The 178,348-nt window shown below is 31.4% G+C and carries 158 protein-coding genes and 1 rRNA gene (1 of these 159 only partly in view); 71 read left to right on the forward strand and 88 right to left on the reverse strand.

Features of this window, described 5'->3' with window-relative positions; translation table 11 throughout:
- A protein-coding gene (gene rpsA, locus BUC03_RS10170; RefSeq protein WP_073151314.1) for a 30S ribosomal protein S1 crosses the window boundary here: on the forward strand, window positions 1-301 show its end. The gene continues 1,511 nt to the left of window position 1, outside the view; the window shows 301 of its 1,812 coding nt (coding positions 1,512-1,812); its start codon lies beyond the left edge, outside the window; its stop codon occupies window positions 299-301.
- Window positions 302-491: 190 nt separating this feature from the next.
- Window positions 492-665 (forward strand): hypothetical protein, encoded by a 174-nt coding sequence (locus BUC03_RS15190; protein WP_159432710.1) that lies wholly within the window; start codon window positions 492-494, stop codon window positions 663-665.
- A 313-nt stretch (window positions 666-978) separates the two neighbouring features.
- On the opposite strand, the gene BUC03_RS10175 is transcribed toward BUC03_RS15190, so the two are convergent.
- The 14 genes from BUC03_RS10175 to BUC03_RS10240 all read right to left on the reverse strand — a co-directional run bounded on the left by BUC03_RS10175 (window position 979) and on the right by BUC03_RS10240 (window position 18,041).
- Entirely contained in the window at window positions 979-1,515 is a 537-nt protein-coding gene (locus tag BUC03_RS10175) for a hypothetical protein (RefSeq protein WP_073151317.1), read from the reverse strand.
- A 109-nt stretch (window positions 1,516-1,624) separates the two neighbouring features.
- The gene (locus tag BUC03_RS10180; protein WP_073151319.1) at window positions 1,625-2,491 is read right to left on the reverse strand and encodes a DUF808 domain-containing protein; all 867 of its coding nucleotides are present in this window, start codon (window positions 2,489-2,491) and stop codon (window positions 1,625-1,627) included.
- A gap of 33 nt (window positions 2,492-2,524) precedes the next feature.
- Window positions 2,525-4,552, reverse strand: a complete 2,028-nt coding sequence (locus BUC03_RS10185; protein ID WP_073151322.1) for a DUF349 domain-containing protein — start codon at window positions 4,550-4,552, stop codon at window positions 2,525-2,527.
- A gap of 98 nt (window positions 4,553-4,650) precedes the next feature.
- Window positions 4,651-5,382, reverse strand: coding sequence for a shikimate dehydrogenase family protein (locus tag BUC03_RS10190; RefSeq protein WP_073151325.1), 732 nt, complete (start codon window positions 5,380-5,382; stop codon window positions 4,651-4,653).
- A complete protein-coding gene (locus tag BUC03_RS10195) occupies window positions 5,375-6,397 on the reverse strand; it encodes a DUF368 domain-containing protein (protein WP_073151328.1) in 1,023 nt (340 codons plus the stop codon). Before BUC03_RS10195 ends, BUC03_RS10190 begins: the two co-directional genes overlap by 8 nt.
- Window positions 6,375-7,319, reverse strand: coding sequence for a DUF368 domain-containing protein (locus tag BUC03_RS10200; protein WP_073151331.1), 945 nt, complete (start codon window positions 7,317-7,319; stop codon window positions 6,375-6,377). The genes BUC03_RS10195 and BUC03_RS10200 overlap by 23 nt, the downstream gene beginning before the upstream one ends.
- Before the next feature lie 69 nt (window positions 7,320-7,388).
- On the reverse strand, window positions 7,389-8,780 hold the full coding sequence (locus tag BUC03_RS10205) for a tetratricopeptide repeat protein (protein WP_073151334.1): 1,392 nt from the start codon (window positions 8,778-8,780) through the stop codon (window positions 7,389-7,391).
- 98 nt (window positions 8,781-8,878) lie between these two features.
- Entirely contained in the window at window positions 8,879-10,063 is a 1,185-nt protein-coding gene (locus BUC03_RS10210) for an aspartate aminotransferase family protein (protein ID WP_073151337.1), read from the reverse strand.
- Between the two features lie 3 nt (window positions 10,064-10,066).
- Window positions 10,067-11,791, reverse strand: coding sequence for an OstA-like protein (locus BUC03_RS10215; protein ID WP_073151340.1), 1,725 nt, complete (start codon window positions 11,789-11,791; stop codon window positions 10,067-10,069).
- A gap of 113 nt (window positions 11,792-11,904) precedes the next feature.
- On the reverse strand, window positions 11,905-13,176 hold the full coding sequence (locus BUC03_RS10220; RefSeq protein ID WP_073151343.1) for an adenylosuccinate synthase: 1,272 nt from the start codon (window positions 13,174-13,176) through the stop codon (window positions 11,905-11,907).
- Window positions 13,177-13,185: 9 nt separating this feature from the next.
- On the reverse strand, window positions 13,186-13,641 hold the full coding sequence (locus BUC03_RS10225; protein ID WP_073151346.1) for a Fur family transcriptional regulator: 456 nt from the start codon (window positions 13,639-13,641) through the stop codon (window positions 13,186-13,188).
- Between the two features lie 23 nt (window positions 13,642-13,664).
- Window positions 13,665-15,872, reverse strand: coding sequence for a RelA/SpoT family protein (locus tag BUC03_RS10230; protein ID WP_073151780.1), 2,208 nt, complete (start codon window positions 15,870-15,872; stop codon window positions 13,665-13,667).
- Between the two features lie 31 nt (window positions 15,873-15,903).
- Window positions 15,904-17,139 carry a M48 family metallopeptidase gene (locus BUC03_RS10235; protein ID WP_073151348.1) on the reverse strand — a complete coding sequence of 412 codons (1,236 nt, stop codon included), beginning with the start codon at window positions 17,137-17,139 and terminating at the stop codon, window positions 15,904-15,906.
- Between the two features lie 104 nt (window positions 17,140-17,243).
- On the reverse strand, window positions 17,244-18,041 hold the full coding sequence (locus tag BUC03_RS10240; protein ID WP_073151351.1) for a TrmH family RNA methyltransferase: 798 nt from the start codon (window positions 18,039-18,041) through the stop codon (window positions 17,244-17,246).
- Window positions 18,042-18,357: 316 nt separating this feature from the next.
- Here BUC03_RS10240 and BUC03_RS10245 point away from each other — a divergent pair, with 316 nt between their 5' ends.
- The 3 genes from BUC03_RS10245 to BUC03_RS10255 all read left to right on the forward strand — a co-directional run bounded on the left by BUC03_RS10245 (window position 18,358) and on the right by BUC03_RS10255 (window position 22,535).
- Window positions 18,358-19,059, forward strand: coding sequence for a GLPGLI family protein (locus tag BUC03_RS10245; protein WP_073151354.1), 702 nt, complete (start codon window positions 18,358-18,360; stop codon window positions 19,057-19,059).
- Window positions 19,060-19,088: 29 nt separating this feature from the next.
- On the forward strand, window positions 19,089-19,805 hold the full coding sequence (locus tag BUC03_RS10250; protein WP_073151367.1) for a GLPGLI family protein: 717 nt from the start codon (window positions 19,089-19,091) through the stop codon (window positions 19,803-19,805).
- Window positions 19,806-19,898: 93 nt separating this feature from the next.
- Entirely contained in the window at window positions 19,899-22,535 is a 2,637-nt protein-coding gene (locus BUC03_RS10255; RefSeq protein ID WP_159432713.1) for a carboxypeptidase-like regulatory domain-containing protein, read from the forward strand.
- Between the two features lie 19 nt (window positions 22,536-22,554).
- Here the strand turns inward: BUC03_RS10255 and BUC03_RS10260 are convergent, their stop codons facing one another.
- A complete protein-coding gene (locus BUC03_RS10260; RefSeq protein WP_073151370.1) occupies window positions 22,555-23,625 on the reverse strand; it encodes a DUF3810 domain-containing protein in 1,071 nt (356 codons plus the stop codon).
- Between the two features lie 169 nt (window positions 23,626-23,794).
- Here BUC03_RS10260 and BUC03_RS10265 point away from each other — a divergent pair, with 169 nt between their 5' ends.
- Entirely contained in the window at window positions 23,795-25,255 is a 1,461-nt protein-coding gene (locus BUC03_RS10265; protein WP_073151784.1) for an aminoacyl-histidine dipeptidase, read from the forward strand.
- 134 nt (window positions 25,256-25,389) lie between these two features.
- On the opposite strand, the gene BUC03_RS10270 is transcribed toward BUC03_RS10265, so the two are convergent.
- Window positions 25,390-26,340: an aldo/keto reductase gene (locus BUC03_RS10270; RefSeq protein ID WP_073151373.1), complete on the reverse strand. Its 951-nt coding sequence runs from the start codon at window positions 26,338-26,340 to the stop codon at window positions 25,390-25,392.
- 179 nt (window positions 26,341-26,519) lie between these two features.
- A complete protein-coding gene (gene xerD / locus BUC03_RS10275; protein ID WP_073151376.1) occupies window positions 26,520-27,416 on the reverse strand; it encodes a site-specific tyrosine recombinase XerD in 897 nt (298 codons plus the stop codon).
- A gap of 110 nt (window positions 27,417-27,526) precedes the next feature.
- Between xerD and BUC03_RS10280 the strand changes: the two genes are divergently transcribed.
- The 5 genes from BUC03_RS10280 (at window position 27,527) to BUC03_RS10300 (ending at window position 30,760) form a co-directional block, all read left to right on the forward strand.
- Window positions 27,527-28,144, forward strand: a complete 618-nt coding sequence (locus BUC03_RS10280; RefSeq protein WP_073151379.1) for a porin family protein — start codon at window positions 27,527-27,529, stop codon at window positions 28,142-28,144.
- A gap of 203 nt (window positions 28,145-28,347) precedes the next feature.
- Entirely contained in the window at window positions 28,348-28,980 is a 633-nt protein-coding gene (locus BUC03_RS10285; RefSeq protein WP_073151382.1) for a porin family protein, read from the forward strand.
- A 135-nt stretch (window positions 28,981-29,115) separates the two neighbouring features.
- Window positions 29,116-29,613 carry an outer membrane beta-barrel protein gene (locus tag BUC03_RS10290; RefSeq protein WP_073151385.1) on the forward strand — a complete coding sequence of 166 codons (498 nt, stop codon included), beginning with the start codon at window positions 29,116-29,118 and terminating at the stop codon, window positions 29,611-29,613.
- Window positions 29,614-29,622: 9 nt separating this feature from the next.
- On the forward strand, window positions 29,623-30,051 hold the full coding sequence (gene aroQ / locus BUC03_RS10295) for a type II 3-dehydroquinate dehydratase (protein ID WP_073151388.1): 429 nt from the start codon (window positions 29,623-29,625) through the stop codon (window positions 30,049-30,051).
- Window positions 30,044-30,760 (forward strand): Dph6-related ATP pyrophosphatase, encoded by a 717-nt coding sequence (locus tag BUC03_RS10300; protein WP_073151391.1) that lies wholly within the window; start codon window positions 30,044-30,046, stop codon window positions 30,758-30,760. The genes aroQ and BUC03_RS10300 overlap by 8 nt, the downstream gene beginning before the upstream one ends.
- 263 nt (window positions 30,761-31,023) lie before the next feature.
- Here the strand turns inward: BUC03_RS10300 and lpdA are convergent, their stop codons facing one another.
- From lpdA to msrB (BUC03_RS10320), 4 genes are all read right to left on the reverse strand, one after another.
- Complete coding sequence (gene lpdA, locus BUC03_RS10305; protein WP_073151393.1) at window positions 31,024-32,415, reverse strand: dihydrolipoyl dehydrogenase; 1,392 nt, start codon at window positions 32,413-32,415, stop codon at window positions 31,024-31,026.
- 133 nt (window positions 32,416-32,548) lie between these two features.
- Window positions 32,549-33,064 (reverse strand): hypothetical protein, encoded by a 516-nt coding sequence (locus BUC03_RS10310; protein ID WP_073151396.1) that lies wholly within the window; start codon window positions 33,062-33,064, stop codon window positions 32,549-32,551.
- A gap of 9 nt (window positions 33,065-33,073) precedes the next feature.
- Window positions 33,074-33,466, reverse strand: a complete 393-nt coding sequence (gene msrB / locus BUC03_RS10315) for a peptide-methionine (R)-S-oxide reductase MsrB (RefSeq protein WP_073151399.1) — start codon at window positions 33,464-33,466, stop codon at window positions 33,074-33,076.
- Window positions 33,467-33,470: 4 nt separating this feature from the next.
- A complete protein-coding gene (gene msrB, locus BUC03_RS10320) occupies window positions 33,471-33,953 on the reverse strand; it encodes a peptide-methionine (R)-S-oxide reductase MsrB (protein ID WP_073151402.1) in 483 nt (160 codons plus the stop codon).
- Window positions 33,954-34,079: 126 nt separating this feature from the next.
- On the opposite strand from msrB (BUC03_RS10320), the gene BUC03_RS10325 reads away from it, so the two are divergent.
- Window positions 34,080-34,910 (forward strand): M48 family metallopeptidase, encoded by an 831-nt coding sequence (locus BUC03_RS10325; RefSeq protein WP_084112903.1) that lies wholly within the window; start codon window positions 34,080-34,082, stop codon window positions 34,908-34,910.
- A 55-nt stretch (window positions 34,911-34,965) separates the two neighbouring features.
- Here BUC03_RS10325 and BUC03_RS10330 read toward each other — a convergent pair whose 3' ends face one another.
- Together BUC03_RS10330 and murQ are read right to left on the reverse strand one after the other, a co-directional pair.
- Window positions 34,966-35,193, reverse strand: a complete 228-nt coding sequence (locus tag BUC03_RS10330; protein ID WP_317041165.1) for a DUF6095 family protein — start codon at window positions 35,191-35,193, stop codon at window positions 34,966-34,968.
- Window positions 35,174-36,010 carry an N-acetylmuramic acid 6-phosphate etherase gene (gene murQ, locus BUC03_RS10335; protein WP_073151407.1) on the reverse strand — a complete coding sequence of 279 codons (837 nt, stop codon included), beginning with the start codon at window positions 36,008-36,010 and terminating at the stop codon, window positions 35,174-35,176. Before murQ ends, BUC03_RS10330 begins: the two co-directional genes overlap by 20 nt.
- 415 nt (window positions 36,011-36,425) lie before the next feature.
- Here murQ and BUC03_RS10340 point away from each other — a divergent pair, with 415 nt between their 5' ends.
- On the forward strand, window positions 36,426-37,103 hold the full coding sequence (locus tag BUC03_RS10340) for a peptidoglycan-binding protein LysM (protein ID WP_084112919.1): 678 nt from the start codon (window positions 36,426-36,428) through the stop codon (window positions 37,101-37,103).
- Here BUC03_RS10340 and BUC03_RS10345 read toward each other — a convergent pair.
- From BUC03_RS10345 to dnaA, 3 genes are read right to left on the reverse strand one after another with little or no spacing between them, the layout of a single operon-like run.
- Window positions 37,081-37,818 carry an SAM-dependent methyltransferase gene (locus BUC03_RS10345; protein ID WP_394333510.1) on the reverse strand — a complete coding sequence of 246 codons (738 nt, stop codon included), beginning with the start codon at window positions 37,816-37,818 and terminating at the stop codon, window positions 37,081-37,083. The genes BUC03_RS10340 and BUC03_RS10345 overlap by 23 nt on opposite strands.
- A 50-nt stretch (window positions 37,819-37,868) precedes the next feature.
- The gene (locus BUC03_RS10350) at window positions 37,869-38,333 is read right to left on the reverse strand and encodes a low molecular weight protein-tyrosine-phosphatase (RefSeq protein ID WP_073151412.1); all 465 of its coding nucleotides are present in this window, start codon (window positions 38,331-38,333) and stop codon (window positions 37,869-37,871) included.
- A 2-nt stretch (window positions 38,334-38,335) separates the two neighbouring features.
- On the reverse strand, window positions 38,336-39,763 hold the full coding sequence (gene dnaA / locus BUC03_RS10355) for a chromosomal replication initiator protein DnaA (protein WP_073151413.1): 1,428 nt from the start codon (window positions 39,761-39,763) through the stop codon (window positions 38,336-38,338).
- Between the two features lie 211 nt (window positions 39,764-39,974).
- Between dnaA and BUC03_RS10360 the strand changes: the two genes are divergently transcribed.
- Window positions 39,975-40,370, forward strand: coding sequence for an acyl-CoA thioesterase (locus BUC03_RS10360; RefSeq protein ID WP_073151415.1), 396 nt, complete (start codon window positions 39,975-39,977; stop codon window positions 40,368-40,370).
- A 146-nt stretch (window positions 40,371-40,516) separates the two neighbouring features.
- Here the strand turns inward: BUC03_RS10360 and BUC03_RS10365 are convergent, their stop codons facing one another.
- From BUC03_RS10365 to ribD, 4 genes are read right to left on the reverse strand one after another with little or no spacing between them, the layout of a single operon-like run.
- Window positions 40,517-41,128, reverse strand: coding sequence for an IMPACT family protein (locus BUC03_RS10365; protein WP_073151417.1), 612 nt, complete (start codon window positions 41,126-41,128; stop codon window positions 40,517-40,519).
- A gap of 2 nt (window positions 41,129-41,130) precedes the next feature.
- Complete coding sequence (locus tag BUC03_RS10370) at window positions 41,131-42,000, reverse strand: GRP family sugar transporter (RefSeq protein WP_073151419.1); 870 nt, start codon at window positions 41,998-42,000, stop codon at window positions 41,131-41,133.
- Entirely contained in the window at window positions 41,997-42,605 is a 609-nt protein-coding gene (locus BUC03_RS10375; protein WP_073151422.1) for an HAD family hydrolase, read from the reverse strand. Before BUC03_RS10375 ends, BUC03_RS10370 begins: the two co-directional genes overlap by 4 nt.
- Window positions 42,602-43,657 (reverse strand): bifunctional diaminohydroxyphosphoribosylaminopyrimidine deaminase/5-amino-6-(5-phosphoribosylamino)uracil reductase RibD, encoded by a 1,056-nt coding sequence (gene ribD / locus BUC03_RS10380; RefSeq protein WP_073151425.1) that lies wholly within the window; start codon window positions 43,655-43,657, stop codon window positions 42,602-42,604. Before ribD ends, BUC03_RS10375 begins: the two co-directional genes overlap by 4 nt.
- Window positions 43,658-43,732: 75 nt before the next feature.
- Between ribD and BUC03_RS10385 the strand changes: the two genes are divergently transcribed.
- The 6 genes from BUC03_RS10385 to BUC03_RS10410 all read left to right on the forward strand — a co-directional run bounded on the left by BUC03_RS10385 (window position 43,733) and on the right by BUC03_RS10410 (window position 49,833).
- Window positions 43,733-44,221 (forward strand): GNAT family N-acetyltransferase, encoded by a 489-nt coding sequence (locus BUC03_RS10385; protein WP_073151428.1) that lies wholly within the window; start codon window positions 43,733-43,735, stop codon window positions 44,219-44,221.
- 56 nt (window positions 44,222-44,277) lie between these two features.
- Window positions 44,278-45,141, forward strand: coding sequence for a peptide chain release factor N(5)-glutamine methyltransferase (gene prmC / locus BUC03_RS10390; RefSeq protein WP_073151431.1), 864 nt, complete (start codon window positions 44,278-44,280; stop codon window positions 45,139-45,141).
- A gap of 180 nt (window positions 45,142-45,321) precedes the next feature.
- A complete protein-coding gene (locus BUC03_RS10395; RefSeq protein ID WP_073151433.1) occupies window positions 45,322-45,939 on the forward strand; it encodes an LOG family protein in 618 nt (205 codons plus the stop codon).
- 37 nt (window positions 45,940-45,976) lie between these two features.
- Window positions 45,977-46,342 carry a DUF1304 domain-containing protein gene (locus tag BUC03_RS10400; protein WP_073151436.1) on the forward strand — a complete coding sequence of 122 codons (366 nt, stop codon included), beginning with the start codon at window positions 45,977-45,979 and terminating at the stop codon, window positions 46,340-46,342.
- Between the two features lie 22 nt (window positions 46,343-46,364).
- Window positions 46,365-48,359: an NAD-dependent DNA ligase LigA gene (gene ligA, locus BUC03_RS10405; protein WP_073151439.1), complete on the forward strand. Its 1,995-nt coding sequence runs from the start codon at window positions 46,365-46,367 to the stop codon at window positions 48,357-48,359.
- A 43-nt stretch (window positions 48,360-48,402) separates the two neighbouring features.
- On the forward strand, window positions 48,403-49,833 hold the full coding sequence (locus BUC03_RS10410; RefSeq protein ID WP_073151442.1) for a cysteate racemase: 1,431 nt from the start codon (window positions 48,403-48,405) through the stop codon (window positions 49,831-49,833).
- 17 nt (window positions 49,834-49,850) lie between these two features.
- Here the strand turns inward: BUC03_RS10410 and BUC03_RS10415 are convergent, their stop codons facing one another.
- Window positions 49,851-50,762 carry a bifunctional metallophosphatase/5'-nucleotidase gene (locus BUC03_RS10415; RefSeq protein WP_073151445.1) on the reverse strand — a complete coding sequence of 304 codons (912 nt, stop codon included), beginning with the start codon at window positions 50,760-50,762 and terminating at the stop codon, window positions 49,851-49,853.
- A 1-nt stretch (window position 50,763) separates the two neighbouring features.
- Window positions 50,764-51,528 (reverse strand): 5'-nucleotidase C-terminal domain-containing protein, encoded by a 765-nt coding sequence (locus BUC03_RS10420; protein ID WP_073151448.1) that lies wholly within the window; start codon window positions 51,526-51,528, stop codon window positions 50,764-50,766.
- A gap of 152 nt (window positions 51,529-51,680) precedes the next feature.
- Here BUC03_RS10420 and BUC03_RS10425 point away from each other — a divergent pair, with 152 nt between their 5' ends.
- The 18 genes from BUC03_RS10425 to BUC03_RS10510 all read left to right on the forward strand — a co-directional run bounded on the left by BUC03_RS10425 (window position 51,681) and on the right by BUC03_RS10510 (window position 77,982).
- Window positions 51,681-53,549, forward strand: coding sequence for a M61 family metallopeptidase (locus BUC03_RS10425; RefSeq protein ID WP_073151451.1), 1,869 nt, complete (start codon window positions 51,681-51,683; stop codon window positions 53,547-53,549).
- A gap of 146 nt (window positions 53,550-53,695) precedes the next feature.
- Window positions 53,696-54,199 (forward strand): DUF6913 domain-containing protein, encoded by a 504-nt coding sequence (locus BUC03_RS10430; protein ID WP_073151453.1) that lies wholly within the window; start codon window positions 53,696-53,698, stop codon window positions 54,197-54,199.
- Between the two features lie 19 nt (window positions 54,200-54,218).
- Window positions 54,219-55,097, forward strand: a complete 879-nt coding sequence (gene dapA / locus BUC03_RS10435) for a 4-hydroxy-tetrahydrodipicolinate synthase (RefSeq protein WP_073151457.1) — start codon at window positions 54,219-54,221, stop codon at window positions 55,095-55,097.
- Between the two features lie 90 nt (window positions 55,098-55,187).
- Complete coding sequence (locus BUC03_RS10440; protein ID WP_073151789.1) at window positions 55,188-56,009, forward strand: outer membrane protein assembly factor BamD; 822 nt, start codon at window positions 55,188-55,190, stop codon at window positions 56,007-56,009.
- Window positions 56,010-56,012: 3 nt separating this feature from the next.
- Window positions 56,013-56,339, forward strand: coding sequence for a DNA-directed RNA polymerase subunit omega (locus tag BUC03_RS10445; RefSeq protein WP_073151460.1), 327 nt, complete (start codon window positions 56,013-56,015; stop codon window positions 56,337-56,339).
- Window positions 56,340-56,345: 6 nt separating this feature from the next.
- Entirely contained in the window at window positions 56,346-57,548 is a 1,203-nt protein-coding gene (coaBC, locus tag BUC03_RS10450) for a bifunctional phosphopantothenoylcysteine decarboxylase/phosphopantothenate--cysteine ligase CoaBC (RefSeq protein WP_073151463.1), read from the forward strand.
- Window positions 57,535-58,425, forward strand: coding sequence for a type IX secretion system protein PorD (gene porD / locus BUC03_RS10455; RefSeq protein WP_073151466.1), 891 nt, complete (start codon window positions 57,535-57,537; stop codon window positions 58,423-58,425). The genes coaBC and porD overlap by 14 nt, the downstream gene beginning before the upstream one ends.
- Window positions 58,426-58,489: 64 nt before the next feature.
- Window positions 58,490-60,142 (forward strand): DNA repair protein RecN, encoded by a 1,653-nt coding sequence (gene recN / locus BUC03_RS10460; protein ID WP_073151469.1) that lies wholly within the window; start codon window positions 58,490-58,492, stop codon window positions 60,140-60,142.
- A gap of 50 nt (window positions 60,143-60,192) precedes the next feature.
- Window positions 60,193-61,008 carry an enoyl-ACP reductase FabI gene (locus BUC03_RS10465; protein WP_073151472.1) on the forward strand — a complete coding sequence of 272 codons (816 nt, stop codon included), beginning with the start codon at window positions 60,193-60,195 and terminating at the stop codon, window positions 61,006-61,008.
- 186 nt (window positions 61,009-61,194) lie between these two features.
- Entirely contained in the window at window positions 61,195-63,372 is a 2,178-nt protein-coding gene (locus BUC03_RS10470; protein ID WP_143159180.1) for a fibronectin type III domain-containing protein, read from the forward strand.
- A 393-nt stretch (window positions 63,373-63,765) separates the two neighbouring features.
- Window positions 63,766-68,589: a fibronectin type III domain-containing protein gene (locus BUC03_RS10475; RefSeq protein WP_073151477.1), complete on the forward strand. Its 4,824-nt coding sequence runs from the start codon at window positions 63,766-63,768 to the stop codon at window positions 68,587-68,589.
- Window positions 68,590-68,916: 327 nt separating this feature from the next.
- The gene (locus tag BUC03_RS10480) at window positions 68,917-70,824 is read left to right on the forward strand and encodes a T9SS type A sorting domain-containing protein (protein ID WP_159432714.1); all 1,908 of its coding nucleotides are present in this window, start codon (window positions 68,917-68,919) and stop codon (window positions 70,822-70,824) included.
- Between the two features lie 122 nt (window positions 70,825-70,946).
- The gene (locus tag BUC03_RS10485; RefSeq protein ID WP_084112905.1) at window positions 70,947-73,016 is read left to right on the forward strand and encodes a fibronectin type III domain-containing protein; all 2,070 of its coding nucleotides are present in this window, start codon (window positions 70,947-70,949) and stop codon (window positions 73,014-73,016) included.
- A gap of 70 nt (window positions 73,017-73,086) precedes the next feature.
- Window positions 73,087-74,088: a glycosyltransferase family 2 protein gene (locus BUC03_RS10490; protein ID WP_073151485.1), complete on the forward strand. Its 1,002-nt coding sequence runs from the start codon at window positions 73,087-73,089 to the stop codon at window positions 74,086-74,088.
- Entirely contained in the window at window positions 74,088-75,044 is a 957-nt protein-coding gene (locus BUC03_RS10495; RefSeq protein ID WP_073151488.1) for a YbbR-like domain-containing protein, read from the forward strand. Before BUC03_RS10490 ends, BUC03_RS10495 begins: the two co-directional genes overlap by 1 nt.
- Window positions 75,041-75,634 carry a dephospho-CoA kinase gene (coaE, locus tag BUC03_RS10500; protein ID WP_073151491.1) on the forward strand — a complete coding sequence of 198 codons (594 nt, stop codon included), beginning with the start codon at window positions 75,041-75,043 and terminating at the stop codon, window positions 75,632-75,634. Before BUC03_RS10495 ends, coaE begins: the two co-directional genes overlap by 4 nt.
- A gap of 58 nt (window positions 75,635-75,692) precedes the next feature.
- Entirely contained in the window at window positions 75,693-77,252 is a 1,560-nt protein-coding gene (locus BUC03_RS10505; RefSeq protein ID WP_073151494.1) for a sensor histidine kinase, read from the forward strand.
- Between the two features lie 4 nt (window positions 77,253-77,256).
- Window positions 77,257-77,982, forward strand: a complete 726-nt coding sequence (locus tag BUC03_RS10510) for a response regulator transcription factor (protein WP_073151498.1) — start codon at window positions 77,257-77,259, stop codon at window positions 77,980-77,982.
- Window positions 77,983-78,030: 48 nt separating this feature from the next.
- Here the strand turns inward: BUC03_RS10510 and miaA are convergent, their stop codons facing one another.
- Together miaA and BUC03_RS10520 are read right to left on the reverse strand one after the other, a co-directional pair.
- Complete coding sequence (gene miaA, locus BUC03_RS10515) at window positions 78,031-78,951, reverse strand: tRNA (adenosine(37)-N6)-dimethylallyltransferase MiaA (protein WP_073151505.1); 921 nt, start codon at window positions 78,949-78,951, stop codon at window positions 78,031-78,033.
- 29 nt (window positions 78,952-78,980) lie between these two features.
- Window positions 78,981-80,003: a LacI family DNA-binding transcriptional regulator gene (locus BUC03_RS10520; protein ID WP_073151545.1), complete on the reverse strand. Its 1,023-nt coding sequence runs from the start codon at window positions 80,001-80,003 to the stop codon at window positions 78,981-78,983.
- Window positions 80,004-80,150: 147 nt separating this feature from the next.
- Between BUC03_RS10520 and BUC03_RS10525 the strand changes: the two genes are divergently transcribed.
- The 4 genes from BUC03_RS10525 (at window position 80,151) to BUC03_RS10540 (ending at window position 86,871) form a co-directional block, all read left to right on the forward strand.
- Window positions 80,151-82,745, forward strand: coding sequence for a TonB-dependent receptor (locus BUC03_RS10525; RefSeq protein ID WP_073151547.1), 2,595 nt, complete (start codon window positions 80,151-80,153; stop codon window positions 82,743-82,745).
- A gap of 69 nt (window positions 82,746-82,814) precedes the next feature.
- Complete coding sequence (locus BUC03_RS10530; protein WP_073151549.1) at window positions 82,815-84,125, forward strand: amylo-alpha-1,6-glucosidase; 1,311 nt, start codon at window positions 82,815-82,817, stop codon at window positions 84,123-84,125.
- A 4-nt stretch (window positions 84,126-84,129) separates the two neighbouring features.
- Window positions 84,130-85,737, forward strand: coding sequence for a sodium:solute symporter family protein (locus tag BUC03_RS10535; protein ID WP_073151553.1), 1,608 nt, complete (start codon window positions 84,130-84,132; stop codon window positions 85,735-85,737).
- Window positions 85,738-86,871 (forward strand): glycerate kinase, encoded by a 1,134-nt coding sequence (locus BUC03_RS10540; RefSeq protein WP_073151555.1) that lies wholly within the window; start codon window positions 85,738-85,740, stop codon window positions 86,869-86,871.
- A gap of 128 nt (window positions 86,872-86,999) precedes the next feature.
- Here BUC03_RS10540 and BUC03_RS10545 read toward each other — a convergent pair whose 3' ends face one another.
- The 6 genes from BUC03_RS10545 to BUC03_RS10570 all read right to left on the reverse strand — a co-directional run bounded on the left by BUC03_RS10545 (window position 87,000) and on the right by BUC03_RS10570 (window position 93,317).
- Window positions 87,000-87,848: an ion transporter gene (locus tag BUC03_RS10545; protein WP_073151557.1), complete on the reverse strand. Its 849-nt coding sequence runs from the start codon at window positions 87,846-87,848 to the stop codon at window positions 87,000-87,002.
- Window positions 87,849-88,001: 153 nt separating this feature from the next.
- Window positions 88,002-89,363 (reverse strand): exonuclease domain-containing protein, encoded by a 1,362-nt coding sequence (locus BUC03_RS10550; RefSeq protein WP_073151558.1) that lies wholly within the window; start codon window positions 89,361-89,363, stop codon window positions 88,002-88,004.
- A gap of 6 nt (window positions 89,364-89,369) precedes the next feature.
- Window positions 89,370-90,032 carry a YggS family pyridoxal phosphate-dependent enzyme gene (locus tag BUC03_RS10555; RefSeq protein WP_073151560.1) on the reverse strand — a complete coding sequence of 221 codons (663 nt, stop codon included), beginning with the start codon at window positions 90,030-90,032 and terminating at the stop codon, window positions 89,370-89,372.
- Between the two features lie 90 nt (window positions 90,033-90,122).
- Window positions 90,123-91,364, reverse strand: coding sequence for a DUF1015 domain-containing protein (locus BUC03_RS10560; protein WP_073151563.1), 1,242 nt, complete (start codon window positions 91,362-91,364; stop codon window positions 90,123-90,125).
- 8 nt (window positions 91,365-91,372) lie between these two features.
- Window positions 91,373-92,263: a 3-hydroxyacyl-CoA dehydrogenase family protein gene (locus tag BUC03_RS10565; protein WP_073151566.1), complete on the reverse strand. Its 891-nt coding sequence runs from the start codon at window positions 92,261-92,263 to the stop codon at window positions 91,373-91,375.
- An 88-nt stretch (window positions 92,264-92,351) separates the two neighbouring features.
- Window positions 92,352-93,317, reverse strand: a complete 966-nt coding sequence (locus BUC03_RS10570) for a Gfo/Idh/MocA family protein (RefSeq protein WP_073151575.1) — start codon at window positions 93,315-93,317, stop codon at window positions 92,352-92,354.
- 156 nt (window positions 93,318-93,473) lie between these two features.
- On the opposite strand from BUC03_RS10570, the gene BUC03_RS10575 reads away from it, so the two are divergent.
- Both BUC03_RS10575 and BUC03_RS10580 read left to right on the forward strand, forming a co-directional pair.
- A complete protein-coding gene (locus BUC03_RS10575; RefSeq protein WP_073151578.1) occupies window positions 93,474-94,115 on the forward strand; it encodes a protein-L-isoaspartate(D-aspartate) O-methyltransferase in 642 nt (213 codons plus the stop codon).
- Between the two features lie 79 nt (window positions 94,116-94,194).
- Complete coding sequence (locus BUC03_RS10580) at window positions 94,195-94,743, forward strand: porin family protein (RefSeq protein WP_084112907.1); 549 nt, start codon at window positions 94,195-94,197, stop codon at window positions 94,741-94,743.
- 73 nt (window positions 94,744-94,816) lie between these two features.
- On the opposite strand, the gene BUC03_RS10585 is transcribed toward BUC03_RS10580, so the two are convergent.
- The 3 genes from BUC03_RS10585 to smpB are packed head-to-tail and all read right to left on the reverse strand — an operon-like array spanning window position 94,817 to window position 98,714.
- On the reverse strand, window positions 94,817-95,767 hold the full coding sequence (locus BUC03_RS10585; RefSeq protein WP_073151583.1) for an endonuclease/exonuclease/phosphatase family protein: 951 nt from the start codon (window positions 95,765-95,767) through the stop codon (window positions 94,817-94,819).
- Between the two features lie 18 nt (window positions 95,768-95,785).
- Window positions 95,786-98,242: a DUF5686 and carboxypeptidase regulatory-like domain-containing protein gene (locus BUC03_RS10590; RefSeq protein WP_317041167.1), complete on the reverse strand. Its 2,457-nt coding sequence runs from the start codon at window positions 98,240-98,242 to the stop codon at window positions 95,786-95,788.
- Window positions 98,243-98,255: 13 nt separating this feature from the next.
- Window positions 98,256-98,714 (reverse strand): SsrA-binding protein SmpB, encoded by a 459-nt coding sequence (gene smpB, locus BUC03_RS10595; RefSeq protein ID WP_073151588.1) that lies wholly within the window; start codon window positions 98,712-98,714, stop codon window positions 98,256-98,258.
- A 186-nt stretch (window positions 98,715-98,900) separates the two neighbouring features.
- Between smpB and BUC03_RS10600 the strand changes: the two genes are divergently transcribed.
- On the forward strand, window positions 98,901-99,722 hold the full coding sequence (locus BUC03_RS10600; RefSeq protein WP_073151591.1) for a DUF6503 family protein: 822 nt from the start codon (window positions 98,901-98,903) through the stop codon (window positions 99,720-99,722).
- On the opposite strand, the gene BUC03_RS10605 is transcribed toward BUC03_RS10600, so the two are convergent.
- Complete coding sequence (locus tag BUC03_RS10605; protein WP_073151594.1) at window positions 99,723-100,304, reverse strand: histidine phosphatase family protein; 582 nt, start codon at window positions 100,302-100,304, stop codon at window positions 99,723-99,725.
- A 154-nt stretch (window positions 100,305-100,458) separates the two neighbouring features.
- Window positions 100,459-101,652: an esterase-like activity of phytase family protein gene (locus BUC03_RS10610; protein ID WP_084112909.1), complete on the reverse strand. Its 1,194-nt coding sequence runs from the start codon at window positions 101,650-101,652 to the stop codon at window positions 100,459-100,461.
- 25 nt (window positions 101,653-101,677) lie between these two features.
- On the opposite strand from BUC03_RS10610, the gene BUC03_RS10615 reads away from it, so the two are divergent.
- A complete protein-coding gene (locus BUC03_RS10615; RefSeq protein WP_073151604.1) occupies window positions 101,678-101,863 on the forward strand; it encodes a CsbD family protein in 186 nt (61 codons plus the stop codon).
- A 79-nt stretch (window positions 101,864-101,942) separates the two neighbouring features.
- Here the strand turns inward: BUC03_RS10615 and BUC03_RS10620 are convergent, their stop codons facing one another.
- Genes BUC03_RS10620 through BUC03_RS10630 form a run of 3 tightly spaced genes read right to left on the reverse strand, consistent with a single transcriptional unit; the run spans window position 101,943 to window position 104,582 of the window.
- Window positions 101,943-102,992: a peptidylprolyl isomerase gene (locus tag BUC03_RS10620; RefSeq protein WP_073151606.1), complete on the reverse strand. Its 1,050-nt coding sequence runs from the start codon at window positions 102,990-102,992 to the stop codon at window positions 101,943-101,945.
- Window positions 102,993-103,012: 20 nt separating this feature from the next.
- Window positions 103,013-103,567: a gliding motility-associated peptidyl-prolyl isomerase GldI gene (gene gldI, locus BUC03_RS10625; protein WP_200799135.1), complete on the reverse strand. Its 555-nt coding sequence runs from the start codon at window positions 103,565-103,567 to the stop codon at window positions 103,013-103,015.
- Window positions 103,557-104,582 carry a DHH family phosphoesterase gene (locus tag BUC03_RS10630; RefSeq protein WP_073151609.1) on the reverse strand — a complete coding sequence of 342 codons (1,026 nt, stop codon included), beginning with the start codon at window positions 104,580-104,582 and terminating at the stop codon, window positions 103,557-103,559. Before BUC03_RS10630 ends, gldI begins: the two co-directional genes overlap by 11 nt.
- A gap of 125 nt (window positions 104,583-104,707) precedes the next feature.
- Between BUC03_RS10630 and BUC03_RS10635 the strand changes: the two genes are divergently transcribed.
- Entirely contained in the window at window positions 104,708-105,127 is a 420-nt protein-coding gene (locus BUC03_RS10635; protein WP_073151795.1) for a nucleoside-diphosphate kinase, read from the forward strand.
- A 72-nt stretch (window positions 105,128-105,199) separates the two neighbouring features.
- On the opposite strand, the gene BUC03_RS10640 is transcribed toward BUC03_RS10635, so the two are convergent.
- The 3 genes from BUC03_RS10640 to recF are packed head-to-tail and all read right to left on the reverse strand — an operon-like array spanning window position 105,200 to window position 106,992.
- Window positions 105,200-105,493, reverse strand: coding sequence for a DciA family protein (locus BUC03_RS10640; RefSeq protein WP_073151612.1), 294 nt, complete (start codon window positions 105,491-105,493; stop codon window positions 105,200-105,202).
- The gene (locus BUC03_RS10645) at window positions 105,480-105,908 is read right to left on the reverse strand and encodes a hypothetical protein (RefSeq protein WP_073151615.1); all 429 of its coding nucleotides are present in this window, start codon (window positions 105,906-105,908) and stop codon (window positions 105,480-105,482) included. Before BUC03_RS10645 ends, BUC03_RS10640 begins: the two co-directional genes overlap by 14 nt.
- A gap of 4 nt (window positions 105,909-105,912) precedes the next feature.
- Entirely contained in the window at window positions 105,913-106,992 is a 1,080-nt protein-coding gene (gene recF / locus BUC03_RS10650; RefSeq protein ID WP_073151797.1) for a DNA replication/repair protein RecF, read from the reverse strand.
- Between the two features lie 148 nt (window positions 106,993-107,140).
- On the opposite strand from recF, the gene BUC03_RS10655 reads away from it, so the two are divergent.
- The 7 genes from BUC03_RS10655 (at window position 107,141) to BUC03_RS10685 (ending at window position 113,371) form a co-directional block, all read left to right on the forward strand.
- Entirely contained in the window at window positions 107,141-107,932 is a 792-nt protein-coding gene (locus BUC03_RS10655; RefSeq protein WP_073151618.1) for a tetratricopeptide repeat protein, read from the forward strand.
- Window positions 107,932-108,438 carry a 6,7-dimethyl-8-ribityllumazine synthase gene (gene ribH, locus BUC03_RS10660; RefSeq protein ID WP_073151621.1) on the forward strand — a complete coding sequence of 169 codons (507 nt, stop codon included), beginning with the start codon at window positions 107,932-107,934 and terminating at the stop codon, window positions 108,436-108,438. The genes BUC03_RS10655 and ribH overlap by 1 nt, the downstream gene beginning before the upstream one ends.
- 88 nt (window positions 108,439-108,526) lie before the next feature.
- Window positions 108,527-108,814, forward strand: coding sequence for a riboflavin synthase subunit beta (locus BUC03_RS10665; protein WP_073151624.1), 288 nt, complete (start codon window positions 108,527-108,529; stop codon window positions 108,812-108,814).
- The gene (mutL, locus tag BUC03_RS10670) at window positions 108,814-110,691 is read left to right on the forward strand and encodes a DNA mismatch repair endonuclease MutL (protein WP_073151626.1); all 1,878 of its coding nucleotides are present in this window, start codon (window positions 108,814-108,816) and stop codon (window positions 110,689-110,691) included. The genes BUC03_RS10665 and mutL overlap by 1 nt, the downstream gene beginning before the upstream one ends.
- Window positions 110,692-111,444 (forward strand): rhomboid family intramembrane serine protease, encoded by a 753-nt coding sequence (locus BUC03_RS10675; protein WP_073151629.1) that lies wholly within the window; start codon window positions 110,692-110,694, stop codon window positions 111,442-111,444.
- A gap of 1 nt (window position 111,445) precedes the next feature.
- The gene (locus BUC03_RS10680; protein WP_073151631.1) at window positions 111,446-112,336 is read left to right on the forward strand and encodes a rhomboid family intramembrane serine protease; all 891 of its coding nucleotides are present in this window, start codon (window positions 111,446-111,448) and stop codon (window positions 112,334-112,336) included.
- A gap of 12 nt (window positions 112,337-112,348) precedes the next feature.
- A complete protein-coding gene (locus BUC03_RS10685) occupies window positions 112,349-113,371 on the forward strand; it encodes an endonuclease/exonuclease/phosphatase family protein (protein WP_073151634.1) in 1,023 nt (340 codons plus the stop codon).
- Window positions 113,372-113,382: 11 nt separating this feature from the next.
- On the opposite strand, the gene BUC03_RS10690 is transcribed toward BUC03_RS10685, so the two are convergent.
- The 7 genes from BUC03_RS10690 to BUC03_RS10720 form a co-directional block, all read right to left on the reverse strand.
- A complete protein-coding gene (locus tag BUC03_RS10690; protein ID WP_073151637.1) occupies window positions 113,383-114,015 on the reverse strand; it encodes a WbqC family protein in 633 nt (210 codons plus the stop codon).
- 3 nt (window positions 114,016-114,018) lie between these two features.
- Window positions 114,019-115,590 carry a signal peptidase I gene (gene lepB / locus BUC03_RS10695; protein WP_073151640.1) on the reverse strand — a complete coding sequence of 524 codons (1,572 nt, stop codon included), beginning with the start codon at window positions 115,588-115,590 and terminating at the stop codon, window positions 114,019-114,021.
- Window positions 115,591-115,641: 51 nt separating this feature from the next.
- Window positions 115,642-116,352 (reverse strand): 4-hydroxy-tetrahydrodipicolinate reductase, encoded by a 711-nt coding sequence (gene dapB, locus BUC03_RS10700; protein WP_073151642.1) that lies wholly within the window; start codon window positions 116,350-116,352, stop codon window positions 115,642-115,644.
- A gap of 2 nt (window positions 116,353-116,354) precedes the next feature.
- Window positions 116,355-116,936 carry a DUF5683 domain-containing protein gene (locus BUC03_RS10705; RefSeq protein WP_073151645.1) on the reverse strand — a complete coding sequence of 194 codons (582 nt, stop codon included), beginning with the start codon at window positions 116,934-116,936 and terminating at the stop codon, window positions 116,355-116,357.
- Window positions 116,926-117,834, reverse strand: coding sequence for a ParB/RepB/Spo0J family partition protein (locus BUC03_RS10710; RefSeq protein ID WP_073151648.1), 909 nt, complete (start codon window positions 117,832-117,834; stop codon window positions 116,926-116,928). The genes BUC03_RS10705 and BUC03_RS10710 overlap by 11 nt, the downstream gene beginning before the upstream one ends.
- Window positions 117,835-117,840: 6 nt before the next feature.
- The gene (locus tag BUC03_RS10715; protein WP_073151651.1) at window positions 117,841-118,605 is read right to left on the reverse strand and encodes a ParA family protein; all 765 of its coding nucleotides are present in this window, start codon (window positions 118,603-118,605) and stop codon (window positions 117,841-117,843) included.
- Between the two features lie 100 nt (window positions 118,606-118,705).
- Window positions 118,706-119,587 (reverse strand): SDR family oxidoreductase, encoded by an 882-nt coding sequence (locus BUC03_RS10720; protein WP_073151654.1) that lies wholly within the window; start codon window positions 119,585-119,587, stop codon window positions 118,706-118,708.
- 144 nt (window positions 119,588-119,731) lie between these two features.
- On the opposite strand from BUC03_RS10720, the gene BUC03_RS10725 reads away from it, so the two are divergent.
- Entirely contained in the window at window positions 119,732-120,604 is an 873-nt protein-coding gene (locus tag BUC03_RS10725) for a retropepsin-like aspartic protease (protein ID WP_073151657.1), read from the forward strand.
- Window positions 120,605-120,651: 47 nt separating this feature from the next.
- On the opposite strand, the gene scpA is transcribed toward BUC03_RS10725, so the two are convergent.
- The 14 genes from scpA to BUC03_RS10795 form a co-directional block, all read right to left on the reverse strand.
- Window positions 120,652-122,787 (reverse strand): methylmalonyl-CoA mutase, encoded by a 2,136-nt coding sequence (gene scpA, locus BUC03_RS10730; protein WP_262493975.1) that lies wholly within the window; start codon window positions 122,785-122,787, stop codon window positions 120,652-120,654.
- Between the two features lie 53 nt (window positions 122,788-122,840).
- Complete coding sequence (locus tag BUC03_RS10735; protein WP_317041168.1) at window positions 122,841-124,217, reverse strand: methylmalonyl-CoA mutase subunit beta; 1,377 nt, start codon at window positions 124,215-124,217, stop codon at window positions 122,841-122,843.
- Window positions 124,218-124,541: an FtsB family cell division protein gene (locus BUC03_RS10740; RefSeq protein WP_073151663.1), complete on the reverse strand. Its 324-nt coding sequence runs from the start codon at window positions 124,539-124,541 to the stop codon at window positions 124,218-124,220. It abuts the gene before it with no gap.
- Between the two features lie 18 nt (window positions 124,542-124,559).
- Window positions 124,560-125,168 carry a uridine kinase gene (gene udk / locus BUC03_RS10745; RefSeq protein WP_073151666.1) on the reverse strand — a complete coding sequence of 203 codons (609 nt, stop codon included), beginning with the start codon at window positions 125,166-125,168 and terminating at the stop codon, window positions 124,560-124,562.
- Between the two features lie 188 nt (window positions 125,169-125,356).
- Complete coding sequence (locus BUC03_RS10750) at window positions 125,357-125,977, reverse strand: hypothetical protein (protein WP_073151669.1); 621 nt, start codon at window positions 125,975-125,977, stop codon at window positions 125,357-125,359.
- Window positions 125,978-126,133: 156 nt separating this feature from the next.
- Window positions 126,134-126,730 carry an HD domain-containing protein gene (locus BUC03_RS10755; RefSeq protein ID WP_073151671.1) on the reverse strand — a complete coding sequence of 199 codons (597 nt, stop codon included), beginning with the start codon at window positions 126,728-126,730 and terminating at the stop codon, window positions 126,134-126,136.
- A gap of 104 nt (window positions 126,731-126,834) precedes the next feature.
- Window positions 126,835-128,502 carry an efflux RND transporter periplasmic adaptor subunit gene (locus tag BUC03_RS10760; protein ID WP_073151674.1) on the reverse strand — a complete coding sequence of 556 codons (1,668 nt, stop codon included), beginning with the start codon at window positions 128,500-128,502 and terminating at the stop codon, window positions 126,835-126,837.
- Window positions 128,503-128,508: 6 nt separating this feature from the next.
- Window positions 128,509-131,004 carry a heavy metal translocating P-type ATPase gene (locus BUC03_RS10765; protein WP_073151677.1) on the reverse strand — a complete coding sequence of 832 codons (2,496 nt, stop codon included), beginning with the start codon at window positions 131,002-131,004 and terminating at the stop codon, window positions 128,509-128,511.
- Window positions 131,005-131,072: 68 nt separating this feature from the next.
- The gene (locus BUC03_RS10770; RefSeq protein WP_073151680.1) at window positions 131,073-131,633 is read right to left on the reverse strand and encodes a helix-turn-helix domain-containing protein; all 561 of its coding nucleotides are present in this window, start codon (window positions 131,631-131,633) and stop codon (window positions 131,073-131,075) included.
- A 3-nt stretch (window positions 131,634-131,636) separates the two neighbouring features.
- Window positions 131,637-132,860, reverse strand: a complete 1,224-nt coding sequence (locus BUC03_RS10775; RefSeq protein ID WP_073151683.1) for a permease — start codon at window positions 132,858-132,860, stop codon at window positions 131,637-131,639.
- 11 nt (window positions 132,861-132,871) lie between these two features.
- Window positions 132,872-133,408 carry a DUF3347 domain-containing protein gene (locus BUC03_RS10780; protein WP_073151686.1) on the reverse strand — a complete coding sequence of 179 codons (537 nt, stop codon included), beginning with the start codon at window positions 133,406-133,408 and terminating at the stop codon, window positions 132,872-132,874.
- Between the two features lie 3 nt (window positions 133,409-133,411).
- Window positions 133,412-134,671 (reverse strand): TolC family protein, encoded by a 1,260-nt coding sequence (locus tag BUC03_RS10785; protein WP_084112911.1) that lies wholly within the window; start codon window positions 134,669-134,671, stop codon window positions 133,412-133,414.
- A complete protein-coding gene (locus tag BUC03_RS10790; RefSeq protein ID WP_073151689.1) occupies window positions 134,671-138,399 on the reverse strand; it encodes an efflux RND transporter permease subunit in 3,729 nt (1,242 codons plus the stop codon). The genes BUC03_RS10785 and BUC03_RS10790 overlap by 1 nt, the downstream gene beginning before the upstream one ends.
- Before the next feature lie 226 nt (window positions 138,400-138,625).
- On the reverse strand, window positions 138,626-139,042 hold the full coding sequence (locus tag BUC03_RS10795; RefSeq protein WP_084112913.1) for an HYC_CC_PP family protein: 417 nt from the start codon (window positions 139,040-139,042) through the stop codon (window positions 138,626-138,628).
- 82 nt (window positions 139,043-139,124) lie between these two features.
- Here BUC03_RS10795 and BUC03_RS10800 point away from each other — a divergent pair, with 82 nt between their 5' ends.
- The 8 genes from BUC03_RS10800 (at window position 139,125) to BUC03_RS10835 (ending at window position 152,315) form a co-directional block, all read left to right on the forward strand.
- Complete coding sequence (locus BUC03_RS10800) at window positions 139,125-139,505, forward strand: S24 family peptidase (RefSeq protein WP_073151692.1); 381 nt, start codon at window positions 139,125-139,127, stop codon at window positions 139,503-139,505.
- Entirely contained in the window at window positions 139,502-140,764 is a 1,263-nt protein-coding gene (locus tag BUC03_RS10805; protein WP_073151695.1) for a Y-family DNA polymerase, read from the forward strand. Before BUC03_RS10800 ends, BUC03_RS10805 begins: the two co-directional genes overlap by 4 nt.
- Window positions 140,765-140,844: 80 nt before the next feature.
- The gene (locus tag BUC03_RS10810; protein ID WP_143159181.1) at window positions 140,845-142,731 is read left to right on the forward strand and encodes a cytochrome-c peroxidase; all 1,887 of its coding nucleotides are present in this window, start codon (window positions 140,845-140,847) and stop codon (window positions 142,729-142,731) included.
- Between the two features lies 1 nt (window position 142,732).
- Window positions 142,733-144,688, forward strand: a complete 1,956-nt coding sequence (locus BUC03_RS10815; RefSeq protein WP_073151698.1) for a cytochrome-c peroxidase — start codon at window positions 142,733-142,735, stop codon at window positions 144,686-144,688.
- A gap of 288 nt (window positions 144,689-144,976) precedes the next feature.
- Window positions 144,977-148,300: a LamG-like jellyroll fold domain-containing protein gene (locus tag BUC03_RS10820; protein ID WP_073151701.1), complete on the forward strand. Its 3,324-nt coding sequence runs from the start codon at window positions 144,977-144,979 to the stop codon at window positions 148,298-148,300.
- 130 nt (window positions 148,301-148,430) lie between these two features.
- On the forward strand, window positions 148,431-148,613 hold the full coding sequence (locus BUC03_RS10825) for a hypothetical protein (protein WP_073151703.1): 183 nt from the start codon (window positions 148,431-148,433) through the stop codon (window positions 148,611-148,613).
- A 296-nt stretch (window positions 148,614-148,909) separates the two neighbouring features.
- Window positions 148,910-151,327 (forward strand): alkaline phosphatase PhoX, encoded by a 2,418-nt coding sequence (locus BUC03_RS15195; protein WP_073151706.1) that lies wholly within the window; start codon window positions 148,910-148,912, stop codon window positions 151,325-151,327.
- A 67-nt stretch (window positions 151,328-151,394) separates the two neighbouring features.
- On the forward strand, window positions 151,395-152,315 hold the full coding sequence (locus tag BUC03_RS10835) for a leucine-rich repeat domain-containing protein (protein WP_073151709.1): 921 nt from the start codon (window positions 151,395-151,397) through the stop codon (window positions 152,313-152,315).
- Window positions 152,316-152,379: 64 nt separating this feature from the next.
- Here BUC03_RS10835 and BUC03_RS10840 read toward each other — a convergent pair whose 3' ends face one another.
- A complete protein-coding gene (locus BUC03_RS10840; protein ID WP_073151712.1) occupies window positions 152,380-154,023 on the reverse strand; it encodes an acyl-CoA carboxylase subunit beta in 1,644 nt (547 codons plus the stop codon).
- 307 nt (window positions 154,024-154,330) lie between these two features.
- Between BUC03_RS10840 and BUC03_RS15305 the strand changes: the two genes are divergently transcribed.
- The 3 genes from BUC03_RS15305 to ettA all read left to right on the forward strand — a co-directional run bounded on the left by BUC03_RS15305 (window position 154,331) and on the right by ettA (window position 156,822).
- Window positions 154,331-154,507 (forward strand): CAL67264 family membrane protein, encoded by a 177-nt coding sequence (locus BUC03_RS15305; protein ID WP_200799136.1) that lies wholly within the window; start codon window positions 154,331-154,333, stop codon window positions 154,505-154,507.
- A gap of 3 nt (window positions 154,508-154,510) precedes the next feature.
- The gene (locus tag BUC03_RS10850) at window positions 154,511-154,972 is read left to right on the forward strand and encodes a DinB family protein (RefSeq protein WP_073151718.1); all 462 of its coding nucleotides are present in this window, start codon (window positions 154,511-154,513) and stop codon (window positions 154,970-154,972) included.
- A 155-nt stretch (window positions 154,973-155,127) separates the two neighbouring features.
- Window positions 155,128-156,822 carry an energy-dependent translational throttle protein EttA gene (gene ettA / locus BUC03_RS10855; RefSeq protein WP_073151721.1) on the forward strand — a complete coding sequence of 565 codons (1,695 nt, stop codon included), beginning with the start codon at window positions 155,128-155,130 and terminating at the stop codon, window positions 156,820-156,822.
- Between the two features lie 72 nt (window positions 156,823-156,894).
- Here the strand turns inward: ettA and BUC03_RS10860 are convergent, their stop codons facing one another.
- The 4 genes from BUC03_RS10860 to BUC03_RS10875 form a co-directional block, all read right to left on the reverse strand.
- Window positions 156,895-157,803: a mechanosensitive ion channel family protein gene (locus BUC03_RS10860; protein ID WP_073151724.1), complete on the reverse strand. Its 909-nt coding sequence runs from the start codon at window positions 157,801-157,803 to the stop codon at window positions 156,895-156,897.
- Between the two features lie 7 nt (window positions 157,804-157,810).
- Window positions 157,811-158,305 (reverse strand): Dps family protein, encoded by a 495-nt coding sequence (locus BUC03_RS10865; protein WP_073151727.1) that lies wholly within the window; start codon window positions 158,303-158,305, stop codon window positions 157,811-157,813.
- 65 nt (window positions 158,306-158,370) lie between these two features.
- On the reverse strand, window positions 158,371-158,682 hold the full coding sequence (locus BUC03_RS10870) for a phosphoribosylpyrophosphate synthetase (protein ID WP_073151730.1): 312 nt from the start codon (window positions 158,680-158,682) through the stop codon (window positions 158,371-158,373).
- A 100-nt stretch (window positions 158,683-158,782) separates the two neighbouring features.
- Window positions 158,783-159,262, reverse strand: coding sequence for a thiol-disulfide oxidoreductase DCC family protein (locus BUC03_RS10875; protein ID WP_073151733.1), 480 nt, complete (start codon window positions 159,260-159,262; stop codon window positions 158,783-158,785).
- A gap of 66 nt (window positions 159,263-159,328) precedes the next feature.
- Between BUC03_RS10875 and BUC03_RS10880 the strand changes: the two genes are divergently transcribed.
- Window positions 159,329-161,266, forward strand: a complete 1,938-nt coding sequence (locus BUC03_RS10880; protein WP_234971618.1) for a M1 family metallopeptidase — start codon at window positions 159,329-159,331, stop codon at window positions 161,264-161,266.
- A 69-nt stretch (window positions 161,267-161,335) separates the two neighbouring features.
- Here BUC03_RS10880 and dnaN read toward each other — a convergent pair whose 3' ends face one another.
- The 5 genes from dnaN to BUC03_RS10905 form a co-directional block, all read right to left on the reverse strand.
- Window positions 161,336-162,454, reverse strand: a complete 1,119-nt coding sequence (gene dnaN / locus BUC03_RS10885) for a DNA polymerase III subunit beta (RefSeq protein ID WP_073151739.1) — start codon at window positions 162,452-162,454, stop codon at window positions 161,336-161,338.
- A gap of 182 nt (window positions 162,455-162,636) precedes the next feature.
- Entirely contained in the window at window positions 162,637-164,316 is a 1,680-nt protein-coding gene (gene gldG, locus BUC03_RS10890) for a gliding motility-associated ABC transporter substrate-binding protein GldG (RefSeq protein WP_073151742.1), read from the reverse strand.
- The gene (gene gldF / locus BUC03_RS10895) at window positions 164,313-165,044 is read right to left on the reverse strand and encodes a gliding motility-associated ABC transporter permease subunit GldF (RefSeq protein ID WP_073151745.1); all 732 of its coding nucleotides are present in this window, start codon (window positions 165,042-165,044) and stop codon (window positions 164,313-164,315) included. The genes gldG and gldF overlap by 4 nt, the downstream gene beginning before the upstream one ends.
- A gap of 9 nt (window positions 165,045-165,053) precedes the next feature.
- Window positions 165,054-165,350 (reverse strand): putative quinol monooxygenase, encoded by a 297-nt coding sequence (locus BUC03_RS10900; protein ID WP_073151748.1) that lies wholly within the window; start codon window positions 165,348-165,350, stop codon window positions 165,054-165,056.
- Window positions 165,351-166,184 (reverse strand): SAM hydrolase/SAM-dependent halogenase family protein, encoded by an 834-nt coding sequence (locus BUC03_RS10905; protein WP_073151751.1) that lies wholly within the window; start codon window positions 166,182-166,184, stop codon window positions 165,351-165,353.
- 97 nt (window positions 166,185-166,281) lie between these two features.
- Here BUC03_RS10905 and BUC03_RS10910 point away from each other — a divergent pair, with 97 nt between their 5' ends.
- Both BUC03_RS10910 and BUC03_RS10915 read left to right on the forward strand, forming a co-directional pair.
- Window positions 166,282-167,235, forward strand: a complete 954-nt coding sequence (locus BUC03_RS10910) for a PhoH family protein (protein ID WP_073151754.1) — start codon at window positions 166,282-166,284, stop codon at window positions 167,233-167,235.
- A 20-nt stretch (window positions 167,236-167,255) separates the two neighbouring features.
- On the forward strand, window positions 167,256-168,203 hold the full coding sequence (locus BUC03_RS10915) for a phosphoribosylaminoimidazolesuccinocarboxamide synthase (protein WP_073151756.1): 948 nt from the start codon (window positions 167,256-167,258) through the stop codon (window positions 168,201-168,203).
- 25 nt (window positions 168,204-168,228) lie between these two features.
- Here the strand turns inward: BUC03_RS10915 and BUC03_RS10920 are convergent, their stop codons facing one another.
- The 3 genes from BUC03_RS10920 to BUC03_RS10930 all read right to left on the reverse strand — a co-directional run bounded on the left by BUC03_RS10920 (window position 168,229) and on the right by BUC03_RS10930 (window position 171,013).
- Window positions 168,229-168,630, reverse strand: a complete 402-nt coding sequence (locus BUC03_RS10920) for a hypothetical protein (protein ID WP_073151759.1) — start codon at window positions 168,628-168,630, stop codon at window positions 168,229-168,231.
- Between the two features lie 5 nt (window positions 168,631-168,635).
- Complete coding sequence (locus BUC03_RS10925; RefSeq protein WP_073151762.1) at window positions 168,636-169,724, reverse strand: DNA topoisomerase IB; 1,089 nt, start codon at window positions 169,722-169,724, stop codon at window positions 168,636-168,638.
- Between the two features lie 200 nt (window positions 169,725-169,924).
- Window positions 169,925-171,013: a M42 family metallopeptidase gene (locus BUC03_RS10930; protein WP_073151765.1), complete on the reverse strand. Its 1,089-nt coding sequence runs from the start codon at window positions 171,011-171,013 to the stop codon at window positions 169,925-169,927.
- Window positions 171,014-171,130: 117 nt separating this feature from the next.
- Here BUC03_RS10930 and BUC03_RS10935 point away from each other — a divergent pair, with 117 nt between their 5' ends.
- Window positions 171,131-171,844 (forward strand): DUF4294 domain-containing protein, encoded by a 714-nt coding sequence (locus BUC03_RS10935; protein ID WP_394333512.1) that lies wholly within the window; start codon window positions 171,131-171,133, stop codon window positions 171,842-171,844.
- Window positions 171,845-171,847: 3 nt separating this feature from the next.
- Here BUC03_RS10935 and BUC03_RS10940 read toward each other — a convergent pair whose 3' ends face one another.
- From BUC03_RS10940 to BUC03_RS10950, 3 genes are read right to left on the reverse strand one after another with little or no spacing between them, the layout of a single operon-like run.
- Window positions 171,848-173,893 carry an OmpA family protein gene (locus tag BUC03_RS10940; protein ID WP_084112915.1) on the reverse strand — a complete coding sequence of 682 codons (2,046 nt, stop codon included), beginning with the start codon at window positions 173,891-173,893 and terminating at the stop codon, window positions 171,848-171,850.
- 6 nt (window positions 173,894-173,899) lie between these two features.
- On the reverse strand, window positions 173,900-174,832 hold the full coding sequence (locus BUC03_RS10945; protein WP_073151770.1) for a PorP/SprF family type IX secretion system membrane protein: 933 nt from the start codon (window positions 174,830-174,832) through the stop codon (window positions 173,900-173,902).
- Window positions 174,833-174,846: 14 nt separating this feature from the next.
- The gene (locus BUC03_RS10950; RefSeq protein WP_073151773.1) at window positions 174,847-177,456 is read right to left on the reverse strand and encodes a gliding motility-associated C-terminal domain-containing protein; all 2,610 of its coding nucleotides are present in this window, start codon (window positions 177,454-177,456) and stop codon (window positions 174,847-174,849) included.
- Window positions 177,457-178,166: 710 nt separating this feature from the next.
- On the opposite strand from BUC03_RS10950, the gene BUC03_RS10955 reads away from it, so the two are divergent.
- Window positions 178,167-178,348, forward strand: a 16S ribosomal RNA gene (locus BUC03_RS10955); the annotation flags it as partial.

Genomic DNA, 178,348 nt, shown 5'->3' on the forward strand with positions numbered 1-178,348 from the left:
AATGGTAGACAAAGGAGCAACTATCGAGTTTAACGAAGATATTACTGCTTTTGTACCAACACGTCACTTAGAGAAAGAAGATGGTTCTAAACTTGGTAAAGGTGATGAAGCAGAATTCTTAATCATTGAATTCAATAAAGAATTTAAAAGAGTGGTAGCATCTCATATGTCTATTCATAAAGAAGAAGAGGCTAAGATTGTTAAGCAAGCAGCTAAAAAAGCACAAGAAGATAGCAAGCCAACATTAGGTGATGCTAACGCAGATCTTCAAGCTTTAAAAGATAAAATGGAAGGGAAATAATTTTCTCAACATTTAATCCTCAAAAATCCCTTTCGTTTACTCGGAAGGGATTTTTTTTATTCAAGCTATTTTAAAACTCTATTAGCTCATTCAAAATGCAAAAAAGAATAATTTGTTTTTATATTATTCTTTTTTGTATTTTTATACTTCTCTTAAATAAATTAGATATAATTAATATAAGAATTTTAAAATGATAAAAAAAGATGTTTTTGTAATTGTAACCACTGTCATTATTTTTTCACTTATGGCTTTTATTTTAGGTGAAATATACAATTCTGAGCCTTTTTGGGGTGCAGGAATAGGCGGTGCTTTAGGTTGGTTAGGTTTCTATTATTATAGAAGAAAAAAAGTAATCAATAATTAATTTTTAGACATTTAATCCTCAGTATTACTTTCGTTCATTTTTATGAGTTTTTTATCTCATATATTTTGAGCTTTTAATGCTCTTTAGATGTCGTGAAGTATGAAGTTATCTGCCATCATAAATAGATTACCTTCAGCTAAAAATTAATGCTGCTAACTATTTTTCTGTTCGAGCCGGGCTTTCCGTTACAAGTACGCAGCAAAAGCATTAAAAAAATAAAGCCCTTTAAAAAGCTTCTATTGTCGCTTTCTAAAAGGCAAATTTTTTAAGATATTTTGCTTTGCGGGCTTTTCACTACAATCCCTAACAGTTTTTAAATTTGCTGAGAAGAAGTAGTAAATTTTGTTTTTTCAGTTTCAACCTCGTCTTCAGCAGGTGTTTCGGTAGAAGGCTGGTCTTCGTAAAACTCTAACTCATCTGATAAGTTTTGATCACCAAAAAACTGAGCTTGCATTTTCTGCATACGCTCCATCATTTTCTTTCTCATTTCAGCAGGATTCATACTCATCATCGATTCTCCAAAAAAATCATTTTCAAAAGAACTGTCAAAGCCAAAATTGCTAAAACTTTGCATATGCGCTTGCATCATTTTTCTGGCATTTACCATTAAGCTATCCATTTCTTGCGGATTTACTTGTTTGCCATTTACAGATGACCAAGAATAAGAATAAGTAGAGTCTTTTCTAACAAGATTTCCGTGTTCGTCAAACTCTTTGTGTACTTCCCAATTACCGTTAGGGCTTGTACCTTTTACGTCTTCATAATTGTTAAGAGTATTAGCTTTATCTGTCTGTGAATTACAAGAAGAGAAAAAGCCTAAACTCAATAAGATTACTGCTAACTTTTTCATGATAATAACTGTTTTTAAAAATTAAGTATCAAAAAAAATACCATTTTTAAAAATGTCAGTTATTAAAATTTAAGAAGTAGTAGTTTATAGGTGTTTAGAAATAAAAGGGTTATTTTTTTAATTTCATAACAAGTTTAATTACCAATAAGCAAAGAAAACCAACAATTAAACCTACCACAAATTCTGCAACTATAGAAGGTACAGCGTGTGGTATTAAATGGTGTATAAAATCTAAATTATGAACAAATATGCCTCCAGATACAAGTACAAGAGCAATGGTACCAACAATGGTTAAGCCTTTTATTACTTTAGGTAGTGCTGCAACTAAAAGCTTACCTAATTTAGCTTTAAAGCTAGTTTTTGTATCACTATTTTCTATTAAATAATACCCTGCTTCATCCATTCTAACAATAAGAGCAACAATACCATAAACGCCGACAGTAGCTACAAGAGCAATAATACTTACAACAATACTTTGTTCTAAAATAGGCTCTCCAACCACAGTACCCAATGCTATAATTATAATTTCTACAGATAGTATAAAATCTGTTAAAATTGCAGATTTTACTCTCTCTTTCTCAATAGCAAGAATTTCTTTTTTTGTTTTAGCTTCTTGTATTTCTTCTTTTTTAGAATTGTGATGTGGGACAAAAAAATGATAAATTTTTTCTGCTCCCTCATAACCTAAATACAAACCACCTAATAGTAAAATTATGGTTATTGCTATGGGTAAAAATGCGCTTAATAAAAACGCAATAGGCAAAATAATAAGTTTATTAAGTAATGAGCCTTTGGTAATTTGCCAAAGTACCGGTATTTCTCTAGAAGAGGCAAAACCAGATGCTTTTTCAGCATTTACGGCTAAATCGTCTCCTAGAATACCGGCAGTTTTTTTAGCTGCTACTTTACTCATTACAGCTACATCGTCCATCAATGCGGCAATATCATCTAATATTGCAAAAATTCCTGAGGCCATTTAAAAAGAATAAAAGTTATTTAAATTTTAAAATTAAAGAGATTTTATTTTTTTCAATTTAGCTTTCCAAGTATCTAATTGATCTTTGTGCTTTTGTATGTTTTTTAATACATCTCTTACTAACGGGTTAGTTTCGTCTACATTAGAGAAAAATTGCAAGTTATTTTCTAGTTGCGTGATTTCTGCTTTTGTTTCTCCTATTTTTTTGCGTAAGAAATATTCTTCTTTTTCAATTTGTCTGCTATCATCAGCTTCATCTAAGGCTTGCACACGATTTTCGTATTTCATCATTTCTGCCTCTTTTCTGCCAATATCAAGCTTATTAAATAATTGATCTAAAACTTTATTAAACTTACCTTCAATATAACGCTTGTTAAAAGATACTCTCCCTAACTCTTTCCATTCAGAAATTTTAGATTTAATTAGTTTTAAATCTTCATTAGGTTCTCCTTTTAATTCAATAGCTTTTACCTCTTCTAAAAGAGCTTTCTTTTTATCAAAAGCTTCATTTTCTTCTTTATTTTCTTCGTTTTTAACAGCGTGTACTCTATCAAAATAGTGGTTACAAGCATCTTTAAAACGTTTCCAGATTTTATCACTGTCTTTTCTAGGTACATGGCCAATCTGTTTCCAATTAGACTGGATTTTTTTCATGATTGGAGTAGTAGCTTTAAAATCTTCATTATTCTTGTTGTCTTCTGCAATTTCAACAAGTTCTAGTTTCATTTCTAGATTTTTGTACTGTTCTTTTTTCAGATTTTTGTAGTAAGCATTTTTCTTGCGGTTAAAGCTTCTTACATTTTCTTTAAAAGCTTTCCAGGTATCTTCATTAACTTTTAATGGTACTTTACCTGCTTTAAAAAATTGATCTCTTAAAGATTCAATTTTCTTAATTTGTTGTTGTGCTTGGTTGTGAGAGGTAATCTCTTTATCTGCAATTGCTTTTAAAGACTCAATTATTTGAAGTTTTACTTCTAGATTTTTTTCTTTTTCTTTATCTAACTCACTAAAATGAGCTTGACGGTTTTCGTGAATTTTTTTAGTGGCAGCACTAAATTTTTCCCAAATATCTTCTCTATACTCTTTAGCTACAGGGCCAACATCTTCTTTCCACATTTTATGAAGCATTTGCAGCTCTCTAAATGCACGGTTAATGTTAGTTTCTTCTGCAAGTTCTTCTGCACGAGCAATCATTTTTAATTTTTGCTCTAGGTTATGTTTAAAATCCATGTCCCTAAACTCACGATCTAAGTGTAAAAAATCATAAAAATTTTCTACGTGATGGTGGTAGGTGTTCCAAACAGTTTTGTATTCTTCTCTTGGTACTGGACCTGCTTTTTTCCAACGTTCTTGCAGCTCTTTAAATTGGTTAAAATTGGCTCCCATATCTGCGCCAGAACCAATCATACCTTTTAACTCTTCAATAATAGCTAAACGCTCTTCTAGGTTTTTGTTAAGATTTTGCTTTAGTTGTTGGTAGTAGTTGTTTCGTTTTTCACGATAATCAAAATAAACAGAATTAAACTCTTTTTTTACAGGGCTAGAGTAGTGAAAGTCTATAATATTGCCACCTTCTTCTAAGAAATCTTCTTTTTTCTGCTCCATTTCTTCTTCAAATTTCGCATCAAATTCTATTTTAATTTCTTGTACGTGGTCTTTTATATGTTGTACTTTTTCATTTTTAACTAAAGAGGAAAGCTCATCGATTAATTCTTGCATAGTCATGGCGTGGTAATCTTTCATTTCTATACCGTGACGCTCATGAGAATCTTCATCTTCACTATCTTCTGCAATTGCGCTTTCTAGCTCATCATGATGAGAAGCATCTTCTTTTTCTTCTGAAGTACTTTCTGTTTCGGCGTTTTCTTCTTCTAAAGAGCCTTGAGTTGTAAGTTCTTCATTATTATTATCTACTGGTTTTTTCTGAGATTCATCAATCATAGATTGTTCTATTTCAGAATTATCTGCTGTAGTGTTTTGCTGATTTTCAGTAGATTCTGTAGAAGTTTGTTCTTTTTTATTCTCGATTTCTTGTTCTTGAGACTTTTCCTTTTCAGACATATCTTTCAATGTTTAAGTTCATTATTGTTTAGTCTTGAAAGATAGTAACTCCGTAGCTACTCTGCAAAAAAAAGTAAGATTCTTACCGAATTTAATAATTAGGCTTCTTTCCAAATTTGCCAAGAACGTTCTGCTTGGTATTCTAGCATTTTTTGTCCGTTGCATAATTTGCTTCCTCTTGCTTTACCATTTGCAAGAAAAGTACTTAGTGGTGGGTTGTAAACCAAATCAAAAAGAAGGTGACGGTGATCTAAAAATTGATATGGTATTGCAGGGGCTTCATTTAAATTTGGATAGGTGCCTAGTGGTGTGCAGTTAATAATTAAGAATTTTTTATTTAAAATTTCTTCTGTTATTTCTGCATAACTCAAATTGCCTTTTGAAGGGTTTCTAGATACAAATGTGTATTCTATCTCTAAAGATTTTAATGCATAACAAATTGCTTTAGAGGCTCCGCCAGTGCCTAAAATTAAAGCATCTGTATGTTGTTTTTCTAGTAAAGGGAATAGAGATTTCATAAAACCAAAACAATCTGTATTGTAGCCAACTAACCTTCTGTTTTTTATTTGAATAGTATTTACTGCGCCTATATTTGCAGCTTGTTCATCTATTTGGTCTAAAAATGGAAGAATGGCTTCTTTATAGGGAATAGTGACATTTAACCCTTTTAGATTAGCTTCTTTAGAAATAATATCTCTAAAGTTGTTTAAGCTTGGTAAATCAAAATTTTGATAGCTTGCGGTTATTTGTTCTTTTTCAAATTTATTTTTGAAATAATCTCTTGAAAAAGAATATGAAATATCTTTACCAACTAATCCGTATTTATCCATTTACTTTAACGTTTTTATTACCGTAGCGTTCTAAACCAACTACAATTAATATTCCTAAAATTATAAAAACTATAGCAACCCACGTAGAGATTTCATTTAAATGTGGTAAATATCTGTCATAATTATCAAGAATTAAATTACCGTTGGCATCTTTTAAAAAATTACCGTTACTTTCGGTTTTAAATACTTTTTCTTTCCAAGGCCAAACTACCCCAAGAGAACCTGTAATAAAACCAATAATAATGGCATTTGTAGTATTTTTAAAATGTTTTAATACATAACCCAATACGTGAGAAAGAGTAACAAGGCCAACCACAGAACCAGTTGTAAAAGAGGTTAATACTTTTAGTAAGTTTATTCTTTCTGTATTTTGCGTGAAAGAAAAATCTAGTTTTGCGATGTCTGTTAAAGTGTCAAATAGAGCATTTACAGAGTCTACTAAAAGTAAAACATAATTACCAATAAGAATAAGGATAAAAGATCCTGATAGTCCAGGAAGTGTCATTCCAGATACACCTATAACTCCACATAGAAAAACAAACCAAAGATTGTCATTTTCTGTAGCAGGCTCCATTAAACTTATAGCAACACCAGCAATAATACCAAATAGTATAAATAATAAATTACTAAGAGATTTTAATTTAAATGATTTGGAGATAAAGTAGATAGAGCCTATAATCATCCCAAAGAAAGCTGACCAGACATAAAGTTCAAAACGATCAATAAGATAATCTAGAATTTTAGAAACACTAAAATAACTAATAAGCATTCCTAGAATTAGTAGGCTTAAAAATTTACCATTAATATAATGATAAAAACTTTTAAACTTCCCATTTAATAGTAAAAGAAAAGCTTTGTAATTTACTTTTTGTAGAGAATAAATAAACTCTTCATAAAAACCTGCTACATAGGCAACTACACCGCCAGATACTCCAGGCACTTTATTGGCCGCTCCCATAGCTAAACCTTTAAGTACTAAGAAGAATTTATCTTTAAATGTTCGGGTTTGCTGCATTTTCTTCAGGCTTCTGTTCTGCTAATTTCTCTAAAATAAGAATTAATAAGAAACCAGCAATCATTAAAAGTACCGCAAATAAAAGTTGTTGCTCTCCTTCAAAATTCCAAGGTAAAACAGATTTTTCTTCCAGCACAATTACTTTCTCTTCTAGCGTAATGCTGTCTAATACTTTTTTCCAAGGCCAAATTTTGTTTAAAGATCCAGCTATAAAACCTGTTAGAACAGCTAATGTTGTATTTCTATAATTACCAAATAACCATTTTAATATTTTAGAGAAAGCTAATAAACCTATTATGGCTCCCAAAGCAACTACAGCTACTTTTTTTAAATCAAAATCGTGAACTGCTTGTGTAATATTTCTATAAGCTCCCATTAGTACTAAAATAAAGGCACCAGAAATTCCTGGTAATATCATTGCACAAACGGCTACAGCACCACAAAGCAATAGGTAGAAATAACTATCTGAAGATGTTGTAGGAGGTAGGGAAGTAATTAAATAAGCTATTACTGCACCTAAAGTGGTAAAAATAATTGTAGAAATTTTCCATTTTTCAATTTGTTTGGCTACAAACCAAATACTTGCTAAAACTAGTCCAAAAAAGAAAGACCAAATTAATATAGGGTATTCTTTTAATAGGTAGTTAGCTAAACGCATAAATGTAAAAACGCTAAATAAAATACCAAGAAGAAGGGAGAGAATAAACCCCCCATTAAGTTGTTGCCAAAAAGCTTTAAAACCTGATTTTTTCCAGGTTTTAATAAGAGAGGTGTCTATGTTGCTAATAGTGGTTATTAACTCTTCGTAAATACCAGAAATAAAAGCAATAGTACCTCCAGAAACACCAGGAACAGTGTCTGCTGCTCCCATAGCCACACCTTTTAGGGCTATTATTAAATAGTCTTTAATACTTCTTTGCATACGCTAAATTAAAAAGTAAAAGTACTAAAATTACTTTTGAACAAAGCGTATTCTTATAAAGTTGTTTGTTTAATTGGAGTTTTTTTCAATTAAAGCCTTGATGCTGTTTCTTTTAAAAATCTCTGGAAATAACTCTTCTATAATGATAGAATATTCAGCGTCAATTTTTAATGCATTTTTTAAATGATAATAACCTCTTTCGCCTTGGTTAAGGCAAAAATAAAGTCCGGCTAATCTATATTCTATTTCTGCAGTTTCAGGATAAAATTCTACTGCTTGGTACATAGTATCTAATGCAGTTTCAAACTCACCTAGTTTAATAAGTAGGTCACATCTAGTAATCCAAGTTTCTAGCTCGTAATTGCCTAAATCTAACGCTTTTTTATAGCCTTTTTCTGCTTCTTCAATAAAATTAAGTCGCTTGTTTATTTTGGCAAAACGCTTCCAGTATAGAACATTTTCGCTATCTATACTGATGGCTTTATTGATATAATATAATGCTTTTTGGTAATTTAATTTTTTAAGATAAAAGTCTGTAATAGCAATCCACGGTTTGTCTAATAAAGGGTCTTCATCTATTGCTTTGGTGTAAAAATCTAAAGCTAGTTTTGGTTGCTTTGTTTTTTCATAACATTTACCAATTCTTAAATATGCAAAAGCAGTAGGGTCATCTAATTCTAGTGTGATATGATAATTTTCTATAGCTTCTTCATACCTTTCTAGTTTTTCTAAAACTTTACCTTTTTCCATATAAGCTCCTACAAAATAATCATCAGAAATAATGGCAAAATCAAATGCTGTAAGTGCTTTTTTGTATTGTTTTAAATCAAAATATTGTTTTCCAATTTGGTGCCAAGCAACCTCAGAGTAAGGGTGTTTGTCTAAAAATAAATTTAGAAAATCTATTGCTTCTTCTCGTTGTTCTAAAAAGTCAAAACAATAAATAATATTGTACAAGGCTGCATAATCATCGTCTTCTAATTCAAGACATTTCATGTAATAGAGTTTTGCATTTTCATAGTCTTCCATGAACATGTACTCCATCGCCATTAATGAGTATATTTCAGCTTCTTCTGTAGAGAATTCTAAGGCAGTCTCTAAAGTTTCAATAGCCATTTTGTGGTTATCTCTTTTAGAGAATATATTGGCTTTTTGAATGTAAATTTCATCATTAGACGGTTCTAATCTATGTAATTCATTTAAAAGTAAATCTGCTTCTGAAAGTTTGTCTTCAAAAATTAAGATTTCTACTCTAAATAATTTAAGTACGCTTGCGTCTGGGTGCTGCTCTAAGCCCAGTTTAACGGCTTTTTTTGCCAATGCAAACTTACCGGTTTCTAGATAATGAAAGATAATTCCTTCAAATTCATTAGAGTCAAAGAATAAAACATCATTTGTTTTAAGCATAGACTCAAATTTTGAAAGAGAGAAATTGTGGTCTTCGTTTTGACTTAATTGCATACACGAAATTTTACTTATTTCTACTGTATTAAATTTACTATGTAAAACGTACGATTAGCAATCATCGTATTTTTGTTGTTAACAAAGTAATTAACAGCCTATTTTTGTTGAATTTTATCTAAAATAGATAAAATTATATTGCATCCTTTTTTTATTTCTTCTTCAGAAATAGTTAGCGGTGGAGTTATTCTAATGGCTTTATTCTCAAATAATAACCAAAATAAAATTAAACCTTGCTCTTTAGCTTCTAAAATTACTTGATTGGCAATTTCTTCTGATTTTACTATTGCGGCAAGCATTAATCCTTTACCTCTAATTTCACTTATCAAAGGATGAGCCAAAAGCTTTCTAAATAATTTTTCTTTTTGAAGTGTTTCTGTAATTAATGAAGTGTTGCAAATTTCTTTTAGAGTAGCAAGTGCGGCAGCAGCTATTACTGGATTGCCACCAAAGGTGGTAATGTGTCCCATTTTTGGATTGTTACTCAGACTATCCATTATTTCTTCTGATGCTACAAATGCACCTACAGGAAGCCCACCTGCCATACCTTTACCAATTACTAGTATGTCTGGTGTAATATCAAAATGCTCGTAAGCAAATAATTTTCCTGTTCTACCAAAACCAGGTTGAATTTCATCTAGTATTAAAAGAGCGCCTACTTCTTTACATTTTTGTTTAATTTTTTTTAAAAAATTATTTTTAGGCAAAATAAAACCAGCGCCGCCTTGTATGGTTTCTAAGATAACAGCTGCTGTTTTGTCAGTAATACTATTTAAACTTTCTTCGTTGTTAAATTCTATAAATGAAATACCAGGAAGTAAAGGTCTAAATGGTTTTTTACGTTCTTCAAAATTCATTAAACTCAAAGAACCCATGGTGTTACCGTGGTATGCATTTTTGGCAGCAATAATTTCTTGTTTACCTGTATATCTTCTTGCTAGTTTTAGAGCACCTTCAATAGCTTCTGTACCACTATTTACTAAATAAGTTTTTGCATTTGGTATGCTTACTTTTTGGTGCAAAAATTTTGTGTAATTTATGGCTGGAGATTGGGCGTATTCTCCATAAACCATTACGTGCAAGTAATTATTGGCTTGTTGCTGTATTGCTTTAATTACTTTTGGATGGCAGTGCCCTAAACTACATGCAGAAACACCCGCAACAAAATCTAAATGAGACTTGCCATCTGTAGTGTAAATGTAACTTCCTTTGGCAGATTGAACTTCTAGCCCCAAAGGATGAGGACTTGTTTGAGCTTGGTATTTTAAAAAATCTTTATTCAAAAGTTATGGAGTCTTTTGTTTAAATTGTAAAATATTTTTCTTTTTTACAGAAGTACTATCTTGTTCTCTATGCTGAAGTAGTTTGGGATCTAATCTAGAGTTTTTATGTAGCAATTCAGGGTCTTCACTATCTCTATCTTCAAAAAAGTTGCTGTCTTCTTCGGGGAGCGGAATGCCTTTGATTTTAGGTAAATTTAAAGGGCCTTCATCTCTAAATAAATCTTCTTTACTAGTTATTTGCTCATCACCACGCCAATTAAACCCTCTTAACTTTCGGGCATTTTTTGGGAAATCACTTTCTTGGTATAAAATATTTTCTACATCTCTGTAATAGTAAATATCTGTAATAGATTTATCACCAAAAAGTAATTTTATAGAAGAAGAAATTGCTTTATTAATACCTATTAAAGAACCATCATCATTTCTACTATAGTAGATAGTTTCTGTATTTTTTATAAAGTTAGCTTCAGAGATTTGGTTGTCATCTCCAAATAACCCATACATTTCTTTTCCTTTTACTTGGTTATAGCCTTCAATACTATCTTTTTGAATCATAAAAGCATTGTAAAATACTTTTAGGGTATCCATTTTTTCTGTTTTCTTGTCATTTATAAGATGAATGCTGTCACCAGTCATTTGATTATCTCCAGACCAAACTACAGGTTTGCCAATCATTTGGGTTAATCCTGTTTTTTCGTTAATATGAATAGAGTCACATTTACCATTCATATCACTTTTATATAATTTTGAATGATAAAAACCTCGTATAATTCTATTTTCAGGTTTGCCCGTAATCATTAAAGTATCGCTGTGTATATGTATAGAGTCTAACTCTTGTTTCATAGATGCGATTGCTCTTTTGGTAATAAATAAAGAATCTTTATGTCTAAATACTTCTGCATAATGCCCTTTTATAACAGATTGATTTACCGTATCTGTTACTTTAATATTATTGGTGGCAGAAGCAAAGCTCTTAGTTCTATCAAAATAAATACTATCACCTTGTAATTTTCTGTTTTCGTAATTAATGGTAGAGTTTTTTACAAAATAACCTTTGTCGTTTCTTGTATCATAATAACCTCTTTCACAATAAATTTGGCTGGTTTCACTAGTAATAGTAGAGGGGCCATACAAATATGCATTTCCTGTAGCTGAATAAAAGTCTAATTGTTGAGAGTTAATTATGTAATCTGGATTGGTAACCACCACATCTTGTTTAAAAGAATATTTTTCATCTTTCATAAAATAGTGGCCTATTACGCTGGTAATTGTGCTAGCAGTATCTTTTACTTTACCACCACTTCTATAAAAAGACTGTTGTTTTACCCTGTCAAAAAAAAGTGAATCTGTAGTAAGGGTAGTACTTGGAGTTTTAAGTTTTACATCTGTGCTTGCAAAGGCAAATTTTGTTTGCCCGTTATATTCTGCATAATCACTGGTTAAATTAATAGTATCACCTTGTTTCATTCTTACATTACCGTAGGCTTTAAAAAAGTCTGATTCTTGGTAAAATACTGCTTGGTCACACCAAACCTCAATCCCTTCGTGATTAAAATAAACTTGTGTATCTATTTTGGCTAAAATAAAGGCTCCAGGGTATTTTTCTTCATCTTTATAAGAGCGGTCACTGGTATAATCTATTTTCTTGGGTTTGTTTTCTTGGGCAAATAGCCCTAAGGAGAGTAATAAGAAAACTCCAGTTAAAATATGTTGGATAATTTTTTTCAACAGATAAATTTTATTCAAAAATAAACAAATGTTTTTTCTTGTTGGCAATAATCAAAAAACGCTCCAAAATTTTTTTTGAAGCGTTTTTTTTGAAATATAATAATAAACTAAGATTATCTCATGATGGTTTGCTTTCTATCTGGTCCTACAGATACCACTTTAATTGGTACTTGTAATTCTTCTTCTACAAAAGCAATGTAGTCTTTAAATTCTTGCGGAAATTGAGATTCATCTGTCATTTGCATTAAATCTTCTTTCCAACCTTTTACTTCTTTGTAAATAGGAGTAAGGTTTTCTTCTTCTATGTTATATGGTAAATGAGTTATTTCTTCTCCTTTGTACTTGTAGCCTACACAAACTTTTAAAGTTTCAAAACCACTTAATACATCTCCTTTCATCATCATTAACTGAGTAACTCCATTTACTTGTACGGCATATTTTAATGCTACAAGGTCTAACCAACCACATCTTCTTGGTCTTCCTGTTACTGCACCAAACTCGTTTCCGTTTTTAGCCATGGTTTCTCCATCTTTATCAAATAATTCTGTAGGGAACGGTCCGCTACCTACACGAGTAGTGTAAGCTTTAAAAATACCGAAAACTTCGTTAATTTGATTTGGAGCTATACCAAGACCTGTACAGGCACCTGCAGCAGTGGTGTTACTAGAAGTTACAAATGGGTAAGTACCAAAGTCTATGTCTAATAAAGAACCTTGGGCACCTTCTGCTAAAATGGTTTTATTTTCTTTTTGTGCTTGGTGTAAAAATTCTTCAGAATCAATAAACTTAATTGATCTTAAAGTTTCTACAGCCGCAAAAAATTCTTTTTCAAGATCTTCTAGGTCATATTGAATATCTACATTGTAATAAGAAATCATAGACTCGTGTTTGTCTGCTAGATTTCTGTATTTTTCTTTCCAATCACTCATCTCTAGATCACCAAAACGTAATCCATTACGTCCTGTTTTATCCATGTAAGTTGGTCCAATTCCCTTTAGGGTAGATCCTATTTTCGCTTTTCCTTTAGAAGCTTCAGAAGCAGCATCTAGTAAACGATGGGTTGGTAAAATGATGTGTGCTTTTCTAGATATAACTAATTTTTTGTTATAATCTATGTTGAATTTGTCAAGACCTTCTAGTTCTTTTACAAAAACTACAGGGTCTACCACAACTCCGTTTCCAATAACATTTAATGAGTTTTCATGAAATATTCCTGAAGGAATTGTTCTTAAAACGTGTTTTATGCCATCAAATTCTAGTGTGTGTCCTGCGTTTGGACCACCTTGAAAACGCGCAATAATATTATAATTTGCGGTGAGAACGTCTACAATTTTACCTTTTCCTTCGTCTCCCCACTGAAGCCCGAGTAGCAAATCTACTGCCATAAATAAAGTTTATTTGGATGTTTTTTTAGTTCCGTAAAAATATAAGGAGTGGTTATTGATTTCTATATCAAAAACCTCTTCAATTGTTTGTTTAATAGACTGTATTCTTGGATCACAAAATTCGATAACTTCTCCAGTATCGGTTAAAATAACGTGATCATGTTGTCTGTCAAAATAAGACTTTTCATACTGAGCTTGGTTTTTACCAAATTGGTGTTTTCTTACTAAACCACATTCTAGTAAAAGCTCTATAGTATTGTATAGTGTAGCTCGACTTACACGATAGTTTTTATTCTTCATGGTAATGTACAGAGATTCTATATCAAAATGCTCTGAACTATCGTATATCTCTTGAAGAATAGCAAAACGTTCTGGTGTTTTACGGTGTTTTTTTTCTTCTAAAAACTTTGTAAATACGTTTTTAACTACTGCTTGGTCGTTTTTCTGTTTTTCTGTTTCTTCCATAATTCTGCCTGCAAATTTAAACTTTATTCACGGGTAACCTTATCAATTCCGTTTATTTTTTTCAAACGATCCATTAATTTTTTTAGAATGGTCTTATTTTTTACCACAACTGTAATCTGTCCTTTAAAAATACTATTAAGACTTTCAAAAGAAATTTTACGCATATCTACGTGTAAATTGTTAGATATTTCTTTAGTAACTTCACTTACAAGTCCTAAATTATCTAATCCATTTAACCTGATTACTGCTGTAAATTCTTGTTGCGAAGAGTCTATCCATTTTGCTTGAATAATTCTATAGGCATAATTACTTTGAAGCTGAATGGCATTTGGGCAGTTTTTTTTGTGCACTTTTATACCATCGTTAACTGTAATAAAACCAAATACTGGATCTCCTGGAATAGGGTTGCAGCAGTTTGCTAGTTTATATTCTAGTTTTTCTTCTTCTTGACCAAAAACAAGTTGATCGTAATTTTGAGTTATCTCTTCTTTATCTATGTCTTGCGGAACGCTGGCTTTTCTAATTTTATTTTTAAAGAAAGAAACAAAAGCGTTACTTCTAGAAGCTGCAAACTCTTTAAGTTTAGTATTGTCTATAGTGCCAATACCAACTCTATAAAATAAATCTAGACTAGTTTTTATTTTAAAGTATTTTACAAGCTCTGCAATGGTTTTGTCGTTAAATTGTATTTTTTGAGCTTTTAACTTTCTTATTAAAATTGCTTTACCATCTTCTGCAATTAGTTTTTTCTCATCTTTTAAAGATGACTTTATTTTAGATCTTGCTCTTGCGGTATTTGCAAAATCTAACCAGTTATTGGTAGGTTTTGCTTTTTCTGATGTAATTATATCTACTTGATCTCCGCTTTTTAATTGATGGCTTAATGGTACTAGTTTACCATTTACACGAGCACCACGTGTTTTTAAGCCAATTTCTGTGTGTATGCTAAATGCAAAATCTAATGGAGTAGCACCTTTTGGTAAAGATTTTAAATCTCCTTTAGGTGTAAAAACAAAAATTTCTTTAGAGTAGAGGTTTAATTTAAATTGCTCTACAAAATCTACTGCATTTACCTCATTATTTTCTAAGGCTTCTTGTAGTTTGTTTAACCATTGGTCTAGATTTTCATCTCCTTCTTCATCTTCATTTTTGTATTTGTAATGAGCGGCATAACCTTTCTCTGCAATTTCATTCATGCGCTCACTTCTAATCTGCACTTCTACCCAACGGCCTTTTGGCCCCATTACAGTGATGTGCAAGGCTTCATATCCTGTAGATTTAGGTGAAGAAATCCAATCTCGTAAACGTGTTGGGTTAGGCCTAAAGTGATCTGTAACTATAGAATAAATTTTCCAGGCTAGAAATTTTTCATCTTCTGGAGTACTTTTATAAATAATTCTAATTGCAAACTTATCGTACACTTCATCAAAAGTGATGTTTTGCTTCAGAATTTTTTTTCTAATAGAAAATACAGATTTAGGTCTTCCTTTTATCTCGTACTGTAGTTTTTCTTTGTCTAGAGAGTCGGTAATAATCTTTGTAAAGTCTTTTATATAAAGATCTTGGTCTTCTTTACTCTCTTTCATTCTAGTTAAAATATCCTGGTACACTTCTGGTTCAGTATATTTTAAACTTAAATCTTCTAATTCTGTTTTTATATTATAAAGCCCAATTCTGTGAGCTAAAGGTGCGTAAATGTATAGCGTTTCAGAAGCAATTTTTACTTGCTTATCTGCGCGCATAGAATCCATCGTCTGCATGTTATGCAAACGATCTGCAATTTTTATAATAATTACCCTAACATCATCATTAAGGGTAAGTAGCATTTTTCTAAAATTCTCTGCTTGTAGAGAAACATCTCTTTCTGGTTTTAGGTGGCTAATTTTGGTTAATCCGTCTACAATTCTAGCTACGGTTTCTCCAAACATTTGCTCGATATCATTCAGCGTATATTCGGTATCTTCAACTACATCGTGTAGTAGGGCCGCAGCAATAGAAGTAGCATCTAAACCAATTTCTGAAGCTACAATTTTTGCAACCGCAATAGGATGAAAAATATAAGCTTCTCCAGATTTTCTGCGTTGCTCTTTGTGTGCATCTACAGCAGTTTCAAAAGCTTGCCTAATAAGTGTTTTATCGTCTTCTGTTAAAGTACGATAACTTATACGCAGCAACTCTTTGTATTGCTTGGCAATTCTTTTGTTTTCTTGTTCTATTTCTTCTTCCGTCAAAATCATACCACTAATATAGTAAAGTAAACTATTATTTCAGCTTTAAATTTTTAATTCGTTGTAAAAGACTAGGGTGCGAATAATGAAAGAAAATATAGGCTGGATGCGGAGTTAGGTTACTTAAACTATTACTAGATAGTTTTTTAAGGCTACTTATAAGTGGGGCGCTGCCAAAAGTTTCTTTGGCATAATTATCGGCTTGATATTCAAATTTTCTGCTTAAAATATTCATTAACAATCCTGTAATTTCTGATATTGGAGAATATAAAATACCAAAAGCAATTAACCCAATATGAAAACTTACCTCTTCTACGCCTAATGCTTGAGAGAGTAGTGGACTGCTAATAAAAAGTGATAATAACCACAGAGTAAACCCAGTTGTAATTATTCCTACAAAAAGATTAAAAATAATGTGTTTCTTTTTGTAATGACCAACTTCGTGTGCTAATACTGCTACAATTTCATCTTCCTCTAAATCATTTACAAGTGTATCAAAAAGCGTAATTCTTTTTTCGCTACCAAAGCCAGAAAAATAAGCATTGGCTTTGGTGCTTCGTTTAGACCCGTCTATAATAAAAATTTTATCTAAGGTAAAGCCTACTGTTTTTGCGTAAGCTTCAATTTTTGTACGTAAAATGCCTTCTTCTAACGGAGTTTGTTTGTTAAATAGTGGTACAATTAATTTACTGTAAAACATATTCATTACAATAGAGAAAACTGTAATTAATGCCCAAGCATAAATCCAAAAATTATCTCCTGCAAATTGATAAAACCATATAATTAAGGCTAAAATTCCGCCGCCAAGAACAGCCATCATTAGCCAACCTTTTATTTTGTCTAGAAAAAAGGTTTTTTTAGTGGTTTTGTTAAAACCAAATTTCTCTTCAATTACAAACGTACTATAATAAGAAAATGGGGTGGTAAGAATATCACTCCCAATCATAATTATTCCGAAGAAAATTAAAGCAATTAAAATTAGATTATCGGTTATAGATTTAGCAATAGCATCTACCCAAGCAAAACCTCCTAAAAAGAAAAATGCTAAAGTTAGAATTAACGAAAAACTAGAGGTAAGTATCCCGAATTTGTAACGTGTTTTTTTATAAGCTTGGGAGCGTTCATACTCTTTATCTTCATAAACATCTTCTAGCTCTGCTGGCAATTTATCTTCAAAATGTTTTGCGTTAAGGGCATCTAAAACTTGATCTACGATAAAATCGAGTAATAAAATAGCAATGATGATATAAAAAACTGTTTCTGCAGTCATATTTTAAAATTGTAATGTGTAATTTTCTAGTTGTTTAATGAGATGTTGAATCTAGTTCAGCATGACGAATTAAGGGTTTATACCTAACCTCATTTTATAAAAGTCTAATTGAATTTCCGTTGTCTTTTAGCTTCAAAAATTAAAATTCCGGCCGCAACAGAAACGTTCATCGAATCAATCTCCCCTTGCATAGGGATGTGAATATTTTGCGTAGCATTTTTTCGCCACTCTTCACTTAATCCGACAGCTTCTGTGCCAACAACAATTGCAGATGCTTTGGTGAAATCTTGTTTAGTGTAAATTTCAGAATCTTGTAGAATAGCCGAATAGATAGCTACCTTTTTTTCTTGTAAAAATTCAATTATTTCTGAAGTGGTTCCTGTAGTGATTTGATTAGTAAATACACAACCAACACTAGATCTAATAATATTTGGGTTGTATAAATCGGTTTTTGGGTTGGCAATAATCACTGCATCTACTTTGGCAGCATCTGCAGTACGTAAAATAGCACCAATATTTCCTGGTTTTTCTGGAGCTTCTGCAACTAGAATTAAAGGATTTTCTGTTTTAAATTGAAGATTGCTTAACTCGTGAGATTTAGTTTTTGCAATTGCCAAAATACCTTCTGTACCACTTCTGTAGGCTATTTTTTTATATACTTCTGTAGTGATTTCTGTAAGTAAATGTTCTGTAAATTGAAATTTGAGTAGTTTCTCTTCTTTTATTAAATCTGGACAAAAATATACTGCTGTAAACTCGTAATTTGCTTTTTGAGCTAATTGAATTTCTCTAATACCTTCAATTAAAAAAAGACCTTCTTTCCTTCTTGTTCTAGATTTTTCTTGAAGCTGAAGAATTTGTTTTACAGTTTTATTTTGAGTGCTGCTTATTTGCTTGCGCATAGGTTGAATTTCTAGCGCGTAAAGGTAATGATTTCTATAAATATAATAAGATTTTAAATTTTACTAATGCTGGTGAGTACGAATGAAAAATCATTTAAAAAAGTTGTGTAATTTCTTTGGTAAATAAAATAACCTTTCGGTATATTTAGGTTTTAACATAAATTTTTGATGTTTATTTATTTTTTTAAAAAACTAAGCTTAGAGAAATCATACTAATTAATTAACCGAAATCATTTAAAATATAATTTTAGAATTTAGATAAATAATTAACTAGCTGAATAGAAAACTAGTTTTATAATTTTAAATAATTGTAACAATGAAATTATTTAATATCTTACTGAATGAGAAGGTTCTCTTTTTGAATTTTATCATTTTTTTGAGCATTAACTCATTAGCACAGACGGGAAGGGTAGAATTTGGAACGAAGTATTTAGGAATGTCTCTTGATACTTCTAGGGTTAAAATGCCTGAAGTTATGGATCATGTATTAATGCATGATAGCAATTCTAAAATAGCACTAGCTGGTGATGAATCTTATTTTACACTAGAGTTTAATGATAAGGGAGCTATAACATCTTATATTCCAATGATGGAGATAGACCATCACAGATTATTACCTAAAGACTACATTATGTTAGGTGAATATTTATTTAAAGAAAATATACTTTATGAGACAAGAAGCATTGGTAAAGAAAAATACTATGTAAAAATGAATATTTCTCACAAATGGGAGTTAATAGATGAGTATAAAACTATTTTAGGGTATAAATGCCAAAAAGCAAAAACGCACTTTAATACAGGTAAAAGGGTTATACCTATTATTGCTTGGTTTACCATAGATATACCAGTTAGCTATGGACCATATAGATACTTTGGTTTACCGGGTCTTATATTAGAAATAAAAGAATTAGGAAGACTTCATTATGCAAGAAAAATAAACTTGAATAAAAAATATAATCTTCGTTTTCCCGATGAAAAATTTTTAATTACAAAAGAAGAACTTAGTAAACTATACTAATGTGTTAAACAGATATTATTTAAATGAAGATGTGTGTGTATAAGTTTCAGATTAAAATCAACACCAATGGTTGTTTTCTTTCCATTCTTTTATTTTTTCCAATATTAGTATTTAGTCAAATTTCAGGTGAAATTGAATTTGGAACGGAATATTTAAATATGGCTATTGATACGTCTAAAGTGACAGGAGAAGAAGTGAAAGATTTCTTGGTAATGCAAGATAATACTGCTAAACGGGTTTTAGCAGATGATGAAACATACTTTACCGTTAAGTTTAATTTAGTTGGAGCTCATGTAGAAAAAGTAAAAATGATGGATTACAACAATTCTTTACTTCCTACCGATTTTATAAATATAACAGAACTGTTTTATAAAGATTCAAAGTTGTATATCAATAGAAATATTGGGAAAGATAGATATTATGTAGATTTAACTGATAAGTATCACTACAATTGGAAACTTCACTCAGAATATAAAACTATCTTGGGATATAAATGCCAAAAGGCAACAACCAATATGCCTACTGCAAAATATAAAAGAGAAGTAGTAGCTTGGTTTACCACAGATATTCCTGTTAGTTACGGTACATCTCGATATTATGGCTTGCCTGGTTTTATTTTAGAACTACATGAAATGGGAAGAATGCACTACGCAAGAAAAATTAAATTTAAAGAAGATTTGAAAATAGATTTCCCATCTGAAGATCTACTTGTAACAGAAGAAGAGTATAAATCTTTTTTCAAATAAATGTTGTTAAAAGCTGCTTATAAAAATATTACAAATTTCATTAAACCGAAGAAGACTTATTTTTTCTTCGGTTTATTTTATATTCTATTCGTTGTGTCTTTACAAGCGCAAGAAGTTCAATTTTCAGGTATTATACAAGACAGTATGCAAAACCCTATTGCGCATGCCAATGTAATTGCTACACCTCAAGATTCAATTTTGCAAACTACTTTCTCTATTACCAATCAGCAAGGGAAATACAAACTAGATTTAATAGCAAATAAAAACTATACCTTAAAAATTACTCATTTAGCTTTTGGTAAACAAATTGATACCGTGATTATTACTAAAAGTGAGACTAAAAACTATACGCTTTTTGAGCGTACCGAAAGTCTAGAAGAGGTTGTTATAGAGCAAGAAATGGCTGTAGTGGTAAAAGAAGATACCATCCGGTATAAAGTAGATCAGTTTAAAACTGGTGATGAAAGAAAACTAAGAGATATTCTTAAAAAATTACCTGGTGTAGAAGTAGACCGCGAGGGTAATGTAAAAGTAAACGGAAAGGAAGTGAAAAAACTCATGATTGAAGGGCAAGAGTTTTTTACAGGAGACCCAAAACTAGGTGTTAATAATATACCGGCAGATGCCATAAAAGAAATAGAAGCACTAGATAATAACCCAGAAATTACTATGCTAAAAGGCTTAGACGATAGTCAGCGAATGGTTCTTAATATCAAACTAAAAGAAGGAAAAAAGAATTTTATGTTTGGCGAGTCAGAAGTTGGTGGTGGTATTAAAGAACGCTATTATGTAAATCCCAATATATTTTATTACAGCCCCAACCGAAGTATAAATGTGTTGGCAGACCTTAATAATACAGGAGAAAGTGCGTTTTCTTATTCAGATCTAATAGATTTTGAAGGGGGTTTTTACTCCCTTCGAGGTACACAAAATAAATTTGCTACTCAACCTTCTGCTAGTTTATTTAGCGGAAATAATGGATTTTCAAATAAAAATAAATTAGGTGCTGCAAGTTGGTCAGAGCGTTTAGCAAAATACCTTCGGTTAGATGCTTATGTCATTGTAAAAGATGTATTTACAGAGAGTAAAACTATCCAAGAGATTAACTATATTAGTCAAGAGCAAGAAGATGAATATCGTGAGAATGAAGAAAAAAATGATCAATTTTTTTCTTTAGGAAAAGTAAAGTTACGCTATGATAATTTAAAGGACTGGGATTTACAAACCAATTTTCTTGTAAAATATGCAGATGCTGTAGCTAGAGAGCAAACGGTTTCTATCACCAACAATGAAAATATTTTTTTTAATGATGTAAATGATATAAATTCTTTTTCTCTAAGTAATGTAAATAGTATTAATAAAAAATTCTCTTATAAGCATACGTTAAGTATCAATACTAATTTTGAATATAATGAGAAGAAAAATAATTATGATTGGTTATTTAATCAGCCAATTTTTAATGAAATTATCCCAATTGAAGAAACAGAAAGTGGTGATATTAACCTGCTAAAAGATAATTCTTCTTATTCACAATTATTTCAAGTAGATGCAAAACATTATTGGATATTAAATAATACGAATCATCTTTACCCTACCGCTGGGATTAATTATTTAAAAAAAGATTTTAATACGTTCGAATATCAAAAATTAGATAACGAAAACCTTATTAATTTTCAAGATGCTGGTTTTAATAATCAATTAGATTTTAAACTAATAGATGCTTTTGGTGGTTTTCAATACAAAACAATGTTTGGTAAATGGATTACTCGCCTTGGTGCTTTTACACATTTATATTCTTGGCAAGCAAAACAATTTAATACAGAAATTGTGAATCATCAAAAAATGATTTTTTTACCAGAAGTCATGGTGAAATGGGATATTAACAAGGTAGAGAGTTTTAGACTAGACTATCGTTTAAACTCTACTTTTGCCGATGCAGAAAAATTTGCAAATCGTTTTCAATTAACCAATTTTAATAGCATTTATCAAGGAAATGAAAATTTAGAAAATGAACTTTATCATGATGTAGATATCTCATATCGCAATTACAATTTTTACAGTAAGATTAATTATAATATTAATTTAAGTTATTTAGGTAGAGAGCAAAGTATTCGAGAAACAACGCAGTTGGATGGTATTAGTTATATCAATACAAGTATTCTTAATAGTTTGCCCGAAAATTCATACTCAGGTTATGTTTCTATATCTAAACGTTTTAAATCTGATTTAACTCTTAGTGTAAACGGGAATGTTTATTTAAATGATTATGCGAGACTTGTAAATGAAGAACGCTTAGATTATAAATCTAAAAGTTATTCATATTCTGCTAAAGGAAAATATTATAAGAAGAATTTTCCAACCATAGAAATTGCTTTTCAACAATCGTTTAATGTTTTTTCTTCGGAAGATCAAGAAGCAACACGGTTTACTCAACTTAATCCCAGCGCAACCATAAAATATCGGTTTTTTAAAGATTTTTTATTAGAAAGCGATTATAAATATACCTATTATATCAATCAAAATACTAATGAATCTAGCGAGTTTCAAATCGGGAATGCAAGTTTGCGTTATAAACAAGAATCTAGTGCTTGGGGGTTTGGAGTAGAAGTCTCAAATATTTTTGACGTAAATTTTAAAAGAAATAATAGTACTTCTAATTTTTTAATTAGCGACCAAAGAACGCTACTTCAGCCTAGAATTTTGCTATTAAAAGTAACCTATCAGCTTTAATACATTTTCCCAAAAGCCTTTACAATTGATGCTCTCCTTCAAAATAATTAACCAGCAAGGCAACTACATAATTATAGCTTTTTATTCCTTGCGGTTGGTTATTAACTTTTAGATAACTACCGTAGAAAATTTTGAAAAATGGTTCTAATGGGTTTTCGTGTTCTGCCCAAAAGTGCTGTACTTCCCAGTAATTTTTTCTAATACCTAAATTAAGCATAGCAATAATATTTTCTGCTTCACAAGGGTCGGTTACATAAACTTCGCCCAAACAATATTTTAAAGCAAAGGTGTAACCCGCATATTTAAAATACGGATTTGGATGGTTCATCGTGGTTAAACACGCCATAAAGTTGGCTTCATTTTCTTTAGCAAAACCAATTTGGTGTCCCATTTCGTGACTGGTAGTACTTGGTAATTTAAATTTTGGTATTTGATTATTAACTTGCGCTTCTCCTGTAAACGGATTTAAATATCCATTAAATCCCATATAAGTTAGAGGAATACTGAATAAAGAAGGCTTTACACTCTTAGCTTGGTAGGTGAGTTCAGGGTAATCATCTTCTATATTTTTATATCCATCTATCGCAATTTTTCTTATTTCAGAATTTTTAAAAAGAAAGTCAACTTTTAAGGTGTCATCTTTAGCTAAAGTAGAGTGAAGTTTATTTGCTTTTATGGCTAATTTTTTAGTGAAAGAAATGAGTTGCTCTTGTGAGTATTCGTGTTCAATTTCTAGAGATTGATGTAATGGTAGGCGGTAGTAATTTAATCCCCAAAAAGCGTGAAAGCAAAAATAAATAATAGAAAGGGAGGCTAGAGCTTCTAAAATCCACTGTTTAGGTTTTTTATATCTAGATTTAATCCGTATAAAAATCCAACGTATTAAACCAAATATTAGTACAGTATAAAATAAATCTCCAAAACTAAAAGGTAGCCAACCTAAAGCGTAGCGTTCTAATTTTGAAATGAGAGGATAAATACCATTACTGTAATAAGTTTCTATAAACTGCGGAAATCTGGCAGCAATAGAAACTAAAGCTACTTGTAATGGTAATAAAAGTGAGAGAATAAAATGGCTACGTTGTTTCACAAGCTAAAAATACAAACTAATTGTATGGGTACAAATTTTATAGTTGATAACAGAAACAATACCTTTGTGAAAATTGAAAATTTTGTCATACGGAGCTTGTCGAAGTCATTTTGTTAACGGCCTTTCGACTCCGCTCGAAGTGACAACTATAATTGAAAATAAAAAATTCATGAGTCAAGAAATAAGAAATTTAGAGCCAAAGGCAGTTTGGAACAAATTTGCAGATTTAAATGCAGTACCAAGACCTTCTAAACAAGAAGAGAGAGTAATTGCTTTTATGAAAGATTTTGGTGAAAGTTTAGGTTTAGAAACTATTGAAGATAGCGCTGGAAATGTAATTATTAAAAAACCAGCTACTGCAGGATTAGAAGATCGCCAAAAAGTGGTTTTACAGTCTCATTTAGATATGGTGCATCAAAAAAATAACGATACAGATTTTGATTTTGCTACGCAAGGTATTGATATGTATTTAGATGGAGATTGGGTGCGTGCTAAAGGTACTACTTTAGGTGCAGATAATGGCTTAGGCGCAGCAGCAGCAATGGCTATTTTAGAAAGCACAGATATTGCACACCCAGCAATTGAAGCTTTGTTTACCATTGATGAAGAAACAGGGATGACAGGTGCCAAAAACCTAGACAATTCTGTATTAGATGGAGAAATACTTTTAAATTTAGATACCGAAGAAGACGATGAAATTGGTATTGGTTGTGCGGGAGGTATAGATATTACCGCAAAAAAATCTTATGAAGAAGAAAGTGTTACTGGAGAAGTAGAGGCACTTAGCATAAAAGTTCAAGGCTTAAACGGTGGTCACTCAGGGATGGATATTATTAAAGGACTTGGTAATGCCAATAAATTAATGAACCGTATTTTGTACACTACTTTTAAAGAAGCAGATATTAAAATTGCGGAAGTAAATGGTGGCGGACTTAGAAATGCAATTCCGAGAGAGAGTGTTGCAACAATAGTGGTTTCTAAAGAAAATAAAGCTGCTTTTGAAGATGCTTTTGAAGCTATAAAAACGGCCATTGAAACTGAGTATAAATCTTTAGAGAAAAACTTGAGCATAACGGCAGAGATAATTTCTACTCCAGAAAAAGTAATGGAAAAAAATGCACAAGCAGAAGTTTTAAAAGCAATTTATGCGACGCATAACGGGGTATTTAGAATGAGTCCTGATATTAATGATTTAGTAGAAACATCTAATAATGTAGCAAAAGTAACCATAGCTAACGGAAATGTTCAAATTTCTTGTTTAACAAGATCTTCTGTAGAATCTGGTAAATGGGATTTGGCTTATAGTTTAGGTAGTGGTTTTGAGTTAGCTGGTTTTGAGGTAAAATTTAGTGGAGATTATCCAGGTTGGGCGCCAAACCCAGACTCTGCAATACTAAAAGTATTAGATAATTTGTATGAAAAGCAAACTGGAGAGAAAGCAAATGTAGCTGCTTGTCACGCTGGCTTAGAATGTGGTATTATTGGTAGCCATTACCCAAAAATGGATATGATTTCTTTTGGGCCAACTATTAGAGGAGCGCATTCTCCAGATGAAAGAGCAAGTATTTCTTCAACCCAAAAATTCTGGAAGTTTTTAAAAGAAGTACTTCAAAATATTCCGAAGAAATAATAAACTAACTTGATGAGATGCTAAAATTGAAGATTCAACATACTTAAACAAGTTTAGCTTGACGCAAAAAAAACTCCCGAAGAAATCCTTCGGGAGTTTTTTATTTATAAGTTTTACTACTTTATACTAATTAACTATTCATCAAAAATATTATCATAAGAGTTACCTTCGGTAACAAATTGAGGATTTCCTTTTACGTAACGATAATGTTTATCGAGTTTGGCAATTTCTTGCAAGTCTTCTTCTTCTAATTGGTAACCTACACTTTGCAAATTTTGTTCAATTCTGCCTTCATTTGTAGATTTTGGTATTACCGCTGTACCTCTTAACTCTGCCCATTTAATCAATATTTGTGCTGGAGTTGCATTGTGTTTTTTTGCTATTTTATTAATCACTTCATTCTCTAATAAAATAGGCTCATCATCTGCTTTCATAGCATCTGTTCTGTCTCCACTACCTAAAGGTGAATAACCAGTAAGATTTATTCCGTGTTTGCTACAATATTCTATTAAATCGTTTTGTTGTAAATAAGGGTGCAATTCTACTTGATTCATTTCTGGCATTTCAGAAGTTTTTTCTCTTAAATCTTCTAATTTCTTTGTACTAAAATTAGAAACCCCAACGTGTTTTACTAAGCCTTGCTTTTTAGCTTCTAATAAAGCTTCCCAAGTTTCATGTAAAGGGACTTCTTCTAAAGATAAAAATTCTTCGTCTTTCTCTGGGAAGGTAACCTCTGGACTAAAAGCTACTGGCCAGTGCATTAAATAAAGATCGAGGTAATCTAACTGTAAATCTTTTAATGTTTGCTTCAATGCAGGAATAACATCTTCTTTTTTGTGTGCATTATTCCATAGTTTAGAAGTAACCCAAACGTCTTCACGTTTTACATTTCCGTTACTAAATACTTTTTGAAAAGCATTACCCACCTCATTTTCATTACCGTAAATGGCTGCACAATCAATATGTCTATATCCGTTTTTTAATGCGTGTTCTACGGCATTTTCTACCTTTTTTGGTTCAGACTTCCAAGTACCTAAACCAACTGCTGGCATTTTATCTCCGTTTTTAAATTCTAAAGTTCTCATGTTTTTTTGTTTTCAAGATAGGAGATACCTAGCAACTAGTAAAGCATTTTAAGAATTTTAGCAATACTTTAATAAGCAAAATTTATTTAGAGATTTATATAAAAATTGAATTTTGATTTAATTAAGATTTAGAAGCTATTTCTAGATAATTCAGAAATAGAAAAAGTGACAAAATAAAATTACTTTCTAGGATGAAATTTTTCTAAAACTTCTTTAAGATGAGTACGGTCTAAATGCATATAAATTTCTGTAGTAATTATACTTTCATGCCCTAACATTTGCTGAATGCTTCGTAAATCGGCTCCGTTTTCTAACAAATGCGTTGCAAAAGAGTGCCGAAACGTATGCGGACTTATTTTCTTTTTTATGCCGGCTTTTTCGGCAGTTTGTTTCACAATAGTAAAAATCATTGCGCGCGTGAGCTGTTTACCTCTTCGGTTTAAAAACAAAGTATCTTCAAAATCTTTTTGTATAGGTAAATGTGCTCTTGTATGGTTTATATATAAATTAATGTATTTAATAGTTAGCGGGCTAATTGGTACCAAACGTTGTTTGTCTCCTTTACCAGAGACTCTAATAAAACCTTCTTCAAAATAAAGATCAGAAAGCTTTAGTGTAATTAATTCAGATACTCGAAGTCCGCAACTATATAGAGTTTCTAATATAGTGCGGTTGCGCTCACCTTGTGCGTGGCTTAAATCTATAGCATCAATTAATAAATCTATTTCTTCTGTAGAAAGAGTGTCGGGTAATTTTCTTCCAATTTTAGGAGACTCTATTAATTCTAAAGGATTGTCTTTTCTATAATCTTCAAAAACTAAGTAATCAAAAAAACTACGTAATCCAGAAATAATTCTAGATTGTGAGCGAGCACTCATTGTTTTAGAAACTTGATAAATAAACTCCTGAATTTTTTCTTCAGTAATAGTTAAGGGAGATATTTTAATTTGATGCTCTTCTAGGTGTTGCATCAGTTTAACAATATCAAAACTATAATTTTCTATAGAATTGCTAGATAACCCTCTCTCTATGCGAAGGTAATGTTGGTAATCTGTAAGTGCTTGCTGCCATTTCACTTGTTAAAAGTAAATAAAATTGAGCCATTATTTAAGTCTATTTTAATTTTTGGTTGAGAATCTTTTGTGAATTGAGCCCTTACATTTGTATCAAACAAAAAACAATAGTTATGAAAAAAGTAATTTTAAGTTCAATTTTTGGATTAATGACAATCTTAGGAGTAAATGCTCAAGCAGATTCAGATTTAGTGCAAGTAGGGGTAAAAGGAGGTGTAAACTTTTCTAATGTTACAGGAGATGATTTTGAAGGTCCAAATTCACGTACAAGCTTTAATGCAGGATTTGTAGCAGAAATTCCGTTTACAGAACGATTTTCAATTCAGCCAGAGGTACTTTACTCAGGGCAAGGTTTTGATATAGACCAATCTAATCAAGATAATTTTTTAGATAACGACGGAAATGTTGAATATCAATTAGACTATATTCAAATACCTGTATTAGCTAAAATTTATTTAGTAGAAGGCTTAAGTGTACAAGCCGGACCACAAATTGGATTTAAAATTAACGAAGAAATAGACTATCAACCTAATGATGATGCAGGGGATATAGATTTAGAAGATTACAGTGAAACCGAAGATATAGATATAAGCTTGGCTGCAGGATTAGAGTATAAATTTGATAATGGTTTCTTTATTCAAGGAAGATATAATTATGGTTTTTCTCAATTAATTAAAGATTATGATATACATAACTCCGTATTTCAAGCAGGAATAGGTTTTATGTTTTAAATAAAAACACACTTAACTAACCAATTAGCATTAAAAGCCAACTTTTATAAGTTGGCTTTTTTTTAGAATTATTAAATATTATAAACTAAAATATTGTCTTTTAAGTAGTTATTTAACGTGTATAATTTTTGTTAAAAAAAATAAATTTATTTTAGAAAGTGTATATATATTTGCCGCTCAAACAAATCAAACAATTATATATTATGAAAAAATTATTACTTATTGCGGCAGTAGCTTTTTTGGGGATTAGTTCCGTAAAAGCACAAGAAATTGAATTTGGAGTAAAAGGAGGTTTAAATGTAGCTACACTTGGAGGAGATGCTTCAGATGATTATGATTTAGATAGTAGAGTTGGATTTCATGTTGGAGGTTTTGTAGAAATTCCTTTATCAGAGAAAATAACTTTTCAACCAGAACTTTTATATTCTATGCAAGGCGCTCAATTAAATCTAGTTTATACTGATGGATTAAATAGTGTTTCTTCAGAAGCAAAATTAAAACTAGATTATATCAATGTACCTTTTATGTTTAAGTATGAAGTTGTTGATAATTTAGCCGTTGAGGTAGGTCCTCAAATTGGCTTTTTAATTAATGCTAAAGGAGAAGTAGAAGCTTCAGTATCTGGAGAATCAGGTAGCTATAGTGATGAAATAGATGTAAAAGATCAATATTCTACGATTGATTTTGCAGCAAATCTAGGTGTTAGCTATGAGTTTGATATGGGGCTTTTTGCAGGTGCAAGATATAATTTTGGATTAATTGATATAGAAGAAGAGTCAGATGACTATTCAGAAATAAACAATGTTTTCCAATTGTCTATTGGTTATAAGTTTTAAGTAATCAAAATGTAAAATAAAAAAGCGAAGGCAAATGTCTTCGCTTTTTTATTTTCAATATATCTATTTACAATTTAATAGTCTAAATTTTTAAGTTATTTAGTAAGTTTGTAGATGTACTATATAATTATTCTTATGAAAAAAATACTATTTATAGCCTTCGTATTTGTGACTATCCAGTCTGCTTTTTCTCAGGGAGAAATAGAAGTAGGTATTACTGGTGGATATTTAAACGTTACTGCTAATGATGCAGATGAAGGAAATTCTGGTTTCTATGCAGGTTTATATTCAGAAATATCTTTAACCAATTCTTTAAAGGTACAACCAGAATTATTATATGGTAATATAGAAGATCAAAACCTTCTTTATTTACCAGTAGTATTAAAATATTATGTAGCACATTCAGATTTAAATCTTCAAGCAGGACCACAAGCTACTTACCTTTTTAAAGGAGATAATGACTTAGAATTTAAAGATCAGTTAGGTTTAGATTTAACGGTAGGTGTAGGTTATGATATTTTTCATAACATATACATAAATGCTCGTTACGGATTTAAAATAGCTCAAAACGACGAAACTTTTTCATCTGCAGATTTTAACACCTTTATGGTAGGCTTATCTATAGGTTTATAAAATAAAGTTATGAAAATACTTATAGTTAATGGCCCCAATTTAAATCTTTTAGGAGAGCGAGAACCTAACGTATACGGTGGTCAAACTTTTGAAGATTACTTTACATCTCTTCAATTTAAATTACGAGAAGTAGAGTTGTCTCATTACCAATCTAACCACGAAGGGGAGATTATAGATAAATTACACGAAGCTCGATTACATTTTGATGGTGTAGTTTTAAATGCAGCAGCATATACGCATACTTCTGTAGCAATTGCAGATGCTGTAAAAGCTATTAACATTCCTGTGGTAGAAGTACATATCTCAAATACTGCAGCAAGAGAAAGTTTTAGACATCAATCTTATATTGCAGCTAATGCTAAGGGTGTAATCACTGGCTTTGGATTAAAAAGTTATGAACTTGCTATATTAAGTTTTATAGATTTAAAAGATGAATAAAACTTATTTAAATTGGAGTAGTGGTAAAGATGCTATGTTAGCTCTACATCACCTTCAATCTTCTTCCAATTTTTCTGTTGAAAAATTAGTGACTACAGTAAATTCTGATTATAACCGGGTTTCTATGCACGGTTTACCAATTTCATTACTAGAGAAGCAGGCAGAGAGTTTACAATTACCATTGCATCAAATTCCGCTTGATGGAGATGTTTCTATGCAAGTATATAACCAAACTATGCAGAGGCATGTTTCTCTATTAAAAGAAGAAAAATTTACCCATACCGTTTTTGGAGATATTTTTTTAGAAGACTTAAAAACTTATCGAGAAAATGAACTGCAAAAAGTAGGAGTAACTCCAGTATTTCCGTTATGGAAAAAAGACACCAAAAGTCTTGTTGAAGAATTTATTAATCTAGGTTATAAAGCAATTGTAGTTTGTGTAAATGCAAATTACTTAGACGAGTCTTTCTGCGGAAGAATTGTAGATGCTGAATTTTTAAATGATTTACCAGAAAATGTAGATGCTTGTGGTGAAAATGGAGAATTTCACACCTTTGTTTTTGATGGACCTTTATTTTCTTTTCCTATCGAATTTGAAATAGGAGAAAAAGTACTTCGGGATTATACCCCATCAAACGAAGATGATTGTTACCAAGAATCACAATCTTGGGATCATAAATTTTGGTATGTAGATTTGAAACTGAAATAAAGCGCTATCGAATAAAGTTAGGAGAGAAAATTTCACGTTTTTATAGATTCTTTTAAATTGTAATTATTCATTCTCTCATCATTCCAGACTTGATCTGGAATCTCATACTATATTGTAAACAAATTATTGAGGCTGAGATCCTGAATCAAGTTCAGGATGACGGCTAATCAATATATTTTATAAAGTGTATTATCAAAGATTTATGAGCAAAAAATCCTGAAGCTTAGCTTCAGGATTTTTTTGTTTTATACTTTATAAAAAACTTATAAGTGAATTACTTCATCATAAGCAGCAGCAGTAGCTTCCATCACAGCTTCACTCATAGTTGGGTGAGGGTGAACAGCTTTTAAAACTTCGTGTCCTGTAGTTTCTAGTTTTCTACCAAGAACAGCTTCTGCAATCATATCTGTTACTCCGGCACCAATCATATGGCAACCTAACCATTCTCCGTATTTAGCATCGTAAATTACTTTTACAAAACCATCTTTTTTACCAGAAGCACTTGCTTTACCAGAGGCAGAGAAAGGGAATTTACCAACTTTAATCTCGTAACCTTGTTCTTTAGCTTGTTTTTCTGTTAAACCAACACTAGCAATTTCTGGAGAAGCGTATGTACAACCAGGGATGTTACCATAGTCTAATGCTTCTACCTTCATTCCTTTAATTTTTTCCACACAGATAATACCTTCAGCAGAAGCAACGTGAGCAAGAGCAGGACCTGCAACAACATCACCAATTGCATAAACTCCTGGTACATTAGTTTGGTACCATTCGTTCACTACAATTTTATCTCTGTCTGTTTTAATATTTAAATCTTCTAGACCTATATTTTCTATATTTGTTTTAATACCAACAGCAGAAAGTACAATATCTGCTTCAAGAATTTCTTCTCCTTTTTTAGTTTTAACAGTAGCTTTTACGCCTTCTCCAGAAGTATCTACACTTTCTACAGAAGAGTTAGTCATTACTTTAATTCCAGATTTTTTGAAAGATTTTTCAAATTGCTTAGAAACTTCTTCATCTTCTAATGGAACTAAATTTGGTAAAAACTCTACAATAGTTACTTCTGTACCCATAGAGTTGTAAAAGTGAGCAAACTCTACTCCAATTGCACCAGAACCTACTACAATCATTTTTTTAGGCTGTTCTTTTAAAGTCATAGCTTCACGGTAACCTATCACTTTTTTACCATCTTGTGGTAAATTAGGAAGAGCTCTAGATTTGGCTCCTGTTGCAACGATAATATGATCTGCTTCGTAGTCTTTTGTATTTCCGTCGCTATCTTTAACGCTAATTTTTTTACCAGCTTTTAGTGTACCATAACCATTAATAACGTCAATTTTATTTTTTTTCATTAAAAATTGAACACCTTTGCTCATTCCGTTAGCTACATCACGGCTTCTTTTTATAACAGCGTCAAAATCTTTATCTACGTTGTCTGCTTTAAGTCCGTAATCTTCAGCGTGATTTAAGTAGTTAAATACCTCTGCACTTTTTAATAATGCTTTAGTAGGTATACAACCCCAGTTTAAACATACACCACCTAGATTTTCTTTTTCTACAACGGCAGTTTTAAAACCTAGTTGAGAAGCACGAATGGCAGTTACATAACCTCCTGGACCACTACCTAAAACTATAATATCATATTTACTCATATCATTTTTATTTTTAGCTGAATTTAGAATTGCGAATTTAAACAATAATACCCATAACCAAAAGTATAGACTTATTTAAGTACTACTTTTAACTATGGGTATTGTTATTAATAACAAAGTAATGACGTTATTGTTAGTTGATTTGTTCTATTTGGTAACCTTGTTGGTTAATTTCATTTAATAAATCACTGTAGGTTTCTAAATTATTGTTAGGGTCATTAGCAAAATCTGAAGGGACTACTACCACTCTAAATAATTGATTTTGGTAATATTCTGTAGAGATAGTATTTAAATCTATGTCTCCATCTAAAAATATTCTAACATCAAAAAAAGTATGGTCAAAGTTGTAAACTAATTGATCTCCATTATCAAAATATACGGTTTGTGGCATTTGTTTCCAAACATCTATAGGTCCAGAACTATCGTCTATGTATTCTTCAGATCTGTAAACTAAGACCGCATCAGATTCAAAAACTTCAATTCCATCATCTGCAAATTCATAATAAAATTCATTACTATTATTAAAATCTACTGTAAATTCTGCAGTAGAACCTAATATGTTTATACCTGGTTCTCCTTGATCACCTTCACAGCTACTTAAGCCGATTATTGCTATAAATAGTAATACTAAAATGGATAATTTTTTCATAATTTATGTTTATTGGTTAAATTCTATACTTGCAGAGTTAACGCAGTAACGTTGTCCGGTTTCTGTTGGGCCATCATCAAAAACATGTCCAATATGTCCGCCACAATTACTACATAAAATTTCTGTTCTAATCATACCAAAGCTAGTATCTTTTATATACTCAATACTTCCTTCTACAGATTCATCAAAACTAGGCCAGCCGCAATTACTTTTAAATTTAGCTTCGCTTTCAAAAAGTAGATTACCGCATCCTGCACATTTATATTTTCCATTTTCAAAGTGGAGGTTGTATTTTCCTGTATGTGGAGCTTCGGTTCCTTTTAGTCTTAATATTCTATATTGATCTTCGGTTAATTTTTCTTTCCATTCTAGGTCAGATTTCTCTATGCTGTATTTTTTCATGCTATTATTGTTTAGCGGCTATAAAATGCATAGCATCACCATTCATGCAATATCTTTTTCCAGTTTCTGTAGGTCCGTCATTAAAAACATGCCCTAAGTGGCCTCCGCAGTTTGCGCAAAGAACTTCATCTCTAGTGTAACCTAATTTATTATCTGTAGAGTAAAAAATTCCGTCTTCAATAGGTCTATCAAAACTAGGCCATCCGGTACCACTATCAAACTTATATTTTGTTTTGTACAGTGGGTGTTCACAAGCTGCACACACAAAAGTTCCTGGTTCTTTAATTTTATTTAATTTACTAGAATATGGTCTTTCTGTTCCTGCTTTTCTTAAAATGTAATATTCTTCAGCAGTAAGTTCTTTTTCCCATTCAGCGTCAGTTTTTTGAACCTTAAACTGTTCTTTTTTTGTTTTTTTTTGAGCATTTCCTTGGCAACTAACTAAGGAAAAACAAGCTATTAGCAATAGGTACAGGGTATTTTTCATATTTATTTTTTTATAAAACTACAAAGTTTATGCCATTTTAAAAATACTGAATTGTTAAAGCGATTATAAATTTAATTTTTTGAAACACTCAATTTTGTAATTTTATGCACCAAACAATCTTAAATTATGAAAATTAACAAACTTATAGTGCTTCTAGGAGCGGTATTAGCGTTTCAAGCTTGCACTAAAAATCCATTTACGGGTAAAAAAACCTTGGCTTTAGTACCTAATTCTGAAATATTACCAATGGCTTTTGAGCAGTATGACCAATTTTTAAATGAAAATAAGGTAGTTACAGGATCTGCAGATGCTATAATGGTGAAAAATGTTGGTCAAAAAATAGCTACAGCAGCAGAACGTTGGTTAAATGCCAATGGTTATCAAGGATACCTAGAAGATTATAGATGGGAATATAATTTAGTACAAGATGAAACTGTAAATGCGTGGTGTATGCCAGGTGGTAAAATTGTAGTTTATACAGGTATTTTACCTATTACACAAGATGAAGCAGGTTTAGCAGTTGTGATGGGGCATGAGGTTGCTCATGCATTGGCTAATCACGGTCAACAACGTATGAGTGCTACTCAATTACAGCAAGTTGGAGCAGCAGCAACGGCAATAGGAGCACAGGCAGCAGGTGTAGATGAACAAACTGCAGGATATTTTAATACAGCTTACGGTATAGGTTCTCAGGTTGGGGTTTTATTACCTTTTAGTAGAAGTCACGAAACAGAAGCAGATAAGATAGGATTAAATATAATGGCTATTGCTGGTTATGACCCAGATGAAGCTGCAGATTTATGGAGAAGAATGAAAGCTAATAGTGGCGGGCAATCTACTCCAGAGTTTATGAGTACTCACCCTTCTAACGATACAAGAATTAACAATCTTGAATCTTGGGCAGATGAAGCTAGAGCAGAAGCGCAAAAATTTGGTGTAACTACATTTAAAAATTAAATATGTGTAACGTGTAAATTGAAAAAGCCCTCTAAAATTTTAGAGGGCTTTTTTGTTAATCAAAAAGAGCTTTCATTAATGTACTAATGCCTTTAAAAACTAAAAAAATAGCCACTCCGCACACAACTATACCTAAAATAAGTACCGCAATATATAATGGGTGTTCTTTATTGTGAAAAGCAGAATACAAGATTGATGGTCCTGTAAATATAAATAATAGAGCTGCTGCTAAAAACCTTATCCCTTTGCCTAAAACTTCTTTGTTAGTTCTTTTTGTCATCATTATCTTTTATATATTGAATAGCCAATCGAACATTTTTAAATTTGCTTAAGGCTTCTTTTGCTACATTTTCTTCTACTTGCGTAGCTTCTTGTATCATTTTAATTCCTCTTAAAACTAATTTATTATTGCTCAATTGCATATCAACCATTTTATTTCCCTTAACTCTTCCTAATTTAACCATAGTACTCGTGGTTAACATATTAAGAACCATTTTTTGAGCGGTACCAGCTTTCATTCTAGAACTTCCTGTTACAAACTCTGGACCTACTACCACTTCAACAGGGAATTGGGCTACACTAGCTAATGGGCTGTTTTGATTGCAAGTAATACAGCCTGTAGGTATACTTTCTGCATTACATTTTTCAAGTGCCTTTATAACATAAGGAGTAGTGCCAGATGCAGCAATACCAACCACAATATCTTTATTAGTAATGTGATGTTTTTTTAAATCTTCCCAACCTTGTAACTCGTGATCTTCTGCATTTTCAACTGCATTTTTAATGGCGTGATCTCCGCCAGCTATAATCCCAATTACTAAATCTGGAGAAACCCCAAAGGTGGGAGGGCACTCGCTAGCATCTAAAATACCCAATCTGCCACTTGTACCTGCACCAATATAAAAAAGTCTTCCTCCAGTTTGTAGCTGTTGGGTAATTTTTAAAGTAAGTTGTTCTATTTTATCTAATTCTTTTTCTACGGCTATAGCTACTTTTTGATCTTCTGTATTAATATGTTTTAAAAGCTCAGAAATCTCCATTTTTTCTAAATGATTGTAAAGAGAAGATTGTTCTGTGGTTTTAACGAAGCCATCTTTCATATAAAGCAAGTTATTTCATTCAATTTTCACAAAGTTATTGAAATTACCTTTACTACCACTTCTTATTCAATTGATTTAATAAAGTTTATACCACCTATTTTACAGGTGATAAAAACAAGTATAAATAAAATAAAAAAATTACTTTTTAAAGACGATTTTTTATTTAAAATCATAAATTTTAGCTAAAAAAATATTCTAATTAATGTCGTTTTTAGAGTTTTTCTTTTCGTGATACTCTTTTAATCCTAGTAAAAACAACACTTGTGTAAAATATTAAGCATTGATTAACAGTGTTTTAAGTGTTATGTGTTTTTTAACACTTAATTTGTTTGCGTATTAAATAATAGCGTATCTTTGCCCCCGCGAATTTAAAGGCAAAAGCTTTCTTTAGAAAGTGTCTTTTAAAACAAGTGTATTGAGAAGAGTTTTTACGAAAATATTAGCCGTGCCGGTTTTTATAGGAATCTTTTTATTAAGTGGATTTTCTAATAAAGATGAAGCAATTATTGCTAGTGTAACTACTGATAATTTACCGGAATACTATAGCGTAAAGTCTAAAGATAGTTTGTTAATGGATGAAGTAATTTATCCTGTTCTTAAAAAAAGTTATCTTGGGTTTAAAGAAGCAATAGCTTTTAAAGAATCTGGAGGTGATTATGAAGTGATTAATCAATTTGGTTATTTAGGGAAGTATCAATTTGGGAGAGGTACTCTTCAATTAATTGGTATTTACGATACAAAAGATTTTTTAAATAACCCGCCATTACAAGAAGCAGCTTTTTATGCTAATGCTTCTAGAAATAAATGGATTTTAAGAAAAGATATAAAAAGGTATGTTGGTAAAAATATATCTGGAGTTAAAATAACAGAATCTGGTATTTTAGCTGCAGCTCATTTAGCAGGGCCTGGTAGTGTAAAGAAATTTTTAAGAAGTGGAGGTACAGAAGTTTTTTCAGATGCTTTTGGAACAAGTATAAAATACTACTTAAAAAGATTTCAAGGCTATGATACTTCTTTTGTAGAGCCTAATAGAAAAGCCAAAGCAGTTGCTCCAAAATTAAATAGCTACTTTACTGCTCTTTCTGAAAAATAAAAATAGTAGGTCTTTTTTGAAGATCAATTTTTATCTTTTTCCATTCTCTTACAGTTCTTGTAAGAATAAATTCTGAAGATAGAGTAACCTCACAACCAATACATAAAGTGGTATTAGGATTTAGGTTTTGTAATAAGTCTTCTAAAAATTTTTGATTTCTATAAGGAGTTTCAATAAAAATTTGTGCTTGGTTTTGCTCTAAAGAAATTCTTTCTAATCTTTTTATCTCACCTTTTCTTTCAGATTTATCTATAGGTAGGTAACCGTGAAATGCAAAATTTTGACCATTTAAACCACTGCTCATCAATGTAAGAAAGATAGAAGAAGGGCCAACTAAAGGTATTACTCTAATATTTTTAGAATGTGCAATTTTTACTACATCTGCACCAGGGTCTGCAATACCTGGGCAACCAGCTTCACTAATTACACCTATATCTTTACCTTCTAAACAAGGATTTAAAAATTCTGGTAAATCTTCTGGTTTGGTATATTTATTTATAATTTCAAAATGTAAAGAAGGCTGAGGTTTACTAGGTACAACTTGCTTGATAAATTTTCTAGCTGTTTTTTCATTTTCAACAATAAAAAAATCTATTTCTTCAATTTTCTTAGTAATGCTTAAGGGTAAAACTTCTAATGGTGCAGAACCTCCAAGACTATTAGGTATTAAATATAGTTTTCCTGGTTTAAATGTGTGTTGCATTTGTTCTGCCATAAATTCAATTTTAGTGTTACTTAATTCTTTAACTAAATTAAGTAAAAAAGTTATTCAGCAAGTTCTAGTTCTTTAGCTATAATATCTGTAGCTTCATCTAGCATATGGTATACGTTTTCAAAACCATGATAGCCTCCTGTGTATGGGTCTGGAACAGAAGCTTCTTCGTTAGGGAAAATTTTATCTAAAATTAAAGATACTTTTTTCTTTTCTTCTTCATTAGAAGCTAGTTCTATTACATTTCTGTAATTAGAATTGTCCATCACATAAATAAAATCAAACTCTTGAAAATCTTTTTGCGTAAACTGTCTACCGCGCTGTGCGCTAATATCTATTCCTTTTTTTTGAGCCACTGCAATAGATCTAGGGTCTGGGGTGTCACCTACATGGTAATTACCTGTACCTGCAGAATCTACAGTAACATTTTGAAGATTAACTTTAGATTTTAGAAGACCTTCTGCCAATGGTGATCGGCAAATATTACCTAAACAAACCATTAACACCTTTGTTTTCATGATTATAGAGTCAATTTTTTATTTAAATCTTCTACAAATTTCTTAAACTGTTTATCTGTAGTAGATAAATTGTTTACTGTTTTACAAGCGTGAAGTACGGTTGCGTGGTCACGTTTACCTATTTGCGTACCTATACTTGCTAAAGAAGCCTTGGTTAGTTTTTTAGCAAAAAACATGGCTAATTGTCTAGCTTGTACAATATGACGTTTTCTAGTTTTAGATTGTAGAGTTTCTACATCCATCTGGAAATAATCACTTACAACTTTTTGTATGTACTCTATAGAAACTTCTTTCTTGGTATTTTTAACGTAGTTTTCAACAATTTTTTTAGCTAAATCTAACGTGATATCTTTTTTATTGAAAGAAGAGTGAGCAATTAAAGAAATAATAGCACCCTCTAATTCTCTAATATTAGTTTTGATATTGTTAGCTAAATATTCTATAATCTCTTCTGGCATTTCTACCCCATCACGGTAGAGTTTATTTTTGATGATTGAAATTCTAGTTTCAAAATCAGGATGTTGTAACTCTGCCGAAAGTCCCCATTTAAAACGAGATAATAAGCGTTGCTCAATATCTTGCATGTCTACTGGAGCTTTATCACTAGTAAGAATTACTTGTTTACCATTTTGGTGTAAGTGGTTAAAGATGTGGAAAAATACATCTTGTGTACCAGCTTTACCAGATAGTAATTGAATATCATCTACAATTAGAACATCTATAATTTGGTAGAAATGAATAAAATCGTTCCTATTATTTTTCTTTACAGATTCAATATATTGTTGCGTAAATTTCTCTGCAGATATGTATAAAACAGTTTTTTCTGGATATTTATCTTTTATTTCTACCCCTATAGCGTGTGCTAAGTGAGTTTTACCTAAACCTACACCACCAAATACTAATAATGGATTAAATGAAGTACCTCCTGGTCTATTAGATACTGCTAAACCAGCAGATCTTGCTAAACGGTTAGAGTCTCCTTCTAAAAAGTTATCAAAACTATAATTTGGATTTAGTTGAGAATCTATTTTTACATTTCTTATTCCAGGAATAATAAATGGGTTTTTTAACTCTGGACTTTTACCTTTTAACGGTACGTCAACTTCTTGAGAAGAAACATTACTTCTTTGAGAACTAGGTATTTTTTCTGTAAAAGGTTGTTTGTTACCGTAAGTGTTTTCCATCTTGATAACATACACTAATTTTGCGTGATCTCCTAGTTCTTTAGTTAAAGAAACCTTTAACAATTTTACATAGTGCTCTTCTAACCATTCATAAAAAAACTTAGACGGTACTTGTATACTCAACGCATTATCCGTGAGCTTTACTGCTTTTATTGGTTCAAACCAAGTTTTATAGGCTTGGGGAGTAATATTATCTTGTATAAAAGACAGACAACTTTCCCAAACTGATTCAGCAGTTTTACCCATAATTTTAATATAAATTTTATTGTTAATTCAGTATAAAAGTGAAAATGAGATACTTAAAAATAATAAGTGTTTTTCATTTTGGAAGAACAAATATGTGAACAAAAAAAGTAAAAAAAAAACCCAATAGGTATTGAATTTATTCTTTTTTTTTCTCATACTTAAATTCTTTATAAACTTACAAAATCTAATCCATTAAAAGCTGTTAAATTATATGAAATCATTTTCAACTATTATTAGAGTAAGATACGCCGAGACAGATCAAATGGGTGTAGTGCACCACGGTAACTATGCGCAATACCTTGAATTAGCGCGAATTGAGTGGATGGAGCAGTTTGGGGTTTCTTATAAGTCTATGGAAGATGATGGAGTTATGTTGCCTGTTTATGAAATGAATTTTAAATATAAGCGTCCTGCTCATTTTGATGATCGTTTAACAATTGTAACTACTCTTAAAGAAGAGCCTGACATTAGAATTAAATTTACTTATAAAATATACAGGGGAGAAGAGTTATTAACAATTGCAGAAACTACTTTGGTGTTTATGGAGGCAACAACTAAGAAGCCTATAAAATGTCCTCCTCATATTTTAAAAGCTATTGGATTTTAATTTTTTTGAAGTTGAATTTGAAAATTATTCGTTCGTCATGCTGAACTCGATTCAGCATCTCATCACTAGAAATTTTAGAGGATAATTTTATAAGAATATTGAAGCTGTAAAATTTTCATTCAATTCAAAATTAAAATTCTTCTAACTTATTCTACTTCTTCAATTTTAACTCCGTAAATACCTTCAAACTTATCAAAGATATTTTCAGCTTCATTTTCTCTTACAGAGATAAAAATTTGGCAATCTAATTCTAAAACCTGGTTGGTTACATTTAGACTTTTCTCTTTAATTACTCGCATTACTTTATTCATATCTGGATATTGGCAAGTAATTTTATATTCTGCATTAATGGTTTTGGTTTTTATTACTGAAGCTTCTAAAGCCATTTGAGCAGTAGTTCTGTAAGCGTTGATTAAACCACCAACACCTAGTTTAACGCCGCCAAAATAACGAACTACAACTACTAGAATGTTTGTAACCTCAAAAGATTGTAGTTGCCCGTAAATTGGCATTCCGGCAGAGTTAGAGGGTTCTCCATCATCATTTGCACGATAGTGGTCGTAACGTTTACCCAATTGCCAAGCATAACACCAATGCCTTGCTTTGTGGTGTTTGTTTTTTATTTCTTCTAAAACAGAATTAATTTCTTCTTCATTTTTTACAGGAAAAGCGTAACCAAAAAATTTACTGCCTTTATCTTTAAATAAGACTTCTTCGCTAGGTGTAAAAATGGTTTTATAAAGATCTGCTGCTTCCAAAATTATCGGGTTGTGAATGCCACTAAAATAATACTTACTATGGCTAATGCAATACCTATCCAGTTTTTTCTAAGTAATTTTTCTTTAAATAAAAGAATGCCTATAAATGTAGAAAGTAAAACTATAGCTACATTGTTTAATATAAATACTGTAGTGCTAGGCATATCTCCGCGTAATGCAAGAATAAAAAAGTAAACAGAATAGTAATTAGGTATACCTAAAGCAATACCGCCTATAATTTCTTTATAAGTAAATTTAATTTTTGTTTTGTTAAATTGAATTACTGCCGCAACACAACCTATTGTAGCAGCGCAAACAAAAATAGAAGCAGAAAATAAGGCTACATCTTCTTTAGCGACATAATTTTGTTCTAAAAATTTGATAAGCGTCTCTATAACTCCGCTTCCTAAAAAAACTAATAGCGGATAAATAAGCGTATTTTTTTCTAATTGAATTCCCTTTTTTTTTTTTACTGAAGAAAGGTAAACGGCGATGAGCGCTAGAACAATACCGAAGATTTTAAGCAAACCAGTTGGTTCATTATAATAAAATATAACGAACAAAATAGGAAGCGCAACACTCATTTTACTAGCAACAGAAACTACAGAAAGTCCGCTTTTTTGCGTGGTTATTGCCATTAAATTGAAAACAACAATAAATAATACCCCTAATAAGATGGCGCCAAAAATCCAATTTTGTGCTAGGGTGTCGTTAATACTAAAGTCTCTTTCAAAACCTAAATAACCAGCTACGCAAGCGGTAAAATAGTTAACCACAATAGCGTAAAGAGAATTTACTCGAAACTTATCTAGCAGTTTAAATACCACGTAAATTGCCGAAGAAGATAGTATGCTTAGCAGGAGAAAAATCAAAAGAGCTCAGATTTAGTACTGAATAAATCAACAACGTCTTCTGTATTGGGATCGATGTTCCAAGTGTGTATTCCTAAGCTTTTTGCCGCTTCGGTATTTTCTTGAGTGTCGTCGATAAACAAAACTTCATTAGGTTGAAGTTGGTGTTTTTCTAATACAAACTCATAAATATCTGCATTTGGTTTTCTAAAGTTTATTTCGTGAGAAAGGTAAAAAGCATCGAAGCAAGATTTAAACTCAGTAAAAAAAGAGACATTTTCTTTAATCCAAGAAATGTGTAAATCGTTAGTATTGCTTAGTAAAATAAGCTGATATTTATTTTCTTCTTTTAATTGCTGAAGAAATTCTAGCCGATGTTGTGGGAAGTCGAGTAAAATAGAATTCCAAGCAATTATTAACTTTTTTGAATTACTTTCAGGAATTTTAGAGATATAGAAATTCACAAATTCTTCCGAAGAAATTTTTCCCATCTCGTAGAGTTGGTTTTGCTCCATCATTCCCGAAGAAAAATCTTCTAAACCTAATTTCTTTAATTCTCTAAATGTAGCTGCTTTGTCTAGATTTATAAACACATCTCCAAAGTCGAATAAAAGCGTTTTGATCATTTTTTATTTTTATAAATTTCTAATAAATCGGTGTTAACTTTCTCTTTTTGTGGATGCTCTCCAACTAAGCTAGGCGCTTTAATCCCATTTTTAAATAAACAATCTCCAGTAAATACACGAGCCTCATCCCAGAGGTTAGCATCAATAAAAGTTTGTAAAGTTTGTTTACCACCTTCAATAATAACCGATTGCAACTCGTGTTGGTAAAGTATTTTACAAACTTCTTTGGCAAGATTTAAGCTAAAATCAACCTCTTCTACATAAATATTTTCTTTTTTTAAGGCGGGAGGGATATCGGTCTTTAAGTCGGTTATCACGATAGTTTTAATCGTATTATCAAATAAATGAGAGTCTTGCGGAATACGTAAATTTCTGTCTAAAACCACGCGAACCGGACTTTTACCTTCCCAAAGTCTAGTATTTAGTTTTGGGTTGTCTTTAACGGCAGTTTGCGTGCCTACCAGAATACTTTGTTCTTCACTACGCCATTTATGTACCAATTGTTTAGAGTGAGAATTGGTAATCCAAACTGGCTCTCGATTTTCTTGAGTAGCAGGGGCAATAAAACCGTCTTTAGATTGTGCCCATTTTAAAATAATGTAAGGCCTTTGGTGTTTATGAAAAGTAAAAAAGCGTTTGTTTAATTCTTTGCAATCTTCTTCTAAAACGCCTAAAACCACATCACAGCCTGCACTAATTAATTTTTGTATACCACGGCCTTGCACTTTTGCAAACGGATCCATAGTACCAATAACCACGCGCTTTATTTTATTAGCAATTATTAAATCGCTACAAGGTGGTGTTTTACCAAAATGAGAACAAGGTTCTAAACTCACATAAATAGTAGCTTTTTTTAATAAGCTTTTATCTTTAACAGAATTAACTGCATTAACTTCTGCATGAGGTTCTCCTGCTTTCTGGTGCCAGCCTTCCCCAATAATTTGATCTTGATACACAATAACACTACCAACCAATGGGTTAGGGTAGGTGTTTCCGGTAGCATTTTTTGCCAATTGAATGCAACGCTGTAAATAGAATTCGTGTTTTTTCACTTCCTTGTTTTTCTAAGTAAAAATCTTAAAATAATTGCGACCTTTGTTAGTCAAAAATAGCATGAAAAATTTACAATGAAGAAGCTAATAATTCGTCCTATTCAACCAAAAGATAATCAAGTGGTAGCACAAATGATACGAGAGGTTTTGGTAGAAATGGGAGCACCAAAAGTTGGTACAGCTTATGAAGATAAAACGCTAGAAACTATGTTTGAGGCGTATCAACAAAAAAGAGCAACATATTTTGTAGTAGAAGAAGACGGAGAAATTATTGATAGTGCAGGTATTGCTCATTTAGAAGGAGAAAAAGAAAATGTATGCGAATTGCAAAAAATGTATTTTTCTGCAAAAGCAAGAGGCAGAGGTTTAGGGAGTAAAATGATGAAAATTTGTTTAGAATTTGCCAAAGAGCAAGGTTTTACTCAATGCTATTTAGAGACTTTACCGTATATGAAGGCGGCGCAAAAATTATATAAACGTACAGGGTTCAAAGAAATTGATTGCCGTATGGGAAGTACAGGTCATTATTCTTGCGATGTTTGGATGCTGAAAGAATTAAATTAGCAGGATACGATACTGAAGCAAATTCAACATAACGAAAGTATAAATTAAAAGAGATTTTGAAACTAAAAACATACAAAGCTAAATTTTACGAAAAATTACTTTCTCTATTTCCAGAAACGGAAGTAGAGTCTTTTTTCTATTTATTAACCGAAGCTTATTTAGAGAAAACTAGAATTCAGTTAGCATTGGAGCCAGATTTCGAAATCAATTCGGAGCAACTTCAGCAGTTTGAAAAAGCATTACAGCGATTATTTCAGCAAGAACCTATACAGTATATTTTAGAAGAAACAGAGTTTTTCGGGTATCCTTTTCAGGTGAATCAATATACATTAATTCCGCGTCCAGAAACAGAAGAGTTAGTAGCTTGGATTATTGAAGATGTAGCGGCGAGAAAACAAGAAACAAACACCGCTAAAATTTCTATTTTAGATATAGGTACTGGGAGTGGTTGCATACCTATAAGTTTAGCAAAAGAACTTCCGCAGGCAAAAGTAAGTTCTATAGATGTTTCTAAAGAAGCTTTACAAATAGCACAAAATAATTCAGCCTTAAATCAAGTAGAGGTAAAATTTATTCAGCAAGATATTTTACAAGCAGAGAGTTTACCTGAAAAGTATGAGGTGATTGTGTCTAATCCGCCTTATGTTCGTGAGTTAGAGAAAGAGCAAATGCATCAAAATGTACTCGATTTTGAACCAGAATTAGCATTGTTTGTAGAAGATAATAATCCGTTAATTTTCTATCGTAAAATAGCTAGGTTGGCTAAAAATGCACTAACCAAAAATGGTGTTTTGTATTTTGAAATCAACGAATATTTACCTGAAGAAATGGTATCTTTGTTAGAAGAAATTGGTTACCAACATATCGAGTTAAAAAAAGATATATTTGGTAAATTTAGAATGTGTAAAGCTTCCTTTTAATAAGGATTTTATCACGTTATTTGTTTTTTTAAAATAACAATAGAAGATTCGTTATTCTGAATTTATTTCAGAATCTCATTAGTTTTTTGATTATATCTTGAAGATTCTCTGAAAGCAAAATTTGAAAGCTTTACTTAAGTTGGAAATAAAAAGAATACTTATTCAGAAAAAATAATCCATATGAATTCAACTGAAAAACCTGCTGTGAACTTTATTAAAAGCATAGCAGTATTTTGCGGAAGCAGCGATAGTAACGATGAATTTATTTATAGTCAGGCATACGAGCTAGGAAGAACGTTGGCAAATAAAAATATAGATTTAGTTTACGGCGGAAGCAAACTAGGCTTAATGGGGCAAGTAGCAAAAGGAGCTTTAGAAAACGACGGACTTGCGTTTGGTGTGATCCCCGAGTTTTTAAAAACCAAAGAAATTGTACATCGAGATCTTACCGACTTAATTACCACGCAAGATATGCACGAGCGTAAATTAAAAATGCACGAGATGAGCGATGGTTTTATCATGCTTCCTGGTGGTTTTGGTACGTTTGAAGAGTTTTTTGAAATACTTACTTGGGCACAATTAGGTTTGCATAAAAAACCAATTGGCATTTTAAATACCGAAGGTTACTATAACGATTTGTTAATGATGTTTAATAACATGGTAACTAAAGGTTTATTAAAAAATGAAACACTAGCTCTTATTTTAGTTTCAGACTCTATAGAAATTTTATTAGATAAAATGCATAGCTATGAGTCTAAAGTAGAAACTAAATGGCTTACCGATAAAGAGCAGACTTAATAAATTATTAAATTTTCATATTCAAATCTCTATTATAATGCAGTTATTAATTAATGCTCTTATAGGTTTTATAGCTTTTTTTCATTTATATATTTTATGGATAGAGATGTTTGCTTGGGAGTCTAAAGGGCCAAAAGCATTTCAAGAATTACCTAAAGATTTATTTCCTAAAACAAAAATACTAGCTGCTAATCAAGGTTTGTATAATGGTTTTTTAGCAGCAGGACTTATTTGGTCTTTTTTTATAGAAAATAAGGTTTGGCAAAATAATATAGCTTTATTTTTTCTTGCTTGTGTGGTTATAGCTGGTATTTACGGCTCTCTAACCGTAAGTAAAAAAATATTTTTTGTGCAATCTTTACCTGCCATAATCACTATGGTAATCGTTATTTTCAATATTTAATTTACAATACCCGTTTTTATTCATGAATACTGAGCAAAAAATACATGAGCTTCGCGAAGAGCTTCGTCAACATAATTATAATTACTATGTATTAGATCAGCCAGAAATATCAGATTATGATTTTGATATGTTGCTGAAAAAATTACAGGAGTTAGAAGATAAGCATCCAGAGTTTTACGATGCTAACTCTCCAACTCTTCGTGTAGGCGGGCAAGTAACCAAAAATTTCGCAACCGTAGTTCATAAACATAGAATGTATTCTTTATCTAATTCTTACTCAAAAGAAGAATTAGAAGACTGGGAAGTTAGAATAAAAAAAATGGTTGAAGACGAGGTAGAATATACTTGTGAGCTTAAGTATGATGGTGCTTCTATAAGTTTAACTTACGAAAATGGTGAGTTAGTTAGTGCAGTGACGCGAGGAGATGGAATACAAGGTGACGATGTTACTAATAACGTAAAAACCATTCGTTCAGTTCCGTTAAAGCTGAAAGGTGATTTCCCGCCAAAATTTGATATTCGAGGTGAAATTGTTTTGCCTTACGAAGGTTTTGTGAAGATGAATGCAGAAAGAGTAGAAAACGGAGAAGAACCTTACGCGAACCCAAGAAATACCGCTTCTGGAAGTTTAAAATTACAAGATAGTGCCGAGGTTTCTAAACGACCTTTAGATTGTTTGTTATATAGTATTGTTGGTGAAAATTTACCATTTACCACACAATTTGAAGGATTGCAAAAAGCAAGAGAATGGGGTTTTAAAGTTCCGCAAGAAGCAGAATTAGCAACATCGACCGATGCGGTCATGAAATATTTAGAATATTGGGATACACATCGTCACGATTTACCTTACGAGACAGATGGTGTGGTGATTAAAGTAAATAATTTAAACCATCAAGATGAGTTAGGTTATACCTCAAAATCTCCTCGTTGGGCAATGGCTTACAAGTTTAAAGCAGAACAGGTTTCTACTAAATTAGAAAAAATAACTTATCAAGTTGGGAGAACAGGAGCTATTACTCCGGTAGCCAATTTAGCGCCGGTACAATTGGCAGGAACTATTGTAAAAAGAGCTTCTTTACACAATGCCGATCAAATTGAAAAGTTAAATGTAAGAGAAGGTGATGAGGTGTTTGTAGAAAAAGGCGGAGAGATTATTCCGAAGATTATAGCAGTAGATTTTACTAAACGTGATCCTGATTCTGAACCTACAAATTATATTGAAGAATGTCCTGAATGCGGAACTGAATTGGTAAGAAAAGAAGGAGAAGCGCAACATTATTGCCCAAATTATAATGGTTGTGCGCCTCAAATTATAGGTAGAATTCAGCATTTTATTTCGCGTAAAGCAATGGATATTGAAGGTTTAGGTGGTGAAACAGTGGCTTTATTGGTTCGAGAAAATCTTATAGAAAATTATGCCGATTTGTATGAATTAAAAAAAGAGCAAATTCTACCTTTAGAACGTATGGCAGAAAAATCTGCTGAAAATTTAATTAAAGGTGTGCAAGATTCTACCCAAGTGCCTTTTGAACGAGTTTTATTTGCGTTAGGGATTAGATATGTAGGTGAAACCGTAGCTAAAAAATTAGCCAAACACTACAAAACGATTGAAGCTATAGAAGCTGCTACGCAAGAAGACTTGGTAAGCGTAGATGAAATAGGAGAAAAGATTGCAGAGAGTGTAGTCGACTTTTTTGCGGTGGAAGAAAACAGAGAAATAGTTAATAGATTAAAATCTCACGGACTGCAATTAGCAATTTCTGAAGAAGAATTGGCTGGGCAAACCGATAAATTAAACGGAAGTACTTTTGTTATTTCTGGAGTTTTTGAAAAAATATCACGTTCAGAATTAAAAAAATTAATTGAAGCTAATGGTGGTAAAGTAACTAGTTCTATTTCTACTAAAACCAACTATTTAGTGGCAGGAGATAAAATGGGGCCAAGTAAATTAGCTAAAGCAGAAAAAGCAGGAACAACAATTATTTCTGAAGATGATTTTCTAGCAATGGTAGAATAATTAACATCTAAGTAGGTGAAAAACTTTTCAAAATAAAAGTGAAATGATGGAGAAAATTGCGGTAATTGGAGGTTTAGGTACCCTTTCTGGGGGAGATTTGTTTTTTAAGCTATTAAAAAATCAGGAGGTTTTAAATCATCAAAATAAATATCATTTTATTTTTGAGCAGCAACCTTACCGCCAAATAGAATCTGCTCTACACGAAGAAGAAGATATAAAATCTAGAAAATTTTATACGTTTTCTATTTGCAAGAACTTTGAAGTTAAAGAGGTTTCTAAAATTTTATTGCCATGTTTTGCAAGTCATTCGTTTTTAGAAGAATTACAGAAAGAAACTACTATTTCTATTGTTAATATTTTTCATGCAATTACACATCATTTAACTTCAAAAATTGAAAAAGGAGCAAAAGTAGGAGTGTTAACATCCAATTTTGTAAAAGAATCGTTTTTACTTAATAAGCATTTGGCAGATTATGAGTTGGTTTTCCCTAGCAATCAGGCTAAACTTATGGATGCAATTTACGGTAAAACTGGCATAAAGAACGGAAATTTAGACGGTCTGCCACTCGAGTTTGTGTATCAAGCTTGTTTAGAATTAAAAGAAAAAGGTTGTAAGGTTATTTTACCTTGTATTACAGAAATTTCTCTTGTTGTAAATCAGTTAAGAAAGCGAGGTATTTCTATTATAGATGTGAATGAGGTTTATGCCAATTATGCATTACAAATAGGTAATGTTAAATCTCAGAGTCAACCATTTAAATTAGGCATTGTTGGCGGTGTTGGGCCTTCTGCTACGGTAGATTTTATGAATAAAGTTATTTTAAGTACACCTGCAGCTAAAGATCAAGACCATATTAAAATGGTGGTAGAGCAAAATCCGCAAATTCCAGATAGAACTGCCAATTTAATTTTGAATGAAACAGACCCTACCATTGCTTTGTTTTCTACTTGTAAAAAATTAGAAGCCGCAGGCTCTAACGCAATAGCTATACCTTGTAATACCGCACATGCTTTTGTAAAAGAAATTCAAGCGCATTTAAATATTCCTATTGTGAATATGATTACTACAACTGCGGAGTTTATTCTGAAAAATTATGGAAAAAATACAAAAGTAGGTTTACTAGCTACCACTGGTACAGTAAAAAGTAATGTTTACTTAGATGTACTTAAAAAGTATGAACTTCAAGTTGTAATTCCAGATGAGGTACATCAAAACCATGTGATGGAAAGTATTTATGGAGATTTGGGCGTAAAAGCTGGGTATACTACCGGTTCTTGTAAAGAAGAAATTATGAAAGGAGTTAATTATTTACTAGCTGAAGGAGCGCAAGTTATTATTTTAGGTTGTACAGAATTACCACTTTTATTTACAAATACTAAAGAAATAAACGATAAAGATAGGTCTGTACCTTTGATAGACCCTACTTTAATTTTAGCAGAAAAAGTGGTAGAGTTAGCTACTCTAAAAGACTAAATTAATTTCAAAATTATTTAAACTTCAATAGCAATTCCGTCTGCAGAGATGTTATTTTCTTCATCTAAATAAAAATCAATTCTACCTAAGTTTACACCTGCCCAACCAGTTTGATTAACAAGAACTTTTTTACCTATCATATTTTCTACAATAGTTGGTTTTTCTAAAAAAGTGTGGGTGTGGCCACCAATAATTAAATCTATATCTTTAGTTTGTTCTGCTAATTTTAGGTCTGATATTTTATTGTGTTTATAGCTGTACCCTAAATGAGAAAGACAGATAACCAAATCGCATTTTTCTTCTTGCTTTAGTTTTTTTGTCATTTCTTGAGCAATTTCAACAGGATTTAAATATTTGGTCTCTTTGTAATTTTTTTTACTAACCAATCCGTCTAATTCAATTCCCAGTCCAAAAACGCCAATCTTTACACCATCTTTTGTAAATATTTGGTAATCTTTTACTTTTCCATCGAGTACAGTATTGGTAAAGTTGTAATTAGAGCTAATAAAACTAAAGTTTGCGTGAGGTAATTGAGCGTTAAGACCATCGATACCATTATCAAAATCGTGATTACCTAAAGTAGCAGCGTCATATTTAAGTTTACTCATAAGCTTAAACTCAAGTTCACCACCATAAAAATTAAAAAAAGGAGTACCTTGAAAAATATCTCCAGCATCTAAAAGAAGCGTATTTGGGTTTTCTTTTCTAATACTTTCGATAAGTGTATATCTTCTAGAAACGCCACCTAAGTTAGGGTATTTTGCGTCATCTACCGGAAAAGGCTGTATGTGGCTATGCACATCATTAGTGTGTAAAATAGTAATGTGTTTTCTAGCTGTTTTAAAAGAAGAAGAAAGTAAGCCTAAGCCTCCAATTCCTGTTAAAATTCCGGCTGCTGTTGTATTTTGTATAAAGGTTTTTCTTTTCATCTTACTTTTCTAACTTTATAAAACGTTGATCTCTAACTGGAGCTATAGTGTCTTTCTTTTTAAAATAATCTATAAAAAGATTTCTTAGTTTATAGTTCATATTAATTACAGTATCTGTTTTTGCTAAAAAGTCCATATGATCACCACCTAATTGTAAGTAATCGTTAGTAGCAACATAATAAGTCAGGTTGGTATCAATAGGTTTTTTTTGAATCAAAGATTTTTGAATGCTTCCGTCTGCATTGAGTATAAGTTGAGCACCAGCTAAAGGGTGTGCCGTTTGGTTTTTTGCTAAGTATTGAAAAAGCTCTTGCATAGTTTTACCACTTAGTTTAACTACCACTGCTTCATTTTCAAAAGGCATAATATTGTAGGCTGTTTTAGTGGTGACATCTCCTTTATTAATACTAGCTCTAATACCTCCATAATTTAACAAAACCACATCTAAGCTGTCATTCATTCTTGAAACAAAAATAGGAGTAAGCATTTCCATCACAGCATCTGCTTCCATATTACCTATTGCAGTGTTATATTTGGCATCACTTTTAGAGAGAGATTTGGGAGCATAAGCTAGCGTTGTACTCATTTCTTTGTTAATGTGCTCTGCGTAGGGAGCTATAAATTGATCTAACTCTGCATTAGAAGAAATAGTATCTGTTACTTGAATTTCTTCTCCTTCAATTTTAGCAACCGCTAAGGCTTGGTCTTTACAAGAATAGAATATACTAACAGCAAAAATGCAGCTAGCTTTTAAAAATAGTTTCATAAGAAATAATTGATATGCGAATATAAAAAGAGAATATGTAATCTTTTTACTAAAACATAAAAAGCTAACGTAAATATATTATGCAATTATTGTAGTAAGTGATGTAACTTTTTGTCAAATTTGTAGTCTTATTGACTAAAATAACTAAATTAATGAAAAAAGTAATGTATGCTGTTGCTATGGTAGCGGCCTTAGTAGGTTGTAAATCAACGCAACAAGAAGCTAATAAAGATTTAGTAGTAGCTAAATTAGATTTAGTAAATGTTCAAGACGATAAAGTAATGGTAAGTGTAGATCCGGGTAAATTTATCACCCCAGAAACTACATTTTATATTCCTAAAACTGTGCCAGGTACTTATTCTACAGATAATTACGGGAAATTTATAGAAGGTTTAAAAGCATTAGATTACGATGGTAATGAGTTATCTGTTACTAAATTAGATGATAACTCTTGGAAAATTAGCAATGCAATAGCATTAGATAAAGTTACCTATTGGGTAAATGATACTTATGATATAGATGGGGAAGAGGGTGTTTTCTCTCCAGCAGGAACTAATATAGCTGCTGGTGAAAACTTTATGCTGAATTTACATGGTTTTGTAGGTTATTTTGAAGGATTGTCTGAAAAGCCATACCAATTACTAATTAATCATCCTAAAAACTTAAATGCAGGGACATCTCTAACAAAAATAGAGGTAGAGACAGAAGAAGGTGTAGATTATGTAACAGATCAGTTTAATGTAGATCGTTATTTTCAAGTAACCGATCATCCAATTATGTATTCTGTACCAGATACTACAAGTTTTGTAATGCAAGGCATGAAGGTGAAATTAGATGTTTACTCTCCAAATAAAATGGTGTCTGTACAAGATGTTGCTCCTAAATTAAAAGAAATGATGCAGGCGCAAAAAAGCTTTTTAGGAGATTTTGATAATACAGGAACCTATGCGGTTTTATTATACTTGTCAGATATTAATAAACCAGATGCTCAAGGTTTTGGTGCATTAGAGCATCACACTTCTACCACCGTGGTGTTGCCAGAATCTATGGGAATAGAGCGTTTAAATGAAACGATGAAAGATGTAGTTTCTCACGAGTTTTTTCATATAATTACTCCGTTAAGTGTACATTCTAACGAAGTTCACTACTTTAATTATAACGACCCAGAAATGTCTCAACACCTTTGGATGTACGAGGGAGTTACAGAATATTTTGCAAACTTATTTCAAGTAAACCAAAAATTAATTGATCACCAGTCTTTTTATGATCGTATGGCAGAGAAAATAGCTTCTTCAAAATCTTTTGATGATACTATGCCGTTTACAGTGATGAGTGAAAATATTTTAGATGAAAAATATGAAAGCAGCTACTATAATGTATATCAAAAAGGAGCTTTAATAGGTATGTCTTTAGATATTCGTTTGCGTGAATTAAGTAATGGAGAAATGGGTATTTTAGACTTAATGAAGAAATTAAGTAACAAATACGGGAAAAATAAACCATTTAACGATGAAGATTTAATACCTGCAATTGTAGAGTTAACTTATCCAGAAATTCAATCATTTTTTAATGATTACGTAAGCGGAACTACGCCAATACCGTACAACACTTTCTTTGAAAAAGTTGGAGTAGCAGAAATGCAAACAGAAGTAGAGACAGGAATGTTTTTAAAAGGTCAAGAACCATATATAGATGGTAACCCTCAAACTAAAGAATTATTTTTTAGAGAAGGTATTGTGTTTAATTCATTTTTAAAAGAATTAGGAGTAAAACCTAAAGACACTATAATCTCTATGAACGGAACAGCATATACCATAGAAAATGTATATGGTTTAATTATGACTTCTCAGGCGTTAAAAGAAGGAGATAAAGTTACTATAGAAGTAGAAAGAGATGGAAAGAAAATAAATTTAGAAGCAAACTACAAAACCCCAATGGGTTCACAAACTGCATTACAAGAAATGGAGTTATCTAGTGATGATAAACGCGTAAAGCTTAGAAAAGCTTGGTTAGGTAATTAAACTAGATAGTAATAAAGTATAAATTTTTAAAGCTGTCTTTAATAGGCAGCTTTTTTTTGTATGTATAAGCTTTAAAAATGATGTAAAGTAAAGATTAAATTTCTATTATAAATCTTACATTTGCGGGGCTGTTATCAAAAAAATAAATGTTTCAGAAATTAAAAATTAAATCAGCAGAAAAAGTAGTTGAAAATTGTATACTTCAACACCAACCTAAAGCAGTAAAATCTATTCAAAAAATGGGAGTCATTTTAGATGGATCATTGTTAGAATTAGGTTTGAAATTAGCTTTGTTAGAAAAAGAACTAGCTGCAATTACAAAAAAATATCAACTTATTATTTTTTCTGAAACCGAAATAGAAAATTACCTCACCTACAATAAAAAAGATTTAAGCTGGAGAGGTAAGTTTAAACCAATGACAGAAGCTGCTAACTTTCAGCAAGAAAAGTTTGATGTATTAATAAATTATTTCAATTTAGAAAAACCAGAATTATCTATTTTGGGAGCTTGTGCTTCATCAAACATGAAAATAGGTTTTTCTCCCTCGGTAAAAAAAGGTTTAAATGATTTGTCTATTAAAGTAGACCCTTTAAAAGTTGAAGTTTTTATTAAAGAATTAAAGAAATATTTAGCAATTATAAACCAATAATAAATTAACCAACAATAAAATGAAAAAGTTTTTAGGTACTGGAGTAGCGTTAATTACCCCTTTTAAAGATGATCGCTCTGTAGATGTAGAAGCTCTAAGAAGTCTTGTACGTTTTCAAAAAGAAAATGGAATAAATTACCTAGTAGTTTTAGGTACTACTGGAGAATATGCAACACTAACTAATGAAGAAAAACAATTAGTAAAGAAAACTATTGTTGAAGAAAATAATGGCGCATTACCTCTAGTTTTAGGTATTGGTGGCAATAATACGCAAGCAGTAGCAGATGCTGTACAAAATGAAAATCTAGAAGGTTTTGATGCAATTCTTTCTGTTTCACCATATTATGTAAAGCCTACACAAGAAGGTATTTACCAGCACTTTAAAAAAGTGTCACAATCCTCTCCGTTACCAGTCATTCTATATAACGTACCAGGTAGAACAAGTTCTAACATGTTACCAGAGACAGTTGCAAGAATAGCTAAAGACTGTGATAATGTAATAGGAATTAAAGAAGCAGCTGGAGATATAGTGCAGGCTATGAAAATGATAGACCAAACACCAGATGATTTTTTAGTAATTTCTGGAGATGATATGATTACTTTACCAATGGTATTAGCCGGAGGTGCAGGAGTAATATCTGTAATAGCGCAAGGTTTTCCTAAAGAATTTGCTCAAATGGTACAGCACGGTTTAAGTAGAAATGTAGACGAAGCTTATAAAATTCATTACCAAATAGCTCCTTCTATAGATTTAATTTTTGAAGAAGGAAACCCAGCAGGAATCAAATCTGTAACCAAAAAACTAGAGATAACACAAGATTTTGTTAGATTACCACTAATAGAAGCAAGTAAAGAATTAAGCTCAAAATTAAGCGAGTTTGTAGATCAAAATAAATAAGGTCTAGTACAATAAACGCAGCTGTTTTGGGTTTTAATTAAATTTTTATAATCCATAATATTAAAGTACTTTTGCAAGATGTTTTTAAAAATGCGTAATATAACCTTTATTCTTCTAACCGTTTTAACTTTAGGTGCTTGTAGTGAGTATCAAAAAGTTTTAAAAGAAGACGATGTCAAAGCAAAATATGCTATGGCAGACAGTCTTTATAATCAGGGGATTAGAGAGGGTAAGAATAGTAAGTTAAAAAAATCACTTCGTTTGTTAGATCAAATAGTGCCACAATACCGAGGGAAACCTCAAGGAGAACGTTTGGCATATATCTATTCTAACACATATTACGAGTTAGGTGGTTTTTTTGATGCAGGTTACCAATTTGAGCGTTTTACAAAAGCATACCCTAGAAGTGAAAAAGTAGAAGAAGCTTATTATAAGAGTGCTAAAAGTTATTATGAAGTTTCTCCAAGATTTAGTTTAGATCAAACAGAAACTTATAAAGCAATAGATAAATTTCAAGAATATATCTCTAAATATCCAGATGGAGAATTTATTGGCGATGCTAACGAGTATATGGCTAATTTAAGAGATAAATTAGATGAAAAATCTTATGAGATAGCTAAACAATATCATCATACAGAAGATTATAAAGCAGCTATTGCAGCATTAAATAATTTTATAGAAGATAACCCAGGATCTAAATATTTAGAGAAAGCATACTTTTATAAATTTGACTCAGCTTATACTTTGGCTATTAGAAGTTACCAGCAATTAGTGCCAGAAAGACTAAAAGTAGCAAAAGAATATTTTGAAGATTATATAAGATATTATCCTGAAGGTGAATTTGCTCAACAAGCAAAAGAATATTCAGCAGATATAGAACAAAGACAACAAATAAATAACACTAATTCATAAACTATGGATTTAAAGAAGACAGATGCTCCTGTAAACACAACTACTATAGATAAAAACTTAGTAGATGCGCCTACAGATAATATCTATGAAGCAATTTCAATTATTTCTAAAAGAGCAACTCAAATTAATACAGAAATTAAAAAAGAGTTGTTAGAGAAATTAGATGAGTTTGCCACTTATACTGATAGCTTAGATGAAATCTTTGAAAACAAAGAGCAGATAGAAGTTTCTAAGTTTTATGAAAGACTACCTAAGCCACAATCTTTGGCAGTACAAGAGTGGTTAGAAGATAAAATTTACTTTAGAGACACAAAAAGTAACTTAGAGTAAAAAAATATGGCTGTTTTGAGCGGTAAAAAAGTTTTACTTGGTGTAACAGCAGGTATTGCTGCTTATAAAACCGCTTATATAGTTAGGCTTTTTATTAAAGCCGGAGCAGAGGTAAGAGTAGTAATGACTCCTGAATCTAAAGAGTTTGTTACTCCTCTTACCCTTTCTACTTTATCTAAAAATGAAGTATATTCTTCATTTACTAATGAAGAAGGAGAAAGTTGGAATAATCATGTAGAATTGGGGCTTTGGGCAGATTTTATGCTAATTGCACCAGCAACAGCCAACACACTTTCTAAAATGGCAAATGGGCATAGTGATAATTTATTACTAGCTACTTACCTTTCTGCCAAATGTCCTGTTTATTTTGCACCTGCAATGGATTTAGATATGTATAAGCATCCATCTACCAAAGCAAGTTTAAATAAATTAAGTGACTTTCAAAACAAAATGATACCCGTTGGTTCTGGAGAATTAGCAAGTGGTTTACAGGGAGAAGGTAGAATGGCAGAGCCAGAAGAAATCTTAATCTTTATAGAAAACGATCTTAAAAGTCAATTACCACTTTACGGAAAAAAAATACTAATCACCGCAGGTCCAACATACGAAGCTATAGATCCCGTACGTTACATAGGTAATCATTCTAGCGGTAAAATGGGGTATGCTATTGCAGAGCAAGCAGCAAGCTTAGGGGCAGAGGTTATTTTAGTTAGTGGTCCGTCATCATTAACTATTACCAACAGTTCAGTGCAACTAGTTAAAGTTACAAGTGCACAAGAAATGTATGTTGCCGCACATCAATATTTTACAGATGTAGATGTAGCAATTGCAGCAGCAGCGGTTGCAGATTATAGACCAAAGCATGTGGCAAGTCAAAAAATTAAAAAAGCATCTGCTGTATTAACTATTGAATTAGAGAAAACCAAAGATATTTTGCTTTCTTTAGGAGAAGTGAAAAAGCACCAGATACTAATCGGGTTTGCTTTAGAAACAGAAAATGAAGAAGCAAATGCAAAAGGTAAATTAGCGCGTAAAAACTTAGACTTTATTGTTTTAAACTCTTTAAATGATAAAGGTGCAGGTTTTAAACAAAGCACCAATAAAATAAAAATTATTTACGCTAATAAGATAAAAGAATTTGAGTTGAAACCTAAAGAAGAGGTGGCAAAAGACATTTTAAATGAAGTGATTTACTATGATAAAGATTAAGCTTACTTTTTTGTTATTATTTATTTCTTTAGCAAGTTTTGCTCAAGAATTTAACTCTGTAGTTACTGTAAACACTAATCAGACAGGTAAATCTAATCTTTCTATTTTTAAAACCTTACAAAAATCAATTCAAGATTTAGTAAATCAAAACACTTGGACAGATAATGACTTAGAAGATTTTGAAAAAATAACTTGTAACTTTTTTATAAATGTTACCGAGTATGATTCAGATAATTTTACGGCAACAATTCAAGTACAAGCATCAAGACCGGTTTATGGTTCAAACATCTCTACCCCAATATTTAATTATAAGGATGATCAATTTAATTTTTCATATACAGAATTTCAACCTTTAAATTATAACCCAAATACCTATTCTTCTAATTTAGTTTCTACCATTAGTTTTTATATATATACTATCTTAGGCATAGATGCAGATACTTTTTCTCCTATGGGAGGTACAGCTCATTTTCAAGAAGCTAATTTAATTGTAAATACCGCACAACAAAGTGGTAGACAAGGTTGGCAATCTTCAGATGGTAATCAATCTAGATTTCGTTTAAATTCAGATTTACTTTCTAATAATTTTACAAAATTTAGACAAGTGCTGTATGTTTATCATAGAGAAGGTTTAGATACGATGCACAAAGATGTAGACGCATCTAAAAATAAAATTATAGAATCTATAGATTTACTCAAACAAGTAAATAGCTCTAGGCCAAATTCACTTTTATTGCGTACTTTTTTTGACGCTAAAGCAGATGAAATTACTAATATATTTAATGGCGGTCCTAAAATAGACTTAACTCAAGTATTAAATGATTTACGACGTATAGCTCCATTTTATAACAACAAATGGGGTTCTATTAAAAATTAATTTTCTTCTCCTTGTTATAAGCAAAAATTCCCTCGTATATTTACTTAAAAAATAAACTAGAGAATTGTTAACATCACTTTCTATAAAGAATTTTGCATTAATTGAAGACGCGCATCTTCAGTTACAAGACCAGTTTACCATTATTACAGGAGAAACTGGAGCAGGAAAATCTATACTTTTAGGTGCTTTGTCACTTTTATTAGGTAAAAGGGCAGATTTAAGCGCAATAAGAAATCCAGAAAAAAAATGTGTAATTGAAGGAGTTTTTCAAATAGAAGCCTACGATTTACAATCTATTTTTGAAAAAAATGATTTAGATTATGAGTCGCAAACTATTATTAGAAGAGAGATTTTACCTTCTGGTAAGTCTAGAGCTTTTATAAATGATACGCCTGCAACTCTTCAAAAGCTCGGGGTTTTGGGTAATTTGTTGGTAGATATTCATAGTCAGCATGAAACATTATCTATAGGGGAGTCAGATTATCAATTTCAAGTAATAGATGCGCTTGCAGATAACAAACAGCTACTTCAAAATTATAGAACTTCTTATAAAGCATATCAGCAATTAATTCAGCAGCTTAATAATTTAAAAGAAAATCAAAGAGAAGCGGCAGCTACTTATGATTACAATTTATTTTTATTAAATGAATTAAAAGAAATAAACTTAAAAGAAGGTATGCAGGAAGAGTTAGAAACTCAATACCAAGAATTAAGTAACGTAGAAGAATTAAAAGAAAATTTATCTGCTGCAGCACACCATTTACAGCAAGAAGAATTAGGTGCAGTAAGTATTTTGCAAGAAGTTAAAAATAGACTTTTAGCATTAGAGAATTATGGAGAGCAATATCAATCTTTGTCAGAGCGTATTCAAAGTGTTTTAATAGAGATAGAAGATATGACTATTGAAATTGAGCGTTTAGAAAATAGGGTAGAAGCAGATCCAGAAACCTTAATGTATGTAAATGAGAAGCTTCAGCAATTATATAGCGTTCAAAAAAAGCATCATTTAGATAGTGTAGAAGATTTGTTACAGCTTCAAAACAGTTTGCAAGAAAAAGTAGCAACCTCAGATAATGCAGAAGAAGAAATAGAAGCTTTAAATTTAAAAATAGAAGAATCTAAAACTAAAACGCAGAAATTAGCTACACAATTATTTGATAAGCGTAAAAAAGTAATTCCAGGTTTTGTTAAATCTGCAGAAAAGATCTTGACGCAGGTAGGTATGCCAGATGCTAAGATTAAAGTAGAATTAAATAACACTAATAACTTTTATACCACAGGATCAGACGAAATAAAATGGAAACTCGCAGCCAATAAAGGAGGTAGTTTTAATGATATTAAAAAAGCAGCTTCTGGGGGAGAGTTATCTAGAATTACCTTAGCTATTAAAAGTATTTTGGCTAGGTATAGCAAATTACCTACTATTATTTTTGATGAAATAGATACGGGGGTGTCTGGAGATATTGCTCAAAAAATGGCAGTTATTATGAGTGCTATGGGAGAAGATATGCAAGTAATTTCTATAACACATTTACCGCAAATTGCAGCAAAAGGAAATCATCACTTTAAAGTATTTAAAGCAGCAGAAAATAATATAACAAAAACCAATATCTTACAGTTAAATAAAGAGCAACGTGTACAAGAATTAGCAGAAATGCTAGGCGGTAAAGAAAAATCGGCATCAGCAATTGCACACGCAAAAGAATTACTTAACTAACAGATGTTTTATTATATTTACCGCTTCAAAAGACAATTAAAATAGAAACCATGTCATATAATTTATTAAAAGGAAAAAGAGGAATTATTTTTGGGGCTTTAGATGAAAATTCAATAGCTTGGAAAACAGCAGAGAAAGTTCATGAACAAGGAGGTAAATTTGTATTGACCAACGCTCCTGTTGCCATGCGTATGGGAGCTATTAAAGAATTAGCAGAAAAAACAGGTGCAGAAATTATACCCGCAGATGCTACAAATATTGAAGATTTAGAAAACTTAATAGAAAAAGCTACCGAAATTTTAGGGGGTAAATTAGATTTTGTACTTCACTCTATAGGTATGTCTGTAAATGTAAGAAAAGGGAAACGTTATACAGATCAAAATTACGATTGGACAGCAAAAGGTTGGGATGTTTCTGCAGTATCTTTTCATAAAACAATGCAAACTTTATACAAAAAAGATGCAATGAATGAATGGGGAAGTATTGTAGCGCTTACTTATATGGCTGCACAACGTGTTTTTCCAGATTATAATGATATGGCAGATAATAAAGCATACTTAGAATCTATAGCACGTAGTTTTGGTTATTTCTTCGGAACAGAGAAAAAAGTAAGAGTAAATACAATATCTCAATCTCCAACACCAACTACTGCAGGACAAGGAGTAAAAGGTTTTGACGGTTTTATTAAATATGCAGATGAAATGTCAGCATTAGGTAATGCAACAGCAGATGAATGTGCAGATTATACCTTAACCTTATTTTCAGATTTAACTAAAAAAGTAACTCTTCAAAACTTATTTCATGATGGAGGTTTCTCTAACATGGGAGTAAGTCAAAAAGTAATGAGTAGATTTATTGAAGAGTAAAATCTAATATACATTTATGTATGATATTTAAAAATCGCCTTTGGGCGATTTTTTTGTTTTATGTTAAAGTTTGTTTTATGTTAAAGTTTGTTTTATGTTAAAGTTTGTTTTTTTATTATAGTTTGTGTTATTTGTTATGTTAATTGTTGATATATTTAATTGGAATTTAACTATAATTACGTTGATATGAATAAAATTACTTTTTTGGTTTTTATACTTATTTCATCTATAAGTATAAGTCAAGTATTAGACGAAGATTTTGAGGGAACAATGGGGGCAAATGGATTGCCAACAGGATGGACGGAGACTGGTTTATCAACAGATGGAATTTGGTCTGTCGGAGATGCTACATCAGCATCTTCTCTTTTTTTTAGTTACTCAGCACATACAAATTTTGCATATACAAATGATGATGATTGTAATTGTGATAAGTCTGCAGATAGGTTAATTACACCTGCACTAGATTTATCGACACTTACTACAGTAGAATTGACATATTCTTTGTATTTTCCTAATTCAGAGACAGTCACTATAGAAGTTAGTACAGATAGTGGAGTTACTTGGACCACAGAATCTACTTTAACAAGTAATTCGGGTTGGTTAAATAATGAAACTTTAGATTTAACAACCTATGCAGGGCAAAGTAATGTATTAATTTCTTTTCTATATAATGACAATGGAGATTGGGCATATGGATTAGGAATTGATGATGTTATGGTTGATGAGTTACCAACTTGTGTAAGTCCATCCAGTTTATCTGCAACCAATGTTTCTGCAACAGGAGCAGATTTATCTTGGACAGAAAATGGAACCGCTACTTCTTGGAATATTGAAGTGGTTACAGCAGGAACATCACCCACTGGAGTTGCTACAACTACTGGTGTAACTAATCCATATACAGTTAGTGGGTTGAGCTCGGCTACTGATTATGAATTCTATGTTCAATCAGATTGTGGTAATGGAGATTTAAGTAGTTGGTCTGGTCCATTTTCATTTACTACCCCTTGTGCCATTTTTACAACTCCATTTTTAGAAGATTTTAATGGTACTACTTCTGTTCCAAATTGTTGGGAAGAAGCAGGTAGTGGCACACCTACAACAGGTCCTAGTTCTCTTGGTTCAGGAAACTGGAACTTTGGTGATTACTTAAATGATAGTAGTAATACTATTTCAGCAAAAATTAATTTATGGTATACAGGTAAAGAAGAATGGCTTATTTCTCCAGAAATAGATATAACATCTGGAAGTTTTAACTTAGAATATAAAGTTGCAGAAACAGATTATGACGATTCTGTAGCTAATGAAGATGGTGGTATGGCAACTACAGATGATGAGGTTCAAGTTTTAATTACTACAGATGGAGGAGCCACTTGGCAAAACATTACAACTTATAATGCTTCTAACGTAGCTGCATTAGCAGGTCAGCAAGAATCATTTAGTTTAGCAGCTTATACAGGTACAATACAAATAGCTTTTTGGGCTTCAGAAGGTACAGTAGATGATACAGCTGATTATGACTTTTTTATAGAAGATGTAGCAATTGTGGCAGCACCAACGTGTGATGACCCTACAAATATTGTAGTTTCTAATATAACAGAAACTACAGCAGAAATTAATTGGACAGAGAACGGCAGTGCAACAGAATGGGAGATACTTTATGGCGTTACAGGGTTTGATCCAACAACAGCGGGAACATTAGTAATGGATAACGATGGTACCTTAGGAGAAACTTTAAGCGGTTTGACAGAAGGGCAAGATTACGATGTTTACGTAAGATCTGTTTGTTCGTCTTTAAATAGTGGTTGGGTAGGACCAGTAATGTTTACTACATTATGTCCGGAAGTAACATCTATCTCAGTTACTAATATAACAGGAACAACAGCAGAAATTAATTGGACAGAGAACGGTAGTGCGACAGAATGGGAAATACTTTATGGCGTTACAGGGTTTGATCCTACAACAGCGGGAACATTAGTAATGGATAACGATGGTACCTTAGGAGAAACTTTAAGTGGTTTAACATATGAAGAAGATTACGATGTTTATGTAAGATCAATCTGTTCTTCTGTAGATAGTGATTGGACGGGGCCAGAAATGTTTACAACAGGAACATTAAATGTTTCATCAGAAATACTTAGTGATGTTAAATTATATCCTAATCCAACTAGAAATATACTAAACTTTACAGCAGATATTAAAGTTGAGAAAATATCAATCTATAGTATTTTAGGAAATAAAGTGTTTACACTAAATCCAAAAGATTTAAATGTAAGTATGAATTTAGAGAGCTTACAATCTGGAGTATATTTAGTAAAAGTGCAAAAAGAAAATGCAGTTAAAACCTTTAAAATTATTAAAGAGTAAAAAGTAAGAAACTTTTATAGTGACAAAGAAAGCCTAGCATTGCTAGGCTTTCTTTGTTTTAATATTTTGAATTTATTAAATTATTTATTAGAGAATTTAAGTAATGGTGTAGTTATTTCAACAAGAAATAAAATCGTAAAATCTAATCGAAATTAATGATTAAACAAACTGAAGTTATATAAAAGCTTACATAGATGACAAAGAATTAATAATGTGAAGTTGATTAATAGTTAAATGATCTTTTTAGCTATTTGTGATATATTTTCAATAAAGTATCAATTTACATCGTTTTTTTTAAACATTTAATCGATTAACTTGCTTTTTGTTGAATTTATTGTTTTTTGTTAACATTTTATTGTTATTTTAACCAATAGTTTAACTTAAATTTCACACATGAAAAAAATTACTCCACTATTTTTCTTTGCTCTTTTAATAAGCTGGCAAGGATATTCACAAACTGGGTGTAGCTCGATATTAGCTCCATTTACAGAAAATTTTGATTCAGGAGCCATTCCTAATTGTTGGTCGCAAAACTCTAGCAATGATTGGGAGTTTGATGGTACTATTAGTTGGAATACGTCACAATGTACTGCATCTCCATCAGATCATACAACAGGTGCTGGTGAATTTGCAGCGGTAGATATGACAAATATCGCTCCAGCAGAAACTATTACTTTAGAACTACCTTTGATAGATGTAAGTGCACTTACAGTTCCTGAATTAAGTTTTTATATGTTTATGTGTACACAGGGGTATTCGCCAGGCAATGAATTACACGTTGAAGCTTATGACGGCACAACTTGGAATCAAGTAGGATTAGTAAATACAGGAAGTGCGAGTTGGGAGAATCATACCTTTATGTTACTAAATTATGTTGTAGGTAATACAGTACAATTAAGATTAAGAGCCCAAGAGGTTACTACTACATCAGGGTTTTCGTTTTATGGTGATATAGCGATTGATGATTTAACAATTGCAGAAGCTCCTACATGTATTAAACCTACAGGTATCTCTAATACTTCGGTTACAGCAACTACTGCAGATTTTTCTTGGACAGCTCCAGCCATTGTGCCTTCTAGTGGTTACGAATGGGCTGTAATGGCTTCAGGTTCTACCCTAGATATTTCTACAGCTATTAGTACAGGAACGTCTTTAACAACTAGTGCAACTGCAGGATCTCTAACACAAGTTACAAACTACGATTTTTACGTACGTTCGGATTGTGGAGGTACAGATCAAAGTGTTTGGGAAGGTCCTTTTGCATTTTCAACAGGTTGTCTTTCTCAATTAACAGGAACATATAATATTGGTGCTACAGGTGATTATGCAACTATTTCAGCAGCAATTGCAGACCTAAATACTTGTGGTATTTCTTCTGCGGTTACTTTTAATTTAATGAGTGGTTCAGGACCGTATAATGAACAATTAGTTTTAAATGAAGTAACTGGTGCTAGTGCAACTAATACGATAACTTTTAATGGTAATGGAGAAACTGTAACTTCTACTACAGATTCATCAAATAGAAATTTATTTTTACTAGATGGAGCAGATTATGTGACTCTTAATAATTTCAATTTTGTAACTCAAGATGTAGATTATAATTTTGTTATTCAACTTACTAATGGAGCTAATTTTAATAGTATAACAAACAATACTATAGATTTAACTTCTGCAATAGCAGATTCAGGTTCAGATAATGCTGGTATTGTTGTTTCAGGAAGTCTAACTAGTGCTGTTACTGATGGAAACAGTGGTAACGTTACTATTACTGGAAACGCAATAATTGGTGGATACTACGGAATCAGTATTAGTGGAGAATCTACTGGAAGTGCTATGAATAATACGATATCTAATAATGTGATTCAAGATTTTTATTATTACGGGATATACAATAACGATGTAGAAAACACAACTATTAGTGGTAATGATATTCATAGAGAAAATAGAGCAAATGTAAGTTCATTTTATGCATTGTACTTTACAGGAAACGGCGGCGGAAATATTATTGATGCTAATATGATTCATGATGCGTTTACTAGTGAGCCTACTGCAACTAGTACAGCATACACTATTTATCATACTTTAACAGATGCCGCTGCAGGAAATGCCAATGTGGTATCTAATAATATTATATATAATATTAATGGTGTAGGAGGAACTAATTATGGAATATATAATAGCGGAAGTGACGGAGTGCATTATTACCATAACACCATTTCGCTAGATTTTCAAGGAGCAACTTCAGGTACTACTAGAGGTTTTTACCAGACAGGTTCAGCATCAGATATTGAATTTATTAACAATATTATTTCTATTACAAGAGGTGGTACAGGTACTAAGTATTGTTTATATTTTAATACAGCAGCATCTAGTATTATTAGTAATAATAATGTGTTATATATAAATGCTTCTGCTGGAACAAATCATTTAGGTTATTTAGGAAGTGCTCAAACTACCTTGTTGGATTGGCAAACGGCAACTAGTGGTGATGCAAATTCCTTAGATGCAGATCCAATATTCGGAGGAGCATCTACGGGGCAATTATCTCCTAATAATGGGGCAATAGATAATTTAGGAACACCATTAACAGTCGTAACTCTAGATATTAATGGAGTAACTAGAAGTTCAACAACACCAGATGTAGGAGCGTTTGAGTTTACTCCACCGTCTTGTACTCAGCCTTCAGGTATTGCAGTTAATAATATCACTGCAACAAATGCTGATATTATATGGACAGAAAATAATACCCCAGCTGCTACAGAATGGGAGATTGAATATGGATTGTCTGGATATACTCAAGGCTCTACTGCTGCAATAGCTACTATTGTTGATAATGACGGTATTTTGGGAGAAACTCTAACAGGCTTATCAGGTACAACTGATTATGATGTGTATGTTAAAACAAACTGTTCTACAACTAGCTCTAGTGCTTGGTCAGGTCCATATACATTTACAACTGCTTGTGCAGCATTTGTTGCACCATTTTTTGAAAATGTAGAAACTCATATTGCTACCACTACTTTTAATGATTCACAATGTTGGTATACTATTCAAAGTTCATATGGTTGGGATATTAGTGATGATGATACACCATCTAGCGGAACAGGGCCAAACCAAGCGTATAGTGGTACGAATTTCTTCTTTACAGAAGGATCTAGTGGTAGTAGTGGAGACGTAGCAGAATTATATAGTCCATTTATAGATATTAGTGCATTATCTTCTCCTGCATTAGAATTTTATTACCATATGTTTAATGGTAGTACAGTTGGAGATATGGGAGAATTACACGTAGATGTATATGATGGTAGTGTTTGGAATAATAATGTTATGACACCATTAGTTGGTGGTCAACAAACAGCTCAAGCAGATGCTTGGTTCTTAGCAACTGTAGATTTATCTTCTTATACAGGAACGATTCAAGTACGTTTTAGAGCAATTAGAGGTAATGATTATGAAAGTGATATCTCAATAGATGATGTTGATATTTTCGATTATAGTTGTGTAGCTCCAACAAATATAACCTCTTCAAACATTACGACAACAACTGCAGATTTCTCTTGGACAGCATCTCTAGATGAAACTAATGGTTATGAATATATAATCATGTTAGATGGAGATATTCCTGGAGTAGATACACCAGTTACAACTGGTACTTTAGGTACAGGTGCCACATCGATTTCAGTTTCTGGTTTGTCGCCAGGGGTAGATTATGATTTTTACATCCGCACCATATGTTCTTTAGATGGATCATGGTCAATGATTGATTTTACTACTGCATTGCCACCTTGTGATTTGCCTACGGCAATTACAAATACTGGATTTACCTTGACAACAGCAGATTTTTCTTGGACAGCTTCTGCAGATGAAATGAATGGATATATATGGTATGTTATGACAGATGGAGACGATCCGTTAGTAGATACTCCAGTGACTAACGGTACAGTAGCTACAGGTGTAACAACTGTGCAAGTTACAGGGTTAACACCAGGAACATCTTATGACTTTTACATACAAACTGATTGTGGAGGAACCACAATAAGTGTAATGAGTGCTACATTAGATTTTATAACAGATGATTATCCGTGTACACCTCCATCAAGTGTTTTCAATAACGCTCTTACAGATGTTACCGCTAAATTTACGTGGCAAACTAATGGATTAGAAACAGGAGGTTATAGTTGGGTGTTAATGGCAGATGGAGATGATCCGTTAGTAGATATGCCTTTATTTAATGGAAGTGTAGCTACAGGAGTAACTTCCGTGATTATTTCAGGGTTAACGCCAATGACAAGTTACGATTTTTATGTTAAAACTTCTTGTAGTACAGATGATAGTGACTGGTCTGTTAAAGTTGATATAACTACGTTAGGTCCTCCTTGTGATGCTCCAACGGCGGTTACACTAGTGGATGTTCAAACTACTACAGCTGAATTTTCTTGGACAGCCTCTCTTGATGAAACTAATGGGTATGAGTGGTATGTAATGACAGATGGAGATGATCCTTTAGTAGATATGCCATTATTCAGTGGTAATGTAAGTACAGGAGTTACAACAGTTACTGTAACAGGTTTAGCAACAATGACATCTTATGATTTTTACGTTCAAACGGATTGTGGATCTAGTAACATGAGCGATTGGTCAGCAAAAGTAGAAGTAACTACATTAGCATCTTGTGATGCTCCAACAACAGTTACATTAGTAGATGTTCAAACTACTACAGCTGAATTCTCTTGGGCAGCATCTCCAGATGAAACCAATGGATATGAATGGTATGTAATGACAGACGGAGATGATCCTTTAGTAGATATGCCTTTATCTAGTGGTATTGTATCTTCAGGAGTAACTTCTGTTGTTGTAACAGGATTAACACAAACCACAAATTATGATTTCTATGTGAAAACTTATTGTGATGCTAATAATGAAAGCGATTGGTCAGCAAAAGTTGATTTTGTAACCGAAGATGATTTATCAGTTAATAATAATTTATTTAATAACTTTAAATATTATCCTAATCCAGTATCTCAAATGTTAACATTAAATGCTGGTGTTCAAATAAATGAAGTTTCTATTTATAATTTATTAGGTCAACAAGTATTGGTAGTAAAGCCTAATAGTTTGAAAACTAATCTTGATTTATCAAGATTACAAACAGGACCTTATATAGTAAAAGTTATTATAAATGAATCTTCTAAGATGTTTAAAATTATTAAAGAATAAAAAGTAAGAAACTTTTATAGTGATAAAAAAAGTCTAGCATTGCTAGGCTTTTTTTGTTTTATAATACTTGGCAAAAAAATGATTTAAGAATTTAAATTACATTATGTGAATTTTAAAAAAAAATGTAGTATTGTAAAACTTATCGTTAAAAGTTATTATTTATATCTAATTAGTAGCTTTTCTATTTATATCTTCAATTTATAAGTAACATAATATTAACACTTTACGTGTTATTTATCGTTAATCTGCAATTTTAACTGATTAAGTACATTTTTTTTAGATTTAATGTATATATTTATATTTTTTATTTTAAAAATATTTCGTGGTATGAATAAAATTACCTTTTTTGTTTTTTTACTGCTTCCGTTTATTGTTAGTTCTCAAATTTTATCAGAAAATTTTGAAGGAGCGGTAGGAGTTAATGGTCTACCTACTGGGTGGACAGAAACGGGTTTATCTACAGATGGTATTTGGGAAATAGATAACGCAGCAAATGCTTCATCTACATATTTTTCAATTGATCCTCATGGTAATTTTGTTTTTACTAATGATGATTCTTGTAATTGTGATAAATCTGCAGATAGATTAATTACTCCTACATTAGATTTATCTACAATGTCAACTGTAGAGCTAACTTATTCAGTTTTTTTAGAAAACAATTTTGAAGTAGTTAAAATTGAAGTAAGTACAGATGGAGGAAATAATTGGACTAGTGTAGCTACACTAACAGATGTAAATGGTTGGAGAAATGCTGAAAAACTAGATTTATCTGCATATGCAGGTCAAAATAATGTTCTAATTTCTTTTTTATATAATGACCAAGGTTCTTGGGCTTATGGTATAGGTTTAGATGATATTACAGTAGATGAAATACCAACATGCGTTGCACCAAATAATCTACTTGCTAGCAATCTTACAAGTTCTAGCGCAGAATTAAGCTGGAACTCAAATGGGACAGCTACTGCTTGGAATATAGAGGTGGTGACATTAGGCACTACACCATCAGGTACTGCAACAGCATCCAATGTGACGAATCCTTATGTATACAATAATTTAGCTGCAAATACAGGTTATGAGTTTTATGTACAAGCAGATTGCGGAGCAGGAGATGTAAGCACTTGGTCTGGACCATATTATTTTACTACAGAATGTGATATATTTCCATTACCTTTTTTACAAGATTTTAATGCTTCTAATTTTGCTCCAAATTGTTGGGAAGTAGCAAGTGCTGGAGACCCTACATCTGGGCCTTCTAATTTTGGAAGTGGAGATTGGTTACAAGCATATTATTTAAATAACTCTTCAAACTCATTATCTACTAAAGTTAACTTATATTCTGTAGGTACGTCTAGTTGGTTAATATCTCCTAGTATAAATTTATCAGGGGCGTCCTATAATTTAAAATATATGGTTGGGCAAACAGATTATAATGATACTGTAGCTAATGAAAACGGAGGTATGTCTACTACAGATGATGAGGTGCAAGTGTTAATCACTACAGATGGAGGTACAACTTGGCAAAATATAACTACTTATAACTCTACTAATATAGCACCTTTAACAGGTAAACAAGAGTCTTTTGATTTATCTGCTTATTCAGGAATAGTTCAAATAGCTTTTTGGGCATCTGAGGGAGCTAATAACGATGTAGCAGATTACGATTTCTTTATTGATAATGTTGCTGTTAGCCAACAAGAGAATTGTATCAATGTTTCTGGTATTACAATTAATAATGCACTTCCTACGAGTGCAGGTATAACTTGGACAGAAAATGGAGCCGCTGCCGAATGGGAAATTTTATATGGCTTAACAGGTTTTGATCCAATTACTTCAGGAACAAGTATAATAGATAATGATGGTACGTTGGGAGAAACCCTTACGGGATTAACTGATGATGAAGACTACGATGTATATGTTAGATCTATATGTTCAGAATCATCAATTAGTGATTGGGTAGGTCCAGAAACTTTCTCTACCACTGTACTTAGTGTAAATAATCATCTTTTAAATAGTATTTCTATTTATCCTAATCCAACCTCAAATTTCTTAAATATAGAATCATCTGTATTAGTAGATAAAATTTGTATTTATAGCTTACTTGGCAAAAAAATATTAGAAAATCATCCAGAAAAAATGTCTTCTAGTATTAGTTTACAAGGGCTGCAATCAGGTGTTTATTTAGTTGAAATTCAAAAAAATAATCAAACTAAAGTATTTAAAGTGATAAAAGAATAAATTTTTTAATCTAACTATTTTAAAACCTAGCAAATTAGCTAGGTTTTTTTGTTTGCAATAATTTAGTTTTATTTGGCATTTCTTTCTAACAATGAGTATTTTAGAGAGACTTAAACTATATTATGAAAAAACTATACTTTGTTGCCTGTTTGTTTTTGTCTTTTTTCACTAACGCACAAATACAGCTTACAGAAAATTTTGATCAATCTGCTTTTCCTTCTAATTGGACTTATAGTGGCTCTTACGGGGTATCAAGTAATTTTGCTTGTCAAAATAATAGTGCAAGTAGTAACTTAAACTTACAGTCTCAAAATAGTTCAATAACCTCTCCAAACATAGAAAAACTATCTACGGGGACTATTGTAAATATTCAATTTGATTATAAAATATTAGAAAATTCTACGTCAGGTGTAGTAAATACAGCCACTGCTTCAGGTTGGGGAAATATGGAGGTATTGTATAGCTTAGATCAAGGGGTTACTTGGAGTAGTTTACATATTATAGATAATACTAATTATTCAGCTTCTACATCTTGCACCACTGTTTTATTGTCTATACCAAGTACATCTATTCCTATTGGTTCAGATTTTCAATTGCGTTTTGAAACTAATTGGCTTCAAGGTGATTACTTTTTTTATTTAGATAATATAGCTATAGATCAAGTAGTTACTAGTATACCTAATTGTGATGCTAATGTCACTAGTCCATTAAATACAAGTGTAGATATAAGTGTAAATGAAGATATTCAATGGCAACACGCAACAGGTGGTGCAGTAGGTTATAAAATTACAATGGGAGATACTTCTGGAGGCAATAATATAGCTAATAATACAGTAGTTAATGGAGGTATTACTGTGTTTGATCCTGGTACATTAAATGAATTAACAACCTATTATTTTACAATTGTTCCTTATAATAGTTTAGGTGATGCCGTAGGTTGTACCGAATATTCTTTCACCACAGAAGAAGTTTGTGATATACCTTCTAATATTTCATTTACAGGAATAACACCATATGAAGCTAACGTTGTTTGGTTAGAAAATGGAACAGCTACAGAGTGGGAGGTGCTTTATGGAGATGCTGGTTTTGATGTTTCTACCCAAGGCACGGCTGTGATAGATAATGATGGAGTTTCAGACTTGATAATTAATAACTTGCAACCAAATACCTCTTACGATGTTTATGTAAGATCTATTTGTGATGTAAATAATTTTAGTGAGTGGAGTGTAATAGAGAGTTTTTCTACTTTATCTCTACCAACTAATGATGCTTGCTCTAACTCTATAAGTATAGCTAATTTCCCTTATACAACTTCTCAAGATGCCACTTGGGCTACTAATAATGACGGTTTTATTACAGTTTGCCCAGGATTTGGGATGAATGATGGCGTGTGGTATACCTTTGCAGGTACAGGGTATGATATAACAGTAACTGTAGAAGAAACCAGTATTTGGGATTCTGAAATAGCAATTTATAGCGGAGATTGCTCTAATTTAAGTTGTGTAGATTCTCAAGATTTAGCAGCAGATATTCAAGAAATTACATTTACTTCTACCTTAGGTGATATTTATTATGTTAATATAGGTTACTACAGTGGTGCTATAAATAACAGTGAGGGAGTTTTTAATCTATCTGTAGTAGCAGAAGATGCTCCACCTTGTATTTCTCCAAGTAATATTGTATTTAATCAAGTAGATTCTACTAGTATTGAAGTAATTTGGCAAGAAAACAACTCTGCAACAGAGTGGGAGTTAGTTTATGGGTTGCAGGGTTTTGATATTAATGGGGCTAATGCAATTACAATTATAGATAATGATGGAGTGAGTGACGAAATATTAACCAATTTAATTGCTGATGAAGATTATGAAGTTTATATAAAATCTATTTGTGATGATATTACAACAAGCGAATATTTGGGGCCAATTTCATTTAACTCAACTCTAAGTGTAGTGTCTCAAAATTTTGAAACTTTTTCATTTTACCCAAATCCATTTAATTCAGAAATTACTTTAGAGTCACAAAAAAACATTTCAAAAGTAGAAATCTATTCTATTGAAGGAAAAAAAATATTTCAAAAAAATGTAAATACATTATTTAGCAATATAAATTTATCTAACTACGCCAGCGGAATTTATTTAATGAAGGTGTATATAGAAAATAACTCTAACGTATTTAAATTAATAAAAGACTAAAGAATAAAAATATATTAAATAAGACCTAAGGCATTTGCCTTGGGTTTTTTAGTTTATGTATTTTAGCAGAATGAATGTGAAATATTCTTTTATAGTCCCTGTTTTTAACAGACCTCAAGAAATTCAAGAACTTTTAGAAAGTTTCTTGTCTATGAAGGGAGATATCCCTTTTGAAATTGTAATTGTAGAAGATGGGTCTACCATACCTTCAGAAGAAATAATTAAGAGTTTTAATAGTCAACTTAATATTCTTTATCTAAAAAAAACAAATTCAGGCCCAGGAGATTCTAGAAATTACGGAATGCATAGAGCTAATGGAGAGTTTCTTTTAATTTTAGATAGTGATGTGGTAATGCCAGAGCATTATGTCTTGGCGGTAGATGCTTATTTAAAACAAAACCCTGTAGATTGTTTTGGTGGTCCAGATGCGGCAAAAGCAAATTTTTCAGATATACAAAAGGCAATAAATTTTGTAATGACTTCTTTTTTAACCACTGGAGGAATTAGAGGAAAAGAAACATCTGTGAAAGAGTATGAGCCAAGAAGTTTTAATATGGGAATTTCTAAAAAAGCCTTTTTAAAAACAGGTGGTTTTGGTAAAATTCATCCAGGAGAAGATCCAGATTTATCTATTCGTATTAAAAATGAAGGCTTTAAAATAGGATTTATAAAAGAAGCTTACGTATATCATAAAAGAAGAATTAGTTGGGGAAAATTTTATATTCAAGTAAATAAATTTGGAAAAGTAAGACCAATTTTAAACTCTTGGCACCCACAAACTGCTAGTATTGTTTTTTGGTTTCCAAGCGTATTTACTTTAGGTCTTTTTGCTAGCTTACTACTCTTAATAATTGGTTACACGTTTGCTATTAAACTTTATGGTCTATATTTATTACTCATTTTTATTTTATCTTCAGTACAAAACAAAAGTATTAAAATAGGAGTGTTATCTATTAGAGCAACATTAACACAGTTTTTAGGCTACGGTTTTGGGTTTTTAAAATCTACCTACTATATTAGAGTATTAGCAAAACAGCCAACCAAGGTATTCCCTGAACTATTTTTTGATTAATGGAAAATTATATTTATAAATTAAGAAATACCGTCTTTAAAAAAACCAATTTTAAAGCATTTTTCTTCTTCTTGTTTTTTTCTATAGTAATATGGGTTTTGGTTCAATTTGGTAAAAACTATAAACAAGAAGTTGCAATAGAAGTTAATTATATACACATACCTAAAGATAAAATTGTAAAAAAGAAGAATGATAAATTTTCAGTTCGGTTAAATGATAACGGTTTTAATATAGCTTGGTTTAGTTTTTTAACCCCTTCTGTAGAAGTAAGTCTAGAAGATTTAGAAGTAAAAGGCTCTGAGTTAATCTATACCTTACAAGATCATAAAGATACTTTACAAGAACAATTAGATATAGATTTAAATGAAGTAGTTTTTTTAAAAGATACACTGGTAGTTCCATTTTCTCAAAAAAAAGTAAAAAAATTACCTATAAAATCTAATATAAAAATCACTTACGCAGCAGGTTATTCTTCTAATGAAAAAATGGTTTTAAAGCCAGATTCTGTAAAAGTTAGTGGTTCACCAGAAATTATAGATTCTTTAAAATTTGTAGCTACTAAAGAACTAATTTTAAAAGATGTTCAAAAAAAATTAGAAGGGAAGGTAGGTTTAGACACTAAAGGTTTTGATAATGTAACTCTTTATAGCTCTACAACCAATTACTCTATTAAAGTAGAAAAATTTACAGAAGGTAGAGCAGAAGTACCTATAGAAATAATAAATGCACCAAAAAACATTAATCTTAGCATATTTCCTAAAAAGATTGTAGTAATATACGTAGTGAGTTTAAAAAACTATAGTTCTATTGTAAAATCTAACTTTAAGGTAGTTTGTGATTTTAAAGATTTAAAAGAAGATCAAAATTTTCTTATTCCTAAACTCATTAAAAAACCAGATAATATAACATCTACAAGATTAAATATTAATAAAGTACAATTTGTAATTAAAAAATGATGGTAGTAGGTTTAACAGGTGGTATAGGTAGTGGCAAAACTACTATAGCAAAAATGTTTCATGAGTTGGGAGTGCCTATTTATGTAGCAGATAATAGAGCTAAATACCTAATGGAAACTTCTACAGAAATTCATACAAAACTTATTTCTTTATTGGGACCAGAAGCTTTAGATAAAAACGGATTACCAAATAGAAGTTTTATAGCTAGTAAAGTATTTAAAGATAAAGTGTTACTAGAGAAATTGAATGCTATTGTTCATCCAGAAGTAGCTAAAGACTTTCAAACTTGGGTGAAATTGCAAAAATCTGCTTACGTAATTTACGAAGCTGCTATCATTTTTGAAAAAAAATTACAAGATAGATTTAATTTTACCATATTAGTTACGGCTCCTAAAGACATTAAAGTTAAAAGAATACAAGGTAGAGATAATGCTACTTTAGAAGAAATTGAAGCTAGAATGAATAACCAATGGTCTGATAGTGAAAAAATTAAGCTCGCAAACTTCTCTATAGAAAACGTAGATTTAGATCAAACAAAATTAAAAGTATTATCTCTACATAAAATACTTCTGGGGCTTGTAAATACCTGATGTTAACATTTGGTTAAACCGTTTAATCTGTAAATGTTAAAATCTTACTTTTGGCGGTATGAATAAGAAGTTGTTTTTAATTTTAATACTGCTAATGAGCCTATCTTTGATAGGGATCATCTTTGTACAAGGCTATTGGATTAAAAATACAGTAGAAACTAACGAAGAACAATTTTCATTTAATGCAAAGCAAGTTCTTATCAATGTTTCAGAACAGCTAGAAAGAGAAGAAATAGATAAGTATTACGTGCAATACGCTATCTTGGCAGATTCTACAAAGCCAACCAGCTCTAGATTAAGTGAGCTTTTTCAAATAAAGCAAAATGAGCTTACTAATGAGACTTTTTATTATACCAACAGTCTTCTACAAGAAGATTATAAACTAAGTTCTCCGTTTTTAGATGCAGATCAAGACTCTATAGATTTTAAAAAAATGGTTTCTAGCAAAATAACACGTGTGGTTAGAAACGATCAATTAGATGGAAATGAGCTTTCTGCAGAAGAACGTTTTGAAAGAATAACAAGATTAGAAGAGAATGAAAAATATTTGCTTTTAGAAGCAATTAAAGAAAAAGCATCACTTTTACCTATTCACAAACGTGTAGATACAGCACTAGTAAAATCATTAATAGAAGCACAGTTAATAGCTAGAGATATCACATCAGACTTTGAGTTTGCTATTTATAGTAACGATTTAGCTACCAAAGTGATGACAGATAAATTTAAAAAAGACTCTCACGGTACTTACGGAATTCCAATTTTTGAGTCTAACGATACTAATTATGAGTTTTACATCAATTTTCTAGATAAAAAGCAAGAAATATTAAGTTCAATAGCTTTAATGGCTCTGTTAAGTATCGTATTTACTTTAATTATAATTGTTGCTTATTCTAGTGCATTGTCTCAATTAATAAAGCAAAGACAAATTTCTCAAATAAAAACAGATTTTATTAATAATATGACGCACGAGTTTAAAACTCCAATTGCAACTATTAATTTGGCATTAGACTCTGTAAAAAACCCAAAAATAGCAGGTGATCCAGAAAAAGTAGCTCGTTATATGGGAATGATTCGAGAAGAGAATAGACGTATGCACGCACAAGTAGAAAATGTGCTACGCATGTCTAAACTAGAAAGAAACGAATTAAATATCAAGAAAGATAGAATAGACTTGCACGAGTTAATACAAGATGCAATTAGCCATATAGAACTTATTGTAGACGACCGTAACGGGTATGTACAAACACATTTTGGAGCTTTACAATCTTGTATTTTAGCAAGTGATTCTCACTTTACCAATGTAGTAGTAAATATTTTAGATAATGCGGTAAAATATTCTACCGGAAAACCTAAGATTGATGTCTATAGAGAAAATGTAAAAAACTACATTATCTTAAAAATTAGAGATCAAGGTAAAGGGATGAGTAAAGCAGTACATAAAAAAGTATTTGAAAAATTTTATAGAGAACATACAGGCGATGTCCACGATGTAAAAGGTCACGGACTTGGATTAGCCTATGTAAAACAAATTGTAATAGACCATCACGGGCAAGTGACGGTTGAAAGTGAAAAAGGAAAAGGAAGTACCTTTATTATTAAATTGCCACTAATATCTTAAATATATGGAAACTGAAAACAAGAAAATTTTATTAGTAGAAGACGATCCAAACTTCGGAATCGTACTTAAAGATTATTTAGCAATGAATGACTACGATGTGACTCATGCTAAAAACGGAATGGAAGGCTTTGAAAAGTTTAAAAAAGACGATTACGATCTTTGTATTTTAGATGTAATGATGCCTTACAAAGATGGTTTTACTTTAGCCAAAGAAATTAGAGAGAAAAATGAAGATGTACCAATTATTTTCTTAACTGCAAAAGCAATGAAAGAAGATGTACTTAAAGGGTATAAAGTTGGTGCAGATGATTATTTGAACAAACCTTTTGATAGTGAAGTTCTTTTAATGAAAATAAAAGCTATTATGCAGCGTAAAGCTACAGATAGTATATCAGATAGTAAACAATTTGAGTTTCAAATAGGTGGTTTTCACTTAAACTCTAAATTGAGGTTTTTAACTTTTAATGAAGAAGAACCAATAAAACTATCTCCAAAAGAAAATGAATTATTGCGTTTACTGGCATTACATGAAAATGATTTAATGCCTCGTGAGTTAGCATTAACCAAAATTTGGAGAGATGATAACTACTTTACTTCTAGAAGTATGGATGTTTATATCGCCAAATTACGTAAGTATTTAAAGAAAGACGAAAACGTAGAGATTTTAAATATTCACGGTGAAGGGTTTAGACTTGTAATTAAAAATAAAGAAGAAGAAACTAAAGCTTAATATTAGTTATTAGTGATTTCAGTTTCAAAAAACATATCCTGAGGTAAGTTACTTTATCTCAGGAAGTGTTTTTGAATCTATGTAATCTATCATCTCTTCAATAGAAGAGTTATATTCAAACCATTTGGTAGCTTCATCTTTTCTAAACCAAGTAAGTTGTCTTTTTGCAAATCTTCTGGTATTCTTTTTTATTTCAGAAATAGCAAAATCTAAAGACCAATTACCAGCAAAGTATTGAAATAGTTCTTTGTAACCTACAGTATTTAAAGCATTCATTTCTCTCTTAGAATATAGAGATTTTGCTTCTGCTAGTAAGCCATTTTTTACCATTATATCTACACGTTGCTCAATACGTTGGTAAATAAGCTCTCTAGGTGCAGTTAGTCCAATTTTTATAGCCTGAAAATTTCTATTTGTAGAAGAAGAGTTATGTAAAAAGCTAGAATACGGCTGATTACTGCCTATACAAACCTCTAGTGCTCTAATTACTCTGTGCGGATTGTCTAAATCTACTTTTTTAGCATAAACAGGATCTAATTTAACCAATAATTGTTGCAAAGGTTCTAATCCTTTTTTTTGCAAATCGAGATTTAATTGCTCTCTAATAGAAGCATCTATCTCAGGAAATTTATCTAAGCCCTCTAACACTGCTTTTACGTATAAGCCACTACCACCAACCATTAAGGCTTTATTGTTGTTTTGAAATATTTGATCTAGTAAATTCAAAGCTTCTGTTTCAAAATCTCCAACAGAATAATTATCTTCAATAGAAATATGCTGAATAAAGTGATGTTTAGCAGCAGCCAATTCATCTTTATTTGGTACAGCAGTACCTATTTCCATTTCTTTAAAAAATTGCCTAGAGTCTGCAGAAATAATTTCTGTATGATAATGTTGTGCCAATTTTACTCCTACAGAGGTTTTACCAATAGCAGTTGGGCCAACAATAGTAATTAGAGAATTGCTCATTGAAAAAAATTGAATACAAAATTACAATTTTATAATTTTAAAGTAGACTCTCTTACCACCAAGTGTGTTTTTATTTCAATAGTTTTATTAGTTAATTGTGTTTCGTTATCTAATTCTTCAATTAAATATTTAACAGCTGTACCTCCTATTTTTTGACCTGGCTGATCTACCGTAGTAAGTTTGGGAGATATAATAGTAGAATTTAAAGAATTACTAAAACCAAGTACTGCAATATCATCTGGTATTTTAATATTTAGTTTTTTTAATGTTTTAATAACTCCAATAGCACAATCATCTGTAATAGTAAATATAGCATCAGGTCTTTTTTGTAAACTTAATAGTTGGTAAGCTAACCGTTGCCCGTGCTGTAAAGAAATATCTTCGGTACTTAAAATGTATTGTTCATCTACAGGAAGATTGTGTTTTTTTAGTGCTTTTAGGTAGCCTGCAAAACGCATTTCAGAGTTAAAAGTTTTTTCTGTTTCTTTAATAATAGCAATATTTTTTTTACCAGTATGTATCAAATGCTCTACAGCCTCAAAAGCAGCTTGTTCTTCATTAATTATCACGTGGGTACAAGGTATTTTATTAGAAATTTTATCTAATAAAACCAGTGGTATACGTTCTGATGCAGAAATAATACTTTGCACATCTTTAGTTTTTCTTGTAAGAGATAGCAAAAGACCGTCTACCCCAAACTGCATCATCATTTGTATAACTTCATTTTGTTTTTTAGGGGAGTTTTTAGATTCAGACACAATTACTCGGTAACCTTTTTCTTCAGCCTCATTAAGTACTCCTTCAATAATTGTAGAAGTGAAGTAATTAGAAATTTGTGGTACTACTAAACCAATAATATGTGTTTTTTGAGACCTAAAACCCTTTGCAAAAAGATTAGGGTGATAGTTCATTTTTTTAGCGTACTTGCATATAACTTCTTTAGTAGAAGCACTAATATCTGGATGATTATTTAAAGCTCGAGACACCGTTGAAACAGAAAGTTCTAAATCTTCAGCTAATCTTTTTAAGGTAATGGTGGCTCTTTTTTTCATATACAACTATTACGTTTTCGTAAAAATACAAATTTCAAATGTTCCCGGTAACGTTTGCGTGAATATTTTGTATAATTTCATTAAAATTAATGTTAAATAATAATAATTTCACAAAAAAACACATAGTTATAACCTAAATAATTAATAATGAAAACAAAATTACTAACCCTTATTGTATTATTTTGCGGTTTGTTTGTAGTAGGGCAAACTAAGATTTCGGGACAAATTACAGATCCTTCTGGGATGGCAATTCCTGGAGTAAATGTTGTTGTTAAAGGAACCTCTGATGGAGGAATTACAGATTTAGACGGGAACTTTTCTTTTGTAAGTAATCAAGTTGGTGCTCAAAAAATACAAGCATCTTATGTTGGCTTTGAGATGTATGAAGAAACGAAAACGTTTGATGGCTCAGAAATTAAATTAGCTATTCAAATGAAAGCAAGTTCAGAGCAATTAAATGAAGTTGTTTTAACCGCTACTTCTACAAGACGTAGCCAAAAAGAAACACCATTATCTATTACATCATTTGGTCAAAAAGAACTGGCTCAAAAAAATACTGGTAGTCAAGCAGATATTTTAAGAAGTGTACCAGGTATTACTGCAGAAGGTGGTGGTGGTGAAGTAGGTGCCAACGTTTTTGTAAGAGGTTTACCTTCTGGTGGGCAATATCAATTTAACCCTATACAAATTGATGGAATGCCAGTATTAGGTACCTTTGGTTTAAATTCTTCTGCTCATGATGTTTATTTTAGAAACGATTTGGGTATGAGAAGTTTAGAGTTTGTAAGAGGTGGTTCTTCAATTTTATACGGAGTAGGTTCTGTTGCAGGTATTATTAACTACACTAGTGTTACCGGAAGCGCTCAACCTAAAACAACTTTAAGAATAGAAACGGCAACTAACTCTCGTTATAAAGCAGATTTTGTTACTAGCGGACCTTTAGGAGGTGAAGATTCAGATCTTTTTTACTCTTTTTCAGGTTTTTATAGATATGATGAAGGCCCTATTAAAACAGGACTTACTACTCGTGGTTTTCAATTAAGAGGAAATATAAAAAAGAAGTTTGAAAATGGCTCTTTTACCTTGTCTGGTCAAACGATAGACGATAAAGTACAATTCTTTCTTCCATTACCATTAGAGGGGGGTACAAGAGCAAGACCTACAGGTAATGACGGAGAAACTATTTATACTTTACAAACCGCAGCAGCCTCAGATTTTTCTTACCAAACTCCAGATGGAATGTATCACTCACCTATAGATGACGGAGTTAAAACAAAAGGAGGTTATTTTCTAGCAAATTACATTTACAATTTTGAAGATGATTTAAAATTTGATGCAAAATTAAGATATAGTAAATACCAACATGAATTTAATCTGTTTTTAGACGGAAGTGGTTTAGCTGATGCAAACGTGGTAGAAACTCAAGCTGAATATCTTGCAGCAAGAAATTTAAGTAGTGGAGATTTTACATACTTAAATGGAGAGGCTTTAGATAGTGATGCATTATTGTTTGAAAATAGAGTATTAGATCGTGATAGACCTATACAAGAACTAATGGCAGACATTAAACTAGTAAAAAGTTTAAATGCACATACCTTTACGTTAGGTTCTTTTATGACACACTCAGAAGCAGATGATGTTAATTTTATAACTAGCTATTTAAGTGAGTATAGAGATCGTCCAGATTTAATTAATGTTTCGGGTTATACCGTAAATGGTATAACAAATAGAGGGACAAGCTATAGTAATAGAAGTGTAACTAGTAATAAAATTGCTGTTTACTTAGCAGATGAAATTAGATTAGATAAGTGGAATTTTGACGTAGGGCTAAGATACGAAAGAGCTTCTGGAGATATTAAAATTGAAGGAACAAAAAGTTATGTAGTAGATAATACTGGTATAGAGAATATAGACAATGTAATGTGGGGTAACGGCAGCTATACAAGAGGTCATGTAACAGCAGATGGTTTGGCTGTAGCATTAGCTGCACTTTATAAAATAGATGAATCTTACAGTGTGTATGGTAACTTTTCTAAAGGTTATTTCTTCCCAGAACTTAGAAGTATTAGTTTTGATGGTTTTGGAAATCCTGCCTCTTATAAGCCAGAAAATATTTTACAAGGAGAAGCTGGTTTAAAATACGGAAAAGGTAAATTATCTGGTACGGTTGCTTTATACGGAGTAACTTTAAAAGATAGAAGAGCAGTTACCTTTGTAAATACAGATGATGGTGGTGCTACAGAGCAAGTAGATATTCAAGATAGTGAAACTTATGGAGCAGAAGTTACCTGGAACTGGAGATTTGTAAAAGATTTTAGCTTTGGCGGTTCTGTAACTTACCAAGATCACCAATTAACAAAATCTGAAGGTAATCCAGAATTTGTAGGAAACGAGTTAAGACGTCAACCAAAATTACTAGGTACCTTAAACTTAGGCTATAATAACACCAAAGTAGATGCAGCTTTTGGCTATAACTATACAGGAGAGAAGTATAGTAATGATGCTAATACCATTTTATTAGATGCTTTTGGTTTAGCTTCTTTAAATATGGGATACACCTTTAGTATGGGAGAAAACTTAGAGTCTATTCGTTTAGGTGCTCGTGTTTACAACTTATTTAATAGTGAAGGCATTACAGAAGGTTCTCCTAGATTGGCAGATAACCAAACAGAAGAAGCATATTTTGTAGGTCGTCCGGTATTACCAACACGTTTGTTTTTATCGGCAACCATCAATTTTTAAAAAAAATAAAAAATTAATTAATAAAAACATGGTTGTCTTGTAATCAAGGCAACCATATTATTCTTGTTTATGAAAGAGACATTAGTAGAAAAAGCAAAAACAATATTAAAAAACAATAATCAAGGTGGGTTTACCATTCCCTGTGAAGGTTTGTACCCTTTTCAATGGAACTGGGACTCAGGGTTTATAGCTGTAGGTTTAGCTCATATAGATATTGAATTAGCAAAAGAAGAATTACAATCTTTATTAGATGCACAGTGGGAAAACGGTTTTATTCCGCACATCGTTTTTCATAATGATTCTGATAGTTACTTCCCTGGTCCAGATTTCCATCTTTCTAAATTACACAAAGACGCTTCTAAAAAATATAGAACAACAGGGATGACACAACCCCCCGTTTTAGGTTTTGTGCTTCAAGAAATGTATAGAATTGCAGAAGATAAAGAAGCTACTTTAAAGTTTATAGATACTATTATTGATAAAATTTACAAGAAGCACGAGTACCTTTATAATAATCGCGACCCTAAAAATGAAGGTTTAGTTTACATATGGCATAATTGGGAGTCTGGTACAGATAATTCTCCTATTTGGGATGAGGTTTGGGAAACTATGAGTGATATTCCGCAATATACTTTTGAAAGAAAAGACACCACACATATAGATGCATCTCAACGCCCTTCTAATAAAGAATATAATTATTACATACACCTTATAGAAGTAGCAAAAGCTGGTAATTATGAAGAAAGTGTTATTGCAGAAAAATCTCCGTTTTTAATTCAAGACCCTTTATTTAATGCTATGCTATTAGCATCTAATGAAGCATTAATAGATTTGTATAAGCAATTAGGTAGAGAAGAGCGTATCTCTCAGTTGGAAGAATGGACGCTAAAAACTAAGCAAAGTTTAAATGAAAAATTATTTGATGAAGAGTTAGGAGCGTATATGCATTACGATCTTAGAAATGAAAAACGTATTCAAAAAATAACTTCTTCATCTTATGCACCTTTATTTTCAAGTGCTCCTGAAGAAAAACAACTAAAATTAATATTAGAAAGTTACAATCAAAAATTTGCAACCTCAAATTTATATGCGTGTGCTTCTTTTGATCCTACGCACGAAGATTTCAATCCTAAAAAATATTGGCGTGGACCTATTTGGGTAAACTTAAATTGGTTAATTTACAAAGGTTTACTAAAGCATAACCAACCAGAGTTAGCGAACAATATAAAAACAGACACCATAGAATTAATAGAGAAATTCGGGTTTTATGAGTATTTTAATCCGCACAGAGAAATTTCTACAGAAAATGAAAGCAATGGTTGTGGAGGAGTTAATTTTTCTTGGTCTGCAGCTTTAATATTAGATATCTTGAAAGCCTAAACCTATGAATTATTTAGATTACATAATTATAGCAGTTTATTTATTAGGCTTTTTAGGGATAGGCTATTTCTTCAAAGAAAATAAAAATTCAAGTGATTATTTTTTAGGAGGAAGGTCTATTGGTTGGTTCCCGTTAAGTTTATCTACAATGGCAACGCAACTTTCAGCAATCAGCTTTATTTCTGCTCCTGCTTTTGTAGGCTTAAAAGAGGGTGGAGGTTTGCAATGGCTTACTTATGAGCTTGCAGTACCTTTAGCAATGGCATTTTTGTTAGTAACCATTATCCCTACTTTATATAAATCAGGAATTATTAGTGTCTATGAATTTTTAGAAAAAAGATTTGATGCCTCTTCTAGGCTGTTAATAGCATTTGTTTTTCAAATAAGCAGGTCTGTAGCAACTGGAGTAATGGTGTATACTATGGCTTTAATTTTACAAGCTACCACTGGAATAGAATTTTGGATATCTGTTATTTTAATAGGCATTATCACTATGATTTACTCTTTTCAAGGAGGGATGAAAGCCGTTATTTGGGGAGATGTAATTCAAATGTGTATTCTTTTTTTCGGTATTGTTATCTGCTTGGCTTACGGTTTAAGTGAACTAGGTGGAGTTTCTAATTTTTTAACCGAAGTAGATGCAGATCGTTTAGTGGCTATAGATTTTACAAAATGGGGATTTAATAATGCAGATGGTAACGATGAGTTTGGTTTTTGGCCAATGATAATAGGTGGTTTCTTTTTATATGCTTCTTATTATGGTACAGATCAAACACAATCTCAACGTTTACTTTCTTCTAAAGATATGCCTACTATTAAAAGATTATTATTGGCTAATGGTATATTTCGTTTTCCTATAACACTTACCTATTGTTTTATGGGGCTTGTTTTAGGTACATTATTAATGCAAGATGTTGGTTTTCAAAATTTACTAGAATCTACTTACCAAGAAAATATAGGGAATCTAGCAGGTAAAAAAGCAGACTTAATGGTGCCTATTTTTATCATTAAATACTTACCTAATGGTATTATTGGTATTTTAATAGTAGCAATTATGTCTGCCGCTATGTCTTCTTTAAGTTCTACTGTAAATTCTTTATCTGCAGTCACTTTAGAAGATTTTGTAAAACGTTTTAAACCAAATGTTACAGATAACGAGTATGTAAAATATTCTAGATTTATCTCTCTATTTTGGGGATTAGTTTGTTTAGGTTTTGCATTTTTTGCAGGTAGTATAGAAGGGACTGTGATAGAAGTAATTAATAAAATTAGTTCTGTTTTTTACGGACCAATATTAGCAGCTTTTATCTTAGCTATAGCTTCTAAAAAAGTGCAAGCAATGGGAGCAAACATAGGTATTGTTGCCGGTGTAGGTCTTAATATTTATTTATGGCTTGCTGTGCCAGAAGTATTTTGGTTCTGGTGGAATGCTATTGGTTGCTTAACTACCATTATAGTTGCTATAGTAATTAGTAGTTTTATAAGAAATAAGAAAAGCAAAACCATAGAAGTGGTTTGGTATAAAAATGCAAAATCTGCAGTGATAACTTTATTGATTTACTTTTTAGTTATTGTAGTTTTAGCTTGGTCACTTTCAAAAATATTAAGTTAAATGAAGTTTGTAATTGCGCCAGATAAATTTAAAGGGTCATTAACCGGATTTGAATTTTGTACCGCAGTAGAAAAGGGATTATTAAAAGTATTCCCTAATGCAGAGATAATTCATCTACCCTTAGCAGATGGTGGTGATGGTACTTTAGATATTGCACAGCACCACCTAAAAGGAAGTAAAACAGATTGTTTAGTAAAAGATCCTTTTTTTAGAGAAATACAAGCTTCTTATGTTTTTTCAGAAGAAACAGAAACGGCTTATATAGAAATGGCAGAAGCTTCTGGATTAAAACGTATTGCTGAAAATGAAAAAAATGTAATGCAAGCAACCACCTATGGTACGGGAGAATTAATTCTGAATGCTATAGAAAAAGGAGCTAAGCATATATTGTTGGGTATAGGAGGAAGCGCTACTAACGACTGTGGTATGGGAATGGCAGCTGCATTAGGCTATTCATTTTTAGATGCAAGTGGTCAAAAGTTAAAACCAATTGGGGCTAATTTGTCACAAGTAGAAACAATAGATATTTCTAACGTGCACGAAAAGTTGAAAAATATAAAATTCTCTATAGCTTGTGATGTACAAAATCCGTTATACGGAAATGAGGGAGCTGCTTTTGTGTATGCAGAACAAAAAGGAGCAAGCGTAGAAGATATTTTACAATTAGATAAAGGCTTGCAACATTTTGCAAGCATATTACAACAGCAGTTTGGAGTAGATTGCCAGCAAATTAATGGTGCAGGAGCAGCAGGAGGTATTGGTGCAGGAAGCGTGGTGTTTTTAAATGGTAATTTAGTTTCTGGTATAGAGCTTATTAAAAATATAAGCAATTTTGATGAGGTTATACAAGATGCAGATTGGTTAATTACTGGAGAAGGTAAACTTGATGAGCAAACTTTTTACGGAAAAACCATACAAGGTGTTATTAATTCTGCAGAGCAATACAACATACCGGTAGCTGCTTTTTGTGGAGCAATTTCTCTAAGTATAGAACAACAACAGAAAATGGGATTAACGTATTGCACTTCAATTTTAAAATCTATTTCTACCTTAAATGAAGCTATAGAAGCATCAGAAAAAAACTTAATCTTTTCAGCATATAATCTAGCGCAGCTTATTTATTTAAAAAAATAAAGGTATTGCAAGATATTTTATACTTATAAGCTACATAAAACTTATCAAAAAAAATACGAAAGCTAGTTGGTGTAAAGTAAAAACCTCTTTCATATTTTAACTATTAAAGAGGTTTTTATAAAAATTGTTTATTTTTCTCGATTTAAAGGGTATCCGCAATTGTGGCAAAAATCTGCGCCGTCTAAATGTTTAGACTCATTACAGTGATAACAAGATTGTGTATTGGTTCTTAAATTATTATCTGCACTTTTATCTTTTTTAGAGTATTCTGCACTTACAATACCAGTAGGTACAGCAATTACCCCATAACCTAATATCATAATAAGTGAAGCTAAAAATTGCCCAAGTGGCGTTACAGGGTGTATATCTCCAAATCCTACTGTAGTTAAGGTAACAATACACCAATATAAACTTACAGGTATATTAGTAAAACCACTTTCTTCTCCCTCAATCATATACATAGCAGTCCCAAAAATTAGGCATAAAATGATTACAGCAAATAAAAAGACCAATATTTTGGCTTTACTTTCTCTTAGTGCTTTCATTAATTTATCACCTTCTCCTATATATCTACTTACTTTTAAAATTCTAAAAACTCTTAATAATCGTAATGCTCTTACAGTAATTAATGCACTACCACCACCAGGAAAAAGTAAAGAAACATAAAGTGGTATGGTAGAAAAGAAATCTATTAGTCCGTAAAAACTGAAAATGTATTTTTTTGGTTTTTCTATAGAAATAATTCTAGCAATGTATTCAATAGAAAATAATACGGTAATAATCCATTCTGCATAATACAGAAAATTATAAACCCAAGCATCTAAGCCTTTTACACTTTCAAGCATTACAAATACAATACTTAAGAGAATAAGAATAAGTAAAACAACATCAAAGGTTTTACCTGCAGGAGTATCTGCTTCATAAATTACTTCGTGAAGTTGTTCTCGCCAAGAACTATTTTTAGGAGTATTTTTCAATAAAAATAAATTTTAAATTTTCTTTTTTTCTGAAATTCTTTTCAGAAGTTTTATAGTTAATTTTTATATCCATTTTAATGGATGCTGAATTACATTAAGCAAGTCAACTTCGAAAATATTATAAATAACCGACAAATAAAATTTTAAAATAATTTAAAACTCTACAATTTTTAATGGTTTTTTTCGGCGTAAATAACTCTGTATAATGTGTTGACTATCTCTGTTGTTTTGCATAGGAGTAATAATATTTTTAACTGTTTCTATATGATTCACTTGAAAATTTAGATTGTAATAACCTATACCTTTAAATTTACCATCTTCAATTAAAATAACACTTTTCTCATCTACCTCCCGACCTCTATCTATTACTAACATATTCTTATTTTCATAAGAGTATTTGTTAATTACTTGCTGTGCTCGTTTATTATAATCTTCAGCAGATTCTTCGGTTACACAAGCTCCATAACATTCTTTAATAGAATAGTTAAAACAACTACCAGAGGTTTTGTGCAATCCTGTATGTTTTTGACATAATTTAAACTCTTCTACAATTTTTTCTAAAATGCTTTTAGCTTGATTAAGATTGGTAAAAGTGGTGATGTTTTCTTTTTCAGGGTCTGCTTTACCTATTTTAAACTGTACATAATTGTTTTTATCTTTATCAGTATAAAGTGCGTGACTAAAAATATCTTTTATTAATGCACGGTTGTATTTAGGTTTATTTTTTTTAATCTCTTCATTTTCTTTTAAAAGAGCCAATAATTCGTTTCCTGTACTTTCAAAAGTAACTACAGAAACTTCTTGCTGAATTTTTTTAGATTTATGAGAGCTATTGGTAAAATGTTGGTTAACGCGTTTTTTTATGTTTTTACTTTTACCAATGTAAATAATGTTTCCTGCTTGGTTATACATATAATATACGCCAACTATAGCAGGTAGCTCATCAATTATATGAATAAGTTTACTCTCCATTTGTAGTTTAGGGTTACTACTTATAGAGTGTTTTATAATTTCTTTGCTAGAATCTTTTTGCAGTAATAATTTAAATAGTTTTACAGTGGCAATGGCATCACCACTAGCACGATGCCTATCTGTAATAGGTATACCTAGGTTTTTAACCAATTTGCCTAGACTGTATGAAGGCATATTGGGAATTAGCTTTTTAGAAAGTTCTACTGTACAAAGAGATTTTCTTTGAAACTCGTAACCTAATCTTCTAAACTCTAAGCGTAGTATACGATAATCAAATTTTGCATTGTGAGCTACAAGTGTACAATCTGAAGTAATTTCTACAATGCGTTTTGCTACCTCAAAAAACTTGGGAGCATTTCTCAACATTTCATTATTAATACCAGTTAACCCTACTACAAAAGGTTGTATTGGGATTTCTGGATTTACTAAACTAATAAATTGATCTACTACTTCATGGCCATCAAATTTGTAGATGGCAATTTCTGTAATGCCTTCTTCATTATATTTTCCGCCGGTGGTTTCTATATCTAGTATTGCGTACAAAAAAGTCTAATTATAATTTCGAGCTCCAAAAATAGAGCTTCCTATTCTTACCATATTACTTCCGTGAGTAATGGCTAGTTGATAATCTCCACTCATTCCCATAGATAAAATTTTAATATCTGGATTAGTAGAGGCTACTTGATCAAATTTCTTTTTTAAGAAACTAAATTCTTTTTCTATTTGGGCAGTATCTTCTGTTAAAGTAGACATTCCCATAAGACCAACAATTTTTACATTGCTCATATTTTGATAGGCTTCAGAAGCTAAAATATTATCTACTTCTTCTGCATTCATACCAAATTTACTATCTTCTTCAGCAATTTTAACTTGTAATAAACAATTTATTACACGGTTATGTTCTAACGCACGTTTATTTATTTCTTTTAGTAGTTTTAATTTATCTACAGCGTGAATTAAGCTTACATAAGAAGCCATGTATTTCACTTTATTGCTTTGTACGTGACCAATCATATGCCACTCAATATCTTTAGGGAGCGCTTCATGCTTATCGGTCATTTCTTGAATTTTATTTTCTCCAAAAATACGCTGCCCAGCTTTATAAGCTTCTAAAAGATCTTCGTTAGGTTTTGTTTTTGAAACCGCTACAAGGGTTACTTCTGCCGGAATTTCTTCTCGATATTTAGTTATATTTTCTTGTATGCTAGCCATGGTTTAAATTTTATTTCCAAATTATATACTTCTGTAATTTTATTTTTACAGATGATAAAATTGTAAATGCTTATAAAGTAAAGTGTTTTATTAATGAAGCTCATAAATAGTAACCCCACTTCTTAGCTTAGGTTGAATATACGTTGTTTTTGGAGGCATAGTAAGTGCTTCGTCAGAAATTTGTTTCATTTCTTGAATATTTACTGGTAACATACCAAAACCAATTTTGTAAGCTCCTTCATCAATTTTACCTTTTACGTAAGCCATTCCGTTAATACCGTGAGAGTAATCAATACGTTTATCGTTACGTAAATCTACAATACCTAAAATAGGTTTTAAAATAGTATCATATAAAATTTTAGCATCTAAAGAAGAAAGAGCATCTGTAAATTGATATGCTGTTTTTCTTAACTGAAGAGAGTAAAACTCACCTTCTAAATACATGCTAAATTGGTGTTTCTTTTTAGGTCTGTAATATTCTAACCCTCTATTTTCTATTCTGAAATAAGCATCTAACTGAATTAAAAATTCTTCTTTAGATAAACCGTTTAAGTCTTTAATTAACCTATTAAACTCGTGAATACGTAAATCTTTTTCAGGAATTATATAAGTCATAAAAAAATTATATGCTTCTTCTCCTGTATGTTGTTCATTTTTAGATTTAAGCTCTTCTCCTAGTAAATACGAAGAAGCAGAACGGTGGTGACCATCTGCAATATACAAACAGTTCATCTTTTTAAATTCTTCTTGTATGGTTTTTAGTACATTTTCATCTTCTAAAATCCATAAATAATGCGTATCTCTATAGGTAGTAGTAAACTCAAACTCTGCTCTTGTTTTGGTTACTTCTGTAAGAATTTTTGCTAAAGTATTATTTTCTGGGTGTGTTAGTAAAACAGGCTCTGCATTAAAACCCACCGTATTTAAATAGTCTTTAAAGGTTTCTTCTCTAAAAGAGATAGTATCTTCATGACGTTTAATAAGATTGTTTTTATAGTCTTCTACACTAGCAGCTGCTATAAAACCTGTAAATTGCTCTCCCTCACGATTAATTATTCTATACACATAGTAACAAGGCTTTTTATCTTGAATAAAAATATCATCTTCTTTAAATTCTTGGTAGCGGTTTCTTACTAGTTGAAAACGCTCTGGACCAGAAATTTCTTTATGATATTTGTAACCAGGGTTTACAATATGCAAAAAGGAAAACGGATTGTTGTCTAGCCTTGCTTCCCTTTCAGACTGGGTATAACTTTGGTAAGAGCGTGAAGCAATTAAACTTACTTTATCTCTAGTGGGTCTTACCGCTTGAAAAGGAAGTATTTTAGGCATCTAATTAATTATATTTTAAATTGAGCAGCAACATTTTCTGCTTTTCTACTTTCAGAATAATCGTAAAAACCTTCTCCAGATTTTACTCCTAATTTTCCTGCTCTAACCATATTAACTAATAAAGGGCAAGGCGCGTATTTTGGATTTTTAAATCCGTCGTACATTACTTCTAGTATAGAGTGGCAAACATCTAAGCCAATAAAATCTGCTAATTGTAAAGGTCCCATTGGGTGTGCCATTCCTAATTTCATTACGGTATCAATTTCTTGTACCCCAGCAACACCATTGTAAAGAGTTTCTATGGCTTCATTAATCATTGGCATTAAAATACGGTTGGCTACAAAACCAGGATAATCGTTTACCTCTGTAGGAACTTTGTTTAATTTCTTAGAAAGCTCCATAATGGTATTAGTTACTTCATCTGAAGTATTATAACCTCTAATAATTTCTACCAATTTCATGATAGGTACTGGGTTCATAAAATGCATACCTATTACCATTTCTGGTCTATTGGTTACTGCGGCTATTTTGGTAATAGAGATAGAACTAGTGTTAGATGCAAGAATAGTATCTTCTGGGCAAGCTTTATCTAAAGTTCTAAAAATGTCTAGTTTTATTTTTTCATTTTCTGTAGCAGCCTCTACTACTAAACCAGCATATTCTACACCTTCTTCAATAGAAGTATAAGTGGTAATGTTATCTAGGGTTTGTTTTTTGTCTTCTTCAGAAATTTTTTCTTTAGCTACCATTCTATCTAAATTTTTAGTGATAGTAGCAATACCTTTAGCAAGGCTTTCTTTAGAAATATCAATAAGTTTTACTTTAAAACCAAACTGAGCAAAAGTATGTGCTATACCATTACCCATAGTTCCGGCTCCAATAACTGCTATATTTTTCATTTTGATGTGATTTTTTAATTCTTTTTATTAGACTTAGTGATAACGAGGTAAAGTAATTTTTAGAAAATTTTTCTAGCTTTTATTTTCTTTACTTGTCAAAACTTTGAATAATCATTTTTGCAATTCTCAATGCTTCTGTACCTTGTTCTAAAGTTACCACAGGAGTGGTATTGTTATTAATGGCATCTGCAAAAGTTTCTAATTCATCTAAAATAGCATTGTTATTTGCTACGTCTGGATTATCAAAATAGATTTGCTTTTTTACCCCTTCTGCATTTTGTAAAATCATAGCAAAATCATCTGGGTTTTCTGGAGCATCTTTCATTTTTACTACTTCAGATTTTTTTTCTAGAAAATCTACAGAAATATAAGCATCTCGCTGAAAAAACCTTGATTTACGCATGTTTTTAAGTGAAATTCTACTGGCTGTAAGGTTTGCTACACAACCATTTTCAAACTCTATACGCGCGTTTGCAATATCTGGAGTATCACTAATTACAGAAACTCCACTAGCATTTACACTTTTTACCTTAGATTTTACCACGCTTAAAATAGCATCAATATCATGAATCATTAAATCTAATACCACAGGTACATCTGTACCACGCGGATTAAATTCTGCCAATCTATGTGCTTCAATAAACATAGGGTGATCAATCTTAGTATTTACAGATTGAAAAGCAGGGTTAAAACGCTCTACGTGACCTACTTGGCCTTTTAGACCTTTTTCTTTAGATAATTTGGTAAGTTGTTCTGCCTCTTCTACCGTATTGGTAATTGGTTTTTCAATAAAAAAGTGTTTTCCTGCTTCAATAGCTTTTAAAGCAGTATTGAAGTGAGAAAGGGTAGGAGTAACAATATCTATAACATCTACTTCTTGCAGTAAATCGTCTATTGTTTTAAAATTTTTATAATTAAACTCTTTCGCTATCTCTTCAGCATACTTCTCATTAGCATCGTAAAAGCCAATAAGTTCATATTTTTCTGATTGATTTAATAAACGCAAATGAATTTTACCTAAATGGCCAGCGCCTAAAACTCCTACTTTCAGCATATTTCTTAAATGTTTTACACAAAAATACTATTTCTTTTAAGAATTATGAATGTAATTTCTTTAAATGAAGTAGTAAATTGTTAATAGTTGAATGCTGAAAAAATTCCATAAAACAGGCTTAATCCTTATTTTTGTTACTGAAAAACTTACCAGCTTTTGAAAGATACATTTAGACATCAGGGAAAACGTAAACAATTGGTTGAGGTTGTGAAATCTAAGGGAGTAAAAGACGAGAACGTCTTGGCTGCTATTAATAAAATACCTCGTCATTTATTTATGGATAGCTCTTTTGAAGACCATGCTTACCAAGATAAAGCATTTCCTATTGCGGCAGATCAAACCATTTCTCAACCTTATACAGTTGCTTTTCAATCTGAATTGCTACAAGTGCAAAAAGGAGAAAAGGTGTTAGAAATTGGTACTGGTAGTGGTTACCAAACAGCTGTTTTGTGTGAACTTGGCGCAAAAGTATTTTCTATAGAACGCCAACAAGAGCTTTATAAAAAAACAAAGCTTTTTCTGGCCAAAATTAATTACCGACCAAAATTTTTAAGTTTTGGAGATGGGTATAAAGGTTTACCAAATTATGCCCCTTTTGATAAAATTATTGTTACTGCAGGCGCTCCTTTTGTACCGCGCCCACTATTAGCACAACTTAAAGTAGGAGGTAGGCTAGTGATTCCTGTGGGAGACGACCCACAAATTATGACTCTTTTTGTAAGAAAATCTGCCAAAGAGTTTGAGAAGAAAGAATTTGGAGAATTTAGATTTGTACCTTTATTAGAAGATAAAAATTAGCATTTGTAAAGTTTCTTTTAGCTTTTTTATAAGATATACTGAAATATCACGTTTTTATATTTGAATAAAAATAAAAGCTATGATAAAGAAAATTGTATTTGTATGTATTCTTTCTGTTATGGGAATTACTTCTCAAGCACAAGAATTAGATTTTGGTCTTAAAGCAGGGGTTAATTTTGCAGAATTAACAGATGCTGATGATTTAGATAATAGAACAGCACTTTTAGCTGGAGCCTTTGTTGGGTTAAAGTTTAACGATAAGTTTGCTATACAACCAGAAATTTTATACTCACAACAAGGAGGCGATTCAGATTTTGGAGACTATCATATAGATTACATCAATATTCCCGTAATTTTTAAATTTTATTTAATAGGAGATGTACTAAATGTACAAGCGGGACCACAATTTGGTTTTGTGGCTAACGATGATTTTCCTGAATTTGAAAACATAGAAGATCAAATTGAAGCTAAAAGTTTTGATATGTCTGCCGCAGTTGGTGCTGGTTTAGATTTACCTTTTGGCGTACGTGTAGATGCTCGTTATAATTTTGGTGTTACAGATGCTATTGAAAATACAGATGCAAAAAACGGAGTATTCTCTATTGCTGTTGGTTATTCATTTTTATAAGTTACCACAGTGGTAAAATTTATAAACAAGCCTTTTAATTTTTGTAAAAGGCTTTTTTTGTTATCGTAAATCACTAAAATTCTATTTCTATAGAAATGGGCAAATGGTCTGAGCCAATATTATTACCAATACTTCTATTAATTACTGTTATATTTTTAGAAACTAAGCAATGATCTAAGGTGGTTTGCAGTATAGAGAAATTTGCAGGCCAAGTAGGGAGTAAGCCAAAACCTAATCGGCTATCTTTTAAATCTTCTTTTATTAATTGCTGAAAATGATTAGAAAAAGATGAATTATTAAAATCTCCCAAAATGAGTAATCTATCAGAAAATGCAGATCTATTTTTAATTAGATAATTCATTTGTTTATTTCTAGCTTCAAAAGCAAGCTTACCTAAAGGAGGAAAAGGATGCGTAGCTATAATATCTATTTTTTTCTGATTTACTTGTACTTCTGCAATAATAGAAGGTTTTCCCGTACTAATTAAATCTTGAACCTCTGCAGTTATAGGTTTTTTACTTATTAAAGCAATCCCAAAATTGTCTGTTCTTGGTACTAATTTTTTATACGGATATTCAGCAAGTGTTGATTGTAAATTTAACTGCCATTGCGGCGTAAATTCTAACAAAATTAAGACCTCTGGGTTTTCTGACTTGATATATTTTTCAACTAAATTTATTTCAGAATTACTAGAGAGCAAGTTAATACTCGTTACTTTTAATTGCTCAGGTTTTACAATAGAAACCTGAGGTGATGGCAAATAATAAGGAAGTATGTAATATGCATTAAAAATAATACTAGGAATTAGTAGAGTAAGACTCCAAATTTTCTTCTGAATAAATACTAGTACTAAAACCAATAGCAATATTGCTATAATTATGTATTGAAATTTAAAATTTGCTAGTATATCTGTAAACCAATAATTAGCAAAGATGTTTGGGATTAAAGATAATGCCAAAATAACAATGCTTACCAGTAAAATAAGTTTAGCAAAACAAGATTTTTTTTTAGCTATAGGTTTCATTTTTTATTTAATCAAGATTTACAAACCTAAACTTAGGCCAAACATCACACCATTATCTTTCCAATCACCTTGATATGCTTGTACATAATCTACTCGTAAAATTCTGTACTTACCAAAACCTATGTTACTTATCCCTATAGAATATTCAGAATATGGTTTGTTACCTGTAGTCCACAATGTATTTACTCCCAATACGGTATTAAAATTAAGCTTGTTTATAAGTGGTACTTTGCCTAATAAATACCCTTTAAAATTATGTTCTATATGAAATTCTCCATAAGCATCATTAGCGCTATTAGCGTAGTAAGGCAAAAGATTGAATTGATTAATGGTTGGAGATAATTTTACATGAGTTAGGTTACCATTAAAATGTTGGTAATCTACAAGTGAAATATTATCTGCATTTAAAAATTTACCACCTTTTATGCTATATTTTAAATCTCCTTTATTTTGAAGACTCACATTTTGAGTAGCTGTAATTTTAAAATGATCAAAATTATAATCGTCTACCGTAGCTGCAAATCCTTTTTCATAGCTTACATAAAGCGTCGGGTAGTCTGAATTGGTTACGTTGTATTTACCGTCAGGGTAGTTATAGTATTTTTGTCCGAAATTAATTCTTCCTGTAATTCCAATTTTAGCAATATTATGTTCTTGAAACGGAACAGAATTAAAATTGTTAGGCGCTAACGGATTGTTGGCTGTAAAATCATCTTCATCTTCTATAATTTCTGCATTATCTAACAATGCTTTTCTACGCTCGAAAGAAGCATTAGCATAAAGTCTAAATCCGTTAAATAATTCTTCAGAATAATTAGCTTCTATAAAAGTTCTATCGTAAATTTTTAAGTAGTTTTTATCAAATAAAATAGTAGCAATAGAGCTAACTAAAGTAGAAATAGGCTCTGTATCGTTAATTTGTTTAGCTTCAATCCCTCCATTTATTTGTAGGTATGGTTTAGATTTGTTGTTAAACTTTTTGGTAAATCCGCCAGTTACTCTCAAACGATTATCTGCTAGCCCATAATTGGCAGAAGCATTTAACCTCCAAAATTTTTCGTAATCATCTTCCCATTTTACAAAATTTGCATCTACGGTGGTGTTCCAACCTTGTACGGTATTGTAACGAATACCTTGTACAGGCCCTGAAATTCCCATAGAATATTTTTTGTGAGAGTTTTTGTAGTTGTAACCAAATAAAATATCTGTGATACCAAATTTATTGTATACCTGGTCTATAGAGTCTTTGTAAACCTTAGAGTTTTTTCTTTCTTGTATGCTATCTTTTCTTACATAATCGTTAAGTTCTTCATTAGTAAGAGGCATAGGCCTAATACTCTCCCAATAAAGAGAGTCTTTTTTATTAGCACTCTCTGCAAAACTTAAAAGCTCGTTACTAAAGTCTTTTTTAGTGAATTGTGGAGTAAAATTATAATTGCTGTAAACGGCAGAAAATCTACCATTACCACCAATACCAAAAATTTTCCAGGTAAAATTTACTGTTTGAGAAAGTTTTACCCATAGTTTATCTTTTTCTGAATAAGTAAAATTCTGTTTAAATTCTAAAGTTTCTATAGGTGCAATTTGGGTAGACTCGCCTGTGGTGGTTAATTCTATTCCGTAAATTTCCCAAGAGTTTTCTAAAATATAGATGTAGCCAGAAAAAACTCGGTCTTTAGGGCGTTTTGGGGTAACTTTTATTTTATTAATAAGGTTACCTAAATCATCATAAAAAATACCTTCTAATTTGTAGTTATAATAGTTAAAAGCATAGTCTGCAATAGGAGAGACCAATTCTGTATTAAGCTCTATGGTATTGTTGTAAAAAGTATATTCTGCATCTTGTGCACTGTTTAAACTAAAACCATTATCGTCACCACTTACTTTAGAAGCAATAATTTCTTCATGAAAATTTTTAGGAGCTTGAAATTTTATTTTAGAGCTAGTTTCAGAAAGATAAACAATTCCGCTTCTGGTAGAATCTAAACCACCGCCAAGATCACCAACTTCTTGCCCTAAAATTTTATTAGGGGCATTCTCAATTTTCCACATTCCGCGAGAATAAAAATCTGCAGTGTATGCTTCAATTTTAGCAAGATTACTTTTACGGTTTTCAATAGCTTTTTTAATAACTCTATCGGCAGGATTTTCGTTAGAGTTAATTACAACTTCTTCTAAACTAGTAGATTCTTCTGTAAGAGTAACATTTAGCGTATAGGGAAAATTTTGAATATTTACTGTTTTACGTTCTGTTTTAAAACCTAAAAATTGATAAACAATAGTGTACTTACCTGTATGTTCTATCTCTAGTTCATATTTACCTTCTTGGTTAGACGTGGTACCTGTAAAACTATTTTCTAGGTAAATATTTACATAAGGTAATTTTTCTCCATTAGTACCTGTAATTTCTCCTACTACTTGAGCAGAAGCAATACCGGTAACTAAGAGTAGTGTTAACAGTAAAAATTTTTTCAAAATATATAAGCATTTAGTTATACTCTTTTTTAATACGGTCTAAACGGCGCTTGTTATCACGATCTTTAATAGTTTCTCGCTTATCATGCGTTTTTTTACCTTTACAAAGAGCTATTACTAATTTTGCTAAGCCACGGTCGTTTACAAATAACCTAAGCGGGATAATGGTTAAACCAGATTGCTTAATTTCTTTTTCAAGCTTTCTTAGTTCTTGCTTATTTAAAAGTAATTTACGTTCACTTTTAGGGTTGTGGTTAAAATGCGTTGCGTGAGAATATTCTTCTACGTGCATATTAATAACATACAATTCTCCTCGGTGAAACTCACAAAAACTTTCAGCTATATTAGCTTTACCTTCCCTAATAGCCTTAATTTCTGTACCTGCTAATTTTATACCTGCGGTATATTTATCAAGTACGTCATATTGAAATTTAGCTTTCCTATTCTTTATGTTGATATTGTTCTTCTGCATAGTAACCGCTAAAATAGGAAGCTTTTTTTAAATAAGAATAACTCTTCTCTATTATAGAGACATCTTTAAGATAAATTTGTTACAATTTATTATATATAAAGGTTAGATTTTAAAAATCTAAAAGGTTAAAATAGATTAAAGAATGCTTGATTTTGCTACATTTGTTGAAATAAATTCAATAAAAAAATGAAAAAAATATACACTGCTTTATTTATAACTTTATCTCTATTAGCTTGTAAAAATGAAGTTAAAAAAGAAGAAATTATAGAGGTGAAAGAAGCTAAAAAGGTTACTTATACACCAAAAGATGGAGGTAAAGGAGCAGAAATTATTAATACTGTTATAGACTCTGCAGGAGGTAATCTTTATGAAACTGCCACTATTGAATTTACATTTAGAGATGCTACTTATAAAAGTATTAGAAACTGCGGTATGTTTGAATTTTCTAGAAAGAAGACAGATAATAATGGCAACCAAACTTTAGAAACGGTTTCTAACTTAGGCTTTAATTATTTAAAAAATGAAAAAGAAGAAGATTTGGCAGATACTTTGGTAACCAAGTACACTAACTCTATAAATTCTGTGCTTTATTTTGCTCAATTACCTTTTGGTTTAAATGACTCTGCCGTAAGAAAAGAACTAATAGCAGAAGACTCTATTCAGGGAAAACCTTATTATAAAATTCAAGTAAATTTTGCAGAAGAAGGAGGAGGTGAAGATTTTCAAGATATTTATGTGTACTGGGTAAATAAAAATAATTATCATGTAGATTATTTAGCTTACTCTTACGAGGTGAATGGTGGCGGAATGCGTTTTAGAGAAGCTGTAAACCCAAGAGAAATTAAAGGGATACGTTTTGTAGATTATAAAAATTACGCACCTAAAAAAGGAACCTCTCCAAAATTAGAAGACTTAGATGATCTTTTTGAAGAGAATGAATTAGAATTATTTTCTACCATAGAAAATGAAGATATTCAGGTAGAAGTTTTAGACAGAAACTGCGGGTAATTAATCTGTAACTTTTTGAGATAAAGGGAAGTTTTCTAACAAACTTTCCTTTCTTCCGTTAGGGTGTATAATTACTGTATAAAGATTACCATTTTCATTATCAGAAATGTTTTTATACTTATCTTCTCCTAAAATTTTATTAATAAATAGAGGAGTGGTATCACTATGACCTACTACTAATACTGTTTTTCCTGCAGTTTTTCGTTGAAACTCTTTTGTGTAAAGTTTACTAGGTTTATAAAATTCTATAGTTGTGTTTACAGCATCTGCAGTAGGTTTTGCGGTTTCTATAGTACGTTGATAACTAGTACTAAAAACAACTTCAATATTTTTATCGGCCAATATTTTAGCCCATTGGTTGGCTCTATCCATTCCTATAGAAGTTAAATGCGGATCGTTAGTTTCTGCTTTTCTATCTTTTTCTGCGTGTCTTATAAAATAATAAGTAGTTTTATTTTTATCGGTAAAATTTTTATCTGCATCAATCTCAGATAAATTTTCTGGCGTATTAGTATTTTCTTTGCTTTCTTGTTTACAAGACGCTATAAAAATGCTGAACAAGATAATTGTTAAGTATTTCATTTTTGATTGGTTTTACATAAAAATACCAATAATCTGCTAATTTACTTTTAAAGTAAGCTTAAAAAAATATAGATTTTGGTTTAACGTTAATGTAGATGCTCTCTTCATTATAAATTTTATAGATAAAGCATATTAAGTAAATGCAATCTCTCAATTATTCTGTAACTATTTCTAACCAAATTACCTGATTAATTTGCTTGGTATATGCATTAAAATTATTGTCTGCAATTAACATTAATGTTTTATTTCCGTTAGGTAAAGTAGGGCCAAAGCAAATACCTTCTATATTGTCTACTATTTTTTGCTTTAGTTGTTTTCTAATCTCTTTAAAATTGAAAATCAACTCTTTTTCTGCAGGGATAACTTCTTTTTGTATTTTTCCTTTTAATTCATTTATAGCTAAGGTATTGGTAGCTTTACTAGCATCTACTTTATACAAAAGTATCGAGTTTGATTTTTTACCTCTTCCTGCAGAATATGCTCTTTCAATAACAATAAATTGAAGCGGAGCAATTTCTATAAAATCTGTTACTCCATTAAGAGAAAAAGGATAATATGGTATTTTTTGAATAGGTTCAAGCAGATAAGAAAATTGATTAGTTGCCTTTAAATTTTCATTAAAAAGTGTAAATCTAACAGGAGATTTTGTTCTATATAATTTGGGGTTTTTACCGTCTTTTACTAACGGAAGCTCATTTGCTACCCAAATATGTTTAGAGTTTACTGCAGAAGTAGAAAGACCTTCAAACACACCATTGTTTCTTGGTTTCTGGTTTCTTTCTGCCAAAAAATAAGTTGGGAGTTGATAATGATTTAGATATTGTCCCGCAGTATCTACTCTAACTATAAACGGATTTTTAAAATTATCTATAGCACCTTCACTACTTATAATAAATTCTTTTTTATAAGCATCTACAATTATAGACTCTAAATCAAACTTACTCTCTAATTTATCTGTGATGTTAGAAGAAAGATAAGTTACATTTTTAAAGATAATTGTATCTATTTTAGAAGAAGAGGTTTTAATGTTAAACTCATAAAACCTGGGTTTGCTACCTTCATCACAAACTGCGTAATAATTTTTGCCATCATAATCTATAGCACTAAGTCCGCCAACGTGAGAGTTTTTAAAAGTAAAATTTGCAGGGATAATATAATCATCTAAAAGTTGTAATTTAATCGAAGTGTCTTCAGGTATTTTGCCTGCACCACAGCTTATAAAGGTTAAAGAAATGCAGGCAAGTAGATACAGATAATTTTTTCTGAAATAGTAAAATAACATAGCATTAAGATAATTATGGGATTTTTTTGGCAATGACTCTTTCTTTAAACTAGTAAATTTAATCATTGTTAAACAATAAAAACTAAAAGCTATGACCGAATTAGAAATGAAAGGTAAATGGAACCAAGTAAAGGGAAAATTTAAAGAGAAATATGGAGAGGTAACCGATGATGATGTGACATTTTCTGAAGGAAAATGGGATCAAATGTTAGGAAAGCTACAAGAGAAAACAGGAAAATCTAAAGAAGAGTTACAGAAAGAAATTGAAGCTCTGTAAATAAAAAGAAAAAAATTGCTATAAAAAGAGAAAACCTCACCAATTTGGTGAGGTTTTTATATATGGTATAAACTGTAAATTACTTTACAATACTAATTAATTCTACATCAAAAATTAGTGGAGAGTTTGGAGGGATTGGGCCAATACCACGCTCACCATACGCTAAATGAGCAGGAATTACTAACCTTGCTTTTTCACCAGTTTTTAATAACTGAAGCCCTTCATCCCAACCTGGAATAACTTTTCCGGTTCCTACAGGAAACTCTATAGGTTGATCTCTTTCTACAGAAGAGTCAAAAGTAGTACCGTCTAATAATTTACCTGTGTAGTGAACTTTAATGGTTTGTCCGCTAGTAGGAGATTCTCCTTTATCATTAGTTTGAGTAATTTTGTAACGTAAACCGCTATCTGTTTTTTCAAACCCTTCACTTAATGTTTCTAATTCTTTTTGTAAAGCTGCTTTTTCTTCTTCCTTAGCTTGCTCTGCCTTATCTAATTCTTGTTTAAAAACCATTGGTGCATCAAAAGATTTAGCATCATCTCCTTTTCTAATAATGTTTACTTCTTGCATCACCACGTCTTCAACAGGCTTATCTCTTTGTGCAGTTTTAACACTACCAATAGAGTCTACAATATCTATACCTTCTACAATCTCACCAAAAACACTATGTCTGTTATTTAAGTGCGGAGTAGCTTTTAAGGTGATAAAAAATTGACTTCCGTTAGTTCCTGCACCAGCGTTAGCCATAGATAAAATACCTTTTTTATCGTGTACCAACGTATCATTAAATTCATCTGGGAACTTGTAACCTGGCCCACCTTGCCCAGTTGCATCTGGATCACCACCTTGAATCATAAAATCTTTAATAATTCTATGGAAAATAAGACCGTTGAAGAATTTTTTTCCTTGGTAAGAAGAGTCTACCATTTGGTTCTCTCCCTCTGCTAAAGAGACAAAGTTAGCAACTGTAATAGGAGTTGCTTTATAAAAAAGCTCTGCAACAAAAGTACCTTTGTTTGTTTTAAATTCTGCGTAAATACCATCATTTAAATTTGGGTAAGGTTCTTTTTGGCATGCAAAAGCGCTAATTGCTACTGCTAACAGTAAAAATAAAGTTTGTTTTTTCATGGTTGTTTTAAATTCTAAATTTAATTTAAGTTATCTTCTTTCAATATTTTATTTAATGTAATAGTAGATCTAATAGGTACATTTCTTCCTATTTTTTCTTGATCTCCATAATAGCCAAATGCTTTGTGAGAAGGGAATAGAAAAGTAACGGTTTCTCCCTCTTTCATGAGTTTTAAACCTTGCCTTAAGCCATTAAAAACATTTTCTTGGTCAATTTTATATTCTCTAGTACCTATTTCTTTTTCTGAATAAATTGCAGTACCCTCTAAAGTAGAGATGTTATAATTAAAATTCACTAAATCTCCGTAATTAGGAGAAGCTACAGAATCTTGCATTACTTGTATATTATAGTAATACCAAAAACCATCACTTGAAGAAATGTAATTGTGAGTTGTATCTTTTTGAATAATTTCAGAAATTCTTTCTTCTTCTTTCTTTACAAGTTTTTGGTTTCTTTTTACAGACTCTTTAATAAAAGAGCCAGAACTTTTAGAAATGGGTTGCCTTGCCTCGGGTGTTTTACAGCTAGTTGTACAAGCTATTAAAAACAATACACTAATTATTTTAATTTTCATTTTTTAGTTCTTTTTGATAATCCACTAAAAGGGCTTCAAATTTTTTAGTAGTTTCTTCTAAACTATCATCACTTTTACCGCCTGCAGCATTAATATGGCCACCACCGTGAAAATGATTTCTAGAAAATTGATTTACATCAAAATCACCTTTAGAGCGTAAAGATATTTTAATTATTTTATCTGCTTTATTTTCAATAAAAATGGCAGCAAAAATAATACCCTTAATCCCTAAGCTATAATTTACAAAACCTTCTGTATCTCCTTTTTTAAAATTATGATTATCTAATTCTTCTTGTGAGAGCGTAATATAAGCAGTTTTATATTCTGGTACAATTTTCATGTTTCTTAGCGCTACTCCCAATAGTTGAAATCTTTCATACGAGCTATTATCAAATGTATCTTGGTGTATGGCAGAGTTTTTGGCTCCTTTATCTATTAAGTCTGCAATTACTCTATGGGTAGTGCTTGTAGTAGAAGGAAATCTAAAAGAACCAGTATCTGTCATTATTCCTAAGTAAAGAGCACTTGCAATAGCAGGAGTAATATATTGAGTTTCGTCTAACATCTCTATAAAATGATACACCATTTCACAAGTAGAAGAGTAGCTTACATCACTAAATGTATATTTAGCATAATTATCTGGTTGCTGGTGGTGATCAATCATTACAAAAGTAGTTTTAGCACTCGCTAAAACAGGCTCCATAACTGGTCCTGTTCTAGAAAAATGATTAAAATCTAATGTAAAAATAATATCAGCACCTGTAATAAGCTGTTTTGCTTCTTCTTGATTTTTGTCAAAAATAACCACTTCTTCTTGTCCTGGTACCCATTTTAAAAATTCAGGATAATCATTAGGAGCAATAACTGTTGCTTGATGATTTTTATTTTTTAAAAAGTTGCAAAGACCAACGGTAGAGCCAATAGCATCACCATCTGGATTTTTATGAGGAACAATCACAATTTTTTTAGGTGAATTTAAAAGTGATTTTAGTTCTTTAATTTCTGTTGAATTCATAGCAAACAAAGATACAATTTATAATTTTTCTGCTTTTAATTTTATTGCTACTTTATTAAAAGTCTAGAAATTTAGGTATTATGAAGGATTTGATTATTTTTGCAGCAAATTTTAAAAAAAATACGATGGCAGCAAATAGAACATTCACAATGATTAAGCCAGATGGGGTTGAAAACGGCCACATAGGAGCAATCTTAGATCAAATTACAGCTTCAGGCTTTAGAATTGTAGCAATGAAACTTACGCAAATGACAACAAGAGATGCAGAAGCATTTTACGCAGTTCATAAAGAGCGTCCGTTTTTTGGAGAATTAGTAGAATTTATGACTCGCGGACCTATTGTAGCTGCTATTCTTGAAAAAGATAATGCAGTAGAAGATTTTAGAACCTTAATTGGTGCTACTAACCCTGAAGAGGCTGCAGAAGGTACTATTAGAAAGAAATTTGCAACTTCTATTGGAGAAAATGCTGTTCACGGAAGTGATAGCGATGAGAATGCACAAATTGAAGGTGCTTTTCATTTTGCAGGTAGAGAGCAATTCTAAACCATACATAACTGTTTATAAAAAAACCATTAGCATTTGCTAATGGTTTTTTTTTGCTTGTAATTAATGAAATTATCTGAGTATGAGTTTGGTAATTAGTTTTTTGCCTAATTCTTCGTTCATCATTTTAATAATTTTGTCTTTACCGTAGCTTAACTCTTCTCTTAATACAGAAGAAGTTAATTCAATATAAAGAGTATCGTTATTAAGTTTTATAGAAGAGGTATACTTATTAATAGCGGGGCCCATTTGTGCTTGCCATATTTCTTTTACATTGACTTTATCTAAACCTTTTTGTAGTTTATTTTTATCAACAAAATTTTTAAGTACATCACTTATAGTTTGGTTTTCATTATTTCGTGCCATCTAAATATCCGTTAAATCGTTGGTAGGTATAAGTTATTCCTCTATTATTTTTTACTATAAATTCATTTTCATTCAGCTTTAGTAAAGTCTCTGTCCACTCATCTAATTCTGTTTGGTAGTGAAAAACCCAAGACTCTCCTTGTTGGGAGATAGTGAAATTTTCAGCATCATTGGTAGCTTTGTAACCGCCTTCTAAAGAAGGTTGTACTTTTTTTCTAATACCATTTAAGTTTTTAACCTCTATAAAATCTACCATTTCATTAAATTTAAAAACTATTTCTTTTCCATTTTCTTGTTTTACTTCTTTAATTTCCCAATACCCATTTAAATTTTTTAAGTCTTCCTTTTTGGTAGTGCTACAACTAAAGCAAAAAGTAACTAAGAAAAGAATTAAAACCGTTTTTTTTATGTTCATAAACTTATAATTTAATTATTTTGTATTGACTTGCATTTGCTTTTACCACATTTTCAGTTCTTTCTGCATGGGTGTCACTTATAAAAAGCTGTCCTAAGTCATCTTTAGTAACCAGGTCTACAATTTGTGCAACTCTATTTTCATCTAACTTATCAAAAACATCATCTAACAACAAAATAGGGTTTACCTTACTTTGTTCTTTCATAAAATCATATTGAGCTAGTTTTAAAGCTATTAAATAAGATTTTTGTTGGCCTTGAGATCCAAATTTTTTAACAGGATGCCCGTTAATTTTAAACGTAAGATCATCTTTATGCACCCCAACGCTAGTGTATTGTACTGCCATATCTTTTTGCAGGCTTTTGTCAAGTAAAGTAGATAAATTATCTTCAGTAAGTTGACTTTTATAACTAATACTAACCTTTTCTTTAGAGTTGCTTATACTTTTATATCTTTCTTTAAAAATAGGCGTGAAAGTTTTTAAAAACTCATTTCTTGTTTCGTGAATTTTGGTTCCCATACTATTCATTTGCTCATTATAAATAGAAAGGGTTGCGCTATCAAAAGTATGGTTGGCCGCAAAGTATTTTAGTAGTGAATTACGCTGAGATAGTGTTTTATTATACTTAACAAGTAAATCTAAATATACTTTATCGTTTTGAGAGATAATACTATCTATAAATTTTCTTCTAGTTTCACTCCCTTCTACAATTAAATCTCTATCTGCTGGTGAAATAATTACTACGGGTATTAAGCCAATGTGTTCACTAAATTTCTCGTATGCTTTAGCATTGCGCTTAATTACTTTTTTATTTCCTTTTTTAACGCTGACTACAATTTTTTCAGTCCTTTCTAATTTTTCAAACTCACCATCAATAACAAAATAATCTGCGTGATGATTTATATTTTGAGAAGAAACAGGATTAAAATAACTTTTACCATAAGCTAAATGATAAATACTATCTAAAATGTTTGTTTTTCCAACCCCATTATAGCCAACTAGGCAATTTATTTTTTCATCAAAATCAAAATTAACAGTTTCAAAATTTTTGTAATTAAGTAAAGATAATTTTTTTAAGTGCATAAAACGCTGGTATACAGTAATTTTGTAATTTGTAGATTTTTTTGAGAATACTTCAATATAATGATGCAAAGTATTGAAAAATAACAAAAAAAATCTCTTTTATATATAAATAAAAATTTTATTTTTGCGCATCAATTAAGATAATTTTATGGCAACATATAAGAAAAGAGGCTACAAGCCGAAACCTGAAAAGGAGAACGAAGAAATAGGAGAAGAAGAAAATGGATATGTAGAAGGTGAATCTACTACTCAAGAAGTTTTTGACAACCTAGATGAAGGTGCAAATAAAACAGAAGAGTGGATTGCTGAAAACCAAAAACCTATTTTAGTAGTTATAGCAGCTGTAGTAGTTGTTGCTTTGGGTTACTTGGGGTATCAAAAATTTATTGATGAGCCAAAACAAGGAGAAGCAGCTAACGAAATAGCACAATCTCAAATTTATTTTGAAAACGCTCTAGATGCTTCTGGTAAAGCTCAAGATTCTTTATACAATTTAGCTTTAACAGGTGGAGCAGGTAAATTTGGTTTCTTAGATATTATTGAAAACTACGGAAATAGTGATGCTGCTAATTTAGCTAATTACTATGCAGGTATGTCTTACCTTAATACAGGTAAATATGACAAAGCGGTAGAGTATTTAGAAAATTTTTCTAGTGAAGACGAAATTTTAGCACCATTAGCTAAAGGAGCTATAGGAGATGCTTTCATGCAATTAGAGCAACCAAAAGAAGCTTTAGGTTATTATGAAGAAGCAGCTAAAATGAGAACAAACGATTTTACATCTCCTAAATTTTTATTAAAAGCAGCCATCACTGCTTTAGAGTTAGGAGAGGGATCTAAAGCTGAAGGTTACTTAATGACTATTCAAGATGAATATGCAGAAGCACCAGAAGCAGATAAAATAGCAGTTTACTTAGGGCAAGCAAAAGCACTTAAATAATGGCAACAGCAGGTAAAAACTTATCCGCTTACGATAAAAATACAATCCCAAACGCGAAAGATTTTCGGTTTGGGATTGTTGTTTCTGAGTGGAATGATGATATAACAGAAAACCTTTTTCAAGGAGCGTTTGATGTTTTGTTAGAAAACGGAGTTTTAAAAGAAAACATTGTAAGATGGAACGTTCCTGGTAGTTTTGAGCTTATCTACGGATGTAAAAAAATGCAAGAGTCTTTTGAGATGTTAGATGCAATTATAGCTGTAGGTAATGTAATACAAGGAGAAACAAAACATTTTGATTTTGTTTGTGAAGGTGTTACTCAGGGAATTAAAGATTTAAATATACAGTCTGATATACCTGTAATATTTTGCGTACTTACAGATAATGTAAAACAACAATCTATTGACAGAAGTGGAGGTAAACACGGTAATAAAGGAGCAGAAGCAGGTATTGCCGCTATTAAAATGGCGCAGTTACGTAAAGATGCTAAGTTCTATAAAAATTAAAAAAAACTTCTTACATACTGTTAACAAATTATGCCGCTTTAGAGCGGCATTGTTTTTGATTTTAGTAACTTTGAAATAAGCTAAAGTTATGGGAATTTTAAAGACAAGAAAGAATAAACAATTCAATTACAATCCTCGTTATTTTGATGATAAAGGAGAGGGTAATCCCTATAAAATAGAATCTAAATTTGATAAATACAGAAAAACCGTTGGTGATAGTCAAGGGTTTGTTTCTAGGTTTAAAAATGCTTTTGCAGAATTAAAAGACAAGTCTGATAGAGATTCTAACAGAAGAATAATTTATATAGTGGCTATTTTAATTTTAGTATTCTTATTTATTATAGACTTTGATTTATCAATTTTCTTCCAAAATTAATGGCAGATATTATTCAATTACTTCCAGATCATGTAGCTAATCAAATTGCTGCGGGAGAGGTCGTTCAACGTCCTGCATCCGTAGTGAAAGAATTGCTTGAAAATGCAATTGATGCAGATGCTACTTCTATACAATTATTAATTAAAGAGGCAGGTAAAACACTTATTCAAGTTTCAGATAATGGAAAAGGAATGAGTGAAACAGATGCGCGTTTATCTTTTGAGCGTCATGCTACTTCTAAAATTAAATTAGCAGAAGATCTTTTTCAATTAAAAACAAAAGGGTTTAGAGGGGAGGCTTTAGCTTCTATTGCAGCTATTGCTCATGTAGACTTAAAATCTAAGCAAGAAGATACAGAAGTAGGTACAGAGATTAAGATAAATGGAACCAAAGTAGAGTTACAACAACCTTGTGTGACCCCAAAGGGAACTGTGGTAAGTGTAAAAAATTTATTTTTTAATATTCCTGCTAGAAGAAATTTTTTAAAGTCTGATGCGGTAGAATTACGCCATATTATAGATGAATTTCAACGTGTAGCGCTAGCGCACCCTCAAATAGCTTTTTCATTACACCATAATGGCAATGAGTTATTTCAACTACCATCTTCTAATCACAGGCAACGAATAGTAAATGTGTTTGGCGGGAAAACCAATGAAAAATTGGTGCCGGTAGAAGAAGAAACAGAGATTTTAAAAGTAGATGGTTTTGTAGGAAAACCAGAATTTGCTAAAAGAACAAAGGGAGAGCAGTTTTTCTTTGTAAATGATCGTTTTATTAAAAGTCCTTATCTAAATCATGCAGTTACTGCTGCTTTTGAAGGCTTATTAAAAGATAAAACCTATCCTTCTTATTTTCTGTATTTAACTATAGATCCTAAGCGAATAGATATCAATATTCATCCTACTAAAACAGAAATTAAGTTTGATGATGAACACGCACTCTATGCAATTTTAAGAAGTGCTATAAAACATAGTTTGGGGCAGTTTAATGTAGCTCCAGTTTTAGATTTTGATAGAGATGCTAATTTAGATACTCCATATAATTATAGTGGTAAGCAAGCAACAAGTCCTGTAATTGAAGTAGATAGAAGTTTTAATCCGTTTGAAAGTGAATCTAAATTTACTTCTAAATCCTCTGGAGGAAATGCAAAAAGTAATTACCAATCTTCTTCCTATGCTAAAAAGAATGAAGGTTCTTGGGAAGCTTTATATACTGCTTCAGGCTTAAATTCTGAGCATGAGTCTAACTTTAGTAACGTAGAGTTTGAGAGTGAAGAAGTGACAGGTAGTTTGTTTGATGATGATAAAAAAACGGAGTCTGGAAATACTTTTCAGCTTCAAAAAAAATTTATTATCAGTTCTTTAAAAAGTGGTTTACTGGTGATAGATCAGCATAGGGCGCATACCAGAATTTTATATGAAGATCTTTTAAAAAGTATAACGGTAAAAGCGGCAATTAGTCAGCAATTATTATTTCCGTTAGTACTTCAATTTTCTCAGCAAGAAACCGCTATGTTAAAGGAGTTGAAAGACTCTTTAGTACAAACAGGTTTTGTTTTTGAACGTATAGACACCCATGAAGTTGAAATAAAAGGAATACCTAATTTAATTTCAGAAAGTGAAGTTTCTATACTTTTAGATCAATTATTGTCAGATTTTGAAAATGAAATACCAGAAAGTGGCTTTACACAAACTGACTTATTGGCAAAATCTTTAGCAAAAAGTATGGCTATTAAAACAGGCGCGGTTTTAGATAAGGTAGAACAGATTGCAATTGTTAATGGTCTTTTTGCTTGTAAAGAGCCAAACGTGACTCCTTCTAATAGAAGAGTGTTTACTACTTTATCTGCAGACGATCTTGAAAAAAAATTCATGTAAATGGGTAGAATAACAGAAACAGTAAAAGTACTTTTAATAGCTAATATTTTATTTTTTGTTGGAAGCCAAATTTCAGGAGATTATACCCTGAAGATTTTAGCACTTTGGTTTCCTGAGAATGATAATTTTGGCGTTTGGCAGTTGGTGACACATATGTTTATGCATGGGGGAGTTTCTCATATTGTATTTAATATGTTTGCTTTGTATATGTTTGGTAGCGTTTTAGAACAAGCTATTGGTAAAAATAGATTTATTTTTCTTTATTTTTCTTCTGGTTTAGCTGCGGCTGGTTTGCAAATTCTTTTTAGTTATTTAGATTTTAATCCTGGTTTTCAAGCCTGTATTGACGCAGGTATAGATCCTGCTACGGTTTATCAATCTTTAGAAAAAGCAGTACAAACAAATCAATACCAATTTTTTTCTGGGGTGTCTCAAGAAATGGTGGTTCAAATGACAGATGCTTATGTTACACCAATGGTGGGAGCATCTGGAGCAATATTTGGTGTTTTAGCAGCGTTTGCTGTAGTATATCCTAATTTGCCATTGTATATTATGTTTATCCCTATTCCTATAAAAGCAAAGTACTTGATAGGAGGTTACTTTTTGTTAAATGTTTATTCTGCAGTAACAGGAATGACCCTTTTAGGTCCGTCTAACACAGCATATTGGGCGCATATTGGAGGGGCGGTAATAGGATTTGTAACTATGTGGTATTGGCAAAAAAATCAATTTAACCAAAATCGTTGGAATTAACATGAATTGGAGAGATCAATTACAATATAAATACAACATGGCTGGCGTAGTTGAAAAACTTATCGCTGTCAATGTGCTTGTGTTTATCGTTATATTTCTTCTAAAAGCAATTGCTTTTTTATTCAATTTTCCGGATGTTATTACTACTTGGCTTGTTTTTCCTAAAGAAATAGGAGAGTTTATTTATAAGCCTTGGACGCTTATTACTTATGCTTTTATGCATAGTGGAATATGGCATATTTTATCTAATATGCTAATTCTTTATTTTGCAGGTAGAATGTTTCTAACGTTTTTCTCTCCTAAGCGTTTATTGAATTATTACTTTTTAGGAGCTATTGCAGGTGCGTTACTGTATATGCTTAGTTATAATATTTTTCCAGCGTTTACCAATGCGGGTAATTCTTATTTATTAGGTGCCTCTGCAGCGGTAATGGCAGTATTGTTAGGGGTGACTACACAAGCGCCTAACATGCAAGTAAGATTAATGATTATTGGAAATATAAAATTATGGTGGATAGCTGCTTTTTTTGTGATTTCAGATATTGTACAAATGCCATTTAATAACCCTGGTGGTCACCTAGCGCATATAGGTGGCGCTTTATTAGGTTTTTTATATACTTCTCAATTACAAAAAGGGACAGATATTGGTTCTTGGTTTGAAAAGTTGGTAGATAGTCTAGTTTCGTTATTTTCTAAAAAAGAAAAAACTCCATTTAAGAAGGTTTATAAAAATAGAAGCAATACTGCTACACAAAAAACTACAAGTAGCTTTTCTAATTCTGCAGAAAAGCAAAAACAAATAGATAGTATTCTAGATAAAATAAGCAAAAGCGGTTACGAAAGTTTGAGTAAAGCTGAAAAAGATTTTTTATTTAATGCCGGCAAAGATTAACTTTGATAGTCTATGAAGCCATTAAATATTTTTAACAAACTTATTTTCTTTATAAATTCACTGTTTGCAACAGCGCTTTTATTAGCTTATTTATTACCATATATCCCACCAAGTACTTTTCCGTTTTTATCTGTACTTAGTTTAGGTATGCCTATATTATTGGTTATTAATATTGTCTTTTTAATTTATTGGGTAATAAAGCTAAAAAAACAATTTTTACTATCTACTTTAGTATTATTACTTGGCTTTAATCATATTTTATCTCTTTATAGAATAGAAGCAGATAAGTATGAAAAACAACCAGAAGATATTAAACTATTAAGTTATAATGTAAGACAATTTAATAGGTATAATTGGATTGAAGGAGATACAGTAACCAATCAAATTATACATTTTATTGAAAATGAAAAACCTGATATTGTATGTCTGCAAGAATACCACAAAAGAAATGATATTAAGTTTAATGGTTTTAAATATAAGTATGAGGTAATTACTAATGAAGGTGAACGTTTTGGGCAAGCTATTTATACCAATTACCCTGTAATAAATAAAGGCTCGTTAGAGTTTGAAGATTCTAATAATAACGCTATATACTTAGATGTTTTAGTAAATAAAGATACTATTAGAGTAATTAATATTCATTTAGAAAGCTTAAAAATTATACCTAAGGTTACCGAGTTTCAAGAAGAAAAAAGAGAAAAACTAGTAAGTAGAATGGGTAACTCTTTTAAAAAACAAGAAGCACAAGTAAAACAGATTTTAGAAAATTTAAAAGATTGTTCGTACAAGTCTGTTATTAGTGGAGATATGAATAATAGTGCTTTTTCTTACGTTTATAGAAAATTGGCGCAAGATCATTTAGATGCGTTTAAAGAAAAAGGCAAATCTTTTGGTAAAACTTTTGATTTTGATTTTATTCCTTTGAGAATAGATGCTATTTTGGTAGATGAAGCAATGAAGGTAAAAGAATTTAAAAACTTTCCAGAGGTTAAATATTCAGATCACTATCCTATCACTTGTACTTTTTCACTTTAGAAGAAGCTTACTTACTCTAAATTTTGATTTTCTAAATAGTTTAAGCTATTTGGTCCTTCGTTAAACAGTAAATCTAAAATAGAGAGGTTGGGTAAAAAGCCGTGTTTCTCTTCAAATACTTGGGTGTAATTTTCAAGTAAAGGTTTTTTTAGCCCCTTTGCATTAATCAATTTACGTTGGTCTGTAATCTCCTTTGGTAAATCTTCTGTAAAATATTCTGTTGTTTTTTGGTGCGGTATATCTATTTGTAGACAATCTACAGTTGCTTGAAAGCAAGCATAATTAAAATCTAAAAGAAAATTATACTCTTTTTGGTAAAGTTGAATTAATTCATCTTCGTAAAACTCAAAAAACGGAGAAGTTCTATAAGCAGCCTCTAAAGAGCGCCAATGTATGGTTTGCCAGTTAAACTGCTGCTCTATTTTTACATCTTTATATTTCTGTTTTTTTTCTTTGTTACCTGTATGTTTTATAGGTATGTTTAATAACAAAGAGCCATTTGCGCCATAAATATATTGACGTGTTCTGTAAGTTTGTTTTTGGTAATTATCTTCATTCTCAAAAAGAATTTCTTCTGCTTGTGCAATATGGCAAAATTGAAAAATAGTTCCAAAATAAGCAGGATGTAGTAAAACCGTTTTCATGTTTTAGCTATTCTTTTTTCTTTTTCTGAAAAAATTAAAACCAATAACTATTACTAAACCAATTAAAAAATAGTAGAAATAAGAAACAGGTTTGCCGTTACCGCCTACGGTAGTAAACAATCTTTCCCAACGTATTTTATTAAAAAAGCCGTCACCGTTACTATCCCAACTCATCCAAATAAATACAGGCTTACCTACCACGTGGTTTTCTGGCACATATCCCCAAAAGCGACTATCTTCACTATTATGGCGGTTATCTCCCATCATAAAGTAGTAGTTCTGTTTAAAGGTGTATTCTGTAATCTGTTTTCCGTTAAGAAGAACTTTGGTTCCGTTTACAGAAATTTTATTGTCAATACCCATTTCTTTTCCTTCATAAACTTCAATAATACGTTTGTAAAACGGAAGTGAAGCAGGAGTGATGGCTACTGTTTTACCTTGCTCCGGAATATAGATACCACCAATTTGATCGTGATTCCAATTCATTCTTGGAGAAGGAAAAATTCTAGGGTCTGTTTTACCTGCAGGGTCTATAATTTTTGTTATAGAAGCTACATTCGGGTGATTTTTAAATTTCTGTATAGCTTCTTCAGACAAAGAGATAAACCTATATTGTCTTTCTGCTTGATTATACCAAGCCACACCATCTGTAATACCGTAGCGTTGTGCTAAATTTTTTAAATCAAAACCTTGACCTTTACCTTGTACAATGTAAGAGTATTGAGGTTTAGCTCTCTCTGGTAACACCAATGGTTCATTGTTAATATAGATTTTTCCGTCAACAATTTTTAAAGAATCTCCTGGTATACCAACAGCTCTTTTTACGTAGTTAGATTTTTTATCTATAGGTTTTTGGTAATGTTTACCGGAACGGTCAAAAAACTTTCTAACTGTATCTACAGGCCAGTTAAAAACCACAATATCATTACGTTCTATTTTTTCAAACCCTGGAAATCTAAAATAAGGAAGCTCTGGCCAATTAGTATAAGATTTTATACCTAAAACAGGTATTGTATCATGTACCATTGGAAAAGAAACCGTAGTTTTTGGAGCTCTTGCTCCGTAATGAAACTTACTTACAAATAAAAAATCACCTACTAATAACGTTTTTTCTAAAGATGAAGTAGGTATAGTAAATGGCTGTATAAAATACGTATGCACAATAGTAGCGGCAACTACAGCAAATAAAATAGAACTTACCCATTCACCAACTTCTGTTCTAGGTTTTAAACTTCTTTCTTCAATATAAGAAACTTCTTGGGTGTAGTTAATATAGTACAAATAGAAACCTAAAGTTAATATAGTAAGCCAAGTATCTAATTTAGTGTGTTTACCAAAACTTCTAGCAGTTTCTACCCAAATTACAGGAAACATAATTAGGTTAACAATAGGTATAAATAGTAAGATAGTCCACCACCAAGGTCTATTGATGATTTTCATGAGAACTACTGCGTTATAAATAGGAATAATAGCTTCCCAAGCCTGTCTTCCTGCTTTTTTATAAAGCTTCCAAGTACCTGCCGCATGAATTACTTGAACTACTAAAAAAAATATAAACCACTGAGTAAACGTCATTTCTTGTATTGTTTATTTTATAAGTACGTATAAAAAGATTTTTGTTACAGATTATAAATCTAAAACATCTTTCATAGTAAATACTCCATTTTTATTTTTAATCCATTCTGAAGCAATTACGGCACCTAAAGCAAAACCTTCTCTAGAGTGTGCGGTATGCTTTATTTCAATTTCATCAATTTCTGAAGAATATTTAATAGTGTGGGTACCTGGTACTTCATCTTCTCTTTTAGCAACCACAGGGATTGTTTTAGAATCTACCTTCTCTTGGTTTTCTATAAGTTTCCAGTCTGTTTTGCTAGTGTTTTCTAGAATACCTTTGGTTAAAGTGATAGCTGTACCGCTAGGTTTGTCTAATTTTTTAGTGTGATGTATTTCTTCTACTTCTACATCATACTCGTTAAACTTGCTCATCATTTTTGCAAGTTTATTATTTAATTCAAAAAATAAATTAACTCCTAAACTAAAATTAGATCCGTAGATAAAAGCAGCGTTATTAGCTTTACAGATAGAAACTGCTTCGTCGTATTTTTCTAACCAACCAGTTGTACCACATATTACAGGTACATTTTCTTTAAAACAAGTAGTAATATTGTTAAAAGCCGCTGTTGGAATACTAAAATCTATGGCAACTTCTGCTTTTTTAAGTTCGGTAATATTTATAGGTTCTGAAGTTTTGTAAACTATTTCGTGACCTCTTTCAATAGCAATTCGTTCAATGGTCTTTCCCATTCTTCCGTATCCTAAAATTGCAATTTTCATATTTAAAATTTTATATTTAGAGACAAGCCAAAATTTGCTTCTCCAGTGAATTGGTTATAATCAAAACTTGGGTTTAATGTAAGATCGTTGCTTACATTAAATTGTTGTAAATGCGCATCTACATTGGCATCTACTATATTTAAAATGTAAATAGCTGCTGTTACTAAGAGAGTAAGTTCTTTATTACTCTGAAATTGTTCTTGTGCATCTATTAAACTATCATCACTTAACAGATCTTGAAACTCATCATCATTATAACCTGCTAATCTTCTTTTATACGCATCTCTATAACGGTGGTATTGATCGTTATTATAAATGTAAATAGCCACACTTGTACCAATAGCACCATATACTATAGGTAATTTCCAATAGCGTTTATTATAAATTTGACCTAAACCAGGAAATATAGCAGAATAAAACGCAGCTTTTGCAGGCGCTAGAGGGTTATACTCTTTAAAATCACCTTGATTTTCATTTACTTGAGCAATATTATCTGTACGAAATGCTAAAGTATCTTTTTCTTGAGCACTTAATTGAAAGATAGAAAAAGTAATGAATAGAACAATTATGATTTTATGCTTCACCTTCTATGAGTTTTTGTAGACGTTTAAAGTCTTCTTCAGAAGAAAACGGAATAATTAGTTTTCCATTGCCTTTTTTGCTAACTTTTACATCAACTTTTGCTCCAAAATATTCTGAGAAATTTTTTAATGACGAATTAATTTCTGAAGGTATACTTGGTGTTGTATTTTTTTTATTGACAGATGCTTTGCCATTTTTTTGATAAGATCTTACCAGTTGTTCTGTATCTCTTACAGATAAAGATGCCTGAATTATTTTTTCGTAAATATTTAATTGTACATCTGGGTCTTCAACATTAATAAGAGCTCTACCGTGCCCCATAGATAAGAAGCCGTCACGCATACCTGTTTGAATAATAGGATCTAATTTTAGCAACCTAAGGTAATTGGCAATAGTAGATCTATTTTTACCAATACGCTCACTCATTTGTTCTTGAGTTAAATCTATTTCGTCTATTAAACGTTGGTAAGAAAGTGCAATTTCTATAGGGTCTAAATCTTGACGTTGTATATTTTCTACTAACGCCATTTCTAGAGACTCTTGATCGTTAGCTATTCTTATGTAAGCAGGTACAGTTTTTAAACCTACTATTTTAGAAGCTCTATAACGACGCTCACCAGATACTAATTGGTATTTGTTAAAATCTATTTTTCTAACAGTTATGGGCTGAATTACACCTAGCTCTTTAATAGAAGTAGCTAATTCTTTTAAAGCATCTTCATTAAAGCTTGTTCTTGGCTGAAAAGGGTTAACCTCAATAGCTTCTAGCTCTAATTCTACAATATTGCCTACCACTTTATCTGCATTTTTATCTTTTGCAGATTTAATGTCATTATCTGGATCTTTTAATAATGCAGAGAGACCACGACCTAGTGCTTGCTTTTTTGTTGCCTTCGCCATATATGCTTAACTATTTTTCTTTATAATTTCTTCAGCTAAACTCAAGTAATTATTAGCACCCTTACTACTAGCATCATAATTAATAATACTTTCACCATAACTAGGGGCTTCACTTAGTCTAACGTTACGTTGAATAATGGTTTTGAATACCATTTCTTCAAAATGCTTTGTAACTTCATCTACTACTTGATTAGATAATCTAAGGCGAGAATCGTACATGGTTAATAATAAACCTTCTATATCTAAATTAGCATTGTGAATTTTTTGAACGCTTTTTATGGTGTTAAGTAATTTACCTAAACCTTCTAAAGCAAAGTATTCACATTGAATAGGGATAATAACAGAGTCTGCTGCGGTTAATGCATTAAGAGTAAGTAAACCTAAAGAAGGAGCACAATCTATCAAAATATAGTCATACTTTTCTTTTAGATGTACTATCGCTTTTTTAAGCATAGATTCTCTCTGTTCTTGATCTACTAATTCAATTTCTATAGCTACTAAGTCTATATGAGCAGGAATTATATCTAAATTTGGAGAATCTGTAGCAATTATAGCATCATCTGCTTTTAGCGTATGTTCTAAAAGTTGATATGTGCCAGCTTCTACAGTTTCTACATCTATCCCTAAACCAGAACTTGCATTTGCTTGCGGATCTGCGTCTATTAATAGTACTTTTTTCTCTAATACACCTAGCGCTGCAGCTAAGTTAACAGAGGTAGTGGTTTTACCAACTCCTCCTTTTTGATTAGCAATTGCAATGATTTTACCCATCAAGAATTTTTAGATTTAGATGGTAAAAATACAATTTATTATACCAATTAAAAATGCTAAAAGAAATTACTTATAGTTGTTTTTTAACAATGGGTAATAATTACTTGTTTTTCTTTTTTCTAATCATTTCTTCTAACATGTCCCACATTTCAGATGGTATGTCTTCTAGTAGATTAAATTGACCTGCGCCTTTAAGCCACTCACCTCCATCTATGGTGATAACTTCCCCATTAACGTATGCAGAAAAATCTGAAACTAAATAGGCTGCTAAGTTGGCAAGTTCTTGGTGTTCTCCCACACGTTTTAATGGTACTTTTTGTGCTAAATCAAACTTTTCTTTTAAATTACCAGGCAATAATCTGTCCCAAGCACCTTTGGTAGGGAATGGTCCTGGTGCTACGGCATTAAACCTAATTCCGTATTTAGCCCATTCTACAGCTAAAGAACGCGTCATTGCTAAAACTCCTGCTTTTGCTGTTGCAGATGGTACTACGTATGCAGAACCCGTCCAGGCGTAGGTTGTAACAATATTTAAAACTGTTTTATTGGTTTCTTTTTGGTCTATCCAATGTTTACCAAATGCTAAGGTGCAATTTTTACTTCCTTTTAAAACAATATCTATAATAGTGTCAAATGCATTGGCAGAAAGTCTTTCTGTTGGTGATATAAAATTACCAGCAGCATTGTTTAAAAGTATATCTACGCTTCCCATTTGTTTAATGGCCTCGTCTCTCATTTGCTTTACTTCTTCATAAAGTCTTACATCACATTGAATAGCAAAACATTTACCACCTGTTTCTTCTTCTAGTTCTTTAACGGTAGTTTGTAGCTTTTCTAAATTTCTACTAGTTATAGCAACTTGCGCTCCTAGTTCTAAGAAGTATTTAGTCATTGCTTTACCTAAACCACTACCACCACCAGTTACTACAATATTTTTATTTTTAAGTGCGTCGTCACGCAACATTTTAGCTTGAAAATTCATGGATCTTAGTTTTTTTTAAATATACTTTCTTTTTCAGAAAAAATAAGACGTATAAATGAAAAATTATCAGTGAATAGCAATAGCATCTCAGCTTTGTTTAGTAACAAGTAGTGTATGTAATCGTTGTAATAATAAAGCGTATCTATGAAAAATTTATTATTTACTATTTTCTTTACTTCTTTCGTAGTTTTTTCACAAGAAAGAAAAGAGCCAGTAATTATTCCATTTCAATTAACTCCTAACGGACATATATTGATAAATGCTAAAGTGAATGGGGTAGAAGGGAAGTTTATTTTTGATACTGGAGCAGGGATGAATCTTTTAATAAAAAAGTTTGCAGATAAAATTTCAGATTTAGAAAAAACACACCACTTTCATACAGGGCATCGTGCAACAGGAGAAGAGATTATGAGTGATATATGGAATTCTAAACTTATTGAGATTTCAGATTTTAAATTTAAAAAAGACGTATGTGCAGTTTATGATTTAGATTTTCCTATAGATGGATTAATCTCTCTAACTCCATTTGTAAATACCCCTTTAACAATAGATTTTAAGAAAAAACAATTGGTGGTAGAGACTGCTGAATCTGTAAATAAAAGAGTAGCAGCAGCAGATTTTGAAATGCCTATTAAAGTACATTATGATAAAGGGATAACTGTAGCGATTGCTACAAATGTAACCTTGAACGACCAGCTTTCTTTATTAGTGAATTTAGATAGTGGTGCGGGTTCTGGAGTTTTTAGATTTAATGCTCGTTATTTAGAAAGTCTTGCAATTGACACTCTAAGTACAGAGGTACAAGTTAGAGCAAGTATGTTTAAACCAGAGCATAGTAATAAGTTTTACTTTACTAAGTTGAATAAATTGAGTACTGCTAAAAACCAAACAGAAATAAATAATGTGAAGGCTCAGTTTATTACAGGTTTAATTCACGAAGGTATTATGGGAATTGATTGGATAGGAGAAATTATCACTATAGATCTGCAAGGGCAAAGATTGGTTGTACAGAAATAAGATAACTTCCTCTATAATTTAAATATAGAGGAAGGTGATTACTTTTTTTATTCTACAGAATCAATTAAAATTTCTAAAATTTGAATAGCAGCATCGCTAATTTTAGTTCCTGGACCAAAAACAGCAACAGCACCTGCATCAAACAAGTATTGATAATCTGCAGAAGGGATAACACCACCTACAATTACCATAATATCTTCTCGTCCATAATTTTTTAGCTCTTCAATTACTTGAGGTACTAAAGTTTTATGTCCAGCTGCAAGAGATGAAACCCCTAAGATATGTACATCATTTTCTACCGCTTGTTTAGCCGCTTCTTTTGGTGTTTGAAACAACGGACCAATATCTACATCAAAACCAACATCGGCATAACCTGTAGCTACTACTTTTGCACCACGATCGTGACCATCTTGCCCCATTTTAGCAATCATAATTCTTGGCCTTCTTCCTTCTAATTCAGCAAATTGATTTGCTAATTCTTGTGCTTTTTTAAACGATTTGTCATCTTTAATTTCTTTACTATACACACCGCTAAAAGATTTGGTTTGTGCTTTATGTCTGCCATAAATTTTTTCTAAAGCTATACTAATTTCACCAATACTGGCTCTAGCTTTAGCAGCATTAACGGCTAGTTCTAATAAATTATCAGTTTTATTTTTGGCAGCTTTAGTTAATTTATTTAATGCTTCTTCAACTTTTTCATTATTTCTACTAGATTTAATTTCTTCCAACCTAGCAATTTGTTGCTTACGTACGGTTTGGTTATCTACCTCAAGCGTAACAATAGGGTCTTCTTTTTCTCTTCGGTATTTGTTAACACCTACAATTACATCTTGGTTACTGTCTATTCTAGCTTGTTTTCTAGCTGCAGCTTCTTCAATTCTAAGTTTTGGGATTCCTTTTTCTATAGCTTTGGTCATTCCGCCCAATTCTTCAACCTCTTCAATTAGTTTCCAAGCTTTTTGCGCAATTTCATCAGTTAATTTTTCAACGTAATAGCTACCAGCCCAAGGGTCTACTGTTTTGGTGATATCTGTTTCGTCTTGTAAATATAGTTGTGTGTTTCTAGCAATTCTAGCAGAAAAATCTGTTGGTAAAGCAATAGCTTCATCTAAAGCATTTGTGTGTAAACTTTGCGTACCTCCAAATGCAGCAGCAGAAGCTTCAATACAAGTTCTAGCTACGTTATTAAAAGGATCTTGCTCTGTTAAGCTCCAACCGCTAGTTTGGCAATGAGTTCTTAATGAAAGTGATTTTTGGTTTTTTGGGTTAAATTGCTTTACCAATTTTGCCCATAACATTCTGCCTGCACGCATTTTAGCAATTTCCATAAAATGATTCATTCCAATAGCCCAGAAAAAAGAAAGGCGAGGGGCAAAGCTATCTATATCCATCCCGGCAGCTAGACCTTTTCTTATATATTCTAATCCGTCAGCTAGTGTGTATGCTAGTTCAATATCACAAGTGGCACCAGCTTCTTGCATATGATATCCAGAAATACTAATGCTATTAAAACGAGGCATTTTGTTGGAAGTATATTCAAAAATATCTGAGATAATTTTCATGGATGGGCTAGGTGGGTAAATGTATGTATTACGCACCATAAACTCTTTAAGGATATCGTTTTGAATGGTTCCTGATAGTTGTTCTGGTTTTACACCTTGCTCTTCTGCAGCAACAATATAAAATGCCATGATAGGTAAAACTGCTCCGTTCATGGTCATAGAAACTGACATTTTATCAAGCGGTATTTGATCAAAAAGAATTTTCATGTCTTCTACCGAGTCTATGGCAACTCCTGCTTTACCAACATCTCCCACCACACGTTCGTGATCACTATCATAACCACGATGTGTTGCTAAATCAAAAGCTACAGAAAGTCCTTTTTGTCCTGCGGCTAAATTTCTTCTGTAAAAAGCATTACTTTCTTCTGCGGTAGAAAACCCAGCGTATTGCCTAATTGTCCAAGGTCTACGTACATACATAGTAGAGTAAGGGCCACGTAAAAAAGGAGAAATTCCTGCTGCAAAATTTAGATGTTCTAAATCTTTTGTGTCTTCTGCAGAATAAAACTTTTTTAGTTTAATTTTTTCTGCGGTAGAAAAAGTTTCTGAAGAAGAAGTTTTATTGTCTGAATTTTGAAGTTGTATATGTTGAACGTCTTTTCTTGACATGTTCTTGATTTGTTTTAGAGTTTTACATCAACCTAAATTTATTTTAGGTTCTCATTCTACTATTATTCTTTTTTTAAACGCTCTTGTTCATTTTTCTCTGCAAGTCTTTTTTGAATAATAGGGATAATCAATGTTTTTCTACTTTCTTTTAAAAGAAAAGGGTCTTTCTCTAAATCACCTTTCATTTTATCTTCCATATTTTGATACTTATTAGTACCAACTAATATTTTTTCTACTTTATTAAACTGTGCTTCTTCTTTATTTGCTTGTTCTTTTATTTTTCTCTGAATGGTGCCTTCTATTAAAGAGGTGATCCAGCCGCCAGCTTTTTCTATATCTTTAAATATATCTAAAGCTTTTTCTGCTAATTGAGTTGTAATTTCTTCTATATAATAGCTTCCTTCGCTAGCATTTGCTACTTTATCAAAATAGCTTTCTTTTTTAAGAACTAGAAGCTGATTGCGGGCTATTCTTCTTCCAAAATCATTATCGTGGTGATAAATTTCATCGTAAGCAACATTGCAAACCCAATTTGCTCCTCCTAAAATAGCACTCATACTTTCTGTTGTGGTACGTAACATATTTACATTATAATCGTAAATAGTTTTATTACGTTTGGTAGGGTAGGCTAGAATATCTATCTCTTCTGAAATTTGATAAACTTTAGCCAAGCTAGCATATAATTGCCTTAATGCTTTTAGTTTAGCAATTTCAAAAAAGTAGTTAGAGCCTGTAGTAACTTTAAAAGTAGGTTTAAAGTTTTTTAATTGTTCTGGTGATTTTTTATTTAAATAGTTTAAATATTCGTTTACGTGTGACAACGCATAGGCTAGTTGCTGTACTATATTGGCACCAGCATTTTGGTAAATAGAAGTGTCTATACTAATTGTAGTAGAAACTATATTATTTAGCAGAATAAAGTTATCTAAAATTTTAAAATCTTCTTGTTGGTTAGAAAACCAATTTCCGGTTGCAGAAAGATGACCAACTATATCTATACTTACAGAAACTTGATGTTTCTTGTTTTTTAAAAATTCTCTAAGTTGTAGAGGAGTTTCTGGAGATAAAAATTGAAAATCGAGAAAAATGGGTGTTTTCTCTAAATCGATTTCGGTAAGTAGGTTTGATAAATTAATCTCAGAAGAGGGGATAATTAACCAAAGAGCTTCTGCTCCTTTTTTTAAACTTTCTAAAAGTTGTTGACTTGTAGTTTTTGAGTTTATTACAAATTGCTCTGTAATATACCAATTAGTAGGGTTTGCAGGAGCGTGATTTTTGGTGAAATTTTCTTGATGATAAAACGGTTTTACATCTATCCCTTCATCTGTATGAAAAATTAGACTTTCATAGGCTGCACCTTTCAAATCTACCTGAATTTTTTGTTTCCATTCTTTTTCAGAAACTTCAGTAAAATCTTCAAATAGTTTTTTAGTCATCATTTAATCTTTTTTTACGCTATCTTCATATTCAATAATAAATATTTCTTCATTTTCACGCTTCATATAATATTCTTCTCTAGCAAATTTTTCTAGTTCAGAAGAGTCATTTAAGCCTTCAATAATAGCTTTATCTTTTTTTATTTCTGTTTGGTAGTATTCTTTATTGTTTTGCAATTTGTTTAGATCTTGATTTAATTCTTCGTGAACTAACCAAGAGTTACTGTCTAAAAAAAGCATCCAAAAAGAGAATACTAGTAAAATAAGCACGTATTTATTGCTTATAATTTTAAACCAGCGTTTTTGCCGAAGTTTTTTTAGTGTCATTGTTACGAAGATACAAAATTAGTCTAAGCGTTCTCTAATAATTGTTTGTACAATATCTACTGCAACGGTATTGTATCTATTGTTTGGGATAATTATATCTGCAAATTCTTTAGAAGGTTCTATAAATTGCTGGTGCATTGGTTTTAAGGTGGTTTGGTAACGATTTAAAACTTCGTCTAAATCGCGGCCACGTTCTTTCATATCTCTTTTTAATCTTCTAATTAAACGCTCATCACTATCTGCGTGTACGTAAATCATGATATCAAAAAGTTCACGAAGCTCAGGGTTGGTAAGTATTAAAATACCTTCTACTAACATTACTTTTTTAGGGGGAGTTTCTATGGTTTCTCCTGTACGGTTATGGTCTGTAAAAGAGTATACTGGTTGCGGAATAGATTTACCTTCTTTTAATTGTTTAAGGTGTTTTACTAATAATTCAAAATCTATAGACTGCGGATGGTCAAAATTAATTTTAGTACGTTGATCGTAAGAAAGATCACTTGTATCTCTGTAATAAGAATCTTGAGAAATTACTGCTACTTCTTCATGCTGTAATTCATCTATAATGGTATTTACTACTGTTGTTTTACCACTTCCGGTTCCTCCAGCTATCCCTATAATAAGCATAATCTAATTTTTTTTGACAAAATTAACTAATATTTAAACTTATGAAATAGGATAAAGGTTTTGTTATCAACGATTTTTTAGTTGGTTTACATATTAGTAAAACAATATAGGTAGCCATTACCCAAAACTCTATTTTAGAGTTTACTTGTAATTTTAAACTAAAAATGAAAAGTTAGAAAAACAATAAATTAACCTAGAAGTCTTTTTTTCTGTCTAAATACAAACAATTTTAAGTGGTATAGAAAATAAGATTTTTCGTGTTCTTTAGCAGTATTGTGTCTTTTATTAAAACTATTTAAGGCAGACGTTAAATCTCCTTCTGCATTAATTGCATTCCAAAAATTTTCAAAATCTTCTTTAATATTTTCAAGGCGAATGGTAATGTGTTGCGGTTGGTGCTTTAAAAAAGAATGGATATTTGCAGTAACAGTGTCTACATAATCATAGCAAAGCTGAAGTTGCTCTTCTTTAGAAAGAGTTTCTGGAGGAGTCATTTTAATACCTCCTGCATAAGCATCTACCATACTTTTCTTTTTAAAGAAGCGCTTGTTATAACTCGATGCTGTTTTATCTCGATTTCTAACCAAATGCACATAGAAAACTTGCTTAGGAAAGTTTTTTTCTAATTCTCCCAAATGCCAACTTAAGCGATTATCAGCTTCAATATGGTTATCTGGATAATTAAAACGTTCTTGCCCTAATTTTTGAGATTGCGTTTCATGGCCACAAGTATAATTTGTTATGTACTTACAGGCTTCTACAAAACTAAAAGAACCACAACGTCCCGTACTTAAAACAAATATGCGCATTGAAAAATTGATTTTGATTTCAAAAATAGACAAAGAATTGATAGTAGAACTATTTTATACTTGTCACTTTTTCAACTTTTACAAAAAGCCATACTCTTTAAATAATAGTAAATGCTTTATTATTTGTAGTTAGTTATTTTATTGAGAAACGGATAACTAGTAAATTTCTGAAAACTGTTGTTTCAAAATTCTTAAATTGATTTCTTTTTGAGGCTGAAGTTCTTTTTTACCGTAAGAAGTAAAATATTTATGACGCTCTAAAAAGTCTATATTTAGTTTTACCCACTCTTTATTACTAAAGCACATTTTTAAGTGCTCACTCCATTCTTCTCTAAGAAGTTTATTTTTAGAGATAAAGTTTTTTTTCCCTAAGTGAGATAAATCTGCATCACAAATTACTTGCTCTAATAAATTAGTTGGTGTTTGTGGCATTTTGGTAGCTAAAATACATTTTACCACTTTTTCAATTTTAGAAGAATTAAAACCAATAGAAGTTAAATAGTCTGAAGCCTTGCGAGCGCTCATGTCTTCATGGTCTTTAAAACAATCAATATTACCAGTGTCATGAAACAAAGCTGCTAAAAGTACAATCTCTAGCTCTTCTTCATTTAAATTTGAGTATATGCCTATTTTCTTTGCAGAAGCAAAAACTTCATTAGTATGCTGGTTGTTATGAAAAGCAAGCTCATTACAGCGACTTTTTAATAGTAGCTGCGTGCAGTGTTTTTTTGTTTTTTCAAGTAAAGCATTCATAATTTATAAAAATTAAATAGTAGCTTTTACGGCATAGTTGTTTTTGCGATTATTTATATTAACTAAATTAATAAAAAAATATTGCTTTAATTATAAATTGACGTTTAATTAATTACATCTATCACACTTCCGCATTGTAACATAGAGTTACCGTAATACGGATTTTCAATTTTTTTACTCAAACTAATCCAAGTGGCTCCTTTATTATTATTGGTCATTGGGCATTTTTGTACATATAATTGCTGGGTAGATGCAATTTGTTTAGCCAACTGAATTATATTTTGTGAGAGAGTAATAAAATATTCTCTTTGTTTTACTATAGAAGAAGTATTGCGTATAAGAAGAAGGTTTTCTTGTAATTTTTGAAATTCTTGCTGAAGTTTTTCTTCTCCGGTAGAGATATTTTTTAATAATGCTAAAGTTTTTTGAGCAGATAGTTGTGCGGCAGTAGAATCTGTTTTTACCAAATTATTTTTTATAGATAAGTAGTTATCTACTATTTGATAAAACTTTCCTGTATTCTCTTCATTAATACTTAATAAATTATTTTCTGCAGTCATCATAGATTTTTTGCCTTGTAGTTGCGCCGCTGCATCTACAGTAAATGTTCCGTTAGTAACAATCTCGTCCCCTTTTTGTAAACCATGTAGAACTGCATAGGTATTGCCAGTTTCATTTCCTAATTGAATTTCACGCATTTCAAAAACAGGTAGGTTTTTATCTACCTTTAAGTAAACAGTAGAACGCTCTCCCGTCCACATCACTGCACTTTTAGGTACGCTAATTAGATTTTTTTTAGATACATTATCATTTTCTAAGTAACCTGTGATAAACATACCTGGTTTTAAAAGTTTATTTTTATTTTGAAGCTCTGCTCTAATTACAAGTGTTCTGGTAGTGGCATTTAAAACAGGATCTATAAAATTTATGGTAGTTTTAAATTCTTGAGTAGGGTAGGCATCTGCTTTTACAAGTATTGGTTGCCCTTTTTTAAATTGATACATCTCATTTTCATAAGCATCTAACTCTGCCCATACGGTAGACAGGTTAGAAACTTTAAAAATAGGTTTACCATCCATAATATGTGCTCCTTCAGTTACATCTATAGAAGTAACTACTCCAGCAACGTGTGAGTAAATGGTAATTTTAGTAAGTGGCTTTTTGCTTTGTTCTATTTTTTTTAATTGATTTTCATGAATACGCCAGTTTTTAAATTTATTACGTACCGCTTCATATAATCTAGGCTGATTTTTTTTGTTTTTATAGGCAGAAATTAATTCTTGCTGAGCAGCAACTAAATCTGGAGAATAAATAACCGCAACAGGTTGTCCCATTTTCACATATTCACCAAGAGAATTTACGTATAACTTTTCTATTCTACCATTAAAATGAGCAGGTTGGGTGGCAGTTTCTTCTTTATTTTCTGTGATTTTTCCTGAAAGAGTTACTTTATTGGCGGTAGAGGAAGATTGCCCAACTACTGTGGTCTCTATATTAGCAAGAGCCATAGCATTTTTAGAGAGTGAAAATTGATTTTCACTTAGTTCACTTCCATTTGTTTCTAACGGAATTAATTCCATTCCGCAGATTGGGCAATCACCAGGTTCTTCTCTTATAATTTGTGGGTGCATAGAGCACGTCCAAAGTTCATTTGTTTCTGCAGTAAGAGGTGTTTGTGTTTTTTCTAAATTTTTTTCAGAAGAATTAAAAAATAGATAGCCTAGAAAAACTCCTACAATTAACAATAAAATATATATCAAGTATTTTTTCATCTTGTTTTAAATATTAGCTCCACGTAATCTTAGAGCGTTGGTAATTACAGAAACAGAGCTAAAACTCATTGCTAAAGCTGCAATCATAGGAGATAATAAAATCCCGAAAAAAGGAAATAATATTCCTGCAGCAATAGGAACCCCAATACTATTGTAAATAAGGGCAAAAAATAAATTCTGTTTTATATTCTTAATTACTTTTTCACTTAAATGTATGGCTTTTACAATCCCTTGTAAGTCACCTTTTACTAAAGTAACTTCTGCACTTTCTATAGCAACATCTGTACCAGTACCCATAGCAATACCTATATTACTTTGAGCTAGAGCAGGAGCGTCATTAATACCATCACCAGCCATTGCTACTTTTTTACCTTCTGCTTGTAAACGTTTTACTTCTTCTTGTTTGGCACCAGGTAGCATACTTGCTTTAAAATGCAAAAGACCTACCTCTTTAGCTACTGCTGCGGCAGTTTGTTTATTATCTCCGGTAAGCATAACTACTTCAATATTTTTGCGTTGTAGTTCTTGTATTGCTTTTTTAGAGCTTTTTTTAATTGGGTCTCCAATAACTACATAACCCAAAACCTCTTTTGTATTAGCGAGATAAGAAACTGTTTTACCTTTTTCTTGTTGCTGAAGTATTTCTTGTTGTAAATCTTGAGATACATTAATAGAATGGTCTTCTATTAAACGTTTATTTCCTAAAAAGTACAATTCATTATCTATTTTGCCTTCTACACCTTTACCTGTAATTGCTTTAAAATCTTGTGTTTTTTGTAGTTTAATCTCTCTTTTTTTAGCATAATTGAGTGTTGCTTTTGCTAAAGGATGTTCACTGTATTGATTTAAAGAAGCAATGAGGTGAAGTGTTTTTTCTTCAGAATAATTTTTAGCAAAACCTATTTTTTCTACTTTAGGTTTTCCTTCTGTAAGTGTACCTGTTTTATCTACAATAAGTACATCTATTTGGTTAAGTTTCTCTAGCGCTTCTGCATTTTTAATTAGCACTCCGTTTTGTGCTCCTTTACCAATACCAACCATAACAGACATAGGTGTTGCTAGGCCTAAGGCACACGGACAAGCAATAATTAATACTGCAACTGCATTTACAAAACCAAAAACATACGCAGGTTCTGGTCCCCAAATGGCCCAAATAAAAAATGTAATGATAGAAATAATTACTACCACAGGTACAAAATAAGCAGATATTTTATCGGCTACTTTTTGAATAGGAGCCTGACTTCTGCTAGCTTTATTTACCATTTCTATTATTTGAGAAAGTAGTGTTTCTTTACCTACTTTTTCGGCTCTCATTACAAAACTTTGCTCGCCATTAATGGTACCAGCACTTACTGTGTCTCCTTCTATTTTTTCTGCAGGAATAGGTTCTCCTGTAATCATAGACTCATCTATACTACTAGAACCTTCTATAATTACTCCATCTACAGGGATTTTATCTCCTGGTTTTACACGTAATTTATCACTAACTTCAATTTGATTAACAGAAATTTTCTCTTCTAGATCTCCGTTAATTCGTGTAGCTTCATTAGGGCTTAGTTTTATTAGTTCTTTTACAGCAGAGTTAGTTTTACTGTGTGCACGAGCCTCCATTAATTGCCCTAATAAAACGAGGGTTAAAATTACCGTTGCTGCTTCAAAATAAACGTGAACCGTTCCGCTTTCGGTTTTAAATTGCGCGGGAAAAATATCAGGAAATAAAAGTGATACCACACTAAACAACCAAGCAACACTAGCCCCAATACCAATAAGGGTAAACATATTTAAATTCCAAGTGATAATGGATTTGTAGGCACGTTCAAAAAACATCCAAGTAGCATAAAAAATCACAGGAACAGATAATACTAACTGAATCCAATTCCAATACTTTAGATCTAAAATATTGTAAAGAGGATTGTTATTAAACATATCTGACATAGAGATGATAAATACCGGTAAGGTAAAAGCAACAGCTATCCAGAATTTTCTTTTTAATTGAGCATACGTTTTTTCTTCTGCAGAGAGGTCTGGTTTTTTAGGTACCAAATCCATCCCACACTTAGGGCAATCTCCTGGTTGGTCTTTTATAACCTCTGGGTGCATTGGGCAAGTATATTGCGTGTTGGTTGGTACAGTAGAAACTTCTTCTACCAAATCCATTCCGCATTTTGGGCAATCACCAGGTTGAGAGTAAGTTTTATCTCCCTCACAATGCATTGGGCAATAATAAACCCCTGTACCATTTTCTTGTTTTTTAAGAGAAGATGATTTTTTTTTAGGTTTAGGTTTTTGGTCTAGAGGATGAATGGAGTAACTACCGCCATCATTTTTTAAGGCTTCTTGAAATTTTTTTAACGGAATATGTTTTTCCATTTCAATTTCAGCTTGGGCTTTTTCTAGATTTACCTCTACGTTTTTAACTCCGTTAACTTTTGCTAAGGTTTGTTTTACGTGATTTTGGCAACCACCGCAAGACATTCCGTGTATATGATAGGTATATTTCATCTCAAATTATTTTATAAGCAAAGTTAAGCAGAGAATAAAGCAGAGCTTTACATAATTATAGGTAGGGTTTACACAATTTTATCTAAAGATGTTCTATTCCAATCTTGGTTATTTTTATAGGCACTCATGGTGAGGCCTGTTACGGTTTTAAATTGATTGGATAAATGATGGATAGAGTTATAATTTAGTTGATAGGCAATTTCAGAAAACGAAAGTTTATTCATCTGTATTAATTCTTTTACCTTTTCAATTTTTAGTTTAATAAAGAATTTCTCGATGGTTTGTGACTCTATTTTTTTAAAAGTTTTGCTTAAAACAGTATAATCTTTATGCAGGCTTTTGCTTAAGTAAGAAGATAGATTTTCTGTAGAATTGTGGTTTTCAACTAAAGAAATAAGTTCTGTTTTTATAGCTTCTGCAATTTGAATTTCTGGATCTTGAATTAATTCAAAACCATTTTTTTCTAATTCTTTTTGAAACTCATTTTTATCAAAATTATCGTCTATATGAAGTACAACTTTGCCTAGCTGAATATTTTCTGCCATAGCATTACCAGCTTCGGCAATTTGTTTCACCACCATTTTACAGCGGTCACATACCATATTTTTAATGTAAAATTCTTGTTTCATTTTTTAGAAAAAGTATTTTACAGTCAATCCTCCTGCCAACCAAAGGTAACAGATAAATGCTGTATATTTTAAAATCGTTTCTAGTAATTCACTCTTTGGTGCCATTTCACTCATAGAGTAGTCTATATCTTTCTTTTTAAAGAAGCCTAAGTAAATTAGGAAGCCAGAAATACCAAGAAAGCATAGGTTTAAAAACAGAGTATAATTAACTTTAAAATATTCTTGATTTTGAATTTTAACTTGAGAGGGGTTGGGAAGAATACTAAATAAATCAAAAGTGTAATGTAATATTAATGAGGCGCCAATTAAAGCTGTAAATAATAGAAAAACTATAAATAAAGACATTTTCCATCCGTAATATTTTGCATTAATGCGTAATACCGGAAAAACTACTAAATCACTAAAGATAAATGCTATTACTCCTGCAAAACTAACCCCTTTACTAAATAATAATGCCGCTAGAGGAATGTTTCCCATAGAACCAATAAAAGTTAAAAATGCCGCTACGGGACCAACAATAGTATGCTCTAAAATTTCTATAAACGTAAAATCTGTATTTTCTGGACCACTATTTATAAATAAAGTTTGAAAAAAAGAGTCGGGTACAAAAGCGGCAACAATACCGGCAATAGTAAAACCAACGGTTACATCTTTCCAGACCATTTGCCATTCCATTTTATATTTTTTACCTACTCGTGCCCAACTTTCTTCTTTTTTTATCTGTTGTTTCCAATTTTTAGAATTGTTGGAGGTATCATTTTCTTCATTTTCTAACTTTTTGCGAGCATTTTCAATGAGTTTTTTCGGATTAATAATGCGTATTAATGCCCAAGAAATAAGTATTAATAAAATTCCGCCAAGATATTCTCCTACAACAAATTGCCAACCTAAAAAGATAGAAATAATAATACCTAACTCTATCACTAGATTAGTAGAAGCTAAGAGAAATGCGATAGAAGAAACAAAACTAGCTCCTTTTTTAAATATAGATTTAGTAGAGGCAAGTGCAGCAAAACTGCACGAACTGCTTATGAAACCAAAAAATGTACCTAACAGTATACTTTTGCCTTCATTTTTACCCATAGATTTTTGCATCCGTTTTTCGGTTACAAAAACTTGTATCATACTACTAATTATATACCCAAGGATAAAAGCCCATAATGCCATCCAGAAAAATCCGAGAGAGGTATTAGCTGCTTCACCCCATTGTTTAAAAAAGGAGTTCATAATGTGTTTTTTTACTTAATAATATCTTGTACTTCTCCGCATTTTAGCATTTTATCTCCAAAATAAGGATTCATGATTTCTTTTTCTGAAGAAAACCAAAACGCACCTTTACCATCAAAAGCCATTGGGCAATATTGTTTGTAAAGTTTACCGCCAGTAATATTTTTTTCAAAGGCAGGAGCCAAATTGGTACTTAGCTGATAAAAAGCCTCTCTTTGGGCTTCAATATTCTCTTCGTTGTCTACTATAGTTTGCGCTATTTTTTTGTTTTCTTCTTCTTTTGTATCGTTAAACTTAATTACTATTATCTCAGATATTTTTTTAGAAGCGTAACTGTCTTCGTTGGTTAATGCTTCTTTTAAATCTAGGTATAGTCTAGCAATTTCGTATTGTTTTTCAGAAGTAAAAGCAAGAGGTAAATTCTCTGTGTTTTCTTCTTTTTCTTCCACTTGTACCTTTTCTTCTTTATTTTCATCTGTCTTAGCTTCGTTTTTACATGCAGTAAAACTTAGAGCGATAAGGCTTAAACATAAAATTGTTTTTTTCATAATTTAGTTACTTAAATAATTAATAATAGCAGTTTGTAAATAATAGTTTTTAATGGCTTCAATTTGTTTTAATTGAAACTTTAGTTGTAATTCTTGAATATCTAAAACATCTCTAAAATTAAGAGTACTGGTTTCATATTGTTTTAGTAATATTTCTTCTGCATTTTTTGCTTGTGTTATATTTTTTTGTTGTGCATTATAACTAATTCTTGCAGAAATTCTTTGCTGTATAGCATCTTTTAATCTGGAGTCTAATTCATTTTTTCGGTTTTCTTTTTTTAATTTTAATTCTTCTTGTTGGATTTTTAATTGGCGGTTAGCAGATTTATATTGTTGATTAAAAATAGGAATAGAAACAGAAACGGTTGGCATAAAAACATCTTTACCATTATCGTTAAAAGTTTCGTTTGGTAACTTTTGTACGGCAATATAATCTAAACCAAAACCAATGTTTGGTAACGACTCTGCAGAGTTTAATTTTGTAGATTGTTTTATAGAAAGATAGAGCTGGTCATATTTTTCTAACTCTGGGTGTAATTCTAAATCATTCATAGTTAAAAAAGGCTCTTCTTCTAAAATAGTAATAGAGTCTTCTACCATTATAGGTTGTTCTTCTTGGTTGAGTAGGTTGTTAAATTTACTTTCTGTAGCAAACTCATCACCCATTAGTAACTCTTTTTGTTCATTAATTTCATTTTGTCTAATTTGAAGTTTTAGTACATCTACTGCAGAAGCTTTATTTACTTCTACTGCGTTTAAAGCTAAATCTTCATAAGTTTTTAGTAAGTCTATGTTTTGTTGTAGAATTTTTTGTTTTGTTTTTAGAGCGTATAGTTGGTAATAAGTTTGGGTAACCTGCATTGCTAATTGCCGTTTGGTAATAACAATATCTACATAAGCGGCATCTGCCAAAGAAGAACTATAATTTTCTCTAGCGGTAATAGTACCAAACCAAGGCATCATTTGGTGAATAGAGACTTTTGCTTTTTGTGGTCCTGTTTTAGTTTCTGGTTCACTCACAAAATACCCTGCGCTAAATTCTGTATTAGGCAATGTATTTGCTTCGTTTATTTTTTCTTCTGCAACTTTATAGTTAAGCTCGACAGCTTTTACTTGCGGACTGTTTTCTATGGCTTGTTTAATGTAATTTTCTAATAATTGTGCATGTCCATAAAATCCACAAAATAGAGTTACTATTAGGCAAAATGCATATTTAAAATACGAGATTTTGAGTATATTTTTATATTGAATTTTATTTTTCATTACAAACTATATTGTTTTCTAATTTTTATTTCTTCTCGCCAGCTAAATAAAACTGGTACTACAAATAAGGTAATTAATGCCACTAGCATACCGCCAAAACTAGGGATTGCCATAGGTATCATAATATCACTACCTCTACCAGAAGAAGTTAAAATAGGTAATAAAGCCAATAGAGTAGTAGCTGTGGTCATTAAACAAGGTCTTATTCTTTTAGCCCCAGCTTCTATTACAGACTGTCTTACTTGTTTTATATTTTCTGGTTTATTTTTTTTGAAGGTTTGTGTAAGGTAAGTAGCCATTACCACGCCATCATCTGTAGCAATACCAAATAAAGCAATAAAACCTACCCAAACCGCCACACTTAAATTCACGGTTTTTATTTGAAACAAATCTCGCAGATTTTCTCCAAACAAATTAATATTTAAAAACCATTCTTGTCCATATAACCAAATCATAAAAAAGCCACCTGCAAAAGCTACTGCAATTCCGCTAAAAACCATAAATGAGGTAGTAGCCGATTTAAACTGAAAATACAAAATCATAAAAATAATAAACAAAGACAGCGGTACGACAATAGATAATGTTTTTTCTGCTCGAAGCTGATTTTCATAATTTCCTGTAAACTCATAATTAATTCCACTAGGTACTTTTAAATTACCTTCTTTTATTTGCTGCTGAATAAATTGCTGAGCGTTTTCTACTACATTTACCTCTGCAAAAACATCTAATTTATCAAAGAGCACATAACCTACCAAAAACGTATTTTCACTTTTAATAGCTTGCGGACCTTTTTGATATTTAATTTCTGCTACTTCACTTAACGGAATAGGATTTCCATTAGCTACAGGAATGTATATATTATTTAAGTCTTTAGGGCTGTCTCTTAATTCACGTGGATAACGTACTCTAATACCGTAGCGTTCTCTGCCTTCTACCGTTTGAGAAAGTTGCATTCCGCCCACAGCAACTTCTAAAATTTGCTGAACCTCATTAATTGTAATACCGTAGCGTACTAATTTTTCGCGTTTTATATCTATTAGCAAATAAGGTTTACCTACAATTCTATCTGCAAAAACAGCCTCTTTTTTTACGCCTTTTACTTCTTTTAAGATGTTTTCTAGTTGAAGGCCAAAAGCTTCTATATCTTTTAAATTCTGGCCTTGTACTTTTATACCCATAGGTGCACGCATTCCAGTTTGTAGCATAAGAAGTCGTGTTTCAATAGGTTGTAACTTAGGGGCAGAAGTGATTCCTGGTAGTTTGGTAACTTTAATAATTTCATTCCAAATATCATCTGGAGATTTAATTTCTGGTCGCCAATTTCGGTAGTATTCCCCATTTTCATCAGCAATAAGTAAAGAGCTATCTACCTTGATAGAAGTTGATACATTTTCTGTTTTAGACGAAGTAATTTGATTAGGGTTTGCTATCAAACTTCCATCTTTTAATACAAAATATCCATCTTTATTTACTTGAAAACGCTGTTTTTCTCCTTTTGTATTTAAAGCATATTCTGTTTTGTACTGAATAATATTTTCATACATAGAAAGAGGTGCAGGATCTAACGCAGACTCTATTCTTCCTGCTTTTCCTACTACTGTTTCAATTTCAGGAATTGTAGCCACCGCCATGTCTAATTGTTGTAAAATACGTTTGTTTTCTTGAATACCTGCATGGGGTAGAGAAGTAGGCATAAGTAAAAAAGAACCCTCGTTAAGAGAAGGCATAAACTCTTTGCCTGTATTTTTCATAATTAAAAATCCAAAAATAACTAGCGCTAATGGTAAACTTAAAAAGAGTAATTTATACTGAAGCGTCCACGTTAAAATTTTAGTGTAATATTTTTTAAAAAGCATAAACCCACCTAAAATTACAAACACAATTAAAGCCACAAAAATATAATTGATAGAAAGGTGGTGGGCAATACCCAGTGGCCTCCAATACGTAGCTAGAAAATACACAATAACTAATACAGAAATTAGAATATGAATAATATTAGCTTTTGCTGTAGAAATAATATTTTTAAATAGAAGAAGTTGCACAACCCCAAAGGCTACTATAACCAAACCTAAATAATAACCAAAAATACATGCTACTAGCCCAATAAGTATCCATACAGTATTTATTAGATAACGGGTAGTTTTTTGAATTTTTCTCTTTTTAAAAAGTACAGCAGCAAATGGCGGAATAAGAAATAAAGCCACAATTAATGAGGCTACCAATGCCATTGTTTTGGTAAATGCTAAGGGACGAAAAAGTTTCCCCTCAGCTCCTGTCATAGTAAAAACAGGTATAAAACTAATAATAGTAGTGAGTACAGCAGTTAAAATAGCACCAGAAACTTCAGAAGTAGCTTGGTAAACAATTTTGTTAGTAGAAAACGACTTTTTAGCTTTCTCTAAATGCTGAATAATATTTTCTGAAAGAATTACCCCCATATCTACCATAGTACCAATGGCAATGGCAATACCAGAAAGTGCTACAATATTAGCAGTAACGTGAAAAAACTTCATGGCAATAAATACCATGAGCACCGCTACAGGTAATAAACCAGATATTAATAGTGAAGCCCGAAGGTTAAATACCATAATGATAATTACTAAAATAGTAATTAAAATTTCCATGGTTAATGCTTCTTGTAGCGTGCCTAAAGTTTCTTGTATTAGCTGCGTACGATCGTAAAAAGGAACTACGGTAAGCTGAGAAGTTCTTCCGTCTTTTAAAACTTTAGAAGGCAAACCTAGGCTAATTTTCTCTATTTGAGCTTTTACATTAGTAATTACCTCCATTGGGTTGGCGCCATAACGAGCTACTACTACACCGCCTACCACTTCTGCACCTTCTTTATCTAAAATACCACGTCTAGTTTCTGGCCCTAATTGTACTTTAGCAATATCTTTTATGCGCAATGAAGTATAATTTGCAGAAGTGATTACTGCATTTTCAATATCTTCTATAGATTTTATATAACCCAAACCACGAACAAGATACTCTACTTGATTAATTTCTAGAGTTTGCGCTCCAATATCTCTATTGCTTGCCTTCACTGCGTTTACAATTTGCGGCAAGCTAATATGGTATTGTCGCATTTTTTCAGGATTTACATCAATTTGATATTCTTGAACGTAACCACCAATAGAAGCAACTTCAGAAACTCCACTAGCTCCAGAAAGAGCATATTTTACGTAATAATCTTGAACGCTACGTAGCTCTTGTAAATCCCAACCTCCAGTTACATTACCGTCTTTATCTCTACCTTCTAAGGTGTACCAAAATATTTGTCCGAGTCCTGTAGCATCTGGACCTAAAGTTGGGTTTACTCCCTGCGGAAGTAAGTTGGCGGGTAAAGAGTTTAGTTTTTCTAAAATTCTACTTCTACTCCAGTAAAACTCTGTTTCTTCTTCAAAAATGATATAAATACTAGAGAAACCAAACATAGAAGAACTTCTAATGGTTTTTACACCAGGTATGCCTAGAAGAGAAGTGGTAAGTGGGTAGGTAATTTGGTCTTCTATATCTTGTGGAGAGCGACCTTCCCATTTTGTGAAAATAATTTGTTGGTTGTCTCCAATATCAGGAATAGCATCTACTGCTACCGGATTATGAGGTAAAAATGCTACATCTTGCTGAAAGGGAGAATTAGTGAGTCCCCAACCTAAAAAGAGAATGAGCAGCAATAGTGCTACAATTTTATTATAGATTAAAAATTTGATGCCTTTATTGAGCATAATTTTTAGTGATTTTGATGAAATTGAAATAAAACAAAGGTTGAAATTGAATTGTTTTTATAAGTAATAATTTACTTGTAAAAAAGATAATTTCTAAAAGAAGGTGTTTGCGCAAGGGATAGTAGCGGCATCCTTTTTTGCTTTTAATTTTTTTGTAAAATTTTATTATAATGAGCAAAAAAGATATAGCGAATAGCCCGACCCTTTGGGTTGCGCCATTATGGTTTTAAATCAAAAAAGTATTGTCTAGCAAGAGCAAATCGTAGACGAGCAGGGGAGGAGTATAGTTTTGATGAGGTACTTTTTGTGTTTTCTCTTCTTTAAAAAGTAGTGTATAGGTATAAAAAAAAGTAGCTACAAAAACTTGTTGTTCTAGTTGTAATTGTGGGTTACTGTTTACCTCGTCTTGTTGTTTAGTAATCTTTTTATTGGTGCAGCATCCTTTTTTTTGAAAACTGTAGTGGTTAGAATTAACTTCTTTTTGCACCTGTGCAGTTTCCATTCCGCAAGAAGCTGCTTTTTGAGAAAGTGAATAATCTACTAAATTTTTTCCGCAATAATGCATACTCACTGCAAAGGCAGAAGTAGAAAATAGCACTAAAAATGCCATTAAAATTGCTGTTATTTTTTGAAAAAATTTCACGAATACGAAGATAAGAAATAAATAATTAAAATTACTTAATGGATATTTTCCTTTTGATAGGATTATTTCCTAATTTTGAAAAATGGAAGTAACAGAATTTGGAAAGATAAAACGAAAGCAACCAAAACACCGAGCAGAAGTATCTATGCAAACAGGTTTCCCTAGTCCAGCCACGCACTATTTAGAGCGTACTATAGATTTATCTGAAGTACTGGTAAAAAATACCGAAGCTACTTTTTATGTGCGTATTGCAGGTAGTGCTTGGGAGCATTTAGGAGTTTATAAAAATGATGTGTTAGTAATAGACCGCTCGATGGAGTTTGTACGCGGAAAAATAGCCTTAGTAATTAAAGATGGAGCGTTTGAGGTGATGAAATTTCCTACGGAAGAAGAACGTAAAAATATGGGAGAAGATTTTTTTGAGCTTTGGGGAGTAGTCACTTATGCAATACATGCGCTATGATAGCTTTAGTAGATTGTAATAGTTTTTATGCCTCTTGTGAGCAAGTATTTAGACCAGATTTACGAGGTAAACCTGTGGTAGTATTGAGTAATAACGATGGTTGTATTATTGCAGCCAATAAAGAAGCAAAAGCTTTAACACACATACCTATGTTTGAGCCTGCTTTTAAAATTAAAGATTTATTAATAAAAAACGGAGTTACTTTTTTTTCTTCTAATTATACATTATATGGAGAAATGTCTGACAGGGTAATGCGTATTTTAAAAGAATTTTCTCCGTTAGTAGAAATTTATAGCATAGATGAATCTTTTATAGATCTTACTGGGTTAACTCACGTAGATCTAGTAGCATATGGTCACAAGATAAAAGAAAGAATTTATAAATATACCGGCATACCGGTGGGAGTTGGTATTGCACCTACCAAAGTACTAGCTAAATTAGCAAATAGACGTGCTAAAAAAGAAGAAAGTAATCATCATGTTTTTGTAATTGATACAGAAGAAAAAAGAATAGATACATTACACTGGGCAAAAGTAAAAGATGTTTGGGGTATTGGTAAAAAACACGCAAAACGCATTCAAGAAACAGGAAGAAATTCTGCTTTTGATTTTACACAATTGCCTTTACACTGGGTAAGAAAAGAAATGACTGTGATTGGAGAGCGCACATGGCGAGAGCTGCAAGGAGAAAGTTGTTTGCCATTAGAGCGTGCGCCTAAACCTAAAAAAGCAATAGGTACCGCAAAATCATTTGGTAAAAAACTTACCAAACTTAGTTTAATAGAAGAAGCTTGCTCTTATTATATTAATGAAGTGAGTGAGGTTTTAAGAAATCAAAATTGTTGTGCTAATTATTTGCAAATATTTTTACAAACCAATTACCATAGTGAACGTGATAAGCAATACCACAATAGTATTACCGTAACCTTAGAAGTACCAACCAATAATACTTTTATTTTAAACGCAGAGGGAAAAAAAGCTTTACATAAAATTTTTAAACCAGGTTATCGCTATAAAAAAGTAGGGGTTTGCTTGAGCGGAATTGTACCTAAAGAGTATGTACAAACTAATTTATTTGCCACTGCAGATGAAAAAGTTGGATTAATGGAAGCATTTGACCGTATTAACCAGAAATTTGGAAAAACTACTTTAACTCCAGCTTTAATGGATACTAGAAAAGTAAAAGATTGGGAATTGATAAAAAATGAAAGAAGCCCTCGTTTTACCACCCAATGGAACGAGATATTAAGTATTGAGTGAGTTAAATTAATGTTTAATGTAAAATGAAAAAGGGTGTATGTTTTAATCTTTTCTTAAACTTAAAATGCTAAAAAGGTAATATGTGCCAATTAAGTTTGTTAACCTTTAGAAAATTAGACTTAATGCTTACTAAACCTTTTAAAATGCTTGTACTGTTAACTTTACTAGTTACAGTATTTATCACACTTTTTTCTTTTCAACCCACTAAAGAAGAGTACTATTACAACGCCAATTATATTAAAAAAGCTGCAGAAGAATTTAATAAAGAAGTTATTTTATTACAAAAAATAGGAAGAGGTTTTCAAGCAGGTACTGTAGAAAAAGACTCGTTAAGAAACGCTGTTTTAACTACAAGATTAGCTTATAAAAAAATTGAATTTTACTTAGATTTTCAGTTTCACGAATATGTAAACAGTCATATTAACGGAGCACCACTTCTACATATTGAAAGAACAGGTACTTCACCAAATGTTTTGCCGCCAGAGGGTTTACAAGTTTTAGATGAATTAGCTTTTGCAGAAAACCCAGAAGAAGAAAAAACACAGATATCATCTATAGCAACAAAACTTAGAAATACCTACGGGATTTTGTATAGTAGTTTAGCAAATCAAGAAATTAATAAAAAAGAATTAATACCAGTATTAAGATTACAGCTGGTAAGAATATTTAGCATGGGGATAACTGGTTTTGATACACCAGGTTCTTTAAACGCTATACCAGAAGCAAAATCAGCCTTAGAAGGGATGCTTCAATTTAGCCAAGAAAATAAAAAATTATTTGCTAAAAAAGATTTTGAATTCATTCAGCAAAAATTAAAAAATGCAATTATTTATGTTGAAGAAAATAAAAATTTTAATGAGTTTGATAGACTAACATTTTTTAGAGAATATATAGATCCGCTTTATAAATCTTTTGGAGGTGTAAAATATGAATTGCCTGAGTTTTTAACATACACTTCTGCTTGGAACTCTGAAAGTGAATCTATTTTTTCTGAAGATTTTTTAAATCCTTATTTCTATACAGAACTGCAAAAAGAAGAAGATAGTGAGTTACTTAAACAATTGGGAGAGTCTCTTTTTTACGACCCTATGTTAAGCAATAGCGGGACAATGAGTTGTGCATCTTGTCATCAACCAGAATTGGCTTTTACAGATGGTAATGCCAAATCTATGAGTAGTATACAAGGGCAAACAGTTTTAAGAAATTCGCCTACATTGTTAAATGCAGTATACTCAGATCGTTATTTTTACGATTTAAGGGCTTACACATTAGAGCAACAAGCAGAGCACGTAATTTTTAATACTAATGAGTTTAATACAGCGTACAGCTCTATTTTAGATAAGCTTAATCAAGAAAAAAAATACCAAAATAAATTTGAAACTGTTTTTGGTAAGCCTACCATACAAAGAGAAAATTTATCTAGAGCTTTAGCCTCCTATGTACTTTCATTAAATTCTTTTAATAGTGATTTTGATAAATATATAAGAAAAGAAACTAATACTTTAAATGATGAAGCAAAACAAGGGTTTAATTTATTTATGGGCAAAGCTGCTTGCGCTACTTGCCATTTTGCGCCTACTTTTTCAGGCTTGGTCCCACCATACTTTAGCGACACAGAAAGTGAAATCTTAGGAGTTTTAGATAAGCCTAATAAGATAGAACTAGATAAAGATAAAGGGAGAATAGCTAACAAAATAGAAAGCGAAGAAGCTTGGATTTTTGAAAAATCTTTTAAAACCACTACTATTAGAAACTCTGCTTTAACAGCACCGTACTTTCATAATGGAGCATATGCTACATTAGAAGAGGTAGTAGAGTTTTATAATTTAGGAGGAGGAGAAGGCCAGGGGGTTGAGGTGAAAAACCAAACACTATCTCCAGATCCTTTAGATTTAACAGAAAAAGAAAAACAATTAATCATTTCTTTTCTTAAATCAACCACAGATATTTCTTCAGCAATAAAATAGTATGTTTTATTTTAAAAAAAGTATACGTTGTTGGTTTTTTATAGTTTTTATAATAAGTCTTGGTATTTGCCTTTCTAATTTTACGAAACAAGAAATTTACCAAAAAGATTTTTCTAGTATTGTTTATAAGCAAGTCAATCGATTATCTAAAGAGATAGATTTGTTAGTTTTAATTTCAGAAAAATTTCAGAAAAAAGAACTTTCTAAAAAAGATCTGCAAAATCAATTACAAGTTACTCGTTATGCCTTTAAAAGAGCAGAAGGAGTTTTAACGTATTACTACCCAAAGCATATACAGGCATATATTAACGGAGCGCCATTACCGCATCCAGATCCTTTTCCTATAAAAAAAAATGCTCCAGATTATTATGTAATGACGCCAGAAGCTTATAAAAAAAGTTTACCTTTAGATATGCTTGATCTTGGGCATTATTCGGGAAAACCAAGAGTAGCTGCGCCAGAGGGTTTACAGACTTTAGATGAATTAATTTTTTCTGAAGATAATATAGATTCACAAAAAATTGTAAGGCTAACAACTAGGTTGCAGAGGTTTTATATTCCGTTAGAAAAGCATATTAAAAACAGAAAATTTTTCTATGATTTTGAACTTTTAGAAGCTTCTCGTTTAGAGTTGATAAGAGTATTTAGTATGGGAGTGACTGGTTTTGATACGCCAGGTTCTTTAAATGCTATTACTGAAGTTAAACATAGTTTAAAAGGAGTAGAAGATTATATAAATTTATTAAAAGAAAAATGTTCTTTAAATTCTGTAAGTAGAACAGATCGTCTATTTTATTTAGTTGATGAGTATTTACAAAAACATCAAGAATTTGAATCTTTTGATAGATTAGCTTTTTTAAAAGATTATGTAGATCCATTATATGCTCAATTAGGAGAAATTAAAGAAGAATTAAACCTGACTTCGACTGCAAACAAATATGGAGAGGTTTCTTCATGGAATACAAACAGTACTTCTATCTTCTCTGAAGAATTACTCAACCCATACTATTATAGTTTTTTAAAGGAGGAAGAGGACTCTGCAGAGTTAAGAAATTTAGGTAAAAAACTTTTTTATGACGATGGTTTAAGTAAAAATGAAAATTTAAGTTGTGCGTCTTGTCACCAACCAGAATTAGCATTTACAGATGGGAAAGTAAAATCTTTCGCTAATCTAGAAGGAGAAACAGTAAAACGAAATTCACCGAGTTTAATAAATGCAGTATTTTCTGATCGCTTTTTTTATGATTTAAGAGCGCATGATTTAGAAGACCAAGTAGGGCACGTAATAGATAATCATTTAGAGTATAATACTAATTTTAAGGTAATTACAGAGAAGTTAGAAAATAATAGTGATTATATAAATTTATTTTCAGAAGTTTTTCCAGAGCAAAAAATTAATCGGTATCAATTTTCTAAAGCGCTTTCATCATACGTAATTTCTTTACGCTCTTTTAATACTCCTTTTGATCAGTATGTGAGAGGAGAAAAATCTAATATTTCGGTTTTTGTTAAGCGTGGATTTAATTTATTTATGGGTAAAGCGGCATGTGCTACTTGCCATTTTCCACCAACTTTTAGTGGTTTAGTTCCTCCATTATTTCAAGAGAATGAAAGTGAAGTAATCGGCGTTTTAACTTCTCCAAATGTTTTGGAAATAGATAAAGATTTAGGAAGGTATGAGAATGGAATTTATGAAGATAAATTATCTATTTACAAGCATTCTTTTAAAACTACAACTGTAAGAGAAGCAAACTATACAGCCCCGTATTTTCATAATGGTAGCTACTCTACTTTAGAAGAGGTTATAGATTTCTATGATAAAGGAGGTGCATCTGGAATGGGATTGATTAATGAGTTACCTAACCAAACATTAGCCCCAGATCCTTTAGAGTTGACAAATAGAGAGAAAAAAGACTTGATTAGTTTCATAAAATCTTTAAGTACCAAAAACTACTAAAATATTTTGCTTAAAGCTTTAAGCAATGCAATATTAACCTAGTTATGTGTTATATTGATATTTGTTGGATTTTTCATGTGATTTTAATGTAACCTCATTGAATATAGATTTAGCTAGTGCTAAGGCATTATTAATTAAATATTACATAAGGTAATTAACTTTAAATTGAACATTAGTTAATATAGATAACCTTTCTTTAAACATTGCTTAAATCATAAAAAGAGATAACAGTTTGCTTATAAAATAACTTTGACGAAATATTAATTAATCTAATCAAAACATTTAGTTGTGAATCAAAAATTATTTTATTTCAGTCTCTTTATTATTAGTCTCTTTGGTTTTTCTTCTCAAGCTCAAATTACCATACCAGGAGATTCTATTGTATACGGACCTATGTTTAGTCCTGTCTACAATAATTCAATACGTGTTTGGGTATTAACCAAAAACAATACAGGATCAGGAGAAACGTTAACTCTTTCTTTTGCTAACAATAATACACCTACAACAGCACTTACTGGTACAGTTTACAATAATGATACTAGATTGGGGTATAACCTTAGATCTTACGAGTTTACTAACTTAACTAGTGCAGATACTTATACGGCTAAGTTATTAGCAAATTCTACTGTAGTTGCAGATAGAGAAACGTCTATAGTTATAGATCAAGATAATGTTACAGATTTTGAGTTTTTATCTGGTGGTTGTGGTAGAATTTATGACTTAACTCGTTGTATAGATTTACCCGAATCTGCATATCACTTTAATGGAAGTCCTACTATTTTTAATAAAATGGCAGAAGAAGGAAGTGATATGATGGTTTGGTTAGGGGATGCTACTTATTTATTAGGTTTACAGCATGCAAATGGTCAATGTCCAAACGGCGTAGATGATTGGGCAAACAAAGATATGGCTTTTGATCGTTATCGTTTCCAAAGAGATTATCATGATAGTCTTTTAGTAGCAATGCCTCAATTAGCAATTACAGATAACCACGATTTAGGTCCTAATGAGTTTGATAAAAATATGCCTACCATAAATGAAACTCGTGAAATTTTTATGGATTGGTGGCCAAATCCAGAATATAAAAGTACAGCAGAAGGGCAAGGTTTATATTCTTCATATCAATATAAAGATGTAGAATATTTTTTATTAGATAACCGTAGTTACCGTGATGGTACACAACAACATTTAGGTCCAGATCAATTAGATTGGTTAAAAACTTCTTTATTAAACTCTACAGCAACTTTTAAAGTATTAATTAATGGTACTCCTTCTTTTAAAAGAAATTGCGGAGGTAGAAATTTTTGTAATACAGCTCAAGCAACAGAGTTGATTGAATATGTATCAGATAATAATATTAATGGTTTAATCTCATTTAGTGCAGATGTTCATGAACAAATGTTTATGGTACGTGATGGCGATGTAAAATACCCATTAATAGATGTACTTTCTGGAAACTTAAACTCAGATGTAGGTAATGGTAATTACTATGTTAATTACGGACAAGAAACAATATTACAAGGAGTAAAACAAACTTATTTAAGAGTAAACGTTTTTGGTGATGTAGGAGACCGTAGAATGAAAGTTGAATATGTAGGTTTAGATGGGCAAGCGTATTTTCAAGAAATAATTCATGAAGATATGTTAACTAGTCAAAATAGTGATGCTCACAATTTAGCATTGCCAATAGAAAATACTCTTGAAGATAATTCACTTTTTAATCATACTATCACTTCTTCAAATATTTCTTTTGCAAACAATAGAGATAACGAAGCTAACGAGGCATTAGAGCTTATGGCAACCTCTTCAATTGAAATTGACCAAGCACAAAGTTTAAAACTACATGATAAATCATTTAGCTTATCATTTTGGGTTAATCCTAGTCAATTAAATAATTCAGTTTTATTTTCTAACCAAGAAAATAATAGAGGATTATCCTTTGGGATTACTGCTAACGGAAATTTATATTATGAAGATCATAACTCGCAAATTACTAAGACAAGTCAATTTTATATAGTAGAAAATAACTGGTCTTTTGTTACTTGGAAGTATGATAATGTACAAAGAGTTTTATCGTTATACTACAATGGTTTTCTAATTGAAAGCTTTAGTGATGTAGCCTCATCTAAACAAGCATTCGGAAATTTAAGAATAGGAGAAAATTTTGAAGGACTTTTAGATGAATTTAATCTATATGCTAGACTTATTTCTGATCAAGAAATAATGGATTTAGCTGAAGTAACATCTTTAAGAGGAGAAGTATTAAATATGCCAGGTAGTCAAAATATGGCTATAGAAGGAAATATTATAAATACAGTATTAGCAGAAGATTTTACAATTCAATTTTGGGCAAAATTAAATTCAGATCCAGGAAATAATTATAAAGTTCTAGCAAGTAATGGACGGGTAAATAATAATACAACAGGTATTTCTTTTGAGTATCCAAGTAGTAATCAATTAAATATTGTAGCAGGAACAAATGGTAGTGGATGGAATGCAATTTCTAATCAAGGTGATATTTGGAATGTGGGAGAATGGAATCATGTAACAGTTACTGCCGTTAAAAATGATTCAATTAAATACTATTTAAACGGAGCCTATGTAGCAGGTAATCCATTTGTAGAATATGTACCTAATAGTTGGGGCTTAGGTATAGGTGATAGCCCAAGTTACGGTAGTGACATAGATGCTGAAATGGATGAATTAAGAATATGGAAACGAGCATTAACTCCTATAGAAATAAAAGAAAACATGCATTACCCATTAACAGGAACAGAGCAAGATTTAGCTATTTATTACGATTTTGAGACCTCTACTACAGATATCACTCTCTTAGAAGACAAAGGAAGCGAGGCTTATGATATTACTTTAGATGGCGCAACATTAAGTTTTGCTACTTCACCTGTTTCACCCATTAATCAAGACTTTCAAACTAAAGTAGTTGGTCAATGGAGTAAAAATAGTATGATAACTAACAATGGTTTAGAAACGGTAGATGTAATTACTAGTTATATTAACAACATGGTAATAGGTAAAAGTAACAGTACTGCAATAGGTACAGTACCTAATTATGTAGATGTAAATTATTTAGAAGGAGGCTGGCAAATAGATCCACTCAACTTACAATACACTTCACTTAATTTAGACCTAGAAGAGACTTTAAGTAATACAGTTTACGACTCTATTAGTCAACTTACCCAAGAATTTTATTTAGTAAAACAAGATACAATAGGTTCTAGTTTAAGTATAGCAAGCCAAGCAACAGTAAGTGGGAACATTGCAAGCTTTAACCAGATGCCAATTGAAACAGGTTTTTATTACTTAGCTTGGGGAGATAGTACACTTGCACAAGATGATTTTACACTTAGTAATTTAAGTTTATATCCTAACCCAACTTCTAGTAATGTAATTATTACAGGACTTTTAGATACTCAAAATATTTTTGTTGAAGTTTATGATTTATTGGGAAGAACCTACAAAATTAATACTATTATTCGTGGTAATAATTCTATTGAGGTGGATTTATCTTCGGCTTTATTGAACAATAATTTATTAATTTTAATAGTGAATAAAGACGGATATAGTAAAACCTTTAAAGTTTTAAAAAAATAGTAGAGTAAATATATATTACGCTCATGAATTTTACAGACTTAAAGTAAAACCAAAAGCAATTGTTTCAATTTTTTGAAACAGTTGCTTTTTATTTTTTTACAAGAAATATAAATCACTAATATTTTACCAAATGAAAAAAAACAAAATTTTAGTTTTAGTATTTAAAAGTATAGTTGAATTATTTCAAGTATTACGATTACTTTTTCAAGCTTGGTTTACGCACACCAAGTCTGCCTTAAAAAGTAAATACCAAGAGTTCTCAGCAGATGTTAAATTAAAAGAAATACCTTCTGCTACAGAAGAGTTGAGCTAAAAAATTATAACTATTTATATATAATTACAAAAAGAGCATGTATAGACTACACGCTCTTTTTTTATAAAATTATTTAAATATTTACTTAATTTGCTATTTAAAATAAAAATAAATAAGGCAAAAACTGTATATTATAACTGAATTTAACATTAAATTCAACTTCATGATGTTTATGTAAGGCTAAGGTAATCTAGGTAACTTTTTACTAAAATAAGCTTAAAGTTAAAAGAGTGTTCTCTTCTTACTTCAAAATTATTTTTGAGTAAAAATTTTTAACCCCTTAATTACTTTTACTTATGAAAAAAAATTCCTTATTGGTATTTTTACTTAGTGTTGTATGTATTAACTTGGCTTTAGCCAACAATACATCGTTAGATAAACCTTCTACGGTTTCTAATTATTTAATCTATTCTGGAGATACTTGGTTGTATGATGATTCTGGTTCAGATTTAGGTACAACTTGGAAAGACTTATCTTATGCAGATGCAACTTGGCAACAAGGTAATGCTGTTTTAGGTTACGGTGATGGTGCAGAAACTACTACTTTAAATTACGGTACAGACTCTTCTAATAAAACCACGACTTATTATTTTAGAAAGCACGTTAACATTGTAGATGCTTCTTTAATTTCTAATCTTAACTTTCAAACACAAAAAGATGATGGAGTTATAGTATACGTAAACGGTCAAGAGGCTTTTCGTTTAAATATGCCTTCTGGTACTGTTGCATATAATACTTATGCTTCTTCAACAGTTGCAGGGTCTGATGAAACTACTTGGAATGCAAACCAAGTAACTAATTTATTACAAGACGGAGACAATGTAATAGCGGTAGAGTTACACCAAGCAACCGCAGGAAGCTCAGATTTAAGATTTGATATGTCTTTAGAGGTAGACTACTCTACATTTGATTGTACTACTGCTCACATAGGATGTTTTACTTCTATAGAGCCAACAGCGCAAACTTCTAACTTAATTATATCAGACGATCATAGATTTCAATTAATATTTAAGCAAGGAGACGCTTACTTAGATGGTTCTGGTACCGTACCAGGTAATAATGACTTTACAGGTTATGTGCCAATTGCTGGTAGTAGTACTAATGGTTATTTAGCTGTAAATCATGAAAATACTCCAGGTGGAGTTTCTATAGTAGATTTAAACTTTAATAGTAGTACAAGTTTATGGACGCTAACTAACAGTCAGCCTGTAGATTTATATAATACTTTTTTAGAAACAACTACGAGAAACTGTTCAGGAGGAATTACGCCTTGGGGTACAGTGGTAACAGCAGAAGAATCTTCAAATACAGGAGATAATAATAATGATGGTTACGAAGATGTAGGTTGGTTAGTAGAAATAGATCCTGTTACAGCACAAGTTATGGACTATGGGAATGGTCAAGAAAAACTTTGGGCAATGGGAAGAATGCAACACGAAAATGTTGTAATTACAGATGACAGTACTACAGCTTACTATGGTGAAGATGGTGGTACAGATTGTATGTATAAATATGTTATGGATACTCCTGGAGATTTAACTTCTGGTACTGTTTACGTATTAGTTTTAGATTCACCATTATCAGGTAACGATCCAACATCTACTACAGGGCAGTGGGTACAAGTACCAAATACAACTCAAGCAGACAGAAACAATATGCCTGCAAATGCTGCAGCTTTAGGAGGTACAAACTTTAATGGAGTAGAAGATGCAGAAATTAATCCACTTACAGGTCAAATTTATTTTGCTGCAAAAGGAAAATCTAGAACTTACCGTTTTACTGAAGACGGAACTGGAGTGAAAGATTTTGAAACTTTTGTTGGAGGTACTAGTTATGATATAACTACGGCTAATGGAGTATTTAATGAAGCTTGGGGATCAGGTAATGATAACCTAACTTTTGATGATAAAGGAAACCTTTGGGTATTACAAGATGGTGGTAATAACTACATATGGGTGGTAAGACCAGACCACACACAAGCAAACCCTCACGTAGATCTTTTTGCTTCTATGCCAATAGGGTCAGAGCCAACAGGGTTAACTTTTTCTCCAGATTATAAATTTGGTTTCTTTTCTGTACAACATCCAAACGGAAGTAATACAGCGCAATTAGATGCTACATTTAATAATGTAACTTTTGATCAATCTTCAACTATTGTATTTGCTTTAAATGAAAATTTAGGAGTTCAAGCTCCTGTAACAGATTTTTCTGCAGATGTAGTACAAGTAGAAAAAGGGCAAAGTGTTACTTTTTCTGATTTAAGTACTAATAATCCAGATACTTGGAATTGGACATTTACAGGTGGTACGCCAAGTACATCTAACGTACCAAACCCAGTAGTAACTTATGATACAGAAGGTGTTTTTGCTGTAACCTTAGAAACTTCTAATGTTGCTGGTACTAATGAATTAGAAAAAGTTGATTACATTGAAGTAACTACTTTAAGTGTAGATGAAACTTTAAAGAACAATATTTCACTATACCCTAACCCTACACAAGGAAACTTATATATTTCTATAAAAGAAGGTAATGAAGTAAGTGTTGAGGTGTATGATTTATTAGGACGTAGAGTTCAAAATATTCAAAACTTAACAGTAAGCAACCAGCCTATTAACTTAGATCTTTCTACTTCAATACAAAACAATCAAGTATTAATAGTAAAAGTTACTGTAGATGGTAAAACAGGAAGTTATAAAGTATTAACAACAAAATAATTGTTGGTAACAATAACTTAAATAAAAGACCGGTAAGTTATTACCGGTCTTTTTTATTTTTGAATTTATGAAAAAACATAAAATTTTACTGCGTTTAGTAAGCTTAGCCTTATTATTTAATGCAATTGTTGCTAAAGCTCAAAACCCTAATCCTTTAAGAGAGCCTGTTTATTTTTCTGTTGCAGAAGCAATGCAAGATAAAAATGCCACGCAATTAAATTTAAGAGATCAATCTTTATTTTCTGTATCTAAAGAGATTATTAAATTAAAGAAATTGCAGTTTCTAAACCTAATGGGTAATAACTTATCTACCTGGAATAAAGATATTTTTAGACTAAAAACTTTAAATAATTTAAACTTAAAGTCTAACTCTTTATCTTATCTGCCAAGAGAGATAAAAAATTTAAAGGCATTACAAAATTTAGATTTAGCAAATAATAATATAGCAACTCTTCCCCCTGAAATTAAAAAACTAAATAAACTTAAAAATTTATATCTCTCTTTAAATCTATTAACCAACATACCTAAAGATTTGAGTGAATGTAGTAATCTAGAGGTATTAGAGTTAGATAATAATCAGCTTAGTTACTTACCTAAAGAAATAAATAAGCTCAAAAACTTAAGAGTATTGCATTTAGGTTTTAACCAATTTAATGAGCTAAATGAAAATTGGCTTAGTTTAAAAAAGTTAGAAGAACTAAGTTTAGAACATAATCAATTAAAAAAGCTTTCTTCTAGCTTGTTAAATTATACGAGTTTAAAATCTTTATTTTTAAACGATAACGAATTGCAGAATTTACCAGAAGAACTTACAAATGTAAGTACACTAGAAACCTTAGTACTAAGTAACAATAAACTATCTCAACTACCAGAAAATTTAGAAAAGCTAGAAAATTTAAGAACACTTATAGCATTAAATAACAACTTTTCTAACGCAGAAAAAAATAGAATAAAAAAGGCTTTACCTAACTGTAATGTGTATTTGTAGAGGTTTTAAGGTACAATAATGGCAATTATCATCTATAATAATCGCCATTATTTGTAAAAAAATATTAAGTCTGTATAACCCCTAGATTAAAATCTTTGGTAATAGGAGCGTGGTTAGCTGCCTCAATTCCTGTAGATATCCATTTGCGAGTATCTAACGGATTAATTACTGCATCTGTCCAAATTCTAGCTGCCGCGTAATAAGGGCTAATTTGTTTATCGTAGTCTGCTTTAATTTTATTGTAAAGTTCTTTTTCTTTTTCTTCTGTAATTTCTTCCCCTTTTTTCTTTAAAGAAGCAGTTTCTATTTGTAAAAGTACTTTAGCAGCAGAATTACCACTCATTACAGCCAATTCTGCACTAGGCCAAGCCACAATTAGTCTAGGGTCGTAAGCCTTACCACACATAGCATAATTACCAGCTCCGTAAGAGTTACCAATAACCACTGTAAACTTAGGCACTACAGAATTACTAACAGCATTTACCATTTTAGCACCATCTTTAATAATACCGCCGTGTTCACTTTTGCTACCCACCATAAAACCGGTCACATCTTGTAAAAACACCAACGGAATTTTCTTTTGGTTACAATTAGCAATAAATCTAGTAGCTTTATCTGCAGAGTCAGAATAAATAACACCACCAAATTGCATTTCTGTAGGTTTAGTTTTAGCAGCAGTCGTTTTTACAATTTTACGCTGATTGGCTACAATACCAACAGCCCAACCATCAATTCTAGCATAACCAGTAATAATAGTTTGCCCGTAACCAGCTTTGTATTCTTCAAATTCAGAATTATCAACCAACCTATTAATAATTTCCATCATATCATATTGGTCACTTCGCTTTGCAGGTAAATGTCCAAATATTTCTTTTGCATCTAATTTAGGTTTTACCGCTTTTTTTCTATTAAAACCAGCAGAATCTGCATCTCCAATCTTGTCCATAATACTCTGTATTTTGGTCAATGCATCTTTATCATCTTTTGCTTTATAATCGGTTACACCACTCACTTCACAATGAGTAGTAGCTCCACCAAGAGATTCATTATCTATACTTTCTCCTATCGCCGCTTTTACCAAATAACTTCCTGCAAGAAAAATACTACCAGTTTTCTCTACAATTAAAGCCTCGTCACTCATAATAGGTAAATACGCGCCTCCAGCAACACAACTACCCATAACTGCAGCTATTTGAATAATACCCATACTACTCATCACGGCATTATTTCTAAAAATTCTACCAAAATGCTCTTTGTCAGGAAAAATTTCATCTTGCATTGGTAAATAAACACCAGCACTATCTACCAAGTAAATAATAGGTAATTTATTTTCTATAGATATTTCTTGCGCGCGTAAGTTCTTCTTTCCAGTAATAGGGAACCAGGCACCAGCTTTCACCGTAGCATCATTAGCCACAACAATTACCAATTTACCAGAAACTTTACCAATTTTTACAACCACACCACCACTAGGGCAACCACCATGTTCTATGTACATACCTTCTCCTGCAAAAGCACCAATTTCTATAGCATCTTCAGGCTTGTCTAGCAAAAAATCTATACGCTCTCTGGCAGTCATTTTACCTTTTGCATGATGTTTTTCTATACGTTTTTCTCCGCCACCAAGACTAACTTTTTTTAATTTATGATTAAGATCTGAAACAAGTAATTTGTTATGATCTTCGTTTTTATTGAATTTTAAATCCATTCATTATAATTTTTAGGGCGTTACCCTATCGGGTCGGGCTTTCGCTACTCGCTTTTTTATTTTATTTAAAATAAAAAGAGCTCAAACATAACGCTCAATCCCTAACGCTTTTCTATTTTTGGTAACGAAAATACAAAAAGCTTATCATTTTTATAACAAAAATATCAATCAAAAAGTGAGATATTTATAATTATGAAGCAAAAAAAAGGAGTTTTAATTTCAATTTCATAATAAAAGTATTAACTATTAATAATATTATAAATTTGTAGTTGCTTTTTAGAAATTTAAATACAAGTAAAATATGAGTATGAATAAAAATACAGTGTTGGCTTGGGCCACATTTATAATGGTTATTGTAGGTTTAGGATTAATTTCATTAGCTGCATTTAAGTATAGAGAAATAGCAGGATATGGTTTTGGTGCTGTAGGTGTAGGGTTTTTTGCTATTGCCTGGGTATTTAATGCCTTAAAAGGAAGAGTTTAAAACATGTTGAAAGAACAACTCATAAAACATTTAAAAGGTGGTGAGGCTTTTGCACCTATAGATTTATTATTAGAAGATATTTCTTATGCTAATCTATCTATAAGACCTAACGGTTTACCTTATTCGTTTTATGAGTTGTTTTATCATATAGTATTTACCCAAGAAGATATTTTAAAATATATTTTAGAGGCTAATTATAAAGCGCCTAAATGGCCAGATGATTATTGGTCTTTACAACAGGGACCTAATAACGAAAAAGATTGGGATAATTTAAAAAGCAAATTTTTTAAAGAAAGAGCCCAATTAATTAACCTAATTTCTAAAGATGAGGTTTGTTTAGATGAACCTATAAAAAGCAATAGTGAGCATACTTTGTTTAGAGAATTAATGCTGATTGTAGAGCATAATGCTTATCATACAGGTCAACTTTTAATAATTCTTAGGTTACTAAACTTACATTCTTAATTTATTCTATTTTTTCAGAATTTAAAATTCGTATTTTTGCGTTAGCGGTAGTAGCGGCATCCTTTTTTTACTTCTTTTTCAAGTAAAAAAAGATATAGCGAATAACGCGTTGCTTTGCAAACGCCCAAACTTTTTAAAAAAAATTATATATAAAAATGGCAGACGATAAAAAAGTGATTTTCTCGATGTCTGGTTTAACCAAGACATTTCCTAGTGCACAAACACCAGTTTTAAAAAATATCTATTTAAGCTTCTTTTACGGAGCCAAAATTGGAATTTTAGGTCTTAATGGATCTGGTAAATCTACTTTGCTTAAAATTATTGCAGGAGTAGATAAAAATTATCAAGGAGATGTTGTTTTCTCTCCAGGTTATTCTGTTGGTTATTTAGAGCAAGAGCCACAATTAGATGAAGAGAAAACTGTAATGGAAATTGTAAAAGAAGGAGCAGCAGAAACGGTTGCAATTCTTGATGAATACAATAGTATTAACGATCAGTTTGGTTTAGAAGAGGTGTATAGCGATCCAGATAAAATGGAAAAGCTAATGAACCGCCAGGCCGTTTTACAAGATCAAATAGATGCTTCTAACGCTTGGGAGTTAGATACCAAATTAGAAATTGCTATGGATGCTTTACGTACTCCAGATGGCGATAAAAAAATAGCAGTGCTTTCTGGTGGGGAGCGTAGACGTGTAGCTTTATGTCGTTTACTTTTACAAGAGCCAGATGTATTACTATTAGATGAGCCAACTAACCACTTAGATGCAGAGTCTGTACATTGGTTAGAGCACCATTTAGCGCAATATAAGGGTACTGTAATTGCTGTAACACACGATAGATACTTTTTAGATAACGTAGCTGGTTGGATTTTAGAGCTTGATAGAGGAGAGGGTATCCCTTGGAAAGGAAATTATTCTTCTTGGTTAGACCAAAAATCTAAGCGTATGGCTCAAGAAAGCAAAACAGCTTCTAAACGCCAAAAAACTTTGGAGCGAGAATTAGATTGGGTTAAGCAAGGGGCTAAAGGGCGCCAGACTAAACAAAAAGCGCGTTTAAAGAACTACGATAAGTTAATGAGTCAAGATCAAAAACAACTTGACGAAAAATTAGAAATCTATATTCCAAATGGACCTCGTCTAGGTTCTAATGTGATTGAAGCAAAAGGTGTAAGTAAGGCTTATGATGATAAATTGCTTTATGAAGATTTAAACTTTAATTTACCACAAGCAGGTATTGTTGGGGTAATTGGGCCAAATGGTGCTGGTAAAACAACCATCTTCCGTATGATTATGGGAGAAGAAAAGCAAGATAAGGGAGAATTTGTTGTTGGAGAAACTGCTAAGATTGCTTATGTAGACCAAAAACACGCTAATATTGACCCTGAAAAAACCATTTGGCAAAACTTTAGTGATGAGCAAGAATTGGTTTTAATGGGAGGTAAAGAAGTAAATTCTCGTGCATATTTAAGTAGATTTAATTTTTCTGGTGGTGAGCAAAACAAAAAAGTAAAATTACTTTCTGGTGGAGAGCGTAACCGTTTACACTTAGCCATGACGCTTAAAGAAGAAGGTAACGTTTTACTTTTGGATGAGCCTACTAACGATTTAGATGTAAATACTCTACGTGCTTTAGAAGAAGGTTTAGAAAATTTTGCTGGTTGTGCTGTAGTAATTAGTCACGATAGATGGTTTTTAGATAGAATTTGTACGCATATCTTAGCTTTTGAAGGAGACTCTCAAGTATATTTCTTTGAAGGTGGTTTTTCTGAATATGAAGAGAACAAGAAGAAAAGATTAGGTGGTGATGTGATGCCTAAGCGTATTAAATATAAAAAATTAACAAGAGACTAAATCTTGTGAAAATTTATTTACAAAAAAAGCCTGCTAATTTTAGCAGGCTTTTTTTATGTTAAGTGTATTTGTCTATTCTTGTTTGGTGTTTATTTGTAGAGTTTCTGCCCTAAACTTGTTTTTACCAAAATCTAATGTTCTTATAGGGAATGGTATGTTAATATTGTTAGCATCATAGGCTTTTTTTATTGCTAGTATTGCTTTGTGTTTAGCAAATAAAATATCACCTTGGTTGGTAACATCTGTCCAAAACCTAACAACGTAATTAATAGAGCTATCTCCAAAACCTTCGTAAGCAAATTCTACTTTTTCTCCATTGTCTTGTTTAAAAATATTAGAAATAGCTTTAACTGTTATTTCTTCTACTTTTTCTAAATCACTTTCATAACCTACACCACAAGTTAGCATAACTCTAGATCTGGAAGTAGTGCTAAAATTAGTAAAGGCTTCTTCTACTATTTTAGAATTGGGAATCACAACGTGGTTATTATCAGACTTTTTAATAACAATATTTCTTAGGTTGACCTCTAATACTTTACCTGCAAATCCATTAGTTTCTACCCAGTCACCAATTTGTATTTCTGGAAGAAAACTTAAAATAACACCAGATACTGTATTGCTTAAAGTACCTTGTAAGGCTAAACCAATTGCCAAACCTACTACTCCAGCTCCAGCTAAAATAGAAGTAAGCAGTTTGTCTAAATTTAATAAGCCTAATGCTATAAAAAAACCGAAAGAGATAATTACTAATTTCAGAATTCTGATAGTAATATCTCTTACAGATGCTTGGATGTTTCTTCTTAAAAGTAACTTATTAAGAAACTTAGCAACATATTTAGCTATAATTATAAAAATTATAAATACTAAAATTGCTAAGATAAAATTAGGGAGATTGATGATAATTGAATTTAACCAATCGGCAAGTTTTTCATATATACCACCAATTGCTTCAGATAAGTTGAAATTCCCGTTTTCGTTCATTTAAAATTTATTTAATTTCTTTATGAGTTTGCTTTGTTTTCATAATCCAAGCGTCTAACATCCAGCTTGTTTTTTCTAATTCTCTAATATAAGCGCCAATTAAATCTATAGTACCTTCATCATCTGCGTCATCTGCAACTTTAACTACTTTTCTCATTTGGTTTAAAATTTTGCCGTGGTCTTCTAACAAAATCTCTACCATTTGCGTATCTGTAAATTCAGATTTAGATTCACTTAAATTAGATATTTCTAAATAATCTGAATAATTACTTGTTGGCTGAAATCTCAAAGTTAATACTCTTTCTGCAATATCATCAATTTTTAAAACTGCATCGTTGTACATTTCTTCAAATTTTTCATGAAGGTCAAAAAAGCTTTTGCCAATAATATTCCAATGAAAATTTCTTAATTTTTGATAATATAAGTGATAATCAGCTAATAACACGTTTAACTCTTCTACAGTTAATGTTATTTTTTCTTTGTCAAGATTTAAATATCCCATAGCTAAATTTTATTTTTTATAATATTGAATAGTTGTTTTACTGTTTTGTATTGTAAGTTAATTAGTTATTGGTTAGTTTCTCTATGTAGTTTATCTAATATAGTTTTAGAAATTTGCCCACCAGAAACTCCGTAACCATCGGTAAGTACTCCTTTTCTGCCGTTAGAAGTAGTTATAGCGTAAAGAATAGAATTATCATCTGGGTTGCTCATACCTTCAAAGCGTAACACTTTATCTACTTCAAATTCATCTGCGGTATATTTTTCTTTTTCAGATTTGAGTTCTAAATATTCATCTATCAAATTAAAATCATGCTTATAACCTTCTTCTAATTTTAATTTATTAATTGCTTCAGATAATGTCCCGTAATCTTTCATAATAATTGATTTTTCTATTAAATTACTAGTAAATGGTATACTTACCAAAAACTGAGAATGGTTTAGTATAAGTTTAACTGCAAGTCTTTATATTTTGTTATTATGAAATAAAGTAGAGTATAAATGTAATTATTACAATAAATGCAAAAACATATACTAGCCAATAGGCTTTTATTGATTTAGGGTTTTTACCAAAACAGAGTATGGTAACATTGTAGTAAAATGATCTGTTTTTTGCAATGTGGTTATAAGCGTGATCGCTTATTTTTTGAAATAAAGAAGAATAATGATATAACTGATGCCATTTTTTATTACCTGCTATAAATAAAGATCTATATGCAGAGTCTGGGCCATTATAAACATTACCATTAGTTTCTATTAATTTGCTTGATTTTTTAAACTCTTTTAACGGAATGTCTTTAAAGCGATTACTTACTTCTTGGTAGGTAGCATATTTAATTTTTTGTTTGGTTTTTAACTCCCACCTAGTTTTCCAAAACTTACAAAAAGTACAGTCTCCATCCCAAACCAAAATAGGTTTAGAGCTATAATAATTGGTATGTAAAATTTTTTTAAACATAAAAAAAGCTATTATAAATGTAAACTTCTTTATTTTCAGCGTCTAATACTTATTCAATTTACATTTATGATGAAAAAATACTGTCTATTTATAATATTATTAAGTTTTTTTATTCCGATAACTGCACAAAATCATTTTTTACAGCACACAGAGATTGCTAAACAAGAATTAGCATCGGCATCTTTTAGGTACAAAAACAAAATTAGCGCCAATACAGGTAATTATGATGTTACCTACCAACGTTTAGAGATAGAGGTAGATCCGTCTGTTGCATATATAGATGGTACAGTTACTACTTATTTTGAAGCTAAAGAAAATTTGACTCAAGTAATATTTGATTTTGCACAAGGTATGAGTGTAAATCAAGTAACTCAAAACGGAGTAAGTTTAACCTATCAACACGTAAATGAAGAGTTAATTATAGATTTACCTCAAAACCAAGCAACAGGCGTGTTAGACTCTTTGAGCATTAATTATTCTGGCAACCCCATAAGTACTGGTTTTGGTTCTTTTGAGCAAACTACACATAACGGAGATGAAATTATTTGGACCTTATCTGAGCCATACGGAGCAAAAGCTTGGTGGCCTTGTAAACAAGATTTAGTAGATAAAATTGAAAACATAGATATTTATATTACTACTCCCGCTTATAACAATGACGGAGAAGAAAATATAGCAGTAGCCAATGGTTTAGAGCAATCTCAAATTGTAAATGGTAATTTAAAAACTACACATTTTACACATACTTACCCTATTCCTGCTTATTTGGTTGCTTTTGCTGTAACCAATTATTCTGTCTACACAGAAACCGTAGCTAATAACGGCAATCCTTTTTCTATTGTGAATTACGTGTATCCAGAAAATTTAACATCAGCTCAATCTTCTACAGCTATTACTGTAAATATAATGGACTTGTTTATTAATAATTTTGGAAGTTATCCTTTTGAAAATGAAAAATATGGTCATGCTCAATTTGGTTGGGGTGGCGGTATGGAGCATACTACAGTTTCTTTTATGGGTAATTTTAGCAGAGGTTTAATTGCTCACGAGTTAGGTCACCAGTGGTTTGGAGATAAAGTTACCTGCGGAAGCTGGCAAGACATTTGGTTAAATGAAGGTTTTGCAAGCTATATGGCAGCAATGGTGGTAGAAGATTTTGATGGAGAAACAGCCTTTAATAGCTATAAACAGAGTATGATTAATACTATTACTAGTAGTACAAGTGGTTCTGTATATGTTCCCGCTCAAGATACTTTAAGCGTGAGCAGAGTTTTTAGTAGTAGGTTGTCTTACAATAAAGGAGCTATGGTTTTACATATGCTTAGAAATAAATTAGGAGATGCAGATTTTTTTCAGGGCTTGCAAAATTATCTAAATGATACAGATTTAGCATATTCTTATGCAAAAACTACAGATTTAAAAACTCATTTAGAAAACCAATCTACTATAAATTTAGATGAATTTTTTAACGATTGGATTTATGGAGAAGGGTATCCATCTTTTAATTTAACTTGGAGTCAAGATAATACTACTAACGATTTACTTGTTACTGTTGCTCAATCTCAAAGTCACTCTTCTGTAAGCTTTTTTGAAGTGTATTTACCAGTAAGATTAATAGGGACTAATGGTGAAGAGTTAGATGTAATTTTAAATAACACCAATAATAATCAACAATTTAATCTTTCTTCTGTATTATTTACCGTGCAAGAGGTGCAAATAGATCCAGATTTTGAGATTATTTCTAAAAACAATAATTCTTATTTAGAGACAGAAAATTTTTCTAAAAATTCATTTACGGTATACCCAAATCCAACTTCGGGTAATGTAGAAGTATTTTCTAATCTTCCTATAAGTAAACTAACCGTTTATAATTTATTAGGAGAAGTAATTAAAGTAGTAGAAAACACAAAATCTTTATCTATTTCAACTTTTCCTAGCGGAACGTATTTTGTGAAAATTGAATCTGAAAATATTAGTGAAGTAAGAAGAATAATAAAGAAATAGAAAAGTAAATAAAAACCCTCGTGGTTAGCGAGGGTTTTTAAAATTTAAGTTTTAGTTGGTAACTAAATTTTAATTATTTAGCATTACTGGCATTACTAGCATAGTTACGCGTTCACCATCATCTAATCCGTCTTTAGGAGTTAAAATACCTGCACGGTTTGGTAAACTCATTTCTAGCTGAACGTCATTTGCATTTAAGTTGTTTAACATCTCTGTTAAAAATCTAGAGTTAAAACCAATTTGCATATCGTCTCCTTGGTAATCACAAGTTAAGCGCTCTTCTGCTTTATTGCTATAATCTACATCTTCTGCAGAAATATTTAACTCTGCACCAGCAATTTTTAATTTTACTTGGTGTGTAGTTTTGTTAGAGAAAATAGAAACCCTTTTTACAGAACTTAAAAATTGACTTCTATCTATAGTTAATACGTTTGGATTTTCTTTTGGAATTACAGCTTCGTAGTTTGGATATTTACCGTCTATTAAACGACAAACTAATTGTGTATCATCAAAAGTAAATTTAGCGTTAGACTCATTGTATTCAATTAATACATCGCTATCGCTGTTAGCTAAAATTCCTTTTAAAAGATTTAAAGGTTTTTTAGGCATAATAAATTCTGCAGTTTCTTCTGCAGCAACATCTTCTCTAGAGTATTTTACTAATTTGTGAGCATCTGTAGCAACAAAAGTTAAACCTTCTGTAGAAAACTGAAAGAAAACTCCACTCATTACTGGGCGCAAATCATCGTTACCACTAGCAAAAATAGTTTTACTTATAGCAGTTGCCAAAACATCTGCAGGTACAACAGTTTTACTAGGCTCATCTAATTGCACCGCGTTAGGGAATTCTTCACCACTGGCATAAGCTAATGCATACTTACCGTAGCTAGAACTTAACTCTATTGTATTATTATCTTCAACTACAAAAGTTAAAGGTTGCTCTGGGAAAGTTTTAAGAGTATCTAACAATAATTTTGCAGGTACTGCTATACTTCCTTCAGATTCTGACTCTACATCTAACTCTGCAGACATAGTAGTCTCTAAATCTGATGCAGATACTTTTAACTTGTCTTGATTTAATTCAAAAAGAAAATTATCTAAAATAGGTAGGGTGTTACTATTATTAATAACGCCTCCTAATATTTGAAGTTGTTTTTGTAAATATGAACTAGAAACTATAAATTTCATGAGAATAATTTGATAAAATGTTCAATGAATTACAAATATATTTTAATAACTGAATTTTAGCACCAAACTTGACACATATTTATTAACAGCTATCAACTTTATTTGTAAACACTAGTCTCCTCTATATGTTATGCTTAGGCAAAAAAACCAGGAAGAAACCATTAAAATTTTGTTGAAAAATATTATTTTATATATTTTCTTTTTCTAAACCAAGTAAAAATAACTCCAAAAACCCCTAAAAATAATAATGGGAGTACAATATTAATTATTTGCCATTGTACTCTTTCTGCAGCTACTTTATTGGTGTTTAAAAATGCTAATTTTACCTCTTTGCTTCTTATTTTTAATAAACCTTTATCGTCTAACAAGTAATTTACAGCATTTACTAAAAATTCTTTATTACCATACGTAGTTGCTGTCATAGCATCATAGCCTAGTGCTTGTGGTTGTCCGTTTCTGGTTGGGTTTTTAATAACATCTCCATCAGACACAATAAGCATTTTGTTAGCCTCACTAGATTTTTTATAGTTTTTTAGTGGAAGAGGTAGTATTCTATTATTATATACAGAGGTAAAATTACCTTCTAGTAATACCGCTAAATTTTGAGCTCCAGCATTATATGAAGACGGATCTGGTTTTTGCTGAATAACTTCTTGTAAACTAATTTGTGTAGGTACTCCTTCTGTTTTAGAAGCAGTAGAACTCTGTAACAAAATAGTTTTATTAATATTATTTTTTAAAGTATCTATAGGGTTAGCAAAATTAAATTTCACCGCTTCTATATTGTTTACAATTGGGTGATTATTTTTAGTAGTAGCCATAGGTTCATAAAACCAAGGGTACGGATTAAATTGGGTATTTTCTCCACTACCTTTAGCTAAAACAATAGGGGCAGAGTAAACATCATTCACAATTTCTGGATTCACTCGTGCGCCGTATGGAAAGAAAAAATCGGTTAAATTTAAATCATTGTAAAAGGCAAGTAATTTATTTTCTTCATTAGTAAATAAACTATCTTTTTCTGCCATTACATTTTCTAACAACCAAAGAGATTTACCACCATTCATAACATACTGGTCTAAAACAAGTTTCTCTTCTTCTGTATATGCTTCTGTAGGTTTTGCTTCAACAATTAAATCGTATTCATTTAATTGCTCTAGTGTTTTTTGCGGATTGGTTGCTACAGAGTCTAAGGTAAATGGAGCTATGTAATAATAGTCTTTAATAGATTTTACAAAATCTGCAATATAAAGATCTGCTAACTCACCATTACCGCGCATTATGGCTACTTTTTTAGAGCGTTCGTGAATTAGTTGATTAAACCCATCTGTAAATGCATATTCTAATTGCTGTACAGAGCTGTTTACTATATCTTCATTACTATCTCCAATTTTCTTTTTTAGTAAATGTATTTTTACTCTTTTATCTTGGTAATTAGCAACTGCCCAAGGGAAGAGAAGACTTTCTGTAACCTTTCCGTTTTCTGTAACGTTTAAGTTTTCTGGTGTCATCCCTGCATTGTAGAAATCTGTAGCAATTTCTTGAGCAGCTCTGTTTTCTTCTAACGGATTTATAAAATTGAATTTTATATTACTGTTATACGCCTCATATTCTTCTAATAAATATCGTGTTTCATTTTGTAGTCGTTTAAATTCTGAAGGAAATTCACCTTTTAAAAAAACATCTACAATAATAGGCTGATCTACATTTAATAATATTTCTTTAGAAGCTTCAGAAAGTGTGTAGCGTTTATTCTCTGTAAGATCAATTCTTTTAAAAAAGCTAGCTGATACTATATTTAGAGCAATTAAAACTCCAATAACTACCACTAAAGAAAGATAGGTTTTGTTATTTTTTTTCATAAGAAATAGCGTTTTAAATTCAGCTTTGCTAAAAATAGAAATAGTAAAATAAGACTAATAAAATAAATAATATCTCGGGTATCAATAACTCCGCGGCTTATGCTTTTATAGTGGTAGCTAATGCCTAAATACTCTAAGGCGTAAATTTCTGAACCAAAAAGATTAATGTTAGATAAACCTTCTACCCCGTAAAAACATAAAAAACAAATAATTACTCCTATAATAAAAGCTACTATCTGGTTACTAGATAAGGTGGAAGAAAAAATACCAATAGCAGTATAAACAGCTCCCAAAAATAATAAGCCTAAGTAAGACCCAATTGTAGCACCGCTATCAAAATTACCTGTTGTAGAACCTAAGGTAGATATGGTATATACATAAAGTAAAGAGGGTACTAATGCAAAAACCACTAAGATAAAAGTACCAGTATATTTACCAACTACCAATTGGTTTAAGGTAATGGGTTTGGTAAGTATAAGCTCTAAAGTACCTTGTTTTAGCTCTTCAGAAAAACTTCTCATAGTAATCGCGGGAATTAGAAAAATAAAAATCCACGGGGCGATATAGAAAAATGGAGAAAGACTGGCAAAACCATAATCTAGAATATTAAAATCTCCTTGAAAAACCCAAAGAAATAATCCGTTAATTAATAAAAAAATTCCTATCACCAAATACCCAATGGTAGAAGAGAAAAAAGAGTTTATTTCTTTTAATAAAATTGCTTTCATGCACTTATTTTAAGTAAGACTTACTAATTTATCTACGCTCCAAGCTTCTGCTTTTTGCTTAAATTTAATTTTGGTTTCTGCCCAAACTTCTTTAAAAAGGGCAGAATGCCTATATTTTTCTAGAGCTTCATCATTTACCCAATAGCTATACGTAAAAAAGATAGATTTATTATTCTTGTCTTGGTATAGTTCTAGAAACTGACAGCCTTCAAAATTTCTAATGTATTTTTTTTTCTCTTCAAATATCAATTTAAAATTTTCAATTTCTTCTTCTTGAAAATGCATTTTTACTATTCTAACTAACATTTAGTAAAATTTAATATTAATAGTATCTTTTAATTTTAATCCAAATAACGTAGAAGCACTACCCACAGTACTAGGGTTGCTTTTGTAAATAGCAAGCTCTATAAAGTTTGAAGAGTTAAAAATAGCTAATTTTTTACCATCGTCTTCTCTACGTTCTTCTTTTGGAATGGTAAAATTAATTGCGTTGCTATAGTTTTCGTATATTTTAGTAAGGCTTACCGTTCTTGCAGAAATTTTAAAATCTCTACCTTTTCTTTCGTTTTCAAATAATTTTCTAGAAATATTAGTTACAACATTACCGTAATTATCTATATACACAACGTGCCCAATAATTTGGTTTTGTTCTTGGTTTACAATAGGTGTAAAATCTTTTAATTGTTTTATTTCAGAAATAGATCTACCTATTACTTCTAGTGTGCCGCCTCTAGAAATATGGCAAGCAACTTTTACAAAAATATCTAATACAGGAAAATTAGTTTCTACTGTATCATGAATATTAATTTCTACAATTTTTTGTGGTTTTATTTCTGAAGCAATTAAAGACATAATGCCATTATTAGCACAAATAAAGAAATGATCGTCTAATTGTACCGCAATATGTTTGTTTTCTGGCGTAATTTCAGAATCTACCCCAATTATATGAATAGTACCTTTAGGAAAACTACTATACGTGTTTTTTATAATATAAGCCGCCTCTGTAATGTGAAAAGGAGCAACAAGGTGAGAGATATCAACAATGTTAGCCGTGTCTAATTCACTTAAAATGGCACCTTTAACCGCACCGGTAGAAGGGTCTTTCAATCCAAAATCTGTTGTAAGAGTTATTATTGCCATTTAAAAATCTGTTAATATATTTAAAGTGATAGAGTCGTATTTTTGATTAAATTTGTGATGCGAATTTAAAGATAATTATAAATAAACACACTTGCTTTTGAACGAACTTATTATAGAACTTTCTGAAATAAGCCCAAGAGATTTTTTTGGCCAACAAAATCAAAACATTGAGTTGTTGAAAAGATATTTTCCGCAGTTAAAATTAGTAGCTCGTGGTAACCAAATCAAAGTATTTGGAGATGAAGAAAGGTTAGAAGAGTTTGATAAACGCTTCAATATGTTAATGGAACATTTTGGAAAATATAATAAATTAGACGAAAATTCTATTGAGCGTGTACTTACTAGTGAAACGAAAGATGATTATGAAACTTCTAACGAAAGTGGAGAAATTTTAGTGCACGGTGTAAATGGTAAGTTAATAAAAGCGCAAACCGCCAATCAACGTAAAATTGTAGAGGCAGCAAAGAAAAATGACATGATTTTTGCGGTTGGCCCTGCAGGTACCGGAAAAACATATACAGGTGTAGCTCTAGCAGTAAAAGCTTTAAAAGAAAAGCAAGTAAGAAAAATTATTTTAACAAGACCAGCAGTAGAAGCAGGTGAAAATCTTGGTTTTTTACCAGGAGATCTAAAAGAAAAATTAGATCCTTACATGCAACCTTTGTATGATGCGCTACGAGATATGATACCTCACGAAAAATTAGATTCTTTTATAGAAAAAGGAGTTATACAAATTGCTCCAATGGCTTTTATGAGAGGTAGAACGTTAGATAATGCCTTTGTGATTTTAGATGAAGCACAAAATACAACTCACGCGCAAATGAAAATGTTTTTAACCAGAATGGGGAGAAGCGCAAAATTTTTAATTACAGGTGACCCAGGGCAAATAGATTTACCAAGAAGAGTAACGTCTGGATTAAAAGAGGCGCTTTTAGTATTAAAAACAGTAAAAGGGGTAGATATAATTTACCTAGACGATAAAGATGTAATAAGACATAGATTAGTAAAAAGAATAATTTCTGCTTACAACGCTATAGAAAATAGAGAGTAAAAACCACCCAAAAGTAATTTATGAATACCGTAAACAGTACAAATTATAAATTTCCTAATCAGGTAAGTGTATATAAAGGTAAAGTTAGAGAAGTTTACCGTTTAGAAAATGACCAAGTAATAATGATTGCTACAGATAGACTTAGTGCTTTTGATGTAGTAATGCCAAAAGGGATACCTTATAAAGGTCAAATATTAAATCAGATAGCAACCAAAATGATGGATGCTACTAAAGATATTGTACCAAATTGGTTAGAAGCTACACCAGACCCAAATGTAGCTGTTGGTCAATTATGCCAACCATTTAAAGTAGAAATGGTAATTAGAGGTTATTTAGCTGGTCACGCTGCTAGAGAATACAAGGCAGGAAAAAGAGAACTTTGCGGAGTTGCTTTACCAGAAGGCTTAAAAGAAAATGATAAATTACCAACACCTATTATTACTCCTGCAACCAAAGCAGAAATGGGAGAGCACGATGAAGATATTTCTAGAGAAAATATTTTAGCTCGCGGAATTGTTTCTGAAGAAGATTATAAAGTTTTAGAAGATTATACCTATAAACTTTTTAAACGTGGTAGTGAAATTGCAGCAGAAAGAGGATTAATTTTAGTAGATACTAAATACGAATTTGGTAAAAATGCTAATGGAGAAATTGTATTGATTGATGAGATACATACTCCAGATTCTTCTCGTTATTTTTATGCTGAAGGGTATGAAGAAAGACAAGAAAAAGGAGAGAGCCAAAAGCAACTTTCTAAAGAGTTTGTACGTCAATGGTTAATATCTAAAGGGTTTCAAGGAAAAGAAGGGCAACAACTCCCTGAAATGACAGATGAATATATTAACTCTATCTCTGAACGTTATATTGAATTATATGAGAATATTACTGGAGAAACTTTTGATAAAGCAGAAATAGATAATATAGAAAACAGAATTCAGAATAATGTACTTGCTTATTTAAATAAGTAAGGTAGAAATTTTCTGTAATATTAAATTATTCCATTACCTCACTAATTTCTAGTGGAGTAATGGGATTTTTAGTTTTGTATTTTACATGAAAATCTTCATCTAAAACAATTACTAAAAAATCTGTATTAGCTTGCTGCAGTTTTTGGTAATCGCCAAAATTTAAAAGTCTTTCATTTTTTTCATTAAAAAAAGACTCTACTTTGTCTGGAGTAACTACGTAGGGCTGTATATTTCTTTCAGCAAAAAACTTTCTCCCGTTTTCAAAAATATCATATTGTTCTTTAGCTTTTGGTAAATTATAGCTACTAGTAACAAGTACTATATATCCAGAGTTTATTTCTTTTTCTGATGAGGTTTCTTGTAAAGGCACTTGAGCTTGTAATGTGCCAGTTGTTATGATGGTAAAAAAGAGTAAAATGTATTTCATAAGATTTAGTTTTTTAGTTTTATTTTAAAATTCTCCATTAGTTCTAATAGTACTTTCTCTGTGTGAGAAAATTCTTCAGAAGATTTACCTGCAGATTTTTTATCTACTTTGTCAAAGTATTTCTGAATTTTTCCGTTTTGATAATATTCTGTAATTACTGGATGCACGTAATAATTTTTACAAACCGTTCTAGTATTTCCTAAAGCTTCTGCGGCTTCATCTAAAGCATTAATAATATTTTTGTCTTGTTGCTTTTCTTTTTTGGTATAACCCAGATCTCGTAAAGCTTCAAAATATATTTTGGTTGCGGCCCAAGTTCTAAAATCTTTAGCAGAATAAAATTCGCCACAAATATTCTGAATATATTCATTTATCATTCCGCTATCAATACAGTCTTTTTCTCCATTATCATCATAATAGGTGAAAAGTTCCCATCCTGGTATTTCTTCACACTCATTAACTAATTCAATTAAGTCTTGGTCTGTCACTTCTATATGGTGTTCTTTTCCTTTTTTGCCTATAAAATTGAACGTAAGAATGTCTTTACTAATATTTACGTGTTTAGAGCGTAGGGTAGATAGGCCGTAAGTTTGATTTTTTTTAGCATAATAGTGATTGCCAATTCTAATATGTGTTTCTTCCATTAGTCTAACCACCAGTGCTAATACTTTTTGTTTAGGCATACCCTTTAACTCTAAATCACGGTCAACTTGCTTTCTAATTTCAGGAAGTTTTTTTCCAAAAGATGTCATTTTAAAAAACTTAGTCTGGTTTTTAAATTTAGACCAAAGGTCATGATATCTATATACTTTTCGGTTTTTGGTATCTCTACCTATTACTTGTAAATGACCATTTTCTAGATGTGTAATTCTAACTTCTGTCCAAGCAGGAGGGATCACTAATTTTTTAATTCTCTCTAAAGAGGTTTTATTGGTGATTTTTTTATTTTTTTTATCTGTATAATAAAAACCTCTTCCGTGTTTGTGACGTTTTATAGTTAATTGATGGTCTTTTATATAAACCAAATTAGCAAGAGCAGCAAATTCTTCTGGTTGCTGGGTAATCTTTTCAATTTTTTCTGTAGTTAAATTCATATGAAAATGTAGCTTGTCTATAAATTTACTTCAGAAAAGAGAGTGACTTATCTAATAAAAAGTGAATGTTTTTATAAAAACCTACTAATTAAGTTTTTTTATAGAGTTGTTTCATCTAATTATTCTCTCTTTTATAATATGGAGTAATAAAAAAGCCTCCCTAAAGTAGGAAGGCTTTTTTGTTTGTTATTTTAAAACTTTTATTTAAAATAACTAAAAGTTTCTCCGTTTTTAAGCTGAAGAAGACTTTCGTAAATTAATTTAATTACATTTTCTACATCGTCACGATGAACCATCTCTACTGTGGTATGCATATATCTTAAAGGTAAAGATATTAATGCTGATGCAACACCGCCATTACTATAAGCAAAAGCATCGGTGTCTGTACCTGTCATTCTGCTAGATGCCATACGCTGAAATGGGATATTGTTTGCTTCTGCAGTATCCATAATCATTTCTCTCAAATTGTTTTGAACAGCAGGAGCATAAGTAATTACTGGACCTTCTCCAATTTTAGTTTCCCCTTCTTTCTTCATATCAATCATCGGGGTAGTAGTATCGTGACAAACATCAGTAACAATAGCTACATTAGGTTTAATAGTTTGAGTAATCATTTCTGCACCACGTAAACCTATTTCTTCTTGCACAGAATTGGTGATGTAAAGTCCAAAATCTAACTCTTTACCATTTTCTTTTAAAAGGCGAGCAACTTCTGCAATCATAAAACCACCCATACGGTTGTCTAAAGCACGACACACAAATTTGTTTTCGTTTAGCACAAAAAATTCGTCTGGATAAGTAATTACACAACCAACGTGTACACCTAAAGCTAAAACCTCTTCTTTATTAGTACATCCTACATCAATAGTAATGTTTTCTAATTTTGGGTGTTCTTCTTTTCCTTTATTTCTAGTGTGTATAGCTGGCCAACCAAATACACCTTTTACAATTCCTTTTTTGGTATGAATATTTACACGCTTAGATGCAGCAATCATATGATCGCTTCCTCCATTTCTAATAACATGTATAAGTCCATTATCTGTAATGTAGTTTACATACCAAGAAATTTCATCAGAGTGTCCTTCTATAACCACTTTAAACTTTGCATCCGGATTAATAACTCCTACAGCAGTACCGTAAGTATCAGTTATAAATTCATCTACATAAGGTTTAAGGTAGTCCATCCATAATTTCTGTCCCTCACTTTCATATCCTGTAGGAGATGCATTATTAAGGTATTTTTCTAAGAAATCTAAAGACTTTTTATTTAAAATGCTTGTACTTGACATATATATTATTTGTAAATTTTTACGAAAATAAGAATTCTTATCTATATCGTTTCAAGTTTTACTAATTTTGGAATGATTTTAGCACATTCATAAGAACTAAAATTTTAATCATATATCTTGAAAAAAATACTTTTCATATTTGTAGTTTGTTTTCAAAGTTTGTGTTTTTCTCAGCAGAAGAATGATACAACTAAAACTATTGTTAAAGCTGAAAAGCTAAAAAAAGAACAGAAAGATGATTTTTCCGATAGTATTCAGCAAAAAGAATACATGGTTATAGATAATCAAGTTTTAGAAGCTATAGATTTAGACGAAGTATTTTTAGTAGGTCCATTTAAGTTTAAAAATAGATATGAACGTCGTCGTTATTTAATATTACAGAAAAAAACGAGACATGTTTGGCCTTATGCTGTAATGGCATCTACTCGCTTAACAGAATTGAACAATAGGTTAAATACCATAGAGTCTAAATCTAAAAGAAAAAAGTACACCAAGATTGTTCAAAAATATATTGAAAACGAGTTTACCGAAGAGTTGAAAAAACTTACCAAAACAGAAGGACAGATATTAGTAAAATTAATGTACAGACAAACAGGAGCAACTACATTTAATATAGTAAAAGATTTAAAAAGTGGTTGGCGAGCATTTTGGTATAATACAACAGCAAGTCTATTTAATATTTCTTTAAAGGAAGAATATCATCCAGAAGAAGTAGAAGAAGATTTTTTAATAGAACATATTCTGCGTAGAAACTTCCAAAAGCACAGATTAAAGGAGCAGCCTCCAGCTATTAAAATTGACTTTTTGAAAGCTGTTGAAAAGTGGCAGTAATTTCTATTTAAAGCTTTTAATTACAAATTCACACCTTCTGTTAATTTCGTGCTGTTCTTCGGTGCAAGAATCTTCTGTTTCACAATGAATAATAGGTTGCGTTTCGCCATAACCTACCGCTTTGAGTCTCTCTAGATTTATTCCGTTTTCATTGAAATATTCCATCACAGCATCAGATCTTTTTTGCGAAAGCTCTAAGTTATATTTGTTATTTCCTCTAATATCGGTGTGCGTGCCAATTTCAATTTTCATTTTTGGATATTTTTGGAGAAGCGTAATTACTTTGTTAAGTGTTTTACGAGATTCTTTTCTTATATACCATAAATCGTAATCAAAGTAGATAGGTTCTGTTTCTATAAAAATCTTGTCGTTTTTGGTAACTATACTCGGTTCGTTATCAATAATTTGTTTTACTTGTTCTTGTTGAGCCTTTTCTTGTTCAATTTTTTGCTGTTGTAAACGCTCTTTTTCGCGATCTAATTCTTGTTGTTTACGTTCAGCAATTGCTTTTTCGCTTAGCAAATAAAGTTCAGCAAGATTTTCTTTTTTACGTTGTGAAGATGTATTGAAAGATTTTTCGTCTTTGGTGTATTTTTCTTTGGTGGCCATAACTTGAAATGAAGAATTGCAATTCATTTTAAAAGAGAAAGTTCCTGTAGCATTAGTAGTTAAACTGTCGATGGCGATTTCATTTTCAAATAAAACAACTTTTGCGTTAGTAAGCAGTTCTTGAGTGGTTTTGTCAAAAACTTTTCCTTTTAAAAGCTGGTAGCAATCTTCTATAATTAGAAGCTTAGTTTCGTGAATTTGATAGATATCATCACTTCCTTTTCCTGAAGGTCGGTTAGAAGAAAAGAAGCCATTTTTAGTTTTAGGATTGATATAAAAAGCAAAATCGTCGTAACTCGAATTTAAAGGTAAACCAACATTATCTGGTTTTTGAAATCCGTTTGTAGTCGGTTTGGCAATAAATACATCGAGTAAACCAAAACCGGGATGACCGTTTGAAGAGAAATAAAGATTTCCTTCAGCATCAATAAACGGAAATTGTTCTTTTTTAGGCGTATTGATAAGTTCTCCTAAGTTTTGTGGAGAAGTAAAATCGCTCGTATTTATTTTATAAATATCGAAACCACCAAAACCGCCGGGTTTGTTAGAAGCAAAATAAAGTGTTTTGCCATCGTTGCTTAATGCGGGATGCTCAAAAGAATAATTTTTATTGTTGAAAGGAAGCAAGGTAATGTTGGTCCACTTTTCGTTTTCTAATTGAGCGCTGTAAATTTGAAGCTGATTGACATTTGCGGTGTCTTTCTCTTTTTTACCATTTAAATAATTATTTCTGGTGAAGAAAACCGTCTTTCCGTCTTTGGTAAAAACTGCGTTGCTCTCGTGAAGTTTGGTCGTTAATTCTTCAGCAAAAAGTTTTGAATTCTCTGTTTCTAAACTATCGGAAGGAATACTGTAAAGGTTTAAATAAGGAAGATTATTCCAATAATAAATTTTAGCAAAAAGCCCTTTTTGTTCTTTGGTAGATGAAATTAAAACTTGGTCTTGATAAACTCCGCTGAAAAATTCAGACTTCTCAGTATTTAGCGGTAAATTTTTTAAGCTGTAACGTTCGCCAATCGCTTCAACATTTTCCAAATAAACTAGGGATTGTAGGTGATTATTTTTTTCTGAAGCTTCAAGCAAATGATTTTGAAAAACAGTATCGGCCAATTTATATTTCTTTTGAGCTTTTAAGCTTTGGTAGTATTTAAAAATGTGAGCATCATCCATTACTTCTTTATTATTCTTCAGCAGGAATTGAAACCACTTTTCAGCATTTTTAAAATCAAACGTATAGAAGTAAGCGTTTGCCAAATTTCTTATTGAATTGGCTTCAGATTTTCGGGTGATCGCTTCTTCATATAAAGGAATAGCTTTAGAATAATAGGTTCTTTCAAAATATTTATCAGCCTGTTTAATAGAAAAATCTTGCGCGTTCGCTTGAAATGTTGCCAAGCTAAAAATGATAATTAAGAAGTGTAGTAAGAGTTTTTTCATCATAAAAAATTAAAAGAAACGAGGCGATTTGTTGTGACCTTTAAACAAGTCTAAATTATAAAGAAGGAAAATTTCGTGGGTACCGCTGGTGTAATTTCCTAAGTTGCTAGTGGTATAATCGTAGGCATACCCAAATTTAAGCTTGGTCGTAATACCAATACTCATTAAAGCACTTATAGAGTCGTCGTAGCGATAAGAAACTCCGGCTTCAAACCTATTTAGGTATAAAACGTTTGCAGAAAGATCGACCATTGCAGAAGTACCGGCAACAGTTCTTAATAAAAATGAAGGCTTCACTTTTAGACTTTGAGAAACTTTAAATACATAACCACCGGTTAAATATAGATGAATTTCTTCGCCACCAATACGTTGAATACCATTAGCGTCGTTTAAATGTTTACTCTGTAAAAAATTGGGAGTCGATAAGCCTACATAATAGTTGTTGGTAAATAAGAATGCTCCGGCTCCTAAAGTCGGGTAGGTTTCATTAATGTTTTGGCTGTAGGCAGGATCTGTACTTGCATCGCCACTTTCTAGTCTAAATCTTGAAAAATCTGTATTTAAAAATGTAGCTCCGGCTTTAAGACCTAAAGAGATTTTTGTTTTTTCTGAAATTTTTAAAATATATGCCAGATCTGCAGTAACATTATTTTCTTTAAGCGCGTCTTCGCCAATTTCATCATTTACAAAAGAAACTCCTGCTTCTAATTTACTGCTTAAAGGTAAATGAGAAAAGAAAGAGTATGTTGTTGGGTTACCAATCACATCGACCCATTGTTTACGAAAAAAAGTACCAAAATGTAAAGTCTCGGGAGTGTCGTTTACATAACCCGGATTGATGATTTTTTGGTTATACATATAATGAGTAAACTCAGGATCTTGTTGTGCAAACAAGGTGAGGCAACTCACAAAAGCGATTAGCGTAAGTAATTTTATTTTCATCTATTATTTTTTAATTATCTATTTAGATATAATCTTCCTTGTTGCGGAGCAATATTGTTTTTGTTGAAGTTGACGATATAAAAATAGACTCCGTTAGGTACCAAACCATCAGCTAGAACTAAATCGCTTTCTGCTTCACCATTCCAATGAGGGCGATTAATATCGCCTTTATATAAAAGTTTGCCGTATCGGTTATAAATTTCGAAAGTATAATCGGGATAAATATATTCGATATCAGGAATACGAAACACATCATTTATTCCGTCGTTATTAGGAGAAAAAGCATCTGGAATAAAAAAGTCGTAATTTCCGTCGCAGGCGGTGAGTGATACGTTAACTTCTAAAGCATCGACCGATTCACAATTAATAACCGAATCGTAGGTGTAAGCATAATAAATTACTGTTTCAGAAAGTGGGGTGTCGTTTGCTAACAAATTTCCGTTTTGGTCATACCAATTTATTTGGTATTGATTGTATTGTTGAGTATTTGCACTTAAATCTAAAAGAGTAGGTTCGTCTGCGCCGCAAAATTGATCTCCATCAGGAATTAGTGTAGCAACAGGAACTTGATTAATAAGAACACTAACCGGTGTTTTTAAAGAGTAACAACCATTGGCGTCAATTTGCGCTACCCAATAAGTTCCATTGGCAAGAAGTGTATCGGCTGATAGTGGTATTTCACTATTTTCTGAATCGTACCAAAATATGTTCGGAAGATTAGGAGTTAAGTCTGAAACCTGTGCTGCATCGACTTCACAAAATTCTTGCAAAGCCAGAGCGTCTGGCGCATCGGGTAGCGGAAAAACTTCAAAAGTAAAATCGACATTGGTAATTGTAGAACATCCTGTTTCTGCATTAGTAAGTTCGTGAATGGTTAAAGTGGTTACTCCAGAATTGTTGAGTAAGCTTGAAGGTAGTATTAATTCACCATTAGCATTGTTTACATTTATGGTTTCAATTTGATTGTTTGCAATATTAGCTCCGGTTAAAGAGTAGTCGATTTCTAATTGATCAATTCCAGTAAGATTGCTTAAGGCAGCAATCGCATCGTCTCCCAAACATATATTTTCCATTGCTATGATCACGAAGGGATCTGGGTTTTCAAAAATTTCAAATTCAAAATTAAGATCGGTAGGAGTAGTTACACATCCATTGATTGTCGTAATTTTTGTGATTTCTAATTCATTTGTTCCTGAATTAGGAAGTAAATTTCCAGGAATTTGAAGTGAAGATGACCCATTTGAAAAATTTAATGTGACATTGGTTGCTGTAAAATTATTCGCTCCAGAAATATTGTAGTTTATAATTAGGTCTTCATTTAAGTTGCTATTTTCAATATCAAAATCGATAAGAAGATCTTCACCAAAACAAATATCTGGAATGTCAATTACGATATCGTCTTCAAAAATGGGATAAATTTCAAAAGTATCTTCCAGGTCATAAAGAAGTTGACATATAATATTATTAGGATCACTAAAAATTTCAAAGTCGGTTACTTCTATCGTATATATTCCTGGAGTTGGAGCAAAGGTGTTTGGAAGGGTAAAACTTTCCGGATCGTTTAAAGAAATCTGTATAGTAATTCCGCTCAAACTTACCGGTCCGCTAACATCGTAAGTAATATTAAAAATGTTACTTGGTAGATCGTTTAAATTAGGAAATCCGTTTATAGTTGCTTGAATAGGGAAACCACTAACATCATTCTCACAAATTGATTCGACCTCTAATACGGCATCAGAAAAATCTAATTGTCTTCTAATTTGAATAATCACTGTAAAAGTTTGAAATTCACAAATAGGATGGTCAGGAATTGCAGTTCTACTGAAGCTATAAACACCGTAACCAAAATTATTAAAGATATTTTGTATGTCTATAATTGTATCGGTGGTTCCGTTAATTTCATTTGTCCCATTATTGTCACTCCAATAGCCATTAGAAGAAGAGGCCGAAATGTAACTGTTTAAATCTACATTTGTATGATTTGCTATTTCGTCTAAGCCACAAACCTCATATTCGATAGATCCTGATGGAGTAGGGAGTGGGTGTACCGTTAATTCAACAGTAACTGTACTCATTGCACAGGTATTTTGCGATGGTACATTGTAAGTAAATGTATAGGTGCCTACACCTTGCACGGTAGCATCATAATTATTATTAGTTAAAGCTCCCGTATTGCTTACATCTACCCAAGTTCCATTTAAATGAGGGTTGGGATTACTACTTATAAACTGAAATAAATTTACACTAAAGTCATCTTCGCAGGCATTTGCGCTAAAATTATCCTCACCAGCATAACCTCCTATTATAAGTGTTAAAGTTGAAGAGCTATCTGTACAATTACTATTACTAATAGTATAAGTATAAGTGAAAATACCACTTTGATTAATTTGCCAGATATTAATTTCATCTTGATTCCCGTTGGTAAAAACACCTAAATTACTGTTATCTATCCAAGTACCACCACTATCAGGATTTCCATTTAAAGCATTAAACAAATTAAAATTTTGATTATTAGTATCGGCATAATTGCAAATAGTAATCGTAGTATCTTGACCAGCGCATTGTCCAAACCCAGAAAATTTTACCAATAATAAGACTATTAGTAGAGAGTAAGCTTTTATCATTCTAACGGTTTAAGTATATAGACGAATATAATATTTTATTTTACTATAACAATTAAAATTGACAAAACCCCCTTTTACAATTAACAAACTTCAACAATTTCGTAGCTCTTTTACAACCATATAGAGACTTTTCTATCCGCTTTGGTATAGTTTGGGATTTCTTTTTATAGTGTTATTCTTCTGATTTACTGTAGTTTAAATTTAATATGAAGAAATTATTAAATAAACTTGCTAAAAAGTTTGTTTTAGGAACAAAAAGGGGAGTATATTTGCATCCGCTTTGAGAGAGAAGCTACGTTCATTGAGAGGGTTATTTTTTTTTGGTTTATTAGAGATATAGTTTGTATCTTGTAAGGCTCTAAAAAATAAAAATAAAAAACTTGAAATTTATTCTTGTTAGTTTAAATAAAGGTTATATATTTGCAGCCGCTAACGCTTAAGGCGTTAAAGTTCTCAAAAAATTATGAAATAGAAAAGCTGGGAGGCTGAGTAATTAAGAAATTGCTTTTAAGGTTCGAGTCCTTAATTTTTAACGATTACTATTACTTTTTAGTGGTAGTGTTATGAGTTCATTGAAGTATTGATTGACAGTAAAAACGAATTAAAGCTAAATAGCTAATTTATTAATTTTGAGTCTCTCTTTTATTAGTTTAGAGGAGAAATGATAATTCCGAGTTGAATATAAGTATTGTAAATATATTTAAAAAACAACGATGAAGAGTTTGATCCTGGCTCAGGATGAACGCTAGCGGCAGGCTTAACACATGCAAGTCGAACGGTAACAGCAGAGCTTGCTCTGGCTGACGAGTGGCGCACGGGTGCGTAACGCGTATACAATCTACCTATTACTGGGGTATAGCCCAGAGAAATTTGGATTAATCCCCCATAGTAT

The sequence above is a fragment of the Mesonia phycicola genome, from assembly GCF_900141885.1.
Lineage (GTDB): Bacteria > Bacteroidota > Bacteroidia > Flavobacteriales > Flavobacteriaceae > Mesonia > Mesonia phycicola.

What these genes read in the sequence shown, in the direction of transcription:
- BUC03_RS15190 (WP_159432710.1), top strand. Translation starts at nt 492, where the DNA reads ATGATAAAAAAAGATGTTTTTGTAATTGTAACCACTGTCATTATTTTT.
- BUC03_RS10175 (WP_073151317.1), bottom strand. Translation starts at nt 1,515, where the DNA reads ATGAAAAAGTTAGCAGTAATCTTATTGAGTTTAGGCTTTTTCTCTTCT.
- BUC03_RS10180 (WP_073151319.1), bottom strand. Translation starts at nt 2,491, where the DNA reads ATGGCCTCAGGAATTTTTGCAATATTAGATGATATTGCCGCATTGATG.
- BUC03_RS10185 (WP_073151322.1), bottom strand. Translation starts at nt 4,552, where the DNA reads ATGTCTGAAAAGGAAAAGTCTCAAGAACAAGAAATCGAGAATAAAAAA.
- BUC03_RS10190 (WP_073151325.1), bottom strand. Translation starts at nt 5,382, where the DNA reads ATGGATAAATACGGATTAGTTGGTAAAGATATTTCATATTCTTTTTCA.
- BUC03_RS10195 (WP_073151328.1), bottom strand. Translation starts at nt 6,397, where the DNA reads ATGCAGCAAACCCGAACATTTAAAGATAAATTCTTCTTAGTACTTAAA.
- BUC03_RS10200 (WP_073151331.1), bottom strand. Translation starts at nt 7,319, where the DNA reads ATGCAAAGAAGTATTAAAGACTATTTAATAATAGCCCTAAAAGGTGTG.
- BUC03_RS10205 (WP_073151334.1), bottom strand. Translation starts at nt 8,780, where the DNA reads ATGCAATTAAGTCAAAACGAAGACCACAATTTCTCTCTTTCAAAATTT.
- BUC03_RS10220 (WP_073151343.1), bottom strand. Translation starts at nt 13,176, where the DNA reads ATGGCAGTAGATTTGCTACTCGGGCTTCAGTGGGGAGACGAAGGAAAA.
- BUC03_RS10225 (WP_073151346.1), bottom strand. Translation starts at nt 13,641, where the DNA reads ATGGAAGAAACAGAAAAACAGAAAAACGACCAAGCAGTAGTTAAAAAC.
- BUC03_RS10235 (WP_073151348.1), bottom strand. Translation starts at nt 17,139, where the DNA reads ATGACTGCAGAAACAGTTTTTTATATCATCATTGCTATTTTATTACTC.
- BUC03_RS10240 (WP_073151351.1), bottom strand. Translation starts at nt 18,041, where the DNA reads ATGCGCAAGCAAATAAGCAGCACTCAAAATAAAACTGTAAAACAAATT.
- BUC03_RS10245 (WP_073151354.1), top strand. Translation starts at nt 18,358, where the DNA reads ATGAAATTATTTAATATCTTACTGAATGAGAAGGTTCTCTTTTTGAAT.
- BUC03_RS10250 (WP_073151367.1), top strand. Translation starts at nt 19,089, where the DNA reads ATGTGTGTGTATAAGTTTCAGATTAAAATCAACACCAATGGTTGTTTT.
- BUC03_RS10265 (WP_073151784.1), top strand. Translation starts at nt 23,795, where the DNA reads ATGAGTCAAGAAATAAGAAATTTAGAGCCAAAGGCAGTTTGGAACAAA.
- BUC03_RS10270 (WP_073151373.1), bottom strand. Translation starts at nt 26,340, where the DNA reads ATGAGAACTTTAGAATTTAAAAACGGAGATAAAATGCCAGCAGTTGGT.
- BUC03_RS10280 (WP_073151379.1), top strand. Translation starts at nt 27,527, where the DNA reads ATGAAAAAAGTAATTTTAAGTTCAATTTTTGGATTAATGACAATCTTA.
- BUC03_RS10285 (WP_073151382.1), top strand. Translation starts at nt 28,348, where the DNA reads ATGAAAAAATTATTACTTATTGCGGCAGTAGCTTTTTTGGGGATTAGT.
- BUC03_RS10290 (WP_073151385.1), top strand. Translation starts at nt 29,116, where the DNA reads ATGAAAAAAATACTATTTATAGCCTTCGTATTTGTGACTATCCAGTCT.
- aroQ (WP_073151388.1), top strand. Translation starts at nt 29,623, where the DNA reads ATGAAAATACTTATAGTTAATGGCCCCAATTTAAATCTTTTAGGAGAG.
- BUC03_RS10300 (WP_073151391.1), top strand. Translation starts at nt 30,044, where the DNA reads ATGAATAAAACTTATTTAAATTGGAGTAGTGGTAAAGATGCTATGTTA.
- lpdA (WP_073151393.1), bottom strand. Translation starts at nt 32,415, where the DNA reads ATGAGTAAATATGATATTATAGTTTTAGGTAGTGGTCCAGGAGGTTAT.
- BUC03_RS10310 (WP_073151396.1), bottom strand. Translation starts at nt 33,064, where the DNA reads ATGAAAAAATTATCCATTTTAGTATTACTATTTATAGCAATAATCGGC.
- msrB (WP_073151399.1), bottom strand. Translation starts at nt 33,466, where the DNA reads ATGAAAAAATACAGCATAGAGAAATCTGACCTAGAATGGAAAGAAAAA.
- msrB (WP_073151402.1), bottom strand. Translation starts at nt 33,953, where the DNA reads ATGAAAAATACCCTGTACCTATTGCTAATAGCTTGTTTTTCCTTAGTT.
- BUC03_RS10325 (WP_084112903.1), top strand. Translation starts at nt 34,080, where the DNA reads ATGAAAATTAACAAACTTATAGTGCTTCTAGGAGCGGTATTAGCGTTT.
- BUC03_RS10330 (WP_317041165.1), bottom strand. Translation starts at nt 35,193, where the DNA reads ATGATGACAAAAAGAACTAACAAAGAAGTTTTAGGCAAAGGGATAAGG.
- murQ (WP_073151407.1), bottom strand. Translation starts at nt 36,010, where the DNA reads ATGAAAGATGGCTTCGTTAAAACCACAGAACAATCTTCTCTTTACAAT.
- BUC03_RS10345 (WP_394333510.1), bottom strand. Translation starts at nt 37,818, where the DNA reads ATGGCAGAACAAATGCAACACACATTTAAACCAGGAAAACTATATTTA.
- BUC03_RS10350 (WP_073151412.1), bottom strand. Translation starts at nt 38,333, where the DNA reads ATGAAAACAAAGGTGTTAATGGTTTGTTTAGGTAATATTTGCCGATCA.
- dnaA (WP_073151413.1), bottom strand. Translation starts at nt 39,763, where the DNA reads ATGGGTAAAACTGCTGAATCAGTTTGGGAAAGTTGTCTGTCTTTTATA.
- BUC03_RS10360 (WP_073151415.1), top strand. Translation starts at nt 39,975, where the DNA reads ATGAAATCATTTTCAACTATTATTAGAGTAAGATACGCCGAGACAGAT.
- BUC03_RS10375 (WP_073151422.1), bottom strand. Translation starts at nt 42,605, where the DNA reads ATGATCAAAACGCTTTTATTCGACTTTGGAGATGTGTTTATAAATCTA.
- BUC03_RS10385 (WP_073151428.1), top strand. Translation starts at nt 43,733, where the DNA reads ATGAAGAAGCTAATAATTCGTCCTATTCAACCAAAAGATAATCAAGTG.
- BUC03_RS10395 (WP_073151433.1), top strand. Translation starts at nt 45,322, where the DNA reads ATGAATTCAACTGAAAAACCTGCTGTGAACTTTATTAAAAGCATAGCA.
- BUC03_RS10400 (WP_073151436.1), top strand. Translation starts at nt 45,977, where the DNA reads ATGCAGTTATTAATTAATGCTCTTATAGGTTTTATAGCTTTTTTTCAT.
- ligA (WP_073151439.1), top strand. Translation starts at nt 46,365, where the DNA reads ATGAATACTGAGCAAAAAATACATGAGCTTCGCGAAGAGCTTCGTCAA.
- BUC03_RS10410 (WP_073151442.1), top strand. Translation starts at nt 48,403, where the DNA reads ATGATGGAGAAAATTGCGGTAATTGGAGGTTTAGGTACCCTTTCTGGG.
- BUC03_RS10415 (WP_073151445.1), bottom strand. Translation starts at nt 50,762, where the DNA reads ATGAAAAGAAAAACCTTTATACAAAATACAACAGCAGCCGGAATTTTA.
- BUC03_RS10420 (WP_073151448.1), bottom strand. Translation starts at nt 51,528, where the DNA reads ATGAAACTATTTTTAAAAGCTAGCTGCATTTTTGCTGTTAGTATATTC.
- BUC03_RS10425 (WP_073151451.1), top strand. Translation starts at nt 51,681, where the DNA reads ATGAAAAAAGTAATGTATGCTGTTGCTATGGTAGCGGCCTTAGTAGGT.
- BUC03_RS10430 (WP_073151453.1), top strand. Translation starts at nt 53,696, where the DNA reads ATGTTTCAGAAATTAAAAATTAAATCAGCAGAAAAAGTAGTTGAAAAT.
- dapA (WP_073151457.1), top strand. Translation starts at nt 54,219, where the DNA reads ATGAAAAAGTTTTTAGGTACTGGAGTAGCGTTAATTACCCCTTTTAAA.
- BUC03_RS10440 (WP_073151789.1), top strand. Translation starts at nt 55,188, where the DNA reads ATGCGTAATATAACCTTTATTCTTCTAACCGTTTTAACTTTAGGTGCT.
- BUC03_RS10445 (WP_073151460.1), top strand. Translation starts at nt 56,013, where the DNA reads ATGGATTTAAAGAAGACAGATGCTCCTGTAAACACAACTACTATAGAT.
- coaBC (WP_073151463.1), top strand. Translation starts at nt 56,346, where the DNA reads ATGGCTGTTTTGAGCGGTAAAAAAGTTTTACTTGGTGTAACAGCAGGT.
- porD (WP_073151466.1), top strand. Translation starts at nt 57,535, where the DNA reads ATGATAAAGATTAAGCTTACTTTTTTGTTATTATTTATTTCTTTAGCA.
- BUC03_RS10465 (WP_073151472.1), top strand. Translation starts at nt 60,193, where the DNA reads ATGTCATATAATTTATTAAAAGGAAAAAGAGGAATTATTTTTGGGGCT.
- BUC03_RS10470 (WP_143159180.1), top strand. Translation starts at nt 61,195, where the DNA reads ATGAATAAAATTACTTTTTTGGTTTTTATACTTATTTCATCTATAAGT.
- BUC03_RS10475 (WP_073151477.1), top strand. Translation starts at nt 63,766, where the DNA reads ATGAAAAAAATTACTCCACTATTTTTCTTTGCTCTTTTAATAAGCTGG.
- BUC03_RS10480 (WP_159432714.1), top strand. Translation starts at nt 68,917, where the DNA reads ATGAATAAAATTACCTTTTTTGTTTTTTTACTGCTTCCGTTTATTGTT.
- BUC03_RS10485 (WP_084112905.1), top strand. Translation starts at nt 70,947, where the DNA reads ATGAAAAAACTATACTTTGTTGCCTGTTTGTTTTTGTCTTTTTTCACT.
- BUC03_RS10490 (WP_073151485.1), top strand. Translation starts at nt 73,087, where the DNA reads ATGAATGTGAAATATTCTTTTATAGTCCCTGTTTTTAACAGACCTCAA.
- BUC03_RS10495 (WP_073151488.1), top strand. Translation starts at nt 74,088, where the DNA reads ATGGAAAATTATATTTATAAATTAAGAAATACCGTCTTTAAAAAAACC.
- coaE (WP_073151491.1), top strand. Translation starts at nt 75,041, where the DNA reads ATGATGGTAGTAGGTTTAACAGGTGGTATAGGTAGTGGCAAAACTACT.
- BUC03_RS10505 (WP_073151494.1), top strand. Translation starts at nt 75,693, where the DNA reads ATGAATAAGAAGTTGTTTTTAATTTTAATACTGCTAATGAGCCTATCT.
- BUC03_RS10510 (WP_073151498.1), top strand. Translation starts at nt 77,257, where the DNA reads ATGGAAACTGAAAACAAGAAAATTTTATTAGTAGAAGACGATCCAAAC.
- miaA (WP_073151505.1), bottom strand. Translation starts at nt 78,951, where the DNA reads ATGAGCAATTCTCTAATTACTATTGTTGGCCCAACTGCTATTGGTAAA.
- BUC03_RS10520 (WP_073151545.1), bottom strand. Translation starts at nt 80,003, where the DNA reads ATGAAAAAAAGAGCCACCATTACCTTAAAAAGATTAGCTGAAGATTTA.
- BUC03_RS10525 (WP_073151547.1), top strand. Translation starts at nt 80,151, where the DNA reads ATGAAAACAAAATTACTAACCCTTATTGTATTATTTTGCGGTTTGTTT.
- BUC03_RS10530 (WP_073151549.1), top strand. Translation starts at nt 82,815, where the DNA reads ATGAAAGAGACATTAGTAGAAAAAGCAAAAACAATATTAAAAAACAAT.
- BUC03_RS10535 (WP_073151553.1), top strand. Translation starts at nt 84,130, where the DNA reads ATGAATTATTTAGATTACATAATTATAGCAGTTTATTTATTAGGCTTT.
- BUC03_RS10540 (WP_073151555.1), top strand. Translation starts at nt 85,738, where the DNA reads ATGAAGTTTGTAATTGCGCCAGATAAATTTAAAGGGTCATTAACCGGA.
- BUC03_RS10555 (WP_073151560.1), bottom strand. Translation starts at nt 90,032, where the DNA reads ATGGCTAGCATACAAGAAAATATAACTAAATATCGAGAAGAAATTCCG.
- BUC03_RS10560 (WP_073151563.1), bottom strand. Translation starts at nt 91,364, where the DNA reads ATGCCTAAAATACTTCCTTTTCAAGCGGTAAGACCCACTAGAGATAAA.
- BUC03_RS10565 (WP_073151566.1), bottom strand. Translation starts at nt 92,263, where the DNA reads ATGAAAAATATAGCAGTTATTGGAGCCGGAACTATGGGTAATGGTATA.
- BUC03_RS10570 (WP_073151575.1), bottom strand. Translation starts at nt 93,317, where the DNA reads ATGCTGAAAGTAGGAGTTTTAGGCGCTGGCCATTTAGGTAAAATTCAT.
- BUC03_RS10580 (WP_084112907.1), top strand. Translation starts at nt 94,195, where the DNA reads ATGATAAAGAAAATTGTATTTGTATGTATTCTTTCTGTTATGGGAATT.
- BUC03_RS10585 (WP_073151583.1), bottom strand. Translation starts at nt 95,767, where the DNA reads ATGAAACCTATAGCTAAAAAAAAATCTTGTTTTGCTAAACTTATTTTA.
- smpB (WP_073151588.1), bottom strand. Translation starts at nt 98,714, where the DNA reads ATGCAGAAGAACAATATCAACATAAAGAATAGGAAAGCTAAATTTCAA.
- BUC03_RS10600 (WP_073151591.1), top strand. Translation starts at nt 98,901, where the DNA reads ATGAAAAAAATATACACTGCTTTATTTATAACTTTATCTCTATTAGCT.
- BUC03_RS10605 (WP_073151594.1), bottom strand. Translation starts at nt 100,304, where the DNA reads ATGAAATACTTAACAATTATCTTGTTCAGCATTTTTATAGCGTCTTGT.
- BUC03_RS10610 (WP_084112909.1), bottom strand. Translation starts at nt 101,652, where the DNA reads ATGATTAAATTTACTAGTTTAAAGAAAGAGTCATTGCCAAAAAAATCC.
- BUC03_RS10615 (WP_073151604.1), top strand. Translation starts at nt 101,678, where the DNA reads ATGACCGAATTAGAAATGAAAGGTAAATGGAACCAAGTAAAGGGAAAA.
- BUC03_RS10620 (WP_073151606.1), bottom strand. Translation starts at nt 102,992, where the DNA reads ATGAAAAAACAAACTTTATTTTTACTGTTAGCAGTAGCAATTAGCGCT.
- gldI (WP_200799135.1), bottom strand. Translation starts at nt 103,567, where the DNA reads ATGAAAATTAAAATAATTAGTGTATTGTTTTTAATAGCTTGTACAACT.
- BUC03_RS10630 (WP_073151609.1), bottom strand. Translation starts at nt 104,582, where the DNA reads ATGAATTCAACAGAAATTAAAGAACTAAAATCACTTTTAAATTCACCT.
- BUC03_RS10635 (WP_073151795.1), top strand. Translation starts at nt 104,708, where the DNA reads ATGGCAGCAAATAGAACATTCACAATGATTAAGCCAGATGGGGTTGAA.
- BUC03_RS10640 (WP_073151612.1), bottom strand. Translation starts at nt 105,493, where the DNA reads ATGGCACGAAATAATGAAAACCAAACTATAAGTGATGTACTTAAAAAT.
- BUC03_RS10645 (WP_073151615.1), bottom strand. Translation starts at nt 105,908, where the DNA reads ATGAACATAAAAAAAACGGTTTTAATTCTTTTCTTAGTTACTTTTTGC.
- recF (WP_073151797.1), bottom strand. Translation starts at nt 106,992, where the DNA reads ATGCACTTAAAAAAATTATCTTTACTTAATTACAAAAATTTTGAAACT.
- BUC03_RS10655 (WP_073151618.1), top strand. Translation starts at nt 107,141, where the DNA reads ATGGCAACATATAAGAAAAGAGGCTACAAGCCGAAACCTGAAAAGGAG.
- ribH (WP_073151621.1), top strand. Translation starts at nt 107,932, where the DNA reads ATGGCAACAGCAGGTAAAAACTTATCCGCTTACGATAAAAATACAATC.
- BUC03_RS10665 (WP_073151624.1), top strand. Translation starts at nt 108,527, where the DNA reads ATGGGAATTTTAAAGACAAGAAAGAATAAACAATTCAATTACAATCCT.
- mutL (WP_073151626.1), top strand. Translation starts at nt 108,814, where the DNA reads ATGGCAGATATTATTCAATTACTTCCAGATCATGTAGCTAATCAAATT.
- BUC03_RS10675 (WP_073151629.1), top strand. Translation starts at nt 110,692, where the DNA reads ATGGGTAGAATAACAGAAACAGTAAAAGTACTTTTAATAGCTAATATT.
- BUC03_RS10680 (WP_073151631.1), top strand. Translation starts at nt 111,446, where the DNA reads ATGAATTGGAGAGATCAATTACAATATAAATACAACATGGCTGGCGTA.
- BUC03_RS10685 (WP_073151634.1), top strand. Translation starts at nt 112,349, where the DNA reads ATGAAGCCATTAAATATTTTTAACAAACTTATTTTCTTTATAAATTCA.
- BUC03_RS10690 (WP_073151637.1), bottom strand. Translation starts at nt 114,015, where the DNA reads ATGAAAACGGTTTTACTACATCCTGCTTATTTTGGAACTATTTTTCAA.
- lepB (WP_073151640.1), bottom strand. Translation starts at nt 115,590, where the DNA reads ATGACGTTTACTCAGTGGTTTATATTTTTTTTAGTAGTTCAAGTAATT.
- dapB (WP_073151642.1), bottom strand. Translation starts at nt 116,352, where the DNA reads ATGAAAATTGCAATTTTAGGATACGGAAGAATGGGAAAGACCATTGAA.
- BUC03_RS10710 (WP_073151648.1), bottom strand. Translation starts at nt 117,834, where the DNA reads ATGGCGAAGGCAACAAAAAAGCAAGCACTAGGTCGTGGTCTCTCTGCA.
- BUC03_RS10715 (WP_073151651.1), bottom strand. Translation starts at nt 118,605, where the DNA reads ATGGGTAAAATCATTGCAATTGCTAATCAAAAAGGAGGAGTTGGTAAA.
- BUC03_RS10720 (WP_073151654.1), bottom strand. Translation starts at nt 119,587, where the DNA reads ATGAATTTTCAAGCTAAAATGTTGCGTGACGACGCACTTAAAAATAAA.
- BUC03_RS10725 (WP_073151657.1), top strand. Translation starts at nt 119,732, where the DNA reads ATGAAAAATTTATTATTTACTATTTTCTTTACTTCTTTCGTAGTTTTT.
- BUC03_RS10735 (WP_317041168.1), bottom strand. Translation starts at nt 124,217, where the DNA reads ATGATGACTAAAAAACTATTTGAAGATTTTACTGAAGTTTCTGAAAAA.
- BUC03_RS10740 (WP_073151663.1), bottom strand. Translation starts at nt 124,541, where the DNA reads ATGACACTAAAAAAACTTCGGCAAAAACGCTGGTTTAAAATTATAAGC.
- udk (WP_073151666.1), bottom strand. Translation starts at nt 125,168, where the DNA reads ATGCTTATTATAGGGATAGCTGGAGGAACCGGAAGTGGTAAAACAACA.
- BUC03_RS10750 (WP_073151669.1), bottom strand. Translation starts at nt 125,977, where the DNA reads ATGCGCATATTTGTTTTAAGTACGGGACGTTGTGGTTCTTTTAGTTTT.
- BUC03_RS10755 (WP_073151671.1), bottom strand. Translation starts at nt 126,730, where the DNA reads ATGAATGCTTTACTTGAAAAAACAAAAAAACACTGCACGCAGCTACTA.
- BUC03_RS10760 (WP_073151674.1), bottom strand. Translation starts at nt 128,502, where the DNA reads ATGAAAAAATACTTGATATATATTTTATTGTTAATTGTAGGAGTTTTT.
- BUC03_RS10765 (WP_073151677.1), bottom strand. Translation starts at nt 131,004, where the DNA reads ATGAAATATACCTATCATATACACGGAATGTCTTGCGGTGGTTGCCAA.
- BUC03_RS10770 (WP_073151680.1), bottom strand. Translation starts at nt 131,633, where the DNA reads ATGAAACAAGAATTTTACATTAAAAATATGGTATGTGACCGCTGTAAA.
- BUC03_RS10775 (WP_073151683.1), bottom strand. Translation starts at nt 132,860, where the DNA reads ATGAACTCCTTTTTTAAACAATGGGGTGAAGCAGCTAATACCTCTCTC.
- BUC03_RS10780 (WP_073151686.1), bottom strand. Translation starts at nt 133,408, where the DNA reads ATGAAAAAAACAATTTTATGTTTAAGCCTTATCGCTCTAAGTTTTACT.
- BUC03_RS10785 (WP_084112911.1), bottom strand. Translation starts at nt 134,671, where the DNA reads ATGAAAAATAAAATTCAATATAAAAATATACTCAAAATCTCGTATTTT.
- BUC03_RS10790 (WP_073151689.1), bottom strand. Translation starts at nt 138,399, where the DNA reads ATGCTCAATAAAGGCATCAAATTTTTAATCTATAATAAAATTGTAGCA.
- BUC03_RS10800 (WP_073151692.1), top strand. Translation starts at nt 139,125, where the DNA reads ATGGAAGTAACAGAATTTGGAAAGATAAAACGAAAGCAACCAAAACAC.
- BUC03_RS10805 (WP_073151695.1), top strand. Translation starts at nt 139,502, where the DNA reads ATGATAGCTTTAGTAGATTGTAATAGTTTTTATGCCTCTTGTGAGCAA.
- BUC03_RS10810 (WP_143159181.1), top strand. Translation starts at nt 140,845, where the DNA reads ATGTGCCAATTAAGTTTGTTAACCTTTAGAAAATTAGACTTAATGCTT.
- BUC03_RS10815 (WP_073151698.1), top strand. Translation starts at nt 142,733, where the DNA reads ATGTTTTATTTTAAAAAAAGTATACGTTGTTGGTTTTTTATAGTTTTT.
- BUC03_RS10825 (WP_073151703.1), top strand. Translation starts at nt 148,431, where the DNA reads ATGAAAAAAAACAAAATTTTAGTTTTAGTATTTAAAAGTATAGTTGAA.
- BUC03_RS15195 (WP_073151706.1), top strand. Translation starts at nt 148,910, where the DNA reads ATGAAAAAAAATTCCTTATTGGTATTTTTACTTAGTGTTGTATGTATT.
- BUC03_RS10835 (WP_073151709.1), top strand. Translation starts at nt 151,395, where the DNA reads ATGAAAAAACATAAAATTTTACTGCGTTTAGTAAGCTTAGCCTTATTA.
- BUC03_RS10840 (WP_073151712.1), bottom strand. Translation starts at nt 154,023, where the DNA reads ATGGATTTAAAATTCAATAAAAACGAAGATCATAACAAATTACTTGTT.
- BUC03_RS15305 (WP_200799136.1), top strand. Translation starts at nt 154,331, where the DNA reads ATGAATAAAAATACAGTGTTGGCTTGGGCCACATTTATAATGGTTATT.
- BUC03_RS10850 (WP_073151718.1), top strand. Translation starts at nt 154,511, where the DNA reads ATGTTGAAAGAACAACTCATAAAACATTTAAAAGGTGGTGAGGCTTTT.
- ettA (WP_073151721.1), top strand. Translation starts at nt 155,128, where the DNA reads ATGGCAGACGATAAAAAAGTGATTTTCTCGATGTCTGGTTTAACCAAG.
- BUC03_RS10860 (WP_073151724.1), bottom strand. Translation starts at nt 157,803, where the DNA reads ATGAACGAAAACGGGAATTTCAACTTATCTGAAGCAATTGGTGGTATA.
- BUC03_RS10865 (WP_073151727.1), bottom strand. Translation starts at nt 158,305, where the DNA reads ATGGGATATTTAAATCTTGACAAAGAAAAAATAACATTAACTGTAGAA.
- BUC03_RS10870 (WP_073151730.1), bottom strand. Translation starts at nt 158,682, where the DNA reads ATGAAAGATTACGGGACATTATCTGAAGCAATTAATAAATTAAAATTA.
- BUC03_RS10875 (WP_073151733.1), bottom strand. Translation starts at nt 159,262, where the DNA reads ATGTTTAAAAAAATTTTACATACCAATTATTATAGCTCTAAACCTATT.
- BUC03_RS10880 (WP_234971618.1), top strand. Translation starts at nt 159,329, where the DNA reads ATGATGAAAAAATACTGTCTATTTATAATATTATTAAGTTTTTTTATT.
- dnaN (WP_073151739.1), bottom strand. Translation starts at nt 162,454, where the DNA reads ATGAAATTTATAGTTTCTAGTTCATATTTACAAAAACAACTTCAAATA.
- gldG (WP_073151742.1), bottom strand. Translation starts at nt 164,316, where the DNA reads ATGAAAAAAAATAACAAAACCTATCTTTCTTTAGTGGTAGTTATTGGA.
- gldF (WP_073151745.1), bottom strand. Translation starts at nt 165,044, where the DNA reads ATGAAAGCAATTTTATTAAAAGAAATAAACTCTTTTTTCTCTTCTACC.
- BUC03_RS10900 (WP_073151748.1), bottom strand. Translation starts at nt 165,350, where the DNA reads ATGTTAGTTAGAATAGTAAAAATGCATTTTCAAGAAGAAGAAATTGAA.
- BUC03_RS10905 (WP_073151751.1), bottom strand. Translation starts at nt 166,184, where the DNA reads ATGGCAATAATAACTCTTACAACAGATTTTGGATTGAAAGACCCTTCT.
- BUC03_RS10915 (WP_073151756.1), top strand. Translation starts at nt 167,256, where the DNA reads ATGAATACCGTAAACAGTACAAATTATAAATTTCCTAATCAGGTAAGT.
- BUC03_RS10920 (WP_073151759.1), bottom strand. Translation starts at nt 168,630, where the DNA reads ATGAAATACATTTTACTCTTTTTTACCATCATAACAACTGGCACATTA.
- BUC03_RS10925 (WP_073151762.1), bottom strand. Translation starts at nt 169,724, where the DNA reads ATGAATTTAACTACAGAAAAAATTGAAAAGATTACCCAGCAACCAGAA.
- BUC03_RS10930 (WP_073151765.1), bottom strand. Translation starts at nt 171,013, where the DNA reads ATGTCAAGTACAAGCATTTTAAATAAAAAGTCTTTAGATTTCTTAGAA.
- BUC03_RS10940 (WP_084112915.1), bottom strand. Translation starts at nt 173,893, where the DNA reads ATGATGAAAAAACTCTTACTACACTTCTTAATTATCATTTTTAGCTTG.
- BUC03_RS10945 (WP_073151770.1), bottom strand. Translation starts at nt 174,832, where the DNA reads ATGAAAATAAAATTACTTACGCTAATCGCTTTTGTGAGTTGCCTCACC.
- BUC03_RS10950 (WP_073151773.1), bottom strand. Translation starts at nt 177,456, where the DNA reads ATGATAAAAGCTTACTCTCTACTAATAGTCTTATTATTGGTAAAATTT.